The sequence below is a fragment of the uncultured Roseibium sp. genome (genome assembly GCF_947494555.1).
Lineage (GTDB): Bacteria > Pseudomonadota > Alphaproteobacteria > Rhizobiales > Stappiaceae > Roseibium.
Map to the genome: position 1 here is coordinate 57,544 of NZ_CANLVF010000001.1, position 230,686 is coordinate 288,229.

Consider the following 230,686-nt stretch of genomic DNA (forward strand, 5'->3'; position numbering starts at 1 on the left):
CGGAACCGCGCACGTGCGCGCACCCTTCCTGCCAGGCGGCTCCCGGAGCGTTGCGCTGTCAAAGCTTACGGGTAAGAAGCATCCCGTCGTTGCTTTTGTCAGCCTGAAACAAGAAAGCGGCCATCAGAAATCGGAAGCGCAGACACCCAGGGACTGGTTCTGGTCCGCGGTTCGCCGTTTCTGGCCGAATTACACGCAAGTTGTCATCGCAGCGCTGATCGGCAATCTGTTGGCACTCGCCAGCCCGCTCTTCATCATGAATGTCTATGACAGGGTCATCCCGAACCTGGCGATTTCAACGCTCTGGGTGCTTACGCTCGGTGTCCTGATCGCGTTCCTGTTTGATTTTGTCTTCAAGATGCTGCGTATGAAGATCGTCGACGAAACAGGACGGCGGGTCGACATGGCAGTTGCCGGGCGCATGTTCGATCACTTCCTTCGCTTGAAGATGTCAGGGAGGCCCGCGTCTACAGGTGCCGTTGCCAATCAGGTTCGCGATCTGGATTCGGTGCGCGATGCGTTGACGTCATCCTCTGTGATCGCCGTGACCGACCTTCTTTTCATCGGCGTGTTCGTGTGGGTGATGTGGTTCCTGGTCGGACCGCTCGCGTGGGTGCCGGCACTCGCAGTGCCGGTTGTGATCGCCGTGACGGGTTTTGTTCAATTTCCGCTCTCGCGGGCGCTCGAAAACGGCCAGAGGGATGCCGCACGCCGCCAGGCACTTCTTGTCGAAACCGTTTCGTCACTGGAAACGATCAAGGTAAGCGGCGCGGAAAGCTGGTTTCGCCGGCACTGGGACCGGGCGGTTGCGGCAGCGAGCCGTTCGACCACAGCGGCCAGATACTGGGCCAACGTGGCATCGTCGTTTACCTCTGTCGTATTCCAGCTGGTTTCCATCGTGATTGTGGTCTGGGGGGTCTTTCTTGTTCTCGATGGCCGAATTACGGTCGGCGCCCTGATTGCCGCGAATATCCTGGCGGGGCGTGTCCTTGCACCGCTGAACAACATTTCGCAGACGCTTGCGCGTCTTCTTCACGCCCGGAGCGCGCTCAAAAGTCTTGATGGGCTCATGAAATGCGAAACCGAGGCGGGATTTACCGCGCGTGGCGTCGCTGCGCCGGACAAGGCTTCGATCGTGTTTGAAGGCGTTTCGCTTACATATCCTGGCAACTCGGTGCTGGCGTTGGACAATGTGAGTTTTTCTGCGAAAAGCGGTGACAGAATAGGCGTCATAGGGCGCGTCGGTTCCGGTAAGAGTTCGCTTGTGCGTATCTTGTCGGGTTTGTACGAGCCCCAATCCGGGACCTATTCGCTCGGGGGCGCCGACACGCGACAGTATTCGGCCGCCGACATGAGAGCGACCGTCGGTCTGTGTCTCCAAGACGCCGAACTGTTTACCGGGAGCTTGCGCGAAAACATACTCATCGGTGCTCCCTACGCCTCCGCGCAGGAACTGGAGCGGGCGGTTCACCTTGCCGGAGTTGACTTCTTTTCATCGCATCATCCGGACGGATTGGAGATGCATATCGAGGAACGTGGCCGCAGTTTGTCCGGCGGACAGAGGCAAGCAGTTGCGCTCGCCAGATGCCTGATCCGGTCGCCGAGCATCATTTGCCTGGACGAACCCACTGCCTATCTCGATGTCATGTCGGAAAGACAGCTCTGCGACCGCCTGAAACAGATTGCGGACGAAGGGATCACGCTTTTTGTCGCCACCCATCGGGATGGACCGCTCGATCTGGTCGACCGTATCCTGCTGCTCGACAAGGGCAAGCTGATTATGGACGGTTCGAAGGACGTCGTTGTCGCGCGACTTAAGGCAGGCGCCCAGGCAGGTTACAAGGCGCAGGCGTCCGGTTCGGGAGGCGGTCATGCCCCGGCTTGATGAGAGCTTTGCAAACGATGTGCGGGCTGCGCTCGATCAACGCAGCAATGCCGGGATCTGGGGCATTTTATGCGCTGCGCTCTTTTTGCTCGGCGCACTTGCCACCTGGGCTTATTTTGCCAAGATCGAAGAAGTCACAACGGGCGATGGGCGTGTCATTCCATCAAGTCAGATCCAGGTCGTGGAGTCTCTTGAAGGCGGGCTCGTCGCTGAAATCCATGTTCGCGAAGGAGATGTCGTCGAGGCCGGCCAGGCGCTGGTCAGGATCGACGATACTGGCTTTGCCGCCAATCTGGGAGAGCTTCAGCAGCAAAGACGCGCACTGGTGATGCGCGCGCGGCGCCTTGATGCGGAAGCCCAGGGAAAACCTCTCGTGCTGGAAGATGGCACGAACGAACAGGCGCTGGCGCGCGAACTTGCGTTGTTCAATGCCCGTGAAGCGGCACTCAATCAGGAACTCTCGGTTATCGAGCAGCAACTGTCTCAAAGACAATTGGAGAAGGTGGAACTCCAAACACGGCTTGTCAGTGTAAAGCTGTCTTCCGAGCTGTTGAACGAGGAGCTGGAGAGTGCGCGGCAACTGTCGGCCGCCGGCGCCTATCCCAAGATGGATCTTTTGCGGCTTGAACGGGAAGCTCAGGGGGGCAAGCTCGAAGTCGAGTTGCTGAATGCTTCCATTCCGCGCTCCGAAGCGGCCATCACCGAAGCATCCGCCCGTCTGGAAAGTGCGGTGCTGGGCTTCCGCGCACAAGCGCACGGGGACCTGACACAAACGCTTAACGAGCTGACTGTTCTTGATGAGACCATCAAATCCGCGACAGACAAAGTGCAACGGACTGTCCTGAGGGCTCCGGTGCGCGGCATCCTCAACAAGTTCTCGGTAGCGACCATCGGGGCGGTCGTGTCTCCGGGCGAGAGCATTTCGGAAATCGTTCCGCTCGACGACACGCTGTTGATTGAAGCGCAGATCCGTCCTCAGGATGTCGCTTTCCTGTTCCCGGGGCAGTCCGCCCGTGTCCGCGTAACGGCGTATGACTATACGGTTTACGGGGACCTTCCCGGTGTGGTGGAGCGCATCGGCGCGGATACGATCACAAGTGAAGACGGCAATACTTTTTACAGGGTCGTTTTGAGAACAGACCGGAATTGGCTCGGTTCGGAAAGCAACCGTTTACCAATAATGCCGGGAATGGTTGTAAGCGCGTCGATATTAACCGGCAATAAAACGGTACTCGACTATCTGTTGAAGCCAATAATCAAGGCGCGCTCTGAAGCTCTAAGAGAAAGATAAGCAAGTATCGGCGCGCCTGAACAGGGCAGATGTCGATGCGTTCCGCTTGTGATCTTTCAAGAGCACTCGTGTTCTTGCTTACTTTGGCAGTTGCAGCCTTCGTGGGAACTGTGCTTCCCGCGAAGTCGGTGGAGTTCAAGCGCGCGGCCGATGTTGCGCTTCAATTAACCTGGTCTGCGCCGGAAACCGGTCGCAAGCCGGTGATCAAAGCCTCGGTTCAGGCAGACGCCGGACAGGAAATGATACACAGTTCCAACACGGTTCTCGCACGGCGCTGGGCCATGACCAGAGCGCGTCTTGAGGCCGAGGCCGCGTGGCTCAATTCCTGCGCAAGAGGAGCCTGCCGCGATCCGCGCGCAGCGACATGGTCGAACGTCGTTGCTCTCGTCAAATCCGTGCGCCCTCTGCAACGACCAGCCCTTGTTCAAAGCCTGTTTTCCAGCACCATCGAGTACGTGAATGACAGCGCCGGCGATGATCACTGGGCCAATCCCCTGTCAACGCTTCTCTTAGGAGCCGGGGATTGTGAAGACCACGTGCTTTTAAAACGCGCTGTTCTGATTTCTGCCGGTTACCGCGAGGCGGACATGCAGTTGCTCATACTTCATACGGCGTCAGGAACCGGCCATATGGCGTTGCAGGTCAAAGCGGGGCAAACGCTGGTTCTGGACAACCGTTACCGCTACCCGGTGTCGGAACGCACGATGACAGGCGATACCCTTGCCGCCATTGCGACAGACCGCGGGTACTATCTCGTAAGGTGATCGCCGGCGCTTGCGGTGCAGATACCGTGTCGATGGTGCGACGTGCCGCCTTTAAGACAATCAGTCGAAGACATAGCCGATGCCGCGAACCGTCCGGATCGTTTCCGGCTTTGTCGGATTGGTCTCGATTTTTCGTCTCAGTCTTGAGATCCTCAGGTCAATGGAGCGATCAAAAGGTTCCCAGTCCTTGTCGTGGGCCTGCTCCAGGAGCTGATCGCGGTTGAGCACGCGCCCCCGGTTTTCCGCAAATACCCGAAGCAAGCTGAACTCCATGGCGGTGAGCGGGATTTCATCGCCGCCGCTTCCAAACAGTCTTGCCCCGTCAAGATCGAGCCGGCAGGTTCCGAAGGCGACAGTGCCGCCCATTTTTTCCTTTTGCTCAACCTCGGCGTTGACCAGGTTCTGGCGGCGAAGGGTCGCCTTGATCCGGGCTTCAAGCTCTCTGAGATCGACGGGTTTGCCTACATAGTCATCGGCGCCCATTTCAAGACCGATGACACGGTCGATCACCTCGCTTGCGGCCGTCAGCATGATGACAGGGATTTCAGATGTTGCCCGCAGTTCACGCAGAGCCGTCAAGCCATCCGTTCCGGGCATGTTCACATCCAGAACGATCAAGTCGGGCGTGTTGGTCTCAAGGCTATCTTTCATCTCGGGAGCGCTTGAGGCCTCAATCACGGCATAGCCACGCTCGCTCAAATACTCGGCGACCATCTCTCTCAGGTGCGGTTCATCATCACAGACGAGAATAAGCCTGTTGTCCTGCATTGCATTCATGACCGTTTTTCTCCGGGATCAAGCCGCCTGACCAGCGCCTCCAACTCAGCACTGGAAATCGGCTTTTCAACGAATGGGCGCTCACTTTGCGACAGGAAGCGTGTGACCGCTTTACCCATTGAGTCGCCAGTGACATAGCCTATCCGGTCGGCATATTGAGGCATCGTCTTCAACAAGGCGTTGTAAAACTCCTCGCCATTCATGCCGGGCATTTTGAAATCGCTGATGATCATGTCGTATGAACCATCCGAAAGGCGGTCGAGTGCCTCTCTTGCATCACCGCAAAGGGTCGTTTCGCAGCCAATTTCCGTCAGGAGATCGCCGATCAGCTCGCCGACGCTCGGTTCGTCGTCAATGATCAGCACCCTGCGTTTCGTGATGCTTTCAGCAGAACCTTCGGATGCGAAATCCGAATTCGTGTTGGCTTCGACCGATTGCAGGCGAACAAAGATGCTTGTCCCCTGATCCGGGTGCGAAACAACTTCGAGAACGCCACCATGCGTATCAATAATCCGGTGACTGAAAGCGAGCCCGACGCCGGTACCTTCGCCAACATCCTTTGTTGTGAAGAAAGGTTCGAAGATCCGGGCCTGCAGGTCTTCGGGTATCCCCGGACCATTGTCGCGTATCTCGATCACGGACTGGTCGCTTTCGCTGTCATAAAACGACCGCAGCAAGAGCGCGCCTTCTTCACCTTTCGGAGCCAAAGCGTGTTCTGCATTTACAATCAGATTGGTGAACACCTGGACCAACTGATCTCCGTCGCCTGTAACAAGTGGCAGTGTTTCATCGAGGTCCGTGCGTAAGGCGGCCCCATTCGCCCGCAGGCCGTAGCCGGCGATCTCCTGCGCGACGGTGACGATTTCATTGAGCGACAGCTGCTCGATTTTTGCCGGTTTCTGCCGCGCCATTGCCAGGAACGTCTTGACGATCCTGGCGCTCCGGTCGGCGGCCTGAGCGATCCGGTCGACGCGTTTCGACAGGACAGGGTCATCGAGTTTGCCCTCCAGCATCTGTGCGTAGCCGACGATGATGGAAAGCGGGTTGTTGAGTTCATGCGCGACACCGGCCAGAAGTTCGCCCAAAGCGGACAGTTTCTCGTTCTGATGCGCAATTTCACGCTGCTTCTGGAGCTCTTCCTGCATGGCGAGTTGGTCTGAGATGTCCCGGGTTGACGAAACGATCACATCCTCGCCCTTGTAGTCCGTTACTCGGGCTGCGGTCAGGCCTTGCATGATGGAGCCGTCTGCCCGGCGGAACTGCACACGGTAGTCGTCCAGCGATCCGGTCGGCAGTAATGCGTCCAGGTATTTGGTTCTGTCGTCCGGGTGCAGGAAGAAGCTGAGTGTCGATTTAATCGAGCCGAAGCGTTCACGAGACGCCGGCGGACAATAGATGATCTTGCCGTCCTCGACGCGCGAGACCAGAAAGTTCGCAGGGCATGCCTCCACAATTGTTCGCAGAAGAAGATCGGATTCGCGCTGTTCCTCTTCGGCTCTCCGCTGCTCGGAAATGTCGGTAAAAGACAGCAGATAACAATCGAGTTCGGTCTGGTGAACGGAGGCCAGCAAAATCGTTCCGTCTCCAAGCTTCATCGTTTCGTTTTTCGTATAGACGCCGACAAGACCTGTCAGATGGTTTATGTAATCCTGCTTGTTGGTGTCGTCCGGGACGAGGAGCACCCCGGCGTCAAACAGGCGGTCCATCATCGCCACGAGGTTCTCATTTCCGGCCGGAGGCGGTACATCTTTGAAATAGAGATCGAAATATTTTCGGTTGCCCATGACGAAGTTCAGGTCGGCGTCAAAAAGCGCGAGCCCTTCGTCAAGCGATTCAATGGCGTCGTTGAGCACTTCCAGGCTTCGCGTTTCAGCCTTTTTCAACTCCGTGGTGTCGGTGACGACCACGACCCTGCCGTCATCCCCGGTTACCGCACGTTCAACAATGTAATGCCGGCCATCCTTGAAGCTGACCTCCATGGGCATCAGCGTTGCGCGCTGCAGGCTTACGGCCTTGCGGAAGGCCTCTGCAGCGGCATCGCCAACCGGTTTGCCTTTGATCGTCGCGATCTGTGGTGCCAGGATTGCGATGCGCTCAAGATCGGTCAATTCCAGGATCTCTTTTGCCGTGAGGTTGAACGGTGCCGCGAATGCATCATTGCAATGGGTAAACTGACCTCCGGGACCTTCGATTGCGACACCGACCGGCAAACGGGCAACGGCATCGGTAAACAGGCGCTCCGCTCTGGTCTGACCCGTTACGTCCTCGATCGTCAGAAGCCGACCCTGTAGAGCTGTTTCGTAAACGTTTCCAACAAGCGTGCTGCCGTGGTTGTTTGGTATCGGAAATCCCTTCTGTGCCTGCCGGATCGTCTGATCCAGCTCATCGAGAAGGGTCTCGGGAGCCAACTCGGGAGGTAGTGGAAACAGTCCAGTCCGGATGGCATCCGCGTGGATTTCACGCATGGAACGTCCTGCAACCAGCAAGTTATTGTCCGGGTCGCCGAGTTCACGGAACTTCTTGTTCGCAAACACCAGTTTCTCATCGTCACCAACGAGCGCAATGCCGAAGTCGACACCTTCGATGGCGTCACTGAGCAACTGTCTCGCGCGGGCCTGCGTCGTTCGTTGTTCCGTGATGTCCATGACATTTGCAACGAGGCCGCCGTCGTTCAGTCTGGTGACGGTGATTTCGCGTTGCGTGTTATCCGCGACGGCAACTTCGAGCTTCACGCTCTTTTGCTCTTCCAATGCCCGGAATATCCCCGCCAGCCCGTCCTCGGGACCGCGCGTGATGGTAATCTGTCCGCTTGCTATTGCTTCACCGACGATCGCCTGCATCGGAGCGCCCGGAACAAGACGTTCCTTATGAGGTCCGAGCATTTCGGCGTAACGCTTGTTGGCATACAGCAGGCGCTTGTCCTGGTCGTAGACAACAAAACCCTCATTCAAGGCCTCGACGGCATCGCGCAAGCGCGCGTTTGCAAGCTCTCTCTCGCCAGGCTCCGCCCGCCGTTCCTTTGTCACGTCGAGAGCCGATACAAGATACCCACCCGTTTCCGTTCGGCTGCAGGTCAGGGTGACAAGGTGCCCGTCCCGCCGCTTGAGTGAAACCTTGTTGATGCCTTCACGAAGCGTATCAGTGACAGTTGCACTCATTGCGCCGATATCGATGTCGTTCGAAAAGACAAAGCACTCGGCTGAGAATGTGCTGAAGAAAATGTCGCCGGCAGTGGTGCCAGCTTCCGGATATTGAGAACCCTCCGGGAGAGCAAGATCAAGAAACTTCTCATTGCACATCCGAAATCGGAAACCGGTGTCGAAGAGTGCAAAGCCTTCCTGCAAGGCTGCTGATACCTCTTTCAGCATCGCCAATTCGGATGAGCTGGCCTTCGAACCGGCGTTACTGCCGTCGGCGCCTTCCTCGAGCGTTCTAAGCATCTGTTCCCACTCTATCCTGCCAACTCGAGGCTAATCATTATCAACCGCAAGCCCGGCATCTCTGAATACAGCGCGAGCTTATCAGTTCGGCATTGCCGAATGTATCAATTGTATCAAAACGGGTGTGTCGGCCCCAATGACGCAGGCTCAGGCGCGCAAAAACAAGTTCTAGTTTCCCAGAAACAGCATGTCCGCGACACCATCACCAACACGCCGGGCAAAGGCTTCCCTGTTTTCAGGAAGGCTGGCTGGCGAAATCGCGCCTGACTGGATCAGCCGGATGAGTGTCGGCGAGTTAGCAAAAGTTGCGTGGGAAGCGCCGTCCTGACCGTCGGTGATTTCCGACAGGTCCACAACAGTGATGCCGAGTTCCTGCAAAGCTTCAATGTCGTCTCCCTGACCGATGCGGGATGTGCCCCCCCGCAAGTCGCGAGAAATCTTCAACGCCTTGTCCTTGCGCGATGCCAAGACGACGAACGGCGACGGCTTGGGTTCGATAACGGAGATCTGTGACCTGAAGACATCGCCGTCGATATCGGGCGATGCCAGAACCAGCGGGCTAATTCTTTTCAGAGCTGATTTTTTGTTCGACAAAGATAGCTGCCGGACAGCTTCCATGGTGAGCAATGTGCCCATGGAATGCGCCACAACGGCCACGGTGCGGGCGTTGCTTCTCGCGGCGAGTTCGATGGTTCTTTGAAGTCCGTCACGTGCAAACTGGACGCTGTCACGGTCATATAGATAGGCACTTGTTTTGCCCGCTGACGGCCAGGAATAATGAATGCCGACAACCGGCTGGTCAAAATCGTGTATCAGTTGCGCTTGCCTGTAAATGCCGGAAACATAGGAAACATTGTAGCCATGGATGAAGATCATCACGATCCGATCATCCGGCGGCAATCGCTTCAGCTGGGCGTTGATCCGCGCCAATGCATCGCTTTCGGAGGCGACCTCATCAATGCCCGTCACACCAAATTCGCTTGACGGATCAGGTGTGTGTGACGGCGGCTTGATTGTGCCGAGTTTGCGGTCGTCGGGGACCCAAACATCGATATCAGCATAGGACAGATCAGAGTTCCGCCCATCGCCATAGCGCAGCTTCGGATCGTCGACGGGTTTGCGCGGCGTGATAGCCAGTATCGGAACAACGGACCCTTGTGCCGGGGCGGGATCGTATAGTGCGAACTCTGCCGGGCCCCCGGCGCAGGCTACAAGAAGGAGACACATCACCGCCAGGGATGCCAACGCATGCCGCCGGACCTTGACCATTGCAGCGCTGGTTAAATGCGTGAAAAAAGTTGCGGGTGCCAACCGCTCGGTCACGGCGGTGAATGCCGGGTCAGGCATCATGCGCCGCATTGATTTCAACGGTCATTTCCTTCGCCCACCGGGTTCTTGCTCACTCCGGTGAAGATCTTACAGTGGTCAAACTGCGCGTAAATGTCATGAAATGCGCAGGGGATGCGCAAAAATGCGATGCTGACACGCTTGACTATTCAGTTAGATACCGTGCGCAAAAAGACGAAAGGCAACATGGAAAACTGGAACGAAATTCGCACCGCATACGAACTTCTCAGATGTGGAACTGTAAGCGCAACGGCTGATGTTTTGAACATCCACAGGGCAACGGTGATCCGACACATAGACAGTCTGGAAGCCATGCTCGGTGAAAAACTCTTTATCAGAAGCGCCAAGGGATATGTGGCAACGGAAGTCGGCGCAGACCTTCTGAATGTCGCTGCTGAAGCCGATGACCGATTCAGGCAGTTTGCAACGCGTGCCAAGTCCGGCGAGGCGGGGCTGACCGGCGACATCATCCTGACGGCGGACGGTCCTCTTCTGTTGTTTTTGTTGCCGACGATCCGGGAATTTCAAAAGTGCCATCCGCAGATCACGGTCAGGTTCATTGCAGAGCGCCGCGTCCTGCGGCTCGACTATGGTGAAGCGCATGTGGCCATCCGGCTGGGCAGAGAACCCGATGAGCCGGACAATGTGGTTCAACCCTTCAAGACAATCCAGTTCGGGCTCTATTGTAGCCAGACCTATGAGCAGAACCACGGCGACGTGGTGAAGGAAGACCTTTTTACCACAAACAGATGGGCGCTTACGGACAATGAAGACTATCTTCCGGATTTTTACGCGTGGCTGCGCAATCAGGTGCCTGAGGAAAACGTTGCGTTCGTGAGCAACGATCCTATCGGTGTGTTTCATGCGATCGAGGCGGGTGTCGGACTGGGGTTCCTGCCACGCGAGCGAGCGGCGCGTCAGCCCGGTCTGAAACAGATCTCAAGGTCGGATCCGGCCTGGTGCCTGAAGCTCTGGCTTGTGACCCATGTCGATCGGCACAGAAGTGCCAAGGTCCAGACTTTTCTGGAGTTTCTGAAGGAACATGCCGTCGATACCGTGGACTACTAGGCTCCGCCTCATACTGGAACTGGTGCTCCGGATGCCGAGTTTTCGTTGCGCATGAGGAGGTAACAGACGCTCGGGACAAAGATCAGCGTGACCGGGGACGCGATGATCAGTCCGCCAATCATGACGGTTGCCATCGGTTCGAACAGCGCACCACCGCTGATCGCCATTGGAATGAGACCGCCAACGGTCGTCAGCGACGTCAGGATGATGGGTCTGGCCCTTTGTTCGGCGGCGCTGATGATGGCATTTCTTATGTCCATTTCCGCAAGGTTGAGGTCGATCTGATTGATGAGGACAATCGCGTTGTTGATGATGATGCCCATCAGGGACATCAGGCCGAGCATCGCGAAGAAAGACATCGGTCGGTCGGTCAACAGCAGTGCGAAGGGGGCGCCGATCAAAATGATCGGGATTGTCATGAAGGTTGCGAGCGTGCGGCGGATGGAGTTGAACTGAAACACGAGCGCCAGGATCATCACGCCGACGGCATAGGGCAGGTTACCGCCAAGCTGTGCGTTCACATCTGCGGTGTCTTCCAGTTCACCGCCGATCTTGATCGTGTAATCTTTGCTCAGATCGAGAGCATCCAGTGTCGGCTGAATGCGTTCCAGAAGTTCGTCCGCCGCCAGACTGTTGCTTTTCGCCGAGATGATGATCTGCCGAACCTGGTTTTCGCGGCGTATTTCGGAGTATTCCAGTCTGGGCCGGAATTCCGCGACCTGATCAATGGAGATCAATTCGCCATTCGCGGCGATGGACAGGTTTGCAAGGTCTTCGACGCTGTCGCGGTTGCTCTTTGATGCACGCAGGACAATCGGGATCTGTTCGTCTCCCTCCCGGAATGTCGAATAAGTCGTGCCCGAAAAATAGGACTCCATCACCCCCGATACTTCTTCGGAAGTGACACCGAACTCGCGGGCCTTGTCCTGCGCAATGTCGACGACCACCTTCAGCACCTTGTTGCCCCAATCCGTTTCGTTCTTGACCATGTCAGGGGCTTGCGCAAATGCGGCCTCGACCGAAGCACCGGCAGCCATAAGGGTATCCGCGTCGGAACCACTGATTTCGACATCGACGAGCCCGGCTTCGCCGCCGCCATTTGACAGGCGGGTTACACGAAAGCGCGCGGAAGGAAACTGTTCGAGAAAGACGTCCCGCGCCCGTTCCGAAACTTTCCTGGCTTCTTCGAATGTTGTCGTATTGACGACGAAAAAGGCACTTGCCGCGTCAGGATCTGCAGGGTCCAGGGACAAATAGAACCTTGGACCGCCTTCACCGACAAAGACGGTCGCAGAAACCACGCCGGGGTTGACCGTCTCATCAAGAAGCCACTCGCTGACGGCCAGCGCCTGGCGTTCGGTTTCGGATATGGCGGCCTCCTTGGGCATGTCCATATAGATCAGAAAGTCTGCCCGCTCCGTCAGCGGAAACATTTCCGATTTGACTTGCGCGAATTGGCTCGCGCTGAAGGCGACCGCCGCGTAGGTCACGATGATGATCGGAATACCGAAGGGAAGCAGCCTGCCCGTCATGGCACCGTATAGACGGATCAGTCCGGACTTGCCGGTTTTCTGCTGTGGCTTTTTTTTCAATATACGCACGCTGAGAAAGGGAAGGATATAGAGCGCGGTCAGCCACGATCCGAGCAACATCGAGGTGACAACAGCGCCGAGTGAGAAGGCGAACTCGCCTTCTGTGCCAGTCATGAGAAGCATCGGGATGAATGCAGACACCGTCGTGATGGAGGCTGCCGCCAGGGGAATGACATACTGACCTCCGGCGTCCATGGCCGCTTCCTGTGGCGTCTCACCGGCGTTGATCCTGCCCTCGATATCCTCGACAACCACAAGGCCATTGTCGACGAGCAACCCAAGCGAAATGATCACCGCGGCAATCGAGACCTGTTCGACATCCACACCGATGAGCCCCATGCTCGTGAGGGCAAAGCCGATTGTGAACGGAACAATGCTGGCAATGACGACCGCGGGCCTAAAGCCGAGAAACAGCAGCATCGCCAGAAAAACGACGGCGAATGTCTGCATCACGTTTGAGAGTGCACCTGAAACGGACGCCGTTACGTTTGTCTCCTGGAACGTTGAGGTATTGACCGAAATGCCGATCGGTTGCGTGTTTTCGAATTCGGTCAGTTTCGCCGCGAGCTGACCACCCAGGATCTGGATGTCGGTTTCGTCCGCCATTTCCAGACTCAGGAGCACAGCCGGTTCGCCGTTGAAAAAGACCGGCGCCTCCTTCGGATCCACGTAACCACGCCTGACGTCAACGAGATCGGAGAGCCTTACATATCCTGAAAGGTCGCTGACCTTGGTCAGGACACCCCGGATTTCCTCGACCGAGCTGAGGTCGCCATTTGCCTCCAGAACAATGCTGGTGCCGCCGGCATCGATCTGACCTGCCGGCAGGATCACGTTCTGGGCTTGAAGGTCCTCCAGCAACTGATTGAGCTGAACACCGACGGAAGCGAGCTTCCGTGTGTCGAGATCGAGCCAGATGCGTTCTTCCTGATCGCCATAGAAAGTCACTTTGGTGATGCCCGACAGACGGTACAACTCCTTGCGGAGATCTTCCGCCACGTCTTCAAGATAGGCGAGATCGAAGCCGTCGCCCGTCAGCGCTACCGTTGCAATGGCGACATCGCCGTAGTCGGTATTGACGAAAGGGCCGCTCGTGCCATCCGGTAGCTCAACAACAACATCGTCCATCTTGTTGCGCAGGTCTTCCCACGCAGCTTCGATTCCGGCGCCCGACACGGTGTCGTAGAGGACTGTATAAATCAGGACCTGACCATTCGTGATAATGGTCTCAATATCTTCGACCTCCCCGATTTCCCTGATTTTACGCTCGATCGGGATCGCGATGAGATCTTCGACACGTTGCGGTGCCATCCCGTCGAACGTTGCCTGGATTGCGGCCGTCCGGATTGTAATCGCCGGATCCGCGCGCTTTGGAAGATTGAGGTAGGACGTCACGCCCATGATCACGATGAGGAACATGACCATGTATGTCAGGCGGGACTTTTCCAGTCCGAAACGCGTCAGGAAATCCATTTATTCGCCCGCCTCGAGCAGGTTGACCTGCATGCCCTCGCGCAGGAAGGAAACCCCGGCGATCGCGATCCGCTCCCCGGGCTGAAGCCCTTCAATGATCAAGAGCTTGTTTTCGCGAATGCCGGCCATGATCACTTCCCGTCTTTTGACGGTGCTTGTGTCGCTGTCGAAGACATAGACGGGAACCGGCACCACGCTTCCCGGACCTGCGTCTTCCGGGATCTGGCCTTCGTTGATCGCCGCAGTAATCGGGATAAGGAAACCCTGATCTGCAGGAAGGGCGAATTCGAAGGAAACCTCAACCGCCATCCCGGCCCGGATCAAAGGATGGGTCTCCCGCAACTCGACAATGACCGGAAAAGACGAAACCGTGTCTGCACGTTCGCCGATCTCGTTAACGACGGTATTCAGGGTGACTGAAGGGTCGTCTGCGAGCCGGACGGTTGCAGGCGTCCCAACGACGAGTTGCGCGACGACGTCGAAGTTCACGGAAAAAGAGACCTCGTAAGACGTTGCGTCATAAATCGACGTGATCACGTTGCCCGAAGCGACTGTCGCAAAGGAATCTGCATCGACACTGTTGATGATACCGGCGAACGGGGCGACGATTTTGGTGTCTTCAAGGTCTTCTTCAGCCGAGTTCAATGACTTTTGCGCTTGTACGAGTTGGGCCCGACGGGTTTGAACATCCGTGCTGGCATCGTCGACCGTCACCTTCGAGACCACACCTCTTTCGAAGAGCGTTTCCTGACGTCCCAAGTCATCCTGCGCCTGTTTCAAGAGCGCTTCGGCTTCGGCAACCGAGGCTTCGGCATTCTCGATCGAGACGATAAACTGGGTGTCGTCGAGAACCGCCAGAAGTTCGCCGGTCACGACCCGTTGACCAACGGCGAGATCAACGACACCCAGTTTCCCACCGACCTCAAAGGACAATGACGTTATTTCGGAAGGCTCAAGCACGCCGGGGTACTTGCGTTCCGTACTTTCCGAACTTTCTTCAATCTTAAGGGTGAGGAGCCCCCTTATGGGCGGTTCCTTCGGCGGGGCGTCTGCGTCTTGCGGGCTACATGCGATAAGTACGAAAAAACCAAACACCAACAGCAGTGACGCGCGCATGAACCGACCTCGCAGACTTGGCGAGATGCACCTTGCGGCAAAGCTCGCTCGACCGGCCACAAGTTGGCACCTGAGCTCTGCGAATTGAATGCATCATTGTCATACACCCGGTGTGCACCTGGGCGCATGTCCGGGCAGACGCAGCCGCCCGTCCGGCCGTCGCTGGTCACTGAAGCAGCAAGAAAGCCTAGTTGAACATGGCGTTCGGGATCAGCAGCGCAATTTCGGGGAACGCCACGATCAGGGCGAGCGTTGCAATCATCGCCAGCCAGAAGGGCATGATACCGGCGAAAATCGTCTCGATCGGAACGTCTGGAACCACGCTCTTGACGATGAAGACATTGACACCGACCGGGGGTGAAATGAGACCCATTTCCAGAACGATCACCATAACGACGCCGAGCCAAATCGGGTCAAACCCCAGCCCGATCACCAGGGGGAACACGATCGGGAGCGTGATGACGAGAAGGGAGAGCCCTTCGATGAACATGCCGAGGATGACATAGCCTAGGAGAATGAGGGCGAGCGTTCCGTAGGTGCCGAGCGCGAGACCCGTCATGCCGTCCGCGATGGTTGCCGGCAAGTGAGAGAGGGCGACAAACGGGGCAAAGACATTGGCGCCGATCAGGATGAAAAACGCCATTCCGGTTGTCTTCAGCGTGTCGGAGCTGATCTGGTAGAGCGACGGCAAAGTACACTTGCCGCGAATAACCAGCATCACGAGAGCGAAGAACGCGCCGACACCGGCGGCCTCGACCGGCGTGAAGAAGCCCGTGTAGATGCCGCCAATCGTGATCAGGATGATGACGCCTATCCCCGTCGAGCGCAGCAGACTGGCCAGTTTCTCCCGTGTACTGAATTCAGGCCCCCTGGGCGCTTCATCCGGGCGGAAGAAGGTGACGATGGCTATCGCGATCAGGAACATTGCCGTCAGCAGAATGCCCGGCAGCACACCGGCCATGAAGAGGCGGCCGATCGATTGCTCCGTCAGGATGGCATAGATCACGAACCCCGTGGATGGCGGAATCAGGATGCCGAGCGTACCGCCGGCAGCGATGGATCCTGTCGCCAGTCTTGCCCCGTAGTTGAAACGGCGCATTTCGGGATACGCGACCTTTCCCATTGTCACAGCCGAGGCAATCGACGATCCGGAAAGAGCGGCAAAGCCCGCGCAGCCCATGATCGTTGCAGCGGCGAGCCCTCCCTTCAGGTGACCGATCACCTTGTGTGCGGCCTCAAACAGGTCACGGCTGAGCCCTGCGGTGGACGCCAGGTTTCCCATCAGGATGAAGAGCGGAATGATCGTCAGCTCATAGACGGTTACGGTCGCAAACACCTGGCCGCTCAATGTGAAAGCAGCCGGTATAAATCCGGAGAGCAGCACTGTGCCGCCAAAGCCGACGACCAGCAGTGCGATCGCGACGGGCGTGCCGAGCGCAAGCAACAGAAACAGAACTGCGAAGCCAAGGGCACCGTAAACCTCAGGGCTCATTTGGTCAGTCTTTCCAGGATAAGGCCCAGGGAGGAAAGGGCGCAACCGGCGGCAACCGCATAGTAGGACGGGGCGAATGGCAGCTGCAGAAGCAAGGTCGTTTCGCCGAACTCCGAGGCTTCCAGCGCATTGGAAAAGGACCGCCAGGCGAGATAGGCAAGCATGACGATGCCGAGGATCGTCGTTGCCCAGTCGAGCGTTTTTTGAATTGGGACAGGAAGGCGCCTTGCGAGCGTGTCGATCGCAATCAGCCTGCCTGAGAGAACGCAGAGCGGAAAACTGATGGCAACGGCGAAGGACAGAAGGATCTGGGCATAGTCATTGGCGCCGAAAATGGGAGCATTGAAGAAAGAGCGCAACAAGGCGTCGGTCACCGACAGGCCCATCAGCACGAATATGATTGCGGCGCCACACAGAACGAGCGGCACCTCGAACCATTTGCGCCAACCCGCCTCCGGCAGGCCGGCTTCGTCCGGTGTCGGCGCGGCCACGTCCTACTGGCCGCCGAGGGCCTTGACGATCGCGTGCGCGTCGCTTCCCGACTGCTTGCCCTTTTCGTCGATGACTGCAGTGAGAGCAGGGCCCATCTTTTCACGAAACTCCGCATCGGCTTCCGGCGTGATTTCGATCAGTTCCAGTCCACTGTCGCTCGCCAGCTTCAGTCCGGCCTGTCCGGCATCGTAAAAGGCTTTCGCACCGCGCAGGCTGAGATCGCGGCCGGTGAGCTCACCCAGCTTCGCCTTGTTGTCGTCAGAAAGACCGTCCCAGCTCGACTTGTTCATCAGAAGATAGAAACTGTCGACCGCGGAAGGAATGTTCGTCGTGACGTATTTCCCGGTCTCATTGAGCTTGTAGGACCGGATGCCGGACGGGCCAATCATGACGGCATCGATGACGCCTGTGTTCATGGCGTTGTAAACGTCCGGTACAGGCATGGAGACCGGAATGCCGCCCCAGCCTTCAACGAGCGCGGCCATCACCGGATTGGGAGTGCGGATCTTCATGCCCTCCATATCCGCAAGCGTGCGGACCGGCTTCTCGCGGGTGATCAGGACGGATGGATTGTTGGCCCACAAACCGAGCAGTTTGGCCTTGGCGAATTCATCCTCGATCAGGCCGATATTGTCCCAGAGCGCGTTGGTTGCGTCCGTTCCGTTGGCAAAAAGACCCGGAATGTGGACGAGACCGGTTTTGGTGAACTGCTTGGGCGTATATTCAGGAATGCCGAAGACGATGTCGGCAACGCCGGTGACAACGCGTTTATACTGCTGCACGGGCCCCTTGCCCAATTCGCCCGAAGGATAGATCCGCATGGTGATCTCGCCATTGGTGGCGGCAGCCATGTCTTCGGCAAGCGGCGTCATGACACCGCGATCCATCGGGTGCATTGACGGCATGAAATGCGCGATCTTGAGTTCGTCCGCGCTTGCGGACTGGACTCCCATGAGAACCAGTGCAGACGCTGCAACGGCCGTCAGTTTCGCCCGCAGACCTCCAGCATTCACTTTCATTGTCTCTCCCTCCCGAAACTGGTTGTCCAGTTAATTAACTTGAGTAATTATCATTGTTAATTGCATAAGAGATTATGGTGGAAACCAAGTCAACCGGTTTGTCGGCGAGGAACAGCATGACGGAAGGATACAGGCTGCACAACCGTATCGGCTTCAAAGTGACCCGTCTCGCGCGGATCATGGAAGCCCGATTGGAAAAGCGGCTGTCCGAACACGGCATCACGCGATTGATGTGGTGCGTTCTGAGCGGCGTTGGCCTTGAGAACGTGAACACGCCGTCGACGCTTGCCGACTATATCGGCATCGCCCGCCCGGCCGTTTCGCGTCTTTTGAAGACGATGGAAGAGCGGGGCCTACTGGAGCGCGCCTGTACGGACGACGACAAACGCTACACCGAGCTGGCCCTGACCGAGCTCGGTCAGGAGAAACTGAACACCTGCCACGTACTTGTGCGAGAGTTGAACGATCATTTTGCCGGCAAAATAGACCTGAAGCTCTATGAAACTTTCATGGCAACGATCGATGAATTGACGCGGGACGAACAGGTTCAGCTGATGCGCCTTTGATGCGGGGAGAGGGACGAAATCCGTGAAGCTTTTTTCCGACAAGACGAGACCGGTCCACCTGGGTTCCTTTCCGCTGGAGCGCCTTGCCAGAAGCAACGGCATGCCGGACTTCGGCTCCGTACCGGCACTCACCCAAATGCCGTTTCAAGACGAAGACCCGGAAAACATCATCAATGCCATGAGCGAGGCCCAGGCGATGCTGGATGCGATCCGGGACGGCATCGTCAACAAGGCGCGCGCCGAAGTGCCGTCAGACCTTGAGGAGCGCGCCAACCACCTGAAGGGATTCGGCTATTTCTCCGATGCCTCGATGATCGGCACGTGCGGGTTCAGCGATGAGATGAGGCTGGAGAAGCCGTTCCGCAATCCGGATATCGACCAGCTGGCGGAAAAGCTGCGCACCACCCAGACCAAGACGCTGGCGTCAGGGATCGACATGATCATGGCCGACTTGCGCGATGCCATGAACGCACCGCCAAAGGGGGTTGCGTCTCACAAACATGCGCTGGTCTTCCTTGTCCAGACCCCGCGCGAACTTCATCCGGGCGAGCCGGGTGAAGCCTGGCTCAAAGGTGCCGGCGCGCACCGTTCTGCGCTCCGGGCAACGGAAGTTGCCGTCGTGCTGGCGCAGTATATCCGGTTGCTCGGCTATGAAGCGGCAGCGCACAGCCACACGACGTCCGATGCCGATCTCAACATGCTGGCCGTTGCTGCCGGTCTTGCGACAGTCGAGGACGGGGTTCTGACCAATCCCTATCTCGGCACCGGCTTTTCGCTCGCGGCGATCACGACCGAGTTCAACATCGCGCATGACAGGCCGCTTCTGCCGAGGGCAGAACAACCAAAATCCAAGACCCACGGACTTGCCTGGCAGGTCGGCTACCGTACCGGCAAGAGCGCCCGAACGCTTGACCCTTTCGCGAAGCGCCGGTTTGTTGATGGGCCGCATCCGTTTGAAAAGCTGAAGCGGGTCGACACGCCAACCACCTATTTTGACGAAGAGCGCATCGCGCGCGTGCCCAAACGCACCGACATGTTCGCCAGGTCCCAGTTCGGCGACATGGGCAAGAAGAACCAGCAGGCGGCCACCAACGGCCACTATGCCAGAAAGTCCGCCCCGTCCATGGCCCAAAGACGCGGGCTTGGGGCGTTCGTTCTGCTGCAGGACGGCGATCCGGAACCGACCGTTGCAGCGTCGACGTCCGATCCGAAGCAGAATGCCGAAAACCTCAAGGCCATGTCCTATTTCCTAGGCATCGATGCTGCCGGGATTTCCCGCTGTCCAGACTGGGCCTGGTATTCGCACGATGCCACCGGCGCGCCGCTTGACCCGCCTCATGACCAGGCGATCTCGATGGTGGTCGATCAGGGCTTTGAAACCATGGAAGGGGCCTCCGGTGACGATTGGATTGCCGTCTCCCAGTCGATGCGGGCCTACCTGCGCTTTGCGATCCTCGGCAGCATCGTTGCCAAGCAGATCCGCAATCTCGGCTACAAGGCCAAGGCGCATACGGTGCTGGACGGGGAAGTGCTGCAGCCGCCGCTGCTGCTCCTTTCCGGCCTTGGTGAGGTCAGCCGTATCGGCGAGGTCATCCTCAACCCGTTCCTGGGTCCGCGCCTGAAATCCGGCGCCGTCACGACGACCATGCCGGTTGCCCATGACAAGCCGATTTCCTTCGGCCTCCAGTCTTTTTGCGAAGCGTGCAACAAATGCGCGCGGGAATGCCCGGCCGGTGCGATCACTGCCGGGCCGAAATTGATGTTCAACGGCTACGAGATCTGGAAGTCGGACAGCCAGAAATGCACGACCTACCGTATCACCAATGAAAGCGGCGCCATGTGCGGGCGCTGCATGAAAACCTGCCCGTGGAACCTGGAGGGCATCTTCGCCGAAGCGCCGTTCCGGTGGGCGGCGATGAATATTCCGCAAGCCGCGCCGATGCTCGCCAAGCTGGACGACATGGTCGGCAATGGCGAGCGCAACCCGGTCAAGAAGTGGTGGTGGGATATTGAGCTCGCCGAGGACGGCGCCTACCGCGCTGCCCGCAATCCGGTGAATGAACGCGGCCTGCAGAAGGATCTCGATCTCAAATACGAAGACCAGACGCTCGCCGTTTATCCTGCCAACCTCGCACCACATCCCTGGCCGTTTCCGTTTCCCATGGATCGGGAAAAGGGGATTGAGGCCTATCAAGCGCTGATCACGGCGGATCAGTACAAGGCGAGGTTGGAACAGGGTGAAACGGACGGTCTTGCGCATGAATACCGGATCGACGGCGATGCGCCCGTTATCCGCGTGGAGATCGTCAAGGCCGACAAGATGACGGACGGCGTTACCAAATACGAGTTCGGCGCGCTGAACGGCGAGCCGTTGCCCGAGTGGAAGGCGGGAGCCCATCTCGACATTGTCGTCGCACCGGAATTCCTGCGCCAGTATTCGCTATCCGGTGATCCCGCCGACCGCAGCAAGTACCAGATCGCGGTCCTGAAGGAAGACGAGGGCCGGGGTGGGTCGAAACTGCTCCACCGGATCTTCACCGAGGGCCGCAAGATCTTCATCTCCAAGCCGATCAACCACTTTCCGCTGGAAGAAAACGCAACCAGGACCTTCCTGATGGGCGGCGGCATCGGGGTCACCCCGATGATCGCAATGGCGCATGAGCTTCACGAAAGAGGCGCCGATTTCGAGCTGCATTATTCCTGCAGCAAAAAGGCAGATGCAGGCTTCCTGGAGGACTTCGACGCCTTTCCCTGGAAGGACAAGGTCCGCTTCTATTTCAGCGACCAGGGCACGCGGGCGGATCTCGATCAGGTTCTGAGCGCCTATCAGCAAGGCAGCCACGTCTATGCCTGCGGCCCGGACCGTTACATGACCTCCGTGATGGAGGCGGCCGAGCGCGCTGGATTTACCGACGACGAGCGGCACGTTGAATATTTCAACGTGCCGGAGGTGCCCGACTACGTGAACCACCCCTTCACCCTGAAACTCGCCCGCTCCGGCCGAGAGCTGGAGATCCCGGCGGAGAAGTCCGCGACCGACGTCCTTGCCGAGAACGGCATCCCCATCGACATCAAATGCTCCGACGGCATCTGCGGCGTCTGCAAATGCGGACTGGTCTCAGGCGAGGTCGAGCACCGGGATTTTGTCTTGTCGAAGAAACAACGGGAGGAGGCAGTGATCCTGTGCCAGTCGCGCGCGGCCGAGGCCGGAGGTGTTGTAGAGGTGGATTTGTAGAGAGACAGCGGGGAGGCTGCCATGCTCGCCCCAATGCCGACTTTCAAACGCTACAGGATTTTTCTTGAAGGCGAACATTGGATTTGCCTGGAGTGGATCGGTGGAGTGCGGCCATTCGGTTGGAAAAGTTGTTCCGAGCCGATGGGGATGATCCTATTACCTTGTTGATTTGGAAGATGTGGGCGACGATATGTCCGTTGCGCGAAGCGCAAGATGGCTCAATCGCGACACCGAGTTCTTTGGTCCTGACGGTCCTAAGACGCAAGACATAATGTTCTCGCCGCCCATTCATCCCTAGGTCAGCTTTGGCATGGGATTACAAACCGTTTCTTTAACGCTTCGGTTGTTTTGATTTTGATTTCACCACCTCCGGCCTTAATCTTTCCCAACCCTGGCAGTGTAATCTCGCCCGCTGAGATCGAAAAGCGGATGTCGTAGGAACGTTCGGCATAGACAGTGCCGCGCATTTCCTCGCGCTGGCAAATGTTGCGAAAGCAGTTGCCGAAGCGTGAGAACTTCGCGCCGGTTATGTTCTGCGAAACCTCGACCGAAATGTTGAGCGTGCCAACGCCGGAAACTTCCACTTTAAGATCCCGCGCCTCGACTTTGTCGCCATTCTCGGACGAAATCACCACGTAGGGAGCGGTACCGAATGTGCAGCAGGTGCTTTTGGTGTCCAGTTCGATTGGATCGAACGCCACATCGGGGATTTCAGCTTCGCGGTCCTTGCGCAGGATTACCTCTTTCACCGGTGTGGCCCGGATCGAGGGCGGACGCTTTTCTACACACGTGTTCCGGTAGGCTTGGGTGTCTACCGTGATTTTCAGTTTGCCGATACCGGAGAGCTTCGCAAGGATTCTTGCGACGAGGTCCTTACCATTCACCATCACGCCCTGGGCTTCGACATCACTGCCGTCCGAATTGATGAGTTCATCAAGCCCCATATCGATACCGGGCAGGTATTCTTCGGACGGGTCTGTATCCTGAACCGAGACGTCGATTATCCCACCGTCTTCTGTAATTTGCGCCGTCATATCGGTCACGGTGACTGCGACCGCGCCGGAATCGCCACACAACGTCACCCCTTGGGGAGAGACGAAGAAACCGTCGGTCTTGATACCGTTTGTGTTCATGAAGCCGATAAATTCAACCCTGGCCTTTATGAGGCCGCTTGTGCGGCCGCTGGCCAGGATTTCGCGTCCGTCGTCGTTTTCCGTTATGCGCAAGGTGGAACGGAGCGTTGCCGAATTGCCGCCCGTCTTCAGGAGGTCACCAGCCTTCTTCAATACGTCATCTATGTGCATGAAAAAAGAAACACCGTTGACGATGCCGCGCACCATGCCAACAGCTGGCGTGGCGAGCGAGGGAGCGGGAACGCCGTCATAAGGCACCCGGGAAACTTGGAATTTGGTGTCGATCCTGGCAACCGCCACATCGTAGGTCTTTGACGGATAGCCGCTGGTGAGGACCTTGCCGACCTGCCGCGGCGGCCGGCCAGCGCGGTTGGCGTCGAATGGGCCTGCCTGAAACACCGGATCGTCAACAGCCGAGTTCGGGAAGATGTGGCCGCAGGTAACGATCGTATCGCCCGTCCCCGGGCTGTCGAGCAGTGCACCCAGCGTTCCGGCATCGTCGCGCGCATCGCAAATGGATGATCCGGGCCGCATGGGGTTGTCGTCGCTGGTATGCGCTTCCTGTTCCTGAGCCACGGCATCGACAAGCACGACCTCGATCGTGTCGTAGGGCGTGGAAACCGTAGTTGGAAGTTTGCCGCTGTGGCGTTGTTTCTCAACTTCCTTGCGATCATCAACGAAGATCACGTATTGCGGCCCGGCAGGGTTCATTCGGGCTTGGTCGGGAGCCTTGCGAACGCCGCCGCCGACCACGCCATTCACTTTGGCATACTTTTCGGCAACGTCGTCGAACGCTGCGCCTGCTGCTTGAAATCTATGTCTCTGAAACACGATGTTCCTCCAAAATGCTGGATTTGAACGTCCCACAACCGCCTAAACGGGACGGGAGGCGTGTTTGGATGCAGAGACAAAAAAAATTTTTAGGCGGAAGGCGGCTCAGCCCCCACGGTGTCAACCACCGCCGATTGCTAACGCAACACAGCCCGTGCGGCTGATGGCAGGAGGGTGGTCGCTGTCAGGGGCCGCAAAATGATGGTCTCCGGCACCGAGCTCGAAATCACCGAACGCCAGATCACCGCTGATGATATACAATTCCTCGCCCTGATCGTGATGATGACCGGCATATGTCGCGCCTGGCTCGATCCGCAACAGCATAGTTTGCCGTTTCGTATTGTCGTCGCGCGCAAGGATCTTCATCTCGATGCCTTTGGAAAAGTAATGCCAGTCGCCTTCAGCGGCGCGGATCGTACGAGTTCCCTTGGGGCTGACCGCGGCGTCGATCCGAGCAGAAACCCGCTCGAACAAATGTGCTGGCGGATCGACCGGGTCAACACCCCGCTCCAGGCCTGCAAGACGCGCCTCCCAGGCTTCGATCTGTTCACGAAGGCCCGCGTCATGGCTCGAACGTGCTTCTGCATCCTTGCGGGCTCCGGCGTCAAGGACACCAAGGGCGTATTCCGCCGCCAGATTGTCACGCTTATCGGTGTTCATCGATCCAGACACTCCTTTAACCGCGACAAGCCACGACGCACCCAACTTTTGACTGTCCCGAGCGGCTTGCCCAACGTTTTAGTCAGTTCGCGGTGGCTCATGCCATAAACAAAGGCCAGTACGATTGCGCTGCGATAATTCACGTCAAGTTTGCCGAGACAGCGCCACAGGTCGGAGCTGCCCGCACCATCACGATCACCGACATGTCCGGTGATTTCAATATCGGTCTCGTCTAGCGAGATCGTTCTGATCCCTTGCGCGCGAAGATGATCCAGCGCGCAACGGCGCGTCACAGTCACCGCCCAAGCCAATGCCTGGCCCTTCGCCGGGTCGAAAAGATGCGCCTTGGTCCATATTTTTACTACAGCGTCCTGGAAGACGTCGTCCGCCTTGTCACGATGGCGCATCATTTTGATGCAGATACCGTAAAGCACCGGACCGATTGTCCGATACAAATCCGCGAACGCCCGGCGGTCACCTGTTGCAATAGCGCTGAGCAGGGCCTCGGCTGAACCTGCTGTCTCTTTTTCCATGATCCGCTCCGGCGGATAGCATACATCGGATTGGTAATAGTCTTCAATCTCACCAGCGGTGGCATCGGGGTCACCCCGATGATCGCAATGGCGCATGAGCTTCACAAAAATGGCGCGGATTTCGAGCTGCATTATTCCTGCAGCAAAAAGGCAGATGCAGGCTTCCTGGAGGACTTCGACGCCTTTCCCTGGATGGACAAGGTCAGCTTCTATTTCAGCGACCAGAACACGCGGGCGGATCTCGATCAGGTTCTGAGCGCCTATCAGCAAGGCAGCCACGTCTATGCCTGCGGCCCGGACCGTTACATGACCTCCGTGATGGAGGCGGCCGAGCGCGCCGGATTTACCGACGACGAGCGGCACGTTGAATATTTCAACGTGCCGGAGGTGCCCGACTACGTGAACCACCCCTTCACCCTGAAACTCGCCCGCACCGGGCGAGAGCTGGAGGTCCCGGCGGAGAAGTCCGCGACCGACGTTCTTGCCGAGAACGGCATCCCCATCGACATCAAATGCTCCGACGGCATCTGCGGCGTCTGCAAATGCGGACTGGTCTCAGGCGAGGTCGAGCACCGGGATTTTGTTTTGTCGAAGAAACAGCGGGAGGAGGCAGTGATCCTGTGCCAGTCGCGCGCGGCCGAGGCCGGAGGTGTTGTAGAGGTGGATTTGTAGAGAAAGCGGGTTAACAAGAGGGTTTTTGCGCACCTGAGACTGCCGATGACCAGGCAAAAGTCGGCCTTGGCGCGTTTGGTAGTTTGCCAATGATATCAATTCGTAAGCAATCCGGCTTCAAGAAAACCAGCTTTCCAGCGGGCTCTATCCTGCTCATTTTGAAAGAAGCGATCCACCACAGACAGGAAGCTTTGAAAATCAAACGTTTCAGGACGCAAGCGGTCGAACTCTATGGCATGCTGGTTTGCCTTCACCTCGTCGCCAGACAGCGCGTAGCACGCGGCCATATACGCCAAGACATGAAGACTCGGCTTGTCCCACTGCTCGTAGGCCGCAATGGCATCTTCATATCGGCCAAGCAGAAAACTCGCCTCAATTACACCTTCCAGATAAAATGAGGGACATAGCGGATCCAGCCGCATGGCCGTTCTGTGAAAATCGAGCGCTGTCTCGTGCTCACCTGCAGCGCATTGAATCAACCCGCGCGTATGAATTGCTTCAGCAGAATTGGGATTTATTTCGAGGGCTGACTGGCTGAATTGCAAGGCACGCCGGCAATCTCCCGACAGGGCAAGACCCAGAGCCGCTTTCGCCACAACGCGCTCGTCGTCTTTGCTGAGAGAAATGGCATGCAGTGCGTGCTTCACTGTGTTGCTGATGATTTCCTCATCGTGGCGTGCGTCTTCAAACCCTGCATATCCGAGCAAGACAGAAAGATGTGCATGGGCCAGTGCGAAATCGCCATGTTTCTCAATCAGTTTCTCAAGGTCGATGGCAACGTTTGCCGCTGTTTTCCCCCGACGTAAGGGCCATACCAACTGCAAATATTCCTGGAACAAATTCAATTTAGTGGAAGTTGTGTCGGTGCTCCTTGAAGCAATTTCCCCATGAATACGTGTTGGCAGCGCGGCCGCAATCGATCGTGCGACGCCGTCCTGTATTTCAAATGACGTCAGAGCTGACCCTTCGAAACGGTCCGTCCATAGGTATTCGCCACTCTCCAGATCTATGACACGATAGTTGACCCTAATGGTTTCAGTTGATTTCTGGACAGATCCTTCGACAGCATATTTGAGACCGAGCCGCTCACTGATCTCTTCAAGCCGCGCGTCATTTCCGCCGATAGCGAGGGCGGACGTTTTGGCGATAACCGTTATGTCGCTGCACCTTGAGAGAGCTGTCGTGATTTCCTCCGTCAGCGTCTCAGCGAAAAAATCTGAGGCTGGTTCAGTGGTGAAATCCCGAAAAGGGATCACGACAAGCCGGGGTGCGTCTTCTGCAGGTTTCGCCCACACGCCCGTTGTCAGATCGACATTCTTCTGAAACTCGGGCTCGATACCGCCTTTGCCGAGATCGGCCACAAACCGTAATCCCTTCCGGTGGATCGTTTTGATAAAGAGCTGCTTCTTTCCATCATCGCCGAGCGCTGATCTCGCCTGGCTAATTCTGCTAGCAACAGCTGCTTCGGAGATAAAACGACCGTTCCAGACCGTCTGGATGATTTCGTCTCTTGTGACCACCCTGTGTGCATTTTCGACAAGAAGCAGCAGCAGCGTCAGCACCTGCGGTTCCACGGCCACTCGAATGCCATTCTTGCGCAGCTCGAATTGCTCCCGGTCGAGTTCGTATGCGCCGAAGTTATAGGTCATCTCAAGTCAAAAACACCTGTAACAGCATCTCACCCAATGCCTCAGCCGGATTGACATTTTTCGTCACGCTCCAAGGTTTCAATCAAGCCCTTCACCATTGCCAACTTTGATTCTTCAAATCTATCGGGACACCCAATGGACATCAAATTGCCAGTTCTCTCGCTGCGCCATTGGGGTGACTCGTCTCAAAAGTCGCTGTCCACCGCGAGGGTCAGGAGCCAGGCGCGCCTTTGTTTAGAGAGACATCGGGGACGAATGTTCCGAGCATGAATTCGGACAACTTCTTGAAATCCCGCTGATCCGCAAAAGGGTAGGCTCGGTTCAGAAATGCCGCGTTCAGCTCGGGTCGGGCTGCCAGTGCTTCTTCGAGTGCAAGTGCGGCTGCCTTTTCCTGACCGAGGGCCGTCAGTGCTGCCGCTTCCGCTGCCTTGGCCCAGTGTGGCGCATTTGGCATTCTCAAGGACTTTTGAGCCCACGAAAGCGCAATGTCGGCCTGATCAATGATCAGATTGGAAAAACACAGCATGACACAGACCGACCATCCCTGCGGGTCGCGCGGACTGAGTTCAAGCACCGTTTCGAAATGCTCGATTGCAGCCGGTGCCCGCCCGCTTAAAGAAAGGGAGTACCCCTTTCCAAAATGGCCATAGGCGTGGTTGCGGTTGCGGGTAATCGCTTCATCATAGGCGGAGATGGCTTCGTCATACTCCTGGCGCGCCAGATGGGACCGTCCGAGTGCGACATATGAAAAGGCATCTCGTTGATCCAGCTGGACAGCCTGGCGGGCGGCAGCCAGCGCCTGGTCAAGAGCATCGATCTCCATCACGCCTTCCTTGTAGGCATGGCACAAGGCATAAGCCAATCCGGCGTGCGCAAGCGCATAGTCCGGATCGCGGCTGCATGCGGTTTTGAGAACCGAAACAGCTTCTTCATGCAGGCCGCTCTTTTGTTGCCACAAGAGCCAAAGGCCCTTTTGCGTGCATTCCCAGGTCGTCAGATCCGTTTCAGGCTTTTGCCGAATTCGGTCTCTCTCCGCCGACAGCAGTTCTGGCTCAATCGCCGCGACAATCCGATCCGTAATGTGATCAAGGTTTTGAAGGGATGCCTGTTCAAGTTCCCACCGCTCGCTCCAGATCTGGGTTTGTGACCCGGTGGAGACGATTGATACCTGCAGGCGCCAGGCCGCCTCCTGGCGCCGGACATTGCCTTCAACAATATAATCCGCCGCCAAATCCTCGATTGCCGAATCCAGGTCTTTCTGGCTGAGGCCCGCGAGCCCAAAGGAACTCAGACGCGAAATGACACGAAGTTCCCGAAAACGGGACAGTCCGGTGATGATGTCGTCGCAGATACCATCAATGAGCCAGTTAAAGTTCGGATCACTCGGCATCCCTGAAAACGGGAGGACAACAACAACAGGGTCCTGATCCCTTGCTTCGCCGTTCGCCGCGTCCTGCGGTCCGGCGGACCGTGTCCCCCCTGAGCCCAGGCGTGTCGTCGGTTCAAATTGAAACCGGAACCCCTGCTTGTAGAGCGTTCGCAGAAAGCGTGGCTTTTTAGACCCTTCACCAAGCGCCTTTCGGACTTCGCTGATCCTGCTGGAGACGGCTGCCTCGGAGATGAACCGTCCATTCCAGATCTTTTCGATGATTTCGTCTTTGGAGACGACGCGATCGTGATTTTCGACCAGCAGAAGCAGCAGTGAAAAGACCTGAGGCTCCAGACTCACCAGTTCGGAGGCGCGGCGAAATTCGCGCTTTGCAGCATCAAGTTCAAATTCCTCAAATCTGTAAATCATCTTTTTGAGATCTGAGTCCCGGTTCAATATTTCATCAAAATACATGAGTTTCGCGCGCATCGAAATGTTTCAAGCGCGCGATGCACATACATGGCTTTTTCCCAGGTGCAAGAAGACCACTCAGAAGATGCGGTGCAGCAGATCAAACCGACCGCACGTCTCGAAAATAAAAAGTCGAAACCAGAAAATCCAAAGGAAACCCAAAGGAATCCTGAAAGTCTTCTTTCTGCAGACGTACTAAGTCTCAATCCGCAGTTCTCCGGAACCAAAAACCCAAGAACCTGATCCAGCGGCTCGCAGCCAACCGGCCTGCGGCACGGGCGGGTTTTGTGCGGTCTGAATGTGTGTAAACGAAAGGTCTTCGACATGATCCCGAAATACAGAAACAAGCTGCCTCAACTCGCGAACCGGGATTTCCTGACTGATGGAGGTCTTGAAACCTGGATGGTTTTTCAGGAAGGCCTGGATCTTCCCGCGTTTGCGGCCTTTACCCTTTTAAACAGCGAAAAGGGCCGTGCCGCCCTTGACCGCTACATGATGAATTTCGGGCGCATTGCAGTGCGACATAAGCTGGGGTTTATCATGGATACGCCGACGTGGCGGGCCAGCAGCCGATGGGCCAATGACCTGGGTGTTTCGATCCGGGATCTGAAGGAGATCCACAAGCAGGCGATGATGTATCTTCTGTCGCTGCGCGAAGGGCTTGAAACAGATACGTCGCCTTTTGTCCTCAACGGCGTTCTTGGACCGCAGGACGATGGCTACAATCCCAGGCGCTTGATGACGGTGAGCGAAGCCCGGGACTATCACGCCCGGCAGATCGACTGGTTCTTCGAATATGCGGCCGACATGGTGTCCGCGATCACGATGACCTATGTCGAAGAAGCGCTCGGAATTGCGCTGGCTGCTAAACGGCGCGGCATGCCGTCTGCGATATCCTTCACGTTGGAAACCGATGGTCGTTTGCCGAGCGGCCAGGGTCTCGGCGATGCAATCTGTCAGGTTGATCTGGAGACCGGCGAGGCTCCTGCCTACTACATGATCAATTGCGCTCATCCGGATCATTTCGTCGATGTTCTGAAAGGCGGTGGCGACTGGGTGCAGCGCATCGGCGGCGTCAGGGCAAATGCGTCCAGGCTGTCCCACGAAGAGTTGGACAACGCCGAAGAACTCGATGCCGGCAACCCGGAAGAGTTGGCATCCCAGTATCTGGAACTCAGGCAGCTCCTGCCGAAGGCGACCGTCCTTGGCGGCTGCTGCGGAACGGATCATCGCCATGTAGGGGCAATCGCCGAAACCTGCGCCTGTTGCCACGCGCATTGACCACCTCACGGCAGGTGAAGGGTACGGCGCGCTCCCACCGCTTGGAACGGAAACGCAATTCCTCTCTGCATCAGGGCGGACGCCCCGGGATAAACATCTCACGAGCGATCAATCGTGTAGCGGACATCATCGATGTGCTGACCTTGATCGCGATTGGAAAGAGGCAAGAACATGAACAATGTACTGAAATTTGCCATCCCCACCGCCATCCCCGCTCCCGCACCGGGGCGTGGGTCCTTGTCTGTGGCCGAAAAGACCGGCCACCCGGTGGCCAAGGATCGCGGCAAGGTCATCGATATCCGGCTGCTGGGCAAACTGGACATTCTGTTTCAAGGCCAAAGGCTGGTGCTGCCGACCAGGCATACGGCTCTCCTGATTGCTGTTCTTGCCCTTGAAGGACGCCTGCAGCGCGAAACGCTTGCAGCGCGCTTTTGGGGAGAGCGCGGGGAAGCTCAGGCACGTGCTTCCCTGCGGCAGACGATCTATCACGCAAACAAGGCCCTCGAACATGCCGGAGCGGAGATGCTCGACGTGGACCGCCGGTCCGTTGGCCTGAAGTATGGGGCCTTTCGGACCGATGTCGAAACGCTTCTTGATGAGTTGGAGGCCGATCCGGTCGCTGCCGCCGCCCTTTCTGCCGGAGAACTCTTCGGCAATACCGGCCGGGTCGACCCCGCCTTTCAGGAGTGGCTGGATATAGAACGCAGGTCTTTTTCGGAAAGGATCACAAGACGCCTGGAAAGCGCCTCGGCGGCTTGTCTCGCCAATGAGAATTGGACGGGGCTGGAGACGCTCGCGTCATGGCGCATGGACCAGGATCCCTATAACGAAAGTGCCTTGCGGCATTCCATGGTAGCGCTTTCGAAAACAGGTCAGCGGGGAGCAGCACTCGTCTTGTTCGAAGGTTTCAGGAAAAGACTGCACTCGTCGCTGCAGGTCGCGCCTGAGGCGGCAACCTTCGAGCTGCGCGGGCGCATCGCTGCGCAGCGGGTTGGATCCAGTGACGCGGGTGCTCATGATACGGACAGACCAGCCCTGCCAGGACGTAACAGCATGGAGGGCGTTACGCTTATGGGGACAACGCAAACCTTCGTCATCCGCAATCTGGCGGACCAGACAAAATCGCAGCTGGACCTTAACAATCTGGTCGAAGAAATTGTCCGTTGCGGGTCGGAGCAACTCCGCGAACAGGCCAGTCAATCGATTGCCAACCTGCTGCTGGCGCAAGGCCAAAGCTGACTTGCGACCCCTCGGTCTTGAGCCAATCGAGCATACGCCCGCACCGGAAGACTTGCCTGTCACCGGCACCGCTGGTGACGGCCACTCTCACCTCTTGATCGTGCCGAGGTGATTGAAATAGATGTCGATGCCACTGAGCCTTGAACTGCGAAACGCCACATAGCCATCGGGGCGTATCAAATAGATGCAGGGGCTGCCTGCGGCATAGGTACGATGCATTTTCTTGTCTTGATCAATGATCACGGGAAGGCCTTGGAACACATCGTCAGCTGCACCGATACTTACGACATAGGGCTTCAGCCAGGAGCTGAACTCCAATGAGGCATCTGCCGCCGATTGGATTTCGTTGACGGGAGGGTCGCCCGCAAGGCCACAGAAGAACAGCAATCTGTATTGGTCGTCTGCCGGCAATTTGAAAAAGCTGGTGGACCGGCCACCGACGATCAGGTCCGTGGCATCTGGCGCGCGCGTTCCGGCTGCCGGGCCGCCATCAAAGGCATCATCGAGGGAGAGGCAGAGAGGGTTTGCGCTGTAATCAAGGTCTATTTCCTGAAGGTGGCGTGCAGCGTCCAAGCGCGCAGCTTCTGGCGTGTAAAGATGTGAAATGAATGTTTCCCGGTCGTGTCGTGGCAGGCTGGTATAACTCTCCATCGTGTCAGTGATTTTCCGGGTCGTATCGACGACTTCTCTGGCCACGATCCGCCGCTCTGCTTCGTAACTCTTCAAAATGTCCATTGAGGCTTCGCCTTTGAAGACAAGGGCCAGCTTCCACGCGAGGTTATGTGCGTCCTGGATCCCTGTGTTCATGCCCTGTCCCGCCAGCAGGCTGTGAACATGGGCGGCATCGCCCGCAAGGAAAACCCTCTCCTTCCGGTAGTGCGGTGCAAGCCGGTAGTTTATCCGGAAATAGCCAAGCCAGTGCGGATCATGCAAGCGCAGCGTGGGCCTGCCCCTTTCCGAAACGATGGCCTGAAGCGCCTCCAGCGGGGGTGTTCCTTCCGTGCTGGCGCCGGTCTCCAGGCTGGCAACCAGGAAGTGCCGGTTGTCCGGTAGCCTGGTAAAGGCGAACAACACGCCCTTGTCGTGGAAAAAGGCGTGCCCCTTGTTGGGTTCGAGGTCGTCATCCCCGTCAATCAGAACATCGCCGAGTATGTAAGGAATGGCGTCCGCGTCACCCGGAAAGGTCTCGCCGATGAGATTGCGCACGGCGCTGTGCGCGCCATCGCAACCAATCACCCACTGAAAGCGCGCCGTTTCTTCGCCTTCATCGCCATGGCGCGCATCATCGCGGCGAAGCGTTACCGTCACGCCGTCTTCGTCCTGGGTGAGTGCGGTGAGGGAAACACTGCGCTCGACCTTGACACCCAAAGCCCCCAAATGCGCTTCCAGAGTGGCCTCTGTATGCGCCTGCGATTGCGACATGCCGAAGGGAAACGGCGAGTCGATCGGGGCATGCGGGCTCTCACCGACCCGCGCTCCGTCGCGATAAAATGTGAAGGCGATTTCTGGAACGGAGCCACGCGTCACCTCGTCGTCGAGTCCGAGGCCCTGGAAGATCTCAAGCGTGCGCGAATGCAGAAGGTTCGCTCTCACATGCGGATCGATGCCGGGGGACTTGTCGATGCATCTTGTGGGTACACCGCGCCGCGCAAGCGCGGCAGCCATCATCAGACCGGTGGTTCTGCCGCCGACAACCAGCACAGCATCCATGATGTTTTCTCCCGGCTCTGTTCGCAATCAACGTCCGTCCGCGCACCGAGGGTGGCAAGAACAGACGTACCAAGCCTGACAGGGACGGGCAATGGACAAGCACAAGAGCTTGCCAGGACACCGCGTCGAAATCCGCGTTGCACGTGCAAACAGGCACGCCGATGGCGCCTATTAGGCTTCTAAGATGAGCGCTTTGCAGACCGGTCACGAAAAAAGCGGCCAAATTGGCCGCTCCGCAACTTCCAACAAGACCTGGTTTTAGTCAGCCGCGTCCTTTTGTTTCCTGCGCCAGCCCAAAAATCCCATAAGACCAATTCCCCCAGCCAGGAAAGGCAGTGCGGTTGGAAGGGGGACAGGTTGAACCGCTGACGCGACGGTTACTTCAAACGATCCAGTATTGTTCGGATAGAAGGTATCATTGACGGCAGCATAAATTGTTGCAGTCGAGTTCAGCGTAATTTGGTGGCTGCTCCCGATCAGAAACCAGTCGGCCGCTGACGTGGGTGTTGCCGTAAGGCTTCCTATGAGGGCGCCGAGGTTCACACCCGGGCCTGCGGGACCGTTGGCTCCCCCTGAAAAAGCGTCGAAATCTGCTCCGCCAGGATTGAAATATCCGTAACCTGAAAACGTAACGCCGGAGATCGGGATGCCATCCGGGTCCAAGTCAAAATTTGAGCCGACACCTACTGGACCAGCCAACGACACAATGCCAGTCGCCGTTATTTCGTATGTTCCTGCACCAAACGTACCCAAGCTAACGGGCACGGCTGTTGTCGGCGTAATTGTCACGGCGCTTGCCGGCGACAAAAAACCAAAAACCAGAAAGTATCCTGCAGCTAAAACAACTGAACTGCTTTTGAAAAAGACGCGAAATGACGACATGAAAACATCCCCTAAGCACAAAATGGCCACCCGCACACTAAAAATGCTAACCTTTCACCTCGTTTGTTGTCAAATTATTCCTTGAAAGCAATTTCAATTGTAGATGTTCGAATACAGCAAGAAGCAAATATTACAACTCTATCTTTAAAAGGGCCGCTGGTACTATGGAACTGACGCTCAAGAGATCCTGTCAGTATCTAACTCGGATTCAAGGCACGCCATCGCTGCATTCTGCTGGAACAACCGCTCGCTGAGCCCAATGCTCTTTCTTTGAATGATCGATATGCATGTCCCGCCGGGTCAATATGGTTTCCAGGTCGCGATAGTGAACATGACAACGACAGCAACACGGAACCGGCCCCGCCGGAGAGACGCACTCTCGCCGGCGGTGGCATCGGATCAACCGGTAAATGCTGGCTGAATTCATGGTCTGGAGAATGAGCTTTGCTCACAAAGGCGCATTTCAGCTTCGACCATCTTCTTGATCTTGTCTTGCAGACCCGCAGCGCCTTTGAACGGGTTCATGTTCACTTTTCCGACCGAAACGTTGAAGACCTGCTCCTTCAGGAGCCGGTTGAAACTGGCCTGATAGGAACAGTCCGGTGCCTCGAGGCCGGCGGGCGCCACCGTTACGGTCGTAACGTCCTGCCTCTTTTCGCGTGCGGCTTTGTTGACAGCCAGCGCTGCGGCGGAATTCATTCCATGAATGTCCTTCAACGGCGTATAAAAAATTCCTTCGAAAGTTGAATTTATCGAGAGTGCTCCCCCGCATTTCATCTCGATATCAGAGTATTGCATCTGGATACCGGATTTACTGATCTGCTTGAGCATCTGACCGCCAGCCGACTGAAGGACAACCAACACCACACCCGGATAGTCCTGGTTATGATAAAGTTGAACCCACTCGATCCGGGAGTAATGCTTTTTGGCAAATACTTTCCAAGACATGAAAATTGTCTCCATCCTGATAGCTTCTATTTGTTGACGCGCACAGGATGCAGCGGCGCCGTTTTTTGCCCGTCACAAATGACCGCTCAGGCGACCCTGGAACGTTAAAAATGCGCTAAATCAGGATTATCGGCATGTGCAGTTTGGTCCGGCGTGCTGTTGATGCTCCGGCATTTCGAACGCGGTCTGCACCATCGCGACGCTCTGGACTCAGCTGCCCATCGCCAGCTTTGTCAGCAAAGCCTTTTGGTTGGGGAGCGCTATGGTTCAATACTGGTCCGGAAAGACCGACATCAGCATCTGAGCGCCATATTCGCTGCCGCAGGCACCTGATGTGATCATTTCGCCGAAAATCCTGCGCCGTTCGGCGGTGTCGATCTGGGCGGTTTCACATGCCTTTTGCTGGTCCTTTTCGAAGAATCGGATGAGAAACGAGAGCGGTGGGTGGGGCAAGACAGTCATCTTCGGCTCCATATTTTTGTCAGCAACAAAATACGCCGGAAGAAAGTTCCGCTGGTATCCGCTACGGCACCGTGCTGTTATGCAAAAATGCAGAGCCGGTTCAGAGATTGGGGAGACGTGCGCGTCTTTCTCGCTGTCATGCGTGAAGGATCCACTCTTGCGGCTTCACGGCATCTGGGGCTCAACCAGACCACCGTTGCGCGGCGCATCGACGTTCTTGAACACACCCTTGATGTGACACTCTTTGACAGAACCACGCGCGGTGCCGAGCCGACGGAGTGTGCGGCCGCCTTGTTGCCCTATGCCGAAAGCCTCGAACAGGCAGCCCTGGCGTTTGAGGCGGAAGCCCTGAAAGGCGGGGAAAGCCCACCGATCCGCATTACCGCCTTTGAAGATGAGACTTTCGGAAACATAGGCGCTGTGGTCGCCGGGTTTGTTGAAGAAAACCCCGGTATCAGTTTTGAGTTCGTGTTCTCCGAACGGCATCTGGACATGATGAAGGGGGAGGCCGATGTTGCCCTGCGTATGGCCCCGGCGATTTCCGATGACAGGCTGGTCGCCCGGAAAGTCGGTCAAACCCAGTGGACCTATTATGCGTCCAGCACCTATGCCGCCAAACATGCTCTGCCGGCGGAATACTGCGATGACATGGAAGACCACACGGTCCATCTTCTGAACCACGTCAAAAGCAAACGGCGCAATCTCGTCCGGTGCGCGACATCAAACGACGTCATGATGGCGCTTCAGACCGGACAGGGTATCGGCCCGTTGCCGGTGACCGTTGGTGATGCCAATGCGACCCTGGTCCGCTGTTTTGACCCACCCGATCACGCCAACTTGCCGATCTGGCTGATCACGTCTCCGGCTGCGCTCAAGCGACCGGAGGTCCGCCGCTTCACTGCCTTTGCCGCTCCCCGGCTGGTCCGTAACCTGAAGACTTCGGCGCGGGACCAGGAACAATAGATCCTCGTGCTGCGCATGCACGTACGTGCGCCGGGTTTTATAGCCGAAGAAACAGTGGGAGAGAGGTGATCCTGTGCCGGCCTCGGGTGGCAGAGACTGGGGTGGCAGAGACTGGGGTGTCGGTGAGGTGGGTTCAGCAAGGGGTGTCTGAATTGCGCCCACCCAATCTGGACGTTCGACCGCTATCCCGTTGTTCCCGAAAGCAGCCGTTCGTCAGAATCAGGGCAAATGGCTGAGGTGCGGGCAAAGCTGCCGTCTGCCAACTCGCGACAAACGGCTGCTTTTTGATCTGAGTGTTCGTGGATGGTCTTTGCAGTCGCTCGGCGGTGTGGGCTAAGTCGCGGGCACACCCATGCCAGATGCCAGCTGATTGCCCGCTATTCCGAGATCCCTGCGCTGAATGCGATAGGTTTGAAGCGCCAGGCAACTTGCCATCAAACAACCAAGGCCCGCAAAGGTGATCATGGAGGTCGAGCCGACCGAGGCACCGTAGATAAACCACAATGCGTTTCCAGCCGATTGCAGGCAATTGCGAAATCAGGCTTTGCCCAAGTGCCAAATCCTGATTTCGCAAGTTGGCTATCAATTGCGGCACGGAACTGACAAGTGTCGTCGCACCAGCAGCAAACCCCAGCATTTCGATAAAGAAAAAGTCCATCACTCAGTTCCACCGATAATGTGGCGCGCGCTCGCCCCTCGCAAACCGGGTCACGTCGGCGAGATCGACAACAAACGATACAGTGTTTGTGATGGCCAGGACGATGATCCATGTCTGTAAGTCCGAATGGACTGCAATGTCGTTTGCGCGGGTTGCCATCCAGCCAAACATTGGTAGCCACAGCAGATGAGTGATCCCAAGGGCTCGTGTAAACCCGGACCGCCCGTAAATGATCGCCTGCAGGGTTACGGCGACAAGTGTTGTCACCAGAACAACCTGCGCCTCGACATGTGCTATGAAATAGAGGCACAACAGGTTGACGCCAACAAGCCATACATTCCAGATCCGGGGGATGGGACGGAACCGCAGGAACACGATCCCGAAAATCTTCAAAACGTTTGTCACAAAATCCATCATCGCTCTTCTCCTTGTTTGCTTTGATGATGGAGGGGTAGCCGCAGGGTGCCTTGCGGCGATACTTCGCCACACGTAGTAATCTACTACGTTTCACGTAGTTAGGAGATGGGCGATGCAATACGGACAGTTTTGCCCCGTGGCAAAATCCGCGGAAATTCTCGGCAACACATGGTCGTTGCTGATTGTCAGAGAACTTCTGTTAGGCAGCACACGCTTCTCGCGATTGCAAAAGGGGATGCCCCGTATTTCGCCGACTGTGCTGAACACGCGCCTGAAAGAGCTTGAGGCAAACGGTGTCATCACAAAGCGCCCGATCAGTGGGCAGCGTGGTTTTGAGTACCATCTGACACCTGCTGGCAAAGAACTAGCCCCGGTGATTGAATCGCTGGTGATCTGGGGAATGCGGTGGGCTCGCGATGAATTGCGCAGCGATGAAATGGACGTCGCGTTTCTGATGTTCGACGTAGAACGCAACATCAAGACGGATGAACTGCCGGGCGGCGAATCCGTTCTGTGCTTTCAGTTTTCAGATCTGAACGAATACAAGAAATGGTGGATTGTTTGCGACGGTGACTCCCGCGACTTGTGCTACGAGGATCCCGGCAAAGAAGTGTCCGCCTATATTTCCACAACCTCGCAAGAGCTGGTAGGTATTTGGATGGGCGACGTGTCCCTTTCAGAAGCGATGTCCAATGAGCGGATCACGGTTTTGGGCGATGGCGTCGTTTGTCAGCGTTTTAAGAAATGGTTCCCTCTCTCTTCGGCAGCTCAAATTCCGCGACCGGTGCGTGAAGTTTAAAAGAGACCAGCCAGTTGTGGAGGCGGTCCCTAACCATGACTGGTTCAATGCAACGCAGACATTGATATTCACCGCAGCATCTAGAGCTATTGGCTCAAAGCAGGTTTCGCTGCGGCTCATAAGAATGACAGCTAAGCACCCCCAATTCCGGTCGTTTGAACGTTCACAACACAATCCTGAAAGTTGCCGTTCGTAGCGCAGCGCGTGAAGGTCTATGGAAGGTGAGGAGCCGGATTTCGCTGCAGTTGGCTCGAATGACCGCTCTAAGATGAAATCTGAATTCTTATAGAAAAGCACCCGATGCATTCACACCGGGCGCTTCTTTTTCAGATCGCAAATTTCTTAATTGATAGCGAGGATGTCGAAGTTGCTGACGTTTGCGACCACACCATCGTCCCATCCTCCAGAGACTATCTCCGAGGCTTTCTCGTTGAGCAGCCCGGCGACCTGCCCGGCAAAGTGCGCTTCGCGACCGGAATTGTCGGCAAAGATGTCGAAGATGGCGAAGTTGTTCTCGTCAATCTGCAGCGCCGCCCAGAACAGTGTCTTGGGTTCTGTGTCAGCCACGAGAGGGCCGGCTGCGGTCAACAAGGCCGCCAGATCAGGACCTTTACCCGGTGCTGCTTCAAGCTTGATATAGGTCGCGGTCGTTGCAGTGTAGAGATCGACTGGCTGTTTCACCGACAAGACACTGGAGTTGTTGATTTTCGCGACAACGCCGTTGTCCCAGCCACCCGCTACCAGTGCATCCGCGTTTTGCTGCAAGGCACCGGCGACAGCACCGGAAAAGTGCGCGTCGCGCGCTTCTTCATCAACGAAGATGTCAAAAATCGCGAGCGTATCGTCGGCTTGTAGTGCGAACCAAAGCACCGTGCCCGGCTCCGTCTCTTTCACAATTGGTGCTGCCCCTTCCAGAAACTCTGCGAAGGCTTCGGCCTGACCCTCAGCGGCGGGCATGGCGATGTAGCTGGCGGTGTGGTTGTCCATTGGAGTGTCCTGTGCAGTTGCGGAAGTTGTGATCAGAGCCAGTGCGGCGAGTGTCTGAAGGATTTGCGTTTTCATGTTCGTCTCCTGATTTGAAGCTCGTCGGCTTGCTTTCGATGAGCTCTTGTCCCACACCGGACGCCCCAGACTCCAATTCCGAACGCCTATTCTTTGATAGACATTGACTATGGAAGTTGCTTTTGTGAATCGGGATGGGAATTGACGGAGTGTGCGACCATGGAAATGAACCAGATCAGGTATTTTCTTGCTGTCTGCGAACACCGCAACTTCACCCATGCCGCCAGCGCGTCAAATGTCTCGCAGCCATCTTTGACGACTGCGATAAAGAAACTTGAAGACGAACTTGGGGGAGACTTGTTCGTAAGGGACCGCGCGGGATGCAGGTTGACTGCCCTTGGGAAACTCATGCAACCGCGGCTAAAGAAGGTTCATCATGAGACGCGGCAGGCGAAGGCTGAGGCGGTGCGGCATTTGCGATTGGAGCGGGTTCCCATCTCTGTCGGCGTTGGCGAAACCATTGGCCACAACAGAATTTCAGCAGCTATGGAGCGTATTCGCGCGCGGTTGCCGCAAGCCGAAATTGAATTGATCGTGGCGCCTTCCACCGAGCTTCTGCCCGGTTTGCGGGATGGTGATTTTGATGTCGTGGTCACGGCAGAGAAGGTCAGTGAAGACCTTTACCGGATAGACCCTCTCTATGATGAAGACTACAGAGTGGTGGTGTCAGTTTCGCATCCATTGGCGCAATCGACTGCCATTTCTCTTGCGACGCTCGCTGATACGAACATGCTCGATCGGCCTAATTGCGAAATGCGGGATGCTCTGCATGAGACATGTACCGATCATGGTTACGAACTCTACGCGGCCTATCGGTCAAATCGCGTGGATTGGTTGATTGAGCTTGCGCGGCAAGGGTCAGGTGCGGTGATCTTGCCGGCCACGGCAATTCCTTCCGACACGGGCCTCGTGTCGATCCCCATCGATGGCCTTGAAATATCCCGAACTGTTTCTGCTCTTCGTTTTCGGCACCAGGCTACCAGGCCAGAGACAAGCGACCTGATCCGTGAGATTGCGCGTACGCGGGCGTAACGGAGGCAGGCGCAAACCGACATTCCCGTATGATGCAGCATTTGGCACTTTAGGTTCGAAGCAGACTTTCGCTGCACATAGCATAAATGACAGCCATGCGCCCCAATCAGGTCGTTCGGCGTATCGCCGCCTGGTCCCAAAACCGGACATTTGTTTAGTACTGGACGAACGAGGGAGGTGCGGATGAAGCGGTCATTGGTCTTAGTGAGCCTGACTTGTGCTTAGGAAGAGAATACCTCTGGAGGCCAGGTAAGTCGCTCAGCTCGCTGAAAAGCCGGACGTTCTCTCAGTCTTTCAACGTAGTCATCCAAGATCTGGCTTTCAGGAAGCAGATCGTTGAACCGAGCCATTGCAATGACCGACCCAAGGGCGACATCTGCAGCTGTGAACTGGTCTCCCAGTAACCATGCTTGTCCCTCAAGCGTGCTGCCAAGAATGTCGACCGCGTTCTGTGCGGTATCCCAGGTCGTATGCTGAAGTGTCGCATCAAGGTTCGCGGCGCGCACCGCGATTGCTGGATCAATGACGGCCGTCGCATAAACGAGCCATTTGAGATATGGACCACGATCTTTGGAGTCGATTTTGGGTGCTAGAGAGCCGTACCCAAATCGATCTGCGAGAAGCGCGCAGATCGCCGGTCGTTCGCTTACGATCATTCCATCAACGGAGACCACCGGCACCCGACCTGAAGGATTGATCTTGAGGAATTCGGGTTCCAGGTGCTTGCGCTCTCGGAGATCAACATCGACGACGGTGTAGGCAATGCCCAGCTCTTCCAGCATCCAATACCCTGCCAGTGAGCGTGATGCCTTCGATGCATAAAGAACAATCTCAACCATTTGGATCGCCTTCTCGGTTCGATCACACATCGATCATAGAGCATCTGATCTCAACAGGCGACTTGGAAGCCGACATTCGCTGCCTTGCACCAATTTGGTAGCTGTGGGCTCCGGCCAGACGTTCGCTGCGGTAGAAACAAACGACGGTTTTGCCCCCTCCAGCTAGGACGTTCGACCGTTTTCCCGTTGTGCCCGAAAGCGGCCGTTCGAGTGGATCAGAGCAAGTGGCCAAGACACGGACAAATCCGGTATTTGTTTGTCAGGCTCCAAGGGTCGCTCTACGCACTGGGCGACCGCATCGCGTAGCAACTGACCGGGAAACTGACCAATCACCGCGCTCATGAGTTGGTATCCTGACGCCACAGCCGCATGGCGTTTTGAAACAAGTAAGTCTCTTCGAAAGAGGTTTAAGTAAAGCCGTGGTTTGATGCTCGTGGCGGATGGTTTTCATGTGCCCGGTATCATCAGCATGGAGGCTTTTCAGGCTTTGATCTGTCGATCGCAGATCAATGTCAATTGACGAAATTCACCCAGGCCAGCCAACGCCTTACATCACTGGACGATTAACCAACCCTACAATTCTTGATAGATTTTTCAGGGATTTTTCCAAGATTTAACCGCAAGGGTTGCAGGCGGCGCGGATAAAATAGCGCCGGTCAAAATGCCCGGAGAGCGAATTGCAGGCAATGGGGTAAAACATGCGAAGCATCGTGCTTTCGAATGGCGGCTCAATCGGGTTCAGGCAACTTTTGAAACACTTCTTTTGGCGGATGATTCAAGTCTTGCCGGATCGCGGCTTCATATTGCTGAAATTTTTCTCCATGAGTGGTCGATTTCCGAACCTGGACTTTCCTCGAACCTTTACCGACAAGGTACAGGTCAGAAAACTTTATGATCGCGACCCGCTCTTTCCCGTCATGGTCGACAAACACGCGGTCAAGAAGCTCGTCTCCGACCGGGTCGGAGATGACTACACGATCAAGACACTGTGGGTCGGAAGAGACCTTTCCGAGGTCGATTGGAACCTGATCAGGCTGCCTGCCGTCGTGAAGCCGACCCACGGAAGCGGGCAGGGCGCGTTCCTTGAAAAACCTGAAGATATCAGTGCGTTGCTCAGAAGCGATCTTCCCGCAAAATGGTTGGCAACCGAACACCATCTTTGTAACCGGGAATGGGCCTACGGAGAATTTGAGCCGCAGCTGATCATTGAGGAAATGCTTCAAGGTGCGACGGATGCGCCGGACGATTACCGCTTCTTCGTATTTTCGGGTGAAGTGCGCATGATTGAAGCGCGGCTGCGGCGGGAAGGCGTCGCCTATGAAGCCTACTTCTCGCCCGACGGGACACGTCTTGATCTGGAGTCTGGATATATTCCGCCCGCTCCAGGCCACGTGGAACTGCCTGCCAGCCTCGCAAAGATGACGTCGATTGCCAGACAACTGGCCTGTGGCACCGACTTCGTCCGCGTTGACCTTTATGCATGTGAAGAGCGCATTTGCGTTGGAGAGCTGACACTTTATCCAGGCGGTGGGTTTCCCGGATGCGTTCCGGAAGCTTGGGACAAAAAACTCGGTGACATGTGGGATTTGCGCGCAAAGCCTCAAAAATCTAGGGCAACGAAATTGGCTGGAAGACTGCAGCCGACGTCCTGAGGGCATGGCCTTCAAATCCCGGCAAACAACGCTGTGCCTGCACCGAGCTTCCGATGATCCGGCCCGCGCAAGCAATGAGGCGGCATGGTCAGCAGCGTAACTGTTCGACTGCACCGAAACCTGGCATCGCCTGTTGGATACCTACAGAGCCTCTTCGTAAGCGAACAATGCAGCCAATCCGCCGGTATGTACAAAACAGACGCGGCTGCCTTTGGCGATCTTGCCTGAAGCCACAAGCGCGGGGATCGCGGCAAAGCTCTTGGCCGTATAGACGGGATCCAGGATCAGGCCTTCTTGTGTGGCAACCATGTGCATCGCAGATCTCGCCGGCTCGCCTATCTGTCCGTACCCCGGTGCCAGGGCTCCGTCCCAAATGCGGATATCGGCTTCTGAGACCTTTGCAGCTCCCGCATAGAGATTCTTCAATCGCGCCGTGATCCTCCCGATGCGCGCCTCTTGCGCGGTCGCATTGCGGCGCACGCAACTGCCGATGACCTGGGCGCTGGATCCAGACCCGCGCAAACCGGCCAACAGACCGGCATGTGTGGATCCGCTGCCCGACGCCACAACGTAGGTATCGAAATCCTTGCCCTGTTTCAGGAGCTCCTGTGCTGCGTCCACGTAGCCGAGCGCGCCAAGCGGCGGATGCCCCTCGGACAGGTGGATCACGTAAGGCACTCGACCCTCTGCGCGCAGGGCCTCGGCGCGTTCGTGCAGTGCGGCGTCGGCTCCGGCCTCGTCTTCACCTTCGGGATAGGTCAGGATCTCCGGCCCAAGCAGATGCGACAGCAGAACGTTTCCTGATTTGTGGTAGTGATCGGACTTGCCGGGCACGCGGTTTTCAAGCTGTATGACCGCGCGCATGTTCTGCGAACTGGCCACCGCGGCTGCCAGACGCACAAAATTGGACTGGACCGCACCCGTGATCAAAATAGTATCCGCCCCCTGATCCAGAGCATCGCCGAAATAGTACTCAAGCTGCCGGGATTTGTTGCCGCCGAATGTTGGTCCGGCAAGATCGTCGCGTTTTATGAAGAGTTCGATCCCGAGCGTGTCTGACAGGCGCGGGGCGTGTACCAGAGGTGTTGGCCCCGCAACGATGTTCAGCCTTGGGTGCGTCATGTGTGTTCCGTGATCGGTTCTGGTTTGATGGCACGTAGTTGCCGCTGTTGGCGAACTATTGCAGCTTCGCTGGAGCTTGTGAATGACCTAATCACAAGGCAAGAGAGGACACTCACTACGACCGGACAGGCAAGATCCCGCTGCACGTCGAGACGGGTTGGTGGCACTGATCCAGAGACATTTCTACTGCTTTGATGCTTGCTGACCTGCAACGTCGCGCTCGGTGTTACAGCTCGGCCACTTCGCGCCGCTGTATCGGACGTTTGCTGTTTCGCGAACCTGTCTTGAAAGCTGACGAGGCTGAAATTCACCGTGGTTGCGGCAATGACCGCTTATGGACTGCTTGTAAATAACGGTAGTTTCTCAGGCATTCAAAATCGTATGATTTTTGAACTATACTTGTAATTTTCGAGATTGAGGTGCCATCTTATCAATAGCCTGCTGCGTGACTGCTTCAGTATCAATCAAGGCAGACAATTTACTGCTAGCGAACAATGAGATCCAGCATGGTGACAAAACTTATCCTGTTTCAAGGCAGCTTCACTGGTCTCCGTAGAAATCGTCGCGATGCGCACACGGCAAGCGACCGCGAGTTTATGAGCGAATTTTCAAGCGAGTTTGGACGCCAGGCGATTGGTGCTGGATTTGGGATAATTCTGAACAGCGGGGCTGAACTGGACACGAAGGTTGGGCAAGCGGCAACAGATGCTTGTGTGAAGATCGGTATCACGCCTAGCGCCAGAATTCGGACCTATCCATATGGTGACGCTCCTAAGACAGGCTTTGGCATGGTTATGGAGCCAATAGACAAACGATGGCAGGAAGTACGGACGTTTGTTGTTGGTCAATGTGATGCGACTGTAGCTATTGGCGGTGGCAAGGGTACCAGTGACGTCGTTCAAAAGTCGGTTCTTGCAAACAAGCCGGTATTTCCGGTTGCCGTCGTGTCTGGCGGATCGAAAAATGAATGGGAGAGATTGAAGCTCCAGCAAGCTTTCAACCAGGACTGGGGCGACCTGGATTTTCTTGGCGATCTATCCCTATCGGCTCCTGAGCTAGCAAAGAGTGTCGTACAATCTTGCAAAAGAATTTTTGAGAAGCCTGATCGACCAATCTCACGAAGGGTATTTATCGTTCACGGCCATGATGGTGAGCTAAAATCACAAGTCGCCAGGTTTCTGGAGAAAATAGATCTGGTTCCAGTAATCCTTCAAGAGCAGGTAGACGCTGGTCGGACGATATTTGCCAAGCTACAGGACGAGCTAAACGACGTTGGTTTTGGCTTTATTCTACTCACGCCGGACGACAAGGGCTCAGTGGCGGCGCCGCCCGAAAACATGAAACTTAGAGCACGACAAAACGTAGTGTTTGAACACGGGCTCCTCATTGGATTGCTTGGAGCAGATCGCGTGTGCGCACTTGTGAAGGGCGAACTTGAAATTCCATCTGACCTAAGCGGCGTGATTTACAAGTCGGTCCCTGACGGAGGCGGGCTTCAATCTATTGAACTGGAGCTCTTTCGCGAACTCACGAAAGCCGGCTTCGAACTCGACGCAGAATTGCTGGTCTCTTGATCAAAAAACCCTTTTCAAAATATGCGCTTGCAACACGGTCGTTTGCGGGTTCGACGTCTGATCCTGAAAGCGAACGTTCGTAACAGTGCATGGGAAGGCCCTTCCATGGGCTGTTCAGCAGACTGGGAGCGCAAAACAACCTGCGCAAGAGTCATCGGCCTCACCAATTTGCCTGCTAACAAAAATTACGTAATTTTCTCAATAATTTGGAGAAAATTTGTTGCAATTTCGTCGGACTGGTGCTGATAATCTGCATATAACAAGGTATCGATAATAAATGTCCACGATTGCTGAACTTGTCATTCCGCAGACAGCTGCGCTTCCCCTGCGTTGGAATTCCGGTAAGCCCCGTGTCTTAATGATCACGTCCCGCGAGACACAGCGTTGGGTCATTCCAAAAGGCTGGTTCATGAAAGGCAAAAAACCTTGGGAAACCGCAAGGATCGAGGCCTGCGAGGAGGCAGGCGCTCTCGGCAAGGTTCATGCAAAACCAATCGGAACCTACCACTACGTAAAGGCTTTGCCGCGCGGTGAAAGCTGCCGCTGCAAGGTGTTTGTGTTTCCGTTGATGGTCGAGAGGCTGAAAAAGAACTGGAAGGAACGCGATGAACGATCGCGCCGATGGTTCTCCGCCAAGAAGGCTGCAAAACTGGTGTCAGAACCAGAACTCAGCGCCCTGCTGCTCGAAATTGCGGCCAGTCAGGGTGCTGACCTGATTCCCGGGAAGCTTCGGAGCATATCTTAGGGATCCAACAAAAACAGGCCCAAACGGCCAGAAAACATCGTTCAGGGAGGAACAGATATGAAAAGAACCGCTACCGCTCTTGCAGGATCCCTTGTCGCGCTCGCGGCCAGTGTTTCGATGGCTCAGGCCGACAAACTCACGTTCTATTGCAGCGCGCAGGAAGACTGGTGTCAGTTGATGGCCCGCAGCTTCGAGGATGCGACGGGTATTGACGTCAACATGACCCGTAAATCTTCTGGCGAAACATTCGCACAAATTCGCGCCGAATCCTCCAATCCCAAGGGAGATGTCTGGTGGGGCGGCACGGGAGACCCGCATCTTCAGGCCGCTGAGGAAGGCCTTACGGCCGAGTATGTTTCCCCCATGCGCGATCAGTTGCACGACTGGGCGATCAGCCAGGCCGAGAGCGCGGGAAATCGCACGATCGGTATTTATTCCGGCGCGCTTGGATATGGCTATAACAGCGATCTTCTGGCGGCAAACAATCTGCCCGAGCCGGCCTGCTGGAAAGATCTGCTGAAGCCCGAATACAAGGGGCATGTCCAGATGGCCAACCCGAATTCCTCGGGTACGGCCTATACAACACTTGCCTCAATGGTGCAGATCTTCGGCGAAGACGAAGGCTTCGATTTCATGAAGGGTCTGCACGCCAACATCAACCAGTACACCAAGTCCGGCTCTGCGCCGATCAAGGCAGCCGGCCGGGGTGAAAACACGATCGGGATCGTGTTCATGCATGACGCGGTCAAACAGGCGGTCTCCGGCTTCCCGGTCAAGGTCGTCGCGCCTTGCGAAGGCACCGGGTACGAAATCGGGTCCATGTCGATCATCGACGGCGCTCGCAACATGGAAGAAGCCAAGAAGTTCTACGACTGGGCGCTGAGCGCCGATGCCCAGAACCTTGCGCTTGAAGTCAATGCATTCCAGGTCCCCTCCAACAAGGGTGCGCAGACGTCCGAGAGTGCTCCGGACATGAGCCAGATCAAGCTGATCGACTATGACTTCAAGAAGTACGGGTCGTCTGACGAGCGTAAGCGACTGCTTCAGAAGTGGGATGAAGAGGTCTCGACGCTGCCGCAGTAAGTGACCTTGTCCGCGAAAAGCACCACCCCCCCGGTTTTGATCTTCTGGATCATCGCTGGGTGGGCCGGTTTTGGCCTTCTACCCTGGTACGGCATTGAGGACGGCTTCTGGTCGTTCGAGTGGCTGCTCGACGGCTATCCGTTTGATGAAGACTACGCGCCCGCCGCTTTCCTGATTGCCCAGGGAGAAAAGCTCTGGCTTGCGCCGTTGCTGCTTCCCCTGGCATTGCCGCTTCTTGCCCTGAGACACTCCAAGTCGGACAGCGCTTATGCGCGTTTGCTGGTCATGGCAGGTGCGCTCGGTTTCGCGTGGATGATCGTGCAGGGATTTTCCATCGGCATACGCGGGTACAATTTCGAATGGTTGAACGCCGTCTTCGGCCCGCTGGACGACCGCCAGTTCGGCATGGGTTACGGCGCCATGATCTGCGCGTCCGCGTTCCTGTTTCTGCTGACCCAGGGCATCGCCGCACGCGGGGCGGTTAATGGCGATGTGTTTGTCGTCAGTGCGATCGGCGGCGTGATCGTGATCGTCACGACCTTCGTTTTCTTTCCCATCGCCAAGATGCTGTTCGCGGCTTTCATCACCGATGAGGGCAGCTATTCGATCCTGGTCTTTTTCGACAAGTTCTTTGACGGCCGCATCTGGGGCCTGGGCTGCCTGGCCGGTGCGCGCTGCGGCGCTGCGTGGAACTCGTTGTTCCTGGCCGTTCTTGTCGGGCTGATCACGACCCTTCTGGGTCTTGCATTCGCACTTGTCGTCACGCGCTCCGGGTTCCGCTACAAGCGTCTGATCCGCGCCATGACGGTGTTGCCCATCATCACCCCGCCCTTTGTCATCGGGCTTGCGCTCATTTTGCTGTTCGGTCTTTCCGGCACAGTGACGGTGTTCGTCGCCGAGTTGTTCGGCGTACAGCCAACACGCTGGCTCTACGGCCTGCCGGGTGTCCTGATCGCGCAGACACTTGCCTTCACCCCGATCGCCTTTCTGGTTCTGATCGGTGTCGTTGAGGGTGTTTCGCCTTCCATGGAAGAAGCCGCCCAGACGCTTCGCGCCAGCCGCTGGCAGACATTCAAAACCGTCTCGTTGCCCCTGATGCGGCCAGGGCTTGCAAATGCGTTTCTGCTCGGCTTCATCGAGAGCATGGCCGATTTCGGCAATCCGCTGGTTCTGGGCGGAAACTTCGACGTTCTGTCGACCGAGATTTTCTTCGCGATTGTCGGGGCACAATACGATCAGGGCAGGGCCGCTGTCCTGGCGATGGTGCTGCTCTTCTTCACCCTGTCGGCCTTTTACGCGCAGCGCGCGTGGCTCGGAAAGAAAAGCTACACGACAGTGTCCGGCAAGGGCGATGCCGGCGTTCATCCGCTGATGCCGAAAGGCCTGGCTCTGCCTGTCCTGACTATTGCCCTGATCTGGGCATTCTTCACTGCCGTTGTCTATGCCATGATCATCTACGGCAGCGTCGTCGAATTGTGGGGCGTCAACAACAGCCTGACCTTCAAGCACTATGTGACGGCTTTCTCCGTCAGGTTCGAGGCGGAAGGCATCCGCTGGACGGGTGCGGCCTGGGACAGTTTCTGGACGACGATCACGATCGCGGCCATCGCAGCACCGCTGACGGCCGCCGTCGGTCTGGTGACCGCCTATCTGCTGACACGACAGAGTTTTGCGGGCAAGAACGCGTTCGAATTCGGGACCATGCTGTCCTTTGCCATTCCTGGCACAGTGATCGGGGTCAGCTATATTCTGGCCTTCAACGTGCCGCCGATCGAAATAACCGGCACGGGCATTATCCTTGTCGTCAGTTTCATCTTCAGGAACATGCCTGTGGGCGTGCGCGCGGGGATCGCGAGCATGTCGCAGATCGACAGATCGCTCGATGAAAGTTCCCTGACGCTCGGAGCCAACTCCTGGCAAACCTTCAGACGGGTGATCCTGCCGCTGTTGCGGCCTGCTATCCTGGCGGCGCTGGTTTACAGTTTCGTTCGGGCGATGACGGCGATATCGGCGGTCATATTCCTGGTTTCCGCGGAGTACGACATGGCGACCAGCTACATTATCGGCCGGGTGGAGAACAACGACTACGGTCTTGCCATTGCCTATTCCACAACCCTGATCTTCGTCATGCTGGCGGCCGTCGGACTGCTGCAGCTGCTGGTTGGCCGAGTTCAGATCGGCCGCCGCAAACACATCGAAATGAAGGAAGCGTCATGAGCGATGCACACATTCGCAGCAAAGCCGCGCCGGTTCGGTTCGATGGGGTCTCGAAGGTCTTCGGCAAGGACGTGACTGCCGTCGACAATATCGACCTGAACATCGAGGCGGGCAAGCTCGTCACGCTGCTGGGGCCCTCCGGCTGCGGCAAGACGACGACGCTACGCATGATCGCCGGGCTGGAGATGGCGAGTTCCGGGCGCATCCTGATCGGGGACACGGATGTCACGAAGCTGCCGGCAACCGATCGCGACGTCTCCATGGTGTTCCAGTCCTATGCCCTGTTTCCGCATATGAGCGTTCTGGAAAACGTCATGTATGGTCTGACCTTTTCCGGTTTCGACAAAGCGGCGGCGCGCGCACGGGCGCATGAGGGGCTGGATCTTGTCGGGCTCAACGGTTTCGGGGGCCGTCTGCCGAGCGAGCTGTCCGGTGGCCAGCAGCAGCGTGTGGCCGTGGCAAGGGCGCTGGTGCTGGAGCCGCAGGTGCTGCTGTTTGATGAGCCCTTGTCCAATCTGGATGCGAAGCTGCGCCGGCAGGTGCGCGAGGATATCCGCGCGATCCAGCAGGATCTTGGATTGACCGTTGTCTACGTCACACACGATCAGGAAGAGGCGCTTGCGGTCTCCGACCAGATTGTCGTCATGCGCAACGCGTCGATTGCACAGATCGGCACACCGCGCGAACTCTACGATCAGCCGGTCGATGCCTTCGTTGCGGATTTCATCGGCGAGGCGAACCTGATCCCATGCGAAATCGTTGGTGTCGAGGGAGATACGGCGACGGTCGACATCAGTGGCTATCGTTACGCGCTGGCATCGCGTGGCCTTTCAAGGGGAAGCGCCACCGTTGCTGTGCGCCCCTCCCGGCTTGTGCTCGGGGACGCGGAAGGCATGCCGGCCCGGGTCGCCAAGGCGACCTATGTCGGCGTGCGGATGGAGTATACGCTCGAAGGGGCTTTCGGACAGGTGTTCGCGGTTCAGGACAATGTCGACGACACGCTGGATGTCGGAACGGAACTGAACCTGTCTTTCGCGAAATCAGGCCCGGTTCTTCTGCCCTCGGACGGGATTTGAAACGGGTCTTTTTCGAATGATTGCCGTTGTTTGCCTCAGGTCCCACGGCAGCGTCACCCGTACGCCCGCCCATATGTGGTAAGCCACCCGGGTCACCATTTTGCAGAGGAAACAGATGCCAATCTATTTCGTGAGGCACGGCCAGTCGGAATTCAACGCGGTCTTCAGGACGGGCGACGAAGATCCGATGATTTTCGATGCGCCGCTGACCGAGCTCGGCCGGCAGCAGGCCATGGACGCGCGCGAGGAGATCAGGGATCTCGGTATTCGCCACGTCATCACGTCTCCGCTGACGCGGGCCATCCAGACAGCGCAACTGATGTTCCCGGACGGGATCTCGATGGAAGTGAGGGACGGCCACCACGAACTGCTTTTGCACAGCTGCGATGTGGGCAGGCCGCCGAACGAATTGGGCGCCGACTTTCCCGCGCTGGCGTTCGGGCACCTTGCAGATGAGTGGTGGCACAGCGACGGAACCGGCGGCATCAGCGTGGAGCCGGAGGATGTCTTCAAGGCGCGCATCGCAGACTTTGTGCGCCACCTCGATACCATCATGGAGAGACCGCTCCTGATCGTCGGCCACGGCAACGCGTTCAATGAAATCATCGGACGCAAGCTCGCAAATTGTGAAGTGCATCGTTTCCGCTGATCTGCTCCTCTTGTAAGCGCACCATCCTATGGATTCCCATAACTATTCGCCTGCGCATTGATGTGTTTTTCTCCGACCATCCGGTCTTCGGCCGGAAAGAGACCCTGTGACTTATTGCTTTGATGCTGCCGGTGTTTCGCAGCTTTTCGTATTTCAAGAATGGAACCAATCGATTGTTCAAGATCATCAAATTTCCTTTTCTGTTTGCGTTGGCCATCGGGCTGGCAGCCTGTAACGGGCAAGACGGTGACCAGGGCGAGACCGTCGACGGCCTGAAAATCGTTCCCGTGTTTGGACCTGAGCGCACCGATGTCAGCGCGGATGTCGGGTGGAATTTCAGCCGGGTCGGCAAGGTGGAGAGCGTCGACAAGGGCCAGGACGGCTCGATCTTCTGGATCAACTGGGCTGAACGATTTGAACCGCTTGGCGTGGATGGCGTTTATCCGGTGAGTGAGGGCGAAATTGGCGTTGAGCTGACGTTCAAGGGACATGATTACCGCGAAATCGTTGAACTGCCGCCCGCCGAGAACGGTAGCCAGCGTCTCGAACTGGAGATCACCGGGCAAGGCCGGCTGGTGTTGGAAGCCGAAGGGCTGGCAGACGATGCGCTGACCGAACTCGGGTTTCACGGCAAGGGCGGTGGTGCAGGCGGGTCCGAGATCGGCACGACCGGCTGGGGCAACCAAAAGGGAGCCAATTATGTGTCGCCCGGGATCTATGACGTGACCCTGAAGAATACCGATACCGGCGAGAGCCACACGCAATCCGTCACCATCGGCGAAGGCCAATCGAGCACGCTGACATTCACCTTCACCCAGTAAGCTGGGAAAGCGCCATGGCTCTCCTCTTTGGAACCGCGGGTAAAATCGGGCGCGGCCGGTTCTGGATCGGGTTTCTGACCCTTGTCGCCGCCGGCTTTCTGGTGTCTCTGCTGGTGACGGCAATGGTGCTTGTTCTCGGCGGGATCGGCCAGTGGATCGGTTTAGGTCTCCTCCTGCTCCTCTTGTACCCGGCTATTGTCCTTTCCCTGAAACGCCTGCGGGATCGTGGGCGTGCCAATCCGGGCGTCTGGCTCTTTGCCTATTTTGCACCGGGTGTTCTGGTGAATTTCGCGCAGGCGGCGGGCATCGGGTTTGTGCAGGAGGATATTGGCGGGCTGATAGTCTCCAGCCCAACCGCGCTCGGTGGCAGCCTTGTCTTTCTTGGCTTTCTCGCATTTGTCATCGCGGTCGTCGATCTGGGCTTTCTGAAGGGAAAAGATCTGCCCGCTTAGGGCGCACGAGCAACCACGATATGAATGACGCGTCAAGCAGGCTTAAGGGCTGTCGCCCGGTGTCGTCCGGCATCCAAGCATGACAGGCCGTGCGATCAGGGGCAGATCTTCTTCAAAAGATTTGGATAGCCCGCCTTTCGGCCAGACGCTGCGCAGAAACGCGGCAGCCGGAACAAAGGCTTGTCGGGTTTATGTGGTTAACGTCCGCTTTGCACGCAATCGAGGCACCTGAGCTCTCTCGCGCCAGATCCAAATATGCTATCGATCTCTCTGGACAATAATCTGTTTGTCAGTTCGATTTTGGGTTTTCCGGATTGGTGGAGGACTAAATGACTTTAAAACCGGCCACTCTGCGCATTGCGGCGCTCGTTACCGGAGTGCTGCTCGCGACACAGGTTCATGCTGCGTCCTGCATTACCAGCAAAGGACAGTTCGGAACCTATAAGCAGCAACTCGCACAAGTGGCTGCCTCGTCCGGTGTCAGGCAGCGGGGAATGCAGGCGCTGCAGCAGGCGCGCCTTTCCGGCATCACGTGGCGGTTTGAATCAAACCCGGCCTCGCAATCCAGCATGCGCTATCGAAGCCCCGAGCAGTTTTTGAAGAGCCGGTTTTCGAGCGTGAATGCATTTGTCTCCGGTGCGAAACGAAAGCTGAAGCAGAACGCCAGACTGTTCCGGAATATTGAAAAGCGCTATGGCGTGCCCGGCTCGATCCTGGTTGCGATCTGGGGGTATGAGACCAATTGGGGCGGCTTCAAAGGCAAAACACCCATCGTCAGCGGTGCGGTCACTCTGGCGTCCTATTGCCGCCGTTATCCCCGCTTTGAAGACGACGCGATCGCGGCCCTGCAGCTAGTCGACCGGGGTCTGATTACCGGCAGCAGCCGCGGCGGTCCCTCGGGCGAACTCGGGCATATGCAGTTTCTGGCCGGCAATTGGGTCCGCTTTGGTGTGGACGGCAGCGGCGATGGCCGCGCTGACCCCAACAATGCGGCCGACGCTCTCGCATCAGCGGCCAACATGTTGCGCAAAAGTGGCTGGCGGGGCGGACGCTCCTTCGCCGAAGGGTCGGCCAATTTCCGCGTCCTGTCGAAGTGGAATGACAGCGGTAACTATCAGCGCGCAATTGCCTATGCTGCCGGTCTTATCGGTCAGTAGGTAAGGCCCTCGGCAATACCTGATCAAAGGGACCACATCAGCCCGCGTTGACCGGTGTCAGCGCGGGCTTTCTTTGTCCCTTGAGAAGGACTTAAGCGGCCTTTGAGCTTCACGCGAAAGCGGCCGTGCGCAGCTTTGCGCGGGGGCGACGGATCTGAAGTTGATGCAAGAGCAGCCTATCTCTTGAAGCAAACCGCGAATGCGCCGCATAGGCCTATGATCGCGACGGGAACAAATGTTGCCCCTGGAAGAACGGATACAAGAGACCCGGTCGCCACCGGCCCAATGACCCCTCCAGCCGCGTAGGCGAGCGAAAAGGCCGCCGCGCCTGAGGTCAAAGACTTTCCGCTGTGCTCCTGCCCCAGAATCGCAAGTGCGGATGTGTAAATTCCAAGGAAGGCGGAACCGCCCAAAGCTGCAAGGGCCCAGATGGTCCATCCATCTATGGGAACGATTGTCAGCACCAGGAAAATCAGACCGGTTGCCGCCATGCAGCCGGCCGCCACATGCCAGCGATCCATGCGATCCAGCACCATGCCCAGGACCGGTTGCGCAACGATCATGCCGACATGCATCACGGCCAGAAAGGTTGCCGCCAAGGCCGCGCTCGCCCCGGCTCCGGTCAGGTAAACCGGAGACAGCGACAGGACCGTCGCGTCGATGAAGCCGAACGCGACAACGAGGAAAACCAGCATCGGCGCGGACCGTGCGAAACGCGGCAGATCGGATATAGCAGGCTTCTCGGGTTCTACCCTGGCCCGCTTGGACAGCAGTGCCAGGCCGAAGGCAACGAATGAGACCAGCACCGCGCAAGCGGCGAATGCAAGCCCGCCTTCAATGCCAAAGACTGGTATGGCCAATGGTCCGATCACGAAGCCTGTCGCCATGCCCGCACTGTAGACGCCTGAGATACGGCCCCGAACCGCGTCAGCGGTCGCGGCGTTCAACCACGCCTCGCCGTAGACATAGATCGCATTCACGCAGAAACCCAAGGCAAAGCGCAGGAAAAACCAAGCGGCAAGGTTGTCTGTCGCGGCAAAGCCCCCAAGCAAGATAGCCGCCCCCAGGAGACCGGTCACGATGACCTGGCCCGCGCGAAGATTTCGCGTGAGGCTTGGAACAACCAGCACAGACGTTCCCAGACCCAGCATGAACGCTGCGGCATTGAGGCCGATCATCGTGTCCGAGACCTCACGCGCGGAAAGCAGCAACGAGATCAGCGGATAGGTCAGGCCTTGCGCAATCGCAAATACGGTGATGCCCACCGTCACCGTTCCCACCGACCACCAGTCGGTATCAATGAGTGACGTTTGTTCGGAGCGTGTCGCGTTCATTTTTTCACAGTGTCATGTGGCACTGCAGCGGGCAAGCAAATCGGGAGAACTGCGCTCCATGCAAGGTGCGGATATGGATCACCTCACCTCGGGCGCAATTCTGCGGCGTCATTTTGCCCGTATGCGGTTGTTCCTTGCGTTGTGCTCCAATTCGGCCAGTCCCAGGAGTTCCAGTGTCGGGCCGACATAGTTTGCAAAGCGTCCTCGGTAACCCTTGCGCAGGCCGTAGTAACCGCCCACAGGATTGTCGCTGGAGCGCGCCCAGTCTTCCAGGGTGCCGGGTTTGGTCGGTTTGCCCTCGTCCGCGTTGCCGAGCGGCATCCAGTCGCCGTGGCTCTTCAGCATGTCGTGGGCATCTTCCAGCGCCCGGAGCTGATAGGAGAGGCGGGTCTTGCCAACCTGCACGACGAGAGCGGGCGGGTCGTTCGCTTCGTCCTTCCAGACCTGGAACTCGGAGGTCAGCGGGGGTGTTTTCAAGATCCACGGATCTTCCTGTGTGCCTGAGCCGTAGACGACATCATCCATGTTGCTCTGCCTTTTCTTTCAGTGCGCCTGCAAATTTTTCAAAACCCGGTGTCAGGTCCGGAATGGATTTCACGATCAATCCGGACATCAATCCGCTGAAGACTTCGTGCATGTCAAATCGCGTCGTGTCGCCTGAGGAGGATAAAGCGAAGGTGCGGGTTCCGGTGAAGAGCCCGAGCGGCATCCCACCACGCCAGACCATCTTGTGAGGGGGGTGGAATTCGCTCACCGAAAGCGCAAAGGCTCGTTTCGGATCAATCTCGGACCAGAGCTTGAGGCGACTGCCCGCGCGGGGTGTTCCGTCGAGCCGAAGAATACCGAATGGAGTTGGATCGCGCGGCAGGTCTTCGGTCAGCACCCGCCACACCTCATCGATCGGTGCAGCGATGTCGATGGATGTCTTAAATGTTTTCATGTCGCTCCTCTTGATTGACAAGGGAGTGCTTAATGAGGGTAACGTGACATCTTATGTCATGTTTGAGGAAGGTTTATGCGCGCGGCCCGTTTGCTGCAAATTCTCCTGATCCTGCAAAACCGGGGACGGCAGACGTCGGTTCAGCTGGCCGAGGAGCTTGAAGTCGCGACACGCACCATCCTGCGTGACGTGGATGCCATGACCGAGGCCGGGCTGCCGATCATTGTGCATCAGGGCAATGGCGGCGGCATTGAGCTGGGGTTCAACTACCGCACGCGCCTGACGGGCCTCGCCCAGGACGAAGCGGCCGCGCTCGGCCTTATTCTGACCGCCGACACGCCCATGGTATCGGCCCTGGGTCTTGAGAATGCCGCCAAGCGCGCCCAGGCAAAGCTCATCGAAAGCTTGCCTGACAAGACCCGGCTGGCGGTCAAGACAGTGACAGAGCAGTTCACCTTGAACCGGAGCACTGCCGTGGATGATCCGCGTGTGCGTGCCATGTCACTGGCGGTCCGCGCCGGTACTGTGGTCCGGCTGCGCTTTGCGACACCGGATGAGCTCTCAATACACCCGATCGAGTTGATGCTTGATGACACGGACTGGTCGGTCAGGGATGACGATACGCAGTCACTTATTCCGCTGGCAGACTGGGGACGGCTGAACATTTCATCCATTGCGTTTCAGAAGAAAGCGCCGGGCTGATCCGCTATGCACCCCGCATTGGCCTAGGCTTTCTCTTTGACGACACGCTCGCGCCACATCATGTAAAGGCCCGATACAACAATCAGCGATGCGCCGACAAGCATCAGGTAACCGGGACGCTCATCGAAAACCATGACGCCCAGGATCAACATGAAGAGGAGACGCGCATATCGGAACGGCGTAACGACGGAGATGCTGGTCGAGCGAATGGATGCTGTGAGAAGCAGATATCCAAGCGAGCCAAACAACACGATGGAAACCAGAATGATCCAGTCCGCCTCCGGCGGCAGAAAGGCGTGTCCATCCAGTAAAATCCAGGCCATGGCAAACGGGAGCGCGGCGATCGCCGAATAGGCCGCAAGGCTTGCCGACGCCATGTCGGGTGGCATCATGCGCGTCGTGAGATCGCGAACTGACAGACCGACCATCGCCAGCACCGCCCAAAGGGCCAAGGCGTCAAAGCCCTTAGCACCTGGTTGAACGATAAGCAGCACGCCAACAAAGCCGAGGACGATGGTGCCCCAGCGCCGCCAGCTGACATTCTCACCAAGGAACAGGACGGCGCCGAGGGCAACCAGCAAAGGGGTCGCCTGTATGATCGCACCGACCGCTGAAAGCGGCACATGAGCCAGCGCCATGACCATGCCGACCATAGCAACGACTTCGGAAAGATACCGAAGCAGGAAGATCGGCGCCAGGATCCGGCGATCCAGGAGCCGCGCACCCTGCATCTTTGCCATTGTGCAGAACATGGCTGCACCACCGGCCATCATCAAAAACATGACTTGTGCGGGTTCGACTGCTCCGGATGCCAGTTTGATGAATGTATCGGCAATCGAAAAGGCTCCCATGGACAGAACCATCAAGATGATGCCGCGAGCATTCGCCTCTGCAGTCTGCCCCATATTGCTTTTGTGAACCTTCACCGCTTTTCAATACTGGAACGCATAAGGGCCTAAATTCTCCAAGTCGGCAATGGGCGATTGAGCACGCACCTGCCGTACTGTGTTCGTAATCTCGTGGCTTTGGCATTAGAACACCCGCCTTGCCGGCTGTTCCGGCAGATCTAAAATCCGTTTCCAGACCTTTGTGCGGCGTCCGATCACGGGTATGCGCGACCAAATCAAGTCTTAGAGAGTGAACGATAATTTAATAGTAATCACAATGACTTGAGGGATCTGAGATCTAACGCGAATGTGTGCGCGCTGTGTCCCGAAGTGAGCCGCAAAGTGCGCTGCTTGCCCTAGTGTTCTGGCTGCACCCAATCGGGGGTGTTTGGAAACAGGTTGACCTGGAGGGCAACATGCGGAAGTTAACAACGCTGCTTGGGGCAAGCGTGATGGGCTTGCTGATCGCAGGCACGGCAAATGCTACGACAGTTGATATTACATTTAACAACAGCAACGGTTTCGGGTTCCTGGTGACACCAGTCTACACAGGCATCCACTCCGGTAACTTTGACGCGTTCAACGAAGGTGCCTCGGCAAGCGCCGGCATTGAACAGGTTGCGGAAGTTCCGGTTCCGCCAAATCCGCCAAACCTGATCGCACCTGAGCGTCTCGCGGCTGATCCGGGCTCGCAGGGCGGTTTCATATTCGGTCCTGGCGGGCCGATCCTGGATGGTCAATCCGGCACGTTGACGATTGATGTCGCTAACCCGACAACGAACCGATACGCGACGTTCCTGTCGATGTTCGTGCCGTCCAACGATACGTTTTTCGGAAACGACAATCCGTTTGCCTATGAGATATTCGATTCCGCCGGCAACCTGATCGAACAGACGATTGAAATCACCGGCCGCTCCATCTGGGATGCCGGTACCGAGGTGAACCAGCTCTTTGGTGCCGCCGCTCCGGGACAGGATATCCAGCTTGGTGACACGGAAGGCGGCGTTATCACCCGTCTCATTGATATCGATGCTGGCCTAGACGGTAACGGGTTCGGCGCACTCGGCGCACTCTTTGGTATTGCAGATGCGGGGTCGATCACGTCGGATACCGTTCTCTTCACCATCGACATTGAGGCGACACCGACACCGGTCCCGCTGCCTGCCGGCGGCGCACTGTTGCTTGGCAGTCTCGGTGTGATGGGCTTTGTCGCACGCAAGCGTGCGAAAAAGGCCTGATCAGAACTCCTTCTCCGGGCACGTGCGCGTGCCCGGATGACACCTGATGGTGCAGTCAGGCCAATGCGTTCCTCAGATCGAACAGACATTTGGTAAAGTCCCTGACAAGTTTCGATCTTTGAATGTCCGGCCGGAACAACAGGAAAGATCGAAAGTTCACCTCAGGGGCAAACGGGCGGATTTCCAACCCCCTTGCAACAAAACCGTCCACGACAAGTGGATTGACCAGCCCAATCGCGTCACCGGTCAGAGCCAGGGCGCAGGTGGTTGTGGATGAGGGCGTTTCCACCACATATTCGGGCGATACGCCTGCCTCCTTCAAAATAGCATCGAACCTGTGGCGCGCCCGGTCTTCCGGGGCAAGGCCTATCATCGGTTGCCCGTTGAGATCCGTTGGACCAAGCATTTCTTGCGTTGCCAAGGGATGATGGGCTGACATTGCGATCACGCCGGAAAACCCGCCGAAATGGGTCGTATCGACGCCGGAGCGGTCTATTTCATCGGCGGCGAGGCCAATGTCAAAGCTGCCGTCCACGACCTGATTGCGTACCTGCGCGGAGGACAGCACCTGGAGAGTGATCCTGACACGCGGGTTCTTTCTTCTGAAATCCCGGATCGCCCTGGGCACGACTTCAACGCCAAGGGCTGACAACGATGCGATCTTGAGATGGCCCGAGCCATAGTCCCGAATGGCAGCGGCGGCGGATCTCAAACGGTCCATGCCTTTGAAGCTTTCCGACACTTCGCGGAAGAACAGCTGACCTTCCGTGGTTGGCACCATGCGACCGCGCACGCGGTCAAAAAGTGTAAAGCCAAGGGATGTCTCCAATTCGGCGATGCTTCTGCTGACAGCAGGCTGAGTGATCTGCATGAGCTCCGCCGCACGAACCGTGGACCCGGAGATCATCATGGTGTGAAAAGCTTCAAGCTGTCTGAACTTCATCGTTATGCCTGCGCTCTATAAGTTTCATGCATAGAATTATGCCGAACTATGAATTGTTCGCCAGTTGAAAGTTTGCTGTAGTTGGCGAAACTTTCAGAGGACCACACATGCGTGATGCTACAAACTGCGCGATCCACCCGACGGTTGATCAATCGGAATTCTCAAGCCTGACCGTCCCGACCTATCGCGCCTCCACAATCGTATTCGATACTGCGCAGGCATACGCAACGCGCCTTGAGCGGGACCTCGACAGCTACACCTACGGTCTGCATGGAACGCCCACGACGCGAACACTTGAGGCGCAGATTACCAAGCTGGAAAACGGACTGCGCTCGGTCATTGTGCCTTCCGGCCAGGCTGGGGCTACGGTCGTGTTTCTGAGCGTACTGCTTCCGGGGGATACGGTTTTGATCCCCGACAACGTCTATCCGCCTGTTCTTGATTTCTGCATCAATTATCTGGAACCGCGCGGTATCAGCCACAGGGTCTATCGGCCGGATGGCCAAGGAATTGAAGATCTCATCGACCCATCGGTGAAACTGATCTGGACCGAGACGCCTGGGTCGACGACCATGGAATTTCAGGATTTGCGGGAGATTGCCGCGCTTGGCAAAAAGCATGGAATTCTGACCGGAGCCGACAACACCTGGGCGACCCCGTTGCACCTGAAACCCTTGGATCTCGGGTTCGACTTTTCGATGCAGGCGCTCTCCAAATATGCGGGCGGACACTCCGACCTGCTGCTCGGATCCATCTGCGTGAGCGACATGGAACTGCGCAAGAAACTGCGCGATACCATGCGCATGCTGGGCATCGGGGTTAGCCCCGATGACGTCGCGCTTGCCTTGCGCGGGATCGAGACAATGGCGGTACGGCTGGCACATGTTGGAAATGTCGCGCTGAGCCTTGCGAAAGACCTTGCGTCCCGCCCTGATGTTGGACTTGTGCTGCATCCCGCGCTCCCGGATTTTCCTAAGCATGCGCTATGGAAGCGTGATTTTTCCGGGGCGAGTGGAGTCTTCAGTGTTGTCCTCAATGAAAGTCAGGAGACAAATCTGGATGAAGGTCTCAACCAGCTCAGAGTTATGGCAATCGGAGCAAGTTGGGGCGGCACGCGCAGTCTGGTTGCACCAATGTCCATCGGGAATGGCAGAAAATTCAAGCGACCGGAGCATCAGCGTACTATTCTGCGCATCAATGTCGGGCTGGAAGACATCGAGGATCTTCGGATGGATCTCAAAAACCTGTTCGACACGCTTGCAAATTGAGGTCCGTGCACCTTGTTTTTGCAGGCCTTCTGATACCAACCGTCCGGGCTGAACGACCATGATTATTGCGAAAATTCCAGGCCAGTCCGCTCAAATTCATTCCCGGTTGCTGGAACGACTGGGCGCAAGGTGGCGTTCCGGATTTCCGGGTGGTCCGGCTGCAAAGACATATTCCCTTGTCGCCGGGGCCGTTGTGTTGTGGGCGAGTTGGCCGGCGCTCGCGACGCTGGTGCATCCTGCGCCCCCGCTGCTGGTCCTTGGCGCGTCCGCGTTGATTGGTTTTTTCCTCTCGTTCCTTCTGGCACTTCGGCAAAACGCGTCTTGTGCCTTTGTGTCAGTGCCGTTCAGAACGCTGGCGTTCGTGGCTGCGGGCTTGATGGGCAACAATGCATTTTACCTCGCTGCCATCGCCCGGATTGGGCCGGCAGAGGCGAATGTCGTGCATTACCTCTGGCCGGTTTTCCTGGTGCTGCTGGCGTCCATGCTGCGACGGCGCGTACCCACATTGGTCGAAGCACTTGGAATTGGCTTCGGGTTCACAGGCGTCGCGATCGCCCTGTCACCCCAGATGGGCGGAGAACTGGACATTTTCGGAGTGTTGCTTGGTGCTTGCGGTGCCTTGACCTTCGCGGTCTATTCCGTTGGCCGTTCGTTTGCGAAGACCAAAACGAATGTTGTCGGACCGTCTCTTGGCCTTGCCGGGATATGCGCGCTGGCGGCGCATTTCTTGTTTGAACCCAACTATTGGCCGTCGATGGGGCAATGGCTTGCAATCGCTCTTATGGGGATCGGGCCTTTCACGATCGCAAACGTCTTGTGGGACAAGGCCACGCGTCAGGGTTCGGCAGCAACCATCTCCAGCCTGGCCTTCCTGACGCCGCTTGTTGCAATGGGGCTGCTGGCTGTTTTCGGCCTCGGCATGGTGACCATATTCACGATAGTCGGTGCACTTTTTGCGATCGCGGGAGCGCTGCTCAGTTCAGGTTCCAAGTGAGCTGCAATACTTCGCCTGGTGTTTGGCGACCTTTTTCCTAATCGCGCGCGGCAATGGTGCCGGCGACGCCGACCATGGTGCAAGCCGAGGTGCGATTGAGCAGTCTTTGAGCGGCCGGAGCCCGCAGCAAAACGCCTGCGCGCGCGGCGGCAAGTGCGTAGGCGAAAAGTGTTCCGGTCCAAATGATCACAACGAGCGCCGACAGCTCAATATAGGCTTGAACTGTCAGCGTGCTCACGTCCAGAACCGTCGGCAACAGTGCAATATAGAATCCGACGGCTTTCGGATTTCCAAGAGGGAACAGGGTCGCGACACCGAACGTGCGCCAGCCCTCACCGCGCAGCGGTTGGGGCGGCAAGGACACGGGCTTTGCATTCCAAAGCTGATAAGCCAGGAAAAGCAGATAGCAAACGCCTGCCCATTTGATCACGACAAACAACGGGCCGAGAGCCGCGGCCAGCGCGATCAGCCCGGCAGCAGCAATTGCAAACAGAATGAGATCTCCAAATACCAAGCCGAAAATGAATGGTGCCGTCCGTCTCACACCCATAGTTGCGCCGCGTACCGTGACCATCGCAACTGCTGGCCCTGGTGTGACGGAGTCGACAGCATAAATCACTGCGAATGCGATCAGGGATTCAATTGGTAGCATCGCGCGGACCCCATTTTAGGTAAGATTTTGCCCATTGATTAATACCGGCCGCTCAATCGAAAGCAATACAGTGGGCGTTGGCTTTTCATGCAGCATCGCGCAATGCGGACCTGATAATCAACCGATCCATCGCTCAATTTTCGCCATCGGAGCATTCCGGCAGGACCGTCCTGCAAAATTGCCTGTTCCGATTGGGCCGTCCCGTTTCTAGATCAGGGGACGATTGCAAGACGCTTATGGCGTGACTGAATTGATCCAGAGAGTTTTAAGGAATTTCCAAGATGGCCAGCCTGCCGGGCCCTTACCACAAACCCAGCTTCAGCCCCAAATGGCGCAAGCCGAGCGTGGTCAAGATGATCAAGGATTGGCCGCCTGTCGGGGCACGTGGGTTTGACTTTGCAACAGCGGGTAACAACTTCTCCACCATTGCAAAGGCTCATCACATCCCCAATGTCTGGGACCTCATTATTTTCAACTTTCAGACCGAGGCGCCGCGCGAGGTCAATTGGTACTTGCATCACGCTGTCGGGTGCTGGCAATCGTCGGACGGAATGAACTTCAGCTTCGATGATGCCACGACGGCCGATTTTGGCATGGGCAAGATCTATATTCCGCCTGAAGGTTGGACGCCGGACCCGCGTTTCGAGCGCGGCTCAGGAAAGGGCGGGGAACCGCGCATGGTTCGAGAGACCAGCGTTCGTATTCTCAACCGCCTGAGCTCGAAAATGCCGACTATTTATCACCACGCAACCCATCTACCACGACACGCCTTTAGAATTGTCGCCGATCTTATTGATGTGGGCGATGTGACAGTGCACATCAAACCGAGCCTCAAGCAGAACGGAGCTGAATACTGCTCCGTTTGCAAGAAAATCAATATCGGTTCGACGGTTTTTCTGTTCAGACCCTTCTCTTACGGTATCTTGGCCAACGAAGCGACGCATGTTTACAATCATTTCAAAAGTAATACGACAAACGCATTTAATGAAGAAGTTGCGTCATCAATGGCAGACTCGATTGCCATGGCGCTTATCGACAAGGAAACTTCGCTTGAACTGATGCGAAGCCACACACACTACAACAAATGGGGATATATGTACTTCCTGGGCTGGGTCTATGCCACACATCTCAAGGACCAAACTGTTGTGAACCTGGAAAGTTTCAACGGGCTCTACGAGCATCCGCATTTCGGCGAGCTTCGCAATCCGATGGAGGATATGATCCGGTTCCACGATGAACAGCCTGAGTATTGGATCAAAAGACAGATGGACGTCGTCAATATCTGGGACGAGAGTTTTGACGGCTTTGAATGTGATTGCAGTGTTTGAATAGATGCGCATTTGTTAGATGGTAGGAACTGTCAAGGCGGAAGATAACACCCGTTTGATCAGACATTTTCCGTCAGAATTGATAAGCGTTTTGCATGCGCCATCTCATTCTGATCGCCCTCCTTGCGACACCCGTTCATGCCGGTGAACGCGACGCGTTCCTTGGAACCTGGGGCACGGAAGCGCAGTGCGCCGGTGAACCTCTCAAACCGGGCGGGACGGTTCTGGCAGCGCCTTATGAGATTGACCGGCTTTGGCTCAAGCACGGACAGCTCTGGTGCGCATTGCGATGGGGTCCGGTCGAAGCGACGGAAACCGGAAACTTTACGGTGGCGACCGCGCAATGCGGGGAAGACGCTGTGCGTAGTTACTTCCTGGGGATGAGGCGTTCCGGAGAGGAAATGACCTTACGCTGGGACGTCTTCAACCAGGTCGGGCCCCTGAAACGTTGTCCGCCTTCCTGACCCTTTCCATCAGAAGGCTTTGAGGGCGTTGACAGGCTGCGAATAATGAAGAGGAACGACGATTAACCCTGCCAGCGGCACGAGGCCACTGGCATATTGTTTCATTCATTCGGTTCAATTCACGCTAAGGCGCATGCCATTGAAACTGTTACCGAACTTGCGCGTCGGTTCGGCATCGCCAGCAATCGGGTTCTGTCCCTTGGCAAAGCCCTGGCCGGTGAACTGGCCGGCGATGGTCTGGTACTGTCCGTCGACTTCATCGGCGAAGGTCAGATCATAGACAATGTGCGATGCGCCATCGCTGCCACTTTCCGTTTGGGGATTGTTGAAATCGATGATAGCGGCGCGGACTGTGTCCGGGCCCGTCATCTCCCAGGTTCCAAGACCGGAAGTGTAACCGCGAACCTGTTGTCCCTGGCTCACGAGGTTGACGCTACCACCGGGATTGAGCGCCAGAACGCGCTGGCTTTCATTAGGCTGTACCAGCAGATAAGTGCCTTCGACCGATGTGCTGTCATTGGTGGCGGCAAGCGCGACGGGCGCTGCAACAAGAGCTGTTGCGACGACGGCAGCAGGAAGCAGGGTTTTCATCATTTCAATTTCTCCTCACATCTCAGATCTGCCCCGACCGGGGCGGTTGATCGAGACGTGGGGACGACATGCGCGGGGTGCCAGCTTCCACCACCTTAGACTTTTGGCTTGCGAGTGTTTATCGGCCTGTTCAGATGGACCGTGACGGCAAAGTTCAAATGGGCGAACCAAGACGTCAATCTTTTGGACTTCGGAGCGGTTGTTTTCTTGTCTCGTCCGTGTGTTCGACGAGAGCCCTGATCGCATTTCATCGCTGTGTCTGTCGCATTTCCGATCTGCATCAAAAGTCAGAAACCCATTTAGTTACAGAAAGTTAGATGAAATTTTCCTTAAGCTTGAGGACGCATATTCTAGTTTGGCTCCAGGCCTTCAGGCAAGCTTGGGCGTTCGACAACTTGGTGTCGTGGTGCTCCGAAATACGAGAGGTGCCATGGCTTCGGATCCAGACAAATTCCTCCCGGGCGGGAGGCTGTTTTCAGTAAGTCTGCGTGCTCCATTAAATCTTCGTAAGCCGGCTTAAAAAGCCTGGCATCGACCAGTGAATGATAACCGAAGACGCGTTGTCCGCCTCCAAAGCATGGCACAGGGGGCCTGATCCGTAAGGAGTTACCCACCCGGCCACCTAGCCGGGCGGTCGACTGACAAGAGCGACGTTACATCAAGCGAAGACATCATCAGTGATAGAAAATGGCGGGATCGAGTCCTTCACGGCTTCAAGGTCCTGGATGGCCTGTTCGCTCACACCCTGGCTGACATTAACATCGACAAAGTCCCATAAAAGGTCATTCGGATCTTTGGCTTGCCTTTCATCAATGAATGCGAGGTCTTCGCTGTCCTGGTCGTTGTGAACATCGATGTCTGCGAAATCCCAAACCTGATCAGTGGGCGATCCTGGCAAGCCGGCACTACCTTCTCCGTCGGAAGAGGGGATCACTGCTCCGTCACATACAGCTTCCAAAAGTTTAGGCGTAGACCGCTCTGACGCTTCCTCCGGACCAGGGTGCAAGTCATCTTGCTCACCATCAGCTTCGTTCCGAACCGGCTCATCGGGAGTTGGCGGCGCTCCCGGATCACCCGGTTCGCCGGTATCCTTGGGATCCTGCTGGTATGCGAAGTCATCGATCTTCGAGTTATCCCGGACATCATTCACGTCTGCATCGACAAAGTCCCACACCTGATCACCCGGTGATGATGCGCGGTTTACAGGATGCAAGTCCTGCGACTGAAACGAAAAGCTATCTATCGACATTTCAATATCCTTTTTATGCAAATTCGAGACTAAGAACCGTTGTATTGTAACCATTATAAAAAGTTTCAACGTCGAAATTGAGATAGTGCTGAGCGAAAAGCGGTTCAAGCATCATTTGCGCAATAGGAAATTGCAAAATTGAACAAGCTGAAAATGAAAGAGAATTGACAGTCAAAGGTGGAGAATCATTCTTGACATTGAGTGTAACTATTTATATAGGTTACAAATCAAATCAAAGTGACGTTTTATTCGGCGAGCGGTGTCGGTCCATCCAGGACTTTGCCATGCAATGACTTTGGTGGCAGCTGTGCTGCGACTTAAGGAGTTTGGAAAATGCGTATTTGGGGATGCGGCACAGCTGCTACGTTTTGTGTTGCGGTAGCAGCTTTTGATGGGAGCGCGGTGGCTGCAACGGTCGGTTATGGCGACCGCGTCAACTTTCTGGATGCCGTCGGCGGGCAGCCGGTCGTCGAAGACAATTTCGACTATGACATTGCAGCTGCCTATCAAATCACATTCGCCAGCGGTGTCATTTCGACCAGCCCTGAGACCGATCATCCCAGTCGCAACACTGTGGTTTCAGAGTCTGGTTGGTATCTCAATGTATTAAGTAACGACGAACCTAATGTGTCCCAAGTGTTGACTTGGGAATTCCCAGAAGAAATTGTCGGTTTCGGCATGGATTACTATGTAGGCGGGTTTAACGGTTTAGAGGTGACATTCCTTGGTCAGCTGCTTGTACCTGACAATATACCGGGGTCAGATGACAACAGTTTCTTCGGCTATTTGAGCGACGAGCCGTTTCAAACCCTGACCTTTTCCACCAACTTTCCGATGGGTAGCCTAGGCGTTACAATCGACGACCTCGTTTTCGTTCCCGCGCCGCATGCGGTTGTACCGCTGCCTGCATCGCTCCCGTTCCTGCTGTCTGGGCTTGGTGGTCTCGTGGTTTTCAGGCGACTCTTTTCTGGCCAAAACTGATAGTGTCTCCCTACAAGAAAACCGAAGCAGAAATCGTAGAGCATGACGAGATCATTTGAATTCACGGCTGGTTCGCCGGCGCTCAACTTCATCGACACCATCTCAGCCCGTGGCCGCGATCCGGTGGAGCTCATTGTGACGCCCGACGATCTTTCCCGATGGCTCAATCTCGCGGGATTCAAACAGGACTTTCTCATAGGTCTTGAGCAGCTTCAAAACGCAAGGGATGTCCGCGAGGCTGCCAACGATGTTTTGGCGGCGGCGGTGGATTTGAAAGCCCTGCCGGAAAGCGGCGTCTACACGCTGAACATCTGGTCCGCGGGCCAGGATTTCCGCCCGCAACTGAGGAACGGGGATATCGTGCTTGTCAGCGAGCGACCTTTTGAATCTGTTCTGGCGCATATTTCGGCGGATGCACTGCTCATGCTGCGATCGGACAAGGTCGAGCGTCTAAGGCGATGTACGGAATGCGGAATGCTGTTTTTCGACCAGTCCCGGCCTGGAAAACGCCGCTGGTGTTCGTCGTCATCAGGGTGCGGCAATCGTGCGAAGGTGCGCCGTCATCGCGAGCGCAAGCGGCTGGAGGGCAACGCATGAGCCGGGTGCCTGAAGACAAGCGGGTCTGCTTTGATTTCGAAATCGATTTTTCAAACGGTGGCGGAATTCAGGGCCAGGGTTTCCGGCTGGATATCCAAGGTGATGATATTTCCGATGCTGAGCTAGCGGATTACATCGTTGCTGACATGCGCCTGCTCATGGTCGGCGAGGTTCGCATTCTGAACAAGGCGATCATCAAAGAGCAGCATAAGCGGAATCCTGCTTCGGCAAGTGCCGCTGGTTCACCGAGGTAGGTGCCGGCCGAGCGCATGTCGATATGGGCGGTTCTATCCCGCCGTGAAAAGCTGACATGGGGTTCTGCTGCCTACGCTCAAATATTGTCCTCGGCCAGCCAGCCGTCGGCTTCCGTGCCGACCCAGATCGCGTTGCGCTCGTCCAGAAAATCGATGGAGTGAATGACCGTTGTGCGCTCATCGAGGAAAGCGACGTTGTAGTTCGCTGCCATGCCGCCATAGCCGACGCGGTCCTTGTTGCCGGAGAAGTCCGGCCAATTCGGATGGCTGGTGGAGCGCGGCGCGGAAACGGGAATTCCGCACACCGAGCCAGACAGGCTGAAATGGCAATGGCCAAAGAAGATGTGCCGGATGACACTTTCATAGTCTTCGAGGATCTGCTGAAACTCGACTTCCTGAACGATCCCGAGCTGGTCCGCATTGGCGACATGAACGGTCATCGGATTGTGGTGCAGAAAGATATACGCACTGGATGATTTCCGCACGACCTCATCGAGAGTGGCGCGCAACCAGGCTTGGCGCTTTGCGCAATAGTAACCCTCATGGGTGCCCGGCTCATTCGTGTCGAGAAAGAGGAAGTGTCCGTGCGGCGTTTCTTCCGCCCACTGGATGAAGCCGTTCTTGTCGACAGGCGTTTCCGGAAAGGCAGCACGGAACGTGCTGCGGTCGTCGTGATTTCCGATCATCAGGCGCGGCGACGTGGAAGCAAGACCGGTTTGCGCCAGTAGCGTCTTGAGAAGGGCATAGTTTTCCTTGGACCCGTGGTGGGCGAGATCTCCTGAAATCACCACCATGTCCGCATCCGCGCTATTTGCCAGGACGTGCGCGGCGCAGGCACGGAAATTGTCAACGGGCACGGATCCCATGATCGGGTCGTCCTGAATATGGGTGTCCGAAATATGAACGATCTTCAAGGCAGTGGCTCCGCTCAAGGCAGTTTTGGTGACTGATTTCGCAATTTGCGGACAAAGTCAATTGGGAGCGATACGAAGCAGGAACACTCAGTCATTGGCGCGCTAGTCCTGGTAAATCGGGTCGCCCTGCTGCAGTGTTTAGAACAACTTTAAACATTACAATTTTTTCAAAACCCTACAAAACTTGTGCTATGATTTTCTGGTACGGTTTGTGAGACACGCATGACCACAATAGAGATTTGTCAATTCCTTCAGCCACCACGCGGCAGATACATCCCGCGTGCACCGGCTTTTATCGTCACGCTCTACGGCGATGCGATCGAACCGAGGGGAGGGACATTGTGGATGGGTGACCTTGTCAGCTCATGCGCGGAGCAGGGGATCAGCGAGAGCCTGGTCAGAACCGCGGTGTCCAGGCTTGTGGCGGCCGGCAAGCTGCTGGGCGAGCGGATTGGGCGCAGAAGTTTCTACAGACTGACTGAACAGGCGCAAGAGGAATTCAGGTCGGCGTCCAAGGTGTTGTACGCGCCCCCGCCCGCAGCCCGTGGCTGGCTGCTCGCCCTAAAGCAGCGCGAAGCACCGCCTGAAGGATGGGCAATACTTGGCAACGGTGTTGCGCTTGCGCCCAATCGCTCCGATATCGTCCAGCCTTCCGGCGCTCTTGTCTCTGGCGAGGCGATTGGGCAACGGAAAGACTGGCCGGGTCTTGTCGCCGATTTATGGGATTTGGACGTTGTCGGCGAGAGGTACCGGTCGTTTCTGGAGCGCTATGGCGCACTTGAAAAATTTCTGTGTGACCGGAGCTTGAATGATGTTGACGGCAAGACTGCATTGGGCTTGCGGTTGTCGCTCATCCATCATTATCGGCTGGCAGCGCTGAAAGATCCCCGACTGCCGCGAGAGGCCTGGCCTGAAGACTGGCCGGCGCCTGCCGCGCGGAGGCTTTTTGTCAACGTCTACCTGGCGCTGGCCTCTGCTGCGGACGAATTCATCGGGCGATCCTTCAGTGATTCCTGTGGTTTGCTGCCGTCTGCGACGGAAGCGACAGCCCTGCGACTGGACAGGCTGGGACGCGAGGCGGTCTCGTTCACTGGCTGAGCGCGCCGGCTGTCCAGTGCTTCCCGTGTCAAAGGGTCACGCATTTTTTCAAAATAGGGTTTCATGTGTGATGTTTTGATGCTATAACGCTGACCGATCGGTCGATGAATATCTGTCGACTTCGGGTTTGCAGCGGGAGAGAGCAATGCCGGAAGCCTTTATCTGCGATGCCGTGCGCACACCGATCGGACGGTATGGGGGTGCGCTTTCTGGCGTGCGTGCAGATGACCTTGCCGCCTTTCCGCTCGCCGCGCTGAAGGACCGGAACCCGGATGTCGATTGGAATCGGGTCGACGACGTCATTCTGGGCTGTGCGAACCAGGCCGGGGAAGACAACCGGAATGTCGCCCGCATGGCTGTTCTTCTTGCCGGTCTTCCGATTTCGGTGCCGGGCACGACCGTCAACCGTTTATGCGGCTCGGGCATGGATGCGGTCGGGCTGGCCGCCCGCACGATACGGGCGGGAGATGCGACTCTCATGCTGGCCGGTGGTGTTGAAAGCATGAGCCGTGCGCCGTTTGTCGTTGCCAAAGCGAGCTCTGCCTTCTCGCGGAACGCGGAGATGTACGACACGACCATCGGCTGGCGGTTCAAGAACAAACAAATGGATCGCGCATTCGGTACAGATACGATGCCTGAGACCGCCGATAATGTCGCAGCGGATTACGGGATCTCCCGGGAAGATCAGGACAGGTTTGCCGCCGAAAGCCAGCGCCGGTGGGATGTCGCTCAAAAGGCTGGTGTCTTCGAGCAAGAGATTGTTCCGGTCACAATCCCGCAGCGCAAGGGCGAACCGGTTGTCGTCGATACGGACGAGCACCCACGCCCGGGAACGGGCATCGAGGCGCTTGCAAAGTTGCGTGGGGTCAATGGGCCGGAAATGACGGTGACCGCCGGCAACGCGTCGGGTGTTAATGACGGCTCCGCCGGTGTTATCGTTGCGTCCGAGGCTGCCGCGAAGTCGAATGGCCTGGCGCCGAAGGCAAGGGTCGTTGCCATGGCCGCGGCAGGCGTACCGCCGCGCATCATGGGGATCGGGCCCGGGCCGGCGACCCGGAAGGTTCTGGAAATTGCTGGTCTGAGCCTCGATCAGATGGATGTCATCGAGCTCAACGAGGCATTTGCCTCGCAGTCGCTTGCTGTTTTGCGGGAGCTCGGACTGCCGGATGATGCCGCGCATGTGAACGCAAATGGCGGTGCCATTGCAATTGGGCATCCGCTTGGAATGTCCGGCGCAAGGCTCGTGTTGCATGCCGCTTACCAGCTCCAGCGGACCGGCGGCCGTTATGCTCTCTGCACGATGTGCGTCGGGGTCGGGCAGGGCATCGCTCTTGTGATGGAGCGGGTGTAAATTGGAAAGCGTAAAGGTCTGAAGAGGCTCCTTGGAGGAAATGCCATGTATGCGCAGTTGGTAAAATCGGACGGTCTCAAGTCGCGGGAGGAGATGTCTCCGGAAGAGCGCGCCTTTCAGGACCGGGTCGACAACGGCGAGAAGATCGAGCCGAAAGAGTGGATGCCTGAGGGCTATCGCAAGACGCTGATCCGCCAGATCGGCCAGCATGCTCATTCCGAAATCGTCGGTCAGTTGCCGGAAGGCAACTGGATCACGCGCGCGCCCACACTGGAACGCAAGGCGATCCTTCTGGCGAAGGTCCAGGACGAAGCCGGCCACGGCCTTTACCTCTACTCTGCCGCAGAGACCCTGGGCGTTTCGCGCGATGAGCTCCAGGAGAAGCTCCATTCGGGCAAGATGAAATACAGCTCGATCTTCAACTATCCGACGCTCAACTGGGCCGATATCGGCGCCGTCGGCTGGCTGGTCGACGGGGCTGCAATCATGAATCAGGTGCCGCTGCAGCGGACCTCTTATGGACCTTATAGCCGGGCCATGATCCGCATCTGCAAGGAAGAGAGCTTCCATCAGCGTCAGGGCTACGCGATCATGATGAAGATGGCGTCCGGAACGCCTGAGCAGAAGGAGATGGCGCAAGATGCGCTGAACCGCTTCTGGTATCCGTCCCTGATGATGTTCGGTCCGTCCGACAAGGACTCTGTGCACTCCGCTCAGTCCATGGCCTGGAAAATCAAGATGAACACCAACGACGAGCTGCGCCAGAAGTTCGTCAATGAGACCGTTCCGCAGGCCGAATATCTCGGCCTGAACGTGCCCGACGACAAGCTGGCCTGGAACGAGGACAAGCAGGGCTACGATTTCTCCGAGCCGGACTGGAACGAGTTTTTTGAAGTCATCAAGGGTAACGGCCCGTGCAATCGCGAGCGCTTGAACGCGCGTGTGAAAGCCTGGGATGAGGGCGCCTGGTTCAGGGATGGCCTTAATGCGTACGCCGAAAAAGCCGCCGACCGGCGCAAGGCCGCCCCGGTTGCAGCCGAATAACCGGAACGCCTGATAAAAGGGGAGAACCAGTCATGTCCAAAAAAGAATGGCCGCTCTGGGAGGTTTTCATCCGGGGTCAGCATGGCCTGAACCATCGCCACGTCGGCAGTCTTCACGCACCGGATGCGGAAATGGCAATCAACAACGCGCGCGACGTTTATACCAGGCGCCGCGAGGGCGTTTCGATCTGGGTGGTGCCGTCAAAGGACATCACCGCCTCAAGCCCGTCTGAAAAGGGGCCGCTGTTCGATCCCGCGGAGAGCAAGACCTACCGCCACCCGACGTTTTTCGACATACCCGAAGACGTGGGGAAGATGTGATGGCTGCGGAAACGATACCTCCCGGCGCTGGGGTCAAGGACCCGTTCATAGGGGATGACACGCTTCGTCCGGCATTTTTCGAGTGGCTTTGCCGGATGGGTGACAATGCTCTTATCCTTGGCCACCGCACGTCGGAATGGTGCGGCCACGGACCTGTCTTGGAAGAGGATATTGCCCTTGCCAATACCGCGCTCGACCTGATCGGTCATACGCAGATGTGGCTCGGACTGGCGGGTGAAGTCGAGGGCAAAGGCCGTTCCGCTGATGATCTTGCGTATCTGCGCGATGCGATGAAGTTTCGGAACGTGCTGCTCGTCGAGCTGCCCAAGGGTGACATGGCCGTCACGATCATGCGCGAGTTTCTGTTCGACGCCTGTCATCATCTGCTGCTTTCCTGGCTGGCCGACAACGCAAAGAGCCCACGAGTAGCGGAGATTGCTGCCAAAGCACTCAAGGAAGTCAGTTACCACTTGGATCGCGCATCCGACATCGTCGTCCGCCTGGGCGATGGCACTGCTGAAAGCCACGACCGGATGCAGGCAGCGCTCGACTTGCTGTGGCCCTACGCCGGAGAGCTGTTTGCTGGTGACGAGGTCGACAGCGCGCTGCAAGACGCCGGAATTGCACCGGATCTGACGACCTTGCGCGACAATTGGGACGAACGTGTCCGTGATATTCTGGACGAGGCGACGTTAAAGATACCCGACACGGGCGGGTACACCCATCTTGGCGGCAAGCAGGGCCGGCATACGGAGCATCTCGGGTTTCTGCTTGCTGAAATGCAATTTCTCCAGCGAGCCTATCCGGGCGCAAGCTGGTAGGGAGCTGAGAGATGAAGACAGCGCTTCAACCGGCTACCGAAGAGGTCTGGACTTGGCTCGCTGAGGTTCCCGACCCGGAAATCCCGGTGGTCTCGGTCACGGAGCTCGGCATTGTCCGGGATGTTCGCTACGACGGCGACACGCTGGTCGTCGCTGTAACGCCCACCTATTCAGGCTGCCCGGCAACGGCGGTGATCGATCTGATGATCGAAGACAAGCTGCGGGAAATGGGGGTGGAGAACCTGCGTCTTGAGCGCCGGCTTGCGCCGCCCTGGACGACAGATTGGGTGACGGATGAAGCACGTGACAAGCTGAGATCCTTTGGCATCGCACCACCCATCGACGGCACCGCGACAGACGGCATGAGCGCAAAGGCTGCGCGGCTTTCTGGTGAAACCAATCTGGTGGTCGCCTGTCCACGCTGCAATTCGGCAAATACCGAACGGATCAGCCAGTTCGGATCAACCCCGTGCAAGGCCGCATGGCGTTGCAAGGACTGTCTCGAACCATTCGACTATTTCAAGTGTATCTAGAGGACGGTCTTGCCATGGCACGATTCCATTCGCTCGAAGTGACCGATATCCGGCGCGACACGCGCGACGCCGTTGTGGTGACGCTCAAACCCGAGGATGCGGATGTCGACGCGTTCACGTTCATTCAGGGCCAGTATCTGACTTTCCGTAGGGATTTCGACGGCGAAGAATTGCGCCGGTCCTACTCCATTTGCGCCGGGTTGGATGAGGGATGCCTGAAGGTCGGTATCAAGCGTGTCGAGGGGGGCGCGTTCTCAACCTTTGCGAACGAGCAACTGAAGGTTGGTGACCGGCTTGAAGTCATGAAGCCGATGGGCCGGTTTTATACCGAGCTGGATCCATCCAGCGCCAAATCCTATCTCGGCTTTGCCGGCGGCTCGGGCATTACGCCTGTTCTGTCAATCATCAAAACGGTGCTTGCGCGGGAGCCGGAGAGCACTTTCACGCTGATCTACGCCAATCGTCAGACCAGCTCGATCATGTTCCGGGAAGAACTCGAAGATCTCAAGAACCGGTATCTCGGCCGACTTTCGCTGATCCATATCTTGGAAACGGAAGCGCAGGAAATTGATCTCTTCACAGGCCGGATAGACGCCGAAAAGATGGAGATGCTTTTCCGCCTCTGGATCGATGCGGACGAGGTCGACACCGCCTTCATCTGCGGCCCGGAACCCATGATGCTGACGATCGCGGACAGTCTGCGTACACATGGTCTGTCGGACGAGCAAATCCGGTTCGAGCTTTTTGCCTCCTCGCAGCCCGGCCGGGCCAAGGCGAAGGCAAGATCCGAAGCGGCGGCAGCTGCTGCGGGTACTTGCGAAGTGTCGGTCACGCTCGATGGAACGACGCGCAATTTCCAGATGGAGAAGGATGGCACGTCGGTTCTCGAAGCCGCGATTGAAAACTCCATCGATGCGCCGTTCTCCTGCAAGGCAGGGGTCTGCTCGACCTGCCGCGCCAAGGTCATTGAAGGCGAAGTGGAAATGGAAACGAACCATGCACTGGAGGACTATGAAGTGCGGGCCGGTTACGTCCTTTCCTGCCAGTGTCTTCCTGTTTCGGACAAGGTGGTGATCAGCTATGACGAGTGACACAAGCCTTCAGGACAACGACACGATGCCGCTCTCCGAGTACCTGGAAAAGGGCGGAAAGCTGACCTCACCCGGGAATGTCCCGCCGCGATACCGGGCCGAATTGCTGCGGCTCATGTCCTCCTTCGTCGACAGCGAACTTGCCGGTTCGGCGGGATTTGCCGATGCGATCAACTGGGCACCGGGCCTCAAGGAACGCATAGCCGCAAGCCGGATCACGCTTGAAAAGGTGGACCATGCGGAGCGGGTTCTCGACCTGATGAGCGATTTTGGCACGGACAAGGCTCTTTATAACCGGGCGCATTCATGGTCGTCGCGTCAACCGCGCGACGTAAATTTAGATCCAAAACGCCAGGGCGGGGATATGCGGCTCTCGGTGTTCCACTATCCGCTTCAGAGCTGGACCGACGCCGTTGTCATGAACTCGTTGATGGGCATGGCAACCGTGCATCAGCTTCAGGAACAGATCCGCACTTCGTATCAGCCGCTTGGCGAGGTGTTTCGCGAAATTCTGCCGCGTGAGAAACGTCACATGGAGCTTGGTCTGGAAGGGTTTGAGGACCTGCTGAGAGATGCAACACACCGGGCAGAGGTTCAGGCTTCCGTCGATTACTGGATGCCACGCGTCGCCGAGACGTTCGGGGCGGCGCACTCTGGCCGTTTCGAGCGGCTCAAGAAGATGGGTCTGCGCCACACGGAGAATGAAACGATGCGCGCAGCGTGGAAAGCTGACGCGGATACGCACCTCAAAGAGCTGAAGCTCAGCTGAGCGGGGCCTTTGGACCGAAATTCACGAAAGGACGATCCATGAACGGGACGGGCAACACCGCACGGCGGCTGGAAAGCTATGTCGAAGGCGCATGGCGAACCGGTGAGGGCGATGGCAAACCGGTGCTGAATGCGGCGACCGGTCAGATCCATGCCCTGATCGGAACGGATGGGCTGGATTTCAGGGCCGCGCTCGAGTGGGGCCGCGCTGCGGGTGGCCGGGCTTTGAGAGCGATGACGATCCACGAGCGGGCGCTGTTGTTGAAGGCTGTCGGCCTGAAACTCATGGAGCAGAAGGAAGAATTCTACCTGGAAAACTTTGCGACCGGTGCGACACGCAAGGACGGTTGGATCGACATCGAGGGTGGCATCGGAACCCTCCTGACATTTGCTTCCAAGGCCCGGCGTGAGTTGCCCAACACCAAGGTGCTGACCGAAGGGCCGGTCGAACCGCTTTCCCGCGACAGTACCTTTGCGGCCCAGCATATCCTGACGCCACTGCGCGGCGTTGCCATTCACATCAACGCATTCAACTTCCCTGTCTGGGGCATGCTGGAAAAGATTGCACCCTCGCTGATTGCCGGGATGCCATGTATTGTCAAACCGGCGTCCCAGACGGCCTATCTGACCGAGCTGGTCGTGCGCCGGATTCTGGAGACAGGGTTGTTGCCCGATGGCGCGCTGCAGATCGTGACAGGATCGGCGCGCGATCTGCTGGATCATGTCATCGAGCAGGATGTCGTAACCTTCACCGGCTCCGCGTCAACAGGCCAGAAGCTGAAGTCGGGACCGGCGATCCTGCAGCATTCCGTTCGCTTTACCATGGAAGCGGACAGTCTCAATGCGTCTATCCTTGGTATCGACGCCGGGCCCGGAACGGAAGAATTCGACCTGTTCGTAAAGGAAGTCTCGCGCGAGATGACGGTCAAGGCAGGTCAGAAATGCACGGCGATCCGACGCGTGATCGTGCCCAAAATGCACGAGGGGGCCGTCGTCGAAGCACTTTCCCGGCGACTTGAAGGGACGACCATCGGCTTGCCGGACGACGAGCGGGCACGCATGGGGGCGCTGGTGTCCCTGAAGGACCGGGAGGATGTCAAATCTAAGGTAGGCATGCTGGCCCAGGAAGCAGAGATCGTATCCGGTTCGCTGAATGAGATCGACCTTGTTTCGGGTGACACGGAAACCGGCGCCTTCATGGCTCCCGTTCTACTGCGCTGTGGCAATCCGGTTATTGCCGAAGCCGTTCATTCGGTCGAAGCTTTCGGTCCTGTTGCAACCGTCATGGCCTATGAGGACAATGATGAAGCGGTCATACTCGCGCAAAAGGGACGAGGTTCACTGGTGTCGTCGCTATTCACCAATGACAACGCCGTCGCGCGCGAGGTGGTCACAGGGCTTGCCCCCTTCCACGGGCGGGTTCTGATCGGTAACCGCCGGTCAGCCAAGAGTTCCACCGGGCATGGATCGCCTTTGGCTCCGCTTGTTCATGGCGGCCCCGGGCGCGCTGGTGGTGGCGAGGAAATGGGCGGGATGCGGGGCGTGAAACATTTCATGCAACGCACCGCCGTACAGGGGGCACCCGAATTGCTCTCTGCGGTCACCGGTCAATGGCTGGATGGCGCGCCTGTCAGGGCGGACGTGCATCCGTTCCGCAAATCGCTCGCCGAGTTGACTATCGGAGATCAGATCGTCACTGAGTCGCGCGAAGTTACGCAGGCAGACGTGGAACACTTTGCGAAGTTCACCGGCGATACGTTCTACGCCCATATGGACAGTGAGGCGGCGAAGGCGAATCCATTCTTCGATGATCGGGTCGCGCATGGATATCTGATCGCGTCTTTTGCCGCCGGGCTGTTTGTCGACCCGGATCCAGGCCCGGTTCTGGCGAACTATGGCGTCGACAATCTGAGGTTCCTGACCCCCGTCTATTTCGGCGACAGTCTGAAAGTGCGGTTGACCTGCAAGGAAATCAATCCGCGCGAGAATGCCGAGCACGGCGAAGTGCGCTGGGATTGCCAGGTGACCAATCAGAATGACGAGGTCGTCGCGCAATACGACGTGCTGACCATGGTGGCAAAGACGTGGCCGGCTGTTACCTAGGATATCCGGTTTGAATGGAACGTTCTGGATAGCCAGTGATGTGTTCGATCAGTCTTTGCGTACCCGGATGGAAACGTGCAATTTGACCTGCGAGTAAAGGTGCCACAGTTGGGTGTTGAAGAGGTCCTGAATTGATTGCTCATACACATCTGCATGTTAGCGACCTTGCCATGTCAAAGGCGTTTTACGTGAAGGTTCTCGCAACGCTTGGCTATTCGATCAGTATGGAGCTCGACGATGCCGTCGGCTTCCACGACGGCAAAAACACGGATCTATGGCTGGTGAACGAACCGGTTGCGCCAACTCATATCGCATTCGAAGCCAAAAGCCGGGAAGAGGTCGAGGCGTTTTACGCGGCCGCTCTGGAGCAAGGTGCGCGTGACAATGGCGGGCCGGGCTATCGCCCGCAGTACTGGCCGGGGTATTTTGCGGCGTTTGTTTTCGATCCGGACGGACACAATATCGAAGCCGTCTGGTACGACAGAAGCAAGATGTGACAGCCGCGATGACCTCTTCAAAGTAGGGGAGTGAGACCTCCCAGCCTATGTGAATACCACGTTGTGTAAAGGCCCTTGTTATTGCTGAGGCGGCAACATTGGTTGATGCGGTTGCAGCGACATCCCACACGATAAGGCCCTCATCTGTGGATCAAAAAAATCGGCCGGTACGAAACCGGCCGATCGTTTTATGTAGCAAGTGCAAGGACTATCCGACGAGACCGCCGTCTTCACGCGTAACAGCGATGATCGCAGACCGCGGAACGGAATCGCCGCCTCCCGGCCAGTGGCTGTTGCCACGCTCGCCCGGATGCTGAATGCCGACAAACATCGTCCGACGATCCGGGCTCCAGATCAGGCCAGTGATCTCACACTCGTTCGGACCGACCATGAAGCGGCGGATCTCGCCAGTGACCGGGTCGCCCGCAAGCATCTGGTTATTGCCGTGACCAGCAAAATCGCCCTCGTTCTTGTAGCTGCCGTCCGTCTGGATCCACAACAGACCGTTGTCATCGAAAGCCAAGCCATCCGGCGAGTTGAACATGTTGTCAGCGTTGACGTTCGAGGACCCGGCATAAGCGTCGGAGTGAACCGTCGGGTTGCCGGCGAGCACGTAAAGGTCCCAGGTGAAACCCGGTGCCGTGTGGTCGCCAGCGTCCGGACGCCAGCGGACGATCTGACCGTAGTTGTTCTCGTCACGCGGGTTGGGTCCGTTTGCGGCAGTGTCGTCACCCCCGGCATTTGGCTTTACGCCGCGGTTCTTGTTGTTGGTCAGGCAGCAATAAACCTCCGGTGCCTTTGGATTGGCGGCAACCCATTCCGGACGGTCCATCGTGGTCGCGCCGACAGCGGAGGCAGCCTGACGGGTGTGAATGTGGATCTCTGCCTGATCCATACCTGTTGTTTCCGGGGTGAGGGCAACCCAAGCGCCGGTGCCGTTGTCGCTGAACTTGGCGACATAGAGTACCCCGTCGCTCAGGAGGTCGTCGGTCGGTGCGCCGGGAGCATAGGCACCGTTGGAGACGTAGCGGTAGACAAATTCGCCACGCTCATCGTCACCCATGTAGACCACCACACGACCGTCGTTGTTGATGACGGTTTCGGCGTTCTCGTGCTTGAAGCGGCCGAGAGCGGTGCGCTTTTTCGGTGCCGACGCCGGATCTGTCGGATCGATCTCAACCACATAGCCGGCACGGTTCGGCTCGTTCGGATGCTTGGCGACATCGAAACGCTCGTCGATTTCCGCCCAGCCGTAGCCCCAGTCCGTGGTGTTGACGCCGTAACGCTTCATGGCCGGCGTGATCGACTTCGGGTTGTCGTCCTTGACGTCTTCGCTGGAGGAGAAATACCCGTTGAAGTTTTCCTCGCAAGCAAGATAGGTGCCCCAGGGCGTGGCACCATTACCGCAGTTGTTCCAGGTGCCGAGCGTTTTGGTTCCGGTCGGATCGGCATCGGTCTTCATCAGGTCATGTCCGGCCGCCGGTCCGGTCAGCTCCATTTCGGTCTTCGGCGTGATACGACGGTTATAGGGGCTGTCCTTGACCATCTGCCACTTGCCGTCAATGAAGGCAATTTCGACCACGGAGACACCGTGCGCCATCATGCCTTTTGCGATTTCATCCTCGCCGACAAGACGGCCGTCCTCGGCTTTGGTCGAAATGATCGAGCGGTTTGTGTATTCGTTGTTCACGACAAGCAGAAGCTTGCCATCATGTGCGAACACATCCATGCCGTCGGTGTTATCGCCAAATGCACGTTCCTGGCTCGCGGCTGTTCCGCGCGTCGCCTGGTCGAATTCAGGCGCGTCGGACCACAGCGGGTCGCCCCATTGGATCATCACGTCGACCTTGTAGCCGTCCGGTACGATCACGTCGTCAGCAGTGGATGTACTGATCTGATCGAACGCGAAACGGCCGGAGGCAGCCTTTGCGATGCCGGCGGTGCCGCCGAGCGCGGCGAAGCTGCCGAATGCGAGGACGCCGCCCATGAATCCGCGACGGCTTAGGGCTGTTTCAACAATCCGGTCGAAATCGTTTTCTTCCGGGCGCGGGTTCATCACTTCGTCGAAATCGTCGAAAGAGAGCGTGTGATTCTCGTTGTCTTTCATGAGTCTTCCCTGCTGGCTACTGTATGAAATTAGCTGGCTCTTGCGTTACTGGACACCATTTGGCGGACCCCGTCTTTCAGACGCGCACACCTTTCCAGGAACCTGAAATTGCGTGCCCCGCGTCCGTCCGGCGAATGGACCGTACCACAGAGGAGTCATGGTATAGCGTGAGTTTTTTTTAACTTTAATGACGGTCTCAAAAGTTGTCACTACCACTGGTAACTTTTCCGGCTAAATACTGAGCTTGATTTCAACCTTCAGGAAGAGCTCTGAAGTGAAAAATAATTTTAAATCAATGGTTTATTTCCTATTTCATTCGAAGCATCAAAGTCGCAAATCTGCCTGAGCAAGCAGCAATCGCGACACCTGAATACCCTGAATTGTCATTAAACTGTCATTTAGGTGCCGTCGCGTGAGGAAAAATCGCTGCGCGACTATCCAGATTGGAAAATCGGAGGCGCGGTGAACAGAAAAACCTAACTGAATGGTGCGTGCTCACGCGGCATTGATTTCCGAAGTGAGCTGCAATTGTTAGTCTTGTCAAACGGTCGAGGGCTGCCCGCCCGTAGGCCGGATCGAGATGCCCGCCCAACTGTTCAATTTGCAATCAACCGACGGATCAAACTTGGCAACCCTTTTTTCTGATTTCAAACTTCGTGACATCACATTCAAGAACCGCATCGCCGTCTCCCCAATGAGCCAGTATCGATCGGTTGACGGATATGCAAATGACTGGCATCTCGTTCATCTCGGACGATTTGCGATTGGTGGTGCCGGTCTGGTCTATGCAGAAGCAACCGCTGTCGAGAAAGACGGACGCAGGACCCATGGGGATCTGGGCCTATGGGACGATGCGCAAGTTGATCAACTCACACCCGTAACCCGATTCATCGAACGCGAGGGTGCCGTGCCCGGCATTCAATTCGGTCATGCGGGCCGGAAAGCTTCCGAGCGCCGTCCATGGCACGGCGAGACGCCAGTCGATGAAGGGGACACTGCCGAACGAGGTGAACATCCGTGGCCGGCCATCGCTCCTTCCGCAATCCCCTATGCCGACGGATGGCCGGTTCCTGAGGAAATGTCGGAAGCCGATATACTGCGGGTCGTGGAGTCTTTCGGGGCGGCAGCCCGCCGGTCCTACGCGGCGGGCTTCAAAATCATTGAGATCTATGCCGCGCATGGTTTTCTGGTCCATCAGTTTCTGTCTCCGGTTGCCAATAAGCGCACGGATCGCTGGGGCGGCAGTGCGGAAAACCGGATGCGGTTTGCGATTGAGGTTGCCCGGTCCGTGCGCGCTAACTGGCCGGAGGGTTATCCGCTTGCGTTCAGGCTTTCCGCAACGGACTGGCTTGAAGACGGCATCGAAGTTGAAGATACCGTTCGAACGGCAAAGGCGCTGAAGGCCGAAGGCGTTGACATGATTGACTGTTCGAGCGGTGGCATCGGCGGCAAGGAACGTCCGCGGCGAATGGTGATTGAGGAAGGCTTTCAAACACCCTTTGCCGAAAGAATCCGTAAGGAAGCGGATATTGCAACGATGGCTGTCGGCTTCTTGTGGGGTGCGGAGCATTGCGAGGAGATCGTGGCATCCGGCAGGGCAGACATGATCGCGGTTGCCCGGGAGTTGCTCGACGATCCGAATTGGCCACTACATGTCGCTGCGAGGCTCGGAGCTGATGAGGGACATTCCTTGTGGCCGATTGAATCCGGCTGGTGGCTGATGAAACGGGAACGCCTCTTGAAGAAACTGGGTCTGCGATGAGCTAAAAATGATCGTGCGGAACCCTCGTTTTGGTGGTTTTTTGGCTGATAGCTACCTGATTCTTCGAAAAAATCTTGATCCGCCCAGGGCCCCTCTGCTGGCCTAAAGTGCACTAGGCGCTTGAAATCATGCTGCTAGGTTTGAGGGTCTGGGCGTGAAGGGGCAGTCGATGTTCCAGGGAGGGCGAAATGCGGGCAGGCTTCTATTGGATGTTGCTTTTGGTTCCGGGTTTTCTTCCGGAACCTGCAGACGCACTGCCTCTTGAAGGTGAAAAAACGATCAAGCTGGTGGATCAGCGCGGAGAAGGTCATCCCGTTGCGACGGTCACTTTCAGTCAAGCGGGCGATAGCGTGACCTATCAGATCGTCTGGATGGACGATGTGTTTTCAGATCATTTCCTCTCCATGCGGCCGTTCAAATGCTTTGAAGGGCCGGCGAAATACTGGTGCCGCGTGCCTTATCCCTATGAGATAAAACGCACTGTTTCAGGTCAGGACCTTACCGACCTTGAGTATGATTTGCTCTTTGTCTGGAAGGGGGCGACAGAGTACGGCATCAATCTCTGGAACGGAGTTTACTACAAACTCGAATCCCAGGACGACCGGCTCCTTGGAACGCTTCATGAAATGGACATGGACAAACTCGGTGTACCACCCGAGCCTGGAGACTTGAGGCCAATTCGCGACGTTGATCTCGAGGAGGGTTATGTTGAGAGCAACTGGTTGCCGAAGCTTGTGATTGAATGAGCAGAGCTGGCAGTCCCTGCAACGGGCCGCCAGCTCTTCAGAATGGCGATCAGGAATTGGTGTTGATCGCTTAAGCCGAACCGTTTGCTATCGAAGCGCGACGCCAATTTCCCGGTTCGGTTTACTTTTTGAACCTGTTGTGGAACCAGTGATTGACCTCAACATCGGCTCCAGCTTCGGATGCCGGAATACGAATCCTTGATCGAGAAGCCGCTTCGGCACGACCCGCTGGCTGGCGAGCATGGTTTCGCGCGCCATGTCACCAAGAGCCGTTGACAGCAGCCAGGCCGGGATGCGCAAAAATGCGGGCCGGGTCAAGGCGCGCGCGAGCGCTCTTGTAAACACGGCATTGCGAACCGGCTCCGGTGCGGTGGCGTTGACAGGGCTTTCAAGGCGTTTGTTTGTCATGGCATACGCGATCACACGAACGAGGTCGTCTCTTTCGATCCAGGACATCCATTGCCCGCCATTTCCCAACTTAGTGCCACCGCCAAATTCGAACGGCGTCAGGAGCCTCGCCAGCATGCCGCCGTCGACCCCGAGCACGAGGCCGATGCGCAAAGCAACCACGCGGACACCGTGCTCCGATATCTTCATGGCTGCCTGTTCCCACTTTTCGCAGACTTCATGTGTGAACGCGGGTGCAGATGTTGCGCTCTCCGTCAGAACTTCGTCGCCGCGCAGGCCATACCAGCCAATGGCGGACCCGCTTATAAGACAGTCCGGTTTGATTTCCAGGCGCTCGATCAGTTCGTTAAGCGCGCTGGTCATGGCGATGCGGGAGACGATGATCTGCTCGCGCTTTCTGGAAGTCCAAAGCCCATTTGCGATCGGATCTCCGGCAAGATTGACGATCGCATCCACGCGGTCTTTGGAGTGGATTTGGCCAAGGTTGGAAATCACGCGGACCGGATGCGAAAGCAGTTCCGCCTTACGCAGATCCCGCGTCAGGACTGTCACGGAATGGCCTGCGGCGACAAGTGCTTCCACCAGCCGCACGCCGATGAAGCCGGTGCCCCCGGTAACGAGAACGTGCCGGCGCGGGGGCAGAACAGAAACCAGCTCCGCTGCGTCAGGCTTCAGGAGCCGCTCACTGCGGGACGCAGCGAGCAGGTCGCGTGCGGAAAACACGGCAACGCCGAGGGCGGCGATGCTCGCCATGACACTCCACCAGCCATAGCCGACGGGCACCATTGCGCTTGGCAGGAACAACCATTGCCAAAGAATGGGTGCCAGCAGGGCCAGAATGGCTCCATAATTCAAGGTCAGCAAAGTGTGGTTGATACGCTCCGTCCAGGGAAGCTTGCGGGTGAGATCCTCCTCGACGAAGTCCCAGAGCGTGATGATGACTTCCAGCGCCAGAATTGCCGCGAAGAGCAAAGTGAATACGCCATGCGGCTCTGTCCACGCGAATGTCAGAGAGATCACGGCGTAAAAGAAGTTGCGAATGCCGTGCAGGCGCAGTTCCAGTTTCTGCGAGGCTCGCCAGGCCAGGCGCTCGGTAACTTCGTGGTGCACGAGTGTATCAAACAGACCCATGGCAATCTGTACGGAAATCAGGGTCCAGAGAAGCGGATCAGTCATAGGTCAACCTCCATGTCATGAAAAAGAGCGTCCTGGTGGACGAGCTCGCCGAACAGCCGGCTTGTCAGTGTGAGTGAGAACAGAAAGCGCGTGTCGCCGAGGTCCCGGTGCGTGATCGTCAGATCACCGGGGCTCAGGCACGATGGCAGCCGGAGGCGCAAGGAACCGATCTGCAGAAAATAATGATCACTCCTGAACACAAGGGCGTCGTGCTCGGCAGCGACCTGAAGGGCCATGCCGATACCATACCCTATGTATTCCTCAATTCCGGTAGGACCGGCAAAGCGCTTCGAGCTATGGATTACCTGCGGAAAGCCTGCCGCGCGACCATACTGGCGGATCCAGAATTGGCCTTCACCGGCGCAATCCTCGGTGACCGTGACGACTGCCGGCTGCTGAAGGGAGGACATGTCGTGCGGCAACGGGCCGCCAACCAGTCGTGCAAGCTGCGACAGGAGATATCCGGGTAAGGTTCTGCGCATTGCGACAACTTCACCCTGATAGACAACGCTGGCCCCGCCTCTCAGGCGTTTGCCGAAGCGATTGCGGACGGAAAGCGGGAGAGTGTTCCAGGCGCCTTCGCCCAATAGCTCCCGGAACCGGGTATCGGGAACGATGTCGCAATGTCTGGCAGCGAAGTTTTGCTGCATCTTACGCCCTTTCCTGTTTAATCCGTTGTTTCTGTAAAGAGAGAAATAAAAGGGTAAAAAAATTTGACCCTATTTCGCCTTGCCGCCGCCGATCTTCAGAAGCGTCAGAACCTTGTTTCCCATTTTCATCAAAGCCGCCAGATTGGATTTCGGAACGCTCAGCATCTGGGCTGACCAGCGATCAGCGGTTGTCAAAAAGTCCTGCATTGCGTGCATCCGCTTGAGAACGTCGTGATCGAGATTCTTTTCATTCTCGGCCTGCGAAACGCACATGTCGATTGCGCGGATCGCGGGGTCTATTTCGCGCTCTTTGCGGCCCCGGGCGATCAGAAGGGCCATTTCCCATACATCCGTTTCTGCAACGAAATGCTCCCGCCGGTCACCGGCGACCGGAACCCGCTGGATCAACCGCCAGCCAACGAGTTCCTTCAAGGAGTTGGAAACGTTCGATCGCGCAATCCCAAGCTCTTCCGAGATCTGTTCCGCGTTGAGCGGCTCCGTGCTCAGATAGAGCAGGGCATGGATCTGGGCTACGGACCGGTTTACGCCCCATTGGCTGCCCATATCGCCCCAATAGAGAATGAACTGGGATTTTGCGCTTGCGTCGTTTCTGTCGGTAGTTTCTGTCATGACAGAAATATCGGATCAAATTGAACGAGAGTCAAGTCCTGTCGAAAACATCGGTAAGTTGCGAGGTCGGATCTCGCAGACACATTAGGTCATACAGAAGAGGGATCGACCCGCACGCCACGCCAATTTGCAAGAGAATGTATGGGATCGAGTGACAGATGTGGACCATGCGAGTGAATGGTTGACCCCTATGAGGCGTTGGAACAAAATAAGAACATGATCGTTGAAGCAGGAGTGAGGGCAATGAACAGTCTGAATCAGTACAAGGCCAAATCGGGTACTTTCGTTCCGGTCTGGACGCTGGAGATCCAAACATTGCCGGAAGATACCGACCGGATCCTGGATGAGGTCAAAAAGGTCTATCCATTGCGGTTTGGCCGTTATCAGCGCAATGCAAGCATCTCGGCCGTCGGCAAGGAAACGGCGCAACCGGAGCCGGGCTCGACAACAACCACACATGTGGACGCGTTTGAAGCGGGCACCACGGAGACCTATCCGATGGTTGAACTCAAGATTTCCATCGAAAGAGATCTTGAAACCCTTGAGAAGGTGATGGATGCGATCCACTATTCTCATCACTACGAAGAACCGGTGATTTTCTTGCGCGAAGACTGGGCGAGCAGGGCGGCCTACAATCCTCAAAGCGATAATCCGAACCGCTGGTGGAACAACGGGCGAGGGCTTCCCGAACGGATATCCTGATCTCAAGGCACTCCTGTCTCAAAGTCTGTCAGAGTGACCGCGCGCGGCCTGGAAAGACGCTGAAAAGACGGACCCGCGTGAAACCGAGTGGCTCGCGCCTGCCAACAGAGGCCTGGTCAGCCCGGCTTTTCGGGCGAAAAGACTTCCACAGGCTCGACCACGCCTTTCAATTGGTGGTTTCCAAGGGAACGCCAGGACAAAGAGGAACACTCGACAAAATCACGTGTTGCCAGAACGGTCTCATCAAGTGTGGAGCACAAACCTTCGACCCGGCTGGCGATGTTGACGGAGGACCCGATGACGGTGAAATCGAGTCGGTTGCCGCCGCCGATATTTCCATAAAATACCGAACCGGGGTGAAGACCTATTCCGAAATCGATTTCGTGTGACGCATCCTTTGCGCCAGTGAGGTCTAAAGCTGCGGCCTCGGCCCGCGCCACGGCATCGCTGACATCATCCTTATAGGGGAAGATTGCGAGCAGCGCATCGCCGATAAATTTGAGAACCTCGCCAGAATGCTCTTCAATCGCCTTCGTCAACTGTCCGAAATAGTCATTCAGCAGTATCAGAAGTGCGTCTTCGCTGCGCGACTGCGCAAGCCGGGTGAAGCCGCGAAGGTCTGAAAACCAGATGACCGCATCGATATGACTGCCGTCGCCACGCGCGATTTCGCCGTCCAGTACCCTGAGGCCCGCCCGTTTTCCGACATAGGTTTCCATAAGTGTCTTGGCGGTGTTGCGCGCAATAAAACCTTCAAAAACAAGAGTCAGTGCCGGGATCGTCGCGCCAACCAGTGTGGCGTCCTGTTCATTGAACCCGCCCGGTGCTTTCGTTGCGAGCGTCAGGACCTTGTAGGTTTCGTCTGAAAACTGAAGGGGGAGCGCTTCATACTGTGTATAGCCTTCGGCCCACAGATCCTCTCCGATGGGATAAAGGTTGCGATCCTCCTGCCGATCAAGTCTAAGCGACGAAGCTTCGCCATGCGTATAGATCTTGTGGATGGGGCTTGCCTTGAGAATTTCCATCTGATCCGGTGTGTAGGTAAACCAACGCTGCTGTGGGCCTCCCGCAACGTCCCAGAAGACAAAGGAAGATTGAGCGATCGGGTGCAGGATCGGTGCGCCGAGTGTCGAACGGTCAACCTGAATGCCCGTCTCGCGCAGTTTGAGCGTGTAGCCGTGAAGCAGTGCTGCAGGCGACTCCTGGCGCGGACCTTCGATCATCAACCAGCGCGTGACTTCGTCGCCGGCGGATCCTGGGAATGTACTCATTCCTTCTGCCTCCCAAATCGTGACGGAACACGACCGCAAAACCCATTAATTCCTCAAACGGAGGCCGAACGGAAGGCCATTGTCCAATCATGCATCCGATGGTCCACCGCCCTTAAAGGAGTTTCACTGGCCTAATGCGTACGCTAGCGTATAGTGTTGACGTAGAGTCAACATCAATCTGTACGCATCCGTATGGAAAGGCAAATGAGCAAGGCACGATTAGGCAAAGGCGATTGGATACAGGCCGGAATGCGCGCGTTGGCCATGTCCGGAATTGGTGCTGTGCGTGCGGAAGCCCTTGCACGCACGCTTCAGACGACTAAAGGCTCCTTCTACTGGCATTTCAAAGACATCAAGGACTTCCGGCAACAGATCCTCGATGGATGGCAAAACTCCCAGGCCGACGAAATCATCCGTCGCATTGCGGATCATGAGCCAGGGATCGACCGTCTACGAGCTCTTGTAGGACTGGCGTCCGAAGTGCGGCCGACCGATTTGTCGGTCAAGGCCGAACTGGCAATACGGGAATGGGCGCGGCACGATCCCGAGGCAGCCAAACGCGTTGCTGAAGTCGATACAAAACGTCTGGATTACCTCAGCGAACAGTTTCAAGTTCTCGGCTTCAGCGACAGACGCTTCGCACTCGACCTTTATACGAACTATCTGGGTTTTCGTATGCTCTCGTCCACTATGGATCTGGACGTTGCTGGGCATCTGGAGTTTGTTTTGTCGAGACTGCTCGACAGATGAATTGCAAAGCACAGATGAGTCCGCTTGGGGCAAAAGTTACGGACCGATTAGCGAACCATCGGGAGCAGCTTTTGGGAGGTCCCGTCTTCAGAAACGGTGAGAGCAGCGCAGAAGAAGATGCAACCAAAAATCATCTTTAAATTTTATCTGTAAAAGTGTGATGTCAATCACTGTATAACATGACGTGGTTTGTTAATGTTGCTTTGTATCCAACAAACTATTTAAAATGGTCACTAGAAATTCGATTATTACTTTGATTTTAACGACGGCAATGGTTTCTGGTTCGCCAGTGGCTAGTATTGCGCCGTCAACCCAATTTAAAGCCGCGCAGGGAACTGCAAAAGGTTTCGGCCTTAAGGCGAGAGAAAAGAGAATGAGTTGACCGACCTATATTGCCGTTCGGATGGCGGTTCGTTGACCTCCAACTGTACCGTGGCAGTGCGGCGATCAGTTTGAAGCTGATTGTGTGCTCCGTGGCGGTACAATATCCGAAACTCGGGACTGGGGCGGTAAAACCTGTTACGAGCCAGGCTACCAGTAATCCCATGGTCTTTCCCCTCGCTGGAAACAGCGAGGGGATTTTCGTTGTTCCTCAAACTCAAAGCGTTCGTCGCTACGCGTGGATCTTTTTCCGCCGGGGTTTTGTTGCAAGCCTACATGCGTAAGCCTGATCAAAAGTTATCCGGCTAAGTTCAATAGCGAATGACGCGGATCAAAGCCCGCTTGCGCAGCATCAGCCATCGCAGTCTTAGACTTAAGCTCTAAGGACTGCTGTTGCCGGCATGGTCCCGAGAAGAAATCTTGTCGAGCCCGTTTAATCGCCAAGGGCGGCAACAACGCGCGGCAACCGATCCGGGACATCTTCTTCACGCCAGTCAGTTCCGGTCAGGCGAAGCGGAGGCCGTTTTTTTCGATTCAGCGCCTTTCCCGTCCGCATTTCATAGGCTAGCGAAGGTATATCGCGCAGGGCATCGCAAGGGCTTGTATCTTCGCCGAAAAGAGTGACGTCAAATGCGTCCGGGTCCTTGAGGACGGCCTCAAAAACGTCTCTTCCCTGGAGAATGAGCCAGCATCTGAAACCTTCGAAATCATCATCGGAGCAGCCGCCGCGCAAAAGAACGGCGAGAGACCAGACGTCATCGCGGTAAGCGCGTGCGTCCAGATCATGGAACAATTCGTCAAATGCCTTGATCGCCCTTGCCTTGAAGCTCGCAAGTCTGTCGGTTGCCGCCTCAATCTGCTCGAGCGCTCCGCTTTCGCCCGGGGTTCCGATGATTTCCCAGAAGAGATCGATGTCCATGACGCGCGGATCCGGTTTACCCTTCCGGCGGCGCCGTTGTTCCTGTTCGATTTCCGCCCGATCGGCAGCAAGACGTCCAAGTTGCGCTGACGTTGCTCCCGATCGAAGGAAAAAGTCGTGTACTTCGTCCATCATCGCGAGAACTTCGGCCTTGCGGTGTGCGATTCCGTTGATCATTTTCTCAAATGACTTTTGCTGCTGCTTTTCGCTTACGGACCAGTTCGGCGACTTCCTGAACCCGCGTTTGCGCTCATCGATCAGAAACCAGAAAGAGGGTTTTTCCAAAGCAAGGTAGTAGCGGCAGATGCGAATGACGCGCTGCCCTTGCCCGTCGCGCAGCAGGCGCTCCAAAACATCGTGAATGAGATCGTTCTTGTTCGGGTCCCACTGGTGAACCGTGTGCGTATAATGGGCTTCGATCTCATCATACAGGCCAAGCGCAAAGTAGGCGTCCTCAAGCGCAATGGCCGCCGGTTCGAAGCAATCTCTGGATCTGTCCCACTCGCGATAGAGGCGGCCTTCGCGGTGCAAGGCCGCAATGAGATCCCTCAACCGTTCAAAGTCTTTCGAAAGATCGTCATAACTTGGATCAAACGCTTCATTTTCCGAAATCGAGATCTGTTCCTGCATCTTGAAAGCGTCTTTGTCGTGTTAACCCGGCGACCGGAGGATGGGGGCAGGAAGTGAAGAAAACGGGAAACATATTGCTAGAATTGCGAGGACCTTGAGCGCAGTTGCCGAAAGACATCACGGCAGGCGGGCTCTGAAGCCTTGTCGATAGTCTGAAGGCGATACATTCAAAAGTCTCAGGAAAGTGCGGCGCATGCGCTCTTCGTCGTTGAAACCCGTCCGAACGGCGACCTGTTTCACCGTCAAATCCGTTGTTTCCAGAAGCTCTTTGGCAGCGTCTGTTCGGATGGCCTCAACGGCTTTAGCGGGCGTTAAACCCGTCTGTTTCGTATAAAGTCTCGCAAAGTTACGGGCGCTCATGTTCACCCGCTCTGCCAGAGCTTCGACCCGAAGATCCTTTTCCATATTTTCCGCAATCCAATGGTGCAGGGTCTCAAACCGTCCCCCGGCATCGCGTATCTGGTGTCCGAGTACGGGACTGAATTGTGACTGTCCGCCGGCGCGTGCCATATGCTTCACCATTGACTGTGCCATCTCAAGCGCCGCGCGGCGCCCGAGATCCGCCGTCACAATCGCCAAGGCCATATCAATGCCTGCTGTAATTCCAGCGGAGGTCCAGATGTTTCCGTCGTTGATGAATATGGGATCGACTTCGACCTGAACATCCGGATACTGCTCTTCCAGCGTCTTGCAATCTTCCCAGTGGGTGACAGCTCTGCGCCCCTCCAGCAGACCTGCCGCCGCAAGAACCAGGGCACCGGAGCAGACAGAACAAACCCTTTGAGAATTTCCCGCGAGCTGCCTGATGTTTTCCAGCAAAAGATCGTCGAGCATTGCCGTGTTGGCACCCGCGCCTCCCACGACAACAAGTGTGTGGATCGCCCGGTTCAGATGCCACGTGACCGGTTGGCTCGGAATGGTGACAACCGTGTTTGTATCTACCGAGCCACCACTGACCGATGTCACAGCACAGGTGTAGCCCCTCCGGCCTGTTTCCGGATCGCGGGCATGGCTGAAAACCTGAAGTGGTCCGACAAGGTCAAGCAGCACGATGTCCGGATACACCACAAAGACGACGCTTCTGGGAACATCGGCCCGCATGGGTAAGTTGGCAGAAAACGAGGTCATCTTGTCATTCGTGCCATATCCAAACCAGGTAGTCTATCGCCAGGACAAGAGGAAAGAACAAATGCTTCCGCTGAAGTCGAAGTGCGGGAGTTGTGACAAGGACTTTCCTTGGAACGCCGACGATGCGCGTATGAGCACAATTCAGTGCGCACTTGCGTGCCCTGAGCCCGGAGACTGATATGCGTAATCTGTCTGATATTCTGAATTTCCGCCAGCTTAGCGACAAAATCACGTTGTCCGGGCAGCCTACAGAGGAGCAGCTTGCCGACATCAATGCGCTTGGGGTCACTCATGTCGTCAATCTCGGACCGCACCATAACAAAGGGGCCCTGGCCGATGAGGCCGGCACGGTTTCCAGTCTCGGGATGGAGTATGTTTACATCCCCGTGGAATTCGACAATCCCACAGATGTGGATTTCGCGAAGTTCTGCGATGCAATCGAACGGCTTGCCGATACCAGGATCCACGTTCATTGCATTTACAATGCCCGTGTCAGCGCATTCTTTTACCGATACGCGAAAAGCGGCCGCGGGTTCTGTGAGCGCGATGTCTTTGCGCTGATGGACGGTATCTGGAGACCCGGTGACGATTGGGCTGCGTTTATCGGGCGAGAAGACGCGGTAAGGCAGCCCAACCGCTATGCGGGGGAAGACTACTAAACTGCACTACATATCGGCATTTTGTGACGCCCGTTCCGGCACCGCCATGACAGAGACGGCCCATTTCCACACCCGCTCCGGAAGCGCACGACCATTTGCCGGTAACGCGACATCCATGTCACTGCGATCTTTCTGGCCCTGATATTACCTGGGACGAAATTACAGCGCCGGTTTCGCGGGTGTCCTGAAGTGATGACCGGGTGTCACCGTCGATTTTGGCAAAAAACTGGATCACGATGTAGCAGCTCGACATCAGGGCGAAAATAATCAGGACATGGTCGACCTCGAAGAGGTTTGCCAGGTGCCCGTAGATCGTCGAACCCACTATCTGGCCGACAGGCAACATGAAGAACAGCATCGCCACAACGCTTGGTGCGTGGTCTGTCGAGATGCGCGCCGCCCAAATCAGGTAAAGTCCTGTGCCTGTCATGTAAAACACGCCGAACAGGCTGGCGGCCACCAACCCAACCATTTCGGAATGTCGTGCCATGGCAAGCAACAAGGCTGACGTGCCGAGGCCGACGAAGGAAATTGAGTGGACCTCAGCCAGATCCAGCCGGCTGATGAAATCTCCGCAAAAAGCGCCAAGCAGGCCGGCGACGCCGAGGGCGATCCAAAACAGGCTGACGCCTGTGCTGTTCCAATCCGCGAGGCCGACGAGGCTGATACCTCCCCCGGTCCATATCGCGGCACTGACGATTCCGAACAGAAGTGAACTCGAAATAGCCTGATGGAGTGCGGGGGACCTGATGACAGTCTTAAAGCTCGCGTTGACATTCACTGCTTTGGTTTGCCCGGGAACGACGAAGAAAGCGGCAATGGAAATCAGGATCGAGATGAGAGCGAAGACAAGAAAACACTCTCGCCAGCTGTCGGCGAAATAAAGAGCGGTCAGGCTAGCCGCGACTATTCCAATGCCCGTGCCTGCATTGATGACGCTCACGGCGCGGTCGCGGTAGCAGGCACATGAAACGGTTACGCCGGCGACGAGCGGTGGCATGGAGAGGCCGGAACTAATGCCGATCAGCGACAAGGAAACGATGAGGCCCGTCGGTGTTGTGGCAAAACCGACCGCCGCCGCCCCAAGTGTTCCGAAAACCATGGCGATCGCGACTGTCATCCGCGGACCGAACCGTTCGGTCAGGTAAGCAGCGACGAGTAGTGCCATGCAGGTGCCGGCGTAAATGCTGGATGCCAGATAGGTCGTGTGCTGATGGTCGAGTTGAAATTCAGACTGGATCGTTGGCAGGAATTGTCCGAAGGCGAACCGCACCCCGTATGTTAAGGAAATTATCCATGCCCCGATCGCCACAAAAACGTAGCCCTTCATATCAGGTTCCTTTTGGGCACCTCGGCCCTAAAATCTTTGAAAAATCAAAATTTAGTATTCAATACAGAAGTAATAATCACATTAATTAATGAAAAACCGGCTGACTTCAAGTCTCGACGTGACACATTTTGGGAGGGGCCGTGACAAATTGAGCCGATAATCGCCGATGGATTTTCAATCAGATCCATATTTGTGCAACATTTGAAATCTTCTTGTAAGAACTACTTATTGTTCGGCCGAAAAATCATGAAAAGCGCTGCGCGTGAGGAGCTGAAGATGCCGCACAGGATCAAATCCAGCTTCAGATTTTCAATTTCGTTAACAATTGACTAACGCAGGGTTAACAAGTATTAATATTCTGTTAATCCTTTTGTGAGGGTGGAGTTTTTCATATGAAGACACTGATTAAAAAATATTTTTGCGCTGTGGGACTTTCGTGTGCCGGTATGCTTCTGGCAACAAACGCAAACGCAGTCCTTGTAAGCACAAACGGCTCGCTTTCGAGTGCGGGTGGCGCGGCCGCGATTATCGCGGCACCAGCCGATGCCTCGGATGATGCCGCGTTCAACTTCGGAATCCAGGCCTTCAACGAGGTTATCGGGCACGTTCTGGCCGCGAACCTAATGGTTGATGGTGGCATCGTCGCAGCGGGAACGCGTGTTGACAGCCATATGATCTTCCTGAATTCCGGTCCGGGCAACAGCACGGCACTGATCGAACATGGGGCCGGCGGAAACCAGAATGCGGCAGAGTTCACATTCAACGCGGATATCGTTGGCGTGATGTCGAATTCAAACGGTTCGCTTGAAGTGGCTTCCTCGGCGTTCCTCGGTGCGGCAGGAACCACTTATCCCGGTTCCCCGTTTGCGGCGCGCGGGCTCGAAGGTAACCCCTTCGACAATACGGCGAACGATTGGTACCTGGTGTCAGGCAGCATGATTTCCCTTGGGATGCGTGTGACGGAGCCTGGAGACTGGATCCGCGTAGTGACCGTGTCGACTGTGCCGATCCCGGCAGCACTTCCGCTTCTGGGTGGTGGCCTTGCCGCCCTCGGCTTCATGGGCTGGCGCCGGAAGCGCGCAGCTTGATAGCGGTCTCGACCAACTACTAAAAGTCAGGCAAAAGCGGCCCCACGGGGCCGCTTTTCATTTATGCTGATTTGTCAGCGCGCCGCCGCGATCGGTTCTGTCTGCCGGTAAAGTTTGTGAGGCTATCAGCCGATAGCGGTTCGAAGTGCACACGTCGTGGTCGCTGCGACGACTTACTCCCACTTTTTGGTTCAAACCGTCAAACAGGCCGTATTCCTCGCGGGATCGCCTCTTATCTCATCTGCGTTTTGGACGCAGAGGTCATTGTTCGGAAAAAGAGCAACCGACTTCAATTGGAGGCACGGTCGAGCAAGACGCCTGAAGCCGCTTGCCATGAAGGCACCTTCAGCTTCACATTTCTTAACAAACCGGAGAAATTAGACACACAATTTGTCAAGAACATACCCTCCGGCGGGATACCTTGTGTCCGGTTATTGCCGCGCACGGGAAACATGGGAAGCAGCAGCGTGATGTCGGGCGACCAAATTCTATTGATCGATGACGACAGAAAACTCGGGGAGATGGTCAAGGACTACCTTTCTTAAAACGGATTTGGGATCGTGGTCGCCGTGAACGGTGAGCAGGGACTTTCCTGTCATCAAAGTCAGTCCTTTGACGCGGTCATTCTGGATCTCATGCTACCAGACCTCGATGGCCTTGAGATCTGCCGCAAGATCCGGCTCCGGGACAACATTCCCGTCCTGATGCTGACCGCAAAAGGAGACCCCTTTGACCGGGTCATAGGTTTGGAAATAGGAGCGGACGACTATCTGCCGAAACCGTTTGTGCCGCGTGAACTGCTTGCCCGTCTACTCAAACAATGATGGCAGGAACAGTGAAAAGCCGGGCACGTAAGTGATCAGCATCAGGGCTACGAACAATGCCAGATAAAAAGGCCAGATGGTCTTCAAAGCCTCTTCAATCTTGATCTTACCAACCGCACAGCCGACGAAGAGACACGTTCCGACCGGCGGAGTGCACAGTCCCAAGCCCAGGTTTACCAGCATCATGATGCCGAACTGGATCGGATCCATGCCGAGTTCCCGCGCAAGGGGGAGGAAGATCGGTGTGCAGATCAGGATCAGTGCAGCCATGTCCATGATCATGCCCAGCACCAGAAGGACGGCGTTGATCATGAGAAGAATGAGGATCGGATTGTCCGTTATGCCCTGGAGCAGATCGGCCGTTATGCTGGGCACGCGATAGAATGTAAGCATATAGGCAAAGGCACCGGCGCAGGCGATCAGGATCATGACCATCGAGGTCGTGCGCACGGCTTGTGTGACCGCGAGCTTGAATTTCTCCCAGGTGAGACTGCGATATACGAGAAGCGTGACCAGGAAGGCGTACATCGCGCCGAAGGCACCGGATTCGGTCACCGTAAAGACACCCGACAGGACGCCGCCGACAATAATGACAGCCGTTAGCAAACCGGGAAGGGCGCTGGCGAAGTTCAGTGCGAGCACCGCAAATCCGGGAAATTTTTCAGCGCTGTAACCACGCTTGACCGCGACCAGGTAAGCCGTCACGGCGAGGCAGATGCACATGAGTACGCCCGGAACAACGCCGGCAAGAAACAGTTTGGAAATCGAAACAGCGCCGCCGGTTGCCAATGCGAAAATAATCATGTTGTGGCTGGGCGGAATAATGATGCCGGCGATTGAGGAGGTCACGGTAACGTTCACCGCATAATCGGCGTCGTACCCTTTGTCTTTCATGACCGGGACGAGGATCGAACCCAATGCGGAAATGTCAGCAATTGCGGAACCGGAGATCCCTCCGAAGAGCATGGACGAGGAAACGTTCACGACACCAAGGCCGCCGCGCACCGCGCCGACAGCGGATTGCGCAAAGCGTACGAGCCGCATGGCGATGCCGCCATGAAACATCAGTTCTCCCGCGAAGATGAAGAACGGGATTGCCATCAGCGAGAAGACGTTGATGCCGGAGACGATGCGCTGAAAACCAATCAGCAGCGGCAAACCCTCGTACCAGAATGCCGCTAGCGCAGCGATCCCAAGCGCGAAGGCAACGGGCGTGCCTATGACAACACACAGGGCGAACACCCCGAGAAGCAACGCGAGTCCCATCTTTTATCCTTATTCTATGTTGTCTTCGCGTCGATCCTGGCCGAGCGCCAGGCGGATCAGATGGCCCGCCGAAAAGAGAAAAATCAGAACGCCGCAAATCGTCAGCGGCAGCGACCGCAGTCCCTCGGACCATTGAATGAGCGGGATCAGTGTTTTCCATTTGAAGATGGTCAGTTCCGTTCCGTACCAGAACATCATGGCGCCGAAGACCGCCATCAGGATGTCGGACACAACGACAAAAAGCGTTCGCAGCCAGACCGGTACCAGGTTCCGGAACAAGACGACCGACAAATGTGTGTTCTGGTTTACACCGACTGCGGCCCCCAGAAAGGTGATGACCATGATCAGCAGAAACGAAACCTGTTCGACCCAGGTCGGTGTGTCGTTCAGAACGTATCTGCCAAAAACCAGCCAGGCGAAGATAGCGGTCATGACCACCAGTGCCGTACCCGCAAGAACCATGCAGATTTTCGAAATCAGGTTGAAAGCCCGATCCATCCGTTTGACAAACACAGGCTGCGAAGACGTCTCGCGCATGGGAACCTCGGTGCTAAAAGCCGCCCGGCGTCCTTGAAAGGCGCCGGGCAGTCCTTTTCTTCTCAGATGCCGGCTGTCACTCGGTCGATTTCGCGAGATCGACCAGCGTCTTCATGTCCGGATTGGCGGCAAGGTATTCGTCGTACACTGAAGCCATCGCATCCTGGAACGGTCCTTTGTCGGCGATCTCGTTGACCACAATCCCGGCCGCTTCGACATCCTTGCGTGCCTGTTCCGACTGAACGGCCCAGAGTTCACGCTGGAACAGGGCAGCCTCTTCAGCGGCTCCTTTTACAGCAGCCTGCAATTCCGGTGACAGCGCTTCGAACTTTGCCGTGTTCACACAGATGCATTCCGGAATGATCAGGTGCTCACTCAGGGAATAGTTGGTGGTGACTTCAAAGTGGCCGACGTTCTTGAACGAGGGGAAGTTGTTTTCCGCACCGTCGACAACGCCGGTTTTCAGTGCTTGTTGAACTTCCGAAAACGCCATGGGGGAGGGGTTGCCGCCCATCGCCGAGATCATCGCGGTGTAAAGGTCGTTGTTCATGACCCGGATTTTCAGGCCTTCAACGTCTGCCGGCGTGTTGATAGGTTTCTGGCTGTAGAATGAGCGCGCTCCGGCATCGACCCATGCCAGCGGCGTAAGCCCGGCTTCGGCCATTCCCTGGGCAACTATATCTCCAGCCTCACCTTCTAGGACCCGGAACATGTGCGGGACGCTTTTGAAAATGAACGGAAGCGATACGAGGTTGGCTTCCTTCACAATTGGGCCGATCGGGCCAAGGTTGAAGTTGCCGAGCTCGATTGCACCGATGCGTACCTGCTCAAGTGCGTCCGGCTGTGAGCCGAGAACGCCGCCGTGGAAGACTTCGACGGTCAGTTCACCGCCGGTGGCGTCGGCGACAAGCTCGGCGAACTTGTCCATGGCTGCAGTGTTCGGGTGACCGTCGTGGTGAATGTTCCACGCGCGCCACTCTTCGGCTGCGGCCGCGCCTCCCAGAACGGACAATGCCGTTACAGCGCCTACGAATGCCGCTGAGATCTTTTTGTACATGATAATCCTCCTCATTACTCTGGCACCGGTGTTGCCCGCCTCCTGGCGCAGACGAACCGGATTTGGATCACGCCTTTTCGCGTGAATGTGTGATTCCGGCCGCGCTGTGCTGCGCCGGAGAATTGCGTTTCCGGTGTTCTCCCTCTCACCCCTTCGACATCCGCGCTTTGCGGTGTGTCTCTGTCCAGCGGCAGGGTGAGCATCGTTCCCGCTGCACTGGCTTCACGATATGCATTTTACAAATTATTACAAGTGAAAAGTCAATTAGACAAATTTTTAGTCGAAAACCGCAGTTCTTCGCCGATGATGGAAGTGATTATCCGCGGCTTTGGCTTGCTGAGAGAGCTGCGCTTTACAAATTACTGCGAACTGGCTTGGAAAGTGTTCACCGGCGCGCAAGCCGGTGATCACCCGTACAGCGCGGTCAGGAGAACAGCAGGCCGCCATTGACGTCGATGCAGGCGCCCGTGACATAGGCAGCGTCATCGGAGGCCAGAAAAACAGCAAGATTTGCAACGTCTTCCGACGACCCTTCTCGTTTGAGGGGGGTAATGTTTGCGACGTGCTGGCGCACTTCCGGCTTTGTAAAGGTGTTGTGAAAGTCCGTGTCGATCATGCCGGGGCATAGAGCGTTGACGCGAATGCCTGGAGCGAGTTCTTTCGCCATTCCGCGCGTCATCGTCATGACTGCCCCCTTGGACATTGCGTAAGCCATCGCACCGGGGCCGCCTCCGTCGCGTCCAGCCTGGGATGCCATGTTCACGATTGCGGAGCCTGGCTTGAGATGAGGCAGGGATGCCTGGATCAGCAGAAACGCTGATGTCGTGTTCAAATCGAACACGGTTTGCCAGTATTCTGGCGTGATCTCGGCAATGGTTTTTCTGGCAACCAGTCCACCAGCAATAGGCATCAATATGTCCAGGCGCCCGAACTCTTCTACTGTCCTGGCGACCAGCGCGTCGACGTCTTCCTTACGTGTCATGTCGCCTTGCATGGCAAAAGCCCGGCCTCCCGCGGCGTGGATCTCATCTACCGCGCTGTCGGCACCGGCAGAGCTGCTGTGGTAATTGATGCCGACGCTGGCTCCTGCCTTGGCCAGCGCCATGACGCAGGCCCTGCCTATGTCCCTGCCGCCGCCCGTTACGATTGCCGCTTTTCCTTCCAGTTTCATTTCTATCTCCTGTAAGTCAGATCATTTGGTTGCGCGTGCCTGAAGCACTGTGTCGTTCTATGAGGGCGAGCGGCAGACCAGTCGAGCCGCTGCACCGTGTTTCGTCTCATTGCGTATTGTCCGGTGAGCACATCGGATTTCTGCGCGTGTGACTTGGATTTTACAAATCGGGGCTGCCTTGCTTTCTCAAGCGCCGATCTAGCCCGGACAAGGTATCGCCGGCATCGTTGACGACGCGATCGAAGCCTCGAAATCCAATTTGCTTTTGACCTTGCCCTGATACAATGTCCGTAGCCTGTCTGGTTTGAGCCTAGAGACTGATTTCGGTGCAATCCTTCGAAACTTGTGGTTACCGAACTCGAATATCTCATGAATGCTCAACAGATCAATACAAATTTTACAAATAAGTTACAAAAATAATGAATTGCTGATTTATCAGCGTGTAAGCGTTAGTCACTTGTCACTTGAAATTCGTTTGCACACGCTGATCACCTTATGATTATCCTACACCAACGGGCGCGAAGCATCGAGAATTTCAGTGTTTTTGCCTCAAAATCAATCACTGGATTGTTTTTGAATCCTCATTCGTCGAAATCGGGCGGCCGAGTGAATTTAAACTTTACAAATAATTGACAAGTTTGCGCGGCAGAGATAATTTCCGATCAAGCGAGGCAACACGCATCAATCAATAACGGCGGAACACTTCTTATGAACGAGCTTGTCGACATCACCGAGCTAAAACTGATGCAGGTAAGCACCGCGACCCTCACGACAGTGATGTTCAAGCGCGGTCTGAGAAACATCTTTTTGCAGGGTGTTCACCGTTTGCGTCCTGGTCCCAATATGGTCGGGGTCGCCTATACCTTGCGGTATATCCCGGCACGGGAGGACCTGGACAAACTGACGTCGTTCGCCGACCGCAGCAATGCGCAGCGAAAGGGAGTCGAGGAATGCCCACCCGGCGCTGTCTTTGTAATCGACGCCCGCGGAGACGCTTCGGCGGCATCGGCAGGATGCATTCTGGCGGCGCGGTTACAGGCACGCGGGTGCAGGGGTGTCGTTACGGATGGCGGTTTCCGCGACACGCCCGAAATAGCAAGCCTGGAAATGCCAAGCTATCATGCGCGCCCGAGTGCGCCGACTAATCTGACCAAGCATCATGCAGTTGCCGTCAACGACCCGATTGCCTGCGGTGGGGTTTCGGTTTTCCCCGGAGACATTGTTGTCGGCGACAACGAAGGAGTTGTTTGTATACCGCAACATATGGCAAATGAAGTAGCGGATGAAGCTGCGGAAATGACAGTCTTTGAAGACTTCGTGATGGAAATGGTAAAGCAGGGCGCTTCGACATTCGGGCTCTATCCCCCGACCGATCCGTCTACTATGGACAGGTTTAAAGCGTGGCGGCAGGAAAAAGGCAGATAATCGAACCCTCGATGAGCGAACGGCAGGTCCGCGACCGGACCTTGTCGGACAAGGTGTATGAGAGCATCCTTGCAAAGATCATGGACGGGGACATTCCCATAGGCGGGAAACTGCCGACCGAGCAGGTCCTTTCGCATGAGTTCGGTGTTTCGCGGCCGATCTTGCGCCAGGCCCTAAAGCAATTGCGTGAAGACGATGTGGTCGTCTCGAGGCAGGGCTCCGGGTCATATGTGAAGCGCCGGCCTGAGGGAGCGGTTCTCGATTTCGCGCCTGTCGGATCGATTGCAGACATACAGCGCACGTTTGAATTCCGGGCAGCAGTCGAAGGCGAGGCGGCCTATCTTGCTGCAGAACGGCGTACGGATGCTGATCTCAAACAGCTTCAGGACACGCTTTCAGAGCTGGACCGGTGTATCAGCCAGAACGAGCTTGGTGTAGTTGCCGACGAGGATTTTCATGTCGCGGTCTGCAACGCTTCGGACAACCAGTATTTCGTTGCCGCCAGATCCTCAATGAAGTCCAATATTCTGACCGGAATGAACCTGACCAGGAACCTCTCGTTGACCAAGCCCGAAGACCGCATGCGGCTCGTTCAGGCCGAGCATTACACAATTTTTGACGCAATCGAGGCCCGGAACCGCGAAGCGGCACGTCAGGCCATGCGGGCGCATGTTGAGAATGCGCGCAAGCGTATCTTTGAAGGCTGACAGTTGCGTATGGGCCGGTCGGGTTTTGACGAAGTGCTGCATCACTGTTCCGATGCGGGGCCTATTTGACCTTCTTGACGCCTTCCAGAATGAGAGTCGTGGCGACCTGTGCGTAGTCCTCGCGGGAGATTGGGCCGCCTTCCTTGAACCACATGTAGACCCAATTCATCATGCCGAACAAAGACATGGTCACAGGCATCAGCAGCGGCCGGTCCGGGTTGTCGAGTTCTGGGTGAATGTCTTTCAGCACATTTGAAAAATGCCGGACGATGCGGCGTTCAATGGCGATAATCTCGGACTTCTGTTCATCGGAAAGCGCGGGCGCGGCATTGAGCTGGACCTTGTGCTGATCGTCCGCACCGCGATAGCTATCGAGCACTGTCTCGACCAGCTTGCGAAGTCGTTTTTCCGGAGGGAGAGCCGGATCATCGGACTTTTCAAGTGCCTCGTCCAGAATCGCCAGATGCGACTGGATGATCGCAAATATCAGTACGCCTTTGGACGGATAGTAGTGATAGAGTAACGACTTGGAGACACCCGCCTCCTGGGCGATTTGCGACATGGACGCCTTTTCCATGCCCTGGGTTGCAAAGACATTGGCTGCCGTCAGCAGGAGGCCGTGCTGCTTTTCCTCAAAATCACTGGCGCGTGTTCTCGCCATGCGTATGCAACTCCGTATTGCGGACGACTGGAGGATTGACGTTTCTAGCCCGATCGATTGCGATTGACCAGCTGGTCTGACAATTACCGGTGGATCTTTTGGGCCGGTATTTCGTCAGCAAATTCAATCCCGATCTTCTTCCAGCATCCTTACAGTTTGATTGATGTCCGTTAGGCCAAGGGCGGTGCGACCGGAACCAACCTTGGCGTTTAATCATCCGGTTCTAGTCTTTCGGACGGTTGTCGACCACGCGCTGTGCCTTGCCCTGAGAGCGAGCAACACCCTCCGGTTCGTGAACGTTGACTTTTGCTGTTATCCCGATGGTCGATTTGATGTGATGGGCAAGTTCTCCTGCTGAGGCTTCGCGGGCATCACTGCTGCTGGCAGCGGGTGTTGCCTCGGCATGCACAATCATCGCATCCAGGCGTCCGCTGCGGACCAGTTCGATCTGGAAATGGGCGCTAAGCCCGTCGCATTTCAGGATCTGCTCTTCGATCTGGGTTGGAAAGACATTGACGCCGCGCAAGATGATCATGTCATCACTGCGTCCGGTGATCTTTTCGATCCGCCGCATGGAACGCGCAGTGCCGGGAAGAATGCGGGTGAGATCACGCGTCCTGTAGCGAACCATCGGCAGACCTTCCTTGGTCAGCGTGGTGAACACAAGTTCCCCCATCTCGCCGTCCGGCAGGACATCTTCGGTCACCGGATCGATGATTTCCGGATAGAAGTGATCCTCCCAGACATGGAGACCGTCTTTCGTCTCGACGCATTCCTGGGCGACGCCAGGGCCCATGATTTCAGACAGTCCGTAGATATCCACCGCATGCATGTCGAAGGCCTCTTCGATCTCCTCGCGCATTGCGTTGGTCCAGGGTTCGGCGCCAAAAATCCCGACTTTCAGGGAGCTCTGACGCGGATCGAGCCCGCGGCGGCGATATTCGTCGAGGATCGACAGCATATAGGATGGCGTCACCATGATGATGTCGGGCCGGAAGTCCTCTATCAGGGTTACCTGGCGCTCCGTCATGCCTCCGGAAATCGGCACAACGGTGCATCCAAGCCGTTCGGCGCCGTAATGCGCACCAAGCCCGCCGGTAAAGAGGCCATAGCCATAGGCATTGTGCAGGATGTTGCCTTTTCGACCGCCGGCGGCCCGTATCGAGCGGGCAATCAGGTCCGACCAGTTGGAAATGTCGTTGGATGTATAGCCGACAACGGTCGGCTTTCCGGTCGTTCCGGACGAGCCATGGATGCGGACGAGTTCTTCGCGCGGCGTCGCGAACATGCCGAAGGGATAAGTGTCGCGCAGATCCTGCTTCACCGTGAACGGGAATTTTGCAAGATCGGCGAGCGACTTGAAGTCGCCCGGATGCGCACCGTGTTGGTCAAACTGTTTTTTGAAAAACGGTGAATTCTCATAAGCGTGCGAAAGTGTCCAGGCGAGCCGTTGTTGCTGCAGTTCGGAAATCTCCTCCCGGCTTGCGGTTTCGATCGGTTCGAGACTGTCACGGGCGGGTGTCAGGTCGATCATTGAGTGTCCTCCCAGTGCGCCGAACGCGCATATTGTGCTTATTCGGATAAAAACGTTCGATTGATGGTACGCGAGTGTCCGCGGAACTCCGTAATCACGGTTCCGTCTTCCCGTGTCAGCGTTACGTCGTAAATGCCCGACCGGCCCTGTTTCGAAACCTCGCGGGCCTCTGCCGTCAAAATGTCACCCAGGCTTCCAGGCGCGACATAAGTGATTGTGCAGTGTTGCGCGACGGTTACCTGATTGTAGGTATTGCACGCAAAGGCAAAGGCGCTGTCGGCGAGGGTGAACAGATATCCGCCATGCATGTTGCCGTGGCCGTTGGTCATCTGCCTGGTGACCTTCATTCGAAGCGATGCCTTGCCCGGGGCGATACTGAGGACCTCCATGCCAAGCGCCTGGGAGGCGTCGTCCCCGTCCCACATGAGTTGTGCACAGGCTTCGGCAAGCTCCTGCGGGGTCATCTCGGAAACACTTTTCATATCATTTGCCCTTGAAGACAGCCGGCCGTTTTTCGAGGAACGCGGTAACGCCTTCCGCATAGTCGTCCGTGAAGCCCGCTTCCCGCTGGCAGTCCCGTTCCATATCAAGGTGAGCGTCCAGGTTCTGCGTCGGTGCAGCCTGGATCAACCGCTTCGTCAGCCCGAAGCCAACTGTCGGACCTTTTGCCAGGCGGGTCGCAACGGCCGAGCTTTCCTCCAGCAGGACATCGTCCGCGACGGTCTTCCAGATCAGGCCCCACGCTTCAGCCTTTTCAGCCGGCAACGGCTCAGCCAGCAGCGCGAGTGCCTTGGCACGTGGTTCGCCGAGAATACGCGTCAGAGACCAGCTGCCCCCGGCATCGGGAATGAGACCGATTTTGGAAAAGGCCTGGATGAATTTCGCCGAACGGGACGCGAATACGATGTCGCAGGCAAAGGCGATGTTCGCGCCGGCGCCAGCGGCGACGCCGTTGACGGCGCAGACGATCGGCTTTTCCAGTTGGCGCATCAGGCGAAGTGTCGGATTGTAGAACGTGTCCAGCGTATGCCCGAGGTCGGGCTTTTCGTCGCTCTTGCGCGGATCGCGGTCACCCAGATCCTGCCCCGCGCAAAAGCCGCGACCGGCACCGGTCAAAAGAACCGCACGGACTGCGGCGTCTTCATGCGCACGTTCCATGGCAGCCCGCAGTGCGATATGCATATCTTCGTTGAAGGCATTCAGTTTGTCAGGCCGATTGAGCGTGAGGTTCAGCACCCCCTCTTCAAGACTCGTGATCACGGTTTGATTTTTCGTCATGCCTGTCTCCCTGACCCCGCTTTCGAGTTGGGCCGCCAAACAGTTCTTGCATAAACCGTCCGGTCGGTCAATTATAAGTGCTGCATCTAAATTTGTGAGTCCGTTCCCGGGAGGACAGATGACGCAGCTCTTTGATCGAAATCGTGCCCTGCTGGACGGAGCACTGCAAGCGATGAAAACACGCGCCTTCTGGACACCGTTTCCCGAAGTACCATCTGGCAGGTTTTATGGCGAAACCGCACGTGAAGACGGCGAGACGGCATTCTCAGATCTCCTTGGCAAATCATTCGAGCTGAACGGCCATCCCTGCGAATACCACGTCGGCAAGGAACAATCGCCCTGGGGCCTGGATCTTGCCCTGACTTACCCCTCGGCTTCGGCTGAAACACTCATTTCCGCATCGCAAAGTGCTTTTCAAGTTTGGTCGAAGAACAGCATTCATGCCCGGATGGGCGTTCTTCTGGAGGCGCTCGTCCGGCTCAACAAGATGAGTTTTCTCATTGGCCACGCTACGGTTCATGCCACCGGGCAGGGTTTTGCGATGGCGTTCCAGGCTGGTGGACCCCATGCTCAGGATCGCGGCCTGGAAGCGGTTGCTGCGGCCTATGCGGAACTCACAGCGACAGCAGATCGTGCAATCTGGGAAAAGCCGCAAGGCCGGAGAGAGCCCATTGTTCTTGAAAAGGAGTGGACGATTGTTCCACGCGGTATCGCGTTGACAATCGGGTGCAACACATTCCCCTGTTGGAACGCTTATCCCGGCCTTTTCGCCAGCCTCGCGACGGGAAACACCGTCATCGTGAAGCCGCATCCGATGGCAATTCTTCCACTTGCCATAACCGTCGGGGTCTTGCGGCAGGTGCTGGAAGAGGAAGGCCTGCCGGCAGATTCTGTTCTGCTCGCCGCGGATGAACCGGAAGCGCAAGCAACACAAGAGCTGGTTCAGGCTCCGGAAACCAAACTCATTGACTACACGGGGTCATCCATTTTCGGAAACTGGGTCCGTTCCCATTCCGGCGATGCGCTGGTTTTTGCCGAAGAAACGGGCGTCAATTCAGTGGTGATTACAGGTACGGACGACTTCCGCGGCATGTGCGCCAACCTTGCGTTTTCACTGGCGCTTTACTCCGGGCAGATGTGTACATCGCCCCAGAACATTTATGTGCCGGAAGGCGGTGTGAAGACCAACGAAGGCGCAAAGTCTTTCGATGAGGTGTTTGCCGGCATAGCGGGTGCGATTGACCAGCTGCTTGCCGATCCAAAGCAGGCATCCGGCATATGCGGGACCATCGTTAACCCGGTAACGATAGATCGGCTCAAGAACGCGTGTTCGGCAGGCAGGATCCTGCGTAAAAGCGGGCAAACCGGTGTGGGGCGCTCAGCGACACCGTTGATTGTCGCCGTCGGTGAGGATGACAGCCTGCATAAAGACGAATGCTTCGGGCCGGTCGTGTTCGCCATCGCAACGAAATCTGCCGAGGAGGCAATTGACCATGCGGCCAATCTTGCGATGAAGAAAGGCGCCATCACCGCTGCGCTCTACGCAACGGACAATGGACTGATCGACACAGCCGCGAAGGCCTTTTGCCTTGCCGGGGCCAATTTGTCGGTCAACCTCACAGGCAATATTTATGTCAATCAATCGGCTGCCTTTTCGGACTTTCACGTGACCGGCGCAAATCCTGCCGGAAACGCCAGCCTGACCGATACCGCATTTGTTGCACAACGCTTCCGGCGTGTGATGGTCCGCTGGCCGAAGGGCAAAGTCACCCGGCCCGCCTCCGCGCTGAGTTGAGACGGCAAAGCCATGCGGACCAGCAACAGAGAAATGGGTTCAGTGCCCCGGCTGAGAACCGCAGGTCGCAGTGTTTCGGGGATTAGGCACTGTTGCTCGATGTCCTGCTGAGCGATGTCTTACTTTACCGCGAGGCGATGGTATGTCTAATCTTTGCGGGATCAGTCCTTGCAGCAAGGCGGTGGGTCGTATGGGACCTGACAACGTTAAACTTGCGAATTCACCCCTGGTGCGTGTGCGTACTCGCTTGCAGTCCGTTGACGAGATGACGTGCACCATCCGCAATGTCTGTGGCCATTTCGAGTTGGAACCCGCTGAGCATTCGTGCGGGCGCATCAATGGCGACGTGTCGACAATCAGCGTCTCGCGGTTCGAAACGGCCATCGTTTCCCTGAACGCCAAGCGGGTCTTGCGGGACAAGCGCATGATCAAGCGGGATCCGGGTGAAAATCTCTTCCTGCTGATCCAGGACAAGGGCAACTGCTGGATCCACCAGAACGAGACGTCGGTTCAGCTGACACCTGGTGATATGTATCTGGTCGACAGCGCACACAGTTCGGAATTCGTCTATAACGGCGTGGATGCGCGGCAAGTGTCTATCCATCTGCCACGCGCGGAAATGATGCACAGGTTTGGCAAGATCTGCACAGGCGGCATTGCGATTGATCGTACGGACCCGCTGTTTGTGGCCATGCGGGCCGTGCTGACTAAGATCTTTTCCGACGATATCAGTGTTGCGCCCCATCACGGTGAAGCCTTTCTCAGCATCCTGGGAGCGTATTTTAGGAGCGTCGAGCACCAGGACGCGCTCAAGGACCGGACTTCCAGCGGTGTCCTTTCACGCGCGCTATGCCTGATCGACCGCCACGCTATGGATGCCGATTTCGGCCCGCAGAGGCTGGCCGAATTGCTGCAGGTTTCGCCCCGCACGCTGCAAAGACAATTCGGTCCTCTCGGCGAAACGGTCGGGAAACGTCTTCTGGCCGTTCGCCTTGAAACCGCGCGTGCGCGCCTCAATGCAGGGGATGACGGGGCTGGGCGCAACACGATTGCGGCGGTCGCCTATGAAAGCGGCTTCAACGATCTGTCCTATTTCTACCGCTCATTTCGCGAACGATTTGGCGTGCCGCCAGGCGATGTGCGGAAGAAAGTGTCGCTCTGAACCAAAGCCTATGGCGTCCTCGCCCAAGATTACCTGTGCTCCTCAGGTATCGTTTGGTGTGAGGGAACCGGTCCGCTTGACCGCCAGCAGTAACACGAACACGGAGGACGGTTTGTGGCTCGGCGAATCTAGAGCGTTTTGCGATCCGGGTTCGGGCTCAAGAAAAGAGAAACCGGAGAGGGTTCATGAAATTCACCAAGATCCTGGCTTCAACCGCGCTCATGACCGGCATTGCCGCGACGGCGCTGGCGCATCCACTGGACGGTTTGACGTCCGAGGAATTCCAGAAAATCAACCAGATCATGAAAGAAAGCGGTACAGCGACGGAAGACACGCTCTATCCGCTGATAGAGTTGAAGGAACCGCCCAAGGCCGATGTTCTGGCCTGGCAAGAGGGCGACGCGCTCGACCGCAAGGCAATGGTTCAGTACACGACAGCGGACGGGTTCAGCGAAGCTGTGGTGAACCTTACGCAAGGGACAGTGGAAAGCAGTTCTGCCATTCCCGATTCCGGTCAACCGATGATCCTGTTTGCAGAGTTCATGACAGCGCTGGAAGGCGGTCTGACCCATCCTGACATGATCGCAGGCCTGGAAGCGCGCGGTTTGAAGCCTGAAGACGCCTTTTGTCTGCCGCTCACGGCCGGAAACTTCTTCACGCCGGAATTCGAAGGCTCCCGGCTGATGAAAATCCCCTGCTACCAGAACCCGACCGGGTCGAACTTCTATGCCAAGCCGATTGAAGGTCTCTTCTCTCTGTTTGATGTCGGCAAGAAGGAAGTCATTGAGGTCATCGATACCGGTGTCGTGCCGATACCCCAGGATCCCTGGGGGTATACCGAAGAGGAGATCGCCGAACGGGCGCCGCTGCGGCCCGAAACGAACCGGGTTCTCCTGAAACAGGAGGGTGAACCCAACTACAAGATCGACGGCAGCCATGTGGAATGGGACATCTGGCGCTTCAACTACCGGATCGACAAGCGTCCCGGGCTTGTCATTTCAAACCTCGACGCCAACGACCAGGGCACCTGGCGGTCCGTCATCTATCAGATGCACCTCTCGGAGGTCTTCGTTCCATACATGGATCCGACGGAAGGCTGGTACTGGCGGACATATATGGACAGCGGCGAGTACGGTTTCGGTCTCTTTCTGACACCGCTCAGGGCCGGTATCGATTGTCCGGACTACGCGACCTTCCTGCCGGCGCTGATTACGGATGACAGTGGAAGCCCGTTGGAGATCCCGGATGCGATCTGCATATTTGAGCGTAATATTGGCGACCCGGCATGGCGTCACTTCGAGATATTCGCGCAAGGGCCGGACCAGTTCACGCCGGCGGAAGGGCGCCCGGAAACGGAACTTGTCGTTCGCACCGCGTCCGAGGTCGGCAACTACGATTACCTGATCGATTACCGGCTGAAGCAGGACGGACAGATTTTCATCAAGATCGGAGCGACCGGACTGGATGCTGTCAAAGGTGTTGCGTCCACGTCGATGAATGATGCAACGGCAGCTGAAGACACAAAATACGGCACTTTGATTGCGCCAAATCTCGTTGCCGCCAACCACGATCACTACTTCAACTTCCGGATCGATTTCGACATCGACCAGCCTGTCAACCACATGGGAACGATGGAAATCGTTGCGGCGGAAGTCGATCCCGAGCATCCGCGCAAGTCGATGTGGACCTGGAAACACGAAATGCCCGACAGCGAGCTCGATGCGCGGTATCGCTTCAGTGCTTCAAAACCGAAACACGTCCATATTTCGAACCCGGCGCGTGAAGGATATCTCGGACAGACGCCGGGATGGATGATCCACCACGGATCCGTTGCCTATGGGCCCTTCGATTTCGAAAACGACCCACCGTTCAAGCGCAATGCCTACATTGAATATTCCTCCTGGACGACCGTTCATGATCCAGAGCAGCGTTATGCAGGCGGCAAATACGCGATGCAGAGTGATGGGACGGACACGCTGGCCGAATGGGTGAAGGAAGACAAGCCGCTCATGGGTCAGGATGTGGTGTCCTGGTTCACCGCAGGGTTCCATCACATTCCACGCATGGAGGACTGGCCGGTGATGTCGACCGAATGGAAGACGGTTCACATCATGCCGTTCAACTTCTTCGCCCATAACCCGGCCATGACGCTTCGGAAGTAAGATGAATGGCCGGGGCGTGGAGGTACGGCCCGGTCAAAGCACTCCGGTACGATTGAGGACCCGTTAATCTAAATGCGCGAAACCAGCGTCGACAGGAAAACGCCGCTGGTTTCGTCAAGTTTCTCCTTCCCCCATATGGCGGAGAGAGTCGGTTCGGAAATCGAAAAATAACTGATCGCGCCGATCAGCTGGTACATCGCGGCCGTCCTCTCAGCCTCCGTCCGGTATCGCCATTTGGGCAAGTCTTGCAGCAAAGAGGTGCTCTCGGTCAGAAAGTGTTTCAGGTACCACTTTCTGCTGGCTTCGACGCGCTCCAAGTTGTCCAGCAACTCCCGTGTGATCAGCCGCCCGTCATACGGAGCTTCGCGGGTATGTTCCAGGAGGTGGGCGAGAAAGGTTTTCAGCTTTTTCTCCGCGCTAAGATCCTGCTGAATGACATTATTGACCAAGGCGTCAAACCTGGCTGCAACCTCTTCCAGCACCGCGCCGTACAGCGCTTCCTTTGTTTTAAAATGATAGAGGATCGACTGTTTCGTCAGCCCCAGTTCACCCGACACATCTGCCAGCGATGTTCCGTAAAATCCGCGCTCGGAAAACAGTCGCAACGCCGTTTCGATGAATTTCCGCTTCGGTGAATCGATTCGTCCGGTCATGCGATCAGTCTAACACCTGATTGAAGACTTACCATTCGTCAAGTAAAACTTACCGAATGGTAGGTAAGAGGTGTTTACGAAGACGAAGATGGATCGCGCTCAGGAAGTCGCTTTGCTTGAAGAGCTCTTGGGCTTGAAGGAGAACAGCCTCTTCTTTTTGGACTACGCCGTGCAATTCTCACACGTTGATCGATACGTAACTGAGACCCGTTTTGATCGTGAAATGGCATCTGTGTTCCGTGCGGTGCCACTCATTGCTGCCCATGCCAGCGAGCTTCCGGAAAGAGGCAGCTATCTGACGCGTCAGATCGGTGACTTGCCTGTTCTGCTGACACGCGGAAAAGACGGAAGAGCGAATGCATTCGTAAACGTCTGCCGTCACCGCGGGGCGCGGCTCGTTGCCGAAGGAAAAGGGTGCAAACATGCCTTCAGTTGTCCCTATCACGCATGGACATGGAACAGTTCAGGGGACCTGCGCGGCGTCCCGCACGAAAAACAGGGCTTTCCGGATCTGGAGCGGTCGGCCTATGCATTGAAGCGGTTGCCGGCGACCGAGCGGCTCGGGCTTATCTGGGTCGTTGCCGGCCCCCTCGCAGAGCCGGAGTTCGATGCGTTCCTCAAGCCGGTGGAAAGGGATTTCGGCTGGCTCGGTGTGACTGGTCTCGGAATTGCCGCATGTGACCTGACAGTTCTGGGCGCTAACTGGAAGCTCCTCTTGGAGGGAGGCCTGGAGGCTTATCATTTCAAGGTGACGCACAAAGAGACGATCGGATCGCATTTTCTCGACAACATCTCCAGCTATCAGGTGCTGGGACCGCATATCAGATCGGTTCTGCCGCGTTCGAGGGTGACGTTGCCTGAGACCGGAGATGGTGAAAGCTGGTCGATCCGGGACCATGCAAATGTGCTTTACACCGTGTTTCCCCTGAACCAGTTTCTTGTGATGCAGGACCACGTCGCCTGGATCAGCCTCAACCCACTCGCGCCGGACAGAACCGAGGCGATGATCGTGACACTGGCCCCGCAAGAGACCATCGCCGAAGATCGCATGGACCATTGGCGCCGCAATCACAAGATTACCTCGGTTACGCTTTCTGAAGATTTCGAGGTCAACGAAGCGGTGCAGGCCGGGCTCGCAAGCGGTGCCAATGAGTTTCTGACCTTTGGCAGATATGAAGGAGCATTGCACCGCTTCAATGACGAGGTCGAGAAACGTCTTTGAAATGCACATGAATCACCTTCACCGCCGCGCCTCATGGACGTTCAAAAGTTTTCTGGAAAATGCGCACGTTGGATTTTTCTGTCCGATGCAAGGTTCTTTTGCCTCGATTGAACGCTGTCGTGTTGACAGTTTCAGGACAATTCTAAGTATTTCTCCCTAGTCAATTATTCTTAAATCGCCGATAGTTATACTTTTGGTTGTGATTTTTTTGCTTCTCTAGATGGTGCAAAACTTTTCATTACGTGCGTTGAAATATTTTGGATCAATATTTCTTTTACTTTCCCATGCGTTAATCTTGTCAGTTTCTGATTCCGTTCTCAGGGGAGGACAAGACGTTGTTGTTTCGTAGTTCAGCGAAAGCCACTATCGAGGCCTTTAGCCGCTCCCAGGCGATGATCGAATTCACGCCGGACGGGCATATTCTCAATGCCAACGCGAATTTCCTCGGGGCCATGGGCTATGCGCTCGAAGAAATAAAGGGCCAGCACCATCGTCTGTTCGTTGACCCAGACTACGGAAATAGCAATGAATACAGCGACTTCTGGCAAGATCTGGCACGGGGCGAGTTCAAGGCGGAAGAGTTTCTAAGATTTGACAAAGATGGCAATGAAGTCTGGATCCAGGCGTCTTACAATCCGGTCGTGAATGCGGCGGGCAAGGTCGTCAAGGTGGTCAAGATCGCTTCCGACATCACCGAGCAGAAGAAACGAAATGCCGATTTCGAGGGCCAGGTCGCTGCGCTCAACCGCTCCCAGGCCGTCATTCATTTTGAACTGGACGGCACGATCATCGACGCCAACGAGAACTTTCTCGGAGCCATGGGCTACACGATCGATGAGATCCGGGGACAGCATCACAGAATGTTCGTCGAGGACGCTTACGGCCAATCCGGTGAGTATCATCAATTCTGGGAAGAGCTTGGCCGGGGAGTGTTCAAGGCAGACGAATTCAAGCGGGTTGCAAAGGGCGGACGCGAGACTTGGATCCAGGCGACTTACAATCCGATCATGGATGCATCGGGACGCCCATTCAAGGTCGTGAAGTTTGCCAGCGACATCACCGAGCAAGTCCAGGATCGCCAGCGCCGGAAACAGGTTCAGGAAACCATTGATGCCGAGCTCTCCGAAATGGCCCAGTCCATTTCAGAAACAGTGCATCAGGCAAGCGAATCCGCTTCTGCTTCCGAACAGACGTCTTCCAGCGTGCAGACCGTTGCGGCCGCGTCAGAAGAACTCGTCGCCTCCATCCAGGAAATCAGCCGACAGGTTCAGGTCGCGCTTGAGGTTTCCAACAACGCGCAGGGTGAAGCCGAGCGGTCGAGCGAGATTATGTCCGGCCTCTCGGAGGACGCCAAGACGATCGGTTCCGTCATCGAACTGATCGACGGCATTGCCGATCAGACCAATCTTCTCGCGCTCAACGCGACCATCGAGGCGGCGCGAGCCGGCGAGGCCGGGAAAGGTTTTGCGGTCGTGGCCTCTGAGGTCAAAAGCCTTGCATCACAGACCAGCAAGGCGACCGAAGAAATCTCGACCCAGGTCAGTTCCGTTCAGGAGACGACCGAACGCGCGGTTGAGGCGATCTCATCCATCATGGAGGTGATCAGGAATATCGCAGAGATCGCAACCAGTATCTCGACCGCCGTTGAGGAACAGACAGCTGTGACGAACGATATATCGTCAAACATGCAATCGGCTGCGCAGGGCGTGGATTTGATCAACACAAACCTGCAGACGATAACTTCTTCCACGTCTCAACTGGAAGGGGTTACAGACAACGTGCGTCAAGCATCTCGTTCCTTGATGTAAGACAGACGCGCGTCGGCGGGTTCAACCTTTTTGGGGGAAGTGAGCTCAATTGCTTCCTAGCAAACCGGCGCCAACCACCTATGGTCCTACTCGGCTGCTTCGGTCTCCTTCCACCTGCCGATAATGATCCCGCTCCGGCTTTCCTTGTCGCGTACACCGAGAACATCTTCATCTGTCATGGTGGTCCGGTTCTTGCGGGCAAGGAGGCGTTCCAGAAGGCGATTGTGCATGGTCTGGCGAATGTCTGCGTGACTGGGTGATCTGCCGAGGTCGACGAATTCGTCCGGATCCTCTTTTAGATTGAAGAGTTGCGGTGGGAAGCCTTTGAAATGAATGTATTTCCAACTTTCTGTCCGGATCATGTAACCGCGTGCATCCGAAGGGCCGAGATCAAGTGTTTCGCGCGCCGAATAAAACGCATAATCGATTTCGGAAAAGACACTGTCGCGCCAGTCTGCCGGCGTTTCACCGCGCAGAAGTGGCATCAGGGAGCGTCCTTCGAGCCTGTGCGGTGCAGGAGCTGCACCTGTTGCCTCAATGAACGTCGGCACCAGGTCGATCGCCTCCACGAAATCATTGCAAACCTCGCCCCGGGTGGCATCAGCTTCTTCACGCGGATCGTAGACAAGAAGGGGAACCCGCACGGATTCCTCATGAAACAGTTCTTTTTCGCCAAGCCAGTGATCACCTAGATAATCGCCATGGTCCGAGGTGAAGACGATCATTGTGTCTTTCGATTTTCCTGTTTCCTCAAGCCAGTCGAACAGCCTTCCCAGGTGATCGTCGATCTGCTTGATGAGACCCATATAGGCTGGCAGCACGGTTTCGCGCACGCCCTGTTCGGAGAAGGTCTGGCTGACCTCCATTCCCATGAAAGCCTCGAAGACGGGATTGGGGTCGTGCCTTTCCGACTGTGAGCGATGGGGCGGCAGGAAGGTGTCTGCACCGTACATGTCGTGGTATGGCGCCGGGGCGATATAGGGCCAGTGCGGTTTGATGTAACTCAGATGACAAAGCCACGGAGTATCGCCCATTTCGGTAATGAATTCACGGGCACGCATGGTCATGTATGCGGTTTCGGAATGTTCCTCGACGACACGCGCAGGCAAATTGGAGTTCTTCAGGTACCAGCCGGAGAGGATTTCTCCGTCCGGACCTTCGCCGGCGTTTGCATAGTCGTTCCAGGGGTTGTCGCCTTCATACCCGAGAGAGCGCAGCCAGTCATTGTAGCGGAGCTTGCCACCCTTGTTTTTCAGGAGAGGGTCCGGGTGCAGTCCGTCGTCGCGCTCGTAAGGATCGAAGCCCGGCTGGCTGACCAGGCAGCCGATGTCGGTCGAAGCGTTCAGTCCAAAGCGGGCCATGCCGTCGCGATCGGGTATCATGTGGGTCTTGCCGACTACGGCGGTCGTGACACCATGGGGCCTGAGATAATCGCCAAGCGTCAACTCGCCGATGGGGAGCGGGACCAGGTTCCACGTGGCGCCATGGCTGAAGACAGTGCGTCCGGTATAAAAGGAGGCGCGCGATGGTCCGCAGACCGGAGATTGAACATAAGCCCTGTTGAACCGGACACCTCGTTCTGCCAGCCGGTCAATATTCGGTGTCTTGAGATGCGGATGGCCGTAGCAGGACAAATAGTCCCAGCGCAGCTGATCGGCCATGATGAAGAGAATATTCTTGATCCTGGGCATGTTCTACCTTGCGATTGACGGCAGGAAGGTCGCGATCTGCGGGAAGGAAAACACCATGATGAGCCCGATCCCGAGCGCGACGATATAGGTGGTGACACCCCGGAAAATATCCGTGAGTTTCACCTGCGGCAGAACCGACTTCACCACAAACACGTTCATGCCGATGGGTGGCGTGATCAAGCCGATCTCGGTAACAAGCACCACGATGATGCCGAACCAGATCATGTCGACACCGGTGGCGTACAGCGCCGGCAGGAACACCGGCACCAGCAACACGACAATGCCGATTGTTTCAAACACCATCCCCATAAGCAGTGCAATCAGGCAGATGAAGGCGACAAGCTCCGCGGGCGAAAACGCGGCTTCTTCGACAAAATCCAGCAGATCGTAGGGCATTCCCGAAAGATTGATGAATTGGGTAAAGACCACGGCTCCGAAAAGGACGATGAAGATCTTCGCGGTTGTCATGGCTGCCTCGACGAGACATACGCGCAGCGCGCTGACCGTACGCAAATACCCGCGCAGCGCCGCGATGACTGCGGCTCCAAAGGCGCCGATCCCCGAGGCTTCCGTGGCGGTGAAAATGCCGCCGTAAATACCACCCAGGACAATTGTGAACAGAACCAGGACCGGCAGTGTACCGCGTATCGCCTTGCGTTTCCTTTCTTTCGCAAGGTCGGCTGCCTCCGGCGCAGAGGCCGGGTCGATTCGAACCATGACGGCAACCGCCAGCAAAAACAGCAGGATCAGGAGCATTCCCGGCAGAATGCCTGCAATGAACAGAAGGCCGATATCCTGTTCGGCAACGATGCCGTAGATCACCAGTGGAACAGATGGCGGGATCATGATGCCAAGCGTACCGCCGGCGGCAATCGTTCCCGCTGCGAGACGGTCGGAATAATTGTAGGCCTTCATCTGAGGCATCGCGACTTTCGACATGGTCGCTGCAGTTGCCAAAGTGGAGCCGCAGACAGCGGAGAACCCACCGCAGGCCAATACCGTGGCGAGCGCAAGACCGCCCCGGAATTTCCCGAGTGCGGCATAAGCGGCGTCATAGAGATCGCTGCTGATATCGGACCTGTAGATGAACACGCCCATCAGGACGAACAGCGGAATGACGGAGAGATTGTAGTTCTGGGCGTCCTCAGTCACCTGCTGGGCGACCATTGTGAGTGACGCGGTCCAACCGCGCTCAAACGCAAATCCGACAAAGCCCACGAACAGCGTCGCAAAGCCGACGCGGAAGCCGTAAAAACACAACGCGAGAAGCGCGGCAAATCCGATCAGTGCCGTGGTCATTCGCTGGAGCCTGCTGCTGATTTCTTCAAATTGAGAATCTTGAGCGCGACGCCTGCGACCTGCGACACCACGCTGATGACCGCAAAGACGGCGATCGTCGCCGTGACGTAGTAGAGCGGCATCTCGAGGACGACCGTAAGTTTCTGGAGCGTATAGGATTCCCACGCGTGCTCGAACAGAACGACGGCGATCAGAGCCATGCAGAATACCGAGAAGATCTGGATCGTGATTTCGTAGACAAAGGGTGTCATCAGTCGCTTGATAGGGGGTTCGAACAACTCAACCGTGATGTGATCGTCGCGCGCATTGATCACTCCGAGACCGGAGAAGATTGCGAGCGCGAGTAGTGCGGAGATAATTTCCGTGCCGCCGAAGATGGGACTGTGAAAGACATATCTTCCGATTACATCTGCAAAGGTCAGCAGCATCATGATCAGGATCACGATCCCCGAGATGTTCTCGAGTATCGTGATCGCTGTCGCGAGCAACGACCTGACGATGCCCTTCTTTTGGGGCGCTTCGCTCATTGCGAGAGTTCCGCGGCCCGCGCCTGATAATGATCAAGTGCTGCCTGACCATCTATTCCAGCCTCGGATGCCTTCGAGAGCCATGCCTCCGTGATCGGTTCTGCAGCTTTCATCAATGCGGCTTCCAGCGCGGGGTCGGCCGTGTATTCGACGATGCCCAGTTCTTGAAACGAACCACGGACCTCATCATGGACACTGTCCCAAAGCCCGGCAGCGACTTTTCCAATCGTGTCCTGGGAAATGGCGTGGATGGCTTCCTGGTCCTCCGGAGAGATTTCCGCCCACTTGTCCTTGTTCACGAAGAATGAAAACGTCGTTGTATACATGGGCTGCGACACACGGGTCACCGATTTGGAGTAGGGCAATACCTGAAATGCCTTCAGACCGTCACCGCTCAGTCCCATGTGACTGTCGACGACACCGTTTGCGATCACTTCATTCGACTGAACCGCGGGCGTTGCCACAACGCCTGCGCCGAGTTCCTTGGCGATGTTGGCCAGCGGTCCCGGCAATGCCCACATCTTGCGGGACTGGAAATCCTCCAACGTCACGATCGGCGTGTCCGTGCCGGAGTAGATGTCTCCCGGTGTGATGACCCATTGTGAGAGAAGTTCGACGGTATCGAATTCGTCCGGATAAAACTTCTTGTTGGTTTCCCAGGCCGCATCCGTCATCGCGATACTGTTGCGAGTTCCGGAAAATGGCTGCATGGCCGTCAATGCTCCGGTCACGCGATTTCCGATCAGTCCGTTGAACTGAACCGCGGCATCCACGAGCCCCTTTTCGACGGATGCAAGCTGTTCTGGCGGCGGCGCCACCGACTTCGGCGGGATGTTTGCCGTTACGCGCCCTTCGGTCACGCGTTCCACTTCTTCGATCCAGCCGGGAAGAACCTTGGTGCAGACAAAATGCTGCGGTGGCCAAAAGCAATTGACGATCAACCGGGTCTTGGCGACTGCCGCTTCGGGTAATCCGACGGCCACCGTCGCGGTCGCGAGTGATATCGCGGCTAGATGAAGTTTCATATGTCTCCTCCCTGAATGAGCGGATATTTTTTGTCGATTTTCTACGCTCACCTAGATGTTTGACGAAAAAAACATATCCGTCTAATACTTATTTGATACAACATTATGTGAAATTGATATGTTTATTGATCCACGTCATCTTGAACAGCTTGCCGTCATTGTTGAGTCGGAAACGCTGCAGGAGGCCGCTGAAAAGATCGGCACGTCGCAACCGGCTTTGAGCCGGATGATCAAGGCGCTCGAGGAACGTTCCGGAACGCTGTTGTTCGACCGGGACAGCAAACCGCTTAAGGCGACGCACGTCTGTCGGGAACTTGCCAGTCAGGGCAAGGCAGTGCAGTCGGCACAGCGCAGAGCCGAGGAATGCGTTCAGCTTGCGGGGCAGGGGATGGTCGGATCCCTCAAGCTGGGCGTGCCGCCCTTTCTGTGCCGAAGACTGGTTTCCGAGGCGGTGGCGAGTTTCGTGTCGGAACGATCGACCGCCCATATTGAACTCATTCCCGACTATCACGCGGGCTTGCAGCAGCGGCTGATCCAGAATGTCATCGACGTCATTGTTGCTCCGTCAAAATTTGTCGATCACAACAATGCCGAATTTGCGCTCGAACCCTTGTTTGAGGATTCAAATGTCATCGTCGGGCGCGCCGAACATCCCCTCTTCCGCAAGAAGCAGATTACGGGAAAGGACCTGTCTTCCGTTACCTGGATCGGTCACTCAGACAGTAGTATTTTAAGGTATGACATGGAAACCGCATTGAAGCTGATGGGTGTTCAGCGCTTGCATCTGGCCTTTCAGAGCGGTTCGGCGGACGCGATCGTGGAAGTCCTGCGACATACGGATCTCTTGACTGTTCTGCCGCGATACGCGATCCGGGCCGATGGCAGCGATGGACTTGCAATCGCACCTGTCGTGCTGCCCAATTCCGTCCAGGTTATCTGTATCATAACCTACGCAGGGCGCGAAGAAAGCGAGCTGATGCGCGATTTCAAGCAACATCTTCGAAGACACATAGCGGCAGAAACGCGCGAGACCGTTTTTAGGTCTTAGTGCTGATCCCGCTCGGACCGGTTTTTTGCGGCGACCGGGATTCAGACGGTTTCCCGAAGTCCCTCACTGTCACGGCGAACCGCTTTTGAACGGGAATGTGCTCCGATAACCTGTGAGACGAGGCGCTGCAACTTTGCGCAACACGCGTTCAGGTCATACCGCCTGACAATCATTTTTCGCGCTTCTGACCGCAACGGTTGAAACTTTTCGGGTGCGTGGAGCGCTTCCTCAACCCTTTCGGCGAATTCATCGACATTCCAGAAGTCTACAAGGCGGCCGTTGTGACCGTCCTTGACCACCTCGCGTACCGGCGGTGTGCTGGATGCAATGACGGCGGCACCACAGGACATGGCCTCCAGGAAGGACCAGGACAAGACAAAGGGATAGGTCAGATAGACGTGTGCCGCCGATACCTGAAACAGGCGTATCAATTCGCGGTGTGGAATCTGACCAAGGAAATGCATGCGGTCCGGCGCGAGGTTTGTCTCGTCCTCAAGCAGCTTGCGCCAGCTGGCAGCCTGTCCCGGTCCGCTCCCGTAGCTGACACCATCACCGCCTGCCACCACGAAGCGAGCACGGGGGATCCGTTTTGCAACGAGGGCGGCCGCGCGCATGAATTGCGGAAAACCCCGATAGGGTTCCAGGTCGCGCGCCGCGAACGTCACGACGGGATCACCGGCGCTCAGAAGATTTCCGTCCGGGAGCCGAAAAGTTGCCAACGGATCGGGGCGCGCACGGCCCGTGTCGATACCTTCGTGCTGTACAATGATCTTTGAATGATATTCGGACGGGTATCTGTTTTTTTGCCATCGGGTCGGACTGATGCCGTAGTCCATCTGATCGAGTGTGGACAGCTGAACGGCATTGCGCAATCGGAGCGTTTGCCGTTGGGCGAGATCGATGTTTTCCGACGGCGCAAACCCGACATCACCACCTTCTGGCTGGAAAAAGTACTCGCAAAACCCGATCATCGGAGTGTCGGGGAGCGCGTCCTTCACGAACATCATGCCGCCCCAGGCGATGTGTCCAAGCACCAGGTCAGGCGTATTTCCGTGCGCGGAAAGCCGATGGAGGATTTCGGCAACCCGGCGCCCGGCTTCGATATAGGGAACCGAGGTGTCTTTCCGGCCCGAGGGGGAGGCGCGCGGTGTGTCACCGTTGCCGTAGCGAAGCACCCGCAGACCCGGGACGGGTCTGTCGATGCTTTCGCAAATCAGGGTTACGGTCCAGCCATCAAGAATGAGGCGCCGGGCAATATGAACGAATTGCCCGGGACCGTGCCGGTGCACGAAAACGATATGCATTTTGGGCGGTCTCTGGTCAGAACCCGTTGGTGCCCAACCGGCCGTTGCGCTGCTGGAGATCGGTTGCCCAGATCACTTCCAGTTTGCGCAGCAAGGCAAACGTCTCTTCGAGGGCCATCCGGTCGCGTTCGTTGCGCACGATCTGAGCCTGGTTGACCTCGTCTGCAGCCTTGATGGCGTTGCACAGGTCTCTTCCCTTGTCGGTCAACCGAATGCGCGCTGAGCGCCTGTCTCTGGCGGACGCGGTTCGATCCACGTATCCCGACTGAACGAGCTGTTTAAGGCTGTAGGAGGCGTTCGATCCGAGATAGTGCCCTCGATCCATGAGATCGCGCACGGACAGATCGTCATCGCCAATCGTGAAGAGAAGCATCGCGTGTGACGGAGAAATGTCATCGGCACCGATCCTGATCAGATCGACGCGCAACCGGTCCAGATAGCGCCGGTACATTCTTTCAATCACGCGGACGAGTTCGAAGTGGTTTGCGTGAGCGTAGGGGTTAATTTCGGCGCTCATGTCCGACTCCGCTACATCATATGTATTATTTTCAACCTTTGGTTTAGGGATGTCGATCCGACCGTTGATTTGTTGTGGTGCATCAGTGAAGATTTTGTGCATATGCCCCTAACTCCCACCAAATTTCGAACTAAATTCGAAACAATTTCATTACCGGGTTGCTCCTTGTCTTAGCGGGGTTTCCGTTTTTTATTTATATTTTTATCTTTTGCATGGGAAAGAATCGCGTGCCACAATTAAATCCCAAACTTCATCCAACTTAGTCTACAAACCTTCATCATTTATAGGGAAAAGATGTGTCGTTTTCTAGGCAATTACTAATTTTTTTCGCACGTGCGAACTCGTCTTTGGGTTGAATGTTTGGAGAATGATGCATGGTTGATCAGGCAAAACCTGCCGCAAACGACCCGTCCAGTCTGGTTCGGGAGGCCCGCAAGACCTTTGCAACTGGTTTGATGGTGGCAGCAATCCTGAGCGGTTTTATCACGCTTTTACAGCTCACTGCGCCTCTTTTCATGCTCCAGGTGCACGACCGGGTTCTGAACAGTCAGAGCCTCGACACGCTGGGTATGCTGGTCATAATCGCGGCCGGTGCACTCACGCTTTACGGCATTCTGGAATTCATTCGCAGCCAGATTTTTCAAGTCATGGGTACCGAACTCGTCCGCCGCCTTAACCACATGGCGATCGAAGCCGGAGTGAAATCTTCGCTCGAAAGGGGCGGCAGCCTGGCGTCCGAAGTGCTCCGGGACCTCAATGACCTGCGCAGTTTCGTGACCAGCAACGCAATCAGCGCTCCGCTGGAAGCACTCTGGGTGCCTCTGTTTCTTGCAGTCCTCTTTATCCTGCACCCGCTCTACGGGCTGCTGGCCATCATCTCGGCGTTCGTTCTTATCGGACTGAACCTAATCTCCGATATGGCGACCCGATCGCTCTTGAAAGAAGCGAACTCCGCAAATGTCGAGAATGTCGCGACGATGGCATCGACGCTGAGGCACGCGGAAACGATCGAGGCAATGGGGCTCATGCCTGCGCTCGCGCGGCGCTGGCGCAAGAAGCAGATCCATGCAAGCGAGCTGATGGCACATGGCAGCAGGCGCGGCAAGGCGATCCATGCGCTGACCCGCAGTCTGCGCTTCGGCATGCAGATCGCCGTTCTCGCCCTTGGTGCTGACCTTGTGATCCAGGGGCAGGTAACGGCCGGGACCATGATTGCCGCAAGCATCATCACCGGACGCTTGCTCATGCCATTTGACAACATGACCGAAAACTGGAGGCAATGGGTGTTCGCCTTCACGGCTTGGGGCCGCGTTCGCGACATCCTTGAGAATCATTCCTCCATTCGTCAGGCAATCCCGACACCGCCGAGCCAGGGGCCGCTCAAGGTCGACAAACTCGTCTTTGCCGCGCCCAACGCACCAGTGCCTGTCATCAAAGGCATTTCCTTTACGCTTGAGCCGGGAGATGTTCTGGGCGTCGTCGGCCCTTCGGCGGCTGGTAAGTCGACACTTGCCCGCCTTTTGGTCGGAGCCTTGCAGCCCACCACCGGCGGCGTGTTTCTGGATGGTCACAATGTCTATCTGTGGGAACGTGCGTCCGTCGGGGCAATGATCGGTTATCTGCCGCAATCCGTTTCCCTTCTCGATGGAACTGTGCGCGAAAACATTGCCCGGATGTACGAGGCCGATCCGCAGATGGTGATCGATGCGGCAAGATCGGCAGGGGTTCATGAAATGATAGGCCGGATGCCTCTCGGCTACGATACGCCTGTGGGCGACAACAAATTCACGTTGTCCGGCGGCCAGAAACAGAGGGTTGCGCTTGCGCGGGCTTTGTTCGGGCGTCCCAGATTGCTGGTCCTGGACGAACCCAATGCAAACCTCGACACTGAAGGAGAAGTTGCGCTTCTGAGAGCCATTTCAAGCGCGAAGGAAGACGGTGCGATCGTGATCGTTATCGCTCACCGACCGGCCATCATGGAGGCCGCCGACAAGATCCTGGTTCTTGAGGACGGGCGTATCAGCCAGTTTGGTGAAAGAACCGAAGTCGTGAGCAGTATTTCAAGGCGATTGCCGGCCCCGGCGGCGAATCGCTCCTTACCGTCGAGCGGAGAAGTCGCATGACGTCCCAACCTGATATTCCTTCAAACGAAACGGACAAGCAGCTTGCCGAAGTCGCAAAGACACCATTTTGGCAGCAGCCCGAAAGTCTGGAGGACGACACGGCGCCAAGTCTCCGCGGGCCACTGATTGCTGCCGCAGTCGCGGTTGTCATCGGTTTCGGAGGCTTTTTGCTCTGGGGGTTCACTGCCGACCTCGACAGTGCAGCGGTTGCGACCGGGAAGGTCGTCGTCGACAGCAAGCGCAAGACGATCAGTCATCTCGAAGGTGGTATTTTGCGGCGCCTGCTTGTCAATGAAGGCGACTTCGTCAAGGCCGGGCAGGCGCTGGTCGAACTCGATGCAACGCGTGCGCGCGCGGAACTGGCACAACTACGCGGAAAGAGGATAAGCCTTTTGGCGACGCTCGCGCGGCTCAGATCCGAACGAGACCTCAAAGACAAGATTGAAATGCCTTCCGAACTTATGGAAAGCGATACCTCGACGGTTTCTGACGTGATGGCGGCCGAGGAACGGTTTTTCGAGAAACGCCGCCGTGTCTATGAGGGAAAGGTCGCGTTTCAGCAGAAGGAAATCGAGCAATTCGTGGCGCAGGTCGAAGCTGCCGAAGCTCAGATTGAATCAAACAAGCATCGCCAGTTGTTGCTCGAGGAACGGGTGGATGCGCTGAGCGGACTGGAGAAAAAGGGCTTCACGTCGAAGGCCATGCTGAGCGACGTGCAGCTGGAGCTGAGCGAACTCATCGGCGATGGCGGCGAACTTGCCGCTGAAAAGGCGAAATCGGAAAAAGCCAAACAGGGCGCGGAAGTGGCGTTGCTCCAGGCCGAACAGGAACTCCAGAGCGAAATTGCAAGCGAAATCCTGGATGCGCAGCTGGAACTGAATATCACCAACGAACAGATCATTTCGGCCAAGGACGTGCTCGACCGCCTTGTGGTCTACGCACCGCAGGGTGGGATTGTATACGACATCGAGATGCGGACGCCCGGAGGAGTCGTCGAGCCGGGCAAGGCGATCATGGATATCGTACCGCAGGATGAGAAGATGCTTGTTGAGGTTCGCATGAACCTGAAGGATATCGATCATGTGCGTGTCGGTTCCGAGGCCCGAATCAGATTGACGGCCTATGATCGGCGGAACGTACGCCCGCTCGAAGGCGAAGTGACCTATGTGGCGGCCGATCAGACAGTCGATCAGCAGACGCAGGCAGCCTTCTACGTGGTTCGGGCCGAGGTCAGTCAGGAAGAGCTTTCCAACAATCCGGTTGTTGCGCTTTATCCGGGGATGCCGGCGGAGGTCCTGATTTTGCGCCGTGCCCGAAAGGCGATCGAGTATTTGGTCGAGCCGCTTACGGATAGTTTCAATCGCGCTTTCCGCGAAGACTAGCGGTCTCGGCATCTTTCATAAACTCACGAACTGACCATTTTCATACCGCGCTGCCCTACATTTGTGCAGTGCGGTATAATGTGTACATTGATTTACATGATTTGCCGAAGTCATTTCTAAGTATTGCAAACTTATGCGTGTATGCGGGTTTAGTAGGAATTTAATAACTTAGATTCAAGTATCTGAAAAATAACGGTTAAATTTGTTCACCGCCAAAAATTATTCACTTCCAAACAATAAATTAATTCGAATTTCGATGCAAAAAAGATGTATTAGATTGGTAATTTTGCCTTTTTATTAGAGTAATATCCTCTAAAATACTCATTAAACAAAATATTGCCTTATTTTTTTCACTAATAATCCCTTTGATTCAAGTCGTAAACGTGTATTGTGTTTTTCGCATCGCAAGAAGACGGGGTTTGTGCGGTGCGGGGTGCCGCGGTTTCCGGGGCGTTGTTTAAGTGAGGTAAACTTCAGGAGTAAGCTATGGCCACAATTGAAGGCAGTGCTTTCCAGGATTTCCTAACGGGTACAAGTGCCCAGGATTTCATTTTTGGTCTGGGTGAAGCAGATGTTGTCGTGGGCAATGAAGGCGACGATTTTCTGTTCGGTGGAAAAGGCGGCGATCTGATCGTAGGTGGTGAAGGCGCAGACAAGATTTTCGGTCAGGGTGGCGACGACGTCATTCTGGGCGGAGATGATGCTGACACGATCTTCGGTGGCTCAGGTGCCGACTTCATTCAAGGCGGAGATGGTGGTGACATCATTCTCGGCGGTGAAGGAACCGACGTCATTGACGGCGGTGCCGGCAATGATCTGATGTTCGGTGGTGGAAACCACGACGTTTTCGTATTCACCGGTGGTGGTGGAAACGACATCATCATGGACTTCCAGGTTGGCGATCTGGTTCAGATCTCCTCCAACATCAACAATACCGGTATCGGTTCGGCTGCAGACGTTGCAGACCGCGCGACACAGGTTGGCAACAACACTGTGATCGATCTGGGCAATGGCGACACCGTCACGCTCAACAACATCGATACTGACGACCTGAAGGACAATCCTGAAGGCTTCATTGTTGTAAGCTAACGCGATCTGCTCCGGACGCCCGCCTCCCGGGCGTTCGGGGCGATCTTGTGCCGCCGGTCTGGTCTGCAATCCTGCGCAACGAAGTACTCAAATGCTTGAAACTCTCGGCTCATATGTGGAATCGTCTTTTGATGCGCCGCAGTTTCTGCAGTTGACTCCGGATGTTTATCTGGTTGCCTGGGATCCGCCACATGCGGTCAGCGCAGCGCCGAAGCTCGAGGAGTTGGCGCAAAAAAAATTCTCCGCTATGGCAAGCGTACGGCTCGCCCTTCTCGACGGACGAACAAGAATTTTGTGGGCGCTATCCCTGAAGGAGCCGGCTGACCTGCAACTGAAGCTCACCGCAGGCTCGATAGGGTCCGGCGCAGAGCTCCAGGTCAAGGCCGATGAATCCGTCGATGCTGTCGACCCTTTCTCCCTGACAAACGGCCTGAGCCAGAACGCTTGCGCTGTGCTCGTTACCACAATCCTGAGCACCTGGTCGGGAATGTTCAAGCTTGCACGGTCTCGCAGTTTCGTTGGATTTGCAAAGAAGCTGCTGCATTCCGTCAATGATACACCGCCGGTCGCCGACTGCGTCGCCTCTGTCGGTGAAACAAGAATACTCGAGACCTTCCTGAACAGCGAATGTGTGGACATTACCTCGGCGGTCCTGATTGGCGACGCGGGTATCACACGGCTGGAAACCGATTTTTTCAACACGCTTTATAACAGTGGAAAGAGCCGGCTGTTCATCGGCGTCGCTGACATGCGGCAACCTCCATCCAAGAGTTACCTGGTCCTGTCCGGACCATGGGGGCTTGCGATCAGACGGCTCGAAACAGGCAATACGGAGCGTTCGCTTGGCGCCTGGTGGGCGGCGAACGCGCGAAAACTTCCTGAAGTGCGCGACTTCATCATCACCCGGTTCGGCGCACGTACGCAGACCACACAGGCCGCCGTCCGCGACTTGCAGCTTTCCGAGCCGATGCCGGCGAAAAGACATGGAACACTTGGCGAAACCGCTGCATTTTGCGCCGTCGAAACAGCGCTGGCCGTTGACAGTGGTGTCCTCGTAGGGGGGTGGATGCGCGACCCGGGCAAAGCCTACAGTGAACTTGCAATCCTGACTGGAGACGATGAGCAAGTCGCACTTGATCTACACACCTTCGACGGCGTATTGCCGGAGGCTCAGGGCGGCTTTGCCATCAAAAGATTTGTCGCATTTGCACCGACCGGGAAGACGCTCACAAACCATATTCAACCGCGTTTCAAACTCACTTTGGCATCGGGAGAGCGCACCGCACTTGTGCCGCCGCCACAGCCTAGCGACGCCGTGGAAAGCCGAGCGGGTGCGCTTGCGGTCGTGCCACCCAGGCATGCCACGGACCGTGTCGTCTCCGAATGCCTTGCGCGCCCATTTGCCGACCTGCAGGATCGTTTCAGACGTCAAGTTGGAGCGCCTTCCGAAATAGTCATTGGCAAGCCGATTGGTCATCCGGTCGTCTCGATCGTGATCCCGCTCTACAAGGTCTACGAGTTCATCAAGCCGCAACTTGCGGCCTTTGCCGCCGACCGTTGGCTCGCCGAAAACGCCGAGATTGTTTTTGTGCTCGATTCTCCTGAGCAGGCGGCGCATGTCGAAGACCTTTTGATCGGTTTTCATCTTCTTTACGGGTTGTCTTACCGGCTCGTCGTCATGGAGCAGAACGGAGGCTATGCACTGGCGTGCAACGCTGGTGCGTCCAGGGCACGCGGGCGGTACATCGCCATGATCAACTCCGACGTTGTGCCGCTGGAAAACGGCTGGCTGGAACAACTGTGTGCCTGCCTCATGATGGATGAGCAGGTCGGAGCCGTTGGTGCGAAGCTTCTTTATGCGGATAATGCCATTCAGCATGCAGGGCTGAAGTTTATCCAGGACGAGAAGAAACGCTGGTTCAATCACCACTATTTCAAAGGGTTCCCAAGGCACTTCCCGCAAGCGAGTACCTCCCGCGAGGTGCCGGGGGTCACGGGCGCATGCCTTGTTATGTCACGGGAAGACTTCGAGAAGGCCGGCGGCTACACGACGGATTTTATCATCGGCGACTATGAAGACAGTGATCTTTGCCTGAAGCTCAGAAGCAGCAACAAGAAGATTTACTATCTAGGCGATGTCGAACTCTATCACTTCGAACGCGTGTCCATAAACAAGAATGGAGATTATACGCGTGGCGTTGCTTCTCAATACAATCGGTGGCTTCAACAATACAGGTGGGGACAGGAAATAATGGATGTGATGTCCGCAATCGGAGTGCGTGATGGAGTGCAGAGCGTATGAATTCTCCGGTTGTCATAGAAGATGCCGTTCGGCTCAAACCTGCTCCACTCGGCGGCGAGCGGCTTGCTCTGCTGCAAAAGACGATCGGCCGCAATCGGTTCCTGCCGATCCCGCCACAGGAAGAGAATTTTGTCGGAGATGGCGATTATCTCGCCATCGGAATCGAATTTCTCGGACACTTCATCGAGCTCGGCGGATTGCAGGAGCAAGAGCGTGTTCTTGATATCGGTTGCGGGATCGGCCGCATGGCCGTTCCGCTCACGCAGTATCTCGATCCGGAAAAGGGGCACTATACGGGCATCGACCCGGCGTCTCCCGGTATTCAATGGTGCACGCGGAACATTCGATCCGCTTATGAGAACTTCCGTTTCATGCACCTCGATATCGCGAATGATCTCTACAATCCCAACGGTCATCTGCCCGGAACGGAGATCGCGCTTCCCTTCGCAGAAGGGTCCTTTGACTTCGCCATCATGACCTCAGTGGTTACTCATTTGCCGGCAAATGAGATCGAGCCCTATTTCCGTGAGATCGCAAGACTGCTTGCACCTGGCGGACGGCTGTTCGTGTCGGCATTTGTCATGGAACCTGAGAGCCAGCGCAACGCCCAAAACCTTACGCCGCGGATCCAGTTCCAGCGTCATGGAGAGGGGCCGGCCTGGTATGCCGATGCGCAGGCGCCGCTTGCTGCGGTCGCATTTGACGACGGATTTCTCGATGCCTGCTTGCAGGCCACCGGGTTCGACATTGCCTTGAAAAAACTCGGACATTGGCGCGGTCAGACAGGCAGCCGGCATTACCAGGACTTCTTTGTTGCCGTGAAATCGGCGCGGGGTCGTGCCGAATGAAGGTTCTGGTCGTCGCGCATAACCATCCCGATCTGCACCCGGGAGGCACAGAGACCGTCGCACTGGAACTGTCCAAGGCGTATCGGGACGCGGGACATCAGGCGCTCTTTGTCGGTGCAACAAACCATCTGCACCGCGAGCCGCATCCAGGTACAAGTTTCCAGGCGATAAGCGACAGTGGTGACGAACTTCTGATGTGGGCCGGTCATTTCGACCGTTTCAACATGAGCCAGATAGATCTTCGAGCCTTCGTTCCGGATATGACCGCACTGCTGGAGAGCTTTCGTCCGGATGTCGTGCACATCAACCACTTGATCCTTTTCGGCGTCGAACTGCCGGTGCTTATCCGCCGCGTTCTGCCTGACGTGCGCATCGTCATGACGCTTCACGATTATTATGCGATCTGCGCGAATGACGGTGTCCTGATGAAAAATGCCGATGAGCCGTGCGCGGCAATGGGCCCCGGCGGATTGTGCAACTGCATCGAGGCGGCAAAGCCCAACGACATGCGTCTTCGCGAGCGCTTTATCAAGACACATCTTGAAGCCGTCGATCAGTTCGTCGCTCCCAGCAGCTTCCTGCGAGAGGTCTATATCCGATGGGGTCTTCCGGCGGACAAGATTTCGATCATCCGCAATGGCCGGCCAGAGGTTCCACAGGCACCAAACAGGGCCGGAGATGATGATCCCAAACGGGTATTCGGCTTCTTCGGCAATCTGACCCCGTGGAAAGGTATCGAGGTGCTGCTGCGCGCTGCTGAACTTCTGATCGACAGGGAAGTCGACTTCGAAGTTCGCGTACATGGCGGTGCGCCATTCCAAAGTCCGGAATTCGTCGAGCGGATTGAAAAGCTGTTTGCGGCGACGGCTCCGAATGTCATCCGACATGGACCTTACAAGCCGCATGACGTGCCGGATCTCATCAGTGCGGTTGACTGGGTCGTCGTGCCGTCAGTCTGGTGGGAAAACGCACCTTTGGTGATTGCCGAGGCGCAGCAGCATGCGCGTCCGGTGATCACATCCGGTGTTGGTGGAATGGCCGAAGCCGTGAAAAACGGCGTCGACGGATTGCATGTTCGCAGGAATGATCCGGCGAGCCTTGCTGCAGCAATGAGAAACGCTGCGGATGACGTGACGCTATACCGGAAGCTGTCCGCCAAAACCCAAAAACCTCCGACCGTTACGCAGGTGGCGGATCAGTATCTTCAATTGTTCGCCGGCAAGGCCCAAACCGCAAGCGACCCCGCAGCCTAGCGAGACCGACATGACCGCAGCAAAGCTGGAAAACAGAGCTGAAAATTCCGAAGCTGACAAGAGTGAGGTCCCCAAGATCCAGGGACGCGTGGACGCGTTCGAAAACGGACGGCTGCTTGGCTGGGCATGGGACGCCGCCAATCCCGACGACCGTATGACCATTCACGTCTTTCATGACGGTGAACGCGTCATGAGCAAACTTGCAGATACAAAGCGCATTGACCTGCAGCGGAACGGCATCGGCGACGGCGGTTATGCATTCGATCTCCAGCTTCCGCAGGCCGCCGCTTCGGCGCCGGAAGGCCTGTCGGTTGTGGCGGAGTCGCCGAAGGATGGCGTCCAACTGAAATTGCCGCGGCCGAGCGCGGAAGAACGCGCCGCTGAAGCCGCGATCGCTTTGCCGCTCTCCATCGTGATGAAAAAGCTCGACCGGGTGATTTCGATCCAGGGGCAAAGCGCGCTTGGCCAGAGGGATGCCACCGAACTCCTGAAGAAGACGACCAGCCGCATCGATGAGCTCGCATCAACCGAGGGCGAACTTGGCGAAGCACTGAAGATACTGAAGAACGGCCAGGGTGACCTAGCGCAACGCGTCAAGGAACTCGAGGTCTTCCTGTTGCGCTTCGACACGACGCTCAAGGGGTTTGACGATCGACTGATTGCGTTGGGAGACCGGCACAAAAACAATCTCAAGGTTCATTTGCTGTTGCTTGCCGTTCTGCTCGGATTTGTCGGCGGTATGGTCTTTGCCGCCGCCGGTGGTTTGTGGAGCTAGGAGATGGAGCCGGTTGTCACTCTTGATGGCGCGCAGAAGCTTCCGGACGCTGGACTGGAACGCAAAAGCGCGTCGTCCGGTGCACCTGGCCAGCCCCAGCCGGTGCTGCCTCTCGATGGCCGCAGCGTTGTGTGTACAGCCATTGATCGGGACACTGTGCTGATCGCCGGTATTGGCGACAGCTTCGCACCACATCTTCAGGCGATCCTCAATGAAAGTGCGAAAGACACGGTCCCGTGTACGGTCCTCTCCCTTTCGGGAAAAACCAAGGGCGGCACCGGCCAGGTGCCGTTTGTTGCCGTTCTCTTCCTGCAATCGATTGCGGTGCCGAAACTCGAAAGAGTGACGATCCGAAGCAAGGGACATTCGCATCCCTATTCGGTCAAATACGGACCGGTGGCCTTCGAGGAGTTCCTCGGACTGGTCGCTGCAGCGGCCGCCCAGACGGAAACCGGTGTCGTCGATCTTCTGATCGATACCTTTTTTTCCGGGAAGGCCGACATCAAAAACCAGCAAGTTGCCGCAAAACTCCTTGGTCAGGTTGCCCGCCGAGACGGGTTTATCGAGATGCTGGGCCGGTTCGACGAGGGCGACTTTTACATGCAAGGCTGGTCGAAAGACCTGCCTGCGGGCAGCAATCGTGTCTTCCTGTTCGACGGCTCGCTAAAGGTCGCCGACCTTTCCTGTTGTCTCTTTGAACGGAAGGACACAGGCGGCAAGGCTTCGGGATTTGCCGGGATACTCGATCTGAATGACGGCCTGCCGTCCGCACCGGTACGAAGCCTTTTTTTCAGGGGGCGCAGCGGGTGGAACAAGGTCGACGTCCACGAAAGAGGAACAGTATCGGGCGCGCGTGCGCTGCCAGGCCTTATTCGTGCACTTCTTCCAAGACTGAACGCTGCGGGTGGATCCCGAGCCAAACTGGAGGCATCGACTCATCGGTTCGATGGCCGCGAAACGGTCAGCGAACTCGATGTTCCGGTCCGCGTCGGACTGGATTTTTGTGCCGCAGCCGATCCGGACGGTGTTGTCCTTTCCGGATGGTTGTTGAACCCCGAGGATCACGTGGAGGCGGTCTATCTGCGCTCAGGGAGCGCCTCGTCGAGACTGGACAATGCGTGGACACCGCAGAAACGGCCCGACGTCTCCGAGGCATTCGAGGATCTTTCACCGTTCCTGGAAGGCGCCTCCGGGACGCACCGCCATGGATTTCTCGTCTTCGTCCCCGGGATGGTCGGGAGCCAGGGCGAGATACCTTATCTCGAGGTTGTTCTGAAAGACGGACGTTCGGCCTATGCGCCACTTGCGCTTGGGCGAACGACGCTGCGATCGGCCCTGCGCCGTCTCGTGGCTGGACTTGATCCGGCCATCGCGTCCGAGACCGATATCATTGACCGCCAGTTCCTGCCTCTCTTGAGCGGTGTGGAAGCTGCCCGGCCATCGATCGAAAAGACAATCGATATCGGAACCGTGCCCGAGACAGCCACGAGAACAATTGTTGTCGGTCTCGATGATGCGATTGAAAAAGTCAGGACGCTTATACCTGTTCTTGCGCTCGATCCGTTCCTACGCGGAACGGCCGTTGTTCTGTCGGCGCGCTCGTCTGATCTGGCCGGCCAGCTTCAGGAAATCAAACGGCTTGCCGCGTTTTACAATTTGCCCGTCAGGGCCGTTGCGGGGGGCAATGTCGAAGACAAGCTGGACGCCCTCCAGATCGGCCTGGAAGCAGTGCATTCGGAAACCGTGATCTGCCTGAGTTCGAGTGTGATACCGCTTGCGCCCGGATGGCTCGAGCCACTCGTTTCAAAGTTCGAGAGCCAGGAAAGCCGCTGCCTGGTTACACCGACAATTCTTTACGAAGATGACACGATCCGTTGGGCGGGGACCTGGATCGACAAGGATGCCGGTGACCTTGTCGTCAAGCAGCACTATGTCGGATATCCGCGCAGGACACTGATGGGTGCTGAAAGCTGTGAAGTCGTTGCGGCGACGTTCGACTGTTGCGTCCTGCCAAAAGACGCATTGTCCGAAGCTGGCGGGTTCGCCCGTCACTATCTGGGCACCGACGAGAAAGGTATGGACGCGACCCTGAAACTGCGCGCTGCCGGACTGAAGTCCTATTGGGTTCCGCAAGTTGAAATGGTTCACCCCGAAGACGGCCACGGGAGCGAGCGGTTGTGGCACAAGCTGGTCAATCAGCACGACAAGAAGCAGTTCGAACGTCTTTGGCAACCCGCACTCGCAGATTTGAGGGAGGGAGCATCATGAGCACTGCTGCTTCCTCGCAGGAGCGTTCTCCAAACGAAACCTTGCGGGTTCTCGTGATCTCACACGGTCATCCCGATCTGTCTCTTGGCGGTGCGGAAGTTGCCTCCTACAATCTGCATGCGGGTCTGAAGACGGTATCGGGATCGCAGTCCTTTTTCCTGGCCCGGGTCGGAGACACCTATCCCCGGCACGGCAGGTCAGCGCTTATGGGTGTCGCTGATGCGGAAGATGAACTGCTGTTTCACGCCGACGAATATGATCCCTTTCTGATATCGAACCGCAATACAGGTGACCTGCAATCGGACCTGCGCCGTTTCGCCCGCTCTCTCAATCCGGACGTGGTGCATTTTCACCATTTCATCGGAATGGGACTGGAAGCACTTCATGTCGTGCGTGACACGTTGCCAAATGCGGTCATCGTCGTAACGCTGCACGAGTTTCTCTCCATTTGTCATCACCACGGTCAAATGGTCAAAACGGGAACGCATGCACTTTGCCGCTCAGCGTCGCCGATTGCCTGCCATGGCTGTTTTCCCGAAATTTCACCGGGCACGTTTTTACGCCGAAAGCAATTTGTTCAGTCGATGCTGAATCTTGCGGATGCATTCATTACGCCAAGCCGGTTTCTTGCGGAAAGATATGAGCAGTGGGGTCTTGCGGGCGGCAAGATTTCGGTGATTGAAAACGGCCTGAACGTATCGGAAAAAGCAGCGCCCAGGCGGTTGAAAACGAGCGACGAACGTCGCTCGCGCTTTGCATTCTTCGGGCAAATGACACCCTACAAGGGCGTTGACGTTCTGCTGGATGCTGTCCAGCGCATACCGGAAGCGGTTTGGGGCGACGATACCTCTGTCACGATTTTCGGCGGCAATCTCGAGCGCCAGCCTGAAGCCTTCCGTTACAAGATTGCAGACCTGATCGAGAAGACAGGAGACCGTATCCGGTTCGCAGGTGCCTACCAGAACAAGGACATGCCCTCCCTGATGCGCCAGGTTGACTGGGTCCTCATGCCCTCCGTCTGGTGGGAAAATTCACCCGTTATCATCCAGGAAGCCTTTTTTCACGGAAGGCCCCTGATTTGCAGCGGCATCGGCGGTATGGCCGAAAAGGTGCGCGACGGTGTCGACGGACTGCATTTCCTGGCCTCCAGTCCGGAAGACCTGGCGGATCGAATGACGGAAGCTCTGGAGAACAAGGATCTGTGGGGCACTTTGCGGTCAAACATCGAAGCTCCGCTCGACTACAAGGACTGCGCACAAAAGCACCTTAATTTTTATCGCTCGATCATGGGTACGCGCTATGCCAAGGCACCCGCGCTGCCGGATGATTTCCAAGAGAGCGCATAACGCTTCATAAAAGGAAAATGCATGGCACGCGTTTTGGTGATGATACCGTCCGGCGAAGTTTATGATCACGATAATGTTCGTTGGTACAAGTATCAGGACGTTCAAAGGAGCATCAATCACTACCACAATATCGGCGACGCCTTTGTATTTGATTCGACACTGAAACTTCTCAAATTCACGCAACTGCGCACGCTGACGATCAATCAGTTCGTTGAGGAGGATGTCGACCGCCTGCGGTCGGAATTCGACTATGTCGTTCTGCGCGGCTCGAACTACATTCATAGCGATATGAACTGGGAGTGTGCCGAACAGGTACTCAAGAGGCTGGGGCTTCCTGTTCTTGCCTTCGGCATCGGTGCGCAAGCGCCTGTGAACGGCAAGATCGAGCTATCTGAATCCACTAAAAATGTCTTGAGGATCATTGGTGACTCGACACAAAGCATTGGCGTCAGAGGCGCTTACACGGCGCAGGTTCTTTGGGATCTGGGCATTCGTAATACCAGGATCATCGGCTGTCCGACCGCATTTCGGAAGAACAACCCGGACCTCAAAATCACGCTCCCGAAGGTCGAAAACCTCAAAAAGGTCGGGTTGACCATCCGGCGGGAAGTGTCTCCGGCCTATGCCAAGGACATCAAGCAATATCTGACGTTCCACCGCGACCTTGTGAAGTCCTTTGCAAGCCGGTTCGACACCACGTTGTTCGCGCAGGGCGAAGTTGAGGAAAAGAAGCTTGTTCTTGGAACCGACGAGCAGAAGGAAGAAGCCATTGAGGCCCTGAAGAAGAATGCCTGGGTGGGCGAGTGGTACCTGGACGAGGAAATCGAGCGGCTCTATCGGTCCCGCCTGTTCTATTCCGACGTGGTCGCCGATTACGACGCCGCAGTCAGCGCCTGCGATCTTGTTCTCGGTTACCGACTGCACGGAAATCTCATGGCGTTGGCCAATGGTGTTCCGTCCATTTATTTCACATATGACAGCCGGACGCGTGAATTTGCCGACACATTCAAGATCCCGCGTTTCGATGTTTTTTCCGCGAAGGTCTTCCGGTTGAGCGATTACTGGGACCCGTCTTGCTTCGACCCATTCAATGGCGCGTATCGGCATGTCTATGCTGCGATGCATCAATTCCTTGAGGAAAATAAAATCCCAAATCGAATGCTGGGGAATGAGTTTGTTTTGGACGAAAAAAGGATGGCTGCTGCTCAGTAGGACTTTAATATTTAGAAATTACAAATAAAATAAAAGTAATACGGAAATTAATTTCCCGTATATACGTATAAAAATTATTTAAATTACACTAAATACATAAAAAAACTTGAATTTTACTCTGCTGCGTCGCATTATGGTCACAAATTCACGCGATTTTTTGATCGTGTACTTGGTCATCATGCGAGGGCATTTCTCGGGAAATAGCCGATGCATCGCAGATTTTGGGGGCTCTTATGACAGTTGTGGCCACGCAAGAAGCGTTTCCAGTCGAAAAACCGGCGATAGAGGAAAGGCTGCTTAAGGACTTGACCCTGATTGTCGTCGGGATTGCCCGGCAGGAGCTTCCGGCCACCCTGTTGGGTGCGGTGCAAACCGTCTGGTTCCAGGGCGTCTCGGACGGACAGGCGCTGTTTTCAGACGAAAAGGGTGCTGTCTTCCAGGTCATTGAAGCGCCTCTCATGGCCCTTGCCGTTCTCGCCGAACCCGGAGCGTCGGGTGAAGCCGACACATTGTTCAAATGGTTGCAGCGTCACGGCGTCGTGCAACTTCCCTCCGTGGTCGCGTGGACCAGGGGGCAGGAGAGTGAAGCCGTTTCTTCCGTCGTTGCGCTGGTTGCAGAGCACGTGAAGTCGGCCGCGCGCCGCCTCGTTCTGTCCAATCGGGAGCTCAGAACCCTGAGAAGCATGAACGACGACCTGCAGAACCGTTTTGCTGCAATCGAATCCTTTCTGAACCGCAATGGGCTGCAGCCCCTTGATCTGGTGTTCAGCAACGAACCATCCGAAAATCCTTCGAACGCCAATGTGCTTGCAAGCGCCTCAAGGGAAGGTATCAGCCAGATTCTGCCGGTTCCGAGCTCCGGCGTCAGCGGCGTTTCCATCCATGTGGATCAATTGTCGATCCGGCAGGATCTCAAGATGCGCGCCCAGCTTGTGACGCTCGAAGACCTTCGGATCGTCGACACGTGGCAAATTTCAAGCGGGGACCTGACGACCGGCTGGAACACATTTGGCTTGTCGAAGTCGACTGCCGGGCTGAACCGGACCCTTGAATTCCGCCTTCAGCTGGAAGATGCCGACGAGGACACCCCGCTGCTGTCGCTTGGCAGTCTGCAGCCGATCGAAATGTTTCAAGTGCGCGACGCCACCAACGGAATGCCCGTTCTTAAGAACAGTCTCGCAGTCCAGGTCTGGGGTGGAATTCCGGGCGTCTCAATGCCGCCTTCTGCAAATTACATTGCCGCACAGTCCCAGCAGGCAAGCCAGAGCGAAGGCTTTCGGGACATGCCGATTACTCCGGGCGTGCTGGAGCACGCAAGCCTGGCGAATTCCGACGAAGTCACGTTCGACTTCGAAGCGATCATGCCCTTGCCTGCCGAACGTGCAATCGGGTGTCATCCACCGGCGGAGGGGATCACAATCGGCGAGTTGCCGGCTGCCTGCCCGCCACAGATCATCAGAATGTCTGCCAAGGCCTATATCGACAACAGCCGTGCGGCAGACATTGACTTTGCGATCGCAGTTGCGGGCAGCCTCGAGGCGGCCAAAGCTCTGTTCCGGGAAGAACGGCAGCAAACCGTCGGTGAAGCTTATTCGGGATGGCAGACGGTCTCCTTTGGTGAGAGCGCCCACCTGAGTGCCTTTGCAAGCGAGCAGGTTGGCGCATGGCAGAACGTCTATTTCGCGACGCGGATGAACGAAGAAGGCGGAAATGATTTCGCCTGGGCCAAGTTTGCGAATTTCCGCGCCGTTGTAAGCGGATGACGACGATGCTGCGTCAGACAGGTCCAGGACAGGAGCATCCGAATGTGCGCTACGCACAGTTTGGAAGTTCCGAAAAACCCTCGGCAACGATCGCTATTCTGATACCGGTCTTCAAACACTCTGTGCTTTTGTCCGAAGCAGTCGATTCAGCGCTGTCTCAGGAAGCGCCGTTCAACGTTGCCGTTGTTATCGTCGACGACGGCTGCCCTTATCCGGAAACAGCGCAGGTCGGACAGGCTTACGCGCTTGCGCACGACAACGTCTACTATCTGAGAAAGCCGAATGGCGGACTGAGCTCGGCGCGCAACTACGGCATTGAATTCGCCCTGCGTACTTTCAGCGATCTCGAAGCTGTCTATTTCCTGGATGCCGACAACCGCATCACACCTTCAGCAATGCGCGTTCTTCTGGAATACATGCGTGCGAACAAGGGGATAGACTGGATATATCCCAACATTGACAAGTTCGGGATCGAGTGGAACGGGAACTACACCGCCCAGTATTCGCGCCTGCTGCATGTCACGTTCGACAATATCTGCGAGGCCGGCAGTCTGGTGTCAAAGTCCATTCTCGATGCCGGTGTCAGGTTCGACGAAACCATGAAATCCGGTTTCGAGGACTGGGAGTTCTGGTTGCAGGCCATCTCGCTCGGCTTCAAGGGGGCCAACCACCCGTTTTTCGGTTTCGAGTACAGGCAGCGGGCCGAGAGCATGCTCCGTGACTCGAACCGGACGCGCGAGAGCATCCTGGGCTATATCAGGACCAAGCACAAAAAACTGTTTTCAGCGGATACACTGTTGCGCTGGGAACATGAAGAGACACCCCGTTACGTCGCTTTCGGAACCGATTCCTATCTGGTTGATCTGTTTACGGATCCGGTCGTTCCGCACGAACGGCGGGGTTTTGAAGAATTCGTCAAGATGTTCTGGGCCGCACAAACGGAACCTGAAACCTTTGGCGTGCCGCCGTTCTGGCTCTGGATGTCGCCCGCGCATCGCGATGCGCTGAAAGGCTTCGGGCTGCTCCATAATATCCTGTGGCTCGGCGAACGCCTATCCCAGTCGCACCATTTCGTCGCGATCCGATTTGAGAGCGACAAGGACCAGCTGGGCGTCGAGGTCCAAACCCTGGACGAAGGCAAGGAGCTTACCAAGCGGCCGCTCGGCTGGATCTGCTCGCTCGGGATTTTGCAGCAATGCGTTGCCGACAAGTCCGATGACTGGGTCCGGACGCTCAGAAAGCCCCAGCCGTCTCCAAAAATTGCGGAAATCGTTGTCCGCGGCCCGTTTTCAGCCGAAGACATTCAAGGCACGGCATTGTCGTCCACCAACAGCCTTCTGGCGACTTTGGGGGCATTGCGCGATTCAGGCTACAAAACGGGTGCGGATAAACGCTGGATATGGCGATCCGCCTATTTTCCGGATCGAAGCAAGTATTTCGAATTCCTGCGCCATTCCCTGGGTGCCGCGCCGATCATGCCGCGGCTTGGAACAGAAGGCGGTCCGCTTCGGGTCGGGCTTTTGCTCCCGATCGCTACCTTCGGCGGTGTTGAAAAAGTTGCCTACGCCACCGCGCGCGTACTGAAAAGCGCAGGCTGCGAAGTGCATCTCTTTGTATTCGGCAAGCCCGTCTACAATCGCATTCCCGACAATGACGGCGCATTCGACAGCATCAACTTCCTGGCTGATGACTATCCGCTTTGGGGCGGCCCGAATATGTTCTCAGGGCACGACATTCTGATGGGGCACGACGAAAACGCGCGTTCAGAAGAAATCCTCGGTTTTCTGTCGGGTCTCGACGTGATCGTCAACAATCAGCTCGCGCCGGCCAACGCGGTTTTCGGTGAACTTCGCCGGCGCGGTGCGAAGATCGTGAATTATGTGCACGTGCTTGATGCGTCGGAGATGGGGCGCGCCGCCGGCCACCCTTACCTGACACTGGCCTACGAGCACATCTACGACAGCGTACTCACTTGTTCGCGGGACATGGCCGAATGGCTTCATGGCATGGGTGTGCCGAGTGCAAAGCTTCTCCACATTCCGAATGCGGCCGGTTATCCGATGGCATCGGAAGACGTAAAGCGCCTGACTTCCACGCGCGGTCAGGAGCACGAAGGGCCTTTGAAGGCGGTATTCCTCGGGCGTCTGGACCGCCAGAAGGGAATTGAACGTATCTTTGCCGCAGCCAGGACGCTGAAGCGCAATGGTGTTGCAATCGACTGGCGCATCGTAGGTTCCGACGTGATGGATATGGGTGCCGGCGGATCCTGGAAGGACAGGTTTGCTGATATCGGCATTCGCGTCGAACCACCTGTTTATGACAGTCGACATCTCAGCAAGCTTCTTGCCTGGGCCGATGTTTTTGTCCTGCCTTCCAGGTGGGAGGGTGCGCCGTTGACCATCATCGAGGCACAGCGGCTCGGCTGCGTGCCGATCGCGACAAATGTCGGTGCGGTGTCTGAACTCATCGACCATAAGGTCGACGGTATATTGCTCAGATCGGACGACGATGGTGTTGTCACTCAGGATCTGACAGCCGTTCTCGAAGCCATCGGCAAGTCGCCGAATGTCTTGAAAAATCTCTCCGAGCGCGCAATCGCCAGGGCGAATGACCGGAACTGGGACAAGAGCCTGCAGCCGTTTCTCAGGCAGCTGCACACCTGGTTTCCTGAACGTCTACAAACGATCCGGCGAACCAAGGTCGCAGTCGCGCCTTCTGGCAAATCGACCAATGCACCTGCGGCCGGCGGAGACACCGGAAGTGACCTCGCGTGGCGGCAATCAGGCCGTCAAACCACAGCCCGTTAACTGAAGGGCGCTTTGGCCCAAATTCTGGAAGGTGCAGATCGCATGAAAAGGCTCTTCGTATTGAATGGCGGTGCAGCCGTCAAACCAGGAAACAAATCCGCTTTTTTAAAAATTGACGATCCGCTCTCGGCGTTTGCCCGCGGCGGCATCAATACAGGGGACGTTCTCGTTTACGACGCCATGCTGAAGGCGCTTGCGTATGACGAGATCAAGAACCTGCAATTTTCTCATGCAGGCGATCAGAAGCTCTGGCCGAAGGATGAATATGACGCCACTGTTGTTCGCGGATCCAACTATCTGACAGAAACGGTTGATATCGGCAATGTCGTGCCGCTGCTGAAAAAGCTGAAGGGTCCGATCGTCCCCATCGGCGTCGGCGCACAGGCTGCCAAGTACAAAAAGCTGGAACTGCCGAAAGGCAGCGTCGAAGCCTGGAAGATTATCGCCGACAAGTGCGAAACGATTGGTGTGCGCGGTGTCTACAGTGCTGAAGTCTTCAACGACATCGGCATCAAGAATATCCGCATCATCGGCTGTCCAAGCTTTTACCGCAATCTGAGTCCATCGATTGAAATCAGACCGATTGATCCGGCAAATGCACGTGTTGGGCTCACGCTCAACAGGTATCTGTCCGCGGACTATGCTTCAAACGCGACAAAGACCAACCGGATGCAAAGGGCCCTGATCAAGGCCGTCGCGAAACGGCCGGTGAACCGGCTTTATTCGCAGGGCGAGCGTGAAGAAACGCTCGCGATCTTTGAAAAGGGCGAGGAAAAGCAAAAGCACATCCAGTCCATTCTTGAGAAGTACAATCTTCAGGGCGACAAGGATGTCGAGGCGCTCGTCAGTGACCGGATGCAGGCGTTTTTCGACGTGGACGAATGGGCTGCGGATGCGAAGGAGAATGTCGATGCCTTGGTCGGCTTCCGCTTGCATGGCAACGTGATCGGTCTGCATCAGGGAATACCGGCGGTGTTCTTCACCTACGATTCGCGTATTCGCGAGCTTTCAACGCTATTCGCGATCCCGTCTGTTGAGGTTGAGGATTACATGCCGATCAATCTTGAGAACATCTTCGAGAAGGCTGATTTCTCGAAAGTGCAGCATGTCTACAGGCTGAATTACGCCGAGTACCACCGTTTCCTGACTGAAAACGGCTTGAACCACGTTCTGGTGAAACCGGTCGCGGCTCCGCCGAAAAAGGCTCTGGAGAAACCGAACCTTGTACAGACCGACCAGAACCTGGGCGAAGTCACCGAATGGTTTCAGGATGAAGTCGGTTACATGACCGGAGAGATCCAGACGCTTCGCGACAGGGCCTGGAAACTGGAATTGGCGCTGCGCGATCTGAAGTCGCCGGAACCAAAGGCAAAACTGGCAAGCTGACCGCCATGTTCCAGCAGACACAGCCGCTGCCGTCGATCAGCCGCCGCCGCTTCTTCACGGCAGCGGCAGGCGGTGTCGTCGCCGCCGCGGCGCTCACAAGCCCGCGGCCGCTTGCCGCCTTTTCCGGCGGTGCACTGCCAGCACCGCTGACACGCTCCGATGGAGACTGGAAGCTCACATTCGAGGACGAGTTTGACGACCCGGTCGCCTTTCAGACCACGTGGGAATCGCTCAAACGAGGCGGGCATCAGCACAAGACGATGCGCTATCCCCGCAATGTGGTCGTAGAAGACGGCGAACTCGATCTTGAACTCGGTCATCAAAGCGACCCGAAGCGGCCCTTTACCGGCGGCTATATCCGAACGCGCTCGTTCCGTCAGACCTACGGCTATTTCGAATGCGAGATGCGCATTGCCAGCGAGGGGGGCGTCAACAATGCATTCTGGATGGTGTCCGACAGGTCTTTGCAGGGAAATACCCAATTCGAGCTGGATATCGCCGAGGTGAAGTATCCGAATATTGTCCAGGTATCCGCAAGACGCTGGAAACCTGAAAAGATCGTCCTGGCCGCGACGTACCGGTCCGATAGCCAGTTGGACGAAGGTTTCCATCGCTACGCTATGCTCTGGACCGAAAACGAATTCCGGTTCTTTGTCGATGATCAGGATGTCTTCGACATTGAAAATACGTTCGCACACACACCGGGCATGCTTTTGTTCAGTAATGCCGTTGCTCCCTTTGCCGGAAAAAATGACGGCGATGTCGAAGGTGCGGCGACGACGGTCCGCAATGTGCGCGTTTTTCAGGATTTCAGCGCATAAGCGGCACAAGACAATCCGTTGAGGGCGGCTGATCGCTAAGGAAGGATCCGGCCGCGTTCGTTGCATCCGCACGCTCTGCGGGGCAGCTAAATTGAAGGCCCGGCAAAGTCTTCTCGATACGCATTACTGCGCCTTTTGCGGAAATGCCGGCAGGGTTTCAACCACGCGATTTCCCAAAAGCGTCACGCCCTGATGCGCCCGAGCGAATGGAGATTTGGCTCCGCCCTGCCAGGGCTGGGTGACATTCAACTCGATAACACTGTCTTGGGCCGGTGTGCCGTCCTTGTGCGCCATCACGGTGATCGACGGCGCGCCAGGCTTCCCCGGCCGGGAATCCGTAACGGTGTTTTCCGACACGATGACGCCGCGCGCGCCCATCACCGTGATGCCGTGCCAATGGTCAACCGCAATCGTGTTGCCACGGATAATCCAGTTCTCGTAAAAACCATCGAAAAGTCCGATGCCCTGAAGATAGCAGGTTAGAGGATGGTCGCCGTTTCGGATCTTGTTGCGCTCGAGCCGAACGTTTCGCACTGTTCCCTTTCCTGCCTCGCCGGCCGCATCGAGTGACCAGGATTGAAAGCCGTCGTCATGGTTCCGGTCAACGCCGACGCAAGTGTCGATCAAGTTCTCGACATAGTCGGAGTTGTTGCCGAGGCCTCGAATGCCGTCACCGCTGAAAAATTCAATGACGTTTCGTTCGATCCTGGCATTGTCTGCATAAGTGGATATGGCGTGCCGGACATTGAAAATGCGGCTGTCAGTCAGGGCGATATTCTTCCCCGATAAGAAAATACCGTCTCGCGCGGACGCCTGCCACAGTGCTGCCGTCCAGCCCTCGGTGCTGTTTGCCGAGGCGACGGTCATGTTGTTGAGTTCAATGTTTTTTCCCTGCTGGATAGTGACAAGGGCCTCGTCTGGATTTTCGCCTCCACGCGGCAAGACAACCAGCCCTTCGATGCGCAAGCCGGAGCTGTCTTCAATAAGCAACTGGTCCACTTCCGCAAGCGCGTCATTCTCTGCGGTTATGGTCAATGGGGTCTCGAAGTTAAGCCCGTTCAAGACGATCGAGCCATGAGATCCTGATGCCAGAACGATGCGGTCACCGCCGGCAAGTTTACCCGCATCGATCAGCTGTTGGGCGTTTCCCGGTCCAGCAGAGACCCGGAATTCGGTTGCTGAGCTTGCGGTCAAACTTGTCACCACGAACAAGAACGCAAGGATTGATGTTTGCAGCACGCGGTCCTCACTGGTGCATTGGTCCAAGCGGATGGCTTTTCTCCAAGCCTTGGGAATTGAAACGGGAATCCGGTAATTCGTCAATTCCGCCCTTGGAGGGTCAGATCGCGCATCGCCTTTCAGCAAAATCGAAGGAAGACTGAAGAAAGCGTCTTTGCCCGCCGGTCACTCTGCCGCCAGGCGCACCGCGTCCGAAATTCGGCTGTAACCGTCCCGGGTCTGCGGCGTTTTGATGCCCAGGATATTCCCGGCGATCTGCGTGCGCAGGATCTGTGTTGTGCCGCCTCCGATGGTGAACATCCTGACATCCCGGTACATGCGCTCCAGCGGTTCCTTGTCACTGTAACCGCGCGCACCAAACATCTGCAGGGCGTCGTTGACCACTTTGATGGCCATTTCCGATGTAAACAGTTTAGCGCGCGCCGCCATTGTCATGTCCGGGTAGAGGCTTCCGCCCGGACCGCGCGAACGTGCGGCTTCGTGCACCAGAAGCCGTGCGGCGTGAACCTGGGTGTCCATATCCGCAAGCATCCATTGCAAACCCTGGAATTCCGCCAGGGGGCGGCCGAATTGCTGACGTTCCAGCAGGTGTTTCTTTGCGTGTTCAAGTGCGCCGGATGCAACACCAAGGGCGACGGCCGCCGCGCCGACGCGCTGAGAGTTGTAGGCATTCATCAGATCCGCAAAGCTGTGCTTCAAACCTGATGGCGGAGCCAGCAGCCATTTTTCATCAATTTCGACATTGTCGAACTGCAGTTCGGCCTCGGGCATGCCGCAGAGGCCCATCGTGTTCTCCCGGGCTGTAACCGAGAAACCGGCAGGCGATTTTCCCTTCGCCGGATCGGCGAACAGGATGAAACCGCCGATGCCTTGTTCCCTTCCGGTTTCGTCCAGAATCCGCGCGAAAACGAGATGGAGCTTAGACACGCCGCCGCCGGTGATCCAGTGCTTCGTTCCGTTGAGAACGTACTTGCCACCCCGTTTACGTGCCGTTGTGCGCATTTCAGTGGCAGCGCTTCCAGCGTCAGGCTCTGTTATGCAAATGGCAGGCTTGTCACCTGCCAGAACATGGGGCGCACAAAAAGCCCTTTGTTCGTCAGTGCCGTAACCCATGACAGCGCTGATACCACCCATATTCGCCTCCACGACAATTCGCGCCGTGAGCGTGCAGGACCGTGCGATTTCCTCCACCACCATCGCAACGTCGAGGTAATCAGCGCCAAGGCCGCCATAGGTCTTCGGGATCGACATTCCCATGATCCCGGCATCCGCCAACTCGCCGACATTCTGCCAACAGTAAGCGCGCGTCGCGTCCCACTTGGATGCGCGCTTTTCGAAACCCCGGGACAGCTCTTTTGCAACGTTCACAAGCGGGTGTGTCATGACAGAAGCCTTCGATAACGTTTCTGTGAGGATACACCTATGAAAATTCAGAACAATCGAATAAAAATGTATATCAAATTCAGGAAATCTTGATTTATGCAGACGCGGTCACTCAGAAGTCTCGTGCATGTTGCGAGGATCGGCTCCTTTGCCAAAACGGCCGAGCAGCTCAACATGACGCTGTCCGCGCTCTCCATGCAGATAAAATCGCTCGAATCTGAACTCGGCGTCGCCCTTTTCGATCGCTCCGTCCGCCCGCCGAGGTTGACGCCGATCGGACGATCCATTGTGAACGAGGCAATCCCGCTCCTGCACCGCGAAGAAACCCTCCTGGAGATTTGCCGTCCCACCGGTTCTCTGGTCGGCCGGTTCAGGATAGGCTTCGTAACAACAGCAGCTGTGAGACTGCTACCTGCCTTTGTCCTGAACGCTCAGGAAAAAGCGCCGCTGGCCGCGTTCGAGTTTGAAACAGGCCTCTCCAGAATCCTGCAGGAGAAGGTTGCGAACGGCAAGATCGATGCCGCGGTCGTGACCGATGCTGACGGGCTTCCCGAAGCCCTGTCCGGCCGGATCATCGGAGAAGAACCCTTCGTTTATGCCGCCTGTGAGGACATTCTGGACGAAGGTCTGAACGGTCTTTTGCAAAACCACACCTTCTTCCATTTCATGCCGGATACCGGGATCGGGAAACTCATTGCCGCGGAAATGGCAACGCATGAGCGCCCCAGGGATGCCCGAACGGTTATGTTGGACAATCTGGAGGCGATCATGGAATGCGTCACGGCCGGTCTCGGGTTTACCTTGCTTCCCGAACCTGACGTTCGGCGATACCGGTCCGAGGCTGTAAAAACTCTGCCTTCACCCAAACATTTGCGGCGGAAGCTGGTTCTGGCCACCGTGAGCAACGGCATTCTGGCGTCGCGCGAGAATGCCTTGGCTGACCTGTTAGGCGCCGGCCCTTTACCCGGGTGACATTCGACGCGGGTCTGCAAAACCCATTATCGAACCGTCACTTGTGTTGAGCTCAGCCTGTAGTATCTGACGTTTTTGCAGGGACTACGTGCTCGGCGCTTCGTATCCTCGTGGGTTCTTGCAAACCCAGTTCCATGTATCGCGGCACATGGCGTCCAGATCGCGTTCGGCTTTCCAATCCAGCAGCTCTTCGGCAAGTTCGGTATTTGCGTAACACTCTGCAACATCGCCGTCGCGGCGCGGGACAAAGGAAAAGCGGATCTCCTTGTTCGATGCGCGTTCAAAAGCTTTCACCATTTCAAGAACGCTGTATCCGTTTCCGGTTCCAAGATTTACTGCAAAACAATTTGATGTCGCGGATCCTGACGCCAGTACCTCATGAGCGCGCAAATGCCCCTCGACGAGGTCGGTAACATGAATGTAGTCGCGCACGCCCGTTCCGTCCCGCGTCTCATAGTCATTGCCGAAAACGGAGAGCTGTTCGCGCCGGCCGTCGGCAACCTGGGTGATGAACGGCATCAGGTTGTTCGGAATGCCGAGCGGATTTTCTCCGATCTGTCCGCTGTGGTGCGCGCCAACCGGGTTGAAGTATCGCAGGATGCCGAAACGCCACTTTGGATCGCTGGCGGCAACGTCGCGAAGCATTTCCTCGATCATCAGTTTCGTGCGCCCATACGGATTGACGGCACTGGTCGGGTGATCCTCCGTCAGCGGCAGATACTGAGGCTCGCCATACACGGTGGCCGATGATGAAAAAATCATCTGTTTGACGCCGCAATTGGCCATGGCTGAGAGGAGCCTGTGGGTGCCGACCACGTTGTTTTCATAGTATGCAAGCGGTATTTGCGTCGACTCGCCGACGGCCTTCAAACCCGCGAAATGAACGACCGCCTCGCAGCTATAGGCCTTAAGTATTCTTTCAAGATTATCCTGGTCTCTGATGTCAGCAATTTCGCATTGGATTTTTTGACCGGTAATCGCTTCGATACGCTCAAGGCTCACACGGTTTGCATTGGATAAATTATCAACAACAACAATATCATAGCCAGCCTGCAGGAAAGCGACGCAGCAATGCGATCCAATATAGCCGGCACCGCCGGTGATGAGTACTGTCATTAAGACCCCCGTATCGTCAGTGAATCAACTGTACACAGAAAAACTGATATCTGAGTTTTAATTTCGTACCTTTGTCTAAAATGTGACGATTAAATATTTAATTATTTTGAGTTTATACTTAAATTTGTCACTTATTTCTGTGATGCCACTGCTTTGCATCGGTAGGCCGTTCAGGCGCCGACTGAAGCCGGATCCTGATGTTCAATCTTCCAGGTCCAGCTGCCGCGCGGGTCATTCCCGGTCAGGCCAGCGAACCTTGTCACGCCGCGCCAAGCGGCCAGCTTTCGATTGCTTCTGACAGCCGGTCGAGGACTTGAGGAGACGTTTCCTGTCGATGAACAAGATGCCAGTTGAACAGGATCGGCTCTGCGGCGAGTTCCAGGACTGCGAGGTTTTGTGCGTGGGCAGACATCGCAACGCAAAGGCTTGGAAGAATGGAGGCTCCGCGGCCATCAGACACCATCCGGCAAATGAGTTCCGTCGATTCAATCTTGACTGCCTTCCCGGGAAATGACTTGCCGCGATTGAAAAACCGGTCGTATTCCCATCCGGGTTCCGGACGCAGATCGTATGTCAGGAAGGGCAGTGAAGAGAAGTTGAACGGTTGTGCCAAATCATGCGCCGTCGACCCATCACCTGGAGGAAAGATCGCGACGAGCCGGTCCTTGGCAACTGCGAGGGATGCCAGCACGGACTGACCAGGGTCTCCCGGAACGAGTGCAATGTCGGCGATGCCCTCCGAAATAGCGCTGCCTACGCCTTCGCTTGTTATTCTCATGATTTGAATGGAATGGTCGGGAAGAGCGGTCTGGCAAACATCGATCAGGCGAGATGACAGCTCGGGAGCGTCGAAGTGGCTCAATGCCAGGGTGAGTTGTCTGGTATTGCGCTTTCCCTGCCAGATCGCGTCGCTTTCAGCTTGTCTGAGTGCGGGCAACGCGGAACCAGCTGCGCTGGCAATGGTTTGTCCCGCCTCTGTCAAAACAAGCGTGCGGCCATGTTTTCGTGCCAGAGAAACACCAAGTCGCCTTTCGGCTTCGCGCAAACGCTGCGTGGCTGCGGATTGCGTTACGCCGAGCGATGAAGCGGCTGCGGAGAGCGTTCCCTGATCCTTTAATGCCGCCACCATGGACCAGTGCGCCATATCCAGAAGATGCATTAGTCTGTCTAATGTTTTTTTATCGAAATCCTATTTTACGCTTCGTTTTTTTAATGTCATCCATTTTCAGCTCTGATTTTTTTAACGGGGGTGACTCCAATGAGGCATGATTACGAAACGGCCGCCCTTGCCGCGCTCGCTTGCGTCGATCTGGACAGGTGGCCGATCCATGAACCCGAAAGTGCTGCCTATCGGACCAGACTGGACCAAGTTCGCGAAGCATTGCACGACGTCGGGTGCGCGCGGGTCGACGGCTTCATCCGGAAAGATTACAGAGAAGCGTTCGACGACGAGGTGAATGGGGTTGCGCCAACGGCGCATTTTTCAACCTCGTCGATCAATCCTTACTTCACCCCTGATGATCTGTCCTTGCCGGCGAGCCATCCGCGTCGCCGCTATTCGGAAAACACCAACGGTTTCGTGGCCATGGACCGTTTCCCGAAAGGCGGCCTGTGCCTGTCTCTTTATAGAAACGTCGCGTTGCAACACTTCATCACGGACTGTCTGGAGGAGGAAAAGCTTTTTACCTTCGATGACCCCCTGGCAGGCGTTGTCGTCAATGTCATGAAGGAAGGACAGCAGCTCGCCTGGCACTACGATACCAACGAGTTCATCGTCAGCCTTCTGACGCGCAAGCCGGAGAAGGGCGGTGCCTTCGAGTATGTCCCGGATCTGCGCCGGCCCGGCGACGAGTGCTATGACGACGTGGAACGCGTTCTGGATGGACGCAGCGATCGCGTCCGCAGTCTCGCCCTGGAACTGGGGGACCTGCAGATCTTCAAGGGACGGTTTTCGCTCCACAGGGTCGTCAAGGGAGAGGACGAGCGCCATACTGTGATCTTTGGCTATGCAAAGGAACCGGGCTTTATCGGTCGCGTTGAACGCACCAGAAAAGTGCATAACCGCGTCACCCAGGCCCATATCGATGCCGAAAAGCGGGTGCGTAACGACGGACTGGCAGATTAAGTGGGCAAAATTTTCGTGACGATCCTAAGCCAGCGCCGATTGGGTGACAGACGTTTGACCGTCTTCTAAACGACTGCTGCCGGAATCGGTTTCCCGGTTCCGGCAGATCAGTCGACGGTATTTGTCGCTTTTTTTGTTATGGGTTTACCACGACATAGACCGTCGTTCCGTCTTGCGTGACGGCCTGGTAGTAGACGCCGCCGCAATTGTAGTAGGCGTTGTATGGTGTGCAGCCTGAGATGTTGTGGCGGCGATTTACACGGCGGGAAGTTCTGCGGGCCGTGCGCCGGGCGGCATTCTGCGAAGCGGTCTGGGCATTTGCGTCAGCGACCTTGAACGACAGGGAACCCGTCGATTGCGGCGCGTGAAAATCCACGTTTCCAACATAGCCAACTGAAAATGCAGCGGCGGCGAGTGTGAGTACTTTGATGTTCATTTTTTTGTCCTGGGAGATGTGTGCCGCGATTGTGAATTCTCGGTTTTTCGCGGCGGAGTGAGATTTGGTGTCGCTTCGGGGAAAACCGGTCGAGATCAGTTTTCTTCGTAGGCGTTTTCAGCTGCCTCATGGCGGCGGTTAACGCGCCTGGACGTGCGGCGGGATGTCCGGCGCGCTGCGTTTTGCGATGCGGTTTGCGCATTGGCTTCGCTCATCTGAAGCGTAAGCGGTCCACCTGTGGCGATGGAGTCCATGTTGATGTCGCTGACGTAACCGATCGAAAAGGCGATCGCTGCGAGGGTGAGTGCTTTCAATTTCATATTCCTGCTCCTTGGCTGTTCAACCGCCCCCCAAAAGGGCAGTTCGTTTGTTGACAAGCGGAATATGGTTGAAGAGCGAAGCAGCTTCTTTAGCCGTCTGGCCATGTGTTTGATCGTTCTGGCCAAAGTGCACGCCGTGGCTCAAAATGCGTGGGAAACGCGCGGGCGCTACCTCCACGCAACGTCAAAAGGTTAATTCTTTCAGGCCTTTGAAACGCGACTATGGATCGTGATCTGCTCGGCGTCGTGTTGACCAAAGTGCAAACGAACAAAGGCTCCCGGCAGCTGCCGGGAGCCTTTGTTCGACTTTGATACGGTCAGTCCGGAGTCAGTGGCCGGAGCCTGCCAGACCGATACCGGATGCCAGACCAAGCCAGGCCCTGATGCGCAAGCCGACTGCCTTGATGATGCCCAGGGCCTCGATCACGTGGGCCGTTACACTACCTTCAAGGGGACCTTTCAGGTGTGTCGTGTAGGTCTTGACTAGGCAGCCGCTGCCCGGGACGAGAAGTTCCTGGTGCTCCGGGTGGACAAGGTCGAGGTGTGCCACGATCTGTCCGCGCTTGACCCGTTCCGCCGGTTCCATCAAACGATTGGTCGGTGCCATTTGACCGGAAGCAATCGGTTCCTGGATCCGCGTTATCCGTGCGGGTAAAACCGTATTGGTCATCGCAATGTTGAAATTGCTTTCGCAGGCAATTTCCGCGGCCATGCCTTCATAAAGCTCAGTGCGGGAAACCTGCGAGAAGCCGGCGACGATCCGACCCTTTTCCTTCGATTTGCGATCCGGAACAATCATCATGGCGGGGCTGATAGCGGCCTGGGCCGCACGAGCACCGACACTCAGGGTCAGCTGTTCGACGGGGCCATCGACGAAACTGTGTACGCGAGTCTTAGCCAATTCCACCTCGGCCTGCTTCAGGGATGCCTTTGCGCTTTCAAGCTGTGCCGGCAGGATACTGTTCGCCTGGATCCGCGCCGTGCCCAACTTGCTTTCGGCCGCGTCCACTTCCGCTTTGCGGGTGTCGCGCTGCGACGTCGCCCGCTCCATCTGGCTGTGCTGGTAAGCTGCCGACCCGCGCGCCTGAAGTTCGTGGTGATCGGCCAGGGTCAGTTCGGCCTGTTTGAGCGCCGATTGTGCTGCAGCGAGCGATGCCTGTGCAGTCTCAACGTCCATATGCGCTGCGACGATTGCGGCCTCCACTTCTTCCACCTTGCGGCGGCTGTATTCCACTTTTGCAATCTCCGCGCTGTTTTCAATGGAAAAGAGCGGATCCCCGGTCTTCACATGATCTCCACCCTTCACGAAGACCTCGGTGACCGTGCCGCCTGTTTCGGCGACAACCGGGACCGTGCGGTAGGGAACCAGGCCGGTATAGGATTTGGGGTAATAGTAGAAGACCGCAAAAAAGACGATCAGCGCGAGGACGAACCACAGGAACAGGGCCCGGTGGACGTTGTAGAGCGTGACGGGCAGACCACGCCAGCGAAGATACATGACCCGCAAAACGAACGGGAATGACGTGACAAGAATCTCGATCATTTTGCTGTCTCCTCGGTGCCGGTTTCAGCTTCCTCGGGACGCAACCACAGCATGACGTCGCGTGCGATCGCGGTCAGGATGAGGGTTGCGGGAAGCAGGATGCTGAAATGATCGAGCGCCGGCATGATTTCGTAGGCAAGGGCAACCGTCAGCATGGTCGGGATGGTTGTGCGCAGCGGCGTGCCTTTGGCGCGATGCTCCGCGTAGTGATCGAACTGCGAATAAAGGTGTATCAGCAGAAAGATGGCGAGCAGGAAGATGATCAGTCCAACCCAGGTGTAGGTGTCGGCTTCTCCCGGCGGCACCCACCATCTGGGTTCACCGCTAGCGGCAGCGGCCGATGTTGTCATTGCGCCGAGAGCAAGAAGCACCGGCAATACGAGCTTTTTCACGATATGTGTCCTTTGCTTATTCGGTAAAAAGCCACCCCCCAAGGGCAGCATGTTCCGTTCACGTGGCTCAGATGGTGAAAAGTCGTGGGGCGGTCTTTTGAGCTCTGGCCACGTGTTTCCTTTTTCTGGACAATCAGGCAGCATCGCCTGACCGGAAAGGCGGCTAGGACAAACGGGAAGGGTGTTTCGGTACGATGCCGAAGTTAAACGCATACCGGCTCAAACATGTGGCCCGCGTCTATTCACAAGAGCCCGGAAAGCCGAGACCTTTCGAGGGCCTTTTGACCGATCTCGGGATCGACCCGGCCATCCTGACCGACGCGGAAGCGAGGATCGAGCTTTCGGCAGAGGCCGCAGTTGTCACCCTTGCTTGCGACGCGCTTGGAGATCAAACTTTTGCAGCACGAACCGGTCTTGCGACACCGGGAGCAAAAACGCTTCTTGCCTATCTTGCCAATGCCAGTGCGACAGTCGGGCAAGTGCTTGAATTTGCGCAAAAATACTATGCGCTCGAAGACCCGCACCTGACGTTCAAGCTGGTCAATGCGGACGCGGGGCCGATTGTCGCGCTTGAAACCGCCGTGCTTTCCGGGCACCAGGCTCCGCGTCACCGTGAGCTTCTGGTCTTCGGTATGTACAAAAGGATCACCCAGATCGCCGGCCCGGATTTTGGTCCTTTGAAGATCTATCTGGAAAGCGGTGATGCAGACCATTGCAGCAAACTGTCGGAGTATGTGGACAGCGATGTCATTCGCGGCCAATCCATAAGCGGCGTGCAGTTGCCTGCGGGTGGCCTTCAATACCCGATCCCAACCTTCGATTCTGCGTTGCTCGATCACCTGCGGGCGCACGGGGATGCACGGTTGGAGCAGATACCGAAGGAAAGTCTGAGCCTTTCGGAAAAGGTCGTCGCGTTGTTGCGCCAGCAGTTGCCCGGACATTTGGCGAGTGGAGACGAAGTCGCCGAGCAGCTTTTCATGACCCGTCGCACGCTCACACGCCGCCTGGGAGCTGAAGGAACAAGCTACAAGTCGTTGGCCGAGGCTGCCAGGTGCGACATCGCCAAAAGTTTATTGAAGGGCGAGAGCAGCATTGCTCAAGTCGCCTTTCTGCTCGATTTCTCAGATCAGGCGTCATTCTCGGTCGCCTTCAAGCGCTGGACAGGAACCACACCGGCACAGTTCAAACGCGCCAGCATGTGACCGTGAGCTTGTGGAGCTGCGCGGAAAAACCAAGCTGAGCTTCAAGTTCATCATCCAGGTGGACACTCTGTGCCATCGGCTTGATGGGTTTATTGAAATGGCCGCGCGGGCCGGCTGTAACCTGGTTTTCATCGGGCTTGAAAACATCGATCCGGACGTTCCAATTGCCGCCAAGAAACGCCAGATCAAGATCTGGGAATACCGGAAAATGCTGCAAACCTGGAAGGATGTCGGCGTCGTTACCTATGCCGGTTACATTCTCGGATTTCCGGATGACACGCCGGAAAAGATCAGCCGCAACATCGAAATTATCAAAAGGGAACCGCCGCTCGATCTGATTGAATTCTTTGAAGAATCCATCCCGAATACCTATGGGGCACCGGTTGCCAAGACGCAGCAGGAAGATCCTGCAAAGCTCAAGGTCCGGGCCGGGTAACGTTCGATAGCCCTGTCTATCGACGTACCCGCGCCGGCTTTGACGTTCCCCCACCGAAAGTTTGCCTTTGGATATGGCACGAACTGTCTGCACGGCGTTATCGAGAGGCGCAGGCTTTTGTATCTGCGTGCCGTTTGCGTGGTTCACGCATCCGTGCCAAGGCCACCTAGCTGCTGCTTCTCTTCCTCCGGTTCCAGCGGGTCGCCAAATCCCGACGTCGCAAGCCATGTTTCCAGAGCTTCCAGCGAGGAGGCCGGTGCAAAGTTGGCGGACTGTTCCGTGTTGGCCGCGATTGCGATCTTCGGATGCCAGGCATCACCCACATGACAGGCGACCGATACGATCGAAGGTCCGTTGACGGCTTCATAGTCGAATTCCCGGCAAAGCGTGTTGTCCGCATCGACGAACGAAGCGATCACATTGAGCGTTGCGCCGGAGCCGAGAACGGCACTGCTGCCTGATTCAATGCTGGAAAGGGCGACTGCGATTTCCGGGTCAGCCAGAGCGGTAATCCCGAATGGCGGATTGATTTTTGAACCGCCGAACGGTCCGATCGCCATTCCGGCCGCAAGACCGGCCACAAGCGTAATGGATGCCGCGATTGCCGTCGGCCACTGACGTATCCAGTTTCGGCGCGCAAACCGAACCACATTGTCCTGACCGGGGGCTTCAGGTTCTGCTCCGTCCGTGCCAAGCATCGAAGAAATCCGCTCAGCAAGTGCGTCCGGTATCGGCGGCAGCTCTGCCGCCGCCGTTTTTAGCTGGCTCGCGGTTTCCTTGAACATACGGATTTTCTGCCGGATTGTTTCGTCCGCCTCCGCGGCGATCTCAACCTTCCTTGCATCTGCATCCGACAACTGGCCATCCGCATAGGCCATGATGATTTCATCTGTCATATTTGTTTCATCCATCATTTGTCTCGTCCTGTGCGGAATACGTTTGTGAAACTCATTTTATTCCGGTTTTCGCCGCAATTGCCGTACGCGCCCTCGAAAGCCGGCTCATAATCGTGCCTTTCGGTATTTCGAGGATGTCTGCCGCCTCCGCGTAGCTCAGCTCTTCAAAGCAGACAAGAACAACCACTTCGCGCTGCTCCAGTGGCAGTTTTTCAACCGCCTCCAGGACATTTGCAACCATCAGCCTGGTATCACCCTTGTGATTGTCCTGGCCCGCAAGGTCGGGTTCGTCGTGTATGTCCAGTTCCTGTCCACGGACCTTTTGCTTGCGTGTCATGTCGATCCAGGCGTTCTTGAGTATGCGGAACAGCCAGGATTCGATCCGGGAGGCAGGGTCGTAGCTGTTTCTTGCCACAAGTGCGCGCTCGACCGTGATTTGGACAAGGTCGTCGGCCACATGTGCTGTGCGGCAAAGCGAAAGCGCAAATCGTCTCAAGTTCGGCAGTTTTTCGGTTAGGGCAGTATGAAAACAATCTGGCATCCGACAACCTTCTGGAAATCAAGCGCCCGACGGAATTTTCAGGCCGCTCATACGTAATCGACAGGAATACGCATGACGCAATGGTTTATTCCCAAAAAAAAGCGTGCGCTTGAAAGGACCTAAAATGATCCGGTTGATCGCGTTGAGTTTCGCATTCTTTCTTGTCCTGCCGATGGTGGGCCAGGAAACATTTCAAAAACTGCATTTTATGTCAGCGGTCGCAGACGAGGACGACGGCGATTCTGACTCCGACAACGACAATGACAATGACAATGACAATGACAACGATGACAGTGACAGCGATTCTGGTGCCGGGCAAGGCGGACAGGGTGGCAATCAGGGAGCTCGTGAAAATCCCCGGCAGCAATCCGGTCGGTCCGGCAGCGGTGGATCGGGTGGAGGAACAATTTTTGCGCCCTTGAGGCGGCTGTTTGGCGAACGGGAACGTCAGGCTCCTCAACCCCGCAGGGCAGCGGCACCGCCTGTCCTTTTCGTGGCGGGCGAAATTATCGTGCTGAACATAAACTCCGAAGACCTTCAAAGTCTTTTGAACGAGGGCTACAGCATCCTTGAGGAACGCGCCGTCGGCGGTGGGCAAATCTACTATCGCCTGGCGGTTCCCGATGGATTGCCCTTGCCGGATGCTCGCGACGCGGTTCGCTCGCTCCCGTCCGGCCAGGACACGGACTTTAATCATTACTACCGACCGGAGCGCGGAGACGCGAACTGCATCGGGGAAAATTGTGCCGCCTACGAGCTCGTGAGCTGGCCCTACAGCGTGCAGGAAGCGTCGCTTTCCTGTGCCGATGTCGGCGCGATCGGCATGATCGATACGGGAATCAATGAAAAGCATCCGGTCTTCAATGGCGCAGACATGACCGTCATTCGTCTGGCGGATCATGAGCTTCCTGCATCAAAAGCCAGCCACGGAACCGCAATAGCCGCATTGATTGTCGGACAACCGGAATCGAGAGTGCGTGGATTGCTGCCACATGCGCGGCTGGTGGCGGTTGATGCTTTCCACCGCTCGGGCCGTGATGAGCGTGCTGATGCCTTTACACTGGTCGAAGCGCTTTACACGCTCGCAGCCGAAGATGTCTCCGTCATCAATCTCAGTCTCGCCGGGCCGCAAAACAGCGTCGTGGAAGCCGCGCTTGGCGATCTTGCCTCGCGGCAGGGAATTGCCATTGCAGCGGCGGCTGGAAATGGCGGACCGCGGTCAGAACCGGTTTATCCCGCAGCCTACGAAGAAGTGCTGGCCGTCACGGCTGTCGACCGCAACAAACGCGTCTACCGGCGGGCCAATCGTGGCGGTTACATCGATCTGGCAGCGCCTGGTGTCAATGTCTGGACCGCCGCGTCGGTCAGGGGGGCAAAGTGGAAAACAGGCACCTCGTTTGCTGTGCCCTTTGCCACGGCTGCTGTCGCGCTTGTACGGGCAAGGCATCCGGAAAAGTCGCCGGAGGAAGTTTTCCAGAAACTCAAATCGACCGCGTCCGATCTCGGTGAAACGGGTCACGATCCGGTCTACGGATCGGGCCTGCTGCAGGCGAACAATCTGTGCTGAAAAGATGAAGGGAGCGACAAAGGCGCTCCCTTTCCTCTCACTATAACAACGGTCACCGGCAGATTACTTGATCATTCGGTCGGTCTGGCAGCAATAACAACAAGCGTGACATCTCGGCTCTTCAAATAGGTCGCAAGGCCTGCCTCCAGTCTATCGTCGTTGTGAATGCCGTCGTCCTGCAGGATGAGCATGCGCGGATCCCTGAGGAGGGCACGTGCGACGCGGATCCTGAACTGCTCGATTTCGGGGATTTTTTGTGCTTCGGCGGGAACCCGGTCGGCATCGAAATCCAGGATGGTGTCGAATTCTCCTAAGTCCTTTTCCGGAAGGTCCACTCGGGCACCCAGGAACGCGGCAGGACGTCTTGCCTGATATGCGGGAATGCCATTAACGGGAGAGACGAGCGCCACTCTGCGCCATAGTTCCTTGCGGCCGAGGTCCGCGAATGTCAGTCCACCAACCTGAATCTGTTTTTGCGACTGGACTTGTGTCAGGCCACACAGGCTCAGGGCAAGGTGGCGGCGGTCTTCAAAGCTTGCAATTTGAAGCAAGTTGCTGTTGCCGGGTTCTATTCTCGCCGAAAACAGGTTTCCGGAGGGCAGCTGCAGGGCGTCGATTGTGACTGGCGTGCTCCAGTCGGGTGACTGCCCAGAAGGCTTTCCAATGGGTGACATGGCATTGATCTCAAACACTTTCCTCAGTTTCTCATGCGCGACCTTGTTGGCTTCGTAGTATTCCAGCCCAGAGGCGCCGGCTTCCAGCTGGGAAGACAGGAACGCGAAGATCAGGAGAAACAATGCAATCGAGGCCGCATCGGCAATGCCAGCGACTGCGTAGAGCAGAACGGCGCAAGGAAACGTTGCCCGGCTTATGGCCCGTATCACCCCGGACCAGGTTGCGCGGGTTACAAGAAGACGGCAAACCTCGACACTTTTCCCTCCGAGCCTTGTGAGGAGCGGGGAGAGTTTTCCGTGCAACAGAAGCGGCAGGCGATCGGGCAGCGCCTTTCCGAGCAGAATTGCAATCCCTCCTCGACGCTGACGTGATTGCCTGATGCTCTTTCTCAATGGGCGCAGCGCGAGCGCAAGACCCAGAAACCAGACGGACACGCAGACTGCGAGCGGCAGCAAGAAGCCGATTTCGAGAAAGACGATCCAGGCTGTCAGTGTGGCAAGTGTTGCCGCGAGCGTAACGAGCGCCAGAAGTCCTTTGGACAACCAAAGCTTGATGGCACCAAGATCATTTACAAGTCTGGTGAGCGACAGGCCTATCGGCGGTGATTTGCCGTCGAAAGGAAGAAGCAATGCATGCCTGGCATAGGCCATCCTGACATCGTGCACATAGGAGAGGGCGAAGTGCTCAGCCGCCCGGTTCTGGATGACAAAAGCGCCGAGCGCGACAAGCGCCGCAACGCCAAGGGCCGGTAGAACCGGAATGCCGTAGACATGGGCTTCACCGGTCAGCAACGCGGCCGAGCTGGTTGAAAGGGCAATGGTACCGAGCGTCTGGGCGATGCCGATCAATATCAGCGCGGTACAGACGATGCCTCGCCGGGCATTCCACAAAGGTGGAAGGCCCGGTTGCGTGGTCTGAGGGAACATATCATTGTGCCGCTGCTAGCCGGCCCGACAACGTATGCTCCATGATCGTGGATACGGTCGCAGGGTGTTGAAGGTCGGCCAGCGAGAAAGCCGGCACATCCACGTTCACGATGGCTTCACGCACGGCAAGCGGCGAGCGCATTACGGCTCCGGAAAGTCCCAGGACCTGATAGCCAAGTTTTTCCAGGCTGTGCACACCGGCCACGGCCCCGAGGGCATCTCCCGCTGCGAAGACGACGCCATCAAAGAGGGAATGCATCAAAGGACTTGCAGCAACCTGCCGGGTTTCTTCCTGGAACAGCCCATCGGCGATTTCAACGACCGCAACGTCACAGTCCGACCTATGAAGCGTGCGCAAGAGGTTCCGTGTTGTCCCGACAATGGTATCGAGCGGTGTGCCGAAGGTCGTCGCCAGTCCTCCGTCGGTGAAATCAAGTACCTGTGTGGCGCCGGAATCATGCATCAGCCACGGGTCGCCGCCGGCAGCTGTTCCAGTCACCTTGAGTGCACCGACCTTGTAGCCGCTTAGGGCAAACCCCCGCACAAGAGAGGCTGCGGTGGCCGTCTTGCCGGCATTCATGGATGTTCCGAAAACACCGAAGACGGCGGCCGGCATCTGGCAGGCGATCGTGGGAAGAGCAAACTCCTTGAGGTTGACCGCTTTACCGTCCGATCGGGACAGAACGCCGACAGGTTCGATTGTGGTCGGGCCTGTAAGCCGGTCGTGCCAGGATACCGCTTTGGCGGCAATGCCGCCGGCCGCCACCATGTGACAGGCTTCCAGGCTTTCCGGCACGTAGGCTTCATATTGATCCGGGGCATATCTGTTGCCGAATGCAAGCAGCACTTCGTCACCCTCGTGCAACGTAGCTTTTCGACCGTTTGGGAGTTCGATCCGTTTGTGCGAGCCAAGTGCTTGAACACGCGCCAAAACCAGATCGCCTGGCTGCGGTTTGCAGGACTTGGTGATGATATGTGTGCATTCGGCGAAATTGACACGGCGCACCGCATAAGAGCGTTTGGCAGCGGTCAGGCGGAAAGAAGCGATCGGTTCCATATCTGTTACTCTCATCGTTTGTAGTAACCGCTACGGTGCGGTCATGGGGGAAACGGTATGGGGCGAAAAAAATTCCACTGCGTTCGAGAATTTTTTGTTGCCGGGGACAACAGGGCAACGCTCGCGTTTCATCTCTCAATCGGGGGCGCCAACCAGCCAGGCACCTCTGAAATGAAAGGTGCTCACAAGAGAGATGTTGCGAATTGCCTGTTGTGTTCGATTTTGCGCTGCAAGCCGCTTCGGGTGTGGTATCGAAGTTTCAAGGAATCGGCCATTGACCCGTGGCGTGAAATTGCTGTGCTGGAAACGGAATTGAAGGTTTTCAACCGGTGCTGCCTCTGAAGTCGGAATAGAAAGCGAGAGAAAGTTGACGAATACGACGATTGCCCCCGAAGATCTTCAGGCTTCGGTTTTGAGTCATCTGAAGAAGTCGCTCGGAAAGGATACCGCGAACGCGACGCTTTACGACTGGCGAACGTCCTTGTCACTTGCCTTGCGAGACCTTGTGGTCGATCCATGGTTCCAGTCCACCCGCAAAACCTACGAAGCCGCCGGTAAACGTGTCTATTATCTCTCGATGGAGTTTTTGATAGGCAGGTTGCTGGAAGATGTGGCGATCAACCTCGGCGCCGAAAGCGCTTCGCGTACCGCTCTTGAAAACCTGGGCCTTGATTACGATACGGTCGTGCACAATGAACCGGATGCCGCGCTCGGCAATGGTGGACTTGGCCGGTTGGCCGCCTGCTTCCTGGACAGCCTTTCAACGCTCGGAATTCCCGCGTACGGCTATGGCATACGTTACGAGCACGGGCTGTTCGAGCAGCATTTCGAGGACGGCCGGCAGATTGAAGTGGCGGAAGGTTGGCTGGCACAGCGCCACACCTGGGAATTCGAACGGCCCGAAGTCACCTATGAGATTGGCTTTGGTGGTTATGTCGACGGGACATGGGTGCCAGCGGAAACAGTGATTGCCAACGCATATGACACACCCATCCTCGGCTGGAAGCGCCGATGGGCCAATACTTTGCGGCTCTGGTCCGCGAAGCCAACCATCTTGTTCGATCTTGGCAGTTTCAATCGCGGCGATCTCGTCGGTGCCGTCGTGCCGGAGGCTTTGGCGCGGGCGATTTCACGCGTTCTCTACCCTGACGATACGACGGAGGCGGGCAAGGAACTGCGGCTGAAGCAAGAGTATTTTTTCACATCCGCTTCGCTGCAGGATATCGTGCGCCGGTTCAAATCCGAAGGCTACGAGATCGAAACGCTAGCCGAGCATGTGGCCATACAGCTCAACGACACGCATCCGGCAATCGCAGGGCCGGAGCTTGTCAGGCTCCTGGCCGACGAGCACGGTGTGGAGATTTCGAGGGCAATCGAGATTGCACGTTCCTGTCTGGCATACACCAATCACACGCTGCTTCCCGAAGCACTTGAGCGCTGGGACCTCGGATTGTTCGCGCGCACGTTGCCTAGGCACCTTGAAATTATCCAGATCATCGAAGCCGAACACCTGCGCAGTACGGAAAGCCAGGTACGCATAATCGAAGACCATGCCGTGAAGATGGGTGAGCTGGCCTTTGTCATGGCACACCGCGTCAACGGGGTGTCGGCCTTGCATTCCGAACTTGTCAAAAAGACCGTGTTTTCGGATCTCAACCGCGATTATCCAGGGCGAATTATAAACCAGACAAACGGGGTCACGCCACGGCGCTGGCTCTACAGCTGCAATCCGCCACTGCGTGACCTGATCATCAGGACCATAGGTGACGCCTGGGTGGACGATCTTGAACAGCTCAGTCACCTGGAACCCCACATTTCTGATCCGGGTTTCCTCGACGCATTCACGGCGGCGAAACAAAAGAACAAGCAACGGCTTGCGCGTTGGCTTGCAGAGCAGGGCGGCCTGCAGATCGATCCGTCGGCAATGTTCGATGTCCAGATCAAGCGTATTCACGAATACAAGCGGCAGCTGATGAACATTCTGGAGACGATCGCTCACTGGAATGAAATCCGGGATACGCCAAATGGCGACTGGACGCCGAGGCTGAAAATCTTTGGCGGCAAGGCCGCGCCCGGATACGTGGTTGCCAAGGAGATCATTCATCTGATCAACGATGTGGCGCGGGTCGTAAATGCCGACCCGGTGACCAAAGACCGGCTCAAGGTTGTCTATCCGGCGAACTATAATGTTTCGATGGCCGAGGTGCTGATCCCTGCCGCAGATCTATCCGAACAGATTTCGACCGCTGGCAAAGAAGCATCGGGTACGGGAAATATGAAATTCGCGCTGAACGGTGCGTTGACCATCGGAACGCTTGACGGTGCAAATGTTGAAATTCGAGAAAGGGTCGGCGCGGAGAATTTCTTCCTGTTCGGGCTGACCGCCGAGGAAGTTGTCGAGCGGCGTAGCCAATTCGACTACTCCAGGGCGGCTATTGCCGCGAGCCCCAGGCTTACCCGCGTGCTCAATCAAATTGCCGATGGTTTGTTCTCGCCCGGCGATCCGGGCCGTTACCACGGCCTTGTTCGTTTGCTTCACGAACATGACTATTTTCTCGTAACATGCGACTTTGAGGATTATTTCGACACGCAGCGGAAGGTCGATACGGCATTTGTCGATCAGAAACGCTGGGCGGAAATGTCGGCGCTGAACACAGCCCGGTCCGGATGGTTTTCCTCCGACCGGACCATCAGGGGATATTCGAAAGACATCTGGCAGACACCGTCCCTCCTGGGCAGATCGTGAGGTAGAAAATGAGTGCGGACAGCGGCGCTTCACTAGAGGCACTCAGTAGCGGAAATCTAAATGACCCGTTCTCCGTGCTTGGACCGCATGATGTCGACGGAAAAATCTGCCTGACTGTCTTTCACCCTGACGCGGACAAAGTAGAAGCGCTCGATACCAAAAGTGGAAAGCGTGTCGCGCTTCTCACATCGCAACCCGGTGCGTCGGGCGTTTTCCAGGCGACTACCCGGCGCAAGCAGCGATTTGCCTATCGACTTCGCTTTACCCGTGGAGAAGAGAGCTGGGAGGCCGACGATGCCTATCGATTTGGTCCTGTTCTCGGCGAGCTTGATGAGTATCTGATCGGCGAGGGGTCCCATTTGCGGCTCTGGGAAAAACTCGGTGCTCACATCATGGAACACGAAGGTGAACGGGGCACGCATTTCGCGGTCTGGGCACCCAATGCCAAACGCGTGTCACTGGTCGGAGACTTCAATTCCTGGGACGGCCGCCGCAATGCGATGCGCAAATGCGGAAATACCGGCGTCTGGGAGATCTTCATGCCCGGATTGGAAGCAGGCACCGTCTACAAGTTTGAACTGCAGGACAGCCAAGGGAACCTGCTGCCCGAAAAGGCAGATCCATTCGGGTTCGGTTCGGAGCACCCGCCCAAAACGGCTTCGGTTGTCAGGGACCTGCATCAGTATCAATGGCGGGATGAGAGCTGGCTGAAAACACGCGGTGACAGCCAGCGGATCGACCGCCCGATCTCCATTTATGAAGTGCATCTCGGTTCGTGGCGCCGTGTTCCCGAAGACGGAGATCGTCCTCTGTCTTATCTGGAACATGCCCGTGAACTTGTCGCCTATGCAAAGGATATGGGATTTACCCATATCGAGTTGCTGCCTGTTTCAGAGCATCCTTTCGACGGGTCATGGGGGTATCAGCCTATCGGCCTGTTCGCGCCGACGATCCGCTATGGCACGCTCGATGAATTTCGCGCCTTCGTCGATGCATGTCACGGCGCCGGACTGGGGCTGATCATCGACTGGGTGCCGGGACATTTTCCGGAAGATGAGCACGGGCTAGGGCGCTTTGACGGAACTCCGCTTTACGAACATGCGGACCCCAAGGAAGGCTGGCATCCCGACTGGCGAACCTACATCTACAATTATGGCCGCACCGAAGTTCAGAATTTTCTGATCGCCAACGCACTCTACTGGATGCGTGAACACCATGTCGACGGCTTAAGGGTCGATGCGGTGGCCTCCATGCTCTATCGGGACTATTCGCGGGCCGACGGCGAATGGGTGCCGAACGTGCATGGCGGGCGGGAAAACCTTGAGGCCATTGATTTTCTGAAACGTGCGAACACGCTCATATATGCAGATATGGAAGGTGTCGCGACCGTGGCTGAAGAAAGCACGGCCTTTCCCGGTGTGAGCACGCCGGTCGACTCCGGCGGTCTGGGTTTTGGTTTCAAGTGGAATATGGGTTGGATGAATGACACGCTTTCCTACATGCGTGAAGATCCTATCCACCGGAAGTACCATCACAACAAGATCGAGTTCGGTCTGCATTACGCTTTCTCGGAGAATTTCGTGTTGCCGCTCAGTCATGATGAAGTGGTGCACGGCAAGGGGTCGATCCTCGACCGGATGCCCGGGGACGGGCCTGAGAAGTTTGCCAACCTGCGCGCCTATTACGGCTTTATGTGGGGCCACCCCGGCAAGAAACTGCTCTTCATGGGCTCTGAGTTTGCACAAGGCTGGGAATGGAACCACAATGAAAGCCTTGGCTGGCATCTGTTGGAGAACGACTTGCACAAGGGCGTGCAGACCCTCGTTCGTGATCTGAACCGGCTATATGCGGACACGGCAGCGCTGCACGAACAAGACTCCAAGCCCGAGGGCTTTCAATGGATGGAGTCGAATGCGGACGAGTCCGTTTTCGCCTGGATCCGCCGCGGCTCGGCGGGCACGCGGCCGGTCCTGGTCGTGTGCAACTTCACACCCGTCGAACGGTTGCTCCGGCGGATTGGCGTTCCTGCCAAAGGGAGATGGATTGAACGGCTCAATACGGATGCAAATTGCTACGGCGGGAACGGGCTTGGAAATTTCGGTGGTGTGTCCGCCGATGAGATCGCATCCTCCGGTCAAGCATTTTCGCTTTGCCTTACGCTTCCTCCCTTAAGTACTCTGATTTTCGAATGTGAAGCACCGGAGGCATAATCGGCGCTGCGAACACGGGAGGAAAATGGATGTCCATGCAAGATCAACGCAGTCTCGCTCGACAGGCGATGGCATTTGTCCTGGCAGGGGGACGGGGCAGCCGGTTGAAGGAATTGACCGACCGGCGGGCAAAACCGGCCGTTTTTTTCGGTGGCAAGACACGGATCATCGATTTCACCCTGTCCAACTCGATCAATTCCGGCATCCGGCGCATCAGCGTTGCCACCCAATACAAGGCGCACAGCCTTATCCGTCATTTGCATCGCGGTTGGGGTTTCTTTCGTCCTGAACGCAATGAATCGATGGATATCCTGCCAGCCTCCCAGCGGGTCAACGAGGAAAGCTGGTATCTGGGGACCGCGGATGCGGTCTACCAGAACATCGACATTATCGAGAGCTACGCGCCGAAATACATGGTTGTTCTCGCAGGTGACCATATCTACAAGCAAGACTACTCCAAGATGCTGGAGCAGCATGTGAATTCGGGCGCCGAAGTCACTGTCGGCTGCATAGAGGCGTCGCTTGAAGAAGCCAAGGGCTTTGGCGTTATGGCGGTCGATGAAAACGACCTTATTACGGCCTTTGTCGAAAAGCCGGCGGATCCACCCCCAATGCCCGGCAATCCCGAGCAAGCACTCTGCAGCATGGGGATCTACGTCTTCGAGACGGAGTTTCTGTTCGACATCCTCAAAGACGACGCTGCGGACCCGAATTCCAGCCACGATTTCGGGAAGGACATCATTCCGAAGCTGGTTGCAAAAGGAACGGCATTCGCACATCCGTTCAGCCGCTCCTGCGTGAAAAGCGGGCTGGAAAAGGAACCCTATTGGCGCGACGTGGGGACGGTCGATGCTTTCTGGCAAGCCAATATCGACCTGACCGATTTTACACCCGAACTCGATATCTATGACACGGAATGGCCGATCTGGACGTACCAGGAACTGAACCCGCCTGCGAAGTTCATTCACAACGAGGCAGGCCGCCGCGGGCAGGCGATCTCGTCCATGGTGTCCGGCGGCTGCATCATTTCCGGGTCCAGCCTGTTGCGTTGTCTCATGTTCACCGGCGTGCGCTGCAATTCCTATTCGCGGCTCGAAGGTGTGGTGGCGCTTCCACACGTGGATATCGGCCGGAATGCGCGTTTGACCAACGTCGTGATCGACCGCGGCGTGCAAATCCCTGCAGACCTCGTTGTCGGCGAGGATCCTGAGATGGATGCCAAGCGCTTTCGGCGCACGGAAGGCGGCATTTGCCTGATCACGCAACAGATGATCGACAATCTTGAGGCCTGACATGAACGTCCTCCTTGTTGCTTCCGAATGTGCTCCATTCGTCAAGACCGGAGGACTTGCCGATGTGGTCGGGGCCTTGCCCAAGACCCTGATCGCGACAGGCGTCGATTGCCGGGTCATTCTGCCGCTCTACAGAAATCTGCAAGGTCTTCGCGAATTGGCCACGGCAGAGACTGATCTGGGTACGCTGTTTGGAGGCCCCGCGCGCCTCATTGCGGTGAATGCGGAAGGCGTATCGCTCATCCTTCTGGATGCTCCTGAATTGTTCGACCGGGGTGCTGGTATCTACCTGGACGAAACGGGGCAAGACTGGCCGGACAACGCCCAAAGATATGCGGCTCTGTGCAAGGCGGCCGTTCATGTCGCGCAAAAGGGCTTCGACGGCTGGGAGCCCGACTTGCTGCATGCGCATGACTGGCAGGCCGGGTTGGCGCCCTGGTATCTGCGTCAGGCAGGATCGGCATTGCCATGCATTATGACGATCCACAACATTGCGTTTCAAGGGCTTTTCCCCAGTGAGATCGCCGACGAACTGAGCCTGGATCCCTCGGGGTTTTCTCCGGACGGATATGAGTATTACGGCAAGATCAGCTTTCTGAAAGCCGGGATCGTCGCGTCTGAACGAATTACAACGGTCAGTCCGACCTATGCACGCGAGCTGATGTCCGAAGAATTCGGGATGGGCTTCGAAGGTTTGCTGCAATCCCGCAAGTCCGACCTTGTCGGAATTCTCAACGGAATTGATCTCGAGGCGTGGGATCCCCAAACAGATGAAGCGATTGCCGTCAATTACAATGCGCGCGCGCTCAAACGCAAAGCCGTCAATCGGGATGCGCTGGAAAAAAGGTTCAGCCTCGACGCCAATCAGCATGCTCCCCTGTTTTGTGTGATAAGCCGGCTAACGGAGCAAAAGGGTCTCGATCTGCTTTTGGCGGCCCTTCCTGTACTTGTCGGTCGGGGCGCGAGGCTGGCTCTTCTGGGCAGCGGTGAGAAGAAACTGGAGGACGCCTTCCGGCAAGCCGCGGTCGCGCATGCCGGTGCGGTCGGCACGATCATCGGCTATGACGAGAAACTCTCGCACCTGATGCAGGCTGGCGCTGACGCGATCCTGGTTCCGTCGCGTTTCGAGCCTTGCGGCCTCACGCAGCTCTACGGACTTCGATACGGAACAGTGCCGGTCGTTTCGCACACCGGCGGCCTTGCCGACACCGTGATTGACGCCAACGACGCAGCGATACGGGCCGGATGTGCAACAGGATTTCAGTTCGCACCGGTCACACTTGCCGGGATGGTCGATGTGATAGATCGCGTTTGTGACATGTTTTCAGATCAAAAGAGCTGGTCGGCCCTGATGCGCAATGCGATGCGGCATCAGGTTGGTTGGGAAACATCGGCTGCCGCCTATTCCGACCTTTACCGATCAGTGTTGAACGGCCTCGAAGAGGGCGCTGAATGAACAAACGAATGCTTCCGGGCTCCTTCACCAGGCTCGGCGCTCATTTTGACGGTGACGGCACGAATTTCGCGCTCTTCTCCGCCAATGCACAAAAGGTGGAGCTGTGTCTGTTTTCCGATGACGGGTTGACCGAAACAGCTAGATATCTTTTGCCTGAACGCAGCGGTCCCGTCTGGCACGGGTATCTGCCCGGTCTCCGTTCCGGAACACTTTACGGATACCGGGTGTATGGCCCCTATGCACCCGAACACGGTCACCGCTTCAACCCGTTCAAGTTGCTCCTGGATCCTTACGCCCGCGAATTTCGGGGTGCGTTCCGTCAACATGCGGCATTGCTTGGGTTCAATCCTGACGACCCTGCTGGAGACCTTTCGTTCAGCAAACTGGACAGCGCTCCATATGTTCCCAAATGCGTAGTGCCTTCACCTGACGATCTTGTCCCTGCGGATGTGCGGCCGGCGTGCCGAGCGGAGGAGGTGCTGATCTACGAAGCGCATGTGAAGGGGCTGACAATGCAGCACCCGAGCGTACCGGATGATGTGCGAGGCACCTACGACGGTCTCGCGTCAGAAGCGGTGATCGAACATCTGCAAAAGCTTGGTGTCACATCGATCGAGCTGCTGCCGGTACATGCATTCGTCGACGATGACTTCCTGATCAGGAAGGGGCTGCGAAACTACTGGGGTTACAACACGATCGGGTTTTTCGTACCCGAACCCCGTTACCATGGGCCGACCGGCCAATCCGGATTTCGCGACATGGTCAAGCGGTTTCATGCCGCCGGCATCGAGGTCATCCTGGATGTCGTCTACAATCACACCGCCGAAGGGGATCACCGCGGACCGACGCTGGGGTTCCGCGGCATCGACAATGCATCGTATTACCGTCTGATACAGGGTCAATCGCGCTACTATGTAAACGACACGGGAACCGGCAACACGATCAATGCGGCACATCCCTACGTACTCAGAATGATCCTGGACAGTTTGCGCTATTGGGTTGAAGTCATGGGTGTCGACGGTTTTAGGTTCGACCTGGCGACGACGCTGGGTCGTGAAGCGCATGGCTTCGATTCGCGCAGTGGGTTTTTTGATGCATTGCGTCAGGATCCGGTGCTGGCAAATGTCCGCCTTATTGCCGAGCCGTGGGATATCGGTCCGGGGGGATACCAACTGGGCCGGTTTCCTCCCGAGTTCGGGGAGTGGAACGACAGATTTCGCGACACCAGCCGAAAGTACTGGCGCGGAGACGATCACAGCGCCCAGGAGCTAGCGGGATGCGTGCTTGGTTCGGCGGGGCATTTTGACAAGGACGGCAGGCGGGCCGTGTCGTCTGTCAATCTGGTGACCGCACATGACGGTTTCACGCTTGCTGACGTCACCCGCTATTCCCGTCGCCACAATCTCGACAATGGTGAAGACGGGCGAGACGGCCACAACGCCAATTTCAGTGACAATTTCGGCGTTGAGGGTGCGAGCGACGATCCCGGTATTCAAGCCCGGAGGTCCCGCCGGCAGCGCAATCTGCTGGCAACCCTGTTCTTGTCGCAGGGCACGCCGATGCTGCTCGCCGGTGACGAGATAGGGAACAGCCAGAACGGCAACAACAACGCCTATTGCCAGGATAATCCGATCGGATGGATCAACTGGGAGGACCGGGACGAAACTCTGCTCGAATTCGTCAGGGGCCTTGCCGCCTTGCGTCGGACCCATTCAAGCTTGCGTCAGTCACGTTTTCTGCATGGCGCTTCACGTGAACTCGACGGCTTGCGGGATGTCGAATGGCTCGACTTTGATTGCAGGCCGTTGGACTGGCGCGATCCCGGGCTTTCCAAATTCGCCCTGATCCTGCGAGGGTCTGGAGAGCTCCCTCCTGAAAACCAGGTGCATGACACGTTGCTTCTCCTGTTCAATCGGGATGAAGACAGTCTTCCGGCGACGCTGACGAGCGCACCCTCCGGATACAGATGGCAGCTCGAACTCGACACATCGGAAGCCGATGCGTTCCTGAAGACGAGATTGCCGAATGGAAGTCTGACCGTTCAAGGTCAATCGGTCGTGGTTCTGGCGCTTGCGCCTGAGAGTGACCTCTCATGAGCGACGGATTGCTGCAGCAACTGGCTGAAGAAAATGGCGTGCTGCCGTACTTCCATGATCTTGGCGGGCATGAATACAGAACCGGTCCGGATACGCAGCGTGCAATGCTCAGGGCGATGGGAGTCGCCGCGGAAAGCGATGCTGACGCCAGGATGTCGCTCGACGCGCTGCGCCTGGAGCGTGAGCGCCATCTCGTCTCGCCGGAATTTGTCGTGACGGCCGGACATGACGCCGGTATTCCGGTCAGACACGGTTGTGACTGGGTGCTGACCGACGACACCGGGCGAGAGGTCGCGGTTGGATTTTCCGAAGATCAGGTCCACCTCCCACCTCTTGAGGTCGGTGTCCATCACTTGCGCGTTTCAAATGGTGAAATCGAGCAAGTGGCCCTGATACCCGCTGCGCCCGCGCAGACACCGTCACTTGTTTCGATCACGGGACGGGAACGGGTTTGGGGTATAACCGCAGCGCTTTATGGTCTGAGGTCTGGCCGGAACTTTGGTCTTGGCGACTATGGCGATCTTGCTGACCTGGCTCAAACGCTCGGGTCTGCCGGCGCCAGTTTTCTTGGCATAAACCCGATCCACAACTGGGGTTGGTCGACAACCGATATCGCCAGTCCCTATTCGCCTTCCCATCGCGGTTTCCTGAACACTTTGCATATCGCGCTGGACCAGATACCGGGTTTGGCAGGAAATCAGTCCGCAGGCGAGTTGGTTGAGAAAGTTCGCGCGGATGTCGCGCCGGACGCTCAGCTGATTGACTACCAGAATATAAGGCAGCGGTTGCAGTCGCCGTTGAAGGCTCTGTTCGACCTGTTCAACGCGGTCGGCAGCGACGATGCGAAGGAACGTCACCAAAGATTTGTGCAGGCCGGTGGCGAAGACCTTCTCCAATTTGCGATCTTTGAAGCGCTTGCGGGCCAACACGGCGAAAACTGGCACAGCTGGCCTGAGGAACTCAAGGATCCCACGTCGGTTCCAAGAGGTGCATGGGACGATCGGGAACCACGTTTTCACATGTGGCTGCAATGGGTTGCCAGTGAACAGTTGGATCGCGTGTCTCGCGAACACGCGATGCCGCTCGGTCTCTATCTCGACCTCGCCGTTGGCGCGCGCAGAGACGGCGCCGAAGCCTGGATGGACCAGGATAGTGTTGCAAAGGGCGTCTCGCTTGGCGCTCCTCCCGATCATCTCAGCCCGGAAGGGCAAAACTGGCAACTGACGGCTTTTGCCCCGTCGTTAAGCGCTAAAGGCGGCTACCGGAATTTGCGCGCCATCCTGCGCCAGACGATGCGGTCCGCGGGCATGATCCGCATTGATCATGTGCTCGGGTTGAACCGAAGCTTCTGGATCCCGGATGACGGCAGTCCTGGAGCCTACGTTCAGCAGCCGTTCGAAACGCTGATAGCGTTGGTTGGCATCGAGGCACACAAGGCACAATGTGTCGTTGTCGGTGAAGACCTCGGTCTCGTGCCGGACGGTTTCCGGGAGGCTTTGAGCGCGCGCGGCATCTACGGCTATTCCGTTCTGCAATATGAAAAGGAATGGGACGGATCTTTCCGGGATCCTTCGCACCTGCGCGCTCATAACCTTGCCTGTTTCGCGACCCACGACACACCCACGCTGCACGGGTTTTGCGTTGGCCGTGACATTGATTGGTGGCGGAAACTCGGCTGGATCGACGATGAGAGCGCGGCGCATTCAAGAGAAGAGCGCAAGAAAAATGTCGCCGAACTCGTTCCAGAAGACCGCGCGCCAGGTCCTGCTATTCACGGTCGGCTGGCCCACTCACCAGCCGTCATGGCCTCGGTACAGCTCGACGATATCCTGGGCGAGGAAGAAGCGCAGAATTTGCCGGGTACGATCGATGAACATTCGAATTGGCGTCGCATCTATCGGGTAGCAGTTGATACTCTGGGCGAAAGCCCCGCACTTTACGAAACGGCCGACCTGATGCGCACGGCCGGACGCGCAGCATTTTATCCGGACGGAGAAAATTGACATGGATATCAAAGTGGTTTCGACAAAACCGATCGAAGGCCAGAAACCCGGGACTTCGGGTCTGCGCAAAAAGACACGGGTCTTCATGGAGCCGCACTATCTGGAGAACTTCGTTCAGTCCGTTTTCGACGCGATTGGAGGCGCAGGCGGCAAGACATTCGTTGTCGGTGGGGATGGCCGCTTTTTCAATGCCGAGGCAATCCAAACGATACTGAGGATGGCCGCCGCGAATGGTGCAGCACGTGTCATCGCGGGGCGCGGGGGGCTTTTGTCGACACCGGCGGCGTCGCACCTTATCCGGAAAAACGCGACTGACGGCGGGCTGATCCTGTCTGCGAGCCATAATCCGGGCGGTATCGATGAGGACTTCGGCCTCAAATTCAACATTCCAAACGGCGGACCGGCACCGGAAGGGGTTACCGAAGCAATCTTTGGCGCAACAAAGAACATTGGCCAGTACCGCACGCTGGAGACCTCCGATATCGATATTGATGTGCTTGGCGAGCAAAAGGTCGGCGACATGGTCGTGAGCATTGTCGATCCGGTATCCGACTACGCCGCCCTGATGCAGGAGCTCTTCGATTTCGATGCGATCAAGGACCTGCTCGCCTCGGGTTTCCGGCTGCGTTTCGATGCCATGCACGCAATCACCGGTCCCTACGCGAAAGTTATTCTTGAAGAAATGCTTGGCGCGCCCGCCGGCAGCGCGATCAACGCGACGCCCTCTGTTGACTTCGGCGGAGGTCACCCCGACCCGAACCCGGCCTGGGCGAAGGAACTGATGGCCGAACTGATGTCGGACGAAGGGCCCGATTTCGGGGCAGCATCGGATGGCGACGGTGACCGGAACATGATCCTTGGCCGGAATTTCTATGTCTCGCCCTCCGACAGCCTTGCCGTCCTGACGGCAAATGCGCATCTTGCTCCCGGCTATGCAAATGGCATTGCCGGTGTAGCACGTTCGATGCCGACAAGCTGTGCGGCTGACAGGGTTGCACAGGACTTGGGCATTGAGTGTTTCGAAACGCCCACCGGGTGGAAATTCTTCGGCAATCTGCTCGATGCCGGACGAGCTACGATTTGCGGCGAAGAAAGCTTCGGCACCGGATCCAACCATGTGCGCGAGAAGGACGGGCTCTGGGCTGTTCTTCTCTGGCTCAACATTCTTGCGAAGAAGCGTTGTTCGGTTGCCGACCTGGTTCAGGAGCACTGGAAAAAATACGGCCGGAACTACTATTCGCGGCATGACTATGAAGCTCTTCCCAAGGCGGACGCCAGTGACCTTATGGACCGTGTTGCGGGCCAGTTGGACAGTCTCCCCGGCAAGTCATTTGCCGGGCAGGTTGTCGATAAGGCGGACAGTTTCGGCTACGAAGACCCGATAGACGGTTCCAAGAGCAGCAATCAGGGACTGCGCATCCGTTTCACCAATGGCGCGCGGGCAGTCTTCCGGCTGTCAGGCACGGGCACCGAAGGGGCGACCTTGCGTCTTTATGTCGAGCACCTTGAAACTGACCCTGCCAAACTGACCCGCGACGTACAGTCCGCGCTGTCACCGGTGATCGAGGCAGCGCATGAAATCGCCGGGATCGGGCGTTTGAACCGGTCGGGACCGGATGTGATTACCTGATGGTCCGATGAGCGTGTTGCGCGGGCGCTGGTCAACGCTCCGCATCAGGATTTTTTGGGGTTTTGAAACGTTAATATGTCCCACGGATTGCGAAGTCCGTGGGCAGTTTTTTGCCGCATTGCGAAAGGCCGGTGTGAAAATATTCCGCACTGCAGCAAAAAGATTGCATAAAAAATAGCACTGCGCATAATGCGGGCATGAGCAGTGGCATTTCGATCCTCGTCATTGATGATAACAAGATCCGCGCGTCCATCATCGAAGAGGGGCTTCGTGATGCCGGACACGACGCGGTTATTCTCGTGCATCAGATGGACGGCCTCGTTCGTCAGATCGCGGACATCAATCCGGACGTGATCGTCATCGACCTGGAGAACCCCAACCGGGACCAGTTGGAACATATGTTCCAGGTATCGCGCGCGGTTCAAAGACCCATTGCCATGTTCGTGGACAAGGCCGACAGCCAGTCAATCGAAGCCGCTGTGGACGCCGGCGTGTCCGCCTATGTCGTCGATGGTCTCAAGCGGGAGCGGGTCAAGCCCATCCTGGATATGGCGGTCAGCCGTTTCAATGCGTTTTCCAAACTTTCCAAGGAACTGGAAGACGCGCGCACGGAGTTGGCCGACCGGAAAACCATCGATCGTGCGAAAGGCATCTTGATGAAGTCCAAGGGCCTGTCGGAGCAGGCTGCCTATGACCTTCTTCGTCGCACGGCCATGAACCAGAGCCGAAAAATCATCGACGTGGCGCAAAGCCTCGTTATTGCCAGCGGATTGCTGGGAGATTGACCATGTCAACTGGAACAATCAGCCGGGGAGGGGCGGAGCAATTGGAGATCGGAGAAAAGTGGTGGGGCAGCTGACACCTGTAATCGCGGGCTTCATTCCGCTGTTGGACAGCGCGGTTCTGGTTGCCGCCAAGGAGATCGGTTTCGCCGAGGAAGAAGGCATCGCGCTGAAGCTCGTGCGTGAAACTTCCTGGGCGAACATCAGGGACCGGGTGGCCGTCGGACATTTTGATGTCGCGCACATGCTCGCCCCGATGCCGATTGCGGCTACCCTGAACCTGACAAGTCTCGCTGTGCCTATGCTGGCGCCAATGGTTCTGGGGCTGGGAGGAAATGCAATCACGGTCTCCACAGCACTCTGGCAGAACATGCTGGACGAGGGCGCAGACCGAAACGGCGATCCGGCATCGACCGGAACTGCGATTGCAAATGTCGTGGCGGCGCGATTGAAAACCGGCGGAAGCCCGCTTCGATTTGGCGTCGTACATCCGTTTTCCGGTCATGCCTATGAGTTGAGGCACTGGCTTGCCGCCGCTGAAATCGATCCGGACAAGGATGTTGAGATTACCGTTCTGCCGCCCCAGCTTATGGCTGATGCCCTGGCTGCCCGGCAGCTCGACGGCTATTGTGTGGGCGAACCATGGAACACCGCCGCAGTGGCTGCGGGCACGGGCCGTATTGTCACCTACAAACAGGCGATCTGGCCGGATAGTCCTGAAAAAGTCCTTGGCGTCACACGCAAATGGGCGCAAGCCAGCCCTGACGTCTTGGCGGCGTTGATGCGCGGCATGTCGAAGGCTGCGGACTGGTGCGCCGATCTTAAAAATGTGGATCGGTTGACCGGCATCCTGTCGGGTCCTGACTATCTCGCGTGCGATCCGGACCTGTGCAGCCCGGCGCTCAGCGGAAACATGCGATTTGGTGCGACCACGTCAAAAACACTCCCGGATTTTCTGTCCTTTTCAGGCGGGCCTGCCGCTGCCCCGTCACCGGCTCAGGGCAAGTGGTTCTACGAGCAGATGGTACGGTGGCACCAGGCAACATTCAGTGCCGCTGCAGAGGCAGAGGTCGTCAGGATTTTTTCTCCGGCAACCTATCAGGCCGCGTTGAATATCGACCGACTGCCTTCCGAAAAGTCTATTCGGCTGTTCGACATGGTTTCGCTGTGAATCCGTTCAGTGCAAAGCCTGCCCGGAAGCCGGATCGCGGTATTGCGCTGCACAAAAATCCATCATCTGCCTCAGACCTTAGCCAAGAAATCGTGCAATGCGAGGGATGATTAATTTCTGACCAGCAAGCTAACCGCCTCGAAAACCGGAGAAAAGCGCGTTTCGAACAAGTTGGCACGCTTCGTGCTTTGATAATCGCAGGGCCAACGATGGCCTAAATCATATCGCGTCCATTGATGGGCGCTCTGGCAAAGCCGCCGTTCTGATCTGTCTCCTCTCCTCCCATGAGCAGATCAAAACGGCGGCTTTTTTACTTGGAGTTCAGCGTTCGCAAGAAGGGCGCGAAAGACAAGAGGGAACAGGACGTGAAAAACGGAAACAGATTTCAGATGACCCGCCGGCTTGCATTGGGTGCCCTCATGGCCGCCACCGCGATTGTGCCGGCATCGGGTGCGTTTGCCGAAATGCTGGATGTCGAGAAGGACGAGCTGACATTCGGTTTTATCAAGCTGACCGACATGGCGCCGCTCGCGGTTGCCTACGAGCTTGGCTATTTTGAAGAAGAAGGCCTGTTCGTAACCCTGGAGCCGCAGGCGAACTGGAAAGTGCTTCTCGACCGCGTCATCACCGGCGAGTTGGACGGAGCGCACATGCTGGCCGGGCAGCCTCTTGCAGCGACCATTGGTTTCGGTACCAAAGCGCACATCGTGACGCCGTTTTCCATGGACCTGAACGGCAACGGCATCACTGTTTCCAATGAAATCTGGGAAATGATGAAGCCGCATATCGAAATGCAGGATGACGGCAAGCCGGTGCACCCGATCAAGGCGTCCGCGCTGAAGCCGGTTGTCGACCAGTTCATCGATGAGGGCAAGCCGTTCAACATGGGCATGGTCTTCCCGGTTTCGACGCACAACTATGAACTGCGCTACTGGCTTGCATCCGGCGACATCCATCCTGGTTTTTACTCTGAAACCGACATTTCGGGTCAGATCCAGGGAGAGGCACTGCTTTCCGTGACACCGCCACCGCAAATGCCGGCAACGCTCGAAGCCGGAACGATCTACGGCTACTGCGTTGGTGAGCCATGGAACCAGCAGGCTGTTTTCAAGGGCATTGGTGTTCCGGTTATCACCGACTACGAAATCTGGAAGAACAATCCGGAAAAGGTTTTCGGACTGACAAAGGAATTCACCGAAGAATATCCGAACACGACGCTTGCGATTACCAAGGCGCTTATCCGGGCGGCCAAATGGCTCGACGAAAATGACAACGCCAACAGAATGGAAGCCGTCGAGATTCTCGCTCGATCCGAATATGTCGGCGCGGATGCGGAAGTCATCGCGAACTCAATGACCGGCACGTTCGAGTATGAGAAGGGCGACAAGCGCGAGGTTCCGGACTTCAACGTGTTCTACCGTTACTACGCGACTTATCCCTACTATTCAGACGCGGTCTGGTACCTGACCCAGATGCGCCGCTGGGGCCAGATTACAGAGCACAAGCCGGACAGCTGGTACGACGAGGTCGCTAAGTCAGTCTATCTCCCGGAAACCTATCTGAAAGCCGCACGCATGCTGGTTGAAGAGGGTCACGTGGCTGAGGAAGACTTCCCCTGGGACTCGGACGGATACCGTGCTCCGACACCGGCGGCCGACATCATTGACGGCATTCCCTATGACGGCAAGCAACCGAACGCCTACATCGACAGCCTCCCGATTGGCCTGAAGGGCAAGCAGATCGTGGACGGCAACGAAGTGGTCGGTGGCTGATCACACCTTCCCGGGAGGGGCGGTTTCATCCCGCCTCTCCTTCTTTATGGACACCTGAAAAATAAATTTAGGGACGCACCCCATGGCCAATGCCGACACTGCCGGGTCTCCGGATCTTGCCCGGGCTGCCCGGAAAGAAAAACTCTTCACCTGGATCAACAAGGCCGGCGGCTGGCTCGATGCGCTCGGATTTTCCTGGCTTGTGCCGCTGATGAAAATGGCAGCGGGCGATAGTCCGAGAGAGCAGTTGGGGGAACTGAAACGGGTCTTGCTGATCCCGCTGCTGGGCATCGCCGCATTTCTTGTTCTCTGGGGAACCCTGGCGCCGCAGGTTCAGACCTCGCTTGGAGCGGTTCCAGGTCCGGCACAGGTCTGGAGCCAGACAATCAATCTTTGGGAAGATCATGTTCGTGAGCGCGAGAAGGCAGCTGCGTTTTACGAACGCCAGGAAACCCGTAACGCGAAATTGGAAGCGGAAGGCAAGACCGACCGTGTCAAATGGCGCAATTACACCGGCAAGCCGACCTATATCGACCAGATCGGTACCTCGCTGAAGACCGTCGGGCTCGGATTTCTGATCGCAACCATCATCGCGGTTCCGCTTGGCATTGCGTCCGGCCTTTCAAGGTCCTTCAACGGCGCAATCAATCCGCTTATTCAGATCTTCAAGCCGGTGTCACCGCTTGCCTGGCTGCCGATCGTGACCATGATCGTATCGGCGACTTATGCAAATCCTTATGACTGGCTGTCCAAGTCTCTGCTGATTTCCGCCGTCACGGTGACGCTGTGCTCCATGTGGCCGACGCTGATCAACACTGCGCTCGGTGTCGCATCGGTGGACAAGGATCTGATGAATGTCGGCCGCGTTCTGCAGCTCCCGACCTGGAAGACCATCACCAAGCTGGTGCTGCCGTCCTCGCTTCCGCTGATCTTCACAGGGCTGCGTCTGTCCCTGGGTGTGGGCTGGATGGTGCTGATTGCCGCAGAGATGCTGGCCCAGAACCCGGGCCTTGGAAAATTCGTCTGGGACGAGTTCCAGAACGGGTCCTCGCAGTCGCTCGCCAAGATCATGGTGGCTGTGCTGACCATCGGGCTCATCGGCTTCATGCTCGACCGTCTGATGTTCGCCCTGCAACGTGCGTTCACCTTCAGCGCCAACCGATAAGGAGACTGGTATGTCCTTTCTGGAAATCTCCGGCGTCTCCAAATCCTACGGCGAAGGCGCCGGGCGCACGGACGTGCTGGAAGACATCAACCTCAAGGTGGAAGAGGGCGAGTTCATTGCCATTGTCGGGTTTTCCGGCACGGGCAAGACGACGCTGATCTCGCTGCTGGCAGGTCTGATCGAAGCCGACACGGGCGGCATCATCTTCAAGGGCAAGGAAATCGACGGACCCAGCCCGGACCGGGGCGTCGTTTTTCAATCCTATTCACTGATGCCGTGGCTGTCCGTCACCGGAAACGTTTCCCTTGCTGTCGACACCGTCTTCAAGAAAAAGTCGGCAAAGGAGCGCAAGGCCATCTGCGACAAATACATCGAGATGGTTGGCCTTGCTCATGCGAAGGACCGCAAGCCTGCGGAACTTTCCGGCGGGATGCGCCAGCGGGTGGCGGTTGCCAGAGCGCTTGCCATGCAGCCGGAAGTGCTGCTGCTCGACGAGCCGTTGTCGGCACTGGACGCTTTGACCCGGGCGAAACTTCAGGATGAGTTCGCCGCGATCTGCGAGCAGGAGAAGAAAACGATCGTCCTGATCACCAACGACGTGGACGAAGCCATTCTACTGGCGGACAGGATCGTTCCCTTGAAACCGGGCGCGAAGGCAACGCTCGGACCGGAATTTGCCGTTCCGTTCAAGCGGCCGCGCGACCGGGGTGAACTCAACCACAATGACGATTTCATCAAGCTCAGGGCCGACATTACCGAATACCTGATGGAGGTCGGTGCGGAGCGGGGTGCGGATCTGGAGCGTGACATCGTCCTGCCGAACATCGTGCCGATCACGCAGCGGCTCAAGCCGGACGACAAACTGCCGGCTGCCTACGAACGCGCGGCGGAAAGCGTCAAGGACGACCGGTTCCTGGAGTTCTCGCAACTCAAGAAAGTCTATCCGACACCCAAGGGTCCTCTGACTGTCGTCGACGGCTTCGAGCTCAAAATGAAGAAGGGTGAGTTCATCACGCTGATCGGTCACTCGGGTTGCGGAAAGTCGACCGTTCTTTCGATGGTGGCAGGCCTCAATCCGATTACCGAGGGCGCGATTGTTCTGGATGGAACCCATGTCACCCAGGCGGGACCGGACCGTGCGGTTGTGTTTCAGGCTCCGAGCCTGATGCCCTGGCTGACGGCCTATGAGAACGTCGAGCTCGGGGTCGACAAGGTCTATCCGGACGCTTCCAAAGCCGAAAAGCGGGATGTGATCGAGTATTACCTCTCGAAAGTCGGCCTGGCAGACGCGATGCAGAAGGCCGCGGTGGATTTGTCCAATGGCATGAAACAGCGTGTCGGCATCGCGCGGGCGTTTGCGTTGTCGCCGAAGCTGCTGCTTCTGGACGAACCGTTCGGAATGCTGGACAGCCTGACCCGTTGGGAGCTTCAGGACGTTCTGATGGATGTCTGGAAGCGGACACAAGTTACGGCAGTCTGCGTAACCCACGATGTCGACGAGGCAATCTTGCTGGCGGACCGCGTCGTCATGATGTCGAACGGGCCAAATGCCCGGATCGGCAACATCATGGAAGTGGACCTGCCGCGGCCGCGTTCGCGCAAGGAACTGCTCGCTCACCCGGATTATTACGCTTACCGCGAGGAGCTTCTGGACTTCCTGGAGGCCTATGAAGGTGGCGCCGATCCGAGCGAAGAACAGCTCAAGTCCATCCAGGAAAAACGTGCTGCGCGCATGGCCCGCCAAAAGGCGGCCGTTGAAGCAGCCGAGTGAGCACAGGAGACATAAGAACAATGACGCCAGATCAGATCCAGCTCATACAGGCCTCTTTTCAAAAAGTCGCTCCGATTTCGGACAAAGCTGCCGAACTCTTCTATGGCAGGCTGTTTCAAATTGCTCCCGAGACAAAGCCGCTTTTCAAATCCAACATTGAGGACCAGGGCCGCAAGCTGATGACCACATTGGGGCTCGTCGTGAACGGGCTTTCCAATTTCGAAACCATTTTGCCGGCGGCAAAGACACTTGCGGTCAAGCATGTGGAATACGGTGTTGAGCCCGCTCACTATCCGCCCGTCGGTGCTGCGCTGATCTGGACCCTGGAACAGGGGCTCGGAGACGCATTCGACGAAGCAACGCGAACCGCCTGGAGTGCTGCTTACGCGGCGCTGTCGAGTGTGATGATCGAGGCTGCCTATTCAAGCGCGGAGGCGGCGGAGTAGACCGATGGAAAAGAAAAAACTTGTCATCGTCGGTAACGGCATGGCGCCGGGTCGGATGCTCGAATATCTGTTCGAGAAAGACAGCGACGCCTATGACGTGACCATCTTCAATGCGGAACCCAGGGTGAATTACAATCGCCTCATGTTGTCGCCTGTACTGTCGGGTGAGAAGGCATACGAGGACATCATCACCCACGGAGACGACTGGTATGGCGCACACGGTGTTACGCTGCACAAGTCCGCGAAGGTTGCGCAGATTGACCGGAACGAAAAGACGGTAACCGCCGAAAACGGGCTCAAGGCTTCTTACGACAAACTGGTCATCGCCACTGGCTCCAATCCGTTCATCATTCCCCTGCCGGGCAAAGACCTGGACGGTGTGCTTACCTACCGGGATCTGGATGATGTTGAAAAGATGCTCGACGCTGCGAAAAGCGGTGGCCGGGTCGTTGTCATTGGCGGCGGACTTCTTGGGCTTGAGGCCGCTGCAGGTCTGAAGATGCAGGGCATGGACGTCACCGTCCTGCACCTGATGCCGACCTTGATGGAGCGTCAGCTGGATCCTGCCGCTGGTTTCCTTCTGGAAGAAGAATTCAAGCGGCGCGGGATTGATGTACGTACCAAGGCGAACAGCCATGAGATCCTTGGCGACGGCTCCGGCAAGGTGAAAGGCATCAAGCTGGATGACGGCACCGAGATAGAGGCCAGCATCGTCGTTATGGCGGTCGGGATCCGCCCTTCTTTCGATCTTGCGAAATCCGCATCGCTTGATGTGGGGCGCGGTGTTCAGGTCGGCGACGACATGCGCACCAGTGATCCCGACATTTTTGCGCTCGGTGAGTGCGTGGAACATCGCGGCATGTGCTACGGCCTTGTCGCGCCGCTTTATGAGATGGCGGAAGTCATTGCCGACAATCTGTTGGGTGGTGCGTCCGAATATACCGGTTCGGTGACGGCCACCAAGCTCAAGGTGACGGGTGTAGATCTTTATTCCGCCGGTGACTTTGCAGAAGGTGACGACCGTGAGGAAATCGTTCTGCGCGATGCATCAGCTGGTGTTTATAAGCGACTGGTCCTGAAGGACAACCGCATCATCGGGGCGGTTCTTTACGGCGAGACTGCCGACGGGCCCTGGTTTTTCGATCTCTTGAAAAAACAATCAGACGTTTCCGAAATGCGGGAAACCCTGATCTTCGGCCAGGCGTATCAGGGGGGCGCCCCCCTGGACCCTACGGCGGCCGTTGCAGCCTTGCCGGATGATGCGGAAATCTGCGGCTGCAACGGCGTTTGTAAAGGAAAGATCGTTGGGGCGATCACCCACCAGGGACTGACATCGCTCGACGACGTCCGGGCGCACACCAAGGCATCTGCGTCCTGTGGAACATGCACCGGCCTCGTCGAGCAATTGATGCAGGTGACACTTGGCGATGCCTACAACCCGGCTGCGGTGACGCCCATGTGCGGCTGCACCCATCTCGGTCACAGCGAGGTGCGCCGGCTGATCAAGTCCAAACGACTGAAAACCATTCCGCAGGTGATGCAGGAACTGGAATGGACGTCCTCCGGCGGGTGCGCAAAGTGCCGTCCGGCGCTCAACTACTACCTCGTCAGCGACTGGCCGGATGAATATGCCGACGACTACCAGTCCCGGTTCATCAATGAGCGCGTCCACGCCAACATCCAGAAGGACGGAACTTATTCGGTTGTTCCGCGCATGTGGGGCGGCATGACGTCCTCTACGGAACTGCGGGCGATCGCCGATGTCGTCGACAAGTTCAACATCCCGGCGGTGAAGTGCACCGGCGGTCAGCGCATCGACATGCTTGGTATCAAGAAGGAAGACCTGCCGGAGGTGTGGGCGGATCTTGGAAAGGCAGGATTTGTTTCAGGGCAAGCCTACGCCAAGGGTCTGCGGACCGTCAAAACCTGCGTCGGATCGGACTGGTGCCGGTTTGGAACCCAGGATTCGACCGGGCTCGGCATCAAGATCGAGAAGTTCATGTGGGGCTCCTGGACACCGGCCAAGCTGAAGCTGGCCGTTTCCGGCTGTCCGCGCAACTGCGCCGAAGCGACCTGCAAGGATATCGGGGTCATATGTGTCGACAGTGGTTATGAGATCCATTTTGCCGGCGCTGCCGGTCTCGACATCAAGGGAACCGAAGTCCTTGGTCTGGTGAAAACCGAAGACGAAGCGCTCGAACATATCGTGGCACTGACGCAGATGTACCGGGAGCAGGGCCACTATCTGGAGCGGATCTACAAGTGGGCCAAGCGCATCGGTTATGACGAGATCCGCAGCCAGATCATGGACGATGCGGAGAAGCGCAAGGCCTATTACGACCGCTTCGTGTTCAGCCAGAAATTCGCGCAGATCGACCCCTGGTCGGAGCGTGTCTCCGGCAAGGACAAGCATGAATTCAAACCGATGGCGGTTCTGCAAGCGGAGGCGGCCGAATGAACGCGGAAACACGAAGCTGGGTGGCGATCGGAGACCTCGCCGACATCCCGCGAGAAGGTGCACGGGTCGTGAAGACCGATCGTGGCTGCATCGCGGTTTTTCGGACGGTGGACGACGAGGTCTTCGCGCTCGATGACCGCTGCCCCCACAAAGGCGGGCCGCTCAGCCAGGGGATCGTTCACGGATCTTCCGTCACCTGTCCCTTGCACAACTGGGTTTTCGATCTGGCGACCGGTCTCGCGCGCGGCGCTGACGAGGGTTCGGTTCCGGTAACGGCTGCACGGGTCGAAAACGGCAAGGTGTTGCTTGCCGCCGACGATCTTGCCCGCCGGGCCGGATGAACGGAAGACCGATACATGCTTGGCATCGAAAACATAAAACGGCCGGGTCTGGAGAGGAAAGAAAAAGGAGGGCAGGCGTGACCGCTTCAAAAAACACAAAAACGGTCAAGACAACCTGTCCCTATTGCGGTGTTGGCTGCGGGGTTCTTGCGACCCGGCAGCCGGACGGGTCGGTCGACATCAAGGGCGACCCGGATCACCCGGCAAATTTCGGAAGACTGTGCTCGAAAGGCTCCGCTCTTGGTGAAACCCTGTCGCTGGAGGACAGGCTGCTTCATCCGGAAATTAACGGCAAGCAGACAGACTGGGCATCCGCTCTTGATCTGGTGGCCGAAAAATTCTCCAGCGCTGTCAGGAATTTCGGCCCTAACAGTGTCGCATTTTATGTGTCCGGACAGATCCTCACCGAGGACTATTACGTCGCCAACAAGCTGATGAAGGGCTTTATCGGGTCGGCGAATATCGACACCAACTCCCGGCTCTGCATGGCCTCGTCCGTCGCCGGGCACCGGCGTGCGTTCGGCAGTGACACGGTCCCTGGAACTTACGAAGACCTGGAAAGCTGCGACCTGCTGGTGCTTGTCGGATCCAATCTTGCCTGGTGTCATCCGGTTCTGTTCCAGCGCGTCGAGGCTGCAAAGGCGGACAATCCGAATATGCGCGTCGTGGTCGTCGATCCGCGCGAAACCGCAACATGCGCCATTGCCGACCTGCATTTGGCGCTCAATCCGGATACGGATGTTTCTCTTTTCAACGGTTTGTTGGCGTTTCTGGCAGAATGCGACACGCTCGACCATGCCTACATAGACAGCAACACCAAGGGGTTCGAGGCGGCGATTGAATCCGCTGGTCCGTGCGAGATCAATAGGATCTCGGAGGAGACCGGGCTGTCTCCGCGCGACATTGCGACGTTTTACACGATGGTGGCCCGGACACCGAAAACGGTGACCGTCTATTCGCAGGGCGTCAACCAATCGGTCTGCGGAACGGACAAGGTCAACGCGATTATCAACACGCATCTGGCTACCGGCAGGATCGGCAGACCCGGCATGGGGCCATTTTCAGCGACCGGACAGCCCAATGCCATGGGCGGACGTGAAGTGGGTGGTCTCGCCAATATGCTGGCGGCCCATATGGCGCTTGAAAATCCCGATCACCGTGCACTGGTGAAGTCCTTCTGGCAGAGCCCAGTCATTGCCGAGCAGCAGGGCCTGAAGGCCGTCGATATGTTTCAGGCTGTGCGCGACGGCAGCGTGAAAGCAATCTGGATCATGTCCACCAACCCGGTCGACAGCCTGCCGGATGCAGACGGCGTGGCCGCGGCTCTTGAAGCCTGCCCCTTTGTCGTTGTGTCCGATGTCACGCGTGCGGCCGACACCGTTGCCTATGCGGACGTGCTGTTGCCAGCCGCCGCCTGGGGCGAAAAAGACGGGACGGTGACCAATTCGGAGCGCAGGATCTCGCGGCAAAAACGGTTCCTGGACCTGCCGGGCAACGTGACGCCGGACTGGTGGCAGCTCGCCGAGGTCGCTCGGCGGATGGGATTTGAAGACGCATTCGACTATGACGGTCCGGACGCCATTTTCCGGGAACATGCGGCGCTTTCCGGCTTTGAAAATGAAGGGCGGCGAGACTTCGATATCGGTGCACTTGCAGACATCTCGTCCGATGCGTTCGACGAGCTTGAACCGGTGCAATGGCCGCAACGAAAGGGCGGGTCTCGGAAAGACACACGCTTTTTTGCCAAAGGCGGCTTCTTCACGGCGGACCGCAAGGCGTCTTTCATACCTGTGGCGCAAAAACCACCGCGCAGGACCGGCCGTAAGTATCCGTTCGTTCTCAACACCGGCCGTGTGCGCGATCAGTGGCATACGCTGACACGCACGGGTAAAGCGCCGCGCCTGTCGTCGCACATTGCCGAACCATTTGTCGAAATTCATCCTGACGATGCAGCGTCAGCCGGGCTGGGGGCAGCCGACCTGGTCGAGGTGAAGAGCCCGTACGGCTCCGTGATCGTGCGCGCTCAGGTGACGGAACGGATACGGCCGGGGTCGGTGTTCGTGCCCATGCACTGGACAGACCAGATGTCGTCGAAAGGCCGTGTTGACGCCGTCGTTGCGCCAGAGGTGGACCCGGTTTCCGGTCAGCCCGGATCGAAATTTACACCTGTTTCCGTGCGCAAGCTCGATTTCGGTTGGTACGGCTTCGCAGTGGTGCGGGAAAAGCCGGCGTTGCCTCGGGCCGGGTACTGGACGATTGCCTCCACCAGGGGCGGGTGGCGCGTGGAAATGGCCGGAGATGCGCGAACTGATCTCGTTGGCATGGCCCGTGGATTTTTCGGCGAAAATGCAGAATTGTTGCAGTTCGAGGACGCACATAGCGGATTGCAGCGGATTGCCGGCTGGCAGGGTGAAACATTCGCGGGTGTTGTCTTTTGTGCGCATGAACCCGTTTCAGTGTCCAGGCAATGGGCCTGCGGACTGCTGGAAACGCCGACTGTTCCGGCCCACCAGCGTTTCAGTGTCCTCGCCGGTCGCCCACCAGCCGATATGCCGGACAAGGGGGCCATTGTGTGTTCCTGCTTCCAGGTTGGCAGCGCTGAAATCGTCGCTGCCGCCAAGGACGGTGCAGCGACCGTAAAAGCGATAGGGGCCTGCCTGAAGGCCGGGACAAACTGCGGATCGTGCCGGTCTGAAATCCAGACGCTTCTCGATGCCAGGCTCAAGGAGACTTGTGATGAAGCCGATATCGCCCAAGCCGGTTGATCCTGTCCGCAAGCGGCGTCCAGCGCGGGTGGAAGCGCTGGCCAGCCTGCCTCTGTTCTTTCCGTTGAAAGGGCGAAAAGTCGTTTTGGCGGGGGGCACCGATGCAGCGGCCTGGAAAGCGGAGCTTCTGACAGCGGCGGGTGCACATGTGCATGTGTTTGCGGAGAAGCTTGACGAGACGTTTTCCGCACTTCTTTCTACCGGAAGCGTCAGCGGTCGTTTCACGCATCATCAACGGCCTTGGGCCCCCCGCGATTTCGACCATGCCGCCGTCGCGATTGCCGATGCAGTAAGCGATGGTGAAGCGCAAGCGTTTTACTGCGCCGCCCGCGGTGCAGGAATTCCGGTGAACGTCATCGACAAACCGGCCTTCTGCGATTTTCAGTTCGGATCCATTGTCAATCGGTCGCCCGTCGTGATCGGTATCTCGACAGATGGCGCCGCGCCCATTCTGGGGCAGGCCATCCGGCGCCGTATCGAAACGCTCTTGCCTGCGTCGCTGCAAGATTGGGCGGTGCTTGCCCGAAAGGTGCGGGCGAAGGTCCTGTCGCAACTGACAGCAGGCGCGGAGCGGCGCCGGTTCTGGGAGCGCTTCACGGACCTCGCCTTTTCTGGACGCGAGACGGGGGAGATGGCGGAAAGTGGTGCGCTTGAGCCACTGTTTCGGGAAGCCAGCCAGGTCTCAGCAGGGCGCGTGACGATTGTCGGTGCAGGGCCGGGGGACGCTGAACACCTGACGTTGAAAGCCATGCGAACGCTTCAATCGGCGGACGTGATCCTGTTCGATGACCGTGTCGACGATACGGTGCTCGAGCTTGCCCGGCGTGAAGCCAAACGGATGCTTGTCGGCAGAAACGGCGATGGGTACGAAACCGAGGACACAATCGGTGACCGGATGGTCAGGCTTGCCAGACAAGGCAAGCACGTCGTGCATCTGAAATCAGGCGATCTGTCGTCGTCCGGAGAGGTAGAGACTGATCTGCAGCGACTGCGGGAGGCAGGCATCCCGACGAGCGTGGTGCCGGGTGTTGCGATTGCGCCCTATAGTGCCTCACAGCGCGACGGCGGACTGCGCTTTGATGACGTGGCGGTCGGCTGATCGGTCCTCCTCACGGACTTTGGGTCCATGTGCTATTTCAGTCTGCAAACCTGAGCGCACCGAAAGCTGGAATTGAAACTTCCAGTGCGAGCGGATTGATACCGGCGACGAGCCCGAGGAAGTTGATTTCAAGACCAACGCCTGTGCCAACCACAATTCCGAAATATCCGCCGAGAGTGGCAAAGAGATCACCGTTGCTGCGCTGCCCGATCCATCGACCATCGGCCGGAAAATCGCGGCCGACGCCGGTTGTCGGTGTCGCGGCGGCAAGAGCCGGCACCTTCTCTAAGACATTGGCAACGAAGGTGTTCGAATTCGGGCCCGGCCAGATCGTGTAGTCGCCGCGCTCTCGCCAGCGGTAGGCGGCGATGGCCTCTTCGACAAGCGGAAGCAATTCTGCGGCTTGCCTGCCGGTCAGATGATAGTTGATCTCTGGTTTGTTGGAGTACCAGTGGCCATCCGCATCATAAGCGTTTTTCCGCACCGGCGTGCCCCAGCCAACGACATCGTACCGGTCGTAGGTGTTTGCCCCGACCGGTTTCAGAACGATCCAGGAGTGTGTTGCGAACGCGCCTTTCAGCCCGCCAGTGCGTGCCGTCAGAACATAGATCTCTGCTTCATCGACCGGAGGTTTTGGCGGAAGAACGCCGGCGCTTGCCCATGTCGCATACCGCCACCCTTGCGGCCTCTCCATCATGCTCCAGACACCAAGATGAACGAGCGCAGGCAGGATGAAAACCAGCAACAAAAAAAGGACAAGTCGTAAAGCGAAGCGAAAAACAAGCTTCAAGAGCAACACCCTGAACCAATTGATTGCCTAAGCACGAGACTGTGCAATAGCTTCGATCCGAAATCCATAAACGTCAACTTGAGCAGCAATCACAACGATTTTAACGCGCAAGACGGGTTCTGTTTAACCGGCCCAACACTGAGGTTCTTATCTGGCGAAATTGTGAATGCGCCGCCGTGTTTTCGATAGCGAGGTGCTTTGGTGAAAGATCAGGAGTTCTGGTGTGTGTGCCGGTCACGCGGGCCCACTTCCGAAGCACCGCCAAAGTCGTGCACGTCAGATTGTCCACAGCCGCTTCGGTTAATCGCGGTCGCCCTTCAAGTCACGAAATCCATCCAGGATGTTCTCTTGCGAGGGTCAGCTTTTTCGAACCTAATGTCCTGATCGCGGCCTGCGGGAAAAACGGATCGGTGAAAGAGCTCCCAGATCACGGTTCTGCGGCACGCCCAAAACAATATCGGCGGCCACTTCGCCAGATTTCGGTGCCATCATCAGCCCGTAGTGCGAATGACCGAAATTGGCCACGAGCCCGTCGAGATCCGGCCAGCAGCCTAGGGCCGGCAGACTGTCCGGGAACGAAGGACGCCGGCCCATCCAGAATTGAGGCTTGCCGGTATTGAGGTCTGGGAACATGGATTGCGCAATGCTCTCCAGTTGCGGTTTCTTGCGTGCGTCGGGGGCCGCATCGACGGGCGCGAACTCGGCGAGGCCTGCCAGACGCATTCCGTTTTCCATGCTGCTTGCAACAACCTTGCGGTCCACATCCATGATCGAATGCGTGAGAGTGATCCCGGGGTCTGGAAATTCGACATGGTATCCGCGCTCGGCCATCAGCGGCATCCTGATGCCAAGTGGTTCAAGCAACCCGGGGCTCCAGGCTCCCAAAGACAGAACAACAGACGAAGCCGAAAATTGCTCTTTGCCACAATCGACGGACCATCCATCTTGCGTCTTGTGCAACGAGGTGATGTCACGCATCAGGATTTCGCCGCCCAGGTCCTTGACCTTGGCGGCCAGAATTTGTCCGATCCGGCCAGGGGATACCGCCCGCGCCTGGCCCCGGATGAGGACGGCCGCCTTGAAGTCTTTGCTCAACGCGGGTTCCAGCCGTCTCAGCTCGCTCTGGTCCGCCAGGACAACATCCGCCCCTTTCTCACGCCGGATTCGGTAGTCTATTGAGTCAAGGTTGGCTTTGCCGGCGTCTCTGAAGGCGTGAACATAGAAACTGTCGCTAACCAGGTGCTCACCACCTGTGCCTTCCAGATGCCTGCGGTAAAGGTCGATCGACGGCGCACACAGGAACTCCATCGTATCTGCTGCCTCTTCGACAATCTCCGGACGGCCGCGTTTCAAAAACTCCAGACCCCAGGGGATCATCTTGAAGAATGTTTTTGGTCTGATGGTCAGCGCGGGATTACGCGACAGCATCAATTGGGGGATCTGGCGCCAGACACCCGGCAAGGACTGGGGAATGATCGACCAAGGCGATATGATCCCCGCATTGCCAAAGGAAGCCTCCTGACCCGGTTCGCCCCGGTCAATCAGCCTGACCCGGGCGCCGCGTTCCAGAAGCGACAGCGCTGTACAGATTCCGATAATTCCGGCGCCAAGAACCGTTACGTCTTTCGTCATGATGTCATGCCGCGGCCGTCTGGCGACGCCTTGCAACGGCCTGGCTGATGACGGCAGGAGCTGCGATCAGCAACGCGATCAGATCTCCTTGCAGGGACGGGGCGATGAAGATGATGCCGGCGATTGCCATCAGCCACCTGTAAACGGCACCCATTGGCGCAAGCCAGTAGCCAACGACGGCTGCCGACAAGGCTATGACGCCTGCAATGCAGCTCGCCGCTGTGTAACTGAATTCGATGAAGTCAAAGCCAGTGGACGATACGAACAGGAGAACCGGGGCGTAGACAAACGCCATCGGTGCCACCACCTTGCCGAGGCCGAGCGTGAAGGCGGATATGCCGGTCCGGAACGGATTTGAGTTTGCGATCGCTGCCGCCGCATAGGCGGAGGTACAGACCGGAGGGGTGATCTCGGCCACAACCCCATAGTAGAGCACGAACATGTGGCTTGCGATCGGCGGAATACCGAGTTGGGCAAGCGCCGGCTGCGCGACCGACACCAGCATGATGTAAAGGGCTGTGGTCGGTACACCCGCACCCATCAAAATGCAGGCCAGGGCGATGAAGACCAGACTGATGAACAGGGTCAGATCCTGAACCGAAAACAGCTCATAGCTTCCGAAAGTGAATAGCCAGGCAAGATCATTGCCGAGATTTGACGCAGCTTGCGTGACCATGAAACCGATGCGGAATCCGACGCCTGTCGTGTTGATGACGCCGATCACGATCCCGACTGCTGCAGCGGCCGCACCGACTGCGAGTGCATATTTCACTCCCGTTTCGAACGTATCGGCCATTTCACTGATGGATATTCTGCGTTGCGGATTGAGTGTTGCAACGATTGAGCCGCCCACCAGGAGCGCTGTTATCGGCAGTTCGAAGCCGCCGCCGACAAATTTCCAGACGACAAAGGCGATGAATGCGGCAGCGTAGACAAGGGTGACCGGTTCACGCAGCCGCGACATGCCCGCGATGATCGAGAGAGAGATGCCGCAAAAGGCCGACATATAGGGCGTATAGCCGGAGAACAGGACGCTCAGCAGGCCGATGAGGGGAACAATGTTCGCCCAACCCTCGCGCCACACGTTTCCAAGCTTGGGCAGGGCATCGCGGGCCAGACCCTTCAGGCCCAGTTTTCGAGCCATGAGATGAACGACGGTGAAAACGCCGACATAGTGCAGGAGTGCCGGAAAAATGGCCGCGATGACGATCGTCGTGTAGGGCACTTCGAGAAATTCAGCCATGATGAAGGCTGCCGCCCCCATGATCGGCGGCGTGATCTGGCCGCCGGCCGATGCGGCGGCTTCCACGCCTCCGGCAAAATGGCCCGGATATCCGAGGCGCTTCATGTTGGGAATTGTAAGCGCGCCGGTTGAAACGGTGTTGGCAACGGACGAGCCGGAAATGGTGCCGAAAAAAGCAGACGATACGACGGAGACCTTCGCCGGTCCCCCGGTGTAGCGGCCAGCAAGGATTGTCGCATTGTCGATGAAAAGCTGTCCGAGACCCGTTCGCTGCGCGATCACTCCGAAGAGCACGAAGTGGAAGACGATGGTCGAGACGACCCAGAGCGTGACGCCGAATATGCCTTCCTGGGGGAAGTACATTGAGGAAATAAACGTCTTAATCTTCACCCCCGGATGCTGAAGGATGCCCGGAAAATAGGGCCCGAACAACGCGTAGGATATGAAAAGACAAATGATGAGCGGCAGTATCCAGCCAAGCGTCCTGCGCGCAATGTCGAGAACGAGAACAATCAGGATGCCGCCGAAGAGCAGATCGTAGCCGTTGGGATTTCCCATTCGGAAGGTTTGTTCTTCGATGCCAAGAGCCGGGATCCCGTGCCAGGCAAATCCGAGGTAAAGCGCTGACATGACGCCCAGTATCATCAGTACGACATCAAGATAAGGCACGCCGCCGAGCCGCAGAGCACCGGTGTTCAGGTCAAAGGCTGTGTCCGTTTTACGGTGCGGATAAAGCGCATAAATCAGGATGAAGAGCCCAGAAAGGTGGATGCCCATGTGCCAGTAGTCCGGCGGCAAGCCGAAACCTGCGGTCAGGTAGTGGTAGATGGCGAAGGCCAGTGCAACGACTCTCAGGAATGATGAAAATCCAGGAGCCACCTTTCGAACGGCCGCGCCTTCATCGAATTTCTTCTCGATGTCGGCCAGTTCTTCTTCGCTGAGCTCGCGCACGGGTTCGGTCTGCGGATTGCTCATGACAGCCTCCGGAAATGGGATCTGGGAAGGGGCGGCGAGGGGAAACGCTCACCACCCCTTGGTGCACAGAGGAGGGACCGTGCTATTTCAGGAAACCGGCTTCCTTGTAGAATTTCTCCGCACCTGGATGAAGCGGCACGCCAAGTGCCAGGACCCCGTCAAGCGCGGTGTCGGGCGTGATCTGCTTGCCCTTCGCATGACCGTTGTCGAGAAGCTTGCGCGTATTGTCGTTCCACATGGCTTTCGTAATGCCGTAGACCAGCTCTTCGGAAAGGTCAGAGGAGACGATCAGGAGAGCCGACACGGCGGGGGTTTTCACTTCGTAGTCGATACCCTCGTACACTCCGGCTGGAATTTTGGAGGGAATGTAAGCGGGGATGATCTCATTGATCTTTGCAAGATCGTCTTCGGTGAAACTGTGCAGTTCCATGCCCTTTGTCGTTGCCAGCTGCACCATCGCGGATACCGGCCAGCCTGCCGCATAGAAGTAAGCGTCGAGCTGACCGTCTGCCAGACGCTCGGCGGACTGGCTGTTGTTCAGTTCCGCTTCACTCATATTGTCCCGGTTGACACCCCAGGCATCGAGCATTTGCAGAACGGCAACCTGCGTCCCTGATCCTGCCTGGGCAATGCCTACCCGCTTTTCCTTGAGATCCGCAAGACCCTCGATGGACGCACCCTTGGGCAGGACCAGGTGAAGATCTTCCGGAAAGAGATTTGCCACGATCCGCAGCTTTTCATGTGGTTTTCCGTCGAACTTGCCTTCGCCCAGATACATCGAGCGGGTCACGTCCGCAGCTGCAAGGCCGGCTTCCAGTTCGCCGTTCTGCACCGCCGTATTGTTGAAGACAGAAGCGGTTGTCGATTGTGCAATGGCGATCAGGCCGGGAACGCCGCACTGCCCGCCTTCATCGCAAGGGCGCGAGCCAGGCGGTGACGAGATGCCGTTTGCGATCGTTCCACCGATCGGAAAGTAGGTGCCGCCCGCACTGCCGGTGCCGATGCGGAAGAAGGTCGGATCCTGCGCCAGCGCTGAGCCGGCGAAAAGCGTCGCGAGCGCAACGGCGCTCCCAAATCTCACAAGTTTGTTCATCTGAATTCCCCTCGGTTGGGCTCGGCTTGCGTGGCCAAGACCGGTTTTGATCTTCAAACAATACGGGGCGGTTCAATTAATACAAATTTGAAGTTCTTTAGTTTTTCAAAGTTTTGCTTATAGTTTAGTTATGAATATCAGCCAGATTTCCGCATTCCGCGCGGTCATGACGTCGTCGTCGATTTCCGAGGCAGCCCGCAAGCTTGGGCGGACGCAACCGGCCGTCAGCCTCGCAATACGTTCCCTGGAAGAGTCTCTCGGCCTCGCGCTGTTTGAACGAAAGGGGCGCCAGATGGTACCCGTGCCGGAGGCGCACTATCTCCATGCGGAATCTGAGGAGATACTTGACCGGCTTTCCAGTGTTACGCGCACGATGCGCAGTCTTGCAGGCGGCAACACCGGAGACTTGAACGTGACCGCAATGCCGGGGCCTGCAGCTTTTATCTTCCCCAGGTTCGTCGCCTCGGTCATTGATGACCTTGAGAAGGTGAACCTGTCGATCACGTCGCGCAGCTCGCAGCAGATCGAGGAACTCGCGCGCTCGCAGAGCATAGATTTCGGCTTTTGCGACGCACCGGCCAGAATCAAGCAAAGCGCACAATACGAAATCGAGATCATCAGTGCGGGGTGCTTTGTCGCAATGCCGTCGACCCATGACCTGCCGGAACTTGAACCTTTCTCGATCCGGGCCCTGGATGGTGTTCCAATGGGTGGTCTGCAGCCCTCGCACACGCACGAAAAACGCTCGGTGTCGCTGTTCGCCGAGCATGGCCTGCACTATCGGAAAGTGGTCGAAAGCCAGACCTTCATGCCACTTTTGCAGTTCGTGCGGACGGGAAAATGCCTTGCGCTTGTCGACCCGCTCAGCGTGGTGAATGAACTGGAGCTCATGAGCACCGGCGGTGAGGTTGTCTTCCGCCGCCTGGATTGCGATCTGAGATACGACTACGCCATTCTGTCACCGGTGCACCGGCCCCTGTCTCAGATTGCACACAAGGTGCGCTCGAAGTGGCGGACTTCGCTGTTCAACCTGCTCGACCAGGCGGGTGCGGAGCCGCGCTGGGAGCCACGCTCCGCGTTACCGCCCGGTTCCGGCGCGTGACAGCATAACGTCGCGCGGCACTACGGAGCTGCGCCGGCGACGCTGACCGTCTAGGCGGCCCGCAGTGTTTTCAGGAATTTGCTCAGTTCGCTCTGAAGTATATCGGCCTGCGTCGTGAGCTCGCCGACGACATTGACGACATGCCCGGCCGCATCGCTGGACTGTTGTGCAGCCGAGTTCACATCGATGATGTTTTCCGAAACATCGCGTGTGCCGGAGGCAGTCTGCTGGATGTTCTGGGCAATGTGGTGCGTCGCCGTGTTCTGTTCGCCGACCGAGGCGGAAACGGCCGTCGTCATGTCGCTGATCCGGGACATGGCCGCAACGACGGTTTCGATTTCGCCAACGGTCTGGTGCGTTGATTCCTGCATTGAGCTGATTTGCTGACGGATTTCCTCAGTTGCCTTCGCGGTCTGCGAAGCCAGCTCCTTCACCTCCGAGGCCACGACCGCGAAGCCGCGGCCGGATTCGCCGGCGCGAGCCGCTTCGATCGTCGCGTTGAGGGCAAGCAGATTGGTTTGCTCGGCAATATCGTTGATCAGATCCACGACGTCGCCGATCTTCTGAGCGCCTTCGGCAAGTCCCTGCACAGTTGCGTTGGTGGAGATCGCCTGCTGTTCACCATTCGATGCGACGGATTTGGCGTCCTCAACCTGCCTGGATATTTCCTGGATCGACTGGGACAACTGTTCGGCTGCCGAGGCAACGGTCTGGGCGGTGACGGTGGCCTCTTCGGACGCGCTGGCGACGGTCGTGGCCTTGGAGCGCGTCTGGGCGGAGGACTCGGACATGGTCTTTGCCGTCACGGTCATTTCGTGGGTCGCGTTGGAAACGTGCTCGACAACGCCCATCACGCTCGATTCCAGATCGTCCGCCATTCGAAGGGTGGCCGCGCGTTTTTCCTCCTCGATGCGCCGTTCGCTTTCCGCCTGTTCCGTCCGCAATGCTTCTGTTTCAACTGCATTGTCGCGGAACACCTCGACGGCGGACGCCATCTCGCCGACCTCGTCCTTCTTGCCGAGGGCCGGAATGTGGATGTCCAGCTTGCCGCTCGCCAACGACTGCATGGCGTGGGTCATGTTCACGATCGGATGCACGACCGTGTTGCGGACAATCAGCATGAGCACGGCGGACACGACGATCAAAAGGATAACCGCCGTCGAAATGGCGATTTGCGCATTCGCGACCGTGATGGCGCTGGCCTCGTCCGCGCCATCGCTGATCGCATCGGCCGCGGAAGCGACCTTTTCCAGGGCGCTTGCAACGGCGTCGGCGTCGGTTTCCAGTTCTTCCGTCGCCATGTCGGCTTCGGCTTCCATTTTCAGCATGTCCAGATGCGTGTCGAAAAGCTGTTCATCCATCGCTGCAGTGGAGAACCAGGTTTCGAAGGCTGCCTGAAGACGGGCGGCATCGTCAGCATCTTCCTGGGACTCGGCAAGGTTGGCCAGAATGTCCAGAAACGGCCTGGCCTTTTGCGAGAGTGTCTGGAACTCGCCGAAGGGAATGTCGAGCTTTCCGGCATCTTCCAGCGCGAGATATTCGCCGGCGGTGTCCTGCATCTCGATGATGATACGCTGCAGCTTCAACGCAGCCTCGACAACGGGATAGTCCTTTTCAAACAACTCCTTCAGGATGGCATTCACTTCAGCGCTTGTTGCGGCTCCCGATGTCGCCAGCCTGTCGCCGTCCGCCTGGGCCCTGGCCATTTCCGCTTCGTTTTCGAGCGCGAATTCATCCAGCATCTGGATCAGCTGGGCACCGCTGTCGTCAAAGGCGGCGAGCAGCCGGTCGGCGGCGGCTTCCTCGTTCAGCTCTTCGGTATGCGCGTGGATCATCTCATTGGTGTGCCTGATGAATTCCTGATGTTCGCGCCGCGCTTCTTCAATATGCGCCAGCAGGGCTTCGTCATGAACCAGCGCCTCAAGCTCGCTCATATAGGTGTAGAACATCTGTGACTTTTCGGCGAACTCTGCCGCGAGTTGCTCGACATCGGAGAGCTCCTCGTCGGCAATGATCTCTTCGGCGATCTTGTTGGTTTCCCAGATATTGGCGATCATGTCGTCCGCGGTCTCAACCGACGGCGCGGTGATATCGGTGATCTGGTTCAGCGTGCGCTCGACGGATGCGAGGTAGGAGAGCCCCGTTGCGCCGATGCCGACCCCGAGCAAGACAATCAGGCCGAGACCGACAACGAGCCGCCCGGAAATGCCCCGGAACATCGATCTGGGCTGCATTCCAGCGCTGGCCGCTGCGGGCCGTCTGTCTTGGGTGCGGGGGTCTTGCGAGGGTGTGTTGGCGTGCATTCTGCTGTCCTTGCGCGCTGATACCGGGTGAGGACAAGGATGGCGGGGGCTTGCAAAAAACCACTGAACGCAGGGCGCACGGTAACTATGGGTGATATTCAAGGAGGGCAGCGTTAACCCTGTGTTTACCCTAGTTTGAGCATCCAGGAGTTGCGTACTACTACCGATGCCGCATTTTTTGGTTGCACTCTCGGCCATAAGCGCCATCATCTGAAAATGCGCTGATTCCTGGGCAGAGGGGGAGGCGCTGCACTGGTCGAAAGGCTATCGGCATGTTCTGGAGGCGCTCATCGCGCTACAGGGCAAGTGCCGATCCGTGTCGTGACCGTATCTTGGGAACGTGGGGGCGGGCCTCTATCGAGTGGGCTGAATGGGAAAAACGCTATTTGTGGGAGAGTGCTATCGGGAGCTCTCTGAAGTTCGAACAAACTACGATGTCTTCAAGTTTCTAAAAAAGCTCAGCGACGAATTCGGTTTTGACAGGTTCGCCGTTCTGTTTCTGCCGGACCGGAATTCGACGCAGATTTCGTCGCACATGATTGTCAGCAACTGGCCGCCGGAGCTCATCCGCGCCTATGACGAGATGAAACTCGTGGTGAACAGCCCGATCATCGAGCAGTTGCGCAGTTCGATCGATCCGCTGGAATGGGAGCTGGAAGCAGTCAACAAGAAACGAAGACCGGAAGAGACACAGAATTCAGTCGGTCTGTTCAAGGACTTCGAAATGATGGGCGGCGTCTATTTTCCAACCTATGACGCCACCGGCCGCCGGGGCGCGGTTTCCTTTGCCGGCAATCGGCGGAAGCTCGACCCGGACGAACTGGCAACGCTGCATCTGCTGGCGCTCTTTACCTATAACCAGATCTCCGAAGTCGCCGAACGCCTGACTGACCCCTCCGATCACCTGTCCCCGCGCGAGCGCGAATGCGTCTACTGGTCGGCGGAAGGCAAGACCAACAACGAGATCGGCGTGATCCTGTCGATCTCCGAAAACACCGTGTCGAGCTACATGATCTCGGCAGCACGGAAATTGGGCGCCGTCAACCGGACCCACACCATCGCCACGGCCATACGCTCGGGTATTGTTTCTTGAGGGATGCTTGATATGCGACAGGTAGTGGGTTTTGCGATGGTTTGTTTGTTGTTGTTCTCGGCGCTGCCAAAAGCAGCAAAGGCCGACTTCGTGCCGTTATCGCCCGAACAGAATATGGCGCTTGTTGCGCAGTTCATGACTACTTATTTTTTGGGTGATGATGAATTTAAGTCTTGTGCACAATCTTGGCGGCAAGAGATATTCGCAACACGTTGCAAGCCTTATCTGGAACGCGTTGAAGCTTTCGCGAAGGAGCGCGCCGGCAGCTTGGATGAGAAACTGTTGCGAAACATGATCGATTTCTACATGGGGCTTGATGAAGTTTACTCAATAGATTGAAGATTATTCCAGGATCAGGAACACGCCGATTGCATGGAAAACCGGCGTGTCGGGAGGAGCAGACTTCTAGAAGAATTCAAGGATGCCGATCGATAACAAACGCTACCGTATTGGTTCGTGAGCCGACTGCCCTGCAGGTATTACGCTCGGTGAGAACTTTTTCCCTTTACCAGTACAATTTTGTCGCTGATCTCATGCGACAGCGTCGGGCGATAGACATCGATATTGTGAACGTCTTTGGTGTCTCCGGCAGATATTCATGGTGGATTTTTGTGCTTGGACGATCAACCGGATTTCGTGCTTGTGTGCATGACGAGTGACACCATTGACTGAATCCGGAAAGACGACCGTGTAGCTCATCCGATCGCCTTTGATGTCGTTCAGCCAATCCTCGGAAGCTGTTCCAAAGGCAAGTTGGACAGCGCCTGAAGCAAAATAGGCGCTGCTATAGGCCAGCGGACTCACCTCAGAAGGAACGCCCAATTCCTCAGGCAACCAAAGTAAGCGGATTGAGCGCGTTCGGGGTGTTGTTCGTGTTTCGGTGCCAGGCGTTGCCCGCAAGAGGCTGGCTTGTCTTTAACGCGATGAGAGGCCGTTCGGCGCAATCAGAACTTTGCCGGCTCTTTCGCCTTTCATCGTGTAGGCGAGCGCTTCCTTGATGTCCTCAAGCGGAAAGATGCGATCGACAGGTGCATTGAGTTTGCCCTCTAGTATCAGGGCTGTCAGTTCCGCATAGACCTGCTGCTGTTCATCGCGCGATGAATTCTGGAACCAGTGGACCAGCCAGAAACCGCGGATCGAGACATTTTTGAAAATGACCGATGCATCGGACAGCGTCGCGTTTTCGCCCGACATGCCGCCATAAAGCACCGCAACTCCATTCGGCGCCAGCGTCGCCGCGAGCCGCCCGAGGGTTTTGCCCGCGACCGCATCGAGCGCGAGCACCGGTACGCCGTCCAGTTCCGCGGCAACACGCTTCTGAAGATCTGGACCATCGACAAAGGCAGCGTCCGCGCCTGCTTCCATAACATCGGCAATCGCGCTTTCCCGCCGCACCACCGATGCAACGCGAATGCCACGCGCCTTGGCGAGCTGGGTGACATAGCGGCCAACGGCGGAGTTAGCAGCTGACTGGATCAGCCAGTCGCCTTCTTGCAAGGAGACATATTGCGTCAGGAGCAGGTAAGCTGTTGCCGGGTTCACCGAGATCATCGACAACTGATCAATGTCAGCTTCGGGAACCGGGACGAGCGTGTGAGAGGCGAAGACCTTCTCTGTCGCCCAGGTGCCCGGAGGCACGGGCAGCAAGACGAGCGTACCTGCCGGCAATCCCTCGCCATTGACTTCAGAAACGCGGCCGATCCCCTCCATGCCGGCTGGCGCTGGAAGCGGCGGTTGGATCCCGTATTGACCGGCGATCTGAAACACATCCGAAGGATTGATCGGCGCACGCAGAATTTTGACGCGCGTCTCTCCCGGTGCAAGCGGCTGCGGTTCACGTTCAGCAATTTCAATGACTTCAGCCGCATCGCCGTGCGTTTTGTATATGGCCTGTTTCACTCTTTCCGTCTCCATCTTCAAGATCCTGACTTCGCATACTTTTCACTAATGAACGAAATTCATTAAACTAGATGGGGTGCTCTCTTGATATGTCAACGCTAATGAATAAAATTCAGTAATGGAAAAATCACCACCGATTGCCGCGCCGAGGCGCACCAGAGACCCGGAGACCAAGCGCGCGGCGCTTCTGGATGCCGCGCTTCACCTCTTCACCGAGGATGGCTATGAAAATGTGTCGATCGCCGACATTGCGAAGCGAGCGGGTATTGCCGTTGGTACGGTGTACAGGTTCTACGAAAACAAACTCACGCTTTTGCGCGCCATGCTTGAATCGCTCGAAGACGAGTTCGTGGTTCAGATGCAGTCCGACTGGTCGCAGGGCGGTGATTATTCAGCGCGCCTCGACCGCGTCTGCCTGGGTCTCTTTACCCTGTCGGAAAAGCGCAAGCCGCTTCTGCGCCTGATGTCCATGACCACGGATATCGTCTACGCCGACGGCTCCTTGCCGGGCGACCGCATTCAGGCGCAGATCAGGCTCATGTATGGCGACGGCCTGCGGGACGGGGCTTTCCTCAAAGGTGACATCCCGCTCATGGCCTCCATGGCGCACGGTCTGGTCGAAGGAGCGATGATGGGCTGGATGCGGAACCCCGGGCTTTCGGCTGCGAACGCCGCGGGCCAGCTTGCATCGGTCATGAAGAGCGGCTTTGTCAAAAATCAGCGGTCCTGACGCCCGTTTTCAGGAAACCCACGGATCCATTCCAGCCGAAAATCCGAGGAACACCTCCAGCGCCTTGCGCTCCGATCCTGTACGATCAAACCCTGTCGAACCGCCGCGCAATCGTGATCCCAGATGACGTTGCACCCCTGTGGATAACCGATCACGTTTTTCAGATATTTTTTGCAGAAACACTCAGAAACACACCCATAAAGTGCGTGTGGAAGTGTGTCGTTGCACGCGGAATTTTGCGGTAAATCGAGTATTTTTGACAGTAATATTACAACTTTATGCAGGTAATTTACGACCTATTTACAACCTTAGTCATTCGTGACAGTCTCGCGTTAAACGGGTGCTGGGTCTTGCAGGTTCGCCATGCTTTCGGGGTGTTCGGAAGCTGTCGGCGGTGATTTGCCTAGTCGAGAGCAAGCGCATTTGGGGGCGACGTGAGGTATGCAAATTTCAAGTGAGAGACCGGTTGAGCCAGCGCTGCCGCTGAATGAGGTAAGTGATGTTTGTCTTCTCTTGGATTTGGAGGACGCAAGTCCGAGTTTGGAAGCGAACCTCCTCGGGTTTTCAATCGGTCGGTTAACAAGCGTGTCACTAGAGAAGTTGATAAACGTGCACGATGCAGCGATCAAATTTCCTGTTTCTAGGGTCAAAGAACCTGCTCTCGCAACACCAATTACTTTTGTCGAAATGAATTGTTGGTTTGGGTAAGTTCGGATCGCGGGCTCTTGCCGCATACGAATCGAACCCTAACCCCAGAGAAGAGAAGACCGTAGATGCCTTATTTCATGACAACAAACTACGAAGGAGTACCAAGCATTGAGAGAGATGAATATTGGAACGATCAATGGGGTAGTATTGTAGAAACTCTACTTGAGCCAATTGATAAGGGTTTAAATGTTGATGCGAAATACTTCCCGTTGGGTGGGTACTTAAGAGAAGAAATGCCAATCATTCCCGATCTTTTCTCTATTCAATATTGGTTTTGTACAAGTGTCATCCGGGAAGCGATAGAGCGTCTGGAGCCTAGTCGACACAAATTTCACCCATTTACATTGCGTGACGTAGAAAACAAAAAAACTGTAAAGGAGTTATTCATCATAAATATTTTAGATCCGATTGACTTACTGGATGTCAGTAATTCGCAGAATCTTGATGTTTATACAGATTTAGCCGGCAAGCGCGGAGTTGCACTTAATCCTGCTTATCTATCCATGGAAAAACGTGAAATTTCGCTGCGCGATGATGGAACACAAAAGCGTCATCTTTGGTTGGGCCCCGGCGCATACGGGCCAGGTAAGGCGTTTGTATCTGATGAATTGCATGAAGTAATATTGCAATACGATATAGAGCCTTCACCCCTCAAATTTTATCAAACAAAGTAATTACTTGTTAAATATTGGAAAATCAAATGTCTACAAGTACAGCCCAGAAAATACGCGACAAAGCGCGTAGTGTTGTCAAGTCGTTGTTTGGCGAAAATCCATTGCCAAATAACGCTGTATGGGAGGCGCATCATCTAATCTCAGTAAAAGTTTATGAAGAGCTAGAAGATAAGCTGAAGGCTTTAGGCATTGGACTCAACGATTTTGATAACTTAATTCCGCTTCCAACTAATGCGGATGTTGCGAGCAACCTTAATCTCGCGAAGCATACAAGGCACGTCGACAAGTACGATGAAATCGTGAAGGGCAGGCTAAATATAATACTTGATTCAGGCGCTGACAAGAAAACCAAGATAGATGCCATAACTGCTCTCAAAAACAACCTTCGCGAAGGTCTCGCGCCCGGTATCAAGTTCGACACTAAGATTGATGGTGACAAAGTCAAAGTAGAAGGAAGCTACGACGCTAACACTACAAAGAAACCAGAAATCCATCTTACACAAACAGACAAGATTGCAATAAACGAGGCCTCGAAAGCGGGAGTTGCGCCCGACAGCTACGTTAAAAAAGGACTTGAGGATTTTGGTAAGGCGGAACTCGGCAAAATCAATCAGGCGTCGCTTCAAAAAATGAACGCAATCAAGGCGCTCGATGGGCTTCAGAAACACGTAGGCGGCCTGGATCCTGGGTCAAAAGGCCAAGTTGCGGGTTTCACCGATAAACTTGCGAATAAATTGCATGACATAAGCAAAGCACTAGACAATTCCGGCGTTAAATCAGCTTTCGATGATCTTACCCCAGGTTCGTCGGCGGTCTTACGACAAGGCGACGCTTTTGATGATGTTCTAAAGGGTTTGGGTAAGTATCTCGGGCCATTGGGCGACATCATTTCAGTCCTTATGCACGCTGAGGCGGCGCGCCAAGCATTTCTTGAAAATGACAATGAAGCGGCTGCTTCTCATATCGGCGCGGCGATCGGCGACATTGGCGGTGGTTTGTTAGCGGGCTTGGCTGCAGCAGCTATTCTAGTAGCATTGGGTACGCCGCCAGGCGCCGCGCTTACCTTGGCGGCATTGGCCGCGGGCGCGTTTGGTTCATACTATGGCGAAAAGTTTTTGGGTGAGGCGGGCGCCGCGTTTTATCGTGCGTTGACCGGTGCGGATGATGCTGACGATCCTTATGGCGACTTGTTCGGGGACGGAGGCCCCCTCGAAGGCCAGGAGGGGCAATTTCCTTCACCGGAAGTTCTCTCGTCGCTTCTGGGTTACTTTCAAGCTTTCTTCCCGACACTCGCTGCAGCTGTTGATCTCATCAACCTCTTCGAAGCTGTTGCGGGGCTGATTGATCCGCTGGTGATCGATCTCGATGGGGATGGGGTCACGACCACGGCCGTTGAAAACTCCACCGCCTATTTCGATCTCGATAACAATGGTGTTGCCGAGCGGGCAGGCTGGATCGAGCCGGAAGATGGGTTCGTGGTGCATGACTGGAGCGGTGATGGCATCATCAACAACCGCTCCGAACAGTTTGCCACCTTCGATGAACTCAGCCGCCACGACACCAATGGCGATGGCGTGATTTCGGCCGAAGACACTGCCGAGACCAAGCTGATGGACCTGGATGGCGACGGTCTGCTGGAAAACGTCACCCTTGGCTATGACAGCCTCAAGGTCTGGGTCGATGCGAATTCGGACGGCAAGACCGACGAAGGCGAGTTGAAGACACTGGCCGAGCTCGGCATTACGTCGATCGATCTCGACAAGACCACCATTGACGTTGTCGACAATGGCAACGAGCTGAACGCGAAATCGATTGTCTCCTTCGGCGATGGTACAACGGCCGACATTTACGGTATTTCCTTCAACCGCGACACGACCGATGCGGACTTCTCCGCGCGCATCGCGGCTCTGGATCTGTCTCCGGAAAATCTTGCCCCACGCATCGACGCGTTCCTGTTGCCGCAGCTGGCAGGGGCCGGCAACGTTCCCTCACTTTTGATCGCAGCGCTTGAAAGCGATGATGTTCTGAATGTCCTGAGGGGCGCGGCGGATTTCAAGGTCAGCGAGACCGAGGAATACATGCTGCGCGTGCAACAGTTGCTGGTTGACTGGGCCGGTGTCGGTGATGTCGATCCGGGTCCGTCGGACCATGGGAACCAGCGCCACATCGCGGCCATGGAAGAGTTTGCCGGACAGGAATTTCCTTTCTCCACGGGCGGTGTGCGCGGAAAGGCACTGGATGCCGGCTGGGATGCGTTCGTTTCCGGCATCGGCCTGCGCATTGCGCTTCAGGTCGACACGGATTTCAATCCGGGTGGGCTAATCTCCTATGACCCACAAACCGATGGCTTTGCGGGTGATTTCGTAGGCTTTGTCGAGCATATCAGCGACGTCATGTTCGAAGATGCTTTAACCTCCAGCTTCGACAACCAGGGCCTGCTGCGGATGGTTGACGTGCTGTGGCAAAGCGTCGGCGACGGACTGACCAGTGCGCAACAAGGTGTGTTCGATGCCTTCTTTACCGAGGCTTTCACACTGCATCCGCAGGCTGTTCCGACGTCGTTCTATGCCAATTCCAAATATTACGACCCGGAGCACAATCTCAGCCTGGATCCGGATTACGTACCGCTGAAAGCAGTGGCAGGTGTCAGCCTGGTGCCGGGCGGTGACCGCGTTATTCACTTGGCCGACGTCGATACCGATTTTCACGATTATGAAGGCGGTGACGATGAGGGCAAGACCTACGATCTGACCCTGAACGAGGCCGGCGCCCTGATGGGGACTGTCACCGAATTCAATGACAATGCCTCGGACAACGGTCTGAACTACTACGGTGCAGGTGACGACTATTATGCCGGCGACGACGGCAGCGATCTTTATTACTTTGGCAGCAGTGTCGGCTACGACACGATTTTTGAAGATGATCTCTATCACAAAAATATAGACGATGTTGACTTGCTGCTGGTCGCCAGCACCAAGGAAAACACGATCCTGACCCGGCAAGGCGAAGACCTATTCATCAGTTGGGGGGGATCCGGCAGCATCGTCAGGGTCCAGGAACAGTTTCAGAATGATCATGCTTTCGAGGGCATTGTCTTTGGCGCAAGTGCGGGTATGGACGCACCGGAGGTGATCGAATTCGACGCTGCGTGGATTGAGGCAAATTCCTGGTATCGCGGTGGAGACGGCCGGGACGCTCTGATCGGTTCGAATGACGACGAAAACTTCCATGGCGCAAGGGGTGACGACTATATCGACGTTAAGCACGGCATCGATAAGATCGCCTACAAATCCGGTGACGGCAATGATGTTCTGGTTGGCGGCGGGTCCTCAACCACTTTGCAGCTTGAAGATCTCGATCCCGGGGATCTCTTCCTCTTCATTCGTCTTGAGACGCTCTACATCGAAGACCGCAAGACCGGTCATGTCATTACCGTTGAAGATCAGCTGACCGGCCGCGGTCTCACAGAAATTTCCTTTGAGAACGGCGAAAGCTGGAGCCGGGCCGAAATCGAGGCCCGCGCGATCGTTGTCGGAACCGAATTTGCCGATGAACTTCAGGGCTCGGACCGTGCCGACACTTACTGGGGGCAGGAAGGCAGCGACGTTCTGCGGGGCGGGAAAAACAGCGATACCTTTCTTTGGGCCACGGGCGACGGCAATGATTTCATCAGTGAGTATGCGCTCGACTATGGCACCGATGTTCTGAAGCTGACCGACGTCACGTTCCAGGATGTCTACCTGACTCGCGGAAACGCCAACGACAATACGGAAAGCACCCTCTTTATCACCATCAAGGCGACAGGTGAAGTGATTACGCTTTCTTCCCAGTTCTACAGTCAATCCGGTGTTGAGCTGATTGAATTCGCCGACGGGCAGACGATCGACCAGGCCGAAATGCTGGCCAATCTCACGTTGGTCGGAACAGATCAAAGTGAAATTCTTTACGGCAGCTATGCATCGGAACGCATCATTGGAGGTCTCGGGGATGACTTCCTGCGTGGCAGTTCTGAGGGCGACATCTACGAGTACATGTCCGGCGATGGCAATGACACCATCTACGAGACGACAACAGGCTCGGACGCCGACGTTCTGGAACTTACGGATCTGACGCTCGCCGATGTCTATTTGAGCACCGGGAATTACGCTGACGGAACGCAAGACGATCTGCATGTGACTGTAAAGGCAACCGGCGAGACTATTACAGTTGACCAGCAGTTCCACCCCATTGACGCGGCAGGTATCGAACAGATCGTGTTTTCCGACGGGACGACGTTCGGCGAGACCGAAATTGTCGCGAACCTGCAGCTTGTCGGCACCGATCAGGACAACACCCTGCGCGGAGGTTACTTCTCTGAGCAGATTGTCGGTGGCCTCGGCGACGATACGCTCTCCGGCGACAGCGGCGGAGATACGTACGTTTATGCGAGCGGCGATGGCAACGACACCATATTCGAAGCATCGAACGGGGCGGGTGAAGATGTCCTGAAGTTCACCGATCTCAACGTCGCGGACGTCGAGTTCACGCTTGGTGAACGGGCCGGCAGCCAGGGATATGACCTCTTTGTCACCGTCAAGGCGACGGGCGAGGATATTACCGTTTCGGATAATGCCATTGATGGTGCCGCAAATGGTCTGGAACGCATTGAATTCGCAGACGGAACGTCGCTTGACGCTAACGGGATTACCCATCTGGCAACCTACGGCGCAGCAGTGCCGGAAGCATATCTTGATGGTAATGAGATGGCTAACAATCTCGTTGGAACGGAGGCCAACGAAACACTCACAGGGAATGGCGGCGACGATATTCTGCAAGGACGAGATGGCAGCGACACATACGTATTCGCCCGCGGAGACGGTTCGGACACCATAGAGGACGGCGGCAATGGCGACACGGATGCGCTCCGGATTAAGGACTACGCTGCCAGCGAGGTGTCCCTCTCGCGCATTGGCACGAGCTACGACCTTGTTCTGACGTTTTCTGGCACAAGCGATCAGATCACGCTGATCAACACTTTGAATGGCAGTTCGGCCGACCAGATTGAGAAAATTGTCTTCGACGACAATACGGTCTGGACGATGACGGATGTCAGGGAAATGGTGCTCGCTCAGGCCGGAACGGCCGGGGACGACGTCATTCTCGGCTTCAACGGTGCGGACACTCTTGCCGGAAACGCCGGGAATGACGATCTTGCCGGTGCGAGCGGGAACGACACCTATCTTTACGCGCGTGGAGACGGCTTCGACAAGATCACCGAAAACACCTTCCACGGCACTTCCGATATGCTCAGGTTTACCGACATCAACCCGGCAGACGTCAGCGTTTACCGGGATGGCGACACCATCACACTGGTGATTGCCGAAAGCAGTCCTGGTGCAGGCGACAACGGGGCCGTCGAGCTGGTTGATTCCGCGGCGGATTTTTTCGAGCGCGGTATCGAAAGCATTGTTTTTGCCGATGGGACAGTGTGGTCGCGGAACGACTGGGTCAGCGTTGCGGTCGAAAACGCGGCCCCAACGGTCGAAGGCAACACAGTAACCGCTCTCGTACCCGGCGCGCCCATCACGATCGCGCATTCGGAACTGCTTGGAAATGACAGCGATCCGGATTCGGACGCGCTCTCTATCATCGGGTTCCGGAATGTCGTCGGCGGTCAGGTTTCGCTCGGGGCGGGCGGTACATTCATCGTCACTCTGGACGACGATAATGTTCCGGTCACCTTCGACTATCTGGTCACGGATGGTGTCTACACCCGAACAGCAAGCGTTACCGCCGGCTATGTCCAGCCGGATGTGATCGATGAGCTTGATCCGGCGACGATCAACGGCACGTCGGGGGACGATCTCTATCGTCTGGCGGGCGGAACGCACACGATCAATCTGGGCACCGGTGCGGATACGCTGATCGTGTCGGCGGATACCGGTGACTATACGCTTTACGACACGGGCAGCGGCGCGGCCGATGAGAATGACCGGATCATTTTCGCCGAAGGTATCGCGCTGTCCGATGTGCGCGCGCTCAGGAACGGCGATCATGTTGTGCTCTCCTTCGAAGGGCTGAGCGGCAGCGTCACCATAAGAGACTTCTCGAACGATTCCTCCAGCTGGCACCAGCGTCAGATCGACTGGTTCGAGTTCTCGGACGGAACCGTTCTGAGCCACGAGGATTTCTTCGCCGAGACCTACTTCAAGGGCACGGTTGGCAACGATGTCATTCGGGGCACTTATGGTGTCGATACGTTCACACTCGGCCTCGGATCCGACACGCTTTACCTCAACCGTGGCTCCGACCGTATCGTCATGTCGGATGCGATCAGCGACATCCGTCTGCATGACTGGGGACGGTCGTCCTCGGACGTCGACGATACGCTGGTCTTTGCCGATGGCATCACCATCGACGAGATCATCGGAACGCGCGATGGCGATCATATCCGGCTGAGCTTCACCGACCGTGCCGGGTCAATCACCATTGAACAGGCATCACGCGATGTCTCCTGGTATCTGGAACGCCAGATAGACTGGTTCGAATTCTCCGACGGCACACGCCTCAGCTATCAGGACTTTTATGCCCAGACCTATTTCAAGGGCACGGACGGTAACGATGTTATTAGGGGCACCTATGGCGCGGATACGTTCACGCTCGGCCTCGGGTCCGACACGATCTATCTGCACCGCGGCTCCGACCGTATTGTGATGTCGGACGCGATCGGCGATATCCGCCTGCACGACTGGGGCCGTTCGTCTTCGGATGTCAACGACACGCTGGTCTTTGCCGACGGCATCACCATTGACGAGATCATCGGTACCCGGGACGGCGACCACATCCGGCTGAGTTTCACCGACAGGGCCGGATCGATCACCATCGAACAGGCGTCGCGTGACGTTTCCTGGTATCTTGAGCGGCAGATCGACTGGTTCGAGTTCTCCGACGGCACACGTCTCAATTTCCAGGACTTTTATGCCCAGACCTACTTCAAGGGCACGGATGGCGACGATGTCATAAGAGGCACTTACGGCGCGGACACGTTTACGCTGGGTCTTGGCTCCGATACCATCTACACCCATCGCGGATCCGACCGGATCATCATGTCGGATGCCATTGGCGACATTCGCATTCAGGAATGGGGCCGCAGTTCATCGGACCTCAACGACACGCTGGTGTTTGCAAGCGGGATCACGATCGACCAGATCAACGTCACCTATTCTGAGGATGATCTGGTGCTGACCTTCGATGGCAGAAGCGGCAGCATCGCCATTCTGGAGGCCCTGCGCGAAGTATCCTGGTACCAGGAGTACCAGATCGAGTGGTTCGAGTTCTCAGACGGAACGCGGCTCAGCCATACCGATTTCCTCAACCAGACCTATTTCTCCGGCACGGACCAGAATGACGACATCTTCGGCACCTATGGCAACGACGTCCTGAATGGCGGCGACGGAGACGACATCCTGAACGGGGGACGCGGCGACGACGATCATTACGGCGGCGCTGGCAACGACCTGATCATCGCCAATCAGGGTGCGGATACGTTCGATGGCGGCGCGGATGTCGATACGCTCGACTTCACCTTCGCGACCGGAGACGAAGTCTTCGACCTGACAGCTGGTACGGTGGCCTTCGAAAGCGGGGGATCGGAAACCATCCTCAACTTCGAAAATCTGATCGCGGGCAGCGGCGACAACCGCATCATCGGTTCCTCGGTGGACAATCAGTTCACCGGTGGCGGCGGCAGCGACACATTCGTGTTCTCCGTCAATGCGGGCGGTCACGATACGATCATGGACTTCAGCGCAGGTGCAGGATCTGCTGATCTACTTGAATTCGGCACCAGCCAGTTCGCAGACTTAGCGTCCGTGATCGCTGCAGCGACTGATGATGGCACGGACACGACGATCACGATTGATGCGGCCACCAGCATCATTCTGAAAAGCGTCCTTGTCTCCGATCTGCACCAAGACGATTTCCAGTTCGTCTAGTCCGCAGGCTTTGCGGTTGGCGCTTTAGAGGCGACTGAAGCGCCCCGCACGAGCGTGCGGGGCAGCTAAACGCTGAAGACCAAGACTTGTGCTGGAGGCTCAGTGTGCGACTGTGTTCACTTGGTGTCTGGTTTGGAGTGCATTTTCAGGCAAGCTGGTATGGAAGGTGCGCGCGTGGCTATGCGTGGACAGGGTGATTGGCATGACCAAGAAAACCAAGGTTTGGACAAGCGAGGCTTGGGCAAACTCTTTGTACATCAAATGGATTTCCTTTGAGAGTTCGCCACATGAAGTCGCCATGGCGCAAAGGTGCCGGCGCGGTGAATTCATAGATCCAAGCTGGTTTCCATACAGAGTTTTTCAGGACCACAAAAACGCAACACTGAACCACGTCTCTCTGATCCAATCCGGCCTAGTGCTGGTTTCGGAACGCTTTGGCGAATTGTTGAGAAGCTTTGAATTTGGCAATAATCAACTCGTTGAAACCGAGCTTTATGATCCCACCAGATCAATAAAGCGGGAGGGTCGCTTCTTCATTCTAAACGTTACCGAAAAGAAGGCAGGTTGTTTAGTTTACGAGGAATCTGCCGGTCCGTTTTCGGGAAAAGCCAATACTGGATATCTGACATCAGGCGTTGGTTATGATGGTATCGCGGTGCGTGAGATGAACTCTATTGGAGGTGTCGATCTTTGGATGGACCCTATCTTGAAAATGACACCTTTCTTCTCCGGGCCACTCGGTGATGCGATCAAAAAGGGCAAATTTGGTCGAACGGGTCTGAAGCCCTGCGTGGTTCTTTCCTGAGCGTGTGAGGCCTGAAACCTTGTTCTGCGTTCGCAGATTTTTGAAGACGTGAGGACCTTTTGGCCTATCTGGTTGATCAGACATCAAACGCTCGCTACTGCCCGGTGTTCGACTGGGTGGGCGAGCCCTACTATTTCAGAGACATGCCGCATGAAACGCCGCCCGGGACACAGCTTGCTGTGGAAGGATTTCCGCGAACCTTGAAAATCAAGTCGGCGCATAAAGCTATTCCGGATTTCTTTCTGCTGCCAGGCAAGTACGCGGTCAGTAGCAGCGCGAGAGATATTCTTGAGGATCTCGAACCCGGCAAACATCAATTCATTCCGGTTGTCCTTTGCAGAAAAAACGGTGAGCTGTTCGAGGGAGACCACTTCGTGTTGCATGTCTGCTCAGCGGTTGATGCGATCGTTCCGGAACAATCTGAAGTTTACGCAATAACAACCGCTTCCGGTCGACAGTCCTTGCGGTTGGCGAAAGTAAGGCCGAGTCTGGCTGTTCAAAAAAACAAATTGAAAGATCGGCACTTTTGGACAGGCAATAAGAGTTTCAATATCAATTTCTTCTGCTCGGACGAATTCTTCAAGAGAGCGAAGTCGGCAAAGCTCAAGGGGTTCGACTTCACGCCGATACGTGAAGTTTGACAGCGGGGTTTAAGGCTTGTCAGCAAGATACTCAAGTTTTTCAACGAATGAGATCAGCGCTAGCTGAGGAAAGTAGAATGAAATTGTGCCTTATTTTATGACGACGAGTTACAAGAACATTCCCGACGTAGACGAAGATAAATATTGGGATGATAAATGGGGAAGTATCGTTCGAAATTTTATTAAGCCAATTAATCAAGGTGTAAACATAAAACCGGAATTATTTCCTTCTAGCGGTTTTTTGGAGCGAAAAACATCAGTAATTCCAAATTTATTTAGCATTCAGTTTTGGTACTGTACCGACGTCATCAAACAGGCTATCGAACGATTAGAACCAGGTCGACACTACTTTCATCCTTACGTCTTACGAGATGCTCCGGAAGGCAAGGAAACTGCTCAACTCTTCATCATCAACATCGTTGAACCAATTGATGCAGTTGATGTTGAGCGATCCGAGAATTTGCGATTTCACGCAGATTCGACCGGACGGGGAGTTATGTCGGTGAGCCCAGCTTATTTGTCCAAGGACAAACGCGAAGTCGCGCTGCACGAAAATTTGCTCAAGGGTCGCCACTTGTGGATTGGTCCCGGAGCTTATGGACCGGGAAGAGCATTCGTCTCCGACGAATTGCATGACATTATCAAAGAGAACGACGTTTCCCCATCGCCTTTGCGGTTCTACAGGACCAAGCGCACTCTTCATTAGTTAGACAGCTAAGTATTTTATTGGCGGAAAGCCTTGTCTGCAGCACCGGCGTAGATCAAGCTGCCAAGGCCGTCTTGCGACAAGAGTGCAGAAACCTCATCAGGCGATCATCCGCAGCGAATACTCACGCTGTCAGTTTCTGCCTTGTTTTCGGTCCGACAATGCCGTCGGCGATCAACTGGCTGCGGCGCTGGTAGTCGAAAACGCCGGCATTTGTCTTCGGCCCGAATATCCCGTCAGGCGTCAGATCTTCTATTCCAGGTGGGGCCTTGTGGTTGAGAACGTTCTGAAGTGCGGTCACCTCATCGCCGCTGCTTCCGACCTTCAGGAACTGCTCTCCTTTCTTCAGTCTGGCAATCTCCTCCTTCAGCCACTCGATCAGATAGTCCTCACCCAATGGAAACAGAATGGGGCGGAAGAGGGCTTCGACTTTCTTGAAATTGCGGGCCATGTGCAGGCCCTTGATGATCTCATCGGGGTCATATCCCTGATGGAAAAACTGAAGGTGCTTCTCGCAGTCGAGCCAGCCCTCGATGATTGCGAGCCGTTCCAGAACAGTGAGCGGTGACGGCCCCTTGTAATAAACCCCGCCATAAGCGTAGAGCGCGTCCATCTTGCCCTTGTTGCGGGAGATGTAGTTGTGCCGCAGGGCAGCGGAAACGACCTGAACCGACTGATTGTCCGTCAACGTGCCCATGAGTTTTGTCCGGTTGCCGACTTTCATCCTGGGAGGCAGATTGGCGACGTAGTATCCATGCGTCTTGGCCTGCTCCGTCTCGAACTTGTAATACTCCGAAGGTTCCACCTGACCGAAACCCCATGCGGTTCCCGCACCTTCCTGCTCTTCGTTGTTGAAGAGCGACTCCTCCCAGCAGATGGCGAGCATGAGTTCCCAGCTGAACACATAGCCAATGCCATGATTGGCCGCGATCAGGGCTTTCATTTCATCATAGGATTTTCCGGGAAGTTTCGGCATGGCGGCAGCTCCAAAACGAATATTTAAAACAAATGCAAAGAATTAAACCAAGTGCGCGCAGACTAGCATATGAATGCAGGAAGGTGAACGCGCCAAGTTCCTTGGAGCGCACGTCCGCTGAATTGTTTCTGGAAAATTTGCTTTGAGAGTTACGCAAGGTAATTGACGGAGAAGCGTTCAGCCTTGCCGATGGATCCTTGTGAGGCTTGCGAAGAGACAGAAGGCATTTGAGTGTTTCCAACAGGTTGCCGGGTGCGCCGGATGGATGCCTGGGCTGCGCTTATCAAAAAACTGCAGCAGGACATCGTCTCGCTGCAGTTCTCAATTCTTTACGTGGCTGCTTGGTCTGCTGCCCCTCATCTCATATGTGAAGGTAGAGATCGTCACCCTCGACCGAGACGTCGAAGCGGCGGGCCTTGACGGTCGGGTCGACCAGAAATTCGCCGGAGCGGATGTCGAATTCCCATCCGTGCCAGGCGCAGCGTACCAGCTCGCCCGCCCGGTCATATACGAACTCGCGATCCGAGGTTTGCCTTGTCGTGCCGCAAACCGGTCCTTCGCACAGGGCGGCGCCCTTGTGCGGGCAGATGTTCAACAGGGCATGGTAGCCGTCGTTCAGATTGAAAATGCCGATCGAGAGGTTTGAAACGCTGACGATTTTCGGTGCGTTCCGCATGACGTCTGCGGTTTTGCAGGCATAGTGTTTTGTTGTCATCGGTGTTTCCTATTCAGCGGCTTCGCGAACGCGCTGCGGCAGGCGAGAATAGACATCGAGGGCGTTCAGTCCGAGAACCTTCTCGCGCCATGCCGGTGGGATGTGCAGTTTCGTGACGTCGTCATAGTCCCAGTGCGGATAGTCCGACGCGAACATCAGGGTGTTTTCGCCATCCATCGCCTCAAGGGTTGCCCACAAGTGCTGAATGTTCTGAGGCTGCTCGAGCGGCTGCGTGGACATGCGGATATTGGTTTTGAAATATTCAGACGGCAGACGCTTCAACCAGGGCGTTTCCTTGCGCAGCGCCTTGTAGTTTGCGTCGAGCCGCCACAGCACCGAAGGTACCCAGGCCACACCGCATTCGATAATGACCACCTTGAGTGCCGGCCATTTTTCGAAAACACCCTGCGCAATCAGGCTGGCAACATGCGTCATTGCGGTTTGCGGCAGAATGGCATGCGTTTCCCAGAAAAAGGTCGTCGGTCCGGCGCCGATCGGTGTCGCGTTAATGCCGCCCTGGCCGCCGAGATGCATGGCGAACGGCAACCCCATTTCTGCACAGGCTTCGTAAATGGGATGGTAGAACGGATCGCCGTAAGGGCGCGCAGCGCCGTGACTGACAAGCACCTGGACAACCCGCGGATGGCCACCCACGCGGCGGATCTCGGCCGCTGCCAGCTGCGGATCCTGAGGCGCCACGACAATCGAACCCCAGAAGCGGTCATCCTTCGGCAGCCAGTAGTCGATCAGGTAGTCGTTATAGGCACGGCAAAGAGCGTCGGCGTAATAGGGGTTGGCGAGTGTTGAGGCTTCGATGGGCTCGTCACCGGTGAGGATTGCGACATCGATATTGTATTTATCGAGGTGCTTCTCCTTCATGATGGCGTAATTGTCGTCCTCTTCCACCGGATTGACATCGTGGCGTGCAAAGCCTTCCGGGTGGAACCATGGACGGTGCCCATGCGGGAAAGCGCCGCGTGGACCTGTTTTCTCACCGCGCACAAACATGTCCTTGAAGACCCCATCCATATAGGGTTCGAGAACGGTCGCGCTGCACCAATAGTTGTGGCAATCACAATCGACGATAAACACATTCTTCTCCGCTGCTAACAGGATCAAAAAGACCCTCTGGCGTTGCTGCCCGGCTTTGGCTAAACGGATATCATCGACAATTATGTTCATACACGCTCTCGAAGTGTCGTTATCAATCGGGAATTTCGATTAAATGAACCAGTTGCTGCTGATCACGTTCCTCGACGTTCTCGAGACCCGAAATTTCAACAAGACCGCGGATCGGCTCAATATCACTCAGTCGACCGTCAGCGCCCGGATACGGCAACTTGAAAACCAATTGGGCGCGCGCCTGTTCGAACGCGGGCGCGGCGGCGCCGAACCGACCGTCGCGGGCCGAAGGTTCGAAGAACACAGTCGGGCCTTTCTCGCCTTGTGGGGGCACGCGAGACGTGATGTCAGGGAAGGCGCGGGCGCGGACGGCAGGCGATTGCGGATCGCGTGTCAGCATCAGCTGGCCCGATTTTTCCTGCTGGACTGGATCGAGGCGCTCCAGACAAACGACCCGGAGCTCAAGTTGCACGTTGAAATAGATTTTTCCGGGCAGATTCAAAGGGATGTTCTCACCGGCCAGGCGGATATCGGGATCTTGTTCACGCCGCAGATCGTCCCTGACCTGATCATTTCGGAATTGAACACGATCGACTACACCATGGTTTCCACGAAAGCCGAAAGACTGGAGGACGTTTCGGCCAATGACTACGTGCGTGTCGCCTACACGGCATTCTTTGAACGCACGCATGACGAACTGCTGCCGGACCTGACGCACCCGATGCTTTCCATCGGCAGCGAAGATCTCGCGCTGCATCTGCTTCGCCGCAAGGGAGGTACCCTCTATCTTCCCAGTTTCCTGACCGCCCCGGACAAGAGCGGGGTCGCGGACCTGCAACCGGTCAACGGGGCGCCGACGATACCGCAGCAGGTCTATTCTGCTGTACACACGCGCCGGCGGCATATGCCGGTTGTGAATTCGGCCTTGAAGTCGCTGGAGACGTTTGCGACCGACAAACAATCGAAAATTTTGATCAATAACTGAATTCTGCAATCTCCAACCAGCACTTGCGGTGGGTTAGTTTCCCGGGCGCCAGTGTCAGGAGGGGAATATTCGCGACATGCTGATGAGCAACAAGAATGTGTTTTCGCTGGAAGCCGCGAACAATCAGCCTTGCTACAATGGCGGCCCGGCGACACTTGTCTGTAAGGCCGTCATCGAGGAAACGGCGGACAGCAAGACCTTCATCTTCGAGGATGCGCACAGCCGGAGCTTTGACTTCAAACCGGGTCAGTATCTGACCTTCCGGTTCGAAATTGACGGCGAAGTCTGGCCCCGCGCCTATTCGATCTGCTCCACACCGACACGGCCGCACAACGTACAGGTGACGGTCAAACGTGTTCCGGACGGCAAGGTTTCCAACTGGCTGAATGATACGCTCGCACCCGGAATGTCGGTCGAGGTGGACAATCTCTCCGGCGCTTTCAACTACATTGATATCGCCGCCAAGAAACCGCTTTTCCTTTCCGGCGGATCAGGTATCACGCCGGTGATGTCGATGCTCCAGTACATCACGGACGTGGTTGACGACACCGACGCCGCTTTCATTCATTTCGCACGCAGTCCGGAAAACATAATCTTCAAAGATCAATTGAAGTTTCTGTCGAGGCGCTACGAGAATATCGACGTGCATTTCGTCGTCGACGCGTGCGATGAGGAAGACCGGTTCGACGGCACCGTTGGAATAATCAGTTCCGGGCTCATTCGGGAGCTTGTACCGGATCTCGAAGAGCGGAGCATTTTCATGTGCGGTCCCGAGGGGTTCATGCGGACCGCCCGGACCATTGCTCGCGAGATGAATGTCATTGCCATCCACGAGGAAAGCTTCGGTGAAAAGATCGTTCTCACCGATAGAAGCGAACTGGGAGGCGAAATCTTCTTTTCGCTTAGCGGCAAATCATCCGTGTGTACGTCGACGGAGACGGTTTTGGATGCCGCATTGAACGCCGGTCTCTGGATTGACTCCTCTTGCCAACAGGGCGTCTGCGGTAACTGCAAAGTGCTGCTGACCCAGGGCGAAGTGGACATGACCGATCTTGGCGGGCTGCAGGACTACGAGCGGGATCAGGGCTACATCCTGGCCTGCTGCAGCCGTCCAAAGGGCGCGATTTCCGTCGACGCGTGAGCCTTTCCACTGCCCCTTCGGGGAGGGTGAAAAATCGAGCGTCGTTTGGTCACCGCCCGAATTCTGGCAGAACTTCATCCGAAATGCGCTGCATGGTCGTTTCGATCTCGGCGTTGTTGAATCTCAGATTGAGCGCGACGTGATTGATGCCTATCGACTTGAGTTCGCTCAGATATTGCTTCAGATACGAGACACCGGACTGAAAGCCCAGGTGAATAGGACGCGGTGCCGCGTCCGGCATCGCTAGACGCGCAGGGTGCCGCGGTCGCCGGAAGGATCCGAATTCCTGCCCGCCGCGCGTGAGATTACAGCGCCGGAAGATGCGGTACGCACTGCACTGGAAAGGGGCAGCCGGCGCTGGTCGAATACCAACGGTTCGTCGCTCCTGGCAGTTCGATCCGATTGAGGGCAGCTTTGCTCCAACTTTCGGAAACACAGCTCTGGAAGATGCAAATCTCAAGGGCCGGAAACTCACCAAAGGCACGCGGGTTCTGCGTTCATTTTTCAGCTCGTGGCGAATTGCCGGGGACACTCTGTCCAATGGATCTGGTGGTAAACGAAACCGGCCTTTCGCTGAAAACCATACGCTACCGAATCTAAAGTCTACAAGGGAACTTTCCGTTGATGCCGTGGCTTTGCTTCGGCCGTTCAAGAGTCTTGATTAGTTGTTATTTTACCGGCGTTTAAGCATAGACTAACTCTTCAACTTTAAAATGTGATATAGTTTTTGTACGCTATTGTTGCATTTCGACCGCTTTAGGCGTTGCTAGCCAAGTATACAACCTGAGTTCTTTATTCATAATCGGGAGAGAAGTGTTATGGTCTCCACATCTGCCAATTCCGGCGATAATCTTTCCGACATTCTCGTGCAGGCCGATTCCGCAACGGATTATGATGACCTGAAAATGCTGCAAGCGCAGCTGCAGTCTCTGTTGGCGGAGGGTTTTGTGGCGGCGGACAAAGCGCCCCGTGCCTTTGCGCCGGCACTTGAGATGACGCCGAAGTTTCGCGCCAGGTATTTTCCGGACGAGGCGGAAGGACTGGAACTCGCGGGTTTTGAAGGTGGATTTGGCGGTTTTATCGGGGGCGTTGCCATCGATGTGGCAAACGCACTTGCCAGCGCTGAGCGCCGCGTCGCCTATCGGCTCAAGACATTCTTTGGTTTCGATGGCATCCGCCTTGTAGAGGAGGGGGACAGCTGGACGCAATATCCAGTACGGCTGGAAGATATCGTCGATCAGCTTGGAGAAAACAGCGACATCGCAATCTACTCGGTCGGTGCGGCAGGCGATCTTGTTTCCAATATGGCGGCTCAGAAGCAGTACCTCAAAGCTCTGCGCAAAACGGGCGCGTCAGGCATGATCCTGTCGGGTGGCGGGAATGATTTTTTCGGCGAGTTCGAGAAGGTGCTGCTCGAATTTTCACCGGGCAAGAAACCCGCTGACCTCATAGACGCGTCCGCCTTCGATCCTGTCTTCAATACCGTGATGAGCAGTTTCCAGACAATCCTGTCCGATGTTGCGACACACCATCCGGGTGTCATGGTTTTCGGACACGGCTACGACCTGCCGTTTCCGCAGGAAGATGGCAACTGGATCGGTCCCGCGCTGATCAGCAAAGGAATACCGCTCGCTGTCGGACGCGACGTATTGAAAGTGATCATGGATCGCTTCAACGTCGCCCTGAAGCGATTGGCCAATGTGAACGCCAATTTTACTGTCAGCGACCTGCGCGGCAAAGTCGACAAGGGGCAGAACAGCTGGTTCGACGAGCTGCACCCGAAAAATGCAGGCTATGGCCGTGCAGCAGCGATTATCGAGGAGGCCATTCGAGCCCGGCTGGAGGGTGGAACGGAGGCCGCGATGGTTGCGCCGGCTCTCGAGGGAGCAGGATGGCAGCCCTCTGCTGAGCCGGTCAGTCAGGATGGCGCTTCCGCCACCCCAACCGCGATCGCAAGTTCGGGTGACGTTTCCAACGGTCATATGATTGCGGGCTATGACGGTGAGGGCGGCGACGGTTTTCTCTGGGCTCTGGCGCGAAGCGAGGCGCGCTTTGCAGGCACATTCACCGGCGTCGGCTCCGGCGCCCAGGCAGATGCAGACGAAAGCGGCGAACTCTTTGACGAAGATCCCGACGTTCCGTTTGCGTTTACGAATATGGGATCAAATGTTGAACTCAATTTCGGTTTCCTGAAAAAGCTTTTCGAAGACGGGTCAACTCAAGGAGGGGTACGAGCCGTGCCGCCTACGGCCGGCGGGTTCGACCATAAGGCTTTCATTGATTTTGTCGAAAGCCTGGGCTTGCGGCATTTCACGCCGGCAGAGTTTCTCGTTCTGGGTGGCAACAACGGACCGGGCGGTAAGGGGGAGGGGCTGAATACGCTTCCACCGCGCGCTCTCTGGCCCAATATCGCCAACACTGCCAGGATGCTGGACGAAATTCGCGACCGGCTCGGAACGGCGGTATTTATCAGTTCCGCCTATCGATCACCCGCCTATAACGAAGCGATCGACGGGAAGACATCCTCTCAGCACCTGAAATTCTCCGCCTTCGACTGGGCGGCGGCAAGCGGAAGCGTTGCGCATTGGCGGGACGTTGCGCGGTCGGTTCGAGCCGACAACCCGGCATGGGTTGCCGGTATCGGTTTCTACCCGGGGCTCAAACCGGGCAGCAGCAAATTCATTCATGTGGATACCGGCTTCAAGGTTCGCGACTGGACCGGATAGGTCAGGCCAACCGCCGCTTTTCGTCAGGACGCGCGAACAAAATTTTCAAATTGCATTTTCGGGAATTCACTCATGGCTAAGAACACACGGAAACAGAATTCAGAGGTAGATTTTCTTGCGGACTGGAGCGACCTGCGCGCCTTCAGCGACCTGGAAAGCAATGCGAAAGTCGACAATCTCCCGAGTATGCTTGCGCAATGGCGCGAAGATCTGTCGTCCATTGGAGGTGTAGAAGCGACCGTTGGCGTTCTGGAGACAGCCCAGGCAGGTCTTGTCTCCATATTGGCGAAACGGAGCAGGGCGGTCTGTCGAATTACCGTTAGCGGGGATGATCTGTTGGACTTTGCTAATCGTCCAGCATCCCAGTGGCACGGTACCGGCTTCCTGGTCGCGCCTAACCTCCTATTGACCAACCATCACGTGCTGAATGACGTAAAAGTCGCCCAAAATGCAAAGGCGGAATTCAACTACCAGATCACTGAAGAAGATATTCTGGATGGCCCGCCGGACAGCGCGCCGCCTGCGGTGAGCTTCAGTCTCAATCCGGATCGGCTTTTTGTTACAAGCAAAGTCGGCGAACTGGATTTTACCTTTGTCTGGATTGAGGCCGAGGCAGCTCGACAATTCGGAGCCATTCCGATGACGCGTGGATCTTTCACCATCAGCAAGGGAGAGCCGACCTACATCGTGCACCACCCGGAAGGCAAGCCGAAGCGGATTTCGCTGGATGACACCGAGGTGATGTCGATAAACACCGCGATGCTGCTTTATGCTGCGGACACGGCGCGCGGGTCGTCCGGCGCACCTGTCTTTTGTGACCGTGGCCGACTGGTAGCTCTGCACCACGCCTGGCAATCCGTTAGCAAAGTTCGGGAAAAGTTCCCGACATTAACCGGTTATCTCAACGACGGCGGCAGGACGGATGTCGTGAACGAAGGCATCAAACTCTCTGCGATCGCAATCGATCTGGAGCGGCGGATCGCCGAGGGTGGAGAGGAAGCCAGCCAGGCTGCGACCGTATTGAGCGCGTTTAATGGTTCCGACTCGCTTACCGGTCTATTCGGCAGTCTGGGACGTTATGTTCCGCCGGTTGAAGAAGATGCGTCAGAAGCGTCGACCGTCGATGATAAAGCACCTTCAGCCTATGAGAAGGTGGTTCAGGTCTATAATGGCAGCGAGCAGGATATCGACATAGGTGCGTGGAACATCGAGTGGTTCAATCGCGACTATGGGAACAAAGGCAAACTCGAACGGGTCGCAACGGTCATTACAGATCTCAATCTCGATATCTGGGCGTTGGTCGAAGTTTCGAAGCCTGCGGTCGAAGCGCTGCTTAAGCAGTTAAAGGACAAATATAAGCAAGAATACATGGCTGCATATTCCGAGCCTGAAGCGAAACCGGGCAAACAAACGACGGCCGTCATCTGGCGTCCTAATGTTGTCGAAGGCGAACGTGTTCACTGGCCAGAGAAAATCAACGGTCTTTTCCAGGCTCACAGCAAGGACGATCTGAATCTTGAGGCCGTTCACGGCAAGATTTTCAACCGCTACCCGGGTCTTTTCCGTTTCAAGCTGAAAAGCGAAACCAAGGCATTTGATTTTTATCTTGTCCCTCTTCACCTGAAGGCGAAAGGCGAGGGGAGCTTACGCCGTCGACTGGCTTCAAAGGTCCTGGCCTATGCCGTCGATCAGATGATCAACGAGCACGGAGCGGACAAGGATTGGGTATTATTGGGTGACTTCAACGCGACGCTCGCGACCAAGGATTTCGATCCACTGAAATCAGCGAACTTTGTACCGCTTTCCGCAGAAGATGAGAAAAACGGAGCTTTCACCTATCTGAAGGCCCCCTATAAAAGCCTGATCGACAATATTTTCCTTTCTGCCAACATGAATAAATACGCCGATGAGGACGATTTTTTCATCGTTGCGCGCGACAAGGTCGTCAGCCGGTTCGTTCAGGATACCTCCGACCACCTTCCGATTGCGCTACGGCTGTCCCTGACGCATCTGCCTGATGGGAATGTGGAAATGGGCTCGGTGCTGGACGATACCGGCGCTGTGGCAAATGTCGAGGATGCCTTCGCAGCGCTCCTCTCGAGCGCCGGACTGCCACAACCGGTCACGGATCGAGGCGGCAGCGCCGGCGCATCGGTCAACACGCGCGGGCTGCCGGTATCCGCCATGCTTGAAACCACGTCGTCCATCGCGTCGTGGCCGACACTCCACTGGCAAGTGACAGGATTGACGAAGTCTGCGTTTTTTAAAGCCAACAACGCACCCTTCCAGGTCCTGTTGAGCCATGTTAACTCTGATCTGGCGAAGCGATACGGCGGCGCGGCCAATCCGGTCACACCTGAGGATGTCGCGGTGTTGCTGATGGTGGAAGCCGGCGTATCTGCAGGCGGTATCATGGATCCCGACTTCGTTCACTCCAACGGGGAATTCGGGATATTCCCTCTTCCCAAAAATATCGAGTTCTGGGTTGGTAAGGGCGCACCGGCCTATGACCAGCCGATGAGTGTCGATGAAAACATCCGCTACTATCTGGCATATCTCGGTGCCCTGAAAAACAAGGCTGTGAAAAACGCGAGCGGCCTGGTGCTATACCCGGGTCTGTTCACATACCCCGGTATTGCAGGCAGTGCAGAAAAGTCGGCGAAACTGCTCGCCGGAATCGTTCACGGGTATTTTTGGAGTGGAAACTATGGTGGCGCAAATCCGCCGATGAGCCATATCCTGAACGGATATGCAGATGATCGCCCGATCGACCAGATCATGGCGACAACCGGCTACGTTCATGCGGGCAAGTCGCTGATGGCTAACCGACAGAAGAACATAGTGGCAGGGCTGGCGCTCGTGTGACCTTGTGTCAGCGCCTGCAAATCCGGGTACAATTGAAACATGTCCTGAAACAAGGCTGAAAAGAGCAGTCCACATACTGGTTAAGTCGGCAATGCCGCCGACCGTAAAAACCAAATGGAGACTACCAAGTGAAGAGGATATCACTTGCGCCTGAGCCGCTTTTTCTGCGGAGCATATGGATGAACAAGGCAATTTACGACGCACTGTCAAAGCTGTCGCCAAACAACGCGCGACCGTTAGATTTGCGGGCGGATGGCGACATCAAAGATGACGTGTCCACCACACGCCGCGAAACATGTCATGTTCTGTCAAGCGTTTCCGGCAAGGCCGATACCCAGGATGATGAACCTGGCAACATGAAGCGCCGCTGAGTGAACCGTCTGACCAACATCGTTCAATGTTTTTCGTCGCGAAACTGATTTGCCAGTCGAGCCATTAACCGTCGAACGGACCAAATGGTTTCAGAGCCGGTGGCCTTCGAACATCAACATCCGGGGTCTTGAGTTTGTCGATGGTGCGAAACAAACGGCGCATAATGAGTTTCCGCGCCGGTGTGAACTTCGGATCCTCGAAGTCGAACGGCTTGGTATCTGCATCCCAGTGAATCAGATAGACGACTTTTGGGTCAATCGCGTCCAGAACCTTTTGCCAGTACCGCTTGGTGGCACGGTAGCCGTGTATATCCAGCCCGCCAATGCTCAAAAAGAGCGTGCTGACATTCTCGGGAGGGTCTTCGATCAGGCCTTCCAGGTTGCCTGCCGAGGGAATGATCAAAAGCCGTCGGTCGTCATGTTCGATGAGGACGTTGAAACTCGTACCCAGTCGGAATGCGCGCAAGGACGCGGGAAAGCTCAACTTTTTGTCAGTCGTTCCATTGGCCAGAACTGTTCCGAAGAAGCGAATATGTTGTCCCCTGAGGAGTGTCACCCTGAAGGCACCGGTGTCTTCCAATACCCGCCGGTTGGCATTGTCCGACAGAAAAGGCGGCTGCATGTTTGGCGTTTTCCACTGTCTCAGGCCCAACGCGCCCGATGACAACTTCTCACTGGCCTTGACTACGGCGCGTATCGACTCGTCTGCGATGATTTTTGTGCCCGACCAAAGGGCAAGGACCCCTGCATCCAGCGCGTGGTCGTAGTGTCTGTGAACTGGGATGATGACTTTGAGCTCCTTGCCGTTCCGGCACTGCTCTTGTATGCGCGCGTCGTCCGTTGCGCCGGGACAGATGCCAGTGTTTCGAACCATCTCCGAAATCTGCGTCAAATCCGGTGAGAAACGGCCCCAGAGCGGGTTGTAAGCCTGACGTGAGAAAAAGCCATCAATCAGTATCTGGCTCTTTCCGTCATCGAAAAGAAAGGTGCTCGATCCGTAGAACCGTGCAGATAGGTCGTCAGCCCATACCGATTTACCGACAGCGATCATCGCGGTCATGAAGATGATCGCAGGCAGGCCTAAAAAATCGCATCGCTTTAGCAAATCATGAAACATAAAGAACCGGTCACTTACTGATGTTGTTCTTGCCGGGAGGCTCATTGCCCAATTGTAATCGCCTTCCGGGTCTTTGTTCAGACTACACCAATAAAGCGTGTTCGACTTTTGAATTTTTTCCGATGTACCGGCCGGGTGATTACGGGAAACGATACTGATCCACGCCTCGACCTAAGCCCTTTTATCGCGAGTTCTGGCGTAGTGGCGCGCTGCCTTGGCCCTGTTTCCGCAGCTTTCCATACTGCACCAGGTGCGTCTGCCGTTCTTGGTTTCATCTACGAACAGCCATCCGCAATTGTCACCCGGGCACATCTTGATACGTTCTTGCTCCCGCTTGTCGGACAGGATCGAAACGGCGGAAGCAGCAATGAGCGCGGCGATTGACTGGTCGAAAGGCAAGGAAACGCCGGGATCGGCAGCTGAAAAATCAAGGCTCTGAACGATGTTCAATACGTCGTTGCCAGTCCGCTTCAAGACGAGTTGCCTCAGCATATAGCGAAAATCGATCAGACCTGCGAGATCGGTTACCGGCTCGGTATGCTCGAGGCTCAACGCCCGCAGCCAGTGTTCCAAGTCGGCAACATTTGTAAGTTTTTCATGGGCGATTTCGTCGCCGGACGTCCAGTCGGCGGTGTTGACAAAGTCGAGTGCCAGGCGGCCGCCAACCAGTCTTATCGGGTGTCCTTGAGAATAGCTCATGTGCCATTCTAACCACTGTAGAGGTTGACAGGCAATTCGAATTCCTTTCTAACCGTTGTTATGGTTAGTGTGAGAGTGTGAGACGAATACCGATGGCCAATATTCTGTTCACGCGAGCAGGGGTTCTGAAGGGGATGCAAAGGCTATTGCCAGTGAGCCTGTTTGTGGTCCCGTTTGGCATCGCATATGGGGTCGCTGCGACCGAACAGGGCCTGGGGCCGTTTCAGGCAACGGCGATGAGTGGTCTGGTTTTCACCGCAACCGCCCAATTCGCGGCTCTGGATTTTCTGGAAGAACCCATCGCCTTTTTTTCACTTGGCCTGGTCGTGCTGGCTTTGAGCGGGCGGCACATCATCATGAGCGCTGCTCTTTCCAGGTGGATCAACCAGCTGCCGGTCAAACGGCGTTTGGTGACACTTGCATTTTTGAGCGATGCGAACTTCGCGGATTTTCAAACGTCGCTTCAACGCGGTGAAAACGATCTCGGCACACTTCTGGGCGGGGGGCTGATGCTATGGCTCGCCTGGGTCGGCAGCACGGCGGCTGGCGCTTTTGGTGGCGACCTTATCGGCAAGACCGACCACCTGGGCTTTGATGTCGTTATGATCTGCTTCTTCGCGGCCACCGTTTTCGGAGCCGTGCGCAGTTCGACCAGAATGTTCCTGCCGGTTGTTGCTGCAATGGCCGTTTCGGCCTTGACCTACACGATTTTGCCGACGGGTTGGAATATCATTTTCGCGGCATTGGTCGGCGGCGCCGTGGCCGTTGTGTACCATGCTGAGTGACGGGTCATACATTCTCATGGTCACGGTCATGGCTGCCGCGGCTTTTTTGACCCGAATTGCGGGGTCCGTATTCATGGCCTGGGTTGCCCTTACACCAAAATCCGAACGCTTTCTGGAAGGTTTGTCTGTCTCGGTGATCGCGGCACTCGTGGCCTCGCTTCTGATGTCCGGAGACGTCAAGACCGGTGTTGCAACCTTGTTGGCGCTCATTGCAATGGCGCTGTTCCGGAGTGTCGTTTGGGCAATGCTGGCAGGCATGATTTGCGCCGCTGCTTATTCATTTGTTTTTTCGCTTTGACAGGGCCTCGTTCGAAGCCAGCGACAAAGGAAAGTCCGACCTTCAGGGACCGGCCGTCCGGGCCGAAACGATCCACACAGCCGCCTTGAATTCCACATTTGCGGTGTCAAACCGCGCGGCTAGCGCCTTGCGCAGAAGCGGTTCGATCTCTGAGCGAAGAGACGCCTTCTCGCGAACAATCTGGCCGAGTGCACCGACACTCAGCACCACCTCAACGGTCGCATTCAAGTCACCGCACGAGACATTCGCGTCGAATGCTTCGAACGCGATCTGCGTAAATCCTGTGTTTTCAAGCAAAACGCGCACTGTGTTCGGGTCAGAGAAACTGAATGGAGACTCGCGCACGTCATGGATGCGTCCGGCCGCTTCCACCGGAAAATAGTCGAGTTCGTTTTCCTCGAAAGTGCGCCAGCAGCAAAACGCTAGCCGGCCGCCGGGGCGGAGCAGCCGCCGGAAGTTCCCGAAGGCTGCGGTCGGATTGGCAAAACCCATCACGCCGAAGCGTGAATAAATCCCGTCAAGGCTCGCTGTCCGCAGATCAAGTACCTGTGCATCTGCCTGTATCAGCTCAATGCAAGGATCGTTTTTGCACCTTTCTTGAGCGATCGACAAAAGTGCGGGCGCAATGTCAACGCCGATCACACGTCCATTCGTCCCCACACGCTCCGAGAACTGGGTCAGGGTTTGTCCGGCCCCGCAGCCAACATCGAGAACAGTATCTCCCTGACCAGGATCGAGAACATCCATCGCGCGCAGCCCAAGGGGGGATAGTTGCCGGTCCACCAACCAGTAAACGCTTGCCAGGGATGCGGCATGGCGGGTCAGCGCCAGATCATGTTGCGAAGACGAAGAACACATGACGCATGCCTAGCAGACCGGTTCGGAACCGTCAGCAGACAATCGCCTGATGCGAGCTAACAGCAACCTGAGGACCAGTTTTCGGTGATCCCGCAGATCGGTTTCAAACGTCACTCATGGCCGACGCAGACCACCGCCTGCATTATTTGAAAGTTGGCGGCACCGTCAGGATGAGCTTTGGAGACCCCGAAAGACAACCCGGTGCTTCGATGGTTTTGCCGTTTACGACGGGACCGGCGTTGACCGCGGGCGGAGCGTAGGATGGGACAGGTCCGAACCCCATCACGCCCATTATCTGAGCCGATGGCAGCCACGACATGAAGCCTGCCGCCAGACTGGTTGCAACAGCGGTGCAGTATGGTCCCTTATCTTTCATACTTGATGGCAGCCCATCCTTGATCGCCTTTGACAGACTGGCAGCGCTCGTCAACTTCGCAAGCTTTGCCGATGGGCAAACGATAAGAGGCATTGGCACATTCGGGGTTGGCGGCGCGTGTGGGCCGGGCCATGCGGCAAAGGCTGGATACCAGGGCAAGCCAGGCACCATGACTTTGGACTGCCACAGAAAGAATGCATCTGAAACCGCTTCAGCCACAGCGTCGCGGATCTTGGCATCAGTGCCGGTAAGCCCGACAACATCCTTGTGCGAGAGTATGTGAACGAGAAGGTTCGGTCCAGTCAGGCAACCGGGCTGTCCGATTGCCGAGACTGACATTATCTTGATGAAGCGGAAATGCGCCGTCAGTCGCCAGGTGCCGTGAGCGGCAATGATTGCGTCGAAAATCTTTTTTGTCAGGCTTCTCAGAGCGGCATCAGACAATTGTTCCACTGCTTCTTCGGCGTTGCCTATCGTCTCTTCAGCATGCCATTTTGCCCGCTCAACCATCAGCTTCGTGGTTTCGACCATCTCGGTCTTGGCGATTTGTTCGTAGACTTCATCCTTGAACGCACCTGCGCCGGAGAGACCCGTGTCGACATAGTTTTGCGCCAGTTCGGTACCCGCTTCTGCTGCATCGGCGGCCTTTCCCGCGACCCAGTCCAAAACGTGCTCCGCGTTGGCGGCTGCATCCTGCGCCTGCGAACCGATCGTTTCCATCGCTTGCATGGAGGTCTTGGACACGCGGGGTATCAAAAAATTATTGATCATGTGAACAACTCTTTGTCGCGATAAATGGACCAACAAGGGAACGCATTCGATAACGGAAGCGATAAAATTGCCCGTCAAATCCGCTACCGAATTGGTGCAGCGGTCCCGTACCGGAGCCTGTCCCCCGCCAAGAGTATATCCGAATTTCGGATCCGGCGCATAAAAGGCCTTTTTTGCAGTCTGGGTGAGACCAGATGCTGGATTGTGGATGACAGTGTTGACGGTTTCCCGCGACAAAGTCATATCGGTATCGCCGAGTTGTGCCGCACGATTGTGAGCAGGGCTCTCTAAGGGCAATACCCAGGATTTTCAGGACGAATAACATGATACAAGACAACCCTGCCTTGATTGCAGCGATTAGAGACCGTTTTGCCCACGTGGACAGCTGCCCGTTCCAGGGACCGCGCATCTTTTTTGAAAATGCCGGTGGGGCCCTGACCCTCAAATCCGTTGTCGAGACGTCGACGTTCTACGCTGCGCTGCCTGATAACCCTGGCCGTTTCAACCCTGCAGGTCAGGGAACGCAAAAGGTCATCGACAAGGCGAAGGTGGACCTTGCGGTGTTTATGAACACATCTTCGGGGCAGTTCTTTGCTGGAGAAAGCGGCACCGAGCTGCTGTTCCGGCTGATCAGAACAGCCTGTACAAGCGCTCCGAAAGGAACCAAGGTTATCGGCTCGTCGATCGAGCATCCGGCAACCCGCAGCGCCGCACGCCGTTGGACCGATATCGCAGGGCTGAGCTATGTGAATGTTCCTCACAACGATGAGACCGGACTGGTCACTGCTGAGGACTACGCTGCGCTGGTTACCCCGGATGTTTCGGTCGCCACGATCCTGCATGCGTCTCCGGTGTCGGGTATGGCAATGGATGTCGCCGCGATATCCAGGGCGATCCGTGCGGTTGCACCCGACTGCGTCATCATTGTCGACGGCATCCAGCACGCCGCTCATGGACAGCTTGACCTGGACAGCTACGCTATCGACGGTTACGCGATCTCGCCCTACAAGGTTTTTTCACGGCACGGCTACGGGATCGCATGGATATCCGACAAGTTGAGCGCGGCCCCCCATGACATGCTCATTAACGCTCCTGCCACCGGCTGGGAATTCGGAACCCGCGACGCCGGAGCCTATGCGGCCGTTTCCGATGTCGTTGCTTATTTCGAATGGCTGGGCAGTGAAGTGTCGCCGGCAACGGAGCGCCGGGAAAGGATTGAAGCCGCGGGAGGCGCAATCCATCAATACGAAAGGTTTCTGATCGACGCGATGATCAACGGCACCGGCAATCTCCCAGGGCTTAAGGATCTCGCTCATGTCAGGATCATCGCGGGAGCCGACAATCCGGCGCGCGAAGGTTTGGTTTCGATAGCCATTGATGGTGTCGCTTCACCGGATGTGGTTGAAGCTCTGAACAGCCAGGGCATTCGCACCCATACGCGAAAGGCAGACCACTATAGCGGCAATGTGCTGGATCCGCTGGGTCTTGGTGACTGCGTGCGGGTATCGCTGTGCCACTACAACACCCTTCAGGAGGTCGCCGAGTTTCTCGTCGCGATCAAGGACATTAAAGCGCGCCGTGCAGCCTGACCGGTAAATCAGGCCGTAAGGAACAGGCAAAGGGGATGCGCAGAGCCGGCCGGCAAAACGGCACAAGGCGATGGATTGTCACGCGTCGGTGGGCTCTTCCAAGACGAATGCCTTGGCCACATCTGTAATTTGCTGGCGTAAATCGGATTGGGACTGGGTCCACTCCCTTTTGATCAGCTTCACAGACGGATACCAGTGCGACCGGCCATTTTGTTCATGCCAGTACCAGTTCAAGTTGGGGGTCACGAGACCGAGGCTGCGCACGTTCAACGCGCCAGCCAGATGAAGCACCATGTCGTCGGGAGCTACAATCAGATCCATCTTGTGAATGATATCGATCAGCGCTTCCATGGAGATCAGGTGCCTGCCGGCGTCGACGATGGTCGCGTTGCCCTCCAGTTCATGGCGCTGATCGTCCCAAACCAGGCTGAATATTGTGCCGGGCCAGTCTTTCAAACCGGCGGCAACGTCTTCCAGGAGCGCATCAGGCTGTGTTTTTGACCAGGAAATTCCAACATAGGGCCGCTTGAAGGGCCGCAGCGTTTCCGTCCAGAACTCGTCCGCCCTTTGATCGCTTGAAATGTATGGGCGGAACAGGCCAGGCGCATAACTTTGAAGGCCGGTCTCAAGCGCATGGTCCGTCAGCAGGACCGCGTCATTCTTGCTGACAGCCTTGCTGATGCTGTCTTCCGCGAGCGGTTCTATCTCGGCATCGGCAACCAGCCTTTCCAGAAAGGGAACAAGTGGAGGCGCGGCGTAGATCTTTGGTACGGAGCGTCCGGGTGCTTCTGTATGGTCACCCGGCGGCGTCAAAAACCTTGTGAGGAGGATCGCTTCAATGGGCCTAGTTTCGAAGGGTATGACAACAGCCTCCGGCTGGTTCTCTTCGCCGGACGTGGCCTTCGTTTCGCCGGTTCCCTGCGGGCGTCTGCTTTCGGACATCTTGTTGAAGTCGCCCTTGAGCGCAAAGCAGTGACCGAGCAGGGCTTTCGCCTGTTTCTCGGTCGCCGGATCTTTTTCCGCCAGCTCCGCGAGCTTGATCGCTTCGTCGGTTTTACCGGCTCTCAACATTGCCCGCGCCAGCGCCAGGCAAAGGTTCGGGTTCGAGGGGTTTTGCTTCAAGAGGCCGGAAAGCAGCGCGATGCCGTCATGCGGAGCGCCAGACTGTATGCTCGCAACGGCACGGGCTTCCGCAGCGGGCAGGTAATCAGGCGCGAGCTTGAGCGCCTTGTCGGCAAGTTCAAGCGCTTCTTCAGCGCGGCCCATGTGACACAGGCTTTGGGCGAAGGCCGACAGCGTCACCGGGTCGCGCGGATTTGCAAGGTAGGCACTCTTGGCGTGTTCGAAACCGGCGTCGTGGTCGCTGAGGTCGTGATAGACGCCTGCGAGCATGGTTCTTGCCGGAACATTGTCGGGCTCTTTTTCCAGCACGTTCGACAGATAATTCAGGGCATCGAAAGGTGCTCCCACCTGCGCCATCAGGCTCGCCAGGTTCTGTTGAACGCGTATGTTTTCCGGGTCGAGTTCATGCGCCTTCAGGGCGTTGCGCAGGGCCAGATCCATATTGCCGCTATCGGCATAAAGCGCACCCAGCGCATCGTAGGATTGTGCGTTTTGCGGCTGCAGATCAACGGCACGCTGCAGATGAAGTTCCGCTGCCTCGTGATCCCCCAGCATTTTTTTCGTAACCGCGAGATCGTGCGTCGCCTCGGCGTCGTCGGGCGTGATCTTGAGAACTTCTGTCAGACAGGCGACGGCTGCCTCCAGATCGCCGGTCGCGATCATGCAGTTGGCATAGGTCTTGAGTGACTTGGGAGAGCGAGGCGCACGCTCA

The 230,686-nt window shown here is 56.6% G+C and carries 193 protein-coding genes and 1 pseudogene (2 of these 194 running past the window's edge); 112 read left to right on the forward strand and 82 right to left on the reverse strand.

The window, feature by feature from the left end; all coding sequences use genetic code 11:
* The 3 genes in view from Q0915_RS00255 to Q0915_RS00265 are tightly spaced (at most 35 nt apart) and all read left to right on the forward strand, a layout consistent with a single transcriptional unit that may run on beyond the window.
* A protein-coding gene (locus Q0915_RS00255) for a type I secretion system permease/ATPase (protein ID WP_299472387.1) crosses the window boundary here: on the forward strand, window positions 1-1,885 show its 3' portion. Its footprint begins 392 nt before the window's first position; the window shows 1,885 of its 2,277 coding nt (coding positions 393-2,277); its start codon lies beyond the left edge, outside the window; its stop codon occupies window positions 1,883-1,885.
* Window positions 1,872-3,176 (forward strand): HlyD family type I secretion periplasmic adaptor subunit, encoded by a 1,305-nt coding sequence (locus Q0915_RS00260; protein WP_299472388.1) that lies wholly within the window; start codon window positions 1,872-1,874, stop codon window positions 3,174-3,176. Before Q0915_RS00255 ends, Q0915_RS00260 begins: the two co-directional genes overlap by 14 nt.
* A 35-nt stretch (window positions 3,177-3,211) precedes the next feature.
* The gene (locus tag Q0915_RS00265) at window positions 3,212-3,940 is read left to right on the forward strand and encodes a transglutaminase-like cysteine peptidase (protein ID WP_299472389.1); all 729 of its coding nucleotides are present in this window, start codon (window positions 3,212-3,214) and stop codon (window positions 3,938-3,940) included.
* Window positions 3,941-4,000: 60 nt separating this feature from the next.
* Here the strand turns inward: Q0915_RS00265 and Q0915_RS00270 are convergent, their stop codons facing one another.
* The 3 genes from Q0915_RS00270 to Q0915_RS00280 all read right to left on the reverse strand — a co-directional run bounded on the left by Q0915_RS00270 (window position 4,001) and on the right by Q0915_RS00280 (window position 9,516).
* Window positions 4,001-4,708 carry a response regulator gene (locus Q0915_RS00270; RefSeq protein WP_299474623.1) on the reverse strand — a complete coding sequence of 236 codons (708 nt, stop codon included), beginning with the start codon at window positions 4,706-4,708 and terminating at the stop codon, window positions 4,001-4,003.
* A gap of 5 nt (window positions 4,709-4,713) precedes the next feature.
* Entirely contained in the window at window positions 4,714-8,157 is a 3,444-nt protein-coding gene (locus Q0915_RS00275; protein WP_299472390.1) for a PAS-domain containing protein, read from the reverse strand.
* Window positions 8,158-8,325: 168 nt separating this feature from the next.
* Entirely contained in the window at window positions 8,326-9,516 is a 1,191-nt protein-coding gene (locus tag Q0915_RS00280; protein ID WP_299474626.1) for an alpha/beta fold hydrolase, read from the reverse strand.
* 174 nt (window positions 9,517-9,690) lie between these two features.
* Here Q0915_RS00280 and Q0915_RS00285 point away from each other — a divergent pair, with 174 nt between their 5' ends.
* On the forward strand, window positions 9,691-10,572 hold the full coding sequence (locus tag Q0915_RS00285) for a LysR family transcriptional regulator (RefSeq protein WP_299472391.1): 882 nt from the start codon (window positions 9,691-9,693) through the stop codon (window positions 10,570-10,572).
* 8 nt (window positions 10,573-10,580) lie between these two features.
* Here the strand turns inward: Q0915_RS00285 and Q0915_RS00290 are convergent, their stop codons facing one another.
* The 5 genes from Q0915_RS00290 to Q0915_RS00310 form a co-directional block, all read right to left on the reverse strand.
* Window positions 10,581-13,637: an efflux RND transporter permease subunit gene (locus Q0915_RS00290; protein WP_299472392.1), complete on the reverse strand. Its 3,057-nt coding sequence runs from the start codon at window positions 13,635-13,637 to the stop codon at window positions 10,581-10,583.
* Window positions 13,638-14,753, reverse strand: coding sequence for an efflux RND transporter periplasmic adaptor subunit (locus Q0915_RS00295; RefSeq protein WP_299472393.1), 1,116 nt, complete (start codon window positions 14,751-14,753; stop codon window positions 13,638-13,640). It abuts the gene before it with no gap.
* Window positions 14,754-14,940: 187 nt separating this feature from the next.
* The gene (locus Q0915_RS00300) at window positions 14,941-16,245 is read right to left on the reverse strand and encodes a TRAP transporter large permease (protein WP_299472394.1); all 1,305 of its coding nucleotides are present in this window, start codon (window positions 16,243-16,245) and stop codon (window positions 14,941-14,943) included.
* The gene (locus tag Q0915_RS00305; RefSeq protein WP_299472395.1) at window positions 16,242-16,736 is read right to left on the reverse strand and encodes a TRAP transporter small permease; all 495 of its coding nucleotides are present in this window, start codon (window positions 16,734-16,736) and stop codon (window positions 16,242-16,244) included. Before Q0915_RS00305 ends, Q0915_RS00300 begins: the two co-directional genes overlap by 4 nt.
* Window positions 16,737-16,739: 3 nt before the next feature.
* Window positions 16,740-17,756, reverse strand: coding sequence for a TRAP transporter substrate-binding protein (locus Q0915_RS00310; RefSeq protein ID WP_299472396.1), 1,017 nt, complete (start codon window positions 17,754-17,756; stop codon window positions 16,740-16,742).
* Window positions 17,757-17,872: 116 nt separating this feature from the next.
* Between Q0915_RS00310 and Q0915_RS00315 the strand changes: the two genes are divergently transcribed.
* Entirely contained in the window at window positions 17,873-18,322 is a 450-nt protein-coding gene (locus Q0915_RS00315; protein WP_299472397.1) for a MarR family transcriptional regulator, read from the forward strand.
* A 22-nt stretch (window positions 18,323-18,344) separates the two neighbouring features.
* Window positions 18,345-21,557 carry a 2Fe-2S iron-sulfur cluster-binding protein gene (locus Q0915_RS00320; RefSeq protein ID WP_299472398.1) on the forward strand — a complete coding sequence of 1,071 codons (3,213 nt, stop codon included), beginning with the start codon at window positions 18,345-18,347 and terminating at the stop codon, window positions 21,555-21,557.
* A 299-nt stretch (window positions 21,558-21,856) separates the two neighbouring features.
* Here the strand turns inward: Q0915_RS00320 and Q0915_RS00325 are convergent, their stop codons facing one another.
* The 3 genes from Q0915_RS00325 to Q0915_RS00335 all read right to left on the reverse strand — a co-directional run bounded on the left by Q0915_RS00325 (window position 21,857) and on the right by Q0915_RS00335 (window position 24,846).
* Window positions 21,857-23,521, reverse strand: a complete 1,665-nt coding sequence (locus tag Q0915_RS00325; RefSeq protein WP_299472399.1) for a hypothetical protein — start codon at window positions 23,519-23,521, stop codon at window positions 21,857-21,859.
* Between the two features lie 120 nt (window positions 23,522-23,641).
* Window positions 23,642-24,181: a cupin domain-containing protein gene (locus tag Q0915_RS00330; RefSeq protein WP_299472400.1), complete on the reverse strand. Its 540-nt coding sequence runs from the start codon at window positions 24,179-24,181 to the stop codon at window positions 23,642-23,644.
* Window positions 24,178-24,846 (reverse strand): sigma-70 family RNA polymerase sigma factor, encoded by a 669-nt coding sequence (locus Q0915_RS00335; RefSeq protein WP_299472401.1) that lies wholly within the window; start codon window positions 24,844-24,846, stop codon window positions 24,178-24,180. The genes Q0915_RS00330 and Q0915_RS00335 overlap by 4 nt, the downstream gene beginning before the upstream one ends.
* Between Q0915_RS00335 and Q0915_RS00340 the strand changes: the two genes are divergently transcribed.
* Window positions 24,802-25,386 carry an iron-sulfur cluster-binding domain-containing protein gene (locus tag Q0915_RS00340; RefSeq protein ID WP_299472402.1) on the forward strand — a complete coding sequence of 195 codons (585 nt, stop codon included), beginning with the start codon at window positions 24,802-24,804 and terminating at the stop codon, window positions 25,384-25,386. The genes Q0915_RS00335 and Q0915_RS00340 overlap by 45 nt on opposite strands.
* 95 nt (window positions 25,387-25,481) lie before the next feature.
* On the opposite strand, the gene Q0915_RS00345 is transcribed toward Q0915_RS00340, so the two are convergent.
* Both Q0915_RS00345 and Q0915_RS00350 read right to left on the reverse strand, forming a co-directional pair.
* Window positions 25,482-27,035, reverse strand: coding sequence for a winged helix-turn-helix domain-containing protein (locus tag Q0915_RS00345; protein ID WP_299472403.1), 1,554 nt, complete (start codon window positions 27,033-27,035; stop codon window positions 25,482-25,484).
* A gap of 211 nt (window positions 27,036-27,246) precedes the next feature.
* Window positions 27,247-28,893: a winged helix-turn-helix domain-containing protein gene (locus Q0915_RS00350; RefSeq protein ID WP_299544141.1), complete on the reverse strand. Its 1,647-nt coding sequence runs from the start codon at window positions 28,891-28,893 to the stop codon at window positions 27,247-27,249.
* A 30-nt stretch (window positions 28,894-28,923) separates the two neighbouring features.
* On the opposite strand from Q0915_RS00350, the gene Q0915_RS00355 reads away from it, so the two are divergent.
* The 3 genes from Q0915_RS00355 (at window position 28,924) to Q0915_RS00365 (ending at window position 31,395) form a co-directional block, all read left to right on the forward strand.
* Window positions 28,924-29,118, forward strand: coding sequence for a hypothetical protein (locus Q0915_RS00355; RefSeq protein WP_299472405.1), 195 nt, complete (start codon window positions 28,924-28,926; stop codon window positions 29,116-29,118).
* Window positions 29,119-29,202: 84 nt separating this feature from the next.
* Entirely contained in the window at window positions 29,203-30,156 is a 954-nt protein-coding gene (locus Q0915_RS00360) for a homocysteine S-methyltransferase family protein (RefSeq protein WP_299474629.1), read from the forward strand.
* 171 nt (window positions 30,157-30,327) lie between these two features.
* The gene (locus Q0915_RS00365; protein ID WP_299472406.1) at window positions 30,328-31,395 is read left to right on the forward strand and encodes a BTAD domain-containing putative transcriptional regulator; all 1,068 of its coding nucleotides are present in this window, start codon (window positions 30,328-30,330) and stop codon (window positions 31,393-31,395) included.
* Window positions 31,396-31,482: 87 nt separating this feature from the next.
* Here Q0915_RS00365 and Q0915_RS00370 read toward each other — a convergent pair whose 3' ends face one another.
* From Q0915_RS00370 to Q0915_RS00385, 4 genes are all read right to left on the reverse strand, one after another.
* On the reverse strand, window positions 31,483-33,105 hold the full coding sequence (locus Q0915_RS00370) for an FAD-dependent monooxygenase (protein ID WP_299472407.1): 1,623 nt from the start codon (window positions 33,103-33,105) through the stop codon (window positions 31,483-31,485).
* Between the two features lie 258 nt (window positions 33,106-33,363).
* A complete protein-coding gene (locus Q0915_RS00375) occupies window positions 33,364-33,987 on the reverse strand; it encodes a hypothetical protein (RefSeq protein WP_299472408.1) in 624 nt (207 codons plus the stop codon).
* A 423-nt stretch (window positions 33,988-34,410) separates the two neighbouring features.
* Window positions 34,411-34,935 carry a hypothetical protein gene (locus Q0915_RS00380; RefSeq protein WP_299472409.1) on the reverse strand — a complete coding sequence of 175 codons (525 nt, stop codon included), beginning with the start codon at window positions 34,933-34,935 and terminating at the stop codon, window positions 34,411-34,413.
* A gap of 267 nt (window positions 34,936-35,202) precedes the next feature.
* Window positions 35,203-35,397, reverse strand: a complete 195-nt coding sequence (locus Q0915_RS00385; protein ID WP_299472410.1) for a hypothetical protein — start codon at window positions 35,395-35,397, stop codon at window positions 35,203-35,205.
* A 117-nt stretch (window positions 35,398-35,514) separates the two neighbouring features.
* On the opposite strand from Q0915_RS00385, the gene Q0915_RS00390 reads away from it, so the two are divergent.
* On the forward strand, window positions 35,515-36,360 hold the full coding sequence (locus Q0915_RS00390) for a LysR family transcriptional regulator (protein WP_299472411.1): 846 nt from the start codon (window positions 35,515-35,517) through the stop codon (window positions 36,358-36,360).
* A 333-nt stretch (window positions 36,361-36,693) separates the two neighbouring features.
* On the opposite strand, the gene Q0915_RS00395 is transcribed toward Q0915_RS00390, so the two are convergent.
* On the reverse strand, window positions 36,694-36,864 hold the full coding sequence (locus Q0915_RS00395) for a hypothetical protein (protein ID WP_299472412.1): 171 nt from the start codon (window positions 36,862-36,864) through the stop codon (window positions 36,694-36,696).
* A gap of 157 nt (window positions 36,865-37,021) precedes the next feature.
* The gene (locus Q0915_RS00400; protein ID WP_299544143.1) at window positions 37,022-37,432 is read right to left on the reverse strand and encodes a hypothetical protein; all 411 of its coding nucleotides are present in this window, start codon (window positions 37,430-37,432) and stop codon (window positions 37,022-37,024) included.
* Window positions 37,433-37,547: 115 nt separating this feature from the next.
* Here Q0915_RS00400 and Q0915_RS00405 point away from each other — a divergent pair, with 115 nt between their 5' ends.
* Window positions 37,548-38,234, forward strand: a complete 687-nt coding sequence (locus Q0915_RS00405; RefSeq protein ID WP_299472414.1) for a helix-turn-helix domain-containing protein — start codon at window positions 37,548-37,550, stop codon at window positions 38,232-38,234.
* Between the two features lie 342 nt (window positions 38,235-38,576).
* On the opposite strand, the gene Q0915_RS00410 is transcribed toward Q0915_RS00405, so the two are convergent.
* The gene (locus Q0915_RS00410; protein WP_299472415.1) at window positions 38,577-39,296 is read right to left on the reverse strand and encodes a hypothetical protein; all 720 of its coding nucleotides are present in this window, start codon (window positions 39,294-39,296) and stop codon (window positions 38,577-38,579) included.
* Between the two features lie 159 nt (window positions 39,297-39,455).
* Between Q0915_RS00410 and Q0915_RS00415 the strand changes: the two genes are divergently transcribed.
* Window positions 39,456-40,328, forward strand: coding sequence for a LysR family transcriptional regulator (locus tag Q0915_RS00415; protein ID WP_299472416.1), 873 nt, complete (start codon window positions 39,456-39,458; stop codon window positions 40,326-40,328).
* A 221-nt stretch (window positions 40,329-40,549) separates the two neighbouring features.
* Here Q0915_RS00415 and Q0915_RS00420 read toward each other — a convergent pair whose 3' ends face one another.
* A complete protein-coding gene (locus tag Q0915_RS00420; protein WP_299472417.1) occupies window positions 40,550-41,167 on the reverse strand; it encodes a glutathione S-transferase family protein in 618 nt (205 codons plus the stop codon).
* Window positions 41,168-41,988: 821 nt separating this feature from the next.
* Here Q0915_RS00420 and Q0915_RS00425 point away from each other — a divergent pair.
* Window positions 41,989-42,819, forward strand: a complete 831-nt coding sequence (locus Q0915_RS00425) for an ATP-grasp fold amidoligase family protein (protein ID WP_299472418.1) — start codon at window positions 41,989-41,991, stop codon at window positions 42,817-42,819.
* Between the two features lie 141 nt (window positions 42,820-42,960).
* On the opposite strand, the gene Q0915_RS00430 is transcribed toward Q0915_RS00425, so the two are convergent.
* Window positions 42,961-43,941, reverse strand: coding sequence for a D-cysteine desulfhydrase family protein (locus Q0915_RS00430; protein ID WP_299472419.1), 981 nt, complete (start codon window positions 43,939-43,941; stop codon window positions 42,961-42,963).
* A gap of 506 nt (window positions 43,942-44,447) precedes the next feature.
* Between Q0915_RS00430 and Q0915_RS00435 the strand changes: the two genes are divergently transcribed.
* From Q0915_RS00435 to Q0915_RS00475, 9 genes are all read left to right on the forward strand, one after another.
* Complete coding sequence (locus tag Q0915_RS00435) at window positions 44,448-45,515, forward strand: nucleotide-binding protein (protein ID WP_299472420.1); 1,068 nt, start codon at window positions 44,448-44,450, stop codon at window positions 45,513-45,515.
* A gap of 277 nt (window positions 45,516-45,792) precedes the next feature.
* The gene (locus tag Q0915_RS00440) at window positions 45,793-46,260 is read left to right on the forward strand and encodes an NUDIX hydrolase (protein WP_299472421.1); all 468 of its coding nucleotides are present in this window, start codon (window positions 45,793-45,795) and stop codon (window positions 46,258-46,260) included.
* 117 nt (window positions 46,261-46,377) lie between these two features.
* Window positions 46,378-47,343, forward strand: coding sequence for an ABC transporter substrate-binding protein (locus tag Q0915_RS00445; RefSeq protein WP_299474632.1), 966 nt, complete (start codon window positions 46,378-46,380; stop codon window positions 47,341-47,343).
* A gap of 6 nt (window positions 47,344-47,349) precedes the next feature.
* Window positions 47,350-49,560 carry an iron ABC transporter permease gene (locus Q0915_RS00450; RefSeq protein ID WP_299472422.1) on the forward strand — a complete coding sequence of 737 codons (2,211 nt, stop codon included), beginning with the start codon at window positions 47,350-47,352 and terminating at the stop codon, window positions 49,558-49,560.
* The gene (locus Q0915_RS00455) at window positions 49,557-50,636 is read left to right on the forward strand and encodes an ABC transporter ATP-binding protein (protein ID WP_299472423.1); all 1,080 of its coding nucleotides are present in this window, start codon (window positions 49,557-49,559) and stop codon (window positions 50,634-50,636) included. The genes Q0915_RS00450 and Q0915_RS00455 overlap by 4 nt, the downstream gene beginning before the upstream one ends.
* Window positions 50,637-50,751: 115 nt before the next feature.
* Window positions 50,752-51,285: a histidine phosphatase family protein gene (locus tag Q0915_RS00460; RefSeq protein ID WP_299472424.1), complete on the forward strand. Its 534-nt coding sequence runs from the start codon at window positions 50,752-50,754 to the stop codon at window positions 51,283-51,285.
* Between the two features lie 173 nt (window positions 51,286-51,458).
* Window positions 51,459-52,106 (forward strand): hypothetical protein, encoded by a 648-nt coding sequence (locus Q0915_RS00465; protein WP_299472425.1) that lies wholly within the window; start codon window positions 51,459-51,461, stop codon window positions 52,104-52,106.
* Window positions 52,107-52,120: 14 nt separating this feature from the next.
* Window positions 52,121-52,558 (forward strand): DUF805 domain-containing protein, encoded by a 438-nt coding sequence (locus Q0915_RS00470; protein WP_299472426.1) that lies wholly within the window; start codon window positions 52,121-52,123, stop codon window positions 52,556-52,558.
* Between the two features lie 329 nt (window positions 52,559-52,887).
* Entirely contained in the window at window positions 52,888-53,715 is an 828-nt protein-coding gene (locus Q0915_RS00475) for a lytic murein transglycosylase (RefSeq protein WP_299472427.1), read from the forward strand.
* 176 nt (window positions 53,716-53,891) lie between these two features.
* Here Q0915_RS00475 and Q0915_RS00480 read toward each other — a convergent pair whose 3' ends face one another.
* The 3 genes from Q0915_RS00480 to Q0915_RS00490 all read right to left on the reverse strand — a co-directional run bounded on the left by Q0915_RS00480 (window position 53,892) and on the right by Q0915_RS00490 (window position 55,989).
* The gene (locus tag Q0915_RS00480; RefSeq protein ID WP_299472428.1) at window positions 53,892-55,049 is read right to left on the reverse strand and encodes an MFS transporter; all 1,158 of its coding nucleotides are present in this window, start codon (window positions 55,047-55,049) and stop codon (window positions 53,892-53,894) included.
* A 108-nt stretch (window positions 55,050-55,157) separates the two neighbouring features.
* A complete protein-coding gene (locus tag Q0915_RS00485; RefSeq protein WP_299472429.1) occupies window positions 55,158-55,574 on the reverse strand; it encodes a DUF6855 family protein in 417 nt (138 codons plus the stop codon).
* Window positions 55,567-55,989, reverse strand: a complete 423-nt coding sequence (locus tag Q0915_RS00490) for an SRPBCC domain-containing protein (RefSeq protein ID WP_299472430.1) — start codon at window positions 55,987-55,989, stop codon at window positions 55,567-55,569. The genes Q0915_RS00485 and Q0915_RS00490 overlap by 8 nt, the downstream gene beginning before the upstream one ends.
* A 75-nt stretch (window positions 55,990-56,064) precedes the next feature.
* Here Q0915_RS00490 and Q0915_RS00495 point away from each other — a divergent pair, with 75 nt between their 5' ends.
* Entirely contained in the window at window positions 56,065-56,691 is a 627-nt protein-coding gene (locus Q0915_RS00495) for an HTH domain-containing protein (RefSeq protein ID WP_299472431.1), read from the forward strand.
* A gap of 23 nt (window positions 56,692-56,714) precedes the next feature.
* On the opposite strand, the gene Q0915_RS00500 is transcribed toward Q0915_RS00495, so the two are convergent.
* Window positions 56,715-57,596 (reverse strand): DMT family transporter, encoded by an 882-nt coding sequence (locus Q0915_RS00500; RefSeq protein WP_299472432.1) that lies wholly within the window; start codon window positions 57,594-57,596, stop codon window positions 56,715-56,717.
* A gap of 398 nt (window positions 57,597-57,994) precedes the next feature.
* Here Q0915_RS00500 and Q0915_RS00505 point away from each other — a divergent pair, with 398 nt between their 5' ends.
* Window positions 57,995-58,816: a spondin domain-containing protein gene (locus Q0915_RS00505; RefSeq protein WP_299472433.1), complete on the forward strand. Its 822-nt coding sequence runs from the start codon at window positions 57,995-57,997 to the stop codon at window positions 58,814-58,816.
* Window positions 58,817-58,871: 55 nt separating this feature from the next.
* Here Q0915_RS00505 and Q0915_RS00510 read toward each other — a convergent pair whose 3' ends face one another.
* Complete coding sequence (locus tag Q0915_RS00510; protein ID WP_299472434.1) at window positions 58,872-59,759, reverse strand: LysR substrate-binding domain-containing protein; 888 nt, start codon at window positions 59,757-59,759, stop codon at window positions 58,872-58,874.
* A 107-nt stretch (window positions 59,760-59,866) separates the two neighbouring features.
* Here Q0915_RS00510 and Q0915_RS00515 point away from each other — a divergent pair, with 107 nt between their 5' ends.
* Together Q0915_RS00515 and Q0915_RS00520 are read left to right on the forward strand one after the other, a co-directional pair.
* Window positions 59,867-61,027 carry a PLP-dependent transferase gene (locus Q0915_RS00515; RefSeq protein ID WP_299472435.1) on the forward strand — a complete coding sequence of 387 codons (1,161 nt, stop codon included), beginning with the start codon at window positions 59,867-59,869 and terminating at the stop codon, window positions 61,025-61,027.
* 58 nt (window positions 61,028-61,085) lie between these two features.
* Window positions 61,086-62,021 carry a DMT family transporter gene (locus Q0915_RS00520; RefSeq protein WP_299472436.1) on the forward strand — a complete coding sequence of 312 codons (936 nt, stop codon included), beginning with the start codon at window positions 61,086-61,088 and terminating at the stop codon, window positions 62,019-62,021.
* Window positions 62,022-62,058: 37 nt separating this feature from the next.
* On the opposite strand, the gene Q0915_RS00525 is transcribed toward Q0915_RS00520, so the two are convergent.
* Complete coding sequence (locus Q0915_RS00525) at window positions 62,059-62,673, reverse strand: LysE family translocator (protein WP_299472437.1); 615 nt, start codon at window positions 62,671-62,673, stop codon at window positions 62,059-62,061.
* Window positions 62,674-62,954: 281 nt separating this feature from the next.
* Between Q0915_RS00525 and Q0915_RS00530 the strand changes: the two genes are divergently transcribed.
* Together Q0915_RS00530 and Q0915_RS00535 are read left to right on the forward strand one after the other, a co-directional pair.
* Window positions 62,955-64,001: a hypothetical protein gene (locus tag Q0915_RS00530; RefSeq protein ID WP_299472438.1), complete on the forward strand. Its 1,047-nt coding sequence runs from the start codon at window positions 62,955-62,957 to the stop codon at window positions 63,999-64,001.
* 95 nt (window positions 64,002-64,096) lie between these two features.
* Window positions 64,097-64,465, forward strand: a complete 369-nt coding sequence (locus tag Q0915_RS00535; RefSeq protein WP_299472439.1) for a hypothetical protein — start codon at window positions 64,097-64,099, stop codon at window positions 64,463-64,465.
* A 114-nt stretch (window positions 64,466-64,579) separates the two neighbouring features.
* On the opposite strand, the gene Q0915_RS00540 is transcribed toward Q0915_RS00535, so the two are convergent.
* Both Q0915_RS00540 and Q0915_RS00545 read right to left on the reverse strand, forming a co-directional pair.
* Window positions 64,580-65,059 (reverse strand): hypothetical protein, encoded by a 480-nt coding sequence (locus tag Q0915_RS00540; protein ID WP_299472440.1) that lies wholly within the window; start codon window positions 65,057-65,059, stop codon window positions 64,580-64,582.
* A 655-nt stretch (window positions 65,060-65,714) separates the two neighbouring features.
* Window positions 65,715-66,413 carry a hypothetical protein gene (locus Q0915_RS00545; RefSeq protein ID WP_299472441.1) on the reverse strand — a complete coding sequence of 233 codons (699 nt, stop codon included), beginning with the start codon at window positions 66,411-66,413 and terminating at the stop codon, window positions 65,715-65,717.
* 225 nt (window positions 66,414-66,638) lie between these two features.
* Between Q0915_RS00545 and Q0915_RS00550 the strand changes: the two genes are divergently transcribed.
* The 3 genes from Q0915_RS00550 to Q0915_RS00560 are packed head-to-tail and all read left to right on the forward strand — an operon-like array spanning window position 66,639 to window position 68,137.
* On the forward strand, window positions 66,639-67,286 hold the full coding sequence (locus tag Q0915_RS00550) for a VPLPA-CTERM sorting domain-containing protein (RefSeq protein ID WP_299472442.1): 648 nt from the start codon (window positions 66,639-66,641) through the stop codon (window positions 67,284-67,286).
* Window positions 67,287-67,328: 42 nt separating this feature from the next.
* Entirely contained in the window at window positions 67,329-67,883 is a 555-nt protein-coding gene (locus Q0915_RS00555) for an ABATE domain-containing protein (protein ID WP_299472443.1), read from the forward strand.
* On the forward strand, window positions 67,880-68,137 hold the full coding sequence (locus Q0915_RS00560; RefSeq protein WP_299472444.1) for a hypothetical protein: 258 nt from the start codon (window positions 67,880-67,882) through the stop codon (window positions 68,135-68,137). Before Q0915_RS00555 ends, Q0915_RS00560 begins: the two co-directional genes overlap by 4 nt.
* A 77-nt stretch (window positions 68,138-68,214) precedes the next feature.
* On the opposite strand, the gene Q0915_RS00565 is transcribed toward Q0915_RS00560, so the two are convergent.
* Window positions 68,215-69,051, reverse strand: a complete 837-nt coding sequence (locus Q0915_RS00565; RefSeq protein WP_299472445.1) for a metallophosphoesterase — start codon at window positions 69,049-69,051, stop codon at window positions 68,215-68,217.
* A gap of 222 nt (window positions 69,052-69,273) precedes the next feature.
* Here Q0915_RS00565 and Q0915_RS00570 point away from each other — a divergent pair, with 222 nt between their 5' ends.
* The 10 genes from Q0915_RS00570 (at window position 69,274) to Q0915_RS00615 (ending at window position 78,677) form a co-directional block, all read left to right on the forward strand.
* The gene (locus Q0915_RS00570; RefSeq protein ID WP_299472446.1) at window positions 69,274-70,149 is read left to right on the forward strand and encodes a PaaX family transcriptional regulator C-terminal domain-containing protein; all 876 of its coding nucleotides are present in this window, start codon (window positions 69,274-69,276) and stop codon (window positions 70,147-70,149) included.
* Window positions 70,150-70,294: 145 nt separating this feature from the next.
* Entirely contained in the window at window positions 70,295-71,500 is a 1,206-nt protein-coding gene (gene pcaF / locus Q0915_RS00575; RefSeq protein WP_299472447.1) for a 3-oxoadipyl-CoA thiolase, read from the forward strand.
* Window positions 71,501-71,545: 45 nt separating this feature from the next.
* Window positions 71,546-72,544, forward strand: a complete 999-nt coding sequence (gene paaA / locus Q0915_RS00580; protein WP_299472448.1) for a 1,2-phenylacetyl-CoA epoxidase subunit PaaA — start codon at window positions 71,546-71,548, stop codon at window positions 72,542-72,544.
* Between the two features lie 32 nt (window positions 72,545-72,576).
* Window positions 72,577-72,864, forward strand: a complete 288-nt coding sequence (gene paaB, locus Q0915_RS00585) for a 1,2-phenylacetyl-CoA epoxidase subunit PaaB (protein ID WP_299472449.1) — start codon at window positions 72,577-72,579, stop codon at window positions 72,862-72,864.
* Window positions 72,864-73,685 carry a 1,2-phenylacetyl-CoA epoxidase subunit PaaC gene (gene paaC / locus Q0915_RS00590; RefSeq protein WP_299472450.1) on the forward strand — a complete coding sequence of 274 codons (822 nt, stop codon included), beginning with the start codon at window positions 72,864-72,866 and terminating at the stop codon, window positions 73,683-73,685. The genes paaB and paaC overlap by 1 nt, the downstream gene beginning before the upstream one ends.
* 11 nt (window positions 73,686-73,696) lie before the next feature.
* Window positions 73,697-74,218, forward strand: a complete 522-nt coding sequence (paaD, locus tag Q0915_RS00595) for a 1,2-phenylacetyl-CoA epoxidase subunit PaaD (RefSeq protein ID WP_299472451.1) — start codon at window positions 73,697-73,699, stop codon at window positions 74,216-74,218.
* Window positions 74,219-74,232: 14 nt separating this feature from the next.
* Complete coding sequence (gene paaE / locus Q0915_RS00600) at window positions 74,233-75,309, forward strand: 1,2-phenylacetyl-CoA epoxidase subunit PaaE (RefSeq protein ID WP_299472452.1); 1,077 nt, start codon at window positions 74,233-74,235, stop codon at window positions 75,307-75,309.
* Window positions 75,299-76,078 (forward strand): Phenylacetic acid catabolic protein, encoded by a 780-nt coding sequence (locus tag Q0915_RS00605; protein WP_299472453.1) that lies wholly within the window; start codon window positions 75,299-75,301, stop codon window positions 76,076-76,078. Before paaE ends, Q0915_RS00605 begins: the two co-directional genes overlap by 11 nt.
* Before the next feature lie 38 nt (window positions 76,079-76,116).
* Complete coding sequence (gene paaZ, locus Q0915_RS00610) at window positions 76,117-78,180, forward strand: phenylacetic acid degradation bifunctional protein PaaZ (RefSeq protein ID WP_299472454.1); 2,064 nt, start codon at window positions 76,117-76,119, stop codon at window positions 78,178-78,180.
* A gap of 131 nt (window positions 78,181-78,311) precedes the next feature.
* Entirely contained in the window at window positions 78,312-78,677 is a 366-nt protein-coding gene (locus Q0915_RS00615) for a VOC family protein (protein WP_299472455.1), read from the forward strand.
* A gap of 208 nt (window positions 78,678-78,885) precedes the next feature.
* On the opposite strand, the gene Q0915_RS00620 is transcribed toward Q0915_RS00615, so the two are convergent.
* Window positions 78,886-80,784 carry a PhoX family phosphatase gene (locus Q0915_RS00620; protein ID WP_299472456.1) on the reverse strand — a complete coding sequence of 633 codons (1,899 nt, stop codon included), beginning with the start codon at window positions 80,782-80,784 and terminating at the stop codon, window positions 78,886-78,888.
* A 625-nt stretch (window positions 80,785-81,409) separates the two neighbouring features.
* Between Q0915_RS00620 and Q0915_RS00625 the strand changes: the two genes are divergently transcribed.
* Together Q0915_RS00625 and Q0915_RS00630 are read left to right on the forward strand one after the other, a co-directional pair.
* Window positions 81,410-82,546 (forward strand): NADH:flavin oxidoreductase/NADH oxidase, encoded by a 1,137-nt coding sequence (locus Q0915_RS00625; protein WP_299472457.1) that lies wholly within the window; start codon window positions 81,410-81,412, stop codon window positions 82,544-82,546.
* Between the two features lie 188 nt (window positions 82,547-82,734).
* Window positions 82,735-83,292 carry a hypothetical protein gene (locus tag Q0915_RS00630; protein ID WP_299472458.1) on the forward strand — a complete coding sequence of 186 codons (558 nt, stop codon included), beginning with the start codon at window positions 82,735-82,737 and terminating at the stop codon, window positions 83,290-83,292.
* Window positions 83,293-83,379: 87 nt separating this feature from the next.
* Here the strand turns inward: Q0915_RS00630 and Q0915_RS00635 are convergent, their stop codons facing one another.
* The 3 genes from Q0915_RS00635 to Q0915_RS00645 form a co-directional block, all read right to left on the reverse strand.
* On the reverse strand, window positions 83,380-84,876 hold the full coding sequence (locus Q0915_RS00635) for a TIGR01777 family oxidoreductase (RefSeq protein ID WP_299472459.1): 1,497 nt from the start codon (window positions 84,874-84,876) through the stop codon (window positions 83,380-83,382).
* Window positions 84,873-85,526 (reverse strand): DUF4166 domain-containing protein, encoded by a 654-nt coding sequence (locus Q0915_RS00640; RefSeq protein ID WP_299472460.1) that lies wholly within the window; start codon window positions 85,524-85,526, stop codon window positions 84,873-84,875. The genes Q0915_RS00635 and Q0915_RS00640 overlap by 4 nt, the downstream gene beginning before the upstream one ends.
* A gap of 69 nt (window positions 85,527-85,595) precedes the next feature.
* On the reverse strand, window positions 85,596-86,156 hold the full coding sequence (locus tag Q0915_RS00645; protein ID WP_299472461.1) for a MarR family transcriptional regulator: 561 nt from the start codon (window positions 86,154-86,156) through the stop codon (window positions 85,596-85,598).
* Window positions 86,157-86,399: 243 nt separating this feature from the next.
* Between Q0915_RS00645 and Q0915_RS00650 the strand changes: the two genes are divergently transcribed.
* The gene (locus Q0915_RS00650) at window positions 86,400-86,858 is read left to right on the forward strand and encodes a hypothetical protein (protein WP_299472462.1); all 459 of its coding nucleotides are present in this window, start codon (window positions 86,400-86,402) and stop codon (window positions 86,856-86,858) included.
* A gap of 116 nt (window positions 86,859-86,974) precedes the next feature.
* Here the strand turns inward: Q0915_RS00650 and Q0915_RS00655 are convergent, their stop codons facing one another.
* Entirely contained in the window at window positions 86,975-88,129 is a 1,155-nt protein-coding gene (locus Q0915_RS00655; protein ID WP_299472463.1) for an adenylate/guanylate cyclase domain-containing protein, read from the reverse strand.
* Between the two features lie 204 nt (window positions 88,130-88,333).
* Here Q0915_RS00655 and Q0915_RS00660 point away from each other — a divergent pair, with 204 nt between their 5' ends.
* Window positions 88,334-88,879 carry a TetR/AcrR family transcriptional regulator gene (locus tag Q0915_RS00660; protein ID WP_299472464.1) on the forward strand — a complete coding sequence of 182 codons (546 nt, stop codon included), beginning with the start codon at window positions 88,334-88,336 and terminating at the stop codon, window positions 88,877-88,879.
* A gap of 814 nt (window positions 88,880-89,693) precedes the next feature.
* On the opposite strand, the gene Q0915_RS00665 is transcribed toward Q0915_RS00660, so the two are convergent.
* Both Q0915_RS00665 and Q0915_RS00670 read right to left on the reverse strand, forming a co-directional pair.
* On the reverse strand, window positions 89,694-90,809 hold the full coding sequence (locus Q0915_RS00665; RefSeq protein ID WP_299472465.1) for a DUF4240 domain-containing protein: 1,116 nt from the start codon (window positions 90,807-90,809) through the stop codon (window positions 89,694-89,696).
* A 117-nt stretch (window positions 90,810-90,926) separates the two neighbouring features.
* Complete coding sequence (locus tag Q0915_RS00670; RefSeq protein WP_299472466.1) at window positions 90,927-91,937, reverse strand: helix-turn-helix domain-containing protein; 1,011 nt, start codon at window positions 91,935-91,937, stop codon at window positions 90,927-90,929.
* 179 nt (window positions 91,938-92,116) lie between these two features.
* Here Q0915_RS00670 and Q0915_RS00675 point away from each other — a divergent pair, with 179 nt between their 5' ends.
* Window positions 92,117-92,596 carry a protein tyrosine phosphatase family protein gene (locus tag Q0915_RS00675; protein WP_299472467.1) on the forward strand — a complete coding sequence of 160 codons (480 nt, stop codon included), beginning with the start codon at window positions 92,117-92,119 and terminating at the stop codon, window positions 92,594-92,596.
* Between the two features lie 118 nt (window positions 92,597-92,714).
* Here Q0915_RS00675 and Q0915_RS00680 read toward each other — a convergent pair whose 3' ends face one another.
* Window positions 92,715-93,926 (reverse strand): MFS transporter, encoded by a 1,212-nt coding sequence (locus Q0915_RS00680; protein WP_299472468.1) that lies wholly within the window; start codon window positions 93,924-93,926, stop codon window positions 92,715-92,717.
* Window positions 93,927-94,318: 392 nt separating this feature from the next.
* On the opposite strand from Q0915_RS00680, the gene Q0915_RS00685 reads away from it, so the two are divergent.
* Both Q0915_RS00685 and Q0915_RS00690 read left to right on the forward strand, forming a co-directional pair.
* Entirely contained in the window at window positions 94,319-95,014 is a 696-nt protein-coding gene (locus Q0915_RS00685; protein WP_299472469.1) for a hypothetical protein, read from the forward strand.
* 560 nt (window positions 95,015-95,574) lie between these two features.
* Window positions 95,575-95,838: a response regulator gene (locus Q0915_RS00690; protein WP_299472470.1), complete on the forward strand. Its 264-nt coding sequence runs from the start codon at window positions 95,575-95,577 to the stop codon at window positions 95,836-95,838.
* Here Q0915_RS00690 and Q0915_RS00695 read toward each other — a convergent pair.
* The 3 genes from Q0915_RS00695 to Q0915_RS00705 form a co-directional block, all read right to left on the reverse strand.
* Window positions 95,824-97,104, reverse strand: coding sequence for a TRAP transporter large permease (locus Q0915_RS00695; protein ID WP_299472471.1), 1,281 nt, complete (start codon window positions 97,102-97,104; stop codon window positions 95,824-95,826). The genes Q0915_RS00690 and Q0915_RS00695 overlap by 15 nt on opposite strands.
* A 9-nt stretch (window positions 97,105-97,113) precedes the next feature.
* Entirely contained in the window at window positions 97,114-97,641 is a 528-nt protein-coding gene (locus tag Q0915_RS00700) for a TRAP transporter small permease (RefSeq protein WP_299472472.1), read from the reverse strand.
* A gap of 76 nt (window positions 97,642-97,717) precedes the next feature.
* Entirely contained in the window at window positions 97,718-98,698 is a 981-nt protein-coding gene (locus tag Q0915_RS00705; protein WP_299472473.1) for a TRAP transporter substrate-binding protein, read from the reverse strand.
* Between the two features lie 195 nt (window positions 98,699-98,893).
* Between Q0915_RS00705 and Q0915_RS00710 the strand changes: the two genes are divergently transcribed.
* Window positions 98,894-99,148 carry a hypothetical protein gene (locus tag Q0915_RS00710; RefSeq protein WP_299472474.1) on the forward strand — a complete coding sequence of 85 codons (255 nt, stop codon included), beginning with the start codon at window positions 98,894-98,896 and terminating at the stop codon, window positions 99,146-99,148.
* Here Q0915_RS00710 and Q0915_RS00715 read toward each other — a convergent pair.
* A complete protein-coding gene (locus Q0915_RS00715) occupies window positions 99,123-99,869 on the reverse strand; it encodes a glucose 1-dehydrogenase (protein WP_299472475.1) in 747 nt (248 codons plus the stop codon). The two genes, Q0915_RS00710 and Q0915_RS00715, sit on opposite strands and share 26 nt — an antisense overlap.
* A gap of 708 nt (window positions 99,870-100,577) precedes the next feature.
* Between Q0915_RS00715 and Q0915_RS00720 the strand changes: the two genes are divergently transcribed.
* Window positions 100,578-101,294 carry a ribonuclease activity regulator RraA gene (locus Q0915_RS00720; protein ID WP_299472476.1) on the forward strand — a complete coding sequence of 239 codons (717 nt, stop codon included), beginning with the start codon at window positions 100,578-100,580 and terminating at the stop codon, window positions 101,292-101,294.
* A gap of 11 nt (window positions 101,295-101,305) precedes the next feature.
* On the forward strand, window positions 101,306-102,001 hold the full coding sequence (locus Q0915_RS00725) for a FadR/GntR family transcriptional regulator (protein WP_299472477.1): 696 nt from the start codon (window positions 101,306-101,308) through the stop codon (window positions 101,999-102,001).
* A 61-nt stretch (window positions 102,002-102,062) separates the two neighbouring features.
* On the opposite strand, the gene Q0915_RS00730 is transcribed toward Q0915_RS00725, so the two are convergent.
* The 4 genes from Q0915_RS00730 to paaG all read right to left on the reverse strand — a co-directional run bounded on the left by Q0915_RS00730 (window position 102,063) and on the right by paaG (window position 105,474).
* On the reverse strand, window positions 102,063-102,662 hold the full coding sequence (locus tag Q0915_RS00730; protein ID WP_299472478.1) for a TetR/AcrR family transcriptional regulator: 600 nt from the start codon (window positions 102,660-102,662) through the stop codon (window positions 102,063-102,065).
* Between the two features lie 223 nt (window positions 102,663-102,885).
* Complete coding sequence (gene paaK / locus Q0915_RS00735) at window positions 102,886-104,196, reverse strand: phenylacetate--CoA ligase PaaK (protein ID WP_299472479.1); 1,311 nt, start codon at window positions 104,194-104,196, stop codon at window positions 102,886-102,888.
* A gap of 38 nt (window positions 104,197-104,234) precedes the next feature.
* Entirely contained in the window at window positions 104,235-104,678 is a 444-nt protein-coding gene (gene paaI / locus Q0915_RS00740) for a hydroxyphenylacetyl-CoA thioesterase PaaI (protein WP_299472480.1), read from the reverse strand.
* Between the two features lies 1 nt (window position 104,679).
* On the reverse strand, window positions 104,680-105,474 hold the full coding sequence (gene paaG / locus Q0915_RS00745; RefSeq protein ID WP_299472481.1) for a 2-(1,2-epoxy-1,2-dihydrophenyl)acetyl-CoA isomerase PaaG: 795 nt from the start codon (window positions 105,472-105,474) through the stop codon (window positions 104,680-104,682).
* A 118-nt stretch (window positions 105,475-105,592) separates the two neighbouring features.
* On the opposite strand from paaG, the gene paaN reads away from it, so the two are divergent.
* The 3 genes from paaN (at window position 105,593) to Q0915_RS00760 (ending at window position 110,593) form a co-directional block, all read left to right on the forward strand.
* Window positions 105,593-107,269, forward strand: coding sequence for a phenylacetic acid degradation protein PaaN (paaN, locus tag Q0915_RS00750; RefSeq protein ID WP_299472482.1), 1,677 nt, complete (start codon window positions 105,593-105,595; stop codon window positions 107,267-107,269).
* 190 nt (window positions 107,270-107,459) lie between these two features.
* On the forward strand, window positions 107,460-108,431 hold the full coding sequence (locus tag Q0915_RS00755; RefSeq protein ID WP_299472483.1) for a helix-turn-helix domain-containing protein: 972 nt from the start codon (window positions 107,460-107,462) through the stop codon (window positions 108,429-108,431).
* Window positions 108,432-108,616: 185 nt separating this feature from the next.
* A complete protein-coding gene (locus Q0915_RS00760) occupies window positions 108,617-110,593 on the forward strand; it encodes a tyramine oxidase (protein WP_299472484.1) in 1,977 nt (658 codons plus the stop codon).
* A gap of 68 nt (window positions 110,594-110,661) precedes the next feature.
* Here Q0915_RS00760 and Q0915_RS00765 read toward each other — a convergent pair whose 3' ends face one another.
* On the reverse strand, window positions 110,662-111,246 hold the full coding sequence (locus Q0915_RS00765) for a TetR family transcriptional regulator (RefSeq protein ID WP_299472485.1): 585 nt from the start codon (window positions 111,244-111,246) through the stop codon (window positions 110,662-110,664).
* An 88-nt stretch (window positions 111,247-111,334) separates the two neighbouring features.
* On the opposite strand from Q0915_RS00765, the gene Q0915_RS00770 reads away from it, so the two are divergent.
* Together Q0915_RS00770 and Q0915_RS00775 are read left to right on the forward strand one after the other, a co-directional pair.
* Window positions 111,335-112,468: an SRPBCC family protein gene (locus Q0915_RS00770; protein ID WP_299472486.1), complete on the forward strand. Its 1,134-nt coding sequence runs from the start codon at window positions 111,335-111,337 to the stop codon at window positions 112,466-112,468.
* Window positions 112,469-112,806: 338 nt separating this feature from the next.
* Window positions 112,807-114,276, forward strand: coding sequence for a PAS domain-containing methyl-accepting chemotaxis protein (locus Q0915_RS00775; RefSeq protein WP_299472487.1), 1,470 nt, complete (start codon window positions 112,807-112,809; stop codon window positions 114,274-114,276).
* Between the two features lie 86 nt (window positions 114,277-114,362).
* Here the strand turns inward: Q0915_RS00775 and Q0915_RS00780 are convergent, their stop codons facing one another.
* From Q0915_RS00780 to Q0915_RS00795, 4 genes are read right to left on the reverse strand one after another with little or no spacing between them, the layout of a single operon-like run.
* Window positions 114,363-115,967: an alkaline phosphatase family protein gene (locus tag Q0915_RS00780; protein WP_299472488.1), complete on the reverse strand. Its 1,605-nt coding sequence runs from the start codon at window positions 115,965-115,967 to the stop codon at window positions 114,363-114,365.
* 3 nt (window positions 115,968-115,970) lie between these two features.
* Window positions 115,971-117,266, reverse strand: coding sequence for a TRAP transporter large permease (locus Q0915_RS00785; RefSeq protein WP_299472489.1), 1,296 nt, complete (start codon window positions 117,264-117,266; stop codon window positions 115,971-115,973).
* A complete protein-coding gene (locus Q0915_RS00790; protein ID WP_299472490.1) occupies window positions 117,263-117,793 on the reverse strand; it encodes a TRAP transporter small permease in 531 nt (176 codons plus the stop codon). Before Q0915_RS00790 ends, Q0915_RS00785 begins: the two co-directional genes overlap by 4 nt.
* On the reverse strand, window positions 117,790-118,818 hold the full coding sequence (locus tag Q0915_RS00795) for a hypothetical protein (protein WP_299472491.1): 1,029 nt from the start codon (window positions 118,816-118,818) through the stop codon (window positions 117,790-117,792). The genes Q0915_RS00790 and Q0915_RS00795 overlap by 4 nt, the downstream gene beginning before the upstream one ends.
* Window positions 118,819-118,936: 118 nt before the next feature.
* On the opposite strand from Q0915_RS00795, the gene Q0915_RS00800 reads away from it, so the two are divergent.
* The gene (locus tag Q0915_RS00800; protein WP_299472492.1) at window positions 118,937-119,866 is read left to right on the forward strand and encodes a LysR family transcriptional regulator; all 930 of its coding nucleotides are present in this window, start codon (window positions 118,937-118,939) and stop codon (window positions 119,864-119,866) included.
* 41 nt (window positions 119,867-119,907) lie between these two features.
* Here Q0915_RS00800 and Q0915_RS00805 read toward each other — a convergent pair whose 3' ends face one another.
* Window positions 119,908-121,170: a glycosyltransferase gene (locus Q0915_RS00805; RefSeq protein ID WP_299472493.1), complete on the reverse strand. Its 1,263-nt coding sequence runs from the start codon at window positions 121,168-121,170 to the stop codon at window positions 119,908-119,910.
* 16 nt (window positions 121,171-121,186) lie between these two features.
* The gene (locus tag Q0915_RS00810) at window positions 121,187-121,687 is read right to left on the reverse strand and encodes a MarR family transcriptional regulator (RefSeq protein ID WP_299472494.1); all 501 of its coding nucleotides are present in this window, start codon (window positions 121,685-121,687) and stop codon (window positions 121,187-121,189) included.
* Between the two features lie 374 nt (window positions 121,688-122,061).
* On the opposite strand from Q0915_RS00810, the gene Q0915_RS00815 reads away from it, so the two are divergent.
* The 14 genes from Q0915_RS00815 to Q0915_RS00880 all read left to right on the forward strand — a co-directional run bounded on the left by Q0915_RS00815 (window position 122,062) and on the right by Q0915_RS00880 (window position 143,062).
* Window positions 122,062-123,810, forward strand: coding sequence for a type I secretion system permease/ATPase (locus Q0915_RS00815; RefSeq protein WP_299472495.1), 1,749 nt, complete (start codon window positions 122,062-122,064; stop codon window positions 123,808-123,810).
* A complete protein-coding gene (locus Q0915_RS00820; protein ID WP_299472496.1) occupies window positions 123,807-125,192 on the forward strand; it encodes an HlyD family type I secretion periplasmic adaptor subunit in 1,386 nt (461 codons plus the stop codon). The genes Q0915_RS00815 and Q0915_RS00820 overlap by 4 nt, the downstream gene beginning before the upstream one ends.
* A gap of 486 nt (window positions 125,193-125,678) precedes the next feature.
* Window positions 125,679-126,281, forward strand: a complete 603-nt coding sequence (locus Q0915_RS00825; protein WP_299472497.1) for a calcium-binding protein — start codon at window positions 125,679-125,681, stop codon at window positions 126,279-126,281.
* A 91-nt stretch (window positions 126,282-126,372) separates the two neighbouring features.
* Window positions 126,373-128,583 (forward strand): glycosyltransferase family 2 protein, encoded by a 2,211-nt coding sequence (locus Q0915_RS00830; protein ID WP_299472498.1) that lies wholly within the window; start codon window positions 126,373-126,375, stop codon window positions 128,581-128,583.
* A complete protein-coding gene (locus tag Q0915_RS00835) occupies window positions 128,580-129,431 on the forward strand; it encodes a class I SAM-dependent methyltransferase (RefSeq protein WP_299472499.1) in 852 nt (283 codons plus the stop codon). The genes Q0915_RS00830 and Q0915_RS00835 overlap by 4 nt, the downstream gene beginning before the upstream one ends.
* Complete coding sequence (locus tag Q0915_RS00840; RefSeq protein ID WP_299472500.1) at window positions 129,428-130,684, forward strand: glycosyltransferase family 4 protein; 1,257 nt, start codon at window positions 129,428-129,430, stop codon at window positions 130,682-130,684. The genes Q0915_RS00835 and Q0915_RS00840 overlap by 4 nt, the downstream gene beginning before the upstream one ends.
* A 10-nt stretch (window positions 130,685-130,694) precedes the next feature.
* Window positions 130,695-131,459, forward strand: coding sequence for a hypothetical protein (locus Q0915_RS00845; protein WP_299472501.1), 765 nt, complete (start codon window positions 130,695-130,697; stop codon window positions 131,457-131,459).
* A 3-nt stretch (window positions 131,460-131,462) separates the two neighbouring features.
* Complete coding sequence (locus Q0915_RS00850; RefSeq protein WP_299472502.1) at window positions 131,463-133,727, forward strand: hypothetical protein; 2,265 nt, start codon at window positions 131,463-131,465, stop codon at window positions 133,725-133,727.
* Window positions 133,724-135,073, forward strand: coding sequence for a glycosyltransferase family 4 protein (locus Q0915_RS00855; protein WP_299472503.1), 1,350 nt, complete (start codon window positions 133,724-133,726; stop codon window positions 135,071-135,073). The genes Q0915_RS00850 and Q0915_RS00855 overlap by 4 nt, the downstream gene beginning before the upstream one ends.
* Before the next feature lie 21 nt (window positions 135,074-135,094).
* Window positions 135,095-136,285 carry a polysaccharide pyruvyl transferase family protein gene (locus Q0915_RS00860; protein ID WP_299472504.1) on the forward strand — a complete coding sequence of 397 codons (1,191 nt, stop codon included), beginning with the start codon at window positions 135,095-135,097 and terminating at the stop codon, window positions 136,283-136,285.
* Window positions 136,286-136,518: 233 nt separating this feature from the next.
* Window positions 136,519-138,048, forward strand: a complete 1,530-nt coding sequence (locus Q0915_RS00865) for a DUF6212 domain-containing protein (RefSeq protein WP_299472505.1) — start codon at window positions 136,519-136,521, stop codon at window positions 138,046-138,048.
* A 5-nt stretch (window positions 138,049-138,053) separates the two neighbouring features.
* Complete coding sequence (locus Q0915_RS00870; RefSeq protein WP_299472506.1) at window positions 138,054-140,855, forward strand: glycosyltransferase; 2,802 nt, start codon at window positions 138,054-138,056, stop codon at window positions 140,853-140,855.
* 42 nt (window positions 140,856-140,897) lie between these two features.
* Window positions 140,898-142,241 carry a polysaccharide pyruvyl transferase family protein gene (locus Q0915_RS00875; RefSeq protein ID WP_299472507.1) on the forward strand — a complete coding sequence of 448 codons (1,344 nt, stop codon included), beginning with the start codon at window positions 140,898-140,900 and terminating at the stop codon, window positions 142,239-142,241.
* 5 nt (window positions 142,242-142,246) lie between these two features.
* Window positions 142,247-143,062 carry a glycoside hydrolase family 16 protein gene (locus Q0915_RS00880; protein ID WP_299472508.1) on the forward strand — a complete coding sequence of 272 codons (816 nt, stop codon included), beginning with the start codon at window positions 142,247-142,249 and terminating at the stop codon, window positions 143,060-143,062.
* 123 nt (window positions 143,063-143,185) lie between these two features.
* Here the strand turns inward: Q0915_RS00880 and Q0915_RS00885 are convergent, their stop codons facing one another.
* Window positions 143,186-144,301: a right-handed parallel beta-helix repeat-containing protein gene (locus Q0915_RS00885; RefSeq protein ID WP_299544147.1), complete on the reverse strand. Its 1,116-nt coding sequence runs from the start codon at window positions 144,299-144,301 to the stop codon at window positions 143,186-143,188.
* A gap of 165 nt (window positions 144,302-144,466) precedes the next feature.
* Window positions 144,467-145,684 (reverse strand): 3-sulfinopropanoyl-CoA desulfinase, encoded by a 1,218-nt coding sequence (gene acdA / locus Q0915_RS00890; protein ID WP_299472510.1) that lies wholly within the window; start codon window positions 145,682-145,684, stop codon window positions 144,467-144,469.
* A 96-nt stretch (window positions 145,685-145,780) separates the two neighbouring features.
* Here acdA and Q0915_RS00895 point away from each other — a divergent pair, with 96 nt between their 5' ends.
* Window positions 145,781-146,656: a LysR family transcriptional regulator gene (locus Q0915_RS00895; protein ID WP_299472511.1), complete on the forward strand. Its 876-nt coding sequence runs from the start codon at window positions 145,781-145,783 to the stop codon at window positions 146,654-146,656.
* A gap of 84 nt (window positions 146,657-146,740) precedes the next feature.
* Here Q0915_RS00895 and galE read toward each other — a convergent pair whose 3' ends face one another.
* On the reverse strand, window positions 146,741-147,772 hold the full coding sequence (gene galE, locus Q0915_RS00900; RefSeq protein WP_299472512.1) for a UDP-glucose 4-epimerase GalE: 1,032 nt from the start codon (window positions 147,770-147,772) through the stop codon (window positions 146,741-146,743).
* A 259-nt stretch (window positions 147,773-148,031) separates the two neighbouring features.
* On the reverse strand, window positions 148,032-148,931 hold the full coding sequence (locus tag Q0915_RS00905; protein ID WP_299472513.1) for a LysR family transcriptional regulator: 900 nt from the start codon (window positions 148,929-148,931) through the stop codon (window positions 148,032-148,034).
* A 99-nt stretch (window positions 148,932-149,030) separates the two neighbouring features.
* Here Q0915_RS00905 and Q0915_RS00910 point away from each other — a divergent pair, with 99 nt between their 5' ends.
* On the forward strand, window positions 149,031-149,897 hold the full coding sequence (locus tag Q0915_RS00910) for a hypothetical protein (RefSeq protein ID WP_299472514.1): 867 nt from the start codon (window positions 149,031-149,033) through the stop codon (window positions 149,895-149,897).
* A gap of 136 nt (window positions 149,898-150,033) precedes the next feature.
* On the opposite strand, the gene Q0915_RS00915 is transcribed toward Q0915_RS00910, so the two are convergent.
* The 4 genes from Q0915_RS00915 to Q0915_RS00930 all read right to left on the reverse strand — a co-directional run bounded on the left by Q0915_RS00915 (window position 150,034) and on the right by Q0915_RS00930 (window position 152,588).
* Window positions 150,034-150,333, reverse strand: a complete 300-nt coding sequence (locus tag Q0915_RS00915; RefSeq protein WP_299472515.1) for a hypothetical protein — start codon at window positions 150,331-150,333, stop codon at window positions 150,034-150,036.
* 95 nt (window positions 150,334-150,428) lie between these two features.
* Window positions 150,429-150,653 (reverse strand): hypothetical protein, encoded by a 225-nt coding sequence (locus Q0915_RS00920; protein WP_299472516.1) that lies wholly within the window; start codon window positions 150,651-150,653, stop codon window positions 150,429-150,431.
* A 328-nt stretch (window positions 150,654-150,981) separates the two neighbouring features.
* Window positions 150,982-152,196, reverse strand: a complete 1,215-nt coding sequence (locus tag Q0915_RS00925) for a biotin/lipoyl-binding protein (RefSeq protein ID WP_299472517.1) — start codon at window positions 152,194-152,196, stop codon at window positions 150,982-150,984.
* Window positions 152,193-152,588 carry a hypothetical protein gene (locus Q0915_RS00930; RefSeq protein ID WP_299472518.1) on the reverse strand — a complete coding sequence of 132 codons (396 nt, stop codon included), beginning with the start codon at window positions 152,586-152,588 and terminating at the stop codon, window positions 152,193-152,195. Before Q0915_RS00930 ends, Q0915_RS00925 begins: the two co-directional genes overlap by 4 nt.
* A 194-nt stretch (window positions 152,589-152,782) precedes the next feature.
* On the opposite strand from Q0915_RS00930, the gene Q0915_RS00935 reads away from it, so the two are divergent.
* Both Q0915_RS00935 and Q0915_RS00940 read left to right on the forward strand, forming a co-directional pair.
* Window positions 152,783-153,790 (forward strand): AraC family transcriptional regulator, encoded by a 1,008-nt coding sequence (locus tag Q0915_RS00935; RefSeq protein WP_299472519.1) that lies wholly within the window; start codon window positions 152,783-152,785, stop codon window positions 153,788-153,790.
* A gap of 10 nt (window positions 153,791-153,800) precedes the next feature.
* Window positions 153,801-154,226: a hypothetical protein gene (locus Q0915_RS00940; RefSeq protein ID WP_299472520.1), complete on the forward strand. Its 426-nt coding sequence runs from the start codon at window positions 153,801-153,803 to the stop codon at window positions 154,224-154,226.
* A gap of 143 nt (window positions 154,227-154,369) precedes the next feature.
* On the opposite strand, the gene Q0915_RS00945 is transcribed toward Q0915_RS00940, so the two are convergent.
* Window positions 154,370-155,140 carry a hypothetical protein gene (locus Q0915_RS00945; RefSeq protein WP_299472521.1) on the reverse strand — a complete coding sequence of 257 codons (771 nt, stop codon included), beginning with the start codon at window positions 155,138-155,140 and terminating at the stop codon, window positions 154,370-154,372.
* A 34-nt stretch (window positions 155,141-155,174) separates the two neighbouring features.
* Window positions 155,175-155,663: an RNA polymerase sigma factor gene (locus tag Q0915_RS00950; protein ID WP_299472522.1), complete on the reverse strand. Its 489-nt coding sequence runs from the start codon at window positions 155,661-155,663 to the stop codon at window positions 155,175-155,177.
* 124 nt (window positions 155,664-155,787) lie between these two features.
* On the opposite strand from Q0915_RS00950, the gene Q0915_RS00955 reads away from it, so the two are divergent.
* Window positions 155,788-157,230: a S8 family serine peptidase gene (locus Q0915_RS00955; RefSeq protein WP_299472523.1), complete on the forward strand. Its 1,443-nt coding sequence runs from the start codon at window positions 155,788-155,790 to the stop codon at window positions 157,228-157,230.
* A 71-nt stretch (window positions 157,231-157,301) separates the two neighbouring features.
* On the opposite strand, the gene Q0915_RS00960 is transcribed toward Q0915_RS00955, so the two are convergent.
* Together Q0915_RS00960 and Q0915_RS00965 are read right to left on the reverse strand one after the other, a co-directional pair.
* A complete protein-coding gene (locus Q0915_RS00960) occupies window positions 157,302-158,831 on the reverse strand; it encodes a hypothetical protein (protein ID WP_299472524.1) in 1,530 nt (509 codons plus the stop codon).
* 1 nt (window position 158,832) lies between these two features.
* On the reverse strand, window positions 158,833-159,888 hold the full coding sequence (locus Q0915_RS00965) for a hypothetical protein (protein ID WP_299472525.1): 1,056 nt from the start codon (window positions 159,886-159,888) through the stop codon (window positions 158,833-158,835).
* A 367-nt stretch (window positions 159,889-160,255) separates the two neighbouring features.
* On the opposite strand from Q0915_RS00965, the gene Q0915_RS00970 reads away from it, so the two are divergent.
* The 17 genes from Q0915_RS00970 (at window position 160,256) to Q0915_RS01050 (ending at window position 187,091) form a co-directional block, all read left to right on the forward strand.
* Window positions 160,256-162,634: a glycogen/starch/alpha-glucan phosphorylase gene (locus tag Q0915_RS00970; RefSeq protein ID WP_299472526.1), complete on the forward strand. Its 2,379-nt coding sequence runs from the start codon at window positions 160,256-160,258 to the stop codon at window positions 162,632-162,634.
* 8 nt (window positions 162,635-162,642) lie between these two features.
* Window positions 162,643-164,844, forward strand: coding sequence for a 1,4-alpha-glucan branching protein GlgB (gene glgB, locus Q0915_RS00975; protein WP_299472527.1), 2,202 nt, complete (start codon window positions 162,643-162,645; stop codon window positions 164,842-164,844).
* A 29-nt stretch (window positions 164,845-164,873) separates the two neighbouring features.
* Entirely contained in the window at window positions 164,874-166,136 is a 1,263-nt protein-coding gene (gene glgC / locus Q0915_RS00980) for a glucose-1-phosphate adenylyltransferase (protein ID WP_299472528.1), read from the forward strand.
* Between the two features lies 1 nt (window position 166,137).
* A complete protein-coding gene (gene glgA / locus Q0915_RS00985) occupies window positions 166,138-167,592 on the forward strand; it encodes a glycogen synthase GlgA (protein ID WP_299472529.1) in 1,455 nt (484 codons plus the stop codon).
* The gene (gene glgX / locus Q0915_RS00990; protein ID WP_299472530.1) at window positions 167,589-169,688 is read left to right on the forward strand and encodes a glycogen debranching protein GlgX; all 2,100 of its coding nucleotides are present in this window, start codon (window positions 167,589-167,591) and stop codon (window positions 169,686-169,688) included. Before glgA ends, glgX begins: the two co-directional genes overlap by 4 nt.
* Window positions 169,685-171,691, forward strand: a complete 2,007-nt coding sequence (gene malQ / locus Q0915_RS00995; protein ID WP_299472531.1) for a 4-alpha-glucanotransferase — start codon at window positions 169,685-169,687, stop codon at window positions 171,689-171,691. Before glgX ends, malQ begins: the two co-directional genes overlap by 4 nt.
* Window position 171,692: 1 nt before the next feature.
* Window positions 171,693-173,321 (forward strand): alpha-D-glucose phosphate-specific phosphoglucomutase, encoded by a 1,629-nt coding sequence (locus Q0915_RS01000; protein ID WP_299472532.1) that lies wholly within the window; start codon window positions 171,693-171,695, stop codon window positions 173,319-173,321.
* 197 nt (window positions 173,322-173,518) lie between these two features.
* Window positions 173,519-174,106 carry an ANTAR domain-containing protein gene (locus Q0915_RS01005; RefSeq protein ID WP_299472533.1) on the forward strand — a complete coding sequence of 196 codons (588 nt, stop codon included), beginning with the start codon at window positions 173,519-173,521 and terminating at the stop codon, window positions 174,104-174,106.
* 61 nt (window positions 174,107-174,167) lie between these two features.
* Entirely contained in the window at window positions 174,168-175,274 is a 1,107-nt protein-coding gene (locus Q0915_RS01010) for a CmpA/NrtA family ABC transporter substrate-binding protein (RefSeq protein ID WP_299472534.1), read from the forward strand.
* A gap of 389 nt (window positions 175,275-175,663) precedes the next feature.
* Window positions 175,664-177,046, forward strand: a complete 1,383-nt coding sequence (locus tag Q0915_RS01015; protein ID WP_299472535.1) for a CmpA/NrtA family ABC transporter substrate-binding protein — start codon at window positions 175,664-175,666, stop codon at window positions 177,044-177,046.
* An 82-nt stretch (window positions 177,047-177,128) separates the two neighbouring features.
* Entirely contained in the window at window positions 177,129-178,211 is a 1,083-nt protein-coding gene (locus Q0915_RS01020; RefSeq protein WP_299472536.1) for an ABC transporter permease, read from the forward strand.
* A 10-nt stretch (window positions 178,212-178,221) separates the two neighbouring features.
* Window positions 178,222-179,982, forward strand: coding sequence for a nitrate ABC transporter ATP-binding protein (locus Q0915_RS01025; protein ID WP_299472537.1), 1,761 nt, complete (start codon window positions 178,222-178,224; stop codon window positions 179,980-179,982).
* 20 nt (window positions 179,983-180,002) lie between these two features.
* Window positions 180,003-180,428 carry a globin family protein gene (locus Q0915_RS01030; RefSeq protein WP_299472538.1) on the forward strand — a complete coding sequence of 142 codons (426 nt, stop codon included), beginning with the start codon at window positions 180,003-180,005 and terminating at the stop codon, window positions 180,426-180,428.
* A gap of 4 nt (window positions 180,429-180,432) precedes the next feature.
* A complete protein-coding gene (nirB, locus tag Q0915_RS01035) occupies window positions 180,433-182,886 on the forward strand; it encodes a nitrite reductase large subunit NirB (RefSeq protein WP_299472539.1) in 2,454 nt (817 codons plus the stop codon).
* A complete protein-coding gene (gene nirD, locus Q0915_RS01040) occupies window positions 182,883-183,227 on the forward strand; it encodes a nitrite reductase small subunit NirD (RefSeq protein WP_299472540.1) in 345 nt (114 codons plus the stop codon). Before nirB ends, nirD begins: the two co-directional genes overlap by 4 nt.
* Window positions 183,228-183,304: 77 nt before the next feature.
* Window positions 183,305-185,992: a nitrate reductase gene (locus tag Q0915_RS01045; protein ID WP_299472541.1), complete on the forward strand. Its 2,688-nt coding sequence runs from the start codon at window positions 183,305-183,307 to the stop codon at window positions 185,990-185,992.
* The gene (locus Q0915_RS01050) at window positions 185,964-187,091 is read left to right on the forward strand and encodes an SAM-dependent methyltransferase (protein WP_366525208.1); all 1,128 of its coding nucleotides are present in this window, start codon (window positions 185,964-185,966) and stop codon (window positions 187,089-187,091) included. Before Q0915_RS01045 ends, Q0915_RS01050 begins: the two co-directional genes overlap by 29 nt.
* A gap of 37 nt (window positions 187,092-187,128) precedes the next feature.
* On the opposite strand, the gene Q0915_RS01055 is transcribed toward Q0915_RS01050, so the two are convergent.
* The 4 genes from Q0915_RS01055 to Q0915_RS01070 form a co-directional block, all read right to left on the reverse strand.
* The gene (locus Q0915_RS01055; protein WP_299472542.1) at window positions 187,129-187,881 is read right to left on the reverse strand and encodes a DUF3750 domain-containing protein; all 753 of its coding nucleotides are present in this window, start codon (window positions 187,879-187,881) and stop codon (window positions 187,129-187,131) included.
* A gap of 372 nt (window positions 187,882-188,253) precedes the next feature.
* Window positions 188,254-189,513: an FAD-binding oxidoreductase gene (locus Q0915_RS01060; protein WP_299472543.1), complete on the reverse strand. Its 1,260-nt coding sequence runs from the start codon at window positions 189,511-189,513 to the stop codon at window positions 188,254-188,256.
* Between the two features lie 4 nt (window positions 189,514-189,517).
* On the reverse strand, window positions 189,518-191,731 hold the full coding sequence (locus Q0915_RS01065) for a TRAP transporter fused permease subunit (RefSeq protein ID WP_299472544.1): 2,214 nt from the start codon (window positions 191,729-191,731) through the stop codon (window positions 189,518-189,520).
* 82 nt (window positions 191,732-191,813) lie between these two features.
* On the reverse strand, window positions 191,814-192,824 hold the full coding sequence (locus Q0915_RS01070; RefSeq protein WP_299472545.1) for a TAXI family TRAP transporter solute-binding subunit: 1,011 nt from the start codon (window positions 192,822-192,824) through the stop codon (window positions 191,814-191,816).
* Window positions 192,825-192,954: 130 nt separating this feature from the next.
* On the opposite strand from Q0915_RS01070, the gene Q0915_RS01075 reads away from it, so the two are divergent.
* Window positions 192,955-193,926, forward strand: coding sequence for a LysR family transcriptional regulator (locus tag Q0915_RS01075; protein ID WP_299472546.1), 972 nt, complete (start codon window positions 192,955-192,957; stop codon window positions 193,924-193,926).
* A gap of 50 nt (window positions 193,927-193,976) precedes the next feature.
* Here the strand turns inward: Q0915_RS01075 and Q0915_RS01080 are convergent, their stop codons facing one another.
* Window positions 193,977-196,229 carry a methyl-accepting chemotaxis protein gene (locus Q0915_RS01080; protein WP_299472547.1) on the reverse strand — a complete coding sequence of 751 codons (2,253 nt, stop codon included), beginning with the start codon at window positions 196,227-196,229 and terminating at the stop codon, window positions 193,977-193,979.
* 370 nt (window positions 196,230-196,599) lie between these two features.
* Here Q0915_RS01080 and Q0915_RS01085 point away from each other — a divergent pair, with 370 nt between their 5' ends.
* Window positions 196,600-197,322: a LuxR family transcriptional regulator gene (locus Q0915_RS01085; RefSeq protein WP_299472548.1), complete on the forward strand. Its 723-nt coding sequence runs from the start codon at window positions 196,600-196,602 to the stop codon at window positions 197,320-197,322.
* Window positions 197,323-197,334: 12 nt separating this feature from the next.
* Entirely contained in the window at window positions 197,335-197,661 is a 327-nt protein-coding gene (locus tag Q0915_RS01090; protein ID WP_299472549.1) for a hypothetical protein, read from the forward strand.
* 576 nt (window positions 197,662-198,237) lie between these two features.
* Here Q0915_RS01090 and Q0915_RS01095 read toward each other — a convergent pair.
* Window positions 198,238-199,221 (reverse strand): zinc-dependent alcohol dehydrogenase family protein, encoded by a 984-nt coding sequence (locus tag Q0915_RS01095; protein WP_299472550.1) that lies wholly within the window; start codon window positions 199,219-199,221, stop codon window positions 198,238-198,240.
* 118 nt (window positions 199,222-199,339) lie between these two features.
* Between Q0915_RS01095 and Q0915_RS01100 the strand changes: the two genes are divergently transcribed.
* The 3 genes and pseudogenes from Q0915_RS01100 to Q0915_RS32060 all read left to right on the forward strand — a co-directional run.
* Window positions 199,340-199,951 carry a TetR/AcrR family transcriptional regulator gene (locus tag Q0915_RS01100; protein ID WP_299472551.1) on the forward strand — a complete coding sequence of 204 codons (612 nt, stop codon included), beginning with the start codon at window positions 199,340-199,342 and terminating at the stop codon, window positions 199,949-199,951.
* 773 nt (window positions 199,952-200,724) lie between these two features.
* A complete protein-coding gene (locus tag Q0915_RS01105) occupies window positions 200,725-201,333 on the forward strand; it encodes a DUF1629 domain-containing protein (protein ID WP_299472552.1) in 609 nt (202 codons plus the stop codon).
* 26 nt (window positions 201,334-201,359) lie between these two features.
* A pseudogene (locus Q0915_RS32060) lies at window positions 201,360-201,638 on the forward strand (AHH domain-containing protein); the annotation flags it as partial.
* A 24-nt stretch (window positions 201,639-201,662) separates the two neighbouring features.
* On the opposite strand, the gene Q0915_RS01110 reads toward Q0915_RS32060, so the two are convergent.
* Complete coding sequence (locus Q0915_RS01110; protein WP_299472553.1) at window positions 201,663-202,001, reverse strand: hypothetical protein; 339 nt, start codon at window positions 201,999-202,001, stop codon at window positions 201,663-201,665.
* A 186-nt stretch (window positions 202,002-202,187) separates the two neighbouring features.
* Between Q0915_RS01110 and Q0915_RS01115 the strand changes: the two genes are divergently transcribed.
* The 4 genes from Q0915_RS01115 (at window position 202,188) to Q0915_RS01130 (ending at window position 211,458) form a co-directional block, all read left to right on the forward strand.
* Window positions 202,188-209,306 (forward strand): calcium-binding protein, encoded by a 7,119-nt coding sequence (locus Q0915_RS01115; protein WP_299472554.1) that lies wholly within the window; start codon window positions 202,188-202,190, stop codon window positions 209,304-209,306.
* 202 nt (window positions 209,307-209,508) lie between these two features.
* Window positions 209,509-210,111, forward strand: coding sequence for a DUF1629 domain-containing protein (locus tag Q0915_RS01120; RefSeq protein WP_299472555.1), 603 nt, complete (start codon window positions 209,509-209,511; stop codon window positions 210,109-210,111).
* Window positions 210,112-210,311: 200 nt separating this feature from the next.
* The gene (locus tag Q0915_RS01125) at window positions 210,312-210,752 is read left to right on the forward strand and encodes a DUF1629 domain-containing protein (RefSeq protein WP_299472556.1); all 441 of its coding nucleotides are present in this window, start codon (window positions 210,312-210,314) and stop codon (window positions 210,750-210,752) included.
* A gap of 97 nt (window positions 210,753-210,849) precedes the next feature.
* A complete protein-coding gene (locus tag Q0915_RS01130; protein WP_299472557.1) occupies window positions 210,850-211,458 on the forward strand; it encodes a DUF1629 domain-containing protein in 609 nt (202 codons plus the stop codon).
* A gap of 124 nt (window positions 211,459-211,582) precedes the next feature.
* On the opposite strand, the gene Q0915_RS01135 is transcribed toward Q0915_RS01130, so the two are convergent.
* The 3 genes from Q0915_RS01135 to Q0915_RS01145 all read right to left on the reverse strand — a co-directional run bounded on the left by Q0915_RS01135 (window position 211,583) and on the right by Q0915_RS01145 (window position 214,241).
* A complete protein-coding gene (locus Q0915_RS01135; protein ID WP_299472558.1) occupies window positions 211,583-212,434 on the reverse strand; it encodes a peptidoglycan-binding domain-containing protein in 852 nt (283 codons plus the stop codon).
* Window positions 212,435-212,795: 361 nt separating this feature from the next.
* Entirely contained in the window at window positions 212,796-213,149 is a 354-nt protein-coding gene (locus Q0915_RS01140; protein ID WP_299472559.1) for a Rieske (2Fe-2S) protein, read from the reverse strand.
* A gap of 9 nt (window positions 213,150-213,158) precedes the next feature.
* Window positions 213,159-214,241: an amidohydrolase family protein gene (locus Q0915_RS01145; protein ID WP_299472560.1), complete on the reverse strand. Its 1,083-nt coding sequence runs from the start codon at window positions 214,239-214,241 to the stop codon at window positions 213,159-213,161.
* A gap of 133 nt (window positions 214,242-214,374) precedes the next feature.
* Here Q0915_RS01145 and Q0915_RS01150 point away from each other — a divergent pair, with 133 nt between their 5' ends.
* Together Q0915_RS01150 and Q0915_RS01155 are read left to right on the forward strand one after the other, a co-directional pair.
* Complete coding sequence (locus tag Q0915_RS01150; RefSeq protein ID WP_299472561.1) at window positions 214,375-215,256, forward strand: LysR family transcriptional regulator; 882 nt, start codon at window positions 214,375-214,377, stop codon at window positions 215,254-215,256.
* Between the two features lie 82 nt (window positions 215,257-215,338).
* Complete coding sequence (locus Q0915_RS01155) at window positions 215,339-216,397, forward strand: hybrid-cluster NAD(P)-dependent oxidoreductase (RefSeq protein ID WP_299472562.1); 1,059 nt, start codon at window positions 215,339-215,341, stop codon at window positions 216,395-216,397.
* A gap of 49 nt (window positions 216,398-216,446) precedes the next feature.
* On the opposite strand, the gene Q0915_RS01160 is transcribed toward Q0915_RS01155, so the two are convergent.
* Complete coding sequence (locus Q0915_RS01160; protein ID WP_299472563.1) at window positions 216,447-216,638, reverse strand: hypothetical protein; 192 nt, start codon at window positions 216,636-216,638, stop codon at window positions 216,447-216,449.
* A gap of 577 nt (window positions 216,639-217,215) precedes the next feature.
* Between Q0915_RS01160 and Q0915_RS01165 the strand changes: the two genes are divergently transcribed.
* From Q0915_RS01165 to Q0915_RS01175, 3 genes are all read left to right on the forward strand, one after another.
* Window positions 217,216-219,123, forward strand: a complete 1,908-nt coding sequence (locus Q0915_RS01165) for a D-Ala-D-Ala carboxypeptidase family metallohydrolase (RefSeq protein ID WP_299472564.1) — start codon at window positions 217,216-217,218, stop codon at window positions 219,121-219,123.
* 72 nt (window positions 219,124-219,195) lie between these two features.
* On the forward strand, window positions 219,196-221,988 hold the full coding sequence (locus tag Q0915_RS01170; RefSeq protein ID WP_299472565.1) for a trypsin-like peptidase domain-containing protein: 2,793 nt from the start codon (window positions 219,196-219,198) through the stop codon (window positions 221,986-221,988).
* A 179-nt stretch (window positions 221,989-222,167) separates the two neighbouring features.
* Window positions 222,168-222,359, forward strand: coding sequence for a hypothetical protein (locus tag Q0915_RS01175; RefSeq protein ID WP_299472566.1), 192 nt, complete (start codon window positions 222,168-222,170; stop codon window positions 222,357-222,359).
* Window positions 222,360-222,423: 64 nt separating this feature from the next.
* On the opposite strand, the gene Q0915_RS01180 is transcribed toward Q0915_RS01175, so the two are convergent.
* The gene (locus Q0915_RS01180) at window positions 222,424-223,419 is read right to left on the reverse strand and encodes a hypothetical protein (protein WP_299472567.1); all 996 of its coding nucleotides are present in this window, start codon (window positions 223,417-223,419) and stop codon (window positions 222,424-222,426) included.
* A gap of 228 nt (window positions 223,420-223,647) precedes the next feature.
* Window positions 223,648-224,175: a CGNR zinc finger domain-containing protein gene (locus Q0915_RS01185; RefSeq protein ID WP_299472568.1), complete on the reverse strand. Its 528-nt coding sequence runs from the start codon at window positions 224,173-224,175 to the stop codon at window positions 223,648-223,650.
* Window positions 224,176-224,267: 92 nt separating this feature from the next.
* On the opposite strand from Q0915_RS01185, the gene Q0915_RS01190 reads away from it, so the two are divergent.
* Window positions 224,268-224,960: an AzlC family ABC transporter permease gene (locus Q0915_RS01190; RefSeq protein ID WP_299472569.1), complete on the forward strand. Its 693-nt coding sequence runs from the start codon at window positions 224,268-224,270 to the stop codon at window positions 224,958-224,960.
* Window positions 224,950-225,258, forward strand: a complete 309-nt coding sequence (locus Q0915_RS01195) for an AzlD domain-containing protein (RefSeq protein WP_299472570.1) — start codon at window positions 224,950-224,952, stop codon at window positions 225,256-225,258. Before Q0915_RS01190 ends, Q0915_RS01195 begins: the two co-directional genes overlap by 11 nt.
* 42 nt (window positions 225,259-225,300) lie before the next feature.
* Here Q0915_RS01195 and Q0915_RS01200 read toward each other — a convergent pair whose 3' ends face one another.
* Entirely contained in the window at window positions 225,301-226,116 is an 816-nt protein-coding gene (locus Q0915_RS01200) for a methyltransferase domain-containing protein (RefSeq protein ID WP_299472571.1), read from the reverse strand.
* Between the two features lie 142 nt (window positions 226,117-226,258).
* Window positions 226,259-227,263, reverse strand: a complete 1,005-nt coding sequence (locus Q0915_RS01205) for a hypothetical protein (RefSeq protein ID WP_299472572.1) — start codon at window positions 227,261-227,263, stop codon at window positions 226,259-226,261.
* A gap of 323 nt (window positions 227,264-227,586) precedes the next feature.
* Between Q0915_RS01205 and Q0915_RS01210 the strand changes: the two genes are divergently transcribed.
* Window positions 227,587-228,852, forward strand: a complete 1,266-nt coding sequence (locus Q0915_RS01210; protein ID WP_299472573.1) for an aminotransferase class V-fold PLP-dependent enzyme — start codon at window positions 227,587-227,589, stop codon at window positions 228,850-228,852.
* A 78-nt stretch (window positions 228,853-228,930) separates the two neighbouring features.
* Here the strand turns inward: Q0915_RS01210 and Q0915_RS01215 are convergent, their stop codons facing one another.
* Window positions 228,931-230,686: the 3' portion of a tetratricopeptide repeat protein gene (locus Q0915_RS01215; RefSeq protein ID WP_299472574.1), read on the reverse strand. The gene runs 92 nt beyond the window's last position; only the last 1,756 of its 1,848 coding nucleotides appear in the window; the start codon falls outside the window, past its right edge; it ends in the stop codon at window positions 228,931-228,933.

Excerpts from the sequence above, each read along its gene's own strand:
- Q0915_RS00260 (WP_299472388.1), top strand. The coding sequence starts at position 1,872 with ATGCCCCGGCTTGATGAGAGCTTTGCAAACGATGTGCGGGCTGCGCTC.
- Q0915_RS00265 (WP_299472389.1), top strand. The coding sequence starts at position 3,212 with ATGCGTTCCGCTTGTGATCTTTCAAGAGCACTCGTGTTCTTGCTTACT.
- Q0915_RS00270 (WP_299474623.1), bottom strand. The coding sequence starts at position 4,708 with ATGCAGGACAACAGGCTTATTCTCGTCTGTGATGATGAACCGCACCTG.
- Q0915_RS00275 (WP_299472390.1), bottom strand. The coding sequence starts at position 8,157 with ATGCTTAGAACGCTCGAGGAAGGCGCCGACGGCAGTAACGCCGGTTCG.
- Q0915_RS00280 (WP_299474626.1), bottom strand. The coding sequence starts at position 9,516 with ATGCGGCGCATGATGCCTGACCCGGCATTCACCGCCGTGACCGAGCGG.
- Q0915_RS00285 (WP_299472391.1), top strand. The coding sequence starts at position 9,691 with ATGGAAAACTGGAACGAAATTCGCACCGCATACGAACTTCTCAGATGT.
- Q0915_RS00290 (WP_299472392.1), bottom strand. The coding sequence starts at position 13,637 with ATGGATTTCCTGACGCGTTTCGGACTGGAAAAGTCCCGCCTGACATAC.
- Q0915_RS00295 (WP_299472393.1), bottom strand. The coding sequence starts at position 14,753 with ATGCGCGCGTCACTGCTGTTGGTGTTTGGTTTTTTCGTACTTATCGCA.
- Q0915_RS00300 (WP_299472394.1), bottom strand. The coding sequence starts at position 16,245 with ATGAGCCCTGAGGTTTACGGTGCCCTTGGCTTCGCAGTTCTGTTTCTG.
- Q0915_RS00310 (WP_299472396.1), bottom strand. The coding sequence starts at position 17,756 with ATGAAAGTGAATGCTGGAGGTCTGCGGGCGAAACTGACGGCCGTTGCA.
- Q0915_RS00315 (WP_299472397.1), top strand. The coding sequence starts at position 17,873 with ATGACGGAAGGATACAGGCTGCACAACCGTATCGGCTTCAAAGTGACC.
- Q0915_RS00330 (WP_299472400.1), bottom strand. The coding sequence starts at position 24,181 with ATGAACACCGATAAGCGTGACAATCTGGCGGCGGAATACGCCCTTGGT.
- Q0915_RS00340 (WP_299472402.1), top strand. The coding sequence starts at position 24,802 with ATGGCGCATGAGCTTCACAAAAATGGCGCGGATTTCGAGCTGCATTAT.
- Q0915_RS00335 (WP_299472401.1), bottom strand. The coding sequence starts at position 24,846 with ATGCAGCTCGAAATCCGCGCCATTTTTGTGAAGCTCATGCGCCATTGC.
- Q0915_RS00345 (WP_299472403.1), bottom strand. The coding sequence starts at position 27,035 with ATGACCTATAACTTCGGCGCATACGAACTCGACCGGGAGCAATTCGAG.
- Q0915_RS00350 (WP_299544141.1), bottom strand. The coding sequence starts at position 28,893 with ATGCGCGCGAAACTCATGTATTTTGATGAAATATTGAACCGGGACTCA.
- Q0915_RS00355 (WP_299472405.1), top strand. The coding sequence starts at position 28,924 with ATGGCTTTTTCCCAGGTGCAAGAAGACCACTCAGAAGATGCGGTGCAG.
- Q0915_RS00365 (WP_299472406.1), top strand. The coding sequence starts at position 30,328 with ATGAACAATGTACTGAAATTTGCCATCCCCACCGCCATCCCCGCTCCC.
- Q0915_RS00370 (WP_299472407.1), bottom strand. The coding sequence starts at position 33,105 with ATGGATGCTGTGCTGGTTGTCGGCGGCAGAACCACCGGTCTGATGATG.
- Q0915_RS00375 (WP_299472408.1), bottom strand. The coding sequence starts at position 33,987 with ATGTCGTCATTTCGCGTCTTTTTCAAAAGCAGTTCAGTTGTTTTAGCT.
- Q0915_RS00380 (WP_299472409.1), bottom strand. The coding sequence starts at position 34,935 with ATGTCTTGGAAAGTATTTGCCAAAAAGCATTACTCCCGGATCGAGTGG.
- Q0915_RS00385 (WP_299472410.1), bottom strand. The coding sequence starts at position 35,397 with ATGACTGTCTTGCCCCACCCACCGCTCTCGTTTCTCATCCGATTCTTC.
- Q0915_RS00400 (WP_299544143.1), bottom strand. The coding sequence starts at position 37,432 with ATGGATTTTGTGACAAACGTTTTGAAGATTTTCGGGATCGTGTTCCTG.
- Q0915_RS00405 (WP_299472414.1), top strand. The coding sequence starts at position 37,548 with ATGCAATACGGACAGTTTTGCCCCGTGGCAAAATCCGCGGAAATTCTC.
- Q0915_RS00410 (WP_299472415.1), bottom strand. The coding sequence starts at position 39,296 with ATGAAAACGCAAATCCTTCAGACACTCGCCGCACTGGCTCTGATCACA.
- Q0915_RS00415 (WP_299472416.1), top strand. The coding sequence starts at position 39,456 with ATGGAAATGAACCAGATCAGGTATTTTCTTGCTGTCTGCGAACACCGC.
- Q0915_RS00420 (WP_299472417.1), bottom strand. The coding sequence starts at position 41,167 with ATGGTTGAGATTGTTCTTTATGCATCGAAGGCATCACGCTCACTGGCA.
- Q0915_RS00425 (WP_299472418.1), top strand. The coding sequence starts at position 41,989 with ATGAGTGGTCGATTTCCGAACCTGGACTTTCCTCGAACCTTTACCGAC.
- Q0915_RS00430 (WP_299472419.1), bottom strand. The coding sequence starts at position 43,941 with ATGACGCACCCAAGGCTGAACATCGTTGCGGGGCCAACACCTCTGGTA.
- Q0915_RS00435 (WP_299472420.1), top strand. The coding sequence starts at position 44,448 with ATGGTGACAAAACTTATCCTGTTTCAAGGCAGCTTCACTGGTCTCCGT.
- Q0915_RS00440 (WP_299472421.1), top strand. The coding sequence starts at position 45,793 with ATGTCCACGATTGCTGAACTTGTCATTCCGCAGACAGCTGCGCTTCCC.
- Q0915_RS00445 (WP_299474632.1), top strand. The coding sequence starts at position 46,378 with ATGGCTCAGGCCGACAAACTCACGTTCTATTGCAGCGCGCAGGAAGAC.
- Q0915_RS00455 (WP_299472423.1), top strand. The coding sequence starts at position 49,557 with ATGAGCGATGCACACATTCGCAGCAAAGCCGCGCCGGTTCGGTTCGAT.
- Q0915_RS00460 (WP_299472424.1), top strand. The coding sequence starts at position 50,752 with ATGCCAATCTATTTCGTGAGGCACGGCCAGTCGGAATTCAACGCGGTC.
- Q0915_RS00470 (WP_299472426.1), top strand. The coding sequence starts at position 52,121 with ATGGCTCTCCTCTTTGGAACCGCGGGTAAAATCGGGCGCGGCCGGTTC.
- Q0915_RS00475 (WP_299472427.1), top strand. The coding sequence starts at position 52,888 with ATGACTTTAAAACCGGCCACTCTGCGCATTGCGGCGCTCGTTACCGGA.
- Q0915_RS00480 (WP_299472428.1), bottom strand. The coding sequence starts at position 55,049 with ATGAACGCGACACGCTCCGAACAAACGTCACTCATTGATACCGACTGG.
- Q0915_RS00485 (WP_299472429.1), bottom strand. The coding sequence starts at position 55,574 with ATGGATGATGTCGTCTACGGCTCAGGCACACAGGAAGATCCGTGGATC.
- Q0915_RS00490 (WP_299472430.1), bottom strand. The coding sequence starts at position 55,989 with ATGAAAACATTTAAGACATCCATCGACATCGCTGCACCGATCGATGAG.
- Q0915_RS00495 (WP_299472431.1), top strand. The coding sequence starts at position 56,065 with ATGCGCGCGGCCCGTTTGCTGCAAATTCTCCTGATCCTGCAAAACCGG.
- Q0915_RS00500 (WP_299472432.1), bottom strand. The coding sequence starts at position 57,596 with ATGGGGCAGACTGCAGAGGCGAATGCTCGCGGCATCATCTTGATGGTT.
- Q0915_RS00505 (WP_299472433.1), top strand. The coding sequence starts at position 57,995 with ATGCGGAAGTTAACAACGCTGCTTGGGGCAAGCGTGATGGGCTTGCTG.
- Q0915_RS00510 (WP_299472434.1), bottom strand. The coding sequence starts at position 59,759 with ATGAAGTTCAGACAGCTTGAAGCTTTTCACACCATGATGATCTCCGGG.
- Q0915_RS00515 (WP_299472435.1), top strand. The coding sequence starts at position 59,867 with ATGCGTGATGCTACAAACTGCGCGATCCACCCGACGGTTGATCAATCG.
- Q0915_RS00520 (WP_299472436.1), top strand. The coding sequence starts at position 61,086 with ATGATTATTGCGAAAATTCCAGGCCAGTCCGCTCAAATTCATTCCCGG.
- Q0915_RS00525 (WP_299472437.1), bottom strand. The coding sequence starts at position 62,673 with ATGCTACCAATTGAATCCCTGATCGCATTCGCAGTGATTTATGCTGTC.
- Q0915_RS00530 (WP_299472438.1), top strand. The coding sequence starts at position 62,955 with ATGGCCAGCCTGCCGGGCCCTTACCACAAACCCAGCTTCAGCCCCAAA.
- Q0915_RS00535 (WP_299472439.1), top strand. The coding sequence starts at position 64,097 with ATGCGCCATCTCATTCTGATCGCCCTCCTTGCGACACCCGTTCATGCC.
- Q0915_RS00540 (WP_299472440.1), bottom strand. The coding sequence starts at position 65,059 with ATGATGAAAACCCTGCTTCCTGCTGCCGTCGTCGCAACAGCTCTTGTT.
- Q0915_RS00550 (WP_299472442.1), top strand. The coding sequence starts at position 66,639 with ATGCGTATTTGGGGATGCGGCACAGCTGCTACGTTTTGTGTTGCGGTA.
- Q0915_RS00555 (WP_299472443.1), top strand. The coding sequence starts at position 67,329 with ATGACGAGATCATTTGAATTCACGGCTGGTTCGCCGGCGCTCAACTTC.
- Q0915_RS00560 (WP_299472444.1), top strand. The coding sequence starts at position 67,880 with ATGAGCCGGGTGCCTGAAGACAAGCGGGTCTGCTTTGATTTCGAAATC.
- Q0915_RS00570 (WP_299472446.1), top strand. The coding sequence starts at position 69,274 with ATGACCACAATAGAGATTTGTCAATTCCTTCAGCCACCACGCGGCAGA.
- pcaF (WP_299472447.1), top strand. The coding sequence starts at position 70,295 with ATGCCGGAAGCCTTTATCTGCGATGCCGTGCGCACACCGATCGGACGG.
- paaA (WP_299472448.1), top strand. The coding sequence starts at position 71,546 with ATGTATGCGCAGTTGGTAAAATCGGACGGTCTCAAGTCGCGGGAGGAG.
- paaB (WP_299472449.1), top strand. The coding sequence starts at position 72,577 with ATGTCCAAAAAAGAATGGCCGCTCTGGGAGGTTTTCATCCGGGGTCAG.
- paaC (WP_299472450.1), top strand. The coding sequence starts at position 72,864 with ATGGCTGCGGAAACGATACCTCCCGGCGCTGGGGTCAAGGACCCGTTC.
- paaD (WP_299472451.1), top strand. The coding sequence starts at position 73,697 with ATGAAGACAGCGCTTCAACCGGCTACCGAAGAGGTCTGGACTTGGCTC.
- paaE (WP_299472452.1), top strand. The coding sequence starts at position 74,233 with ATGGCACGATTCCATTCGCTCGAAGTGACCGATATCCGGCGCGACACG.
- Q0915_RS00605 (WP_299472453.1), top strand. The coding sequence starts at position 75,299 with ATGACGAGTGACACAAGCCTTCAGGACAACGACACGATGCCGCTCTCC.
- paaZ (WP_299472454.1), top strand. The coding sequence starts at position 76,117 with ATGAACGGGACGGGCAACACCGCACGGCGGCTGGAAAGCTATGTCGAA.
- Q0915_RS00620 (WP_299472456.1), bottom strand. The coding sequence starts at position 80,784 with ATGAAAGACAACGAGAATCACACGCTCTCTTTCGACGATTTCGACGAA.
- Q0915_RS00630 (WP_299472458.1), top strand. The coding sequence starts at position 82,735 with ATGCGGGCAGGCTTCTATTGGATGTTGCTTTTGGTTCCGGGTTTTCTT.
- Q0915_RS00635 (WP_299472459.1), bottom strand. The coding sequence starts at position 84,876 with ATGACTGATCCGCTTCTCTGGACCCTGATTTCCGTACAGATTGCCATG.
- Q0915_RS00640 (WP_299472460.1), bottom strand. The coding sequence starts at position 85,526 with ATGCAGCAAAACTTCGCTGCCAGACATTGCGACATCGTTCCCGATACC.
- Q0915_RS00645 (WP_299472461.1), bottom strand. The coding sequence starts at position 86,156 with ATGACAGAAACTACCGACAGAAACGACGCAAGCGCAAAATCCCAGTTC.
- Q0915_RS00650 (WP_299472462.1), top strand. The coding sequence starts at position 86,400 with ATGAACAGTCTGAATCAGTACAAGGCCAAATCGGGTACTTTCGTTCCG.
- Q0915_RS00655 (WP_299472463.1), bottom strand. The coding sequence starts at position 88,129 with ATGAGTACATTCCCAGGATCCGCCGGCGACGAAGTCACGCGCTGGTTG.
- Q0915_RS00660 (WP_299472464.1), top strand. The coding sequence starts at position 88,334 with ATGAGCAAGGCACGATTAGGCAAAGGCGATTGGATACAGGCCGGAATG.
- Q0915_RS00665 (WP_299472465.1), bottom strand. The coding sequence starts at position 90,809 with ATGCAGGAACAGATCTCGATTTCGGAAAATGAAGCGTTTGATCCAAGT.
- Q0915_RS00670 (WP_299472466.1), bottom strand. The coding sequence starts at position 91,937 with ATGACCTCGTTTTCTGCCAACTTACCCATGCGGGCCGATGTTCCCAGA.
- Q0915_RS00675 (WP_299472467.1), top strand. The coding sequence starts at position 92,117 with ATGCGTAATCTGTCTGATATTCTGAATTTCCGCCAGCTTAGCGACAAA.
- Q0915_RS00680 (WP_299472468.1), bottom strand. The coding sequence starts at position 93,926 with ATGAAGGGCTACGTTTTTGTGGCGATCGGGGCATGGATAATTTCCTTA.
- Q0915_RS00685 (WP_299472469.1), top strand. The coding sequence starts at position 94,319 with ATGAAGACACTGATTAAAAAATATTTTTGCGCTGTGGGACTTTCGTGT.
- Q0915_RS00695 (WP_299472471.1), bottom strand. The coding sequence starts at position 97,104 with ATGGGACTCGCGTTGCTTCTCGGGGTGTTCGCCCTGTGTGTTGTCATA.
- Q0915_RS00700 (WP_299472472.1), bottom strand. The coding sequence starts at position 97,641 with ATGCGCGAGACGTCTTCGCAGCCTGTGTTTGTCAAACGGATGGATCGG.
- Q0915_RS00705 (WP_299472473.1), bottom strand. The coding sequence starts at position 98,698 with ATGTACAAAAAGATCTCAGCGGCATTCGTAGGCGCTGTAACGGCATTG.
- Q0915_RS00715 (WP_299472475.1), bottom strand. The coding sequence starts at position 99,869 with ATGAAACTGGAAGGAAAAGCGGCAATCGTAACGGGCGGCGGCAGGGAC.
- Q0915_RS00720 (WP_299472476.1), top strand. The coding sequence starts at position 100,578 with ATGAACGAGCTTGTCGACATCACCGAGCTAAAACTGATGCAGGTAAGC.
- Q0915_RS00725 (WP_299472477.1), top strand. The coding sequence starts at position 101,306 with ATGAGCGAACGGCAGGTCCGCGACCGGACCTTGTCGGACAAGGTGTAT.
- Q0915_RS00730 (WP_299472478.1), bottom strand. The coding sequence starts at position 102,662 with ATGGCGAGAACACGCGCCAGTGATTTTGAGGAAAAGCAGCACGGCCTC.
- paaK (WP_299472479.1), bottom strand. The coding sequence starts at position 104,196 with ATGATCGACCTGACACCCGCCCGTGACAGTCTCGAACCGATCGAAACC.
- paaI (WP_299472480.1), bottom strand. The coding sequence starts at position 104,678 with ATGAAAAGTGTTTCCGAGATGACCCCGCAGGAGCTTGCCGAAGCCTGT.
- paaG (WP_299472481.1), bottom strand. The coding sequence starts at position 105,474 with ATGACGAAAAATCAAACCGTGATCACGAGTCTTGAAGAGGGGGTGCTG.
- paaN (WP_299472482.1), top strand. The coding sequence starts at position 105,593 with ATGACGCAGCTCTTTGATCGAAATCGTGCCCTGCTGGACGGAGCACTG.
- Q0915_RS00755 (WP_299472483.1), top strand. The coding sequence starts at position 107,460 with ATGGGACCTGACAACGTTAAACTTGCGAATTCACCCCTGGTGCGTGTG.
- Q0915_RS00760 (WP_299472484.1), top strand. The coding sequence starts at position 108,617 with ATGAAATTCACCAAGATCCTGGCTTCAACCGCGCTCATGACCGGCATT.
- Q0915_RS00765 (WP_299472485.1), bottom strand. The coding sequence starts at position 111,246 with ATGACCGGACGAATCGATTCACCGAAGCGGAAATTCATCGAAACGGCG.
- Q0915_RS00770 (WP_299472486.1), top strand. The coding sequence starts at position 111,335 with ATGGATCGCGCTCAGGAAGTCGCTTTGCTTGAAGAGCTCTTGGGCTTG.
- Q0915_RS00780 (WP_299472488.1), bottom strand. The coding sequence starts at position 115,967 with ATGCCCAGGATCAAGAATATTCTCTTCATCATGGCCGATCAGCTGCGC.
- Q0915_RS00785 (WP_299472489.1), bottom strand. The coding sequence starts at position 117,266 with ATGACCACGGCACTGATCGGATTTGCCGCGCTTCTCGCGTTGTGTTTT.
- Q0915_RS00790 (WP_299472490.1), bottom strand. The coding sequence starts at position 117,793 with ATGAGCGAAGCGCCCCAAAAGAAGGGCATCGTCAGGTCGTTGCTCGCG.
- Q0915_RS00795 (WP_299472491.1), bottom strand. The coding sequence starts at position 118,818 with ATGAAACTTCATCTAGCCGCGATATCACTCGCGACCGCGACGGTGGCC.
- Q0915_RS00800 (WP_299472492.1), top strand. The coding sequence starts at position 118,937 with ATGTTTATTGATCCACGTCATCTTGAACAGCTTGCCGTCATTGTTGAG.
- Q0915_RS00805 (WP_299472493.1), bottom strand. The coding sequence starts at position 121,170 with ATGCATATCGTTTTCGTGCACCGGCACGGTCCCGGGCAATTCGTTCAT.
- Q0915_RS00810 (WP_299472494.1), bottom strand. The coding sequence starts at position 121,687 with ATGAGCGCCGAAATTAACCCCTACGCTCACGCAAACCACTTCGAACTC.
- Q0915_RS00815 (WP_299472495.1), top strand. The coding sequence starts at position 122,062 with ATGGTTGATCAGGCAAAACCTGCCGCAAACGACCCGTCCAGTCTGGTT.
- Q0915_RS00820 (WP_299472496.1), top strand. The coding sequence starts at position 123,807 with ATGACGTCCCAACCTGATATTCCTTCAAACGAAACGGACAAGCAGCTT.
- Q0915_RS00825 (WP_299472497.1), top strand. The coding sequence starts at position 125,679 with ATGGCCACAATTGAAGGCAGTGCTTTCCAGGATTTCCTAACGGGTACA.
- Q0915_RS00830 (WP_299472498.1), top strand. The coding sequence starts at position 126,373 with ATGCTTGAAACTCTCGGCTCATATGTGGAATCGTCTTTTGATGCGCCG.
- Q0915_RS00835 (WP_299472499.1), top strand. The coding sequence starts at position 128,580 with ATGAATTCTCCGGTTGTCATAGAAGATGCCGTTCGGCTCAAACCTGCT.
- Q0915_RS00840 (WP_299472500.1), top strand. The coding sequence starts at position 129,428 with ATGAAGGTTCTGGTCGTCGCGCATAACCATCCCGATCTGCACCCGGGA.
- Q0915_RS00845 (WP_299472501.1), top strand. The coding sequence starts at position 130,695 with ATGACCGCAGCAAAGCTGGAAAACAGAGCTGAAAATTCCGAAGCTGAC.
- Q0915_RS00850 (WP_299472502.1), top strand. The coding sequence starts at position 131,463 with ATGGAGCCGGTTGTCACTCTTGATGGCGCGCAGAAGCTTCCGGACGCT.
- Q0915_RS00855 (WP_299472503.1), top strand. The coding sequence starts at position 133,724 with ATGAGCACTGCTGCTTCCTCGCAGGAGCGTTCTCCAAACGAAACCTTG.
- Q0915_RS00860 (WP_299472504.1), top strand. The coding sequence starts at position 135,095 with ATGGCACGCGTTTTGGTGATGATACCGTCCGGCGAAGTTTATGATCAC.
- Q0915_RS00865 (WP_299472505.1), top strand. The coding sequence starts at position 136,519 with ATGACAGTTGTGGCCACGCAAGAAGCGTTTCCAGTCGAAAAACCGGCG.
- Q0915_RS00870 (WP_299472506.1), top strand. The coding sequence starts at position 138,054 with ATGCTGCGTCAGACAGGTCCAGGACAGGAGCATCCGAATGTGCGCTAC.
- Q0915_RS00875 (WP_299472507.1), top strand. The coding sequence starts at position 140,898 with ATGAAAAGGCTCTTCGTATTGAATGGCGGTGCAGCCGTCAAACCAGGA.
- Q0915_RS00880 (WP_299472508.1), top strand. The coding sequence starts at position 142,247 with ATGTTCCAGCAGACACAGCCGCTGCCGTCGATCAGCCGCCGCCGCTTC.
- acdA (WP_299472510.1), bottom strand. The coding sequence starts at position 145,684 with ATGACACACCCGCTTGTGAACGTTGCAAAAGAGCTGTCCCGGGGTTTC.
- Q0915_RS00895 (WP_299472511.1), top strand. The coding sequence starts at position 145,781 with ATGCAGACGCGGTCACTCAGAAGTCTCGTGCATGTTGCGAGGATCGGC.
- galE (WP_299472512.1), bottom strand. The coding sequence starts at position 147,772 with ATGACAGTACTCATCACCGGCGGTGCCGGCTATATTGGATCGCATTGC.
- Q0915_RS00905 (WP_299472513.1), bottom strand. The coding sequence starts at position 148,931 with ATGCATCTTCTGGATATGGCGCACTGGTCCATGGTGGCGGCATTAAAG.
- Q0915_RS00910 (WP_299472514.1), top strand. The coding sequence starts at position 149,031 with ATGAGGCATGATTACGAAACGGCCGCCCTTGCCGCGCTCGCTTGCGTC.
- Q0915_RS00915 (WP_299472515.1), bottom strand. The coding sequence starts at position 150,333 with ATGAACATCAAAGTACTCACACTCGCCGCCGCTGCATTTTCAGTTGGC.
- Q0915_RS00920 (WP_299472516.1), bottom strand. The coding sequence starts at position 150,653 with ATGAAATTGAAAGCACTCACCCTCGCAGCGATCGCCTTTTCGATCGGT.
- Q0915_RS00925 (WP_299472517.1), bottom strand. The coding sequence starts at position 152,196 with ATGATCGAGATTCTTGTCACGTCATTCCCGTTCGTTTTGCGGGTCATG.
- Q0915_RS00935 (WP_299472519.1), top strand. The coding sequence starts at position 152,783 with ATGCCGAAGTTAAACGCATACCGGCTCAAACATGTGGCCCGCGTCTAT.
- Q0915_RS00945 (WP_299472521.1), bottom strand. The coding sequence starts at position 155,140 with ATGATGGATGAAACAAATATGACAGATGAAATCATCATGGCCTATGCG.
- Q0915_RS00950 (WP_299472522.1), bottom strand. The coding sequence starts at position 155,663 with ATGCCAGATTGTTTTCATACTGCCCTAACCGAAAAACTGCCGAACTTG.
- Q0915_RS00955 (WP_299472523.1), top strand. The coding sequence starts at position 155,788 with ATGATCCGGTTGATCGCGTTGAGTTTCGCATTCTTTCTTGTCCTGCCG.
- Q0915_RS00960 (WP_299472524.1), bottom strand. The coding sequence starts at position 158,831 with ATGTTCCCTCAGACCACGCAACCGGGCCTTCCACCTTTGTGGAATGCC.
- Q0915_RS00965 (WP_299472525.1), bottom strand. The coding sequence starts at position 159,888 with ATGGAACCGATCGCTTCTTTCCGCCTGACCGCTGCCAAACGCTCTTAT.
- glgB (WP_299472527.1), top strand. The coding sequence starts at position 162,643 with ATGAGTGCGGACAGCGGCGCTTCACTAGAGGCACTCAGTAGCGGAAAT.
- glgC (WP_299472528.1), top strand. The coding sequence starts at position 164,874 with ATGTCCATGCAAGATCAACGCAGTCTCGCTCGACAGGCGATGGCATTT.
- glgA (WP_299472529.1), top strand. The coding sequence starts at position 166,138 with ATGAACGTCCTCCTTGTTGCTTCCGAATGTGCTCCATTCGTCAAGACC.
- glgX (WP_299472530.1), top strand. The coding sequence starts at position 167,589 with ATGAACAAACGAATGCTTCCGGGCTCCTTCACCAGGCTCGGCGCTCAT.
- malQ (WP_299472531.1), top strand. The coding sequence starts at position 169,685 with ATGAGCGACGGATTGCTGCAGCAACTGGCTGAAGAAAATGGCGTGCTG.
- Q0915_RS01000 (WP_299472532.1), top strand. The coding sequence starts at position 171,693 with ATGGATATCAAAGTGGTTTCGACAAAACCGATCGAAGGCCAGAAACCC.
- Q0915_RS01005 (WP_299472533.1), top strand. The coding sequence starts at position 173,519 with ATGAGCAGTGGCATTTCGATCCTCGTCATTGATGATAACAAGATCCGC.
- Q0915_RS01015 (WP_299472535.1), top strand. The coding sequence starts at position 175,664 with ATGACCCGCCGGCTTGCATTGGGTGCCCTCATGGCCGCCACCGCGATT.
- Q0915_RS01020 (WP_299472536.1), top strand. The coding sequence starts at position 177,129 with ATGGCCAATGCCGACACTGCCGGGTCTCCGGATCTTGCCCGGGCTGCC.
- Q0915_RS01025 (WP_299472537.1), top strand. The coding sequence starts at position 178,222 with ATGTCCTTTCTGGAAATCTCCGGCGTCTCCAAATCCTACGGCGAAGGC.
- Q0915_RS01030 (WP_299472538.1), top strand. The coding sequence starts at position 180,003 with ATGACGCCAGATCAGATCCAGCTCATACAGGCCTCTTTTCAAAAAGTC.
- nirB (WP_299472539.1), top strand. The coding sequence starts at position 180,433 with ATGGAAAAGAAAAAACTTGTCATCGTCGGTAACGGCATGGCGCCGGGT.
- nirD (WP_299472540.1), top strand. The coding sequence starts at position 182,883 with ATGAACGCGGAAACACGAAGCTGGGTGGCGATCGGAGACCTCGCCGAC.
- Q0915_RS01050 (WP_366525208.1), top strand. The coding sequence starts at position 185,964 with ATGAAGCCGATATCGCCCAAGCCGGTTGATCCTGTCCGCAAGCGGCGT.
- Q0915_RS01060 (WP_299472543.1), bottom strand. The coding sequence starts at position 189,513 with ATGACGAAAGACGTAACGGTTCTTGGCGCCGGAATTATCGGAATCTGT.
- Q0915_RS01065 (WP_299472544.1), bottom strand. The coding sequence starts at position 191,731 with ATGAGCAATCCGCAGACCGAACCCGTGCGCGAGCTCAGCGAAGAAGAA.
- Q0915_RS01070 (WP_299472545.1), bottom strand. The coding sequence starts at position 192,824 with ATGAACAAACTTGTGAGATTTGGGAGCGCCGTTGCGCTCGCGACGCTT.
- Q0915_RS01075 (WP_299472546.1), top strand. The coding sequence starts at position 192,955 with ATGAATATCAGCCAGATTTCCGCATTCCGCGCGGTCATGACGTCGTCG.
- Q0915_RS01080 (WP_299472547.1), bottom strand. The coding sequence starts at position 196,229 with ATGCACGCCAACACACCCTCGCAAGACCCCCGCACCCAAGACAGACGG.
- Q0915_RS01085 (WP_299472548.1), top strand. The coding sequence starts at position 196,600 with ATGGGAAAAACGCTATTTGTGGGAGAGTGCTATCGGGAGCTCTCTGAA.
- Q0915_RS01090 (WP_299472549.1), top strand. The coding sequence starts at position 197,335 with ATGCGACAGGTAGTGGGTTTTGCGATGGTTTGTTTGTTGTTGTTCTCG.
- Q0915_RS01100 (WP_299472551.1), top strand. The coding sequence starts at position 199,340 with ATGGAAAAATCACCACCGATTGCCGCGCCGAGGCGCACCAGAGACCCG.
- Q0915_RS01105 (WP_299472552.1), top strand. The coding sequence starts at position 200,725 with ATGCCTTATTTCATGACAACAAACTACGAAGGAGTACCAAGCATTGAG.
- Q0915_RS01120 (WP_299472555.1), top strand. The coding sequence starts at position 209,509 with ATGACCAAGAAAACCAAGGTTTGGACAAGCGAGGCTTGGGCAAACTCT.
- Q0915_RS01130 (WP_299472557.1), top strand. The coding sequence starts at position 210,850 with ATGACGACGAGTTACAAGAACATTCCCGACGTAGACGAAGATAAATAT.
- Q0915_RS01135 (WP_299472558.1), bottom strand. The coding sequence starts at position 212,434 with ATGCCGAAACTTCCCGGAAAATCCTATGATGAAATGAAAGCCCTGATC.
- Q0915_RS01140 (WP_299472559.1), bottom strand. The coding sequence starts at position 213,149 with ATGACAACAAAACACTATGCCTGCAAAACCGCAGACGTCATGCGGAAC.
- Q0915_RS01150 (WP_299472561.1), top strand. The coding sequence starts at position 214,375 with ATGAACCAGTTGCTGCTGATCACGTTCCTCGACGTTCTCGAGACCCGA.
- Q0915_RS01155 (WP_299472562.1), top strand. The coding sequence starts at position 215,339 with ATGAGCAACAAGAATGTGTTTTCGCTGGAAGCCGCGAACAATCAGCCT.
- Q0915_RS01160 (WP_299472563.1), bottom strand. The coding sequence starts at position 216,638 with ATGCCGGACGCGGCACCGCGTCCTATTCACCTGGGCTTTCAGTCCGGT.
- Q0915_RS01165 (WP_299472564.1), top strand. The coding sequence starts at position 217,216 with ATGGTCTCCACATCTGCCAATTCCGGCGATAATCTTTCCGACATTCTC.
- Q0915_RS01170 (WP_299472565.1), top strand. The coding sequence starts at position 219,196 with ATGGCTAAGAACACACGGAAACAGAATTCAGAGGTAGATTTTCTTGCG.
- Q0915_RS01175 (WP_299472566.1), top strand. The coding sequence starts at position 222,168 with ATGAACAAGGCAATTTACGACGCACTGTCAAAGCTGTCGCCAAACAAC.
- Q0915_RS01180 (WP_299472567.1), bottom strand. The coding sequence starts at position 223,419 with ATGACCGCGATGATCGCTGTCGGTAAATCGGTATGGGCTGACGACCTA.
- Q0915_RS01185 (WP_299472568.1), bottom strand. The coding sequence starts at position 224,175 with ATGAGCTATTCTCAAGGACACCCGATAAGACTGGTTGGCGGCCGCCTG.
- Q0915_RS01190 (WP_299472569.1), top strand. The coding sequence starts at position 224,268 with ATGGCCAATATTCTGTTCACGCGAGCAGGGGTTCTGAAGGGGATGCAA.
- Q0915_RS01195 (WP_299472570.1), top strand. The coding sequence starts at position 224,950 with ATGCTGAGTGACGGGTCATACATTCTCATGGTCACGGTCATGGCTGCC.
- Q0915_RS01200 (WP_299472571.1), bottom strand. The coding sequence starts at position 226,116 with ATGTGTTCTTCGTCTTCGCAACATGATCTGGCGCTGACCCGCCATGCC.
- Q0915_RS01205 (WP_299472572.1), bottom strand. The coding sequence starts at position 227,263 with ATGATCAATAATTTTTTGATACCCCGCGTGTCCAAGACCTCCATGCAA.
- Q0915_RS01210 (WP_299472573.1), top strand. The coding sequence starts at position 227,587 with ATGATACAAGACAACCCTGCCTTGATTGCAGCGATTAGAGACCGTTTT.